This window comes from Mesorhizobium sp. P2_E7, assembly GCF_056403855.1.
The window spans coordinates 1-225,282 of the sequence record NZ_JBFUER010000004.1 but is presented as its reverse complement, the minus strand read 5'-3'; the positions used below and the strand labels follow the sequence as shown (position 1 = coordinate 225,282).

The window sequence follows — 225,282 nt, the reverse complement described above, 5'->3', positions numbered from 1 at the left end:
TGCCGTGGTCGATTCCGACTATCACTTCGCCGGCGGCCGCACGGCGATGGAGCGGCTGATGGCGCAGGCGCCCGGCATCACGGCGCTGTTTGCCTGCAACGATCTGATGGCCATGGGCGCGCTGACGGTGCTGCGGGCGCGCGGCCTGCGGGTTCCCGACGACATGTCGATGATCGGCTTCGACGACATACCCTATGCCGTCACCACCTGGCCGCCGCTGACGACGATCGCGCAGCCGGTCGAGAAGATCGGCACGCGCGCCGTCAGCCTGCTGCTCGCCCGCGTCGCCGAGCCGGCGGCACATTCGCGCCGCGAAGTGCTCACGCCGGTGCTCGTCGAAAGGGAAAGCTGCGCGCCGTTGCGGGGGTAGATCCCAATGAGCAGATGGGTGGAAAGCCCAGAATGAGGTTGCTATCCTCCGGGTATGAAGCACGAACGCCTTTGCGCAATCGCTCACAACTTCGCCGACTCCATGGCAAGTGGGTTGGGCTTTGTCGTCGGCTACTGCTCAACCGAGGTGTTTGAGGAGGCTGCGGGCAGCCCTGGTGGAATAATCGAGATCGACTTCCTGCGTGGGACTGTGGTCAGAGGCCGACCTTCGGACCAATTAAGCAGTGCGGCGGCGATTTTCGGGCAAGCCTTTCCTGCCTTCTGCTCGAAGAATGGCGCAGAGGTGGCCGACTTTCAGAGCTTTCTGGCGGCGTTTGATGCCAGAGGAGGAAGGTGCCGGACCACGCTGACCGTTGTAGACCGCAACGGCCACGGTTCCCGTACAGAGTTCGACGGCGTCCCCCTTAGACGCCTAAGAGTTCTGGACATGCTTGGCCGCATACGCCGAAAAGCAAAGCAGATCGAAAAGACGGGCCAGTAAGCCAACGTCCCGAGGCTACCCGAACAAACCCGCTTAGGCCGCCGACTCCAAACCTGCCCTCAGCAGCATGCCGAACAGGTCGCGCGGCTCGTCGGGATCGGCGAGCAAATCGAGCTCTTCATAGAGACCGGTGGCCTGGAGTTGGTCGCGGACATATCGCAGTGCCGAGAAATCCTCCGTGGCGAAGCCGACGGAATCGAACAGCGTGATCTGCTTGGCTGACGTGCGGCCCTCCGCCTGGCCGGTCATCACCTGCCACAGCTCGGTCACCGGATGGTCGGCGTCGAGCTGCTGGATTTCGCCTTCGATGCGCGTCTGCGGCGGAAACTCGACGAAGATGTCTGAGCGCAAAAGGATATCGCGATGCAGCTCGGTCTTGCCCGGGCAGTCGCCGCCGACCGCGTTGATATGAACGCCGGAGCCGACCATGTTGTCGGTGAGGATGGTGGCGTACTGCTTGTCGGCGGTCACCGTTGTGATGATGTCGACGCCCTCCACCGCATCCTGACCTGTCGTGCAAATGGTGATGTCAAAGCCCTTGCCGGCGAGGTTGCGGGCGCATTTTTCCGAAGCGGAGCGGTCGATGTCGTAGAGCCGCAGCCGGTCGACGCCGAGCAGCGCCTTGAAGGCGACGGCCTGGAATTCGGACTGGGCGCCGTTGCCGATGATGGCCATCGAGCGCGAACCCTTGGGCGCCAGGTATTTGGCGGCGACGGCCGAGGTCGCCGCGGTGCGCAGCGCCGTCAGGATGGTCATTTCGGTCAGCAGCATCGGATAGCCGGAGCCGACATCGGCGAGCACGCCGAAGGCGGTGACGGTCTGGCGGCCCTCGCGCATGTTTTTCGGATGGCCGTTGACATATTTGAAGCCGTACATCTTGCCGTCGCTGGTCGGCATCAGCTCGATGACGCCGTCATGGCTGTGCGAGGCGATGCGCGGCGTCTTGTCGAACAGCTCCCAGCGGCGAAAATCCTCCTCGATATAGGCGGCGAGCTCAGTGAGAAACCGCTCGACGCCGATGGTCAGCACCAGCTTCATCATGCGGTCGACGCTGACGAAGGGAACGATGGCAAGGCGGGAAGGCTGGGTCATGCAATGCTCCCGGAATGGCTGCGGGTCGGGCGGTCCATGATGCGGCGGCCCATCAGGCTGGCGGCGAGGTCGACCATCAGCGTGGCGGTGCGGCCGCGCTCGTCGAGGAAAGGGTTGAGCTCGACAAGGTCGAGGCTGGAGACAAGGCCGCTGTCGGACAGCATCTCCATCACCAGATGCGCCTCGCGGAAGGTGGCGCCGCCGGGCACGGTGGTGCCGACGGCCGGCGCGATCGAGGGGTCGAGGAAGTCGACGTCGAGGCTGACATGCAGCAGGCCGTTCTCCTTCTCCACGTTAGCCAAAAAGGCGCGCAGCAGCGAGGCTATGCCATGCTCGTCGATGGAGCGCATGTCGTGCACGGTCACTCCTGCTTCGTTCAGCGCGCGGCGTTCGGCCGGATCGACGCTGCGCAGGCCCATGGCGCAGATGCGGCGGGGATCGACCGCGACGTCCAAATCGGGGAAATAGCCTTCGAAGCCCGACCGGCCGCTGGCATAGGCGAGCGGCACGCCATGCAGATTGCCGCTTGCGGTGGTGTCGAGCGTGTGGAAATCCGGATGCGCGTCGAGCCACAGCACAAAGAGCGGCCGGCCGCGTTCGGCCGCGCGGCGCGCAACGCCGGACACGGTGCCGGCGGAGATCGAATGGTCGCCGCCGAGAAAGACCGGCATGGCATCCTTCGACGCCGCATAGGCGGTCTCGGCGATCGCCGCGGTCCAGGCGGAAATCTCCGGCAGTGCCTTCAGCGCCAGATTGCCGTGGACGATGGCGCGCGCCGCAGCCGGCTGCACCGCACCCCAGTCCTCGACCTCATGGCCGAGTTCCGACAGCACCGAGACAAGCCCCGCCGTGCGCAGCGCGCTCGGCCCCATCTCGCATCCCATTCTGCCCGCGCCGTCCTGCACCGGCGCGCCAACGATCCTGCAGCGCATGATTCTTGTGTCCTTGCGTTTGATGCGTGGAATGAACCACTCCGGCCCGGCAGTTTGAACAGGCGAAATTGGCATTTCGAGAAGATTGATTTATCATTACGATAAGTCACTTTGATCAAAGTGGACAAAATCATGGACGCGCTCGACGAAAGGCTGGTCACACTGCTCAGGCACGATGCCCGGCGCAGCATCTCCGATCTCGCGGTCGATCTTGGAGTGTCGCGCGCCACGGTCAGGGCGCGCATGGAGCGGCTGGAAAAGACGGGTGAGATCATCGGCTACACCGTGGTGCTGCGCGCCGACGCAGTCGACCAGCGGATACGCGGCGTGATGATGATCGAGATCGAGGGCCATGCCGCCGATCGTGTGGTCCGGGCGCTCGGCGGTCTCGCCGAGGTCTCGACCATTCACACCACCAATGGCCGCTGGGACCTGGTGGTCGAACTCGGCACGGCCTCGCTCACCGATTTCGACGCGGTGCTGCGGCGGATACGGCTCATCCCGGGGATAACCGGCAGCGAAACCAGCCTGCTCCTGGCAACGCCGCGGACGACAAGGGCGCGGCTGGCGTAGTCAGGTTGGCGCGTTTACGCAAAGCGGGTCGAGCCTATCAGAACAGCTTCGGCTGATCGGCGGCGGCAAGCTCGAAATGCATGTAGTCCTTGGTGCCGGTAGACGCGCCCAGCCAGCGCAGGCCGCCGCCGTCGCTGGCGGCGAGGCCGGCGGCGACTTCCGGCGCCAGGTTGAAGAAGCCGAAGCGTGTCACCGAGGCGTCGGTGCCGATGATCTTGGGCGCTCCGACCTTGGCGGCCCGGCGGGAGAGGTCGGCGGCATCGACCAGCAGCTTCGCGGCCGACTTGGCCTTGGCCGGCGTGGCGCCGGCGCCTTGCAACAGCGTGGCGAGTTCGGTCTGCCTGGCGGGAACTGCGGTCGCCAGCTGATGTGCCGTGGTGAGCTTGTCGGCCGGCAGCGTCACGCCGCTGAGCCGCTTTATGGCGCCGCCCATGCCGTCTTTGAGGCCGGCGGCACTGGCGAATGCGCCGACGAAAGCGGCATTGGCCCTGGACAGGACAGTGGCAGCCGGCAGCAAGCTGTCGTAGGGCGCAGCGGTGCGCAGCTTGACGCTTTCGGCGCCGTAAAGGTCGACGCCGGTGAAGGCTTCGATGATGGCCAACGGCAGTTTATCCTTGTCGACATTGGGGTTGATCGCCGGATCGATGTCCACTGCCCAGCCGAAGGAATGATTGCTGAGCCGCGCGGGCGAATTGACATTGGGCCTGATGTTGAACCCGCCGACGCTCTTGATCTTCGTCAACGCGGTCGCGGCGCCCTTGGCCGTCAGCAGCGCCACCGTGTTCGCCAGCCTGGCCTTGAGCACGGGATGCACCGGCGACTTGAAGCTCGCCTTGGGGAAGCCGGCGCCCGAGAGCTGGCCGTAATAGGCGTTGACGCGGTCGATCGCCTTGGCCGGATTGCTGGGCGCGCCGAACTGGGTATAGAGCCGGACACGGATATTTTGAAACCCGGCGAAGCCGCCGTTGATGTTGTTTCTGACGAAGGCCGACAGCTTGTTCCATTCGGCAAGGATGTCGGCCGCGCTGGCGGTGGAACCCGGCGCTTCTTCGAGCGTGGGACTGATCCGGTCCAGCGCCGTCAGCAGCGCCAGCCGCAGCGTGGCGGAGAGTTCCGGCGGATCAAGCGTTTGCGGCAATGCCGTCACGGCCGGCGCCTCGAACCCCGGAAACAATGTCGTCTGGAGATGGCCGTCATAGGTCAACAGCTGTTGTTCAAGCTGCGGCCACAGCCAGATCAGCGTCTCGCGATCCGTGACGCGCGCCGTGATCGCTGCAACAATCGCGTCGACCCCGGCCTTGGAATCCGGTCGACATTGGCTGTCATGGCAAATCCTCCCCCTTTAGGACATGGCGCGAGGCAGACTGAAAGGCCGCGGGATCGCGGGCCTCCAGTGTTGTCATCCAGCGCTTGAAAGAAGACGTATCCACTGTGCCCCCCGGTCAAGCAGTCGCAAACATCTGGCTGGATAGTATCGTATCGCTGTTTTCTTTCAACGGCGACCTGATGCTTTCGGGCGGAACTATGATGCAAGCATCAAGTCCCGTGGATGGCCCTCTGTCCGGCTGGGTGACTACCGCGCTTCTCGAGAAAAGCGTCGATCGGCCCGGAATGCGAAAAAGGCGCGGCGGATCGCAGCGTTTCGATGCCTGATTCCGCTGGAGGAAGCCGAAGCGGATGAAGCGGTTCGAACGCTCGACCCCGATCTTGGCAATGCGCCGGTCGGGCGCCATGATGCAAATTCCCGGGCCTGACTCGAGGAAAAACACGGAAGCGGCCGATGTTCAAGATGTGCCTCCTGCTGCTGACCTATGCCATTGCACCGATGGTCGCCGGACACGGCATAGCGCCGATGGCGATGCTTTTGGTCCGAGTCGAGTTTCTGGCATGGCCACTGGCGCTTGGCTGGGGCGCCATTATTGTCGTGGTTGCCGTATTCACCTGCCTGCGTGCGGGAACGCTCGCGCAGCTCATTGCGCAACTGGCAGGCACGGTCATTCTCTACGGTTCCTGGCTCTTCAACGAGCAGGCCGAGCAACGAATGGCACTTGAGAGTATGCTGCTGTTTTCTTTGCCGTTTCAGTTGGCCACTGTCGTGGTGATGTGCGTCCTTGCTGTCCAACTCAAGCGGGCGCTCTCCGAGCCGAAGGACGGGTTCCCGCGATAGATGGGGCGGCGAAGTGCCGTGTGTACGCTGCTTAGCCGATCCTCCGCTACGTTGCCTTGAACATGCGCAGGGACCGGGCGCTTGCCACCGGCTTACGCTGATGGCAGGATAAAAGGCCGCAACGTGCGGCCTCTGGCGGTCGTTGCGTTCCAATGGATTATGAAGCATTTTCCCAAGGTGCGGGGTTCTCCTCACAATGTGCGGCAACCTCGTTTCCCCTTGTCGCCCTCAACTTTTCGCAATATGCGCTCTGCCTGCCTCAGGCCGCAGGCCTGTAATTCCACGGGGTCCAGCCTCATGACAGAGATTTGTGCTCGAGCCGTATGTCGCCGACGAAGACAAGGCATGGCGTCACATCAGCGCCCCTTGGCATTCGTTTCCAGGTGAAGAACGCCGTTGCGTACCCCCTCATGTCTCAAAACAGGCCGGCAGATCCGCGGATGATTTTGAAGCTTGCGGGGTTGCCGACGGTTCGGCGAGAATTCTAAAAGACGCTCAACATGACACAGCACGCAAAAGACGCCCGAATTCTTATGTACAGCCACGACACGTTCGGGCTCGGCCACCTGCAGCGGTGCCGAACGATCGCGCATTCGCTGGTCGGGGATTTCCGCGGACTGCAGGTGCTTATCATTTCGGGTGCGACCATCGCCGGCGCTTTCGACTACCGCGCCCGTGTCGACTTCGTGAAGATCCCCAGCGTCATCAAGCTGCGCAACGGCGAATACACCTCGCTGGAAAAAGATATCGATCTGCATGAGACGCTCAGAATGCGGCAGTCGATCATCCGCCACACGGCCGAGAGCTTCCGGCCGGATATCTTCATCGTCGACAAGGAACCGCTCGGCCTGCGCGGTGAGATCGAGGACACGCTGTCCTACCTCAAGACGCGGGGCACCACGCTCGTGCTTGGCCTGCGCGAGGTGATGGATGCGCCGCATCTGCTCGAAGCGGAATGGGCGCGCAGGGATGTGATGCGCAAGATCGGCCTGTTCTACGACAAGGTCTGGGTCTATGGCCCGCCGGATTTCTACGACCCGTTGACAGGCCTGGATGTGCCGCCTGCGGTCAGGGCAAAGATGAAGTTCGTCGGCTTCCTGCAACGGAGCCTGCAGCAGAACGAGTTGCCCGGCCATCGGCCCGAGGGCGACTATATACTGGTCACCACCGGTGGCGGCGGTGACGGCGCCGACCTGATCCACAACGTCATCGAAGCCTATCAGCAGGACCCGCGATTGCAGCACAGGGCGCTGATCGTGCTTGGGCCTTACATGCCGGCGCGCAAGCGCAACAAGCTGGTCAGGAAGGGGGCCAGGATCCCCTATATCAAGATCATCGAGTTCGACAACCGCATGGAAGAGCTGATTGCCGGCGCCAAGGCGGTGGTGGCGATGGGCGGCTACAACACCTATTGCGAGATATTGTCCTTCGACAAGCCGGCGCTGATCGTGCCGCGCGTCACGCCGCGCGAGGAACAGCTGATCCGCGCCCGGCGCGCAGCCGAACTCGGCCTTATCGAGATGCTTTTGCCGGAAGAAGCCGAGGATTCCCAACGGTTTGCCGACGCACTGAAGGTGCTGTCGGACCGGCCTCGCCCCTCGCAGAGCAATCCGCATCTGACGCTGGAAGGACTGCCTCATATTTCCGAAATCGTCGCTGAACTGCTCGACCGGCGGGCCGGCCATTACCTTTCGGTCATCGAAGGCATGAACTGAGTTGCAAAACCGCAAGATCGTCGTGGTTCTGAAGGGCTATCCGCGGCTGTCGGAAACTTTTATCGCGCAGGAACTGCTCGGTCTGGAGCGTGCGGGGTTCGACCTCATACTTTTCGCGCTCAGGCGGCCGACCGACGCAAAACGCCACCCTGTTCATGACGAGATCAAAGCGCCGGTCCACTATCTGCCGGAATATCTGCATAGGGAGCCGCTGCGGGTGGTTCGCTCGCTGTTTGCCTGTCTGCCGCGGCCGGGCTTCTGGCGCGCGCTCAAATCGCTGTCTGCCGATATTCCCCGCGACTTTACGCGCAACCGCGTGCGCCGCTTCGGGCAAGCGCTCGTGCTGGCGGCCGAATGGCCGCAGGACGCGGGCTGGCTGCACGCCCATTTCGCGCACACACCGGCATCGGTGACGCGCTATGCCAGCCAGATTCGTGGCCTGCCCTGGAGCTGCTCGGCCCATGCCAAGGACATCTGGACGTCTGCGGACTGGGATCTGGCCGGCAAGCTTTCCTCGGCCCGCTGGACGGTCACCTGCACCAGAACCGGCTTCGACCACCTGAAAAAACTCGCCAACGGCAACTCGTCCGTGCATCTGAGCTATCATGGGCTCGACCTCGATCGCTTCGGCAGTTTCGACGCGGCGCGAAAGCAGCATGACGGCTCGGCGCCGGACGAACCGGTCATCGTTCTGAGTGTCGGGCGCGCCGTTGCAAAGAAGGGTTACGACACGTTGCTGGAGGCCCTTGCCCTCCTGCCTGGCGATCTGGCGTGGCGTTTCGAGCATATTGGCGGCGGCGAGGAACTGGAACGGCTCAAGGCGCTGGCGCGAAAGCTCGGACTGGAGGGTCGCATCTCCTGGAAAGGCGCGCTGGCGCAGAAGGAAGTGCTTGAGCACTACCGCAGCGCCGACATCTTTGCGCTCGCCTGCAGAATCACCGCCGATGGTGACCGGGACGGCCTGCCGAATGTCCTGGTGGAGGCGGCCAGCCAGCGGCTTGCCTGCGTGTCGACCGATATTTCCGGCGTGCCGGAGCTTTTGTCGTCGGATGAAACCGGGCTGCTGGTCCCGACAGAGAATCCCATTGCCCTGGCACAGGCGCTGGAGCGCCTGATCCGTGATCCCGCGCTGCGCGCCCGCCTCGGCGACGCCGCGGAGCGGCGCGTTCGCGGCAATTTCGATCATATGGCAAGCATTGGGCAGCTCAAGGACCTGTTCGAGCGGGAGTGGCGGGCCGCCGAATGAAACGGCTCAGCGTTTTCTTCTATGTCCAGCACCTGCTCGGCATCGGCCATCTGGCGCGCGCCAGCCGCATTGCGGCGGCTCTGGCCGATGACGGGTTCGACGTGACCGTCATCACCGGCGGAGCGCCGATCGCGGGCTTTCCGGGTCCGGGCGTAAACTCCGTCACCCTGCCACCCGTCACCTCCGGCGATGAAGGATTTTCCGGACTTGTCGACCTGCAGGGCAAACCGATCGACGATGATTTCAAGAAATTGCGTTCCGAGATGCTGCTGCAGGCGTTCCGGGACTGCCGGCCTGATATCGTTATAATCGAGGCGTTTCCGTTTGGACGCCGTCAGGTGCGTTTCGAACTCCTGCCGCTGATCGAGGCCATCGACGCGACGTCGCCCAGACCGCTTTTGGCGACGTCAGTGCGCGATATCCTTCAGGAGCGCGTCAAGCCGGGCAGAAACGAGGAAACGGTCGATCTCGTCAACAGGCATTTCGACCTTGTCATGGTCCATGGCGATCCGGCTTTCGCAACCATCGACAAGACATTTCCACTGGCCGCGGCGATCAGGGCCGAGGTCGCCTATACAGGGCTCGTTGCCGCGCCGCCGGCGCCCGCGGCTTCGGAGCGCTTCGACGTTCTGGTGTCGGTTGGCGGCGGTGCCGCCGGAAAGCGCCTCGTCAGATCCACCATCGCGGCCGCGCGCAATGCCAACAACGCCTGGAAATGGTGTTTGATCACCGGCCCCAACCTGCCGAAGGACGAGTTCGACGCGATCTCAGGCGATGCCACGCCGGGCCTGTCCATCTTCCGGTTCCGCGAGGATTTCGCCAGCCTGCTGACCGGCGCCCGGCTGTCGGTCTCGCAGGCCGGCTACAACACGGTCTGCGATGTTTTGCGCGCGGGGTGTCGCTCGTTGCTTGTTCCCTTTGCCGCCGGCGGCGAAACCGAACAGACGGTTCGCGCCCTGATGCTCGAAGAGCTCGGCCTGGCAACGGTGCTGACGGAAAACGAGCTGACGCCTGAAGGTCTGGGCCAAGCGATCGAACAGGCGCTTGCGGGACCGGCGCCGGCCGCGCATCGTCTCGATCTTGAAGGCGCGCGCCGCTCGGCTGAAATCCTGCGCGAGCGGTATCGAAGCTGGTCCCTGAAAACCTAGAGCGGGTCGTGTCTGGGTTGGATTCGCGCAATGCGCTTCAAACAGTCCCGATCAGCATGAAGCGCGTATATTTTTTTGTCGGCAGTTCGCCGGAGAACCTGATCTCCCGCAGCGCCGCCATGGCTTCGAAGGCTGCCAGCGAAGCCACGCAGTTGATGTGCGTCGGCTCGCTGAAATAATCGTTCGATTGCAGCAGCACAGTCGTGCCCCGCGGAAGCAGGGAAAGCCAGGCGGGCAGATCGGCTATGTGTTCGCAGCTCGTATTGACGATCAGGTCGGCCCCTCCGGCCGCATAGTCGAGTGCGTACATGTCGTCCGTCAGCGCCTGGAACCGGTCGCCGGCTTCCCGGTTGAGGGTCCGGGCGACCGCTCCGACGTCGGGATCGATGTCGATGCTGTCGACCGCCGCGATGTCGAAACGGGCGTCGTTGAAAAGCATAGCCGGCAACACGCCGTACCATCCGCCCAGAACCCATATGCGCCCGAACCGGCCGCCGCAGCTTTCGAACAGCCTGTCGAGCGCCCACATCTTGCAGGCGACCTGCTTGTGGTTGAAGGCGTTGGCGATATCGGCCTGCGGATGCTTGGCGATGACGCGCGCCAGCCCGGTCACGAGAGGATTGTTGATATAGGCCGCAATTCCCCGCGTGAGGTCCAGGGCTTGCTCGTGCCCCTCCAGGCTGGCATTGGCCAAACCGGCATTGCGTGGTTGCGTGACATCCATCATATTCTTCTTCTATGTTGGGATTTCGGGCGACACAACGCTATCTTGGCTCCGGCAAGGCTGTTTGGTTCACGGACATGATTGTGCCGCGAGCCTTTTCGCTATTGCCCGGTGCCGGAGAAAAGCTGTTGCATCTGTCCGGATCATCGGTCTCCATCAGCCAGGCTCGCAGCTGCAGTTTCGAGCTTGCCGTTGGCGGCGAAGACATAACCGATGCACCATTTGCCAGCAGGTGCTTTCACATCCTGCATCCTTCAACCTGACAGTCGCATATGGAACCCAGCCTAGCCCGCTATATCTGGAGGCACACCAGGAAGCAGCAGATCTGGATATTGGCGATCGTCTTGCTTTCGATGATCCCGTATTTCATGTCCTTCGATCTGCCGAAGCTGATCGTCAACGGCCCGATCCAGGGCAAGGGCTTCGAGCAGCCGGGCGCGACCCTGCCCTTCATGCGGCTGCACTATAATCTGCCATTCATTGGCGAGGTGCAGTTCTTCTCCGGGTTTCAGCTCGACCGCAAGGAGACGCTGCTTGCGCTCAGCTTCGTGTTCCTGTTGCTGGTCGTCATCAACGGCCTGTTCAAACTGTACATCAACACCTACAAGGGCCGCCTCGGCGAACGCATGCTGCGGCGTATTCGCTTCGATCTGATCGATCGGGTGCTGCGGTTTCCGCCGATTTACTTCAAGCGGGTGAAATCGGCCGAAGTGGCGACCATGGTGAAGGACGAGGTGGAGCCGCTGGGCGGCTTCATCGGCGATGCCTTCCTGCAGCCGGTGCTGCTCGGCGGCCAGGCGCTGACGGCCATGCTGTTCATCATGGTCCAGAATGTCTGGCTCGGAATGATAGCGCTCGTGATCGTGGTGATCCAGATCGTGCTTATCCCGCGCATGCGGCGGCGGCTGCTCGTGCTGGGCCGCCAACGGCAGTTGACGGCGCGCGCGCTTTCGGGCCGGGTTGGTGAAATCGTCGACGGCATCGGCACGGTTCACGTCCACGACACGTCAAATTACGAGCGCGCCGATATAGCGGCCCGGCTCGGGCTCATCTTCAAGATCCGCTTCGATCTTTACCAATGGAAATTCATGGTAAAGTTCCTCAACAATTTTCTCGCGCAGCTCACGCCCTTCCTGTTCTACATGATCGGCGGCTATCTGGTCATCGCGGGGCGCCTTGACGTCGGCCAGCTGGTGGCCGTGATCGGCGCCTACAAGGACCTGCCCGGTCCGATGAAGGAACTGATCGACTGGGATCAGGATCGCCAGGACGTCCAGGTCAAATATCAGCAGGTCGTCGAACAGTTCAGCGCCGAGGATATCATTGCGCCTGATATCGGGGCATTGACGATCGACGATCCCGCGCCGATGACCAACCCGCTGTCGGCGATCGGTCTGTCGATAGCAGACGATGGCGGCGCAATGCTCCTCAACCGTATCTCCCTGCAGGTCAAGCCGGGCGAGACGGTGGCGCTGGTCAGTACCGCAACAGGTGGCGCGGAGGCGCTAGCAGAAGCCTTCGCGCGGCTGAACTGGCCGGACAGCGGCAAGGTCGCTTCGGGCGCCGACGACCTGCTTGACCTCCCTGAAGCGGTGACCGGCCGGCGCATGTCCTACGCCTCGTCGGATGTTTTCCTGTTCCAGGCAAGCCTGCGCGACAACCTGCTCTACGGGTTGAAGCACGCGCCGTTGACAGAGGTGACCTATGAAGGTGCGGCGGCAGACCAGCGCCGCTGGAACATCACCGAGGCACAACGGTCGGGCAATCCGGATCTCGATATCCATAGCGACTGGATCAATTATGCTTCGGCCGGCGCTACCGGCCCGCATGACCTCTTTGAAGCCGTCCGCCGGGTGCTCGACGCGGTTCTTCTGTCGAGCGACATTCTGGATCTTGGCTTGCGCTCTTCGGCCGACCTCACCCGTCATACGAAGCTTGCCGGGCGGATCGTCGAACTGCGCGCGGCGCTGCGAACCCGGCTGGAACAGGAAAAGCTGACCGAACTGGTGGTTCCTTTCGAACCGGGCGCCTACAACAAGGAAGCGACGATCGGCCAGAACCTGCTTTTCGGTGCCGCCGCCGGCCCCGAACTGGCCGACAAGGCTCTGGCCGCCAATCCCTATTTTGCTTCCGTGCTGAAGCAAGCCGGTCTCGACCGCACGTTCTACGAAATGGGCATGGAGATCGCCGAACAGGCGATCGAGCTTTTTGCCGACCTGCCGCCCGATCACCAGTTCTTCCAGCAGCTCGCCTTCATGAGCGCCGAGGAGATACCCGCCTACGAAAGTTTGCTGCAGCGGCTCAAGAACCGTCCCTACGAGACGGTTTCGGAGGCCGACCGCGCCATGATCGTCACCCTGAGCTTTGCCTATATCGAGCCCCGGCACCGCTTCGGCCTGCTGACCGACGAGCTGATGAGCAAGATCGTGGCTGCGCGCAACCAGTTCTATGAAAACCTGCCGCCCGAGCTGCAGAACGCGATCGAACGGTATGATCCCGCCAAATACATTGCGGCGGCCACCGTCATGGACAATGTCCTGTTCGGGCGCGTGGGCAACAACCATCCCGACGCGCCGGACCGCATACGCTCAATCGTCTACGACATTCTTGACGAACTGGGGCTTTATGCCGAGCTTCTGGACGTCGGCCTGGACTTCAACGTCGGCGCCTCCGGCAGGCGGCTGACCGGAGGACAGCGACAGAAGCTCGACGTTGCCCGGGCCCTGCTCAAGCGTCCCGATTTTCTCATCCTCAACCGGCCGCTGTCGGCGATCGACCAGCGCGTGCAGGACAAGGTGCTGCGAAACGTGCTCGCGGAAGCCAGACGCGACGACCATTCGCCGGCAATTGTGTGGGTGGTGACCAGCCCGGCGATGGCGATGATGTTCGACCGCGTTATCGTCTTTGACTCGGGTCAATTGGTGGAAGACGGAACACACGAGACACTTCTGGCAGGAAACGGTATCTTCAAGGAACTTCTGTCATAGTCTGGCAGACGCGAATTTAGGAAGGTTTGCGACAATGCTGCTCAAGGATGAAGTTGGAATGCTGCAACGCGTTCCCTTATTCTCTGGTATTGAGCCGGCAAAGCTCAAGTTGCTCGCGTTCACATCCGACCGTGTGAACTACAATGCCGGCCAGATACTTTTCCGGCAGGGTGACGAAGCGGACGCCGCCTATGTCATTCTTTCAGGCAAGGCGGATATTCTGGTCGATTCGGATAACGGACCGATAACAGTTGCCGAGTTGTTGCCAAATTCGATCGTCGGCGAGATCGCCATATTGTGCAACAGCTCCCGCACTGCCACCGTCAGAGCGGCAACTGATCTGGAGGCCTTGAGAATCCGCAAGGACCATTTCCTGAGGCTTATGAAGGAGTTTCCGGAAATGACCATCGAGATATTGCGGGTTCTTGCCGATCGGCTAAGCCATACGACCGCGGATCTGATCGACGCACGAAGCGCCTAGATGGGCGAAAAGTAGCATGGACGACGACGACGATTTCCTGGTCCGATTTTGGGGCGTGCGCGGCAGCATTGCGGTATCCGGGCCAGAATTCGCTCGCTATGGCGGCAACACAATCTGCATTGAGATGCGATGCGGCAAGCATACGCTTCTGTTCGATGCGGGCTCCGGTCTGCGGCCTGCCGGCAAGGCGCTTCGGGCTTCGGGCGTCACCGATTTCGATCTGTTTTTCAGCCATTGCCACTACGATCACATCATAGGGCTGCCGGCTTTCAAGCCTATCTACGAACGAGGCATCAAGCTTACGCTTTGGTCCGGGCATCTCGCGGGACGCATGACGACCCGGCAGATGGTCGACGCGTTCATTCAACCGCCGTGGTTTCCGGTGAAACTGGAAATCTGCAAAGCAAACCTCGACTACCGCGATTTTGTATCCGGAGACGTGCTTCGGCCGCGCGAAGGGATTGTTGTGCGAACCGGCAGCCTTACCCACCCGGGCGGCTGCATAGGCTACCGGGTCGAATGGGGTGGCCGAGTCGTGGCGGTGATCACGGACACCGAGCACGAGCCGGGCAAACTCGATCAGGCGGTGCTCGACCTGATTAGAGATGCCGACCTCGTCATCTACGATTGCACCTACACCGAGGCGGAAATGGAGCGCTACCGCGGCAACGGCCACTCGACATGGCAACAGGGCGTCAAGCTCTGCGAGGCCGCCGGCGCGCGCGGGCTTGCGCTGTTTCACCACGATCCGTCGCGCACCGACGATGACCTAGACGAGATGGAGAAACTGGCCAAGGACAGATTTGCTGGCGCTTTTGCCGCGCGGGATGGCCAGACGCTCAAATTCCCAATGCACAAAAAGCGCTGAGCTAGTTTCCTCTGGAGCTCACTCCGGTGGAACTGCGGCGCCCGATCAATGTCCTGATCGGAAGCCATGCGCTGGCTTCGGCCCGTGCGGTGACTGCAAACAGCCGTTCGAGGAAAAGCCAGGCCGATTCATCATGCACGAGATGGTGGGTGAGCAGGCCGACCGGTTGGCCGCCGTCGAATGCATGCTGCAATTGCGCGATGATGGCCTGAATCAACAGGCCATGGTCGCGGCAGCCGCGCGTGCCATGCCAATCCATGATGTCGACATTGCTGTTGATGACCGCGAGGGACGCCGGCTTCGGTGGCCCGAAGACCGACAATGCCGCAAATCCTATCGATCCAAGCTCGGATACCACGCCAGGGTCGATCCGGTTCCACGGCGGCACCAGCATCGGAACGGCACGGGCGCCGTGCAGGCGGGTTACATGCGACAGCCCGCGGGCCAGTTCGTCGAGCACCGCCTCGCGTGGCCGATGCGCGCCGAGCTCCTGCTTTTTCTGGTTGGCGGGGGCATGATTTCGGTGCGCCCAGCCATGGACGGCGACCGTGGCATGCGGCGCCTCGCCAAGCCGGACAGCAAGCTTGCCGTCGGTCTTGGCCGGAATGACGGCCAGGGTGACCGGAACCGCGAATTCACTGGTCAAATCGAGCAGCCGATCAAGCGCAGGCGTCGGATCCACGGCGTCATCGTCGCGCAGCCAGAACTCTGCCTTGCGGCCCGCCTGTTGCTGGCGCGCCAGCTCTTCCACCAGAGGCTGCCAGATCGGATCGGATGTCATGAGACCGGGATCTTCTTGAGAAGTTTGGCCAGACGCGCCGCCGCACCACCCAGCGAACGCTCTTCGAGGACGAAACGCCTGGCTTCCGCTGCCATGGTGGTTCTTTCGTCGTTGTCGGCCAGAAGCCTTGCAATGGCGGCAGCGAACGCCGCGACATCGCCCGGCGGAGTGAGAAACCCGGTCTGGCCAGCGCGCACGACCTCCGGCACGCCGGCAATGTGCTGAGCCACCACCGGCAGGCCGGCGGCCTGGGCTTCCAGATAGGCAACGCCGTAGGCCTCGCCGTAACCCGGCCAGACGTAAATTCCCCCGCCATAAAGGATATCCGGCACAGCGGCCGGCTCGACCTCACCAAGCCATTCGATACGGTCGGCGGGCAAGCCGGCGAACTGCGCCTTGACCTCGTCACGGGCGGGGCCGTCGCCGACGACCGACATGGTCCAGGGCAGGTGGCCGATCGAACCGAGCGCTTGCGCCAGCATGCGATAGCTATCGAGCTTGTCGCCCGGGCGCATCATGGCGACGGTGACGAGGCGCGTCGGACAAGCCCGTGCCGGCATTTCACTGAATGCCGATGTGTCGATGAAGGGCGACAGCATGCCGAAAGCGGCGTCGGGAATCGCATCCGCCAGTCCCTCCCGATCCCTTTGCGTGAAGCAGATGTTCAGCGCCGCCTTTTCGATGGCTCGCGCCACCAGCGCCTGGCTATCGGCCCACAAGCCGGTGTTGCGCCGACCGGAATAGGAGGCTTCCGCCGTCACGTAGGGGACAGCAAAGGCCGACGCCAGCTCGAGCCCGATCAGGTCGGGCGCCTTGTAATAGGGATGATAGCAGAGCCAGAGATCGGGCTTGCCGTCGCGGTCCCAAAGCCTTGTCAGCCGCGCCGCTTCCTCCCGGGCCTCGATCTTGAGCGCATCGAAACTTTTCGGCTCCGGCTGGCGTAGATACAAGCGCAACTCCGATGCCAGTTCGACGCTATGCCCGCCATGCTGCAGCGCCTTGACCAGCATCCGTGCCATCTGGCGGTCGCCGGAGACAACTGGATGATTGGGCGACTTCAGCGGCGCGTAGAAGGCAATTCGCATCGCGCGATCCTATCATCGCAAAGCCTGCTCAAGTCAATTTCGACGCATCATCGACCTCACCTTCAAGCGCTGGAATGTGCTATCAGATGCTCATGGAAACAGCTGTCCTGTCCGACCCGTTTGTCGCTTCTTTGCCAGTCTTCGCAAAGTTCGAAAGCGTTGCCGATATCGACAACTATCGGCCGCTGCCCGATGGCTGGGCGCTGGCCACCGCCGACATTGTCGGCTCGACCAAGGCGATCGGCGCCGGGCGCTATAAAACCGTCAATATGGCCGGCGCCAGTGTCATTTCGGCGCTGCTCAATGCGCTGGGTCGGCAAGATCTTCCCTATGTCTTCGGCGGCGACGGCGCCCTGGTGGCGTTTCCCGGCTCGGCGCTGGAGATCGCCCGCAACGCGCTGGCTTCCGTCCAGAGATGGGTGGCGGACGAACTGGACCTGACCTTGCGTGCGGCAATCGTGCCGATAAAGGACATAAGAGCGCAAGGCCTCGACGTTCGCGTGGCGCGGTTCCAGGCCTCCGAAGCGGCCTTCTATGCCATGTTCGCCGGTGGCGGCGGCAGCTGGGCGGAGGCCGAGATGAAAGCGGGGCGCTACCGCATCGAACCCGCGCCGGCCGGCGCGCGACCGGATCTGACCGGCCTCTCCTGCCGCTGGAACCCGATCGAGGCCCGGCACGGCGAAATCGTCTCGATCATCGCCATACCAGGGGTGTCGCGAGACCTGCGCGGTTTTCAGTTTCTGGCTTCCGACATTATTGCCCTTGCAGGCAGGCAGGAACGCGATGGCCACCCGGTGCCGGTGGACGGGCCGGGCTACAGTCTGCTGCCCGCCGGCCTCGATGTCGAGGCGCGGGCCACGGCGCCGCCAGGGCGGCGGTGGCGGGTGAAACTGTGGGTGATGTTCCTGATGACGTTGACGGCTGTCACCGACAAATTTGGCTGGACGATCGGCCGTTTCGATCCGAAGGTCTACAAACGCGAGGTGGCCAGCAATTCGGATTTCCGCAAGTTCGACGACGGCTTGAAGATGACCATCGACGTCGACGCGGATGTCTTGCGACGGATCGAGGCCAGGCTGAAACAGGCGGAAGAGGCGGGCATTTGCAGCTATGGCCTGCACCGCCAGAAATCGGCCTTGATGACATGCCTCGTCATCTCGCCGCTGCAGCCCGATCACGTTCATTTCATCGATGGCGCCGACGGCGGCTATGCGATGGCTGCGGCAAGCCTGAAGGCGAAGGCGGCGGCCTGATGATGGCTTGCGGAAATCGGTTTTCCGCAATATGCCTCGGCCACGGTTCTCGGGACCAGGTGAGCCTCGCCATGGAGCGGATAGTCTGTCCGAATTGACGGGAAAGCAGATTTTTGGACGCCTCACGATCGACATATGACCGCCTTCTCAACCGGATTTCGACGCGCGCCGCGCAAGTCGGGGTGATCGGACTGGGCTATGTCGGATTGCCGCTGTCGGTAGCGATCGCACGCGCGGGCTTCCCGGTTTTCGGCTTCGACATCGAAGTGGGGAAGGTCGAGAGCCTGAACAATGGCCGATCCTACATCGAGGCGGTGACGTCGACGGCCCTTGCCGGCCATGTCGCGAGCGGACATTTCCGCGCCACCGCGGATTTTACCGAACTGGCCGTCTGCGATGTCATCATCATCTGCGTTCCGACACCGCTGACGAAACACCGTGAGCCGGACCTCTCCTTTGTCAGAAACACGGCAGCCACTATCGCCAGGCATCTGCGTCTCGGCCAGCTGATCGTGCTGGAATCGACCACCTATCCCGGCACCACCGACGATGTGATCAAGCCCATACTGGAAGAAACCGGCTTGCAGTCGAAGACGGACTTCTTCCTCGGCTTCTCACCCGAACGCGAGGATCCCGGCAATCGCAGCTTTGAAGTCGCGACGATCCCCAAGGTCGTGGCAGGCGATGGCGTTGAAGCAGCTGATCTCGTGCGGGCTTTCTACCAGAGCGTGGTCAAGACCGTCGTTCCGGTTTCCAGTCCGGCGACCGCCGAGGCGGTCAAGCTGACGGAAAACATCTTCCGCTCGGTCAACATAGCCCTCGTCAACGAGTTGAAGGTCGTGCTCGGTGCAATGGGCATCGACATCTGGGAGGTGATCGAGGCGGCGAAGAGCAAGCCCTTCGGCTACATGCCTTTCTATCCTGGCCCCGGACTTGGCGGGCACTGCGTTCCGATCGATCCCTTCTACCTGACGTGGAAGGCGCGCGAATACGAACTGCCGACCCGCTTCATCGAGCTGGCGGCAGAGATCAACACGGCCATGCCGCGTCATGTGGTCGATGAACTGGCGAAGGCGCTGGACCGGCGCCGCGGCAAGGCGCTCAGCCGCTCGCGCATCCTCATCATCGGGCTCGCCTACAAGAAGAACGTGCCCGACATCCGCGAAAGCCCCTCATTGCGGCTCATTGAACTCATCGAGGAATGGGGCGGCAAGGCGGAATTCCACGATCCGCATGTTGCCGAGATTCCGACCACACGCGAGCATATGGCGATCAAGGGGCGTCGCTCGGTCGAATTGACCGAGGCGGCCTTGAAGGATTTCGATGCCGTCGTCATTGCAACCGACCACGACGCGATCGACTATCAGACGATCGCTGATCACGCACTTCTGATTGTCGACACACGCAATGTTTTTGGCCGCCTCGGGCTCGCCCGGGAGACGGTGGTGAAGGCCTGATGGCGGCCTAGCCGGCGAATTTTTTGCCCGATGTCAGGATTGGGATTGCACTTCGACGGCAGCCTCGCCACATAGTGTTTCGCGCGTAAACGCAGTTACGCCTGTTTCCTTCCAGCAGGAACAGCCATTCGGGAAATTCTTCACCGGCTTTTGCCCCCGAAGCCGGGTTCATTGACTTCAAGGATTTGACGGACCAAGGAGATGGCCCGTCTTCGACGGGTCTCGAGACAGCATGAGCACAACGCAAGCAGAAATTTCCAACATTCTCATGGACAAGGTCGCCGATTGGCTGACCCAATCGGCGCTGGCGGGCGATGACCTGGAGACATTGGTAAAGGGCTTTTGTGAACGGCTGGCTGCTGCCGGCCTGCCGCTGAAGCGGGTGCATTTGAGCTTCTCGATGCTGCATCCGCTTTATGACGCGCTTGGCTTCACCTGGCTTCGCGGCCAAGGCCTGGAAGTGGAAGGCTTCCGCAGCGAGAACGGCGTCCACTCCGACAGATTCCTGACCAGCCCGTACTACCATCTGCTCAGCAACAAGCTTGACCATCTGCGGCGCCGGCTCGACCCGTCGGTGCCGTCGGAATTTCCTGTTTTCGATGACCTGAGGCTTATGGGCGTCACCGATTACATGGCTTTCATCCATCCCTTCAACGGCGATACCAGTCAGGGCATGATGGGGTCCTGGTCCACCGACAGTGCCTCAGGCTTCAGCGACAGCATGATTTCGGCGTTGCTGCGCGTCCAGAACCATCTCGCCATCGCCGCCAAGATGGCGGTGCTCACCAAGCTCGCCGACAACATGATGACGACCTATCTCGGCGGCGACGCCGGCAGGCGCGTGCTGGATGGCCAGATCAAGCGCGGCGAGGGCGACACAATCCGGGCCGCACTGGTCATGGGCGATATGCGCGGGTCGACCAGGCTTGCCGAGACCTCCGGTCGCGAGCTCTATATCGACACGTTGAACCAGTTTTTCGATGCCATTGCTGCACCCTTCAATCGCAGAGGCGGGCAGATCATGAGTTTCCTGGGGGATGGCTTCATTGCCGTCTACCCCTGCGAAAGACACCGCGCACAGTCGGAGATCGCCTGCCAGGCTGCGCTGTCGGCAGCGCACGAGGCCAGCGCGCGCATGATGGAGCTCAATCTGCGTAGAAACAAGCAGGGGTTGGGCGACATAAAATTCGGTATCGGCTTGCATGTCGGCAATGTGATGTTCGGCAATGTCGGGCTTACCGACCGGCTCACATTCTCTGTCTTCGGCTCGGCTGTAAACGAGGTGCAGCGCCTGCAGACCCTGACCAAGAAATATCCGCACAGCGTTCTCGCCAGCAAGGACTTCGCCGGCTATTGCGGCACCAGCAGCTGGCTGACGCTCGGCAAGGAGGAACTGGCTGGCATCAAGCAGAAGCTGACGGTGCTTTCACCCGATCTGTCGGGTGCTCTCGCACTCGATGAGGATGCTGCGCTGGAGCCTTTCCACGACCGGAGATCCGACGCCGAGCAGGTCATGCTGCTTCATCGCGATGCGGCGCGGCTGTTGGCGGGCGACCGCAGGAAGCTCCAGTAACCGTCCCGATCTGATCCGAACGCCTTGGGTCGGCAGTTCGGTCGCCGTCCGTCGGCGACCTCGTTTCGAATCCAAGTTGCTCTAGGCTGACAATGCGCTAGTCTTGCCTTCTTGGGCCGGCCGGAAGGGCCGCCAGAGTGGGGGCTGGTGTGTGGGAATGAGTGCAGGCGTTGATCTGCTGCGGATCGAGGATGTTGGCATCTCTTTTGCCATTGTCGGGGGACCGCTGCATGCCGTCAGGCGTGCAAATCTTCGCGTCCTGCCCGGCAAGGTTACCGCGCTTGTGGGCGAGTCCGGTTCTGGAAAATCGGTTCTCAGCCAGGCAGTTATGGGCATTTTGCCGAACACAGCCCGTGTTCGCGGCCGTATCCTGTTTTCCGATCCGGAAAAGCCCGGCACGACGCAGGATATCCTGCAGATGTCGCGTGACGGCCCCGAGATCCGGGCCTTGAGAGGCAGCCGCATCGGCAAGATCTTTCAGGAACCGATGACATCGCTGTCGCCGCTGCACACGATCGGCAATCAGGTCAGCGAATCGCTGCAGATTCATACGCCCATGGCTCGAGCGGAGCGCAAGGCGCGGACCGAGGAAATGCTCAGCCTTGTCGGTTTTCCCAATCCCAAGCGCGCCTATGACATGTATCCGTTTGAACTTTCGGGAGGATTGCGGCAACGCGCCATGATCGCCATGGCGCTTATCTGCCGGCCCGCTCTGTTGATCGCCGACGAGCCGACGACGGCGTTGGACGTCACCATCCAGGCGCAAATCCTGCAATTGCTGCGCGGGCTTCAGACCAAGCTGAACATGGCGATGCTTTTGATCACGCACGACCTCGGCGTGGTCGCCAATGTCGCCGACGAGGTGGTGGTCATGTACCATGGCGAGATCATGGAAGCGGGACCTGTGGAGGCGATATTCCGCCGGCCAGGCCACCCTTACCTGAAGGGCCTGATGGCAGCCGTTCCGCATTTCGACCTGAAGCCGGGCGAAAGGCTGAAGGCGCTCCGGGAGGTGCCGGTGAATGTCGAGAACCTGCTGGGCAAGCAGACGGCGCCGGTATCGAAAGGGGCGGACGACATCCTGCTGTCGGTCAGGGATCTGAAAAAGGTCTACACCATCCGCAACTCCGCATGGTTCGGCGGGAGCCAGCAAACCTCTGTTCGCGCCGTGGACGGCGTGAGCTTCGATATCAGGCGGGGTGAGTGCCTGGGTCTGGTCGGCGAAAGCGGCTGCGGCAAAACCACCGTCAGCAAGATCCTGATGCGGGCTGTCACCCCCAACGGCGGCTCCGTGGTCTTCAACGGCCGCGAAGGACCGATCGACGTCCTGGACGCCGAGGGAGACGCCCTGCGGTTGCTGCGCGCGAAAATCCAGATGGTCTTCCAGGATCCGGTTTCGTCGCTCTCCCCTCGCATGACGGTGGAGAACATCCTGAGCGAGCCGCTGGAAATCCATCAGCGTGGCAATTCCGCGTCCCGGCTGGCAACGGTCAAGAGCCTGATGCAGGCAATCGGTCTCGATCCGCGCTTCATCAAGCGTTACCCCCACAGTTTCTCCGGCGGGCAGCGTCAGCGTATCGGCATCGCGCGCGCCCTGGCGCTGGGGCCCGAGCTCCTGATCTGCGACGAGCCGGTTTCGGCGCTTGATGTTTCTGTCCAGGCGCAGATCCTGAACCTTCTGAAGGACCTGCAGAAGGAACTGGGTCTGACCTACCTGTTCATATCCCACAATCTGGCGGTGGTGGACTACATGGCGGACCGCATCGCGGTGATGTGCGGCGGGCGTATCGTCGAGCTTGCGCCGCGCGAAATTCTGCTCAGGAAACCGATCCATCCCTACACGCGCTCACTGGTCGCCGCAGTCCCCTTCCCGGATCTCGACAGGCCGATGGATTTCAAGACGCTGAAGCTCGGCGGCGCTTCCGACACCAGCGCATGGGGACCGCAGTTCCGCGACGAGGGCGAAGAGGATACGCTGTCGCCGCTCGATCTTGGCGGCGGCCACCTGGTGCTCGCCCGACGTTCGGCCGATGTCAGCGAGTTGCGCCATTGATCAACCGTCGTAGCGTCCTTGGGCTCATGGCTTCGGCATTTCTGCCGGGCACGTCGCGCGCCGGCGATCTGGAGCCGGATTTTCTTCGGCAGCAGCTGGCAGCCAAGACGCTGCCGGCACTCGCCGAGCGTCTGCCCAAGAGCCCGCGCGCGGTGAATCTCACTGCGATGGGCCGACAGCCCGGCCAGTATGGCGGCACGCTGCGCACGATCATCGGCAGTCAGAAAGATATCCGGATGATGACGATCTACGGATATTCCCGGCTGGTCGGCTATGACGAAAAACTTAACCTGCAAGCCGACATTCTCGAAAGTTTCGACGTCGCGGACGATCGCGTCTTCACCTTCAAGATACGCGAAGGACACAAATGGTCCGACGGCAGCCTGCTGACGCCGGAGGATTTCCGCTATTGCTGGGAAGATGTCTGGCTGAACGATGAGCTTTCGCAGGGCGGGCTCGCCCCGTCCCTGATGGCGGACGGCAAGCCGCCACGCTTCGAGATCGTCGATCCGTTGACGGTGCGCTACAGTTGGGATGCGCCCAATCCCGACTTCCTGCCCAAGCTCGCTGCCGCTGCGCCGCTATCGCTCGTTCTGCCGGCCGCCTATCTCAAGCAGTTCCACAAGAAATACCAGGACCCATTCCGGCTCGCCGGCCTAATGAAGGAGAACCGGGCCAAGAAATGGACGCTCCTGCATATCCGCATGTCGCGGCAGTATCGCCCGGAGAACCCGGATCTGCCGACGCTCGATCCCTGGCAGAACCGGACCAAGCCGCCGGCCGAGCAGTTCATCTTCGAACGCAACCCGTTCTTTCATCGAACAGACGAGAATGGCCGGCAACTGCCCTATGTCGACCAGTTTGTCCTGAATGTCAGCTCGTCGGCGATCATCTCTGCCAAGACCGGTGCGGGCGAGAGCGACCTGCAAGGCATGGGAATTGACTTCACTGATTACGCTTTCCTGAAGGACGCTGAGAAGCGCTACCCGGTGAAGATGCATCTGTGGAAACGCACTCAGGGTTCGCGGCTGGCGCTGCTGCCCAATCTGAACTGTGCCGACCAGGTGTGGCGCGGCCTTCTTCGTGACGTGCGCGTGCGCCGTGCCCTTTCGCTCGCCGTGGACAGGCGCGAGATCAATTTGGCCGTGTTCTACGGATTGGCGCAGGAAAGCGCCGATACGGTCCTTCCGGAGAGCCCGCTCTACCGGCCGGAATTCGCGAAAGCCTGGGTCGCCCATGATCCCGACCAGGCCAATGCCCTGCTTGACGACGTCGGTCTTCAGGCCCGTGACGATGAAGGCCTGCGGATGCTTCCCGATGGACGCTCTGCGAAGATCATCGTGGAAACGGCCGGCGAAAGCACGCTGGAAACCGATGCGCTCGAACTCATCACCGATCACTGGCGCAAGATCGGCATCGCTTTGTTCATCCGGACGTCGCAGCGCGACATCTTCCGCAGCCGCGCGCTTGGCGGCCAGATCATGATGTCGATGTGGTCGGGCATCGACAATGGGGTGGCGACCGCCGACATGAACCCCTACCAGCTGGCTCCCACCATCGACGATCAGCTGCAATGGCCGCTCTGGGGTGCTCACTACCTGTCTCATGGCAAGATGGGTGAGGCGCCCGATCTTCCCGAAGTGATCGAGCTGATGGCTTTGCTCGAACGCTGGAACGCATCGACCGCAACCACGGAACGCGCCGAAATCTGGAATTCGATGCTGTCGATCTACACCGATCAGGTGTTTTCGATCGGCACAGTGAACGGAACGCATCAGCCCGTTCTGGTGTCCTCTCGGCTGCGCAACCTGCCTGACAAGGCGCTCTACGGCTACGACCCGACCGCCTATTTCGGTGTCTACATGCCGGATACATTCTGGCTTGGAGGCTCCTGAGCGTGCTTCGATATCTTGTCTGGCGCATCGCCGTGATGGTTCCAACCCTGCTGGTCATATCGGCGCTGGTGTTCACCATCATCGAACTTCCACCGGGCGACTATTTCGACAGCTATGTCGCCGAGCTTCGGGCCCAGGGCGAAGCGGTGGATTCCGATCGCATCGAGATGATGCGCAAGGAATATGGTTTCGACCAGCCGCCGGTCATTCGCTACTTCTACTGGGTCGGCGGGATGCTGCACGGCGATTTCGGCTATTCCTTCGAATATGAGCTGCCGGTTCGCGACGTCGTCGGCGACCGAATGTGGCTGACCGTGCTGGTTTCCTTCGTCACGATCATGTTCACCTGGCTTATCGCCTTTCCGATCGGCATGTACTCCGCCACACATCAGTACAGCTGGGGCGACTACGGCCTGACTTTCGTCGGCCTTCTCGGCCTTGCCATTCCGAATTTCATGCTGGCGCTGATTCTGATGTATTTCGCAAATATCTGGTTCGGCACGTCCATCGGCCATCTCATGGACCAGCAATATCTCGGCGAGGCGATGAGCTGGGCCAAGGCGAAGTCGATCCTCGCCCATCTCTGGATCCCGGTTTTGATCATCGGCACCGGGGGCACGGCAAGCATGATCCGGCGGCTGCGCGCCAATCTGCTCGATGAGTTGCACAAGCAATATGTCGTGACGGCGCGTGCCAAAGGCCTTCATCCGTTCAAGGCACTGGTCAAATATCCAATGCGCATGGCGCTCAATTTCTTCATTTCCGATATCGGCTCGATCCTGCCGGCCATCATCTCCGGCGCCGAAATCACGGCGATCGTGCTGTCTTTGGAAACGACCGGGCCGATGCTGATCAAGGCGCTGCAAAGCCAGGACATGTATCTGGCGGGGTCGTTCCTGATGTTCCTCGCCTTCCTGACGGTCATCGGCGTGCTGATTTCCGACCTGGCGCTGGCGCTGCTTGATCCACGAATTCGTTTGCAGGGCGGCAGCACCAAATGAACCACCAAATGAACCCGGATTCGCCGCTGCCCGCTCCGGGTGCTCCACTGCAACACTACGTTTCCAGCGCGCCCTTCGACCTGCAGTCGGTCGAGGCGATGACGCCGGAGCAGTCGAAAGTCTTTCAGGCGTCGCAGTTGCGGCTGATGTGGTGGAAATTCCGCAAGCACCGGCTTGCGCTTGTATCCGGCATATTCCTGGCAGTGCTCTATTTCTGCATACTGATCTGCGAGTTCCTGGCGCCCTACAATCTGCACACGCGCAACATGGACTACATCTATGCGCCGCCGCAGCAGGTGCACCTGTTCCACAATGGCGAGTTCATCGGGCCGTTCGTCTATGGCCGCAAGATGATGCTGGATATGGACACGCTCAAGCGGAACTACGTCGACAAACAGGATGATGTTCAGCGGCTCCGGTTCTTCTGCAAGGCCGACAGTTACCAGTTCTGGGGCCTGATCGAAGGTGACAGGCATTTTGTCTGCCCTGCCGAAGGCGGCCAGCTCTTTCTGGCCGGCACCGACAGGCTGGGGCGCGATGTGCTGTCGCGCATGATCTATGGCGCACGCATTTCACTGACAATCGGCCTCGTCGGCATCAGTTTCAGCTTCCTGCTCGGCATCGTCATCGGCGGGCTGGCCGGCTATCACGGCGGTATCTTCGACCTGGTCGTTCAACGAATAATCGAAGTTCTGCAATCGATCCCCAGCATTCCGCTATGGCTGGCCCTGGCGGCGATCATGCCGATAACCTGGAGTCCGATCCTGATCTATTTCGGCATCACCGTCATCCTCGGGCTGCTCGACTGGACCGGACTGGCGCGGGCCGTGCGTTCAAAGCTTCTGGCTCTGCGTGAGGAGGATTACGTACTGGCGGCGCAGTTGATGGGCGCCGGGAGCAGCCGCATCATAAGGCGGCATCTCATTCCCGGCTTCATGTCGCATCTGATCGCGACGGCGACGCTGTCCATACCCGGCATGATCCTGGGCGAGACGGCGCTGAGCTTCCTCGGGCTCGGCCTGAGGGCGCCGATCACCAGCTGGGGCATCCTGCTCACCGAAGCGCGCAGCGTCAGCGTGATCGCGTTCTATCCGTGGCTGCTTTTGCCTATGCTGCCGGTCATTCTCGTCATCATGGCGTTCAACTTCCTCGGCGACGGCTTGCGGGACGCTGCAGACCCCTACAAGTGACATCGCAGTTGCTCGGCGGCGGGGCCGCCTATGATCCCTTGTCGGCAGCCCGTGCGGTTGTTGCAGGGTTCGTCATTCGCCTCTATATGCGGCAAGCCTCGATCGGGGCTGCTGGTTCAGGACATACAATCGCATATGAGTCGCCTCGACAATTTCATCAGCAGGATGACCGCACAGCGCGACATTCTCAATCAAATCTGCCCCGAGGTGGCGAAGATGGAGGGGCTTGTGCTCGAGCTAGGGCTCGGCAATGGCCGGACGTTCCACCATCTGCGCGAGCGCCTGCCCGGACGTCGGATCGTGGTGTTCGACCGCGAAGTTGGCGCACACACCAGCTCAATTCCCGAAGCTGAAAACCTCGTGCTCGGCGATATACGCGAGACGGCGAGGATGTTCATCGGCATCGAAGCCGCTCTTGTCCATGCCGACATCGGCACCGGCTATGACGACCGCGATGCAGTGACTGCCACCTGGCTTCCCAATCTGATTGCGGGCATGCTTCGCGTCGGCGGGTACGCGGTGAGCGGTACGCCGCTCGATCACCCGCAGCTGCTGCGCCTGCCGGCGCCGACTTCGGAGCCCGCCGATCGTTATTTCCTCTGCCGACGCGTGTAAGGGGCGGAGACGGCCCAAATCTTCAGGTGCCTAGGTCTTCTCTGCGGGGCCAGAGTCTTCAGGGGATCGTATAGACCGCTATCTCCCGCTCGATGCCGCGCAGCGAGACCTCATGAGGCACAGGCGTCAGCGCATTCCTGTGCAACAGATCGGCGGTGAGATTGTCTTCGACCACCGCACGCGTGGCGAAGATCGCCTGTGCCTTGGCGAGGTTCTGGACCCGTGAAGCAATGTTGACCGTCTGGCCGAAATAGTCCTGCCGCTCGTTCATGGACACGGCGATGCAGGGGCCGGCATGGACTCCGATCTTGAGCAGCAGATCCTCGCGCCCGCTCTTGTCGTTGAGCGCACGCATGGCATCGCGCATCCTGAGGGCCGCGGCAATCGCCCGATCTGGCGTCGCGAAGGTCGCCATCACCGCATCGCCGATCGTCTTCACCACCGCGCCTGCTTCCGCCGCGACGATCTCGTGCAGAACCTGGAAGTGCTCGCGCACGAGATCGAAAGCCGAAAGATCGCCCACCCGCTCGTAAAGCTCGGTCGATCCGCGCAAATCGGTGAACAGGAAGGTCAGGCTGGTGATCTTCAGGCGCTGGTTGATGTCGAGCGTATCCGTGCGATAGAGATCGCGGAACGTCTGGTTGGTGAGCAGGCGCTTGGCGGTCACGAAGGGCCGGCGCTTGCCGATGAAATCATGCAATACCGGGCAGGCGATGAAGACTGTCGGCAGCACGCGGGTGTCGGTCCTGTTTTCCAGCGAAATGCGCAACGGGCCGGGTTGCATCTCCAGCGTCTGGTTCTGGACATGGTCGCGATCGAAGACCAGAGAGAGGTTTCGGCGCTCTGTCGCCGGTTCGCCCTTCACGTCGATGAACTGCGCCGAGTGGGTGACCGGCTCGAAGACGATGATGAACTGGGACGGAAGCTGTATGTGCAGAACCGCCTTTTCACCGGGCGCAAGCTCGAGATCCTCCAGCGAGAACGATTCCATCTGTTTCGCCAAATCCTCTTCCGGAAGATCGGCGCCGGACGCCCAGTAGATCTGGCGGTAATATTCCACCAACGGCAGTTCGTGTGGATTGTGGGCGGCAATCCGGCGCACGCGGGGACTGACGGTGAATGTCACCTCGACCATCTCATCGAGAGTCGGCGAATAGCCCTGGGAGCACAGCGCGCAGGTGTATTCGTCCTTCTGCATCGTTTTCAGAGTGGCGTTGGTGTCGAGCACGCCGCCACAACCGGGGCAAAGAACATTCCAGGAAATGTCGAAGATGCCCACCCGCGCCGCATGCAGAAAGGCGCTGATGGCGCGTTCCTCGTCGAGGCCATGCTTGCTGGCGAAGGCCAGCGCGTTGATACGGCAAAGTTCGCGGTCCTTGCCCTCCGCGATGGTTTGCCGGATGGCGTCGATTGCCTGCGGATCGACATCGGTCGATTGCCGCAGAAGCGAGAACAGATCCTGAGCTTCGTTCATCATGCAGGCTCCGGAAAATGCGCCACCCGAGGCGGGTTGACCGGACCGCTCCTTGGTCCGAGTCTGCCATTTTACGTCGAAACGGGCCGTACGGCCATTCGAATAGACGAGACTGGTGACAGTTCATTTCCCTTCCGCCGATTTTCACCGGCCGCAAGCGGCACTATGATGGTACATTGGGCATTCATCTTTGGGGCGTTCTCCCATGCCGAGATCCGACAACCCGCCATTTCCGGCGGCTCTGCGCCTTTTCTCCGCAGGGGTTATCATCGTCCTGATCGTAGGCGCCGGCCTGTTTTTCGCGCCGGCACTGGTCAAGCCGCGCTGGCCCTGGCCTGTCACGCCGTTCAGTGCCCGCTTCCTCGGCGGCTTCTACACCGCCGAAATGGCGGTGATGGCGGCGCTGCTGGTCTGGAATCGCTGGTCGCCCGGCCGGCTGGTGCTCGTCATGGCCTTCATCTTCACCGTCATCGTGTCGGCGGTCTCGCTGATCAATCTCGGCTATTTCAACTTCGGCCGCAAAGCGGCCTGGCTCTGGTTCCTGGTCTATCTTGCCTCGGCCGGGGTATCCGGGCTGTTCCTGTGGCGGGCCAGGGCCCGTCCTCCCGCAAAAGGCGTGACCCTGAACCCCGCATGGCGCGGCTACATGTTGGCGGAAACGGCGATCCTCGGGCTCTATGGCGTCGGCATGTTGCTGTTTCCCCTGGTGGTCAGCAGCAGCTGGCCATGGCCGGTCGATCCCTTCCACGCCCAGGTCTACAGCGCCATCTTCCTCGCCGGCGCTGGCGGCACCTATCTCGTCTGGAAAAGCGCGCCGCGCGAGGAGCTGCTGGTGCTCGGCCTGGCGCAGTTTCTGGTTGGCCTGCTTGCCGTCCTTGGCCTCGTGATCACCGATGCCCAAGTGCACAAGATCGACTGGGCGGCGATGAAGACATTGGGCTGGCTCGCCCTTTTCGGCTGGATCGGCATCAGCGGTGCCTTCAAACTCACCGCCGCCTCCCGCCATTTCAGCGCGCAATCGGCATCCTAGGCTGCAAAGACGGCTGGATTTTCAGGTGACGTCCGGTGCATCGTGCCGAGCCGATTGCATTCGCCAGAGACGCCATGACCAGCACGACCTCCTCCGAAAAAATCCAGCCGCAGCTCCGCGCCGTCCGGCCAAGCGATGCCGAGGCGCTTTGCGCTATCTTCAACATGCCGGGCTTTCGCTGGGGCACGCTCAGGATGCCGTTCGAGATGGTGGAGCAGGTGGAACGGCGCATAGCCAAGTCCGGCTCGGAAACCACCTGGATCGTTGCCGAGCTGGACGGCAAGGTGGTCGGCCATGGCAGCCTGGTCGTGCAGGGTTCGCCGCGCCGCTCGCATATAGGCGAGATCAACATCGGCCTTGACGATGGCTTTGTCGGCAAGGGCGTCGGCTCTGCGATACTTGGCGCGTTGCTTGACGTGGCCGACAATTGGCGGGCGCTGAAGCGGGTCGAATTGACCGTCTATGCAGACAACGAACCGGCCATCCGCCTCTACACAAGCCACGGCTTCGAGGTCGAAGGCCGGCATGTGAAGGCCGGTTTTACCGATGGGCGGTACCACGACCTCCTGAGCATGGCGCGGCTGCGTTTCTGATGACCGCCGTCTTTGCCCCAGTCCCTACGCCTCCGGTGGAAACTCTGGCTGTGCTGTCGCTGCTCTGCCCGGAAGTCGTGCGTGACATCGAGCAGAACTGGAATGCACCGGTTTCCGATTATGCCCGCCATCTGTGGCGGCCGGTGGCGAGGCCTGCATCGGGCCCGGCGATCGCCGCCCGCTCGATTCTGCGCGACGTTCTGCAGCAGCGCCTTGCTGCGATCATGCAGCCTGAAGAGGTCGACAAGGCGCTCGACGAATTCGAGCACAGGCCGGTGATCCAGTCCGGCCTGCACTGCCTGCTGCTGATGGACCGGATCACCTTCGATGCCTTCCTGCTTGCCTGGCTCGGCGCCGTCGAAACAGGGTTGTCGGTCTTCTTCGGCTTCATGGGAACGACGATGACCATGGAGACCGTCGGCCAGGAGGGGCCGGGATGGCTCGATGTCGGCGACGACAAGGTCAATTTGTTTGGCATGGGGCGCCACAAACTGTGCCGCAAAAGCGTCTGCGCGGCCGGTCCCGTCTCCCTCAACAAGCGCGCGCTTCAAGCGGTGGGCAATGAGACGGATGCCAGAAGCTGGCTGGGTAAACTGCTCGCCAGCCAGGACAAGGTGTTTGCAACCGCCGCCGATGCGCTGACAGAGCTCAACGAGAATCTGGTCGCCGATTGGGATCGTTCGGGCACGACCCGGCCGGTCTTCATCGATGATCGGCTTGCCGCTGCCGCCATGGCGCGGCATCTGGACGATGAGGGCAGCCTGCTATCCAGGCTGCTCATGGAGCCCACAAGGCGCCAGCGTCTCGACCATGCCCTGCAAGAGGCCGCATCAGGCCCATTCGGCAGATTCCTACCCAATGCCACGGCCTATTTCTGGGGCATCCGCGAACAGCGCGCGCGCAAGCTCGTCCTTGAGAACGGGCAGCTGATCGAGCCTGACCGGCCGCATGGTCTCTCCATCCCGTTCGAGCGGCAGCATCTCAGGCAGGCGCTGCTGGACGGCCTGCTTTTGCCAAACTTGTTCCTGATGTTCCTTGTGCTCGCCATATTGCCGCGGGTGCGGGTTGTGGGCGGCCTGAGACAGATTGGCTATGTGGCGCTTTTCCACTCGATCCTGCTGGCTGCGCTGGACGAAACCGCACTGGGCGAGCGCGATCTGGCTGCGGAGCTTGAGGTTCGGGAAAATGCCTGGGGCATGCGGGTCATCGATGAACAGATCTCGGTCCGCGAACAGCTTGCCGGCCTGCCAGAAGGGGCGCTCTTCCCGCAGCTGCTACGGCAATACCGTTTGCGGACATTTGCCGAGACGACCGAGGACCTGAAACTGGTCCGCGAAAACGCCCGATGGCGTAAGATCGGCCGGGCTTTTGGCGTCTGAGCAGGCCGCTACCTGATCACTGCACCACGCCGGCTTTGCGGAGCCCGTCGACCATGAGTTCGAAATCGGCAGGGTTCTTGTAGGGCAAGACCTTGCGACGGTATTCCAGCGAAAAGTCGGGATTGACGCGAAGCACCTCCTGCCATGCCGCGCGGGCCTCCTCCAAACGGCCCAGATGGCCGTAACTGGCGGCCAGAAGCGCGCGCGAGACATCAGTGACAGCGTTGCGCGCCAGCCGTTGCAGCAAGAGGTCAACGGCCTCGTCGTACCGTCCCAGTTGAAACAACGCCAAAGCCTGGAAGTGCAGAAGCACATCCGGAAAGTAAGGGTTCAAGGTCTTTCCCCGGGCGAAACTCTCGAGAGCCTCCTCAGGTCTGCCCGAATAGTACAGCGTCTCGCCGCGGCATACATGGGCTTCCGCGAAGTTCGGATTGAGGACCAGTGCGCGCTCGACCTCGTCGATGGCCTCATCGTGACGTCGTGTGTACAGCTTGGCTATCGCCAGCGCCCAGTGCGCCCAGGGATCGCTGTCATCCAGCGCTACCGCTCGCGTTGCGGCCGCTTCGGCTTGCGCCATCGATTCCGGCGGCGACGCACCCCACCTGTTCAGGTAATCGATGCCGTGCGTGAGGCCAAGGAAAGCGTAGGCGGAGGCAAAGTTCGGGTCCAGTTCGGTGGCACGTTGCAATAGGTCGCGGGCCGCGAGGTTCGCCTCCTTCGTCAGCCGGTGCCACAGCTCCCGGCCGCGCAGGAAATAGTCATACGCCTCCGTGTTGCGCGGGCGCTCGGGCGCCAGCCGCTGACGGGCATCCTCGGTCAGGTTGAGCGCCAGCGCACCGACGATCTGCTGCGTCACGTCGTCCTGCACGGCGAATATGTCCGTCAGGTCGCGATCGAACCGCTCCGCCCAAAGATGGCCGCCCGTGGTTGCATCGATGAGCTGCGCGGTGATGCGCACCCTGTTGCCCGACTTGCGGACGCTGCCCTCAAGCACATGCCGCACGCCGAGCTTCGTGCCGACGTCCTGCACATGGACGTTCTGGCCCTTGAAGGTGAACGACGAATTGCGGGCGATGACGAAGAGCTGCGATAGTTTGGACAGCGCCGTGATGATGTCTTCAGAGATGCCGTCGGCGAAGTAGTCCTGTTCGGCGTCACCGCTCATGTTGGCGAACGGCAGCACGGCTATCGACAGCTTCGGCGGCGCTGCCGCAGCCGGCCGGCTCGTGTCGGTTACCGGGGTCGCGGACGCCTTGGTCCCGGCGCTGCCGACTTGCAGCGAGTAGACCCGGATCGGCTCGGCAATGTTCTTGAGCTGCGTGCTGCCGAGATCGCTGACCGAGAGGTCGAGCCTCGCCTTGACCTGGCGATAGGCATCCTCCGACAGGCAGATGGCGCCGGGCGCAGCGACGCCCTCCAGACGCGAGGCGATGTTGACGCCGTCGCCCATCAGGTCGCCGTCGCTTTCTTCGACCACATCGCCCAGATGGATGCCGATCCTGAACTCGATGCGGCGGTCCTGCGGCACGCCGGCATTGCGCTCAGCCATGCCGTTCTGAACCTCAACGGCGCAGCGCACGGCATCCACCACACTGCGGAACTCAACCAGCGCCCCATCCCCGGTGCGCTTGATCACTCGCCCGTTGTGCACGGCGATGGTTGGATCGATCAGGTCGCTGCGCAGTGCCCGCAACCTCGCCAAGGTGCGATCTTCGTCCGCACTCGCGAGCCGGCTGTATCCGACCACATCTGCGGCCAGGATTGCGGCCAGCTTACGGTTCTCACTCATAGGTCCGCCTCCTCATCTCCACGATAGCAGGAAGACGGGGTGAGAGGGAATTTTTGCAGACGACGGCCAGCCGCCCGCATTGGCAGCGCTCAGCCACCGAACGCACACGGATGCCCATTTGCACTGCCGCTTGCCGGTTGACGGCTATCGGTTCATCCTTGTGCATACCCAGGCCGTGAAATGCATGGCGTGATCACGCCATCATGGCCCCAGGGCAAAGAGATAGAGCATGATGTCTGGACAAACGGTTCCCGTTTGTCCGAGAAAACCGCTTCACACTTTTCGGCATCATGCTCCGGTGAGGTGTCCATGGACTGCTCGGGCTGCGGTTTCGAGATCGAGGGCGGTTACGCCTTCTGTCCGAAGTGTGGCAGGCGCCAGCCCGTGCCGTGCGCCAGCTGCGGCTACGCCTGCGAACCTGATTTCAAGTTCTGTCCGAAATGCGGGGCAAGCGTCGGTGCGTCCGCAAAAGCCGCCGAACGGCCTGCTCCGGCACCAAGCCGGACCATTGTGCCGCCTTCCCAGGCTCCGTTGCCGAACGTCGAAAGCGAAGAAGGGCCGCATCCCGTCTCTGACGCCGATCGACGGACGGTAACGGTCCTGTTCGCCGACCTCTGCGGCTTCACGACACTCAGCGAGCAGCTTGACCCCGAAGTCATGCAAGCGCTGCAGAACGAATTGTTCAAGGAATTGACGGCGGCCGTGCGAAGCTTTGGCGGTTTCGTCGACAAATTCATCGGCGATGCATTGCTCGCCTTGTTCGGTGCGCCGGTCGCGCATGAGGACGATCCGGAACGCGCGCTCCGCGCCGCGCTCGACATGATCGCCCGGACGGCGCGGCTCGGCGAAAGCACCCGCCACTCCGGCACGCCTCTGTTGCTTCACATCGGCATAAACACCGGTCCGGTCGTTACCGGCGGATTGGGTATCGGCACCGCCAAATCCTATTCGGTGACCGGCGACACGGTGAATACGGCGCAACGCCTGCAATCGCTGGCCGCCCCTGGTGAGGTGCTGGTGGGCGAGCTCACGCACAGGCTGACCCGGCATGCCTTCTCTTACGACTCGCTAGGCGATGTCGTCCTTCGCGGCAAGGCCGGCAGTGTGCTCGTCCATCGACTGGATGCACCGCTTGCCGCGCCGCGGGCAGCGCGTGGGCTTGAGGCGCTCGGCCTCAGTGCGCCGATAATAGGCCGGGATGCGGAGCTCAACAGAATGCTGGCGAGCCTTGACCAGGCGTGCGGCGGCTCGGCCCAGCTTGTCCGCCTCGTCGGCGAAGCCGGTATCGGCAAATCGCGGCTGGTGAAGGAGTTCGTCGCCCGTGTCGGCGACGAGGATCGTTTTCGCAATGTCGCGGTGCGGCAGGCCACGTGCTCACCGCTGGGCGAACAGTCATTCGGCGCTCTAGGCGCAGTGGTTCGCAGCGCTGCCGGGATGATGCAAAGCGACAATGGGGACGAAATGCGGGGCAAGCTCGCAGCCTTGCTTGCCGATCTCGGCCTGCAGGGCGACGAGGCGAAGCGGCTGATGCCTTTGCTCTACCATGTGCTTGGCCTTGGCGACCCCGACGCCACCTTGCAGCATGTCGAGCCCGAGCAGTTGCGGCGGCAAATTCTCTACGCAGTCCGCACAATCATTGAACGGCGGCTTGCGTTGTCGCCGCTGTTGATTGTCGTCGAAGACCTTCACTGGGCCGACGCCGTGTCGCTCGAGGCACTGCGTTTCGTCATGGACAGGCTGGAGCGCACGCGGCTGATGCTGCTGGTCACGCATCGTCCGGCGCCGGACAACGACCAGCTCGACTCAAGCCGGGTCAGCCACACGGCGCTTCGGCTTTCGCCGCTCAACAGCGATGACGGACGCAGCCTGGTGGCGGCGCTTTTCGGCGAGAGCTGGGTAAACGCCGCGGGAGGGCTTCTCGACCAGATCCTCGAGCGCGCGGGCGGTAACCCGCTTTTTATCGAGGAGATCGTTCGCGGCCTTATCGATCGCGGTGTACTGGTGCGCGAGGGTCAGCAATGGCGGACCGTGGCAGGCGAAGGCGCAACCGGAATTCCCGCCACGATCCAGGCCATGCTGCTTGCGCGCGTCGACCGGCTGCCCCAGGAGGTGCGCCGGCTGGCCCAGGAAGCCGCGGTAATCGGCCCGCGCTTCGATGCCACGCTTCTGAAGACCGTGACGGCCGACCCCGGCCGGCTGGAAGCCGGCTGCGAGCTGCTTTGCGATGCGGAAATCATCGAGGAAGTTGCCGGATCGGGCTCGGTCTCGTCGCAAAGCTACCGCTTTACGCAAACATTGCTGCAGGACGTGATCTACCAGAACCTCCTCCTGCAACGCCGGACCGACATCCACGGCCGGGTCGGTGCTGCCCTGGAGAAGCTGTGCGGCGACAAGCCGGAACGGTTCGAGGATTTGGCCGTGCTCGGCCATCATTTCGCACAGAGCGCCGAGCGTGAGAAGGGCGCGCATTACCTGCAGGCGGCGGGGGATCGCGCCCGAATGATATACGCCAATGACGACGCCCTTCGTTTCTACGAGCGAGCACTGGCTGCGTTGGGCGCGATCGGGCAAATACCGCTCAAACTGGCTATTGCAGAGCGCATTGCCGATTTGAGCGGCTCGGCAGGCCGCCGCGAGATCGCGCATCGCCACTACGAGACGGTGTTGCAGGCCTACCGCGAGTCGGCCGATCGGGCTGCGGCGGCGCGCGTTTTGCGCAAGATCGGCCGGCTGCTGTGGGACGTGGGCAAGCGGGACGACGCAGAATCCCGCTATGTTGAAGCGGCAGCGCTCCTTGACGGAGCGGATGCCCCGATCGAGCAGGCGCATCTGTGGCAAGAGCGTGGCCGACAGGCGTTCCGCAACGGAGATCACGCGCTCGCCGCAAAATGGGCGGACGCGGCGCTGGATTGCCTGCGCACTCTGACGACTGTCTCCGAGGATGCCACTCTTGTGACCTCCGAGGCACTCAATACCAAGGCTGTTGCGCTGGCTCGCCTTGGCCGAAACCATGAAGCCGTGCAGGAGGTTGAGCGCAGCATTGAACTGGCAGAAGCTGCCGGCCTGCTGGGCGCGGCCTGCCGCGGCTACACCAATCTCGGCGTGCTTTACACGACCATCGATCCGGCCCGGGCGATGGAGGTCTGCCGGCGCGGTCTTGAAGTGGCACGCCGTATTGGCGATTTGGGTTTCCAGGCGCGCCTCCTCGCCAATCTGGCGGTGGCTTGTTGTACCTTCACGGATCGCTGTCCAACGGAGGGCGTGCCTGCCGCCGAGAAGGCCATCGAGATCGACCGGGCGCTCGACCAGCGCGAGCACCTGCCGGTGCCGTTGATCGTGCTTGGCCAGATCCATCAGTGCAACGGCCGTCCGGAACTGGCGGTCGGCCTGTTCCACGAAGCGCTGGACGTCGCCCGCGAAACGGGCGAGCCGCAACTGCTGTTTCCGTGCTATGATGGCCTCGCAACGCTTAATCTCGACCTCGACAATCTGGCCGAGGCCGAACGCTACTTTTCCCTGGCGCAGGGCATATGCGCCCAGCACGGGCTCGACCCGGAAGGGCTTGTGGTGCTGCCGTTTCTCGACTAGCCGGGGTTGGAGGTTAGAAATGTCCGCGCGTGTTGACTTGTTGCCGCTTCAGCCGGGCGACCGTGCGCCGAACGTGGTCCTCGACGCCATTACCCAGGAAGGCAAGATCGCGCTCGACGACTTTCGCGGCCAAAAGCCGGTGCTGGTCGGCCTGTTTCGAGGTCTGCATTGTGCGTTTTGCCGGCGCCACATCGCCGCCCAGGCGCGGCTCGATCCGGAGCTGCGCGAAAGGGGCGTGGAGAGCCTGACGGTGGTGAATACGCCGATCGAACGGGCGCGCCTCTATTTCCGTTACCATCCGATGCCGAACCTGCTAGCGGCGTCGGACCCGGAACGCGCTTCACATCGTGCTTTTGGGCTGCCCAATCTCGAATTCACCGAGAACGAGACGAACTGGCCCTACAAGGTCGCGATGGCAGTGGCAAAGGATATGCGGGTCGACATACCTGGCGAATTGCCCGGTCCCATGGATCCTATGACGGCCGGCGCAATCCTCGACAAGAAGGACCACTACGAACTGACCGAAGCCGACGAACAGATGATGGCAACGGGACATGGACAACTGGTCGGTCAGTTCCTGCTGGACCGGCAGGGGATTGTCCGCTGGAGCTTCACCGAGGTCCCGGAGGGTGGGCGATACATGTTTGGCGCGCCAAACCCGAAGGAGCTGATGTCAGCCGTGTCCCAGGTCGCCCAATAGACTTGTGAACGAGGCAAACAGGCGGTCTATCCTCGCATGATGCGATAGACAGTTGCATCGCCCTTGCGGGGCGTCTCGTCGATTGTATCTCGCGCATTGCGAGCGGGACACTGACACGTTCAGCCTTCATCGAGCACGGCCTCGATGGTGGCAACAAAGTCATCGAGCGAGCGGTCGCCGCGTATCTCGATGCGCGGAAGGTCGATGGGATCGCCATCAAGGTCCGCCGGCCCGTGTTTGCGGCCGAAGCCCACTCGATAGCCGCACTCCCTTGCCAGCCGGCCGAGCCGTCGGTCGGTGACAGAAAAGGGTGCCGCGAACGCGGTGGTTGGCCGACCGGTCCACCGTTCGATGAACATGCGAGAGCGCAGGAGTTCGGCGGCCAGGCCAGCGCTCGACAGACCATCGATGGCGCGATGCGTGGCCATATGGCTGCCGAAGAATGCGCCTTCGGTGGCGAGGCGTCGGACCGTCCCGGCATCCATAAGCTGCGCCGGCGGACCGTTGTAGGCGTCCCATCGCGCCGTTTCCCCCACCAGGTCCGTTACCAGGAACACTTCCGCGGTCAGGTCGTTGGCACGCAAGATCGGCCAGGCATGGTCGGCAAAGTTCTGGAAGCCGTCATCGAAAGTGATGAGCACCGGACGGCCCGCGAAAGGCTGACGGTTGGCGATGAACCCTTCCAGCTGCTTGGACCCGATCGCGTGAAAGCCATTGGCGCGCAGCCATGCCATCTGGCTGGCGAATGCGGCGGGCGTCAGCCGAAATCGGGCGAGCGCGGACGGACCTTCATCGGCGACGCCGTGATACATGAGAACAGGGATGCGTTGGCGCCGCTCGTTGCGCGCGACGTCGCGGCGCAGGGCCCGCGCCCCGCCCCAGACGATATTTCGCGCCACCCCGATGTCGATGGGCGCGCGGATCGGCACATGATCGATCACCGGTTCGGTCGCCACTTCGTCCGGCGACAGGCGGCGGAAGCGGTCTATGCGGTAGAGCTCGGTCTGAATCGATTGCTCGAGCACGAGGCCTTCGGTCGCTGCCAGCGTCTCGGAGATCGCTTGGGCACCGAATGTGTTCCAGTCGAAGCCCGTCTTTTCGACATTGTCACGCAGCACGAATGCGTGTGCGCTGATGAAACTGCCGCCAGGCGCCAGCGCCGCAGCGAATTTCTTGGCGATGCGCCGCAACTCGGCGAGATCGTCCAGATAGTAGAGCACCTCCGAACAGAAGATCAGATCCATCTCACCCGGCAACGTGTGGGCAGCGAAATCCAGTACGCCGAACGCAATGTTCGGCTGATCGCTGCATCGCGCACGAGCCCGCTCGATGGCTATGGCGGAGATGTCGGTTGCGGTCAGATGGCCCACGCGCGGCGCCAGCTGCCGCGTGAAATGGCCCTCCGCACAGGCGAGCTCAAGCGCCCGGCCGATGGGACCGGCAGGCAGGATCTCGAGCTGCCGCTCATATTTCTCCTGCTCATAGAGCGAACTGTAGTTCCAGGGATCCTCGGTCGCGAAATAGCTGTTCCAGAACGCCGTGCGATCATTCCTGTCCGCGGTCCGTGACCGGCGCGGCGCTGAGGGAGGCTGTGCGGGTTCGGCGCTCGAGCGAACCAGCTCCTGTGCTTCCGCCGCCAATTGCGCGAGTTTGCCGAAGTGGCTGTGAGGATCGGACCGGCCTTCCGCACTGGTCGACAATGCCTCGGCTGCAAGGCCAAGCCGCCCAGCCGGTACGATAGTCTGGATCAATTCAATCCAATGATCCCTTGTCACAGTCCCGAGCACACCGAACTGCACAACCGCTTCGATCCGGCCATCGACCGTCAGGTGGGCGTAGATCCGATCGATACCTTCGGGCAGTTCGGTTGCGGTCGGGTTGCGAGCGTCGACGCGAATTCCAAGCGTCCGCGCCAGAATGCGCGGCGCGGCAAGATCGTCGACGTCGAGAAGCATCTGCTCCAGCTGATACTGGATGCGGCGAGCCGCGCCGGGATTGTCCCAGATCTTGCCGAGTTCGATGATCAACTGGGTGATGGCGCCGCCGAACCTGTCCCATCCGGCAGCCAATTGCGCCGGCGCCGACAGGCTTCCTGCCACAAGGCCATCGACGATCACCCTGGCGGTCTCACCCGCCCACTTGCGTCCTGCCGGGAGCGCGCGCAGGGGCTGCGGGTCGATCGAGCGCAAACCTGAGCCGCAATCCGACGCGGCGTTCCGCAGCGCGAGCCACGCGCGTGCTTCGGCAGCGGTGCCGCCGTTCGCCGAACTGGAGGGATTATGCGCCACGCCGTCTTACCCGCGCCTGGTGAAGCGATTCGAACGCTCGACCGAAACCTTGGCAAGCCATTGAGTCCACGACACGTCTCGTAGCAAGCCGTAACCTGTTCAGCCAGAAAATGATTGTCCAGCGCCCCAGGGAGCGGAACGCTCTGTCCTGCCGAGTTCCGTCGAAAGCGCGCCTTACGGCTCCCCTCGGAAGCCCGGTGGACGATTCACTCATTAAACCCGAACGCGCGGGGGAGCAAATGGCGACGACAACCAAGATGCTACTGGCGAACCAGGAACTTGAATGCATGACGCCGCCCAAGACAGGGCGACGTGGAGGCCCCCGATATGCTGCCGACACCTCTTTGTTTTGCGCAATTCCCAAGGGAAAGCGCTACGCGCTTTTCCCGGGAAAACCGATCACACTTTTCCTGGAATTGCTCTAAACCAAAAGCAGCGGCTGGTCCGCGGGCGAACTGGGGTCGAAGCTTAGATCGCGGGCATCGGGAGCAGGGAGTCGTGCGCGTCCGAACCGTGGTTTGTAGTGACAGAGCCGGGTAGATATGGCGCGAAACACGGGAATGCCGATTTCCGCGCGGGTCATTTCGGCAAACCACAAATCGATTCCTCTCTGCGCCAAGGCGTCGAGCACGTCCGATAGGTCACGTTCAACCGCGCGGTGAGGTGGACTTGGCGCGACTTGTTGGATCGGCGCCATATTCAGCGGCCGAGTATTCATCGAGGTCTTCTCTCGCCATCGCGACCAGGTGCCAGCTTTGTCGCCAAGCGCTCGTGAAACCCCGAGCGAAATCTCCATTTGAAGCATCTCGGTCAAGGCGGCTGTCGCGGCGGACTGCAGGCTTTTGCCCGCGGCAAAGCCTACCGAGACGTCGCTGCCGTCCTGTTCGGCAGAAGCAGCGGCAATCACCGGGACGTCGATATCCGAGGTGATGTCGAAGAGCCGGGTTCGACGCTCGCGATCCCACACCCAGTCGACAAGCACGTCGATGCCCGAGAGACAGGACGGATCGATTGTTCGGCGCTGCCTTCTTCCATACCACCACCGACCCGTCGCATCCCTCTCGACCAGCTCCAAGATGGCCGCCAGTTTCGCTGCATCCGCACTGGGTCCTGCGGCGCAACCATTGCTGTCGCCGATGGCGACCGCGCCCTCCTCGCCAGCCTCTTTGCGTCCTATGAAAGCAAAGTCTGCCGGTATGAACGCCTCATTCCCCCCAAATGCATCTTCAACCCTCAGCCAGGTCAGCGCGGCGGATTCATCCCTGATCGGCGGCCGCCAATCGAAGCCGGTGTTTTCTGTGTTCCACACGACGCGGGCGGCGATTTGATCGGGACTGAAGCCGTTCAGGCGTTCAGGAGCGATTGCCGCCGATCCGATCTCGCCGACCGTAGCGGTGATCAACGGCTCGTCACCCCACGAGCAGCAACTGAAGAGTTCGGCTGCCTCGCCAAGGCAACTCGCCCGGCAATCGTCGATGCTCAATCCTCGGCCGCTGGCCAGCCTCCCCGTTTCGGGCATTGCTGCGCGCGGCGCTGCTGGCATCCGCAACAGAGCATTCCTGGGGAATGCGATAGCGAAATGAGCCGGAACATCCGTCACGGGCAGGTCAATCACGTCGAACAATTCGCCAACCCTGGCGAGGTCGCTGAAGCCATCCATGAAAGCATTTGCCATCAGTTCGTTGTACCGTCGACTAAGCCTGCATTGGGGAGCAGAATAGCACATTCGATGGGGCATCGGCGGCGGCCATGGAAGCGAGATCGGAGCGAGCGACCCTCAAGTCAATCCTGTTTGCGGACCTGGCTCAGTATAGCCGGCTAACCGCAGCCGACGAACTTGGAACACTGGATCTCGTTTCGCAGTGTTTCCAACTCTTCCAGACCCATTGCGAGGAATTCGGCGCCGAGTTCATCAAGACGACAGGCGACGGGGTCCTGATACTGTTCGACGGTGTATCGAACGCCATCGACTACGCCATTTTCATGCAGGATAGCCTGGCTGACCTCCTAGACAGGAGAGCGTTCTACAGTCGATTCCGGATCGGATTGCATATTGGAGAGGTTCATCGCCGTGACGGCGACGTGTTCGGCCATGCGATAAACGTGGCTGCACGGGTGCAGGCCATGGCCGAGTCAGGCGGTGTGTGTGTGACCCAGGACGTCTATTGGGCGGCCCGCAACACCGGGCGGTGGCGTTTTCGGTTCGCCGGTCGGCCCGCCTTGAAGAACATGCCTGAGCCGCTGACGCTCTACAACGTGGTTGCTTCCAACCTCGCCGATGTCCCGGATAACGGCCATCAGCGACTGATTTCGGTCATCGATGGGCTTGGCCTCTACAGGGAAGATGGCGAAGCCATCGCATTGCGTTCCCCGAAAGCGCAGGCACTGATCGGATATCTCGCACTGTCCAGCAATTTTCAGGAGGTGCATGACCGGCTCGCTACCTTGATCTGGCCAGAACGAAGCCCGGTAGCCGCTCGGCGTGCGATGGCGAACTGCCTGCAGATCGCCGAAAGATCAATTGCCGGCAACTCGGCGGCAGGAATTCTCAGGCGCGGAAACATTATCGGGTTGAGCCCCTCGCGCATAACCGTCGATGTCGTTCGCATGTTGAAGGATCTTGGAGAGGGCAAGATCGACGAGCTGCTGCTTCGACGATCGGACTGGTCCGACGCGATCCTGTTTGGCCTGGAAGACACCAGCGACCTGTTCAGCGCGTGGCTGAGCGTCACCAGGCACAACTGGCGTGACCACGCATTGGAAGCCTTGGAGGCGATGCTGGAACGCTTCGAGATATCCGAACCTGCAATGCGCAGGGCGGCAAATGCCCTCTTGGTACTCGAGCCCAGCCATGAGCGCGCTGCGCGCTGCCTCATGCGCCACCATGCGGAACTGCAGAATGTCGCCGCCGCAATGCGCGTCTACGAAAATCTGCGCGACCTTCTGCGCGACCGATATCAGTTGCTGCCGAGCACGGAAACGACGGCTTTGGCCGAGGCCCTCAAGGGTCCGGAGCCGCTGTTGTTGAACAGAAAGAAACCACCCCGGCCGAGCGGACCGGCGCCAACGCTCGCGGTCGAAAAATTTGAGGCTCGAACGAAGAAAATCTCTCTTCTGGTCTGGGGATTCCGCTCAGAACTGATCGCCAATCTGTCCAAATTTCGGGAGTTCACAGTCATCGAGTTGAAAGATACTGCAATCGAAAGTCCCGACACGGACTATCTGCTGGCGGCCCAATGCGTGGACAACCAGGACGACATGCAGTTGATCGTCTCGGTAAGCGATCCCAACACGAACCAGGTCATTTGGAGCGATTCGTTTCGGTTTTCGCTGGGAAGCTGGCTCGCCTTGCAGAAGCAGCTGGTCGGCAAGATTGCTTCCACTTTGGAAGTTTACCTGTCGCATGACAGGCTGTCGCGCCAGGTCAGGGGCCCCCCGCAAGATCTCAATATCTATGATGCCTGGTTGCGCGGCGAGGACTTGCTGACTCGCTGGACGCCAGATGCCGAAGACGAGGCCCAACGGCTGTTCGAAGGCGCGATCGCTGCCGACCCGAACTTCGCTCCTGCCTATGCCAGTTTGGCCAGCATCCATAATTCGCGACAATTCATCCGGCCGGGAATTGCTGCCGATCCAGCCATAACGCAGAGGGCTGCCGAGCTGGCTCAACGCGCTGTGGCCCTCGATCCCCTGGATGCACGCAATCATTTGGTCGTCGCCTGGTCGACAGCCATGACCCGACACTTCGAACAGTCGGAAGTGCACTATGAACTGGCCGCCGAACTCAACCCCAACAGTCCCAAGACACTGGTGTCGGCTGCTTTGGGCATGGCGTTCATGGGCCGCGTCGATTCTGCGTCGCGTCTGCTGGAGCGAGCAATGGATATAACGTCCATGTTTTTGGACTATCAGTGGTCACATATCGCGGTAATCCGCTATTTTGCCGGGGATTTCGAAGGCGCAATCGCGGCCGCCGACCGGTCCAAGAACGCAATCGTCGACACCGCCGGTTGGAAAACTGCCGCCCTGCGCAAGTTACGCAGGACGGATGAAGCTCGTGCGGCGCTGATACAATTGCACACGTCTATTGCTGCAGCCTGGGCAGGACCTCCACCTGCCACGCCGAAGGACATCCTGGACTGGTTTCTAGGCGCCTTCCCAATCAAGCGGGACGAGGATCGGCGTGACCTGGAACGGCTATGCCAGATAGATGTGCACACGCACAAGCTCCCTTGATCCATCAGCCGGCACTACGCCGGCATCGATGCTGTTCCAATACCGCAGGCGTTAAGCCCGATGAGACAAAATGCGAAACTGCCGACTTGTGCCGAGCGTTTTATAAGTTCATACTAAAATACGGCCAGGGGAAATACTATGGCCCGCCCAGCGTTACAGCATCCACGATTTTCTGGTGACCGGCGAAACCCGGCTAGCGCATCTCGGCTTCAACCAGGAAGTTCGCGACGCCGTGCTTAGCCAGAATAGGGCGCATTTGCAGTTGGTTGAAAGTAGAGAAAAACTATGTTTCAGATGCCAACGCTACACCGTACTTTATTCCTAGCGCCACTATTGTTGTTGGCGACGGCAATCGCCGGCCGCGCCCAGGAGAACACCCTCGGCTCGACCGCGGTACTGACGGATAATATCATCGAGTTGCGTGTATTCCTGACGCCGGAGCCCGGGGTGGTGCTGGGCGAGATCGCTACTGTCGGCCTGTCGGCGCTCACAGAGTTCTCCGTGGCGATGGAGGACGGGACCGTAACGTTTCGCGACGATGGCACCGCTCCGGATCGAGAAGGAGGCGACGGCGTATTCACCGCGCCGTTCAAGTTTGACGCTACCAGCGCGTTTGAAGCGCGGCGCGCCGACCTTGAGGCGACAATCGAGGTTCTGCGCGGTCAGGGCTCAACAAGGCTGATACGGCGGGGTCCGCGAGACATCGTCTCAGCGACCGACGCGGTCAGCGACGCCGAGCGCATCATGCCCGCGACACTTGCCGGAGCGCGCGAGCAGGCAGCGCAAGCATTAGGTCTACTGGCCACGCGAGACCCGCTGATTGCTGTGCACGAGCTTAACCTAGATCCCGCAAAGACCCCCTTCCTTCGCTTGCCGGGACCACGGTTCGATGCGTTGCAGGACCACCGGTTCAAGGTCGAATATCTTTTCGACTTCCCGGTCTTCGCGACGTTTCCACCCCTCTCACCGCCAATCGCCATCGACCACAACCGCTCGCTGATGATCACGGCAAAGGAGGTGGTCGAAGATGGCGGGCGTAGCTTCGATGCCTGCAGCGGCCTGGGTTCGCCCGGGGGCGCGTGGAGCTTTGGCCACTTGGTACGCGAGATGGCCTACGGCAGTGGCGTCACACCCGAGGAGTTTGCTCTTAGCTGGCTGTCAACTTGGGGGGCTCCACAGCCGGGCACCGGGTGGATCGTCCCCAAGCGCGACCTGCACCTGCAGAACGTGATCGAGACCTGGCGGCGATTGTCGGGCGGGGCGCTCAACATCGACTACTTCCCAGCACGGCTTATGGCCATCGTCAATCGCCCCGATCTTGCGCATAGTGTCGGTGGCGCCGAAAGCGCCGGCGAGGGGCGTTTGGTGTTCGGTTTGGTCGACCAGGAGCCGACGACACCGCCCTCATGCACCCCGATCAGTTTTACCATTATCTTTGAGTACGGCATCGCTGCCGACTCGTGCACGGGGATCAAGGCGTGGCAGCAGCGCTGGAAGGATCTCGACAGCGCTGCCGACTACAATCAAGCGCTCGAGTCCATCACCCGCGCCTTCACAGATCACGGATCGAACCCGAGCCAGATCCCCAACATGAGTTCGCTCAATCAATTGAGGACCAACGAGACCATGTTCGGTCTCGGGTGGCAGTGGCGCGAGTTCCGCCTTGGGGAGACCGGCGTGTTGAGTCTCGTCACGGTGAAACAAACGCCGGACGATACGTTCAACGGGAGCACTACTCTGCAGAGCTATCTCGGCACCAAGGAAGGCGACATTCTCAACGACCGCCTTGCTGTTCCGGAGCACTTTCCGGGCGCCCTCGACCTGTTCCTAGGAGCCACGTCCAGTACCCAGTTGAGCGGCTTCTTCTGGTTTGCTCAAGGTCTCGGCGGTCCCGCCAACCCAGACGAAACACGCCGCAAGTTTTCACTCGCCACTTGCAACGGATGCCACACCGGTGAGACTGGAACACGCTTCACCCACATCGGCAGCGAAGGCAAACGCGAGACAAACGAGGTCGCGCAGCTCTCGAAGTTCCTGGTAGGCGAGGACGTCACCGTCCCGGCAGGCGGCGGCGTGCATCACTATGAAGATCTGACCGAGCGCAAGATCGCCATGTCCGACCTGCTTACCCGTTCCTGCTTCGAGCAGCTGGCGTTTCAGCGACTGCCCTTCGTCCACTGAGGGCATATCTGCCGCGCCACGGAGAATCACTTACTGGTACTGTGTCTGTGATGATTGCTACAAACAAACGTTCATTCAGGGGAGAGAGCAAATGGCAAAGCTCAAGATATTTGAGGGAAACGATCCGACCGCAGCGGTTCCAAGCAAGGAGGGGTACAGAAACGTTACGATAAATTTACTAGCTAATCTATCTACTTTTCTGAAGGCTAAAGAAAAGGATCGACCTACCTTGCTTCAGCAATACTCAAGTTATGGAGGAACAAATCATATTATCTATCAATTGACGAGCGGCCCTGAAGTCAATCAGCCGATCGACAGCACCAATTGCAAAGTAAGTGTACGGAAGGATGAACGGAAAAGACCGTCGGTCAGCGTTGGCAAGCACAACATGGTTCTACCGGACCAGAATGTAGGCGACCCTCCGATAAACCCCGGCTACTTGGAGGAATACGTAAAGGCTGTCGTTTCGTTGTATGGCGGCGGTACGCCGCCTGAAATATTAAGGGCCTGCGAATTCCTGTTCGGGATCATGTTGCTCACACGCTGCCGCTGACTCCTATACCATTAAGGGTATCTGGTCCTCCGGGTGGAGGAGGGCCGGGCCAATGTCGAGCGGTCGAGCGCTAGAAGGCGCTCGCGGGCAAATCGCGGCTTGCAGAACTCGGCTCCGGCAGGTTGCGAGTTAATGCCGAGGCAGCTCTCCCCTTGGCGCTCCCCGGCGCCAGACAGCAAAAAGGCCCGGTTTCCCGGGCCCTTTTTGCTTTTCAAATCTAAAGAAGATTTGGAGCGGGTGAAGCGATTCGAACGCTCGACCCCAACCTTGGCAAGGTTGTGCTCTACCCCTGAGCTACACCCGCTCACACGGCCTTGGGCCGCAAGCCGGGCCTATATGGCTGAAGAGCGCCGCGATTGCAACAGGGAAATGACGGGCTTTTTGGTCGCGGCAAATTGCCCGGCCGAACCTCGTCGGCAATGCTGGTTGCTGACTTCCCGCATGACGGTCTTGTCTCGGCGGCATCATTGGCCGTAAACGGCTTTGCCCCGCGCCAAGATAAGGGAAGACAACCAATGCCGAAGACCGAAGCCGAGCTTTTCGCCTTTCTTGCCGACCTCGGCATAGCGGTGTCGACCGTGCGCCATCCGCCGCTCTACACGGTCGCCGATTCGCAGTCGCTGCGCGGCGAGATTTCAGGCGGCCACACGAAAAACCTGTTCCTCAAGGACAAGAAGGACAATTTCTTCCTGGTCAGCGTCGGCGAGGATGCAGCCGTCGACCTGAAGCAGATCCACACGATCATCGGCGCCGCCAGCCGTGTCTCCTTCGGCAAACCGGAGATGCTGATGGAGCTGCTCGGCGTCATTCCGGGCGCCGTCACCGTGTTCGGGCTGATCAACGACACCGAAAGACGGGTCAAGGTGGTGCTCGACGAGGATCTGATGGCGCACGACGTCATCAATGCACATCCGCTGACCAATGAGGCGACGACGTCGATCGCATCCGCCGACCTCATCAGATTCGTCGAGGCAACCGGACATGATGCTGCTATCTTGAAAGTCTCGGCTTGATCGCCACATGGATGGCGAAAACTGACCTCTAGCATGGATGTCGCGCCCGCTCCGCTGGCGAGGGGCGCGACCGGAAGGGCGACGACATGAGCGACAACAACAATCCGTTTGGCGGCCAATTCGGCGGCAATTCCGGCCAGTACACCACCTCCGTGCAGTATGGCGGCGCCGAGCCCGCCAAGCCGGCATTGGGCGCCGCACCAGCCGCCGCCGACCTGATCAAGGACACCACGACGGCTGCTTTTGCGGCCGACGTCATCCAGGAATCGCGCAAACAGCCGGTGCTGGTCGATTTCTGGGCGCCGTGGTGCGGCCCTTGCAAGCAGCTCACGCCGCAGCTGGAAAAGGCGGTCAAGGCCGCCGGCGGCAAGGTCAAGCTGGTCAAGATGAACATCGACGATCATCCCTCGATCGCCGGCCAGCTCGGCATCCAGTCGATCCCGGCGGTCATCGCCTTCAAGGACGGCCAACCGGTCGACGGTTTCATGGGCGCCATCCCCGAGAGCCAGATCGGCGAGTTCATCACCAAGGTCGGCGGCAAGGGCAATGGCGCGCCGCCGGTCGCCGAAGCACTGGCCGCGGCCACCGAAGCGCATGCGGCAGGCGATGCGCAGACCGCGGCCGACATCTATGACGCCATATTGGCGCAGGCGCCGGAGACGATCGAGGCGATCGCCGGGCTGGGCGAGCTTCTGTTCGAAGCTGGCGACAGCGAGGGCGCCGAGGCGCTGCTGGCAACCGCGCCGGAAGCCAAGAAGGATGCGCCGGCGCTTGCCGCGCTGCGCGCCAAGATGACGCTGGCGGCTGAGGCGGCGGCACTCGGCAATCCGGCCGAGTTCGAGCAGCGCCTGGCCGCCAATCCCGGCGACCATCAGGCGCGTTTCGATCTTGCCATGGTCCAGAATGCGCGAGGCGATCGCCATGCGGCGGCCGACAATCTGCTGGCCATCATCAAGGCGGACCGCACGTGGAACGAAGACGGCGCCAGGGCGCAGCTGTTGAAGCTGTTCGAGGCGTGGGGGATGACCGACGAGGCGACACTGGCGGCACGGCGGAAATTGTCGTCGCTGCTATTTTCTTAGTGCATGATCCCGAACCGAAGGACCGCGCTAGCGAAAAGTGGGGAACCGGGTTTCTCGGACAAAACGGAAACGTTTTGTCCAGAGATCATGCACCAACAAATAGGTGTTCGCCGGCGAAATTGTTGGTGGAGCGGCTGTGGGGCCTTGCGGCCCGCGGCGGCTGCGCCAGATTAGGCCGATACGACGATGCCGGGCTGCGGCAGGCCGTATGCCGACGAAGCGATCGGAGGACTTAAGTGCAGGTCGGAAACGCACATTACCGGGTCGGCAAGGATCTGCCGGCGACCATCCCGGTGTTTCCGCTTGCCGGCGCGCTGCTGCTGCCGGGCGGCCGCATGCCACTCAACATTTTCGAGCTGCGCTATCTGCAGATGGTGGATGAGGCTATCGCCGGCTCGCGGCTGATCGGCATCATCCAGCCCAGCCTTGACGGCGCGCTGCGTGCCGATGGTGAGCCGGAACTCTGCAATGTCGGCTGCGCCGGGCGCATCATCTCGATGGCCGAGAGCGGCGACGGCCGCTATCTGATTTCGCTGCAGGGTGTGTGCCGGTTCCGCATCACGCATGAGCTGCCGGTGAAGACGCCGTTCCGGCAATGCAAGCTGGCGCCGTTCCTCACCGATCTCAGCGAAGACCAGGCGGCGAGCGAGGTCGACCGGCCGGCGCTGCTTAAAGCGTTTCGCGCCTATCTGCAGGCCAATGAGCTCGAGGCCGACTGGGAAAGCGTCAGCCGCGCTGAAAACGCCATGCTGGTCAACGCACTGTCGATGATGGCGCCCTACGGCCCGGCCGAGAAACAGGCGCTGCTGGAGGCGCCGGACCTTAGGGCGCGTGCGGAAACGCTGATCGCCATCACCGAAATGGCGCTGGCGCGCGAGAATGAGGATTTTGGCTCGAGTTTGCAGTAAAGGCTGAGCAGGTGGCTGAAAGGGGATCCGATGGCTGCGGACGGGCGTGATAGCAAGATGGCCAATGTCGATCCAAAACTGCTGGAGCTGCTGGCCTGCCCGCTGACCAAGGGGCCGCTGGCCTGGGACCCGGAACGCGGCGAGCTGATCTCGCGGGTTGCCAAGCTCGCCTATCCCGTACGCGACGGCATCCCGATCATGCTGCCCTCGGAGGCGCGGAGCATTTCGGCGGAAGATGTGTTGTCGCCGCCGCGGCTGAGTGGGCCGGCGCAGACTGGCCGCTGATCCTCCCTTCGTCATCCTAGGGTCTCCGCGACGCCGCTTCGCTCCTTGCTCCGCCCCAGGATGACGAAGTGACGGGCGTCCCGGCAAATCTCAAAGGTGAGGCTGGAAAGCGCCTTACTGAAAATTCCTTCCCTTGGGCATGACCCTCTCGGCCTTGTCCGACAGCGCCGCAATGTCGGGCCGGGCTGGCACAGCCGGCGTCATCTCTTCCAGCAGCACCGTCAGCCAGGGCGTCAGATCCTCGATCTTTTCGGCAACGATGTGGATGACATCGGATTCCGACTGCAGCTTGCCGGTGACCTTGACGAAGCGTGCGCCCATGACGATGGGGCGGAAGCGGGTAAAGGTTCTCTCCCAGAAAATGACATTGGCGACGGCCTTGTCGTCCTCCAGCGTCAGGAAGATCGCATTGCCCTTGCCGGGGCGCTGGCGCACCAGCACCAGACCGGCGACGGAGACCCGCCGGCCGTCGCGCACCGAGCCAAGGTTGGCATTGGGGATGACGCCGGCGCGGTCGAGCCGCTCGCGCAGGAAGGCGACCGGATGCGCCTTCAGCGACAGGCCGAGCGAGCGGTAGTCGTGGATGACATGTTCTCCGAGCGGCATTGTCGGCAGTTTCGTCTCGGGCTCGAGCTCGCGCAGCCGGATCGCCGGCTGGTCGAACAGCGGCAGCCTTTCGGCGGCGCTCTTGCCGTCCAGAGCGCGCACCGCCCACAAGGCTTCACGCCGATCAAGGCCAAGCGAGCGGAAGGCGTCGGCCTGCGCCAGCCTTTCAATGTCATCGACATCGAGGCCCGAACGCAGCCAGACATCCCTGACGCTTGAATAGCCGGCACCGCGCCGCGCGACGAAAGCCTCCATGCGCTTCTCCGCCAGACCCTTGATCTGGCGGAAGCCAAGCCGGACTGCATACTGGGTTTTGATGACGCCGCGCATTTCGGCATGGCGCGGCAGGATGCGGCCCGGATCGAACTCATCTTCCTCAAGGGTGCAGTCCCAGACGGAGAAATTGACGTCGACCTCGCGAATGCCAACGGCATGGTCGCGTGCGTCACGCACCAGCTGAGCCGGCTGGTAAAACCCCATCGGCTGCGAGTTCAGGATCGCGGCGCAGAACACGTCGGGATAAAAGGTCTTGAACCAGCAGGAGGCATAGACGAGCAGCGCGAAGGAAGCGGCATGGCTTTCAGGAAAGCCATATTCGCCAAAGCCTTCGATCTGCTTGAAGCAGCGCTCGGCGAAGTCCTTGGTGTACCCCTTGCCGACCATGCCGTCGATCATGCGCTGGCGGTAATTGCCGATGGTGCCGGTGCGCTTGAAGGTGGCCATGGCGCGGCGCAATTCGTCGGCTTCGCCCGGCTTGAAACCGCCGGCAACGATGGCGATCTTCATCGCCTGCTCCTGAAACAGCGGCACGCCCAGCGTCTTCTTGAGGATCGCCTCCAGCTCCGGCTTTTGATACTCGGCCTTCTCCTTGCCTTGCCGGCGGCGCAGATAGGGATGGACCATGTCGCCCTGGATCGGGCCCGGCCGCACGATCGCCACCTCGATGACAAGGTCGTAGAAATCCTTTGGCTTGAGCCTTGGCAGCATCGACATCTGCGCACGCGATTCGATCTGGAAGACGCCGAGTGTGTCGGCGCGGCCGATCATGTCGTAGACACGCTTGTCCTCGGGCGGGAGGCTGCCCAGCACATAGGGCCTGCCATACTCATCGCGCGCATCCGGATAATGATCGGTGAGCAAGGTGAAGGCGCGTTTCAGACAGGTCAGCATGCCGAGCGCCAGCACGTCGACCTTCAAAATCTTCACCGCGTCGAGATCGTCCTTGTCCCACTCGACCATCTTGCGCGCCTCCATCGCCGTCTTGACGATGGGCACGATTTCGTCGAGCCGGTCTCTGGTGATGACGAAGCCGCCGACATGCTGGGACAGATGCCGGGGAAAGCCCATGATTTCGTTGGCGTGGGCGATCACGTGACGGGTCGAGTTCTCGTTGCGATCGAGGCCGCCGGCATGGGCCTCCTTCTCGCCGAGCTCTGAGGTCGACCAGCCCCAGATCGAACTGGAGAGCGCGCTGCGGACATCGTCCGACAGGCCCATGGCTTTCGCCACCTCGCGCAGCGCCGAGCGGCCGCGATAGCTGATGATGGCGGCCGCCAGCGCGGTGCGCTTGGCGCTGTATTTGGAGTAGATGTACTGGATCACCTCCTCGCGCCGCTCATGCTCGAAATCGACGTCGATGTCGGGCGGCTCGTTGCGCTCTTCGGAAATGAACCGCTCGAACAGCGTGTCGATGCGCTCCGGGCCGACCTCGGTGATGCCGATGCAGAAGCAGACGATCGAGTTGGCGGCAGAGCCTCTGCCTTGGCAAAGAATGCCCTCGTTGCGGGCGAACTGGACGATGTCGTAGACGGTCAGGAAATAACGCGCATAGTTCAGGCGCTCGATCAGAGCGAGCTCTTCGCCGATGCGCTGCGAGACGGAAGCGGGGACGCCCGCCGGATAGCGCGTGGCGGCCCCCTCCCTGGCCAGACGCTCGAGCTCGGCCTGCGGCCCGAGGCCCGATTGCGTCGGCTCGTCGGGATAATTGTATTGGAGGTCACTGAGCGCGAAGCTGAGCTCCTCGGCAAAGCGCAGGGTCTCGGCAAGCGCCTGGGGATGGCGTCGGAAGAGACGCGCCATTTCCAGCGGCGGCTTCAGGTGGCGCTCGGCATTGGCCGTCAGCTCCAGCCCGACCTCGGCGACCGGCACATTGAGGCGGATGGCGGTGAGCACATCCTGCAGCGAGCGCCGTTCGGCGCTGTGATAAAGCACATCGTTGGTCGCCATCAGTTTCACGCTGGCGGCCTCGGCCATGGCGGCCGCCTGCTCGATGCGGAAGCGGTCATTGCCGCGATAGTCCGGCGCCACGCCAAGCCGCAGGTTTGCGCCGAACCGGTCCTTCAACTGACGGATCAATGCCAGGGGATCGTCAGCATTCGTCGAGAGATCGGGCAGCACCGCCAGCGACAGCAAGTCGCCCCATTCGAACAGGTCGCTGCGCTGGAGAAGGGTCGCGCCCTTCTCATTTTCATCGCGCAGATTGGCCTGCGTCAGCATGCGGCAGAGATGACCCCAGCCCTTGCGGTTCTGCGGGTAAGCGAGAATGTCCGGCGTGCCATCGCCGAACACCAGCCGGCAGCCGGGGTGGTAGGCGAGCTTCTCGACCTTGGCCTGCTGCCAGGCGCGGACCACGCCGGCGACCGTGTTGCGGTCGGCAAGCCCTATCGCCGAGAATCCCATCAGCTTGGCGGCCACCACCAGCTCCTCCGGTTTGGAGGCGCCGCGCAGGAAGGAGAAGTTCGACTGGATGCCGAACTCGGCATAGGGGATGACGGTGAGCGCGTTCATGCTAACACCCCATGCATGAACCAGCGCGGCGGCACTTGCGGGTTGCCGTAGAGGCCTTGCCGGTAGAGCCAGTAGCGGCGGCCGTCGGCATCCTCGATGCGGAAATAGTCGCGGGTGGAGGTGACCGGATCACTGACGGCTTCATGCCACCATTCGGCGGCGATGCGTTCGGGCCCCTCCACACGCGTGACCCGATAAAGCGCGCGGCGCCAGCGGAAATTCATCGGCGGCCCCTCCGGCATTTCGGTCGCCGGCACCTCGATCGGCTCGGGCGAACGGAACAACCGGATCGGCCGCTCCGGCGGGAAGATGGTTGCCGGCGGCGCGTCTTTCCGGTCGGGCTTTTTCGGCGGTGTGGTTCGTTGCGGCGCCTCGGAGAAAGGAATGGTGGCGACGGCGCGTTCCGGCAGATGGCTTTCGACGGCGACCGCTTTCAGCACAGCATTGTCGCCGAGCCGGGCGCGGATGCGGTCGGCAAACAGCGCGATGTCGGCGCCGTCATCTTGCGCCTCGCCGGTCAAATCGGCCTGCTGCATGTCGAAGGCGGCAGCCGCCAGCACGGAAAGCCGCACCAGGTCGAAGCCGTAACCGGCATCGATATCCTGTTCGAGCGCGGTAAGCCGCTCGTGGAACAGGCGCTGGATCAGCTTCGGCTCGCGTAAGGGCCGTGACGTGCCGACAGCGATGCGGCTGACGGCGCCGTCGACGCGAAACAACAGCAGCGCCAGCATCCTGGCGCCTTCGCCGCGGCGCTCGAGGTCGACCTTCAGCGTCACCGCCAGCATTTCCACCAGCCGCTCGATCTCGGCGGTCAGCACGACCGGCTCGGCAAGGTGGCGCTCGACCGAAAGCGGCGCCACGGGGAGGCGCGGCGATACCGCCTCGTCGAGGCGCCCGAGCGCCTGGTCGAGACGCAACAGCAAGCTGGCGCCGAAGCGGCGGGCGAGCGGCGCGCGCGGTGCAGCCATGACCGCGCCGGCGGTGCGCAGGCCAACACTTTCCAGGCTGGCGCGGATATCCGGCTCGATGCGCAAAGCGGTCAGCGGCAAAGGGGCAAGCAGCGCTTCCTCCTCGCCGGAGACAACGATGCGGTCGCCGCAAAAACGCGCCGCCGCCCAGGCCGCGCCCGGCGTCGCGGCCAGCCCGGCGCGGACATCGAAACCCTGCTGGAAAAAGCGCGCAAGAATATCGTCCAGCATGGCGCGTTCGCCGCCGAACAGATGCGTGCAGCCGGTGACGTCGAGGTAAAGCCCGTCGGCGCCGTCAAGCGCCACCAGCGGCGTGTAGCGGTCGCACCAGTCGGCGAGGCCTTCGAGCAGTCGTCGGTCGGCCTCCGGATCGGCCTCGACAATGTCGATCGAGGGATGCATGGCGCGCGCGTCGGCGATGCCCATGCCGCGCTTCAGATGCAGCGCCTCAGCCCGCTCGTCGAGGGCCGATATGCGCTGGGCGTTGCGGTCGCGATGGCTGATCACCAAAGGCAAATGATCCGACGGCCGGGAACGCCACGACCGTCCCAGGCGCTGGCGCAGGATCCGCTCCGCCCCGAGATGCGGAAACCACAGCGACAGAATTCTCTGGCCGTTCTTCGCGCGGCCGTCTTTCTTCGAAACGGTGTTCATCGGGGTTCCACTCCAGTGTGAATTGTCCGGGCAGAGCGGTGCGGCTCTTGCCGATGCTGACGGTGAAGGCGGGGCGGCCGATCGAGCCGGCAAGCGGCCCGGCGATCGTCCGGCGTGACGCCGCCGGCGCGGCCGACACGATGAGGCGCACCGGGGCGGCGGTCGGTTCGGCCTCGCCGGCCTGGCGCAGCAGGAACACCGGCCGGCCGGCGTTCTGGGCGCGGGCGTGCAGCCGGCGCGTTGCGGTGAGGTCGAGCCGCTGCGGGCTGCCGCGGATTTCGAGGATGATTGCGGCGAGCGCGGTCATCTTCGCGGCCTCCTCGGCCACCCACAGCGCATCGGTGAGTTTCGGTGCCTCGGAAAACAGCAATTGCTCCGGCGCGATGCCGAACAGGGTTTGCAATCCCCTGGCATAGGGAAAGCCGGCCTCGCGAAAAATCTCCGACGTGCCGATCCACAGCACGGGCAGGTTCTGTCCCTTGAGGATCAGGCTGACCAGCGACAGCACAAAGCCGGCGACAGCCCCGGCATTGCGGGTCTCGAGACCATGGATTTCGCTGAGCGCGGCTTTCGGCAGGCCGCCGCTCAGCGCTGCATCGAGGCGTTCGACGCCGGTGGGCAGGAAGGCATCCGGCGAGGCCACGGCGAGGCCGCGCCGGATGATGGTGACATCCGGAGCGACATCGAGGTCGGGCGCGCCGACATAGCCGTCAGCACCCGCGCGAAGCCGCTCGCTGGCCGGCGCGGCCATGCGCTCGGGCAGCGTTCCCTCGATCTTCGCGATCTGGCGGCGCAGGGCAAAAACAGTCTCCCGCGCCACGGCTGAAGTCGCCATGACGGTCAATTTCTCGCACAATTGTTCCTGTTATGTTCCTATAGATTCCAGAGGGCGTCGGAAGAGTCAAGCGGAGTCAGAAGGAATTTATTCCTCTATGGTCATTGACGTCATGGAATTGCCGCTTCATTGCCGAGTCCGGTGCGAAAGCCTATATGCCGGGATCAAAGGACAAAGCATGGCCCGCATCTACAAGACCCGCACCTGGCACGACGAACTCTCGCCCTCGATCGAGGAAATGGAGTTTCTGGCGCTGGAGGCGTACGCACATCTGCCGGACGATTTTCGCAAGCTGACCGGCGAGATCGTCATCGTGATTGCCGAGTTCCCAACCGACGAGATCATGGACGATCTGTCGCTGGAAACGCCGTTCGACCTGCTTGGCCTGTTCGAAGGCCGCGGGATCGCCGAACGCTGGAACCCGCAGACCGGCGAGGGCCCGAACCGCATCACGCTCTACCGCCGCGCCATCCTCGACTACTGGGCCGAGAACGAAGAGACGCTGGGCGACATCGTCACCCACGTGCTGATCCACGAGATAGGCCACCATTTCGGCCTGTCGGACGATGATATGGAGAAGATCGAAGAGGCGACCGAGTAGGTTGTGCCGATATTCAGGTGAGGCCGGCCTGCGAACGGCAGCCTCCTGCGCTTCCGGTGCTCACGTACCCAAAAGTACGCTCCGCCCCGGTTCTCGGTATCATCAGCCATTCTCGGCTCGGCCTGACCTGAATCTCGACACAGCCTGCGTCGGTGCTTGCAAGCCTACCAGTCGCTCAGCTTGGTATCCGGCCCGTATTCCTGGCCGTCGATGTCCTTCACCACCGACTGACCGCAGCGCATCGACTTGGTCTTCTTGTCGTAGGCGTAGGTCGGCGAGCCGTAGAGGTGCCAGCCCTTGTTCAACGCCGCGGTCACCTTGTGGCAGAAGGTGGAATCGTCAGGGGCGGATAGAAAGCGGTAAAGTCTCATGGGTCAGGTCCTGTCCTGGAATTCCGAGTTGTCAGGCGTGATCTTTTTCGAAGCCGGCTTAGCCAATCATGCGCTGATGGCGGCCGCCTTCGCCAGCAGTTTTTCGGCCTGCGCCAGATGCAGCCGCTCGACCATCCTGCCGTCCAGCGCAATCACGCCCTTGCCGGCATTTTCCGGCAAGGCGAAAGCGTCCTTCACCGCGCGCGCCTCGGCCAAGGCTTCGGGCGCGGGCGCAAAGGTGCGATTGGCGGCGTCGATCTGAGCCGGATGGATCAGCGTCTTGCCGTCGAAGCCCATGGCGGCGGCTTCCGTGCACTCGCGCGCAAAGGCTTCAGGATCGCGAAAATCGTTGGAGACGCCGTCGAGCATGTCGATGCCGCCGGCGCGCGCCGCCAGCACCATCTGCATCAACCACGGCACGAGGTAGCGCCGGTCGGGCGTCGCCAGAACGCCGGTTTCCTTGACCAGATCGTTCGTTCCGGCAACGAAACAATTGAGGCGTGAGGCCGGGTCGCGGCCGAGTTCGGCGATGGCGCCGATGTTGAGCATGGCTTTCGGCGTTTCGATCATCGCCCAGAGCTTGATGCTGTCGGGGGCAAAATTGTCGTCGAGGACGTCGCCGACTTCGAGGACGTCGCGCGGTGTGGCGACCTTGGACAGCAGGATGCCGTCGGGCTCGAATTTCGCCGCGGCCAGCAGGTCGTCGGCGCCCCATTCGCTGGCCAGTGCGTTGACGCGCACGATCATCTCGCAGTGCTGTTTCGGCCGGCTGGTGAAAATGCCGGCCAGTTTTTCGCGCGCGGCGATCTTGTCGGCGGGGGCAACGGCGTCTTCGAGGTCGATGATCACGGCATCGCAGGCAAGCGTCGCGATCTTGGCCAGCGCCTTGTCGTTGGAGGCCGGGACGTAGAGTACAGAGCGGCGCGGGCGGTAGGGTTCGCTTGTCATGGCCGATCTATGCCGCCAGGGAGCGGGTGAGGCAAGGGTGGAACAGTCGCTTCGGCTGGGCTGCGAGCCAATCGCCGAAGCTGGCGCTTCACCTGCCTGTCCTCCTCGGCAGTTGCGGAAGGGCGCCCTTCCTCTCCCCCGTCGATCGGGGGAGAGGTGTCGAGCGAAGCTCGACGGAGTGGGGGTCGACCCCTCGGCGCAAGGCAAGGCGATGCTTGTGCCTAGTGCCCTTCCTATGTCCGTTCGCGGCGATTGCCAGGTGGTTCCCCCACTCCGTCTCGGCTTCGCCGAGCCACCTCTCCCCCCTCCGGAGGGAGAGGAAAGGAGCCTAGCTAGGGGAGCGCCCCAGCCTCGAAGCGCAGGTCCTGCACGAAAACTGCACGTTTCTGCGGAAAACCTCCTCCGCTGTGCCCTGTCGTATCCATGCGGATCCGCGACAACAGCGGCATGCAACAGCGAAACATCCACCGTTGGTCCCTGCCTTACCGGCTGCGCAGCGAAAGCTGGTGGCTGGTCGAACCGCCGCGGCCGGAGGCCCGCCCTCGCCACGAGGCAAGCCTGCTCCCTTTTATCCGCCCGCCCGCCGGCGGGATCATCAGGAAAGTCCGTGCATGACATCGTCCCTTTCGCCGACCTTTTGCAGCCGCTTCGGCAGCGCCGTCCTGCTCGTCGCGCTGGCGGATTTTTTCTTCTACGACCAGCCGGCCGGGATCACCGTCCTTTTGTTCGCCATCGTGACGGCCGGCGCGGTTGTCGCCGTGCATCCCGCTGCCCTCAATTCCCCGATGCCGTGGCTCAGGCCGGCCGCCCTGTTCGTCGCGCTGCTGCCGCTGGCCGAAAATGTCAGCCCGCTGTCGGTCTCGGTCGCGCTCGTTGCCATGGTGGTGTTTGCGCTGTCGCTGGCCGGTCGGCTGCGGCGCAGCGTTGCCCGCATTGCCGGTCAGATCGCATTGTTTCTCCTGGCAGTGCCGCTGCGAATCGCCAGCGACTTCATTCGCTGGCGCAAGACGGCGCGCCGGTTCGGCCGGCGGCGGATCCGGTTTGCGTCCATCGCGGTCTGGGTCATGCCGTTGACGCTGGGCGCTGTGTTCCTGACGCTGTTCGGCGCCGCCAATCCGGTCATCGATTACTGGCTGTCGCTGATCGACCTGATGAAGCTCCTCGATCTCATCCAGCTGGCGCGGATTGCCTTCTGGCTGCTCGTGCTCGCCGGCGTCTGGGCCTTGCTGCGGCCACGCCTGCCGCGCTTTCCGCGCCGCATTCCGCGGCAGAACCTTGCCGGCGCCCAACCGGCGGCCAAATCGGAGCGACATGTCGTCGAGGATATCGTCTTCGGCAATGGCGCCATCCTGCGCGCACTGCTCGTCTTCAACGCCCTGTTTGCGTTGCAGACCGGGCTTGATGCCGCCTATCTCTGGGGTGGGGTCGCGCTTCCCGATGGCATGAGCTACGCCGCCTATGCGCATCGCGGCGCCTATCCGCTGATCGTTACCGCGTTGCTGGCCGCCGGCTTCGTGCTGGCGGCGCTGCGGCCGGGCAGCGAAACATCAAGCGATCCGCTGATCCGCCGGCTGGTCTATGCCTGGGCGGCGCAGAACATCGTGCTGGTCATCTCGTCGATCCTGCGGCTCGACCTCTATGTCGGCATCTATGCGCTGACCTATTGGCGCATCGCGGCTTTCGTCTGGATGGGGCTGGTGGCATCAGGGCTTGCCCTGATCATCGCCCGCATCGCGCTCAGGAAATCCAACGAATGGCTGTTCTCGGCCAATCTTCTGACGTTATCGGCGACGCTTTATGCCTGCTGTTTCGTCAACTTTGCAGCAACGATCGCCAACTTCAATGTCGACCACTCGCTTGAAATGTCCGGTTCCGGCACCCCGCTCGATGCGCAGTATCTGCGCTCGTTCGGCGCTGCCGCCATGCCGGCGCTGGACCGCTACTACATGCATAAATTCGGAACCCAAACCACCTATCTGGCCGACCAGGTGATGATCGACGACTATATGGCCGAACAGAAGAAGTGGCGCGCCTGGAGCTTTCGCGGCTGGCGTCTGGCCAAAATTCTCGACAAGAGAGGCCCGCTCGTGCTTCCTCCGGCACAGCAACCGCCTGCCATGCCATCCACGCCGGACCGCTAGACCCATGCCGCATCAGATCCTGGTCGCCGACGACGATCCGCACATCCGCGAGATCATCTGCTTTGCGCTGGAAAAGGCAGGGATGAAGACTCAAGGTGTGTCTGACGGCGCGGCCGCCCTGCAGGCCATCGAACGCCGCGAGCCCGATCTCGTCGTGCTCGACATCGGCATGCCGGAGATGGACGGGCTGGAGGTCTGCCGGCGGCTCAGGCAACGCTCCGACGTGCCGGTGCTGTTCCTGTCGGCGCGTGACGAGGAAATCGACCGCATCCTCGGGCTCGAAATGGGCGGCGACGACTATGTGACGAAACCGTTCAGCCCACGCGAACTGGTGGCGCGCGTCAATGTGATTTTGCGCCGCGCCCGCCCAGTGGCGCCCGACCCGGCCGACGACAGGAACTTCGCGCACGGCAAGCTCAGCCTGACACCGGCCAGCCATGGCGCCAGTTTCGACGGCAAGGCACTGGCGCTGACGGCGATCGAATTCTCGATCCTGAAAGGCTTCCTGGCGCGGCCAACGCATGTGCTGGGCCGCGACCTGGTGGTGGCCAGCGCCTATGCCGCCAACATCCATGTCGCCGACCGCACCGTCGACAGCCATATCCGCAACATCCGCGCCAAGCTGGCGGTAGCGGGCTGCCACGACGCCATCGAAACTGTGCATGGGGTCGGCTTCCGGCTTGGCCGATGCGGAGCCTGAGCGACCGCAAATGGATCGGCACCAAATGGCGGCCAAGGCTGGCCACGGTGGTCCTCGCCATCCTCATCATGGTGCTGGCGCTGCCGCTGGTCGGCCTGTTCTTCTTCCGGCTTTATGAAAACCAGCTGATCCGCCAGACCGAGGGCGAGCTGATCGCGCAAGGCGCCGTCATCGCCGCCATCTATGCGCAGGACGTGCGCGACGCCGGCATTTCCCAGGACAAGCTTGGCGGGCCGGTTGAGGCGGAGAACGACGATGCCAGCCGCGGCGACGATTCGCCTTACCAGCCGATCGAGCCGAGCCTCGATCTCGCCTCCGACTATCTGATGCCGACCCGGCCCGCCGGCGTCGCCGCGACCGCCGATCCGGCCTTTGCGGCGATCGGCGCCAGCCTGTCCGGCATCCTAGACTCCACGCAGAAAACCACGCTGGCCGGCTTCCGGCTGCTCGATCCCAAGGGCGTCGTCATTGCCGGGCGCGATGAGGTCGGCCTGTCGCTCGCCCATGTCGAGGAGGTGCGCGAGGCGCTTGCCGGCCGCTATGCCAGCGTGCTCAGGCAACGCATTCCCGACCAGCCGCCACCGCCGCTCTATTCGGTCAGCCGCGGCACCAAGGTTCGCGTCTTCGTCGCCATGCCGATTGCGGTCGACGGCCATGTCGCCGGCGTTGTCTATCTGTCGCGAACGCCAAACAACATCATCAAACATCTCTATGGCGAACGCGGCAAGGTGACGCTGGCGGCCATCGCCATGCTCCTCGGTACGCTGCTGATCGCGCTGGTCTTCCTGCGCACCGTCAGCCGGCCGATCTATGCGCTGATGGAGCGGACAAGGCGCATCACCGCCGGCGACCGCGACGCGATCCGGCCGCTCGACCATCACGGCACGCACGAAATGGCCGAGCTGTCCGCCGCCTTTCTCGACATGGCCGAAAAGCTGCAGGCGCGCTCGGACAGCATCCAGACTTTCGCCACCCATGTCTCGCACGAGCTCAAATCGCCGCTGACGGCGATCCAGGGCGCGGCCGAGCTGTTGCGCGATTCCGGCGAGGCGATGGATGCGGCCGAGCGCAAGCGGTTTTCCGGCAACATCGTCACCGATGCCGGGAGGCTCAATCTGCTGGTGCGGCGCCTGCTCGACTTGGCGCGCGCCGAAAACCTGGCGCCGAGCGGCGAAAGCACGTCGCTGGACGCGGCGCTCGCGCTGCTGCCGGTGGATGGCAGGCTGGCGGTCAGCATCGAGGCGGGTGGCGGAATTGGTTTGCGGATATCGGCCGAGAATGCGGCGATCGTGCTTGCCAATCTGATCGACAATTCGGCCAGGCATGGCGCGACGCGGGTTTTGCTGGCTGCGACAGCCGCCGAAGACAAAGTGGCCGTTGCGGTCAGCGACGACGGCGCCGGCATTTCGCCGAGCAATCGCAGCAGGATTTTCGAGCCATTCTTCACCACCCGGCGCGAGTCCGGCGGCACCGGCATGGGCCTCGGCATCGTGCTGGCCCTCCTGAAAGCGCATGATGGTACGATCGCGCTGGTTGACTCCGGGCGCGGCACGCGCTTCGAGATTTCCTTGCCGGCCGCGTAAGGATGTGACCGCTGGATTGGAGAACAGAGTGCGCTACGACATCGTCATCATCGGCGGAGCCATCGTCGGCTCCTCGGTCGCTTACTATCTGCGCGAGGAAGGCTTTTCCGGCTCCATCGCGCTGATCGAGCGCGATCCGCAATTCGCCCATGCGGCGACGACGCTGTCCATGGCCTCGATCCGCCAGCAATTCTCGATCCCGGAAAACATCCGCCTGTCGCAGTTCACGCTAAAACTGTTTCGGCGGCTGAAGGAGACCTTCGGCACTGAGGCCGATATCGGCTTTCGCGAGGGCGGCTATCTGATCCTCGCCGGCGAGGCCGGACTGCCGATCCTGAAAGCCAACCACGAGGCGCAGGTCGCCGAGGGCGCAGATATTCTGCTCGAGGATGCCGACCAGCTGGCAAAGCGCTTTTCCTGGCTGTCGACGGAAGGCATCAGCGCCGGCGCTTTCGGTCGCACCGGCGAGGGCTGGTTCGATGCGCATGCCATGCTGACGCTGTTCCGCAAGGCGCTGCGCGACAAGAAGATCGATTTCATCGCCGCCGATGTCACCGGCATCGAGCGGCAGGGGGGACGCGTCACCGGCGTGACCCTCGACAATGGCGAAAAACTCGAGGCCGGCACCGTCGTCAACGCTGCCGGTCCAAACGCCGGCAAGGTGGCCGGCATGGCCGGCATGGCCCTGCCGGTGGAACCGCGCAAGCGTAATGTGTTCGTCTTCGAGGCGCGCGAGAAATACGCCGACATGCCGCTGCTGGTCGACCCCTCCGGCATCTATGTCAGGCCGGAAGGCTCGGTCTATCTCACCGGCGGCGCCGAGCCGGAAGAGGGCGACGGTCCGGCGGACCCCAGCGATTTCGACGTCGACTGGCCGCTGTTCGAAGAGGTGATCTGGCCGGTGCTGGCAACCCGTATCCCTGCCTTCGAGGCGATCAAGCCGACACGCGCCTGGGCCGGTCACTACGACTACAACACGCTCGACCAGAACGCGGTGATCGGGCCGCACCCGGAAGTCGGCAATTTCATCTTCGCCAACGGATTTTCAGGCCACGGCCTGCAGCAGGCGCCGGCGGTCGGCAAGGCGCTGGCCGAGCTTTTGGTGCATGGCGGCTACAGGACGGTGGATTGCTCGGCGTTCGGGTATGAGCGGGTCGCCGAGGGTAGGGCGTTTCGGGAATTGAATGTGATTTGAGCAGGAAGAGCCTCTAAGCCGCCGCCAGTTTTCCACCCTCGACATACGCCCGCAGCCATCCCAGCACTCGTCCCCAGTCCTCGGCATGTTCGGCCGCGGCGTCGCCCAGCCCGCCAAAGCCGCCATGGCAGATGGTGAGGCGTGTGCCTCCGGCTATCGGCTCCAGCAGGTAGGCAACCGTCGTTTGCCGCCGGCCAAGGGCGGGATGGTCCCAGCCATAGGTGCGCGTCTGCACGATCCGGCGCGGCGTCTCGATGTCGAGGAATTCGCCGCCGGCAGGCAGGTGCCTGCCATCGGTGGTGCAGATAACGCCGCCCCAACGACCGCCTACGCGCAGGTCGGCCGACCAATACTTCATCCGGTAGGTGCCGGCTGAGCCCCACCAGCGCTCGACTTCGTCCGTAATCAGCGCGTGGAAGACGCGCTCCGGTGGCGCGGCGATCTCGGCGCTTGCCATGATGGTCTCGCCATTGGTCATGCTCTGCGCCACCACTGGATCGTGCATCATGGCAACCTCCCAAGGGATTGTTTCGTTATCGAAACGAGTCAAGCCGCCTTTGATGCCGGTCGCGACAGACCCTTGCCGGTTTCGAGCAGGCTCTTCAGGCTCGACAGCACCAGCGGCCAGCCATTGCCGACATGTTCCAGAAGACGGTGCGGACCGTCCGCAGCATGGGTGACGGCGAGCTTCATCATGTCGCCTTCCTGTTCGATGACGAAGGTGCAATGCGTGTAGCCATCGGCCTTCACGTCCGGCATGAACTCGTTGCGCCATTTGATGACCAGGCGCCTTGGCGGGTCGACATCGACGATCTCGCCGCTGTCGGTGACGCGGCCGTCGGGATAGACCATCTTCCACGCCGAACCTTTCTTCCAGTCGCTCTGCATCTGGGCGCCGAGGAAATATCGCTGGTGGAATTCCGGCTCGGTCAGCGCCTCCCAGAGCTTCTCGGGCGTGGTGCGGATATAGGTGACATAGACGAAGGCATTGCTCATGGCTCTTCCCTTTCAAGGCGCTTCTTCAAGTCGCTGAGGGCGGTCAGCCGTCCTCGTTCGAATTTGCCGATCCAGCGTTCGGCGATTTCGTTGATGGGAACGGGATTCAGGTAATGCTCCTTTTCACGTCCGTTGCGGACGGTGGTGATGAGGTTCGCCTCTTCCAGGATCGCCAGATGCTTGGTCACAGCCTGGCGTGTCATATCCGTCCGTTCGCACAGCGCGTTCAGCGTCTGCCCGTTCCTGTGATGGAGGCTATCCAGCAAGTGCCGGCGTGTCGGGTCGGCGAGGGCGCGAAAGACGGCATCCATGCTCATCTGTTTAATATGCAACCAAATGGTTGCATGTCAAGAGGCGATGTCACAGCGAGCGGCCGCCTCGTTTGTTGGGGTGGCGTCAGCGCTTGCGGGAGAACCAGAAGGCATCGGCCATGCGCTTCATGCCGATGCGCTCGTAGAAGCCGACGGCGTCGGGCATCGAGATCAGGCTGATGGCGACCGACGGGCCCAGTTGTCGGCGGGCTTCGTCCATAAGACCCTTGCCGATGCCAAGCCCTTGCGCCGATTGAGACACGGCAAGTTCGGAGATATAGCAGACCCAGGAAAAGTCGGTGATGGCCCTGATAACGCCAATCAGTGGTCGGCCTTCGATGCCGAGGCGCGCGGTCAGCACCATGTTCGCGCCGGAAAGCATCGCCTGCAGGCGGGCTTCGTCGTCGACAGGACGCGTTTCGCCGAGTGTGGATTCGACCAGCACGCGACGGAACTCGGCGACGTCGAGCTCCGGCTCGCTGGCATAGATTATCTTCGATTGTGTGGTCATGAGCGCAAGGTGCACCAGCAGCGGCCGGTTTTGAAGATGGTGCCGCGCCGATCCTTCGATCCGGGCACGCACGAACAGTTGCCTTTTATTTGCCTACGCCTTTGTGTAAACGGTGCGTCAGCAATCTCCCGCAACAAGAATACGGGCAAAAGCCATGGACAAATTCACCAAGCTCACCGGCGTCGCCGCACCGATGCCGATCGTCAATGTCGACACCGACATGATCATCCCCAAGGATTATCTCAAGACGATCAAGCGCACCGGGCTCGGCAGCGGCCTGTTCGCCGAAATGCGCTACAAGGATGACGGTTCGGAAAACCCGGATTTCGTGCTCAACAAGCCGGCCTACCGCAAGGCGCAGATCCTGGTCGCCGGCGACAATTTCGGCTGCGGTTCGAGCCGTGAGCACGCACCGTGGGCGCTGCTCGATTTCGGCATTCGCTGCGTCATCTCGACCTCGTTCGCCGACATTTTCTACAACAATTGCTTCAAGAACGGCATTTTGCCGATCACCGTCAGCCCGGAAGATCTGGACAAGCTGATGGACGACGCCTCGCGCGGCTCCAACGCGACGGTGTCGGTTGACCTCGAAGCCAAGGAAATCCGCGGGCCGGACGGCGGCGTGGTCAAGTTCGACCTCGACGACTTCAAGCGCCACTGCCTGCTCAACGGCCTCGACGATATCGGCCTGACCATGGAAAAGGCCAGCGCCATCGCCTCGTTCGAGAAGAAGAACGCCGCCGAGCGCCCCTGGGCCTGAGTGGCGATCTAAGCGGAATAGACCCGGCCGCTGCCGGCCGGGTTCGTGACGGCTGAACGGAGGGACAGTCATGGCACGTTTGCTTCTTGCCGGGGCCTGCGCGCTGACGTGGATGCTGATGCCGGTGGCCGGCGCGTATGCACAGACCGACAAGGTGCTGGTGCCGGCGGAAGATCCGTCCGGCGGGGCCGACCCGGGCGCGTCGAGCAATGCGGCCCTGGCCGACGATGACAGCCAGGCGCCGATCCCGTTCGAGGGTGGGCAGCTGACCATCACCCAGCCGGAGCAGGATGGCGAGAAGGTGCTGGCCTATGACGGCAAGCAGCTTGCCAGCAATTACGACGTGTTCTTCGACAAGGTGGTCAAGGTCGGCGGTGTCAACGTCGCTCTGGTCAATGTCGGCGATGGCGGCAACCAGTGCGGCCCGGCCACGGTCATCGTCTGGAAGCCGGAAGGCGGCGAGATCCAGAGCCTTACCGTCGAGCAGGACGAATGCGGCGCGCCGCCGGCGGCGGTGGCCGACAATGCCATCTATTTCGTGCCCCATCTGTTGCCTGGCGCTTCGCAGCAAGCGCTGCAATGGTCGCCCACCGAAGGGCTGACGATTTCGGGCGACCTGACCTACGCCCCCGAGCCCGGCACCGACTGGAAGGACATCGATCCGTCCAAATACCAGAACATCATCGACGCCTTCCACAATGAGGCCGTCTACAAGGCGGCGCAGACGCTGCTCGGCGACACCATGCCCGACATGGCGACCAGCCTGCTGGTTGGCGGCGGCACGGAAAAGACGGCGTCCGGCGCCTTCTATGCCAGCGGCTGCGTGCCGCATGATTGCGGCGGCAATGACGGCTTCATGGCGGTCGACCCGGCCAAGCACACGCTCTATTTCGCCCGCCGCGGCGACAAGCCCGACCCGGACGCCTGGCCGCCGGTCGCGACATGGCCTGCCGACGTCAAGGAAGCGCTGGACAAGGCACTGGGCTCGGCGAACTAAGGTGCGACGACGGGTGTGACGCCCACCCACGCGTTCGTCATCCTCGGGTTTGACCCGAGGATGCATGCCGTGACCTTGCCTTCGTGACAACAGTTCGTTCGGCTTGGCCCACGACCGGTCCAGCTCTCCTCTGCTAGACGAGCGCCTGCGATCACGAGGAATCCCCATGCGCAAACTCATCTCCACCGGATCACCCTTCGAGAAAACCGCTGGCTACTCCCGCGCGGTGGTGCAGGGCGATTGGTGCTTCGTCTCCGGAACCACCGGCTACGATTACACGACCATGACCATGCCGGAGACGGTCGAGGCGCAGACGCGCAATTGCCTGGCCACCATCGCCAAGGCGCTGCAGGACGGCGGCTTCGAGATGGCCGACGTGGTGCGGGCGCATTATTACATCACCGACCAGGCTTTCGTGGATGTCGTCTTCCCGATCCTCGGCGAGGCGTTCGGTGACATCCGCCCGGCGGCAACGATGATCGTGTGCAAGCTGAACAAGCCCGAAATGAAGATCGAGATCGAGGTCACCGCGCTGCGGCGGACGGCATGAGGAGGCCAGAGCCATGACGGTCCGGCGCATCGTCGCCAATATCGGGACACAGGACGCGGCGGCGGCGAAACGCTTCTACCAGGACGTGCTTGGCCTCGATGTGCTGATGGACCAGGGCTGGATCGTCACCTGCGGTTCGGACGAACGGATGCAGGTGCAGATCAGCTTCATGGCGCAAGGCGGCTCGGGCACGCCGGTGCCGGACCTGTCGATCGAGGTCGACGATGTCGATGCGGCGCTCGACGCCATGAAGGCCGTTGGCTTCGCCATAGAATACGGTCCGGCCGACGAGCCCTGGGGCGTGCGCCGCTTCTATGTGCGCGATCCGTTCGGCCGATTGGTCAACATTCTCTCGCATAAGTGATGGCGCTACTCCAGCTTGGGTTCCTCGCCCCCACGAAGTGGGGGAGAGGTGGCTCGGCGAAGCCGAGACGGAGAGGGGGCTGCGCCCTACGAAAAGGCCCCCTCTCCGTCCGCTTCGCGGACACCTCTCCCCGCCTCTGGCGGGGGCGAGGAACCTAGGTCCTGAGAGGTCGGCGCGCCGTAACGTTCTTCATCCCCTTGCGCCGCAAGCTCTTGGCGTTTAGCAAGGCCGCGGTTTCTCCAAACAGTATCGGGACGGTTCTGATGGCTTCAAAAAATCTTCTCCTGCTCGCCGGCGACGGTATCGGCCCCGAGGCGATGGCCGAGGTGAAGAAACTGATCGCGGCCATGAACGCCAAGCTCGGCAGCGGTTTTGCCACCGATGAGGGGCTGGTCGGCGGTTGTGCTTACGACGCGCATGGCGCGGCCATTTCCGATGCCGACATGGCAAAGGCGATGGCGGCGGACGCCGTGCTGTTCGGCGCCGTCGGCGGGCCGAAATGGGACAAGGTACCTTACGAGGTGCGCCCCGAGGCCGGGTTGCTCCGCCTGCGCAAGGACATGGAGCTGTTCGCCAATCTTCGTCCCGCCATCTGCTATCCGGCGCTTGCAGCCTCTTCCTCGCTCAAGCAGGAAGTGGTCGAAGGCCTCGACATTCTTATCGTGCGCGAGCTTACCGGCGGCGTCTATTTCGGTGAGCCGAAGCAGATCATCGATCTCGGCAATGGCCAGAAGCGCGGCATCGACACGCAGGTCTACGACACGTTCGAGATCGAGCGCATTTCGGGCGTCGCCTTCGAACTGGCGCGGGCCCGCAAGAACCACGTCACGTCGATGGAAAAGCGCAACGTGATGAAGTCGGGCGTGCTGTGGAACGAGGTCGTCACCCAGACCCAGAAGGCGCGCTATGCCGACGTCAAGCTCGACCATATGCTGGCCGATGCCGGCGGCATGCAGCTGGTGCGCTGGCCAAAGCAGTTCGACGTCATCGTCACCGACAATCTGTTCGGCGACATGCTGTCCGACATCGCCGCCATGCTGACGGGCTCGATCGGCATGCTGCCGTCGGCCTCGCTCGGCGCGCCTGACGTGAAGACCAAGAAGCGCAAGGCGCTGTACGAGCCGGTGCATGGCTCGGCGCCCGATATTGCCGGCCAGGGCATCGCCAATCCGATCGCCATGATCGCGTCCTTCGCCATGTGCCTGCGCTATTCCTTCGGCATGGTTGCCGAGGCCGACAAGCTCGAAGGCGCAATCGCCGCCGTGCTCGACGACGGGCTGCGCACCAAGGACATTTTGTCCGAAGGCATGACCGAGGTCGGGACGGTCGCGATGGGCGATGCCATCATCGCCAAGTTCCTTGGCTGATCCGGTAGCGGTCGACGTCCGCTGGGCGACGACCGACGACGCCGAAGCGCTTGCCACTGTGCTCTGCGAGATGGCGGCGCACTACCGGCAGGCGCCGCTCGATCATGGCCGCGCGGCGGCCACCGCGCGAAAGTGGCTTGGCGATGAAAGCCCGGCCTATCCGCATTTCGCGCTGGCCTTTGCCGACGGCAAGGTTGCGGGCCTCGCCTCGGTGGCCATCGCGCATCCCGGCATCGATCTCGAACGGCTGATGTTTTTGAAAGACCTGTTCGTGCGCGAGAATGCCCGCAACGCCGGCGCCGGCCGGGCCCTGCTCGGCTTTCTCTCCGGCCATTGCCTCAGGGAAGGCATCGGCCGCATCGATCTCACCACCGAGGACTGGAACGAAGGCGCCTTGCGTTTCTACGACCGGCTCGGCGCCGAGCGGCACGGGCAGAAGGTGTTTCTCCGGCTGTCGGCCGAGGCGCTGAAACGAATTGGCTAGAGCCGGACGCCTTGCGGCACCGGCCCCCACTGGTTTTCGTGGTTCTGGGTCGGGATCAGTCCGAACACGATGATGGCAAGCGTGCCGAAGGTCGGCACGAAAATCAGCAGGACCAGCCAGCCGGTCAGGCCGATGTCGTGCAGGCGGCGTACAATCAGCCCAAGCCAGGGCAGGAACGTCGCCAGCACAAACAGGCCCCAGACGCCGATCATCACGATCGGCCCGTTGCCGTCGTTGAAATTGCCGATCGTCTGGTCGGCGAGCGCGCCGACAAGACCGACCAGGATGAAGCTGACGGTCCAGAACAGGCAGTAGGCCCAGAATTCCTTGCGCCGCGCGCGCTCGGCGAAGTTGATGTAGTTGCGCGTCACGCCCAGCCAGAAATAGCCCGGCAGCCCGCTATCGTGGACCGCGCCATCTTCTGCCAGGCGGCCGAAATGCTGCGGCGCGGCTGAAGCGGCGGCGGGTTTGGGCGACGTGGCGCTTGCAGCGGGAGCTGCGGTCGCCGGACCGGCGGCCTGAGCGCGGATCGAGAAAACGTCGCGCGCCTGACCGCTTGCAGGCACGAACTCGACCACGGCGCCCTTGGCAATCACCGCACCGCGGCGCAGATCCTCGCGCGCAAACGTGTAGCGGTTGCCGTCCGCCCCGGTGATGAACCCAAAACCCTGGGCCTCGTCATAATGAAGAACTTCGCCCTGCATCCGCCTCACCCCCGTGTTGGCACAGACTGTTCAAAGTTACAGAGGTTCGCAAGGGGGATGGGCGAAATGCCTTCGTGGCCCAAGGGCGCAACGATCTAGACCGAGCGCCCGCCGTCGAGTTCCTTCACACCCCCCTCTGTCCTGCCGGACATCTCCCCCGCAAGGGGGGAGATTAGATGTCGCGAACGCCTTCGCTAATCTCCAACGTTGAAGAGAGGGCGCTGAGGCAGAAGCTGCCGATCTCCCTCCTTGCGGGGGAGATGGCCGGCAGGACAGAGGGGGGTGCTGTCCCTCCAGCGTTCCCAAAATTCTACTCCGGCCGCTTCTTCGGCTTCTTGTTCTTCGGAGGTCCGGCCTTGTCGAACTTCGGCTTCCCGGCCCAGGGCTTTGCATCGCCGGCGGGGCGCTTCTCGAATTTAGGCTTGTGAGCGCTTTGCGGCGCCTCGAACGGGCGCTTGCCGCGATGCGGCTTCTTGTCAGGCTTGGGCGCCTGGTAGCCGGCGCGCGACAAATCGGGCGTGCCTTCCAGGCGCTTCACCACGATGTTGCCCTGCAGCTTCTTGTCGGGGCCGATGGCGGCGAGGAAGCGGTCGGCCCAGTCGGCAGCGATCTGCACAAAAGTTTCCTCCTGTTGCATCTTGATGGCGCCGATCTCGCGCTTGGAGATGTTGCCGGTGCGGCACAGCATCGGGATCAGCCAGCGCGGCTCGGCATTTTGCCGGCGTCCGATCGACAGCGAGAACCAGACACTATCGCCGAAATCGTCGCGCCGGCTGGGCGCCTCGTCCCGACGCTCGAACCTTTCGCCCGCCGGTTTGTCACGCGAAGGCGTAAACGGTGCGACATCCATGAGATCTTCGGGGGCCGAGCGGCTGGCGCGGCACTGGCGCACGAAGGCGGCTGCAACCTGTTCGGCGCCATGCTTGGCCAGAAGCGCATCGATGAAGCCACGCTCGTCCTCGGCCACCGGCTCGTCGAAGGCCGGATCGGCAAGGATGCGCTCGTCGTCGCGCTTGATCACGTCGTCGGCCGAGGGCGGGCTCGCCCATGTCGCCTTCAGCCCGGCATTCTGCAGCAAGCGTTCGGTGCGCTTGCGGGCGCCGTTGGGCACGATCAGCGCGCTGACGCCCTTGCGCCCGGCGCGGCCGGTGCGGCCGCTGCGATGCAGCAGCGTTTCAGGATTGGTCGGCAGGTCGGCGTGGATGACCAGTTCGAGATTGGGCAGGTCGATGCCGCGCGCCGCGACATCCGTGGCGATGCAGACCTTGGCGCGGCCGTCGCGCATCGCCTGCAGCGCGTGGGTGCGTTCGTTCTGGCTGAGCTCGCCCGACAGCGCCACGACCGAAAAATTGCGGTTGTTGAAGCGAGCGGTCAGATGGTTGACGGCGGCGCGGGTATTGCAGAACACCAGCGCATTCTTGGCCTCATAAAAGCGCAGCACGTTGATGATGGCGTTCTCGCGGTCGGGGTAGGCGACATTCAGCGCCCGGTATTCGATGTCGAGATGCTGCTTTTCCTCGCCGCCGGCCGAGATGCGCACGGCGTCGCGCTGATAGCCTTGCGCCAGCGTGGCGATCGAGCGCGGCACTGTGGCCGAAAACATGAGCGTGCGGCGCTGGGCGGGTGCGGCGTCGAGAATGAATTCAAGGTCCTCGCGAAAGCCGAGATCGAGCATCTCGTCGGCCTCGTCCAGCACCACGGCTCTCAGCGCCGACATGTCGAGCGAGTTTCGGGTGATGTGGTCGCGCAGCCGGCCAGGCGTGCCGACGACGATGTGGGCGCCGCGCTCCAGCACGCGCCTTTCGCTGCGCATATCCATGCCGCCGACACAGGAAGCGACCGTTGCGCCGGTCGGCGCGTAGAGCCACTGCAATTCACGCATCACCTGCAAGGCGAGTTCGCGCGTCGGCGCAACGGCCAACGCCAGCGGCACACCGGCCGGGCCAAAGCGCTCTGCGCCTTCTAGCAGCGTCGGCGCCAAGGCCAGGCCGAAGGCGACGGTCTTGCCGGAGCCGGTCTGCGCCGACACCAGCGCGTCAGCCTCGCCGAGCTCGAGCACCGCCTTCTGCACCGGCGTCAGCTCGACATAGCCACGTTTTTCCAGCGCCTCTGCCAGCGCAGGAACGATACCTTCGAAATTGGACATCTTGCTCTTTCGGAATTCGGGGTCTGGGCTCATCATGGAGCACATGCCGGGGCTGACGCCGCGCCAGCCAAACAATATTTCGCGCGTTCGTACTTCTTGCGGCCGCTCTTGTACAGAGCGAGCGGCGCTTCTGTGCAATTGACTCCTGCCGCAAACCGCGTAAAAGCCGGCATCGAACGGGATCATTTTCGATGCGCGGCCTTTTGATGGCTCTTCTTGCATTCGACTTCCCCGGCCACAATCATCTGGCCGGGCGCGTTGGCGCGTCTTACCGTTCCAGCAAAACCATGGCCAAAACCACCACCAAAACGGTGTGATTCCCTTGGCCTAACCACCCTCTCCCGGGTCCGGCCCGGGGGACGAAACCCGCATTGGCCGGCGGGTTTTCTCCAAAAACCAGGCGGAGAGGGACAGGAGATTTCGAATGAGTTTCAAGGTTGCGGTAGTCGGCGCCACGGGCAATGTGGGCCGGGAAATGCTCAATATTCTGGAAGAGCGCGGCTTTCCGGTGAGCGAAGTGGTGGCGCTGGCGTCGCGGCGAAGCCAGGGCACCGAAGTGTCGTTCGGCGACCGCACGCTGAAGGTCAAGACGCTCGACCAGTATGACTTTTCCGACACCGACATCTGCATCATGTCGGCGGGCGGCAACGTCTCCAAGGAATGGTCGCCCAAGATCGGCAAGCAGGGCTGCGTCGTCATCGATAATTCGTCGGCCTTCCGCTACGACCAGGACGTGCCGCTGATCGTGCCGGAAGTGAACCCGGATGCGATCTCGCTGTTTTCGCGCAAGAACATCATCGCCAACCCGAACTGCTCGACGGCGCAGCTGGTGGTGGCGCTGAAGCCGCTGCACGACTTCGCCACCATCAAGCGCGTCGTCGTTGCCACTTATCAATCGGTATCCGGCGCCGGCAAGGAAGGCATGGACGAGCTGTTCACGCAGACCCGCGCCGTCTTCGTCGCCGACCAGGTCGACGTCAAGAAGTTCACCAAGCGCATCGCCTTCAACGTCATTCCGCATATCGACGTCTTCCTCGACGACGGCTTCACCAAGGAAGAGTGGAAGATGGTCGCCGAGACCAAGAAGATGCTCGACCCAAAGATCAAGCTGACGGCGACCTGCGTGCGCGTGCCCGTGTTCATCGGCCATTCGGAAGCGGTCAACATCGAGTTCGAAAAGCCGATCACCGCCGACGAGGCGCGCGACATCCTGCGTGAGGCTCCCGGCTGCCAGGTCTTGGACAAGCGCGAGGACGGCGGCTACATCACGCCGCTGGAATCGGCCGGTGAAGACGCCACCTTCATTTCGCGCATCCGCGAGGACTCGACCATCGACAACGGCCTGTCGATGTGGATTGTCTCGGACAATCTGCGCAAGGGCGCGGCGCTCAACGCGGTGCAGATCGCCGAACTCCTGGTCGAGCGCGGCCTGATCCAGCCGAAGAAGAAGGCGGCCTGACGGCGGTTTGATTGTCGCTCACGGGCCGTATCGCCGCTGCCGCGGCGGGCCCTCCGCGGGGGCGCCGGAAAGCCGGCGGCCCGCAGTCGCGGGCTCGGCCTTCGGCCGGGGCGCCTCTTCCTTCTCCCCTTGTGGGAGAAGGTGGATCGGCGCGTTAGCGCCGAGACGGATGAGGGGTGCTCCAGCGGAGTGAAACGTTTGCGTTCCCTTCATGACTAGCACTCAGCCCGTAGATATCATCCTGCGCCCCGCCACCAGCTCCGACGCCGCTGCCATCGCCCGGCTCATGCGGGCGGCACTTGGCTCGTTCTCCTGGATGCCGGTCATCCACACGCCAGCCGACGATCTTATCTTCATCCGCGATGTCGTGCTGCCCCGTCAGCAGGTGACCGTCGCCGATGCCGGCGAAAACATTGCCGGCTTCATTGCCGTCAGCGGCGATTGGGTGGAACAGCTCTATCTCGACCCCGTCTGGACGGGACAAGGCATCGGCAGCGCGCTGCTGATGCAAGCGACCGCGTCGCTGCGGATCGTGAAACTGCATTGCTTCCAGGCCAACACCGGCGCCCGGCGTTTCTACGAGCGCCACGGTTTTCGCGCCGAAGCGTTCGGCGATGGCACCGGCAATGAGGAAGGCCTGCCGGATATCCTCTACGTGCGGCGTCTGTGAAGCTCAGCCGACACTGTCCCTGGCCAACTGGCGCAGCAGTTCCATCGCCTCCTCGGCTCGGTCGGCAGGCACAAACAGATGGTCGTGATAGAAAGCCGAGACCGGATTGACGCCCATGCCGGCGGCGGCGAGCCGGGCGGTGATGGCGGCGAGGAAGCCGACGGCTTCCAGCGATGAATGGATGTTTAGCGTGATCATCCGGCTGGGGAAGGCGCCATCCAGGCCGACTGCTCTTGCGGCGTCCTCGGTCACAATCAGCGTCACACCCTCTCGTTCGCGAAAGACCATCACCGGGTCGACGCCTTGCGGCTGCGCAGCGCCAGGCGCGAGCGTGACGAAGACATGGATGGCCGGAAGCAGTTCGGGCGTCATCGACGCCAGCAGCTTTTTCAGATCGGTCTCGCCGGTCATTCCTGTCCTCGCCTGATGCAAGAAGTGTGTGGCTTGCACGTCTTCAATAGCCGCGACCGGCCAATGCCGATAGCCGGCACGGACCGCGCAGACGACATGGCGATGTCGCTGGCGGCTGGGCCAGCCGGGGCCGCCGCATCGCACAATCGGCGAGTTGAGGACCAGAGCGGTCCGTGAAAGGGGTTTCGATGATCGTTCGCCCGCGTCCGGGATTCCTGCATCTGTTCTTCATCATGCGCGGCTCCGTGGTGCCGCGCATCCTGCCGCAAATCTTCGGCTTTGCCGCCTATGGCGCGATGGTGGTGGTCATCGTCAGGGCATTGAAGCTCGACTTCGGCAACGCCGGCACGGCACCCTTCGCATTGCTCGGCGTCGCACTGTCGATCTATCTCGGCTTCCGCAACAACGCCGCCTATGACCGCTGGTGGGAAGCGCGCAAGCTGTGGGGCCAACTGGTCTTCGACATCCGCAACCTCGCGCGCGCCTCGAGCGGCCTGATCGAGGACCGCACCGAACTGCGCGGCCTGCTGATGGAAGCAACCGCCTTCTGTCACTTCCTGCGCGGCCTGCTCAGGCGCGTCGACGCCACGGCGGAAGCCCGCACCTTCATCGGCAACGACGTTGAAGGCGCCGCCAAGGCCGCCAACGCACCGGACGCCATGGTGCGGCGGATGGGCGGACGGATCGCGGCACTTCGCAAGGCAGGTGCCATCGATACGATCGGCTACCGCATCCTCGATGAGCGGCTGTCGGAAATCGCCGCTGCGCAGGCCGGCTGCGAGCGCATCGCCGGGACGCCGCTGCCCTTTGCCTACACGCTGCTCCTGCAGCGGACCGCCTACATCTTCTGCCTGCTGTTGCCATTCGGGCTGGCCTCCGCCGCCGGCTGGGCGACGCCGCTGTTCACGGCGCTGATCGCCTACACTTTCTTCGGCCTCGACGCGTTATCGGAGGAGCTCGAGGATCCGTTCGGCACCCAGCCCAACGACCTTGCGCTGGACGGCCTCTGCCGCGTCTGCGAGATCTCGGTGTTCGAGGCGCTTGGCGAGACGCCGCCGAAGATGATCCCGGCCGAAAAGTTTTATTTCTCCTAGGCCTAGATACGAGTGATGCCGCCGCGCCCAAAAAGAATCCCGCCCCTGTAGGATCGCCGCCTCGTGGCCCGTCCTTGGTCCGAAGCCAGCAAACGGCTGAAATCACCCAGGAGGGAACTACCATGAGCATTTCTCAAACCACGCCTGCCTCGTCGGGCACCCTGTGGACCGGCCGCGTACTCAGCGGCCTCATCATCCTGTTCATGATCTTCGACGGCGTCATCAAGCTGCCGCCGCTCGACGTCGTCACCCAGACCATGGTGCCGCTCGGCTGGCCGGCTGATGTCAACGTCGCGCGCCTGCTCGGCGTCATCGGGCTGATCTCGACGGCGCTCTATGCGCTGCCGCGCACCTCGGTGCTCGGCGCCATCCTGCTGACCGGCTATCTTGGCGGCGCCATCGCCACCAATATGCGTGTCGGCAGCCCGTTGTTTTCGCACACGCTGTTTAGCGTCTATCTCGGCATCATCCTGTGGGGCGGCCTGTATCTGCGCGACCCACGCGTGCGTGCCCTGATCCCGTTCAGCGAATAAGCGCAGAGGAGAAAAAGATGTTCACCACCATCCTCATCACTTTGATGATCATCATCGCCGCCGTCCTTCTTTATGCCGCGACACGGTCGAATGATTTCGTCACCAGCCGCACGGCCAGCATCAAGGCTGCACCGGAAGCAATCTTTCCGCTGATCAACGATTTCAAGCACTGGCCCGAATGGTCACCCTACGAAAAGCTCGACCCGGCGATGAAGCGCACGCTGTCCGGCACTGATGCCGGCAAGGGCGCGGCCTATGCCTGGGAAGGTAATGCCAAGGCCGGCAAGGGACGCATGGAAATCGTCAATTCCGTGCCGTCCTCGCTGGTGTCGCTGAAGCTCGATTTCGAAAAACCGTTCCGGGCCAACAACAGCGTCGACTTCACCCTGAAGCCGGCCGGTGACACCACCAGCGTCACCTGGGCGATGCGCGGCAGCCGGCCTTTCATTGCCAAGCTGATGGGCCTGTTCATGAATTTCGATACGCTGATCGGCAAGGATTTCGAGGCGGGCCTCGCCAACCTGAAGAAGGCGACCGAGAAATAGGACGAGCCGCCCCGGCTGGGATGGGCCGGAACGCATCGTTCCCTCTAATGGATCAATTCACGGTGTCATGCGTTGTCGAGCCAAGGCGCGTGGAGGCGCTTTCCGTTGGAGAGGAACGACAATGAAGAAAATTCTTACCATTCTGGTCTTGGCAACGGCGCTCGGCGCCTGTTCGCAAACGGAAAAAGGCGCGGCTGTCGGCGGCCTGGGCGGAGCGGCCATAGGCGCTGCGGTCGCAAATGATCCCGTGGAAGGGGCCGTCGTTGGCGGCGCGGTTGGTGCCGTTGCAGGAGCACTGATCGGCCGGGCCAACGAACCGGACCGTTGCCGCTATCGGGACCGCTATGGGCGTGTCTATATCGCCCGCTGCCCGGATGGCTATTGAGCGGACGTCAACGAAAAACGGCGGGCCTAGGCCCGCCGTTTTCTTAAAGCGATGAAAGCGAACGCTTACTCGGCGGTGGCTGCTTCCGCTTCGGCCGGGGCAGCGGCAGCGGCGGCAACGGCTGCAGCTGCGTCTTCCTGGGCCTTCTTCAGCAGAGCGGCGCGTTCCTGCGCCTTCTTGCCCGGCTCGGCCTTCTTCGGGTTGGAGCGGGCTTCGCGCTTGAGCAGGCCGGCCTCGTCGAGGAAGCGCAGCACGCGGTCGGTCGGCTGGGCGCCGTGCGACAGCCAATGCTTGACGCGGTCGGCGTCGACCTTGACGCGTTCGCCGTCCTTCGGAAGCAGCGGGTTCCACGAGCCGATCGACTCGATGAACCGGCCGTCGCGTGGCGAACGGGCGTCGGCGATGACGACGTGGTAGTAAGGACGCTTCTTCGAGCCCGCACGGGCCAGTCTGATCTTCAGTGCCATTTCATTTCTCCTAAAAGCTCTGATTTCAATGATAGGTTTGGCTAATATTTAGCCGGCTTTGCTTGCGCCGTTGGACGCGGCGATCTGCTCGTGATGGCGGATCACTTCGCGGACGACGAAGTTGAGGAATTTTTCCGCGAAATCGGGGTCGAGATGGGCATCCTTCGCCAGCTGGCGAAGGCGGGTAATCTGCTGCTGCTCGCGCGCCGGGTCGGCCGGCGGCAGGCCATGCTCGGCCTTCAGCACTCCGACCGCCTTGGTGCAGCGGAAGCGCTCGGCCAGCATGTGGATGAGGGCGGCGTCGATGTTGTCGATCGAAGCGCGATAGCCGGCCAGAATGGTGCGGGCGTCGGCCATGTCCTTTTCTTCGTTCATAGCGTCCTCACTTCTTCTTGCCGAGGCCGGGCAGTCCGCCGCCGCCCAGGCTGGGAAGCCCCGGAAGTTTCATGCCGCCGGGCAGACCGGGCAGGCCACCGCCGCCGGGAGCGGGCAGGCCCTTCATGCCGCCGAGGCCTGCGGCCTGCGCCTGCTTCTGTAAGGCTTCGAGCTGCTTTGGGTCCATCTTAGACAGATCGGGCATGCCACCGCCCATGCCGCCCATGCCACCCGGCATCATGCCGCCGAGGCCCATCTTGGAGGCCAGGCCGCCCATCATGCCGCGCATCAGGCCGCCGCCTTTGCCCTTGCCGCCCATCGCCTTCATCATGTCGGCCATGCCGCGATGCATTTTCAGGAGCTTGTTGATTTCGGCCGCATCGGTGCCGGAACCGGCGGCAATGCGCTTCTTGCGCGAATGTTTCAAAATATCGGGATTGGCGCGCTCGGCCTTGGTCATCGACGAGATGATGGCAAGCTGCCGGCCGAACATCTTGTCGTCGAGGCCGGCGGCGGCCATCTGGTCCTTCATCTTGCCCATGCCGGGCATCATGCCCATGATGCCGCCCATGCCACCCATTTTCGACATCTGCTGAAGCTGGCCGGCGAGGTCGTTCAAATCGAACTTGCCCGACTGCATCTTCTTGGCCATCGCCGCCGCCTGTTCGGCGTCGATGTTTTCGGCGGCTTTTTCGACGAGCGAGACGATGTCGCCCATGCCGAGGATACGGTCGGCGATGCGCTTGGGGTGGAATTCCTCCAGCCCGTCCATCTTTTCGCCGGTGCCGATCAGCTTGATCGGCTTGCCGGTGACGGCGCGCATCGAAAGGGCTGCGCCGCCACGGCCGTCGCCGTCCATGCGGGTCAGCACCAGGCCGGTGATGCCGACGCGCTCGTCGAAGCTCTTGGCCAGGTTGACGGCGTCCTGGCCGGTCAGCGAATCCGCGACCAGCAGGATCTCGTGCGGGCTCGACACCTTCTTGATGTCGGCCATTTCGACCATCAGCGGCTCGTCAATATGGGTGCGGCCGGCGGTGTCGAGGATGACGACGTCATGGCCGCCGAGCTTGGCCGCCTGCACGGCGCGCTTGGCGATGTCGACCGGGTTCTGGCCTGATATGACCGGCAGCGTCGCCACCTTGACCTGCTCGCCGAGCTGGCGGAGCTGCTCCTGCGCGGCCGGACGCCGCGTGTCGAGCGAGGCCATCAGGACCTTCTTGTTCTGGCGCTCGGTCAGCCGCTTGGCGATCTTGGCCGAGGTTGTCGTCTTGCCGGAGCCCTGCAGACCGACCATCATGATGACGACCGGGGCGGGCGCATTGAGGTCGACGGCGACGCCCTCGGCGCCCAGCATGTCGACCAGCTCGTCATGGACGATCTTGACGACCATCTGTCCCGGCTTGATCGACTTGACGACCGCGGCGCCGACAGCCTTCTCGCGCACCTTGTCAGTGAAGGAACGCACCACTTCCAGCGCCACGTCGGCCTCGAGCAGCGCACGGCGCACCTCGCGCAGCGCTGCCGAGACATCCGCCTCCGACAGCGCGCCGCGGCCGGTCAGGCCGTTCAGGATGGAGCCAAGGCGCTCCTGAAGTGATTCAAACATCTGTCGTCCTTCGATCTCGGTTCGGGGTTCGATCCGAGAGGTAATGCGTTCGCGCCAAGTGTCCAAACAAAAGAGCTTGTCCAAACAAAGCCCGGGCAAGCGCAAAGCCAAAAAGCACCCGGGGGCGCTCAGCGCTGCCGGGTGTTGGCCTCCAGGATCTGTTTACAGCACCCACCTCAAAGAGGTGTTGGCGTCCTGGTCGGCTTGCTCGGAGGAGTACTCGTCGCGGAATTCGGGGGCTGTAGACAGGAAATCGGCCGAAGAGTCAAGGTGCGGGCCGGATGGAACAAGCTCACGGCAGCGCCTCGCCATCGATGACGCGCGTGTAGAGGTCGAGATAGCCCTTGGCGGTTCTGGCGATCGGAAACCGATCGGCGGCGGACTCACGGCAGCGTTGCGGGGACAGGCCGGCTATCTCGCCGAGCGCTGAGCCGAACTCCGCGTCTGTATCGAAGAACCGCCCGGTGTCGGCGTCGACGATCTCGGGTAAGGCGCCGCGTGGCGTGGTCAGCACCGGCGTTCCGCACAGCATCGCCTCGACCGGCGCCATGCCGAACGGCTCTTCCCAGGCGATCGGGTTGAGAAAAGCCTTTGCCTCGCCGAGCAGGCGCAGCTTGGCGTCGCCATCGACGGTGCCGTGGAAGCGGTAGCGCCTGCTGAGGCTTTTGAAGAAGACGCCGTCGCGCCGGACCTGGCTGCGGGTCAGCAGCCGCCAGCGCGAGCCGCCGGCAATATCGAGCGGAAAATCGAATTCCTTGGCCAGCTCGACGGCGCGGCTAAGGTTTTTGCCGGCGCGGGCGATGCCGGCGAGGAACAGCAGGCGGTCGTTCTTCTGCCCGGCCAGCCGATAGGCATCCACCGGGAAGCCGTTGTGGACGAAGGTTTCCCTGCCGTGATTGCGGGCGTGGCTGGCGCTGACGAAACTCCAGTTCGGCCGCGGCCTTGGGTGTTGAGGCGCATAACCGTGCTCGGTGTTGAGGGTCGGAAACGGCGCCTCGATGTACCAGCCGTTGAAATGCACGATCTCGGTGTCGGCCGGAATGGCAGCCAGGCATTGCGCTGCCGACGATGCGTGCCTGACCTCGCAAAGCGGGTGGTCCGAGCCGGGGTTGGCGATCAGCACGACATGGTGGCCACAGCGGACGAGCTCGCTTGCCAGCCACTCGACCTGACGCTGGGTACCGCCATAGCCTCTGGACGGGATGGTGCCGGCCACCACGAGCGTGATGCGCATCAGCGTCGTCCTCCTGCTTCTTGCCGGATCATAGCCTTATCCGGAGACCGGCTCGACTTTCAGCGGCGAGCGTGGGTGCAGCAGCAGCAGGATCGTCAGCAAGGTGCAGACAATGCCGATTGCGGCGATGATGACGGCATCCGTCGTCGTCCAGCCGGGGCCTTCCAGCGGCTTGGCGTTGAACAGGGCGAAGGAATTGTAGCTTTCCTGATGCGAGATCAGCAGGAAGCCGGTGAGATTGTTGCCGAGATGGGCGCCGAAGGCGGCACCGAGATTGCCGGTGACATAGACCAGCAGCGTCAGCAGGAAGGCGAAAGCGGCGATCGAGGCCAGCACGCAGGCGTTGATGGTGAGGCTTGAATCCGGGCTCCAGTGCAAGGAGGTGAACAGCAAGGCGGGCAGCAGCGCCCAGACGTAAGGGCTCTGAAACCGCTTGGCCAGGCCGCGCAGCAGATAGCTGCGAAACAGCATCTCCTCGGACGAAGTCTGCAGCAGGGTCAGGGCCACGATCGGGAGCAGGAACAGAAGCCAGGTCGACAGGCTGATCGCGCCGCGCGCGATTTCGGGCTGCAGGCCATAGAGCAGGATCTCGGAGATCGCCGAGGTGATCAGCACCGCGATCAGGCCTTTGACGAACCCCGGCAAGGAGACGCGACGGCTGGCGCCGAAAAGTGCTGCGAGCGGCTCGCCATGGACGAAACGCATGGCAAGCCACAGGCCGATCCAGATGCCGGCAAACGAGGTGAGCGCGGTGAGTATGCCGATGGGCGAGGCCAGAAAGCCCTGTAGCGGCCCGCGCGGATCGCCCGGCAATACATGCCAGATGATGGCGAGATAGGTGCCGCCAAGCACCACCACCAAAGTGATCGCCACCCAGAACAGGACGACGATGGCCGTCCCGATCATCAGGCGCGGCAGGTTGGTCTTTTCGGTGGCCGTGTTGCGATAGCGCTCGAAGGCGACTGGATCTGATGTCACGCGAATTCCTCTGCCGAACGCATCGGGTCGCATGATCTAGGGGATCGGCGCGTTGCGCGCAATCGCTGCTGTTCGGCGAGCATTTGCGCCGCCCTCGACCAAGGTAGGAGGGCGGCACAAAGTTCACTTATTGGTCACTGCAGGCAAAAATCAGCGCACGACGTACATGATGCGCCGTGTCTGGGGGTCGACCAGCGCCTGCTGGCCGTTCACATAGACGTAGCGGTAGCGATAGTCGGGGATTTCGCGCAGTTCGACGGTGTCGGGCAAGGTCGCGCCCGTGACCACTTCGCCGTCGAGATAGACGGGGTCGAGCCGGTGCGTGCTGACATAGGTGCCGACTTCCGCCGGCGGCCTGTCGATGGCGTCGATGGGGCCGTCGTCGGACAGGATCGCGCCGGTATAGGTGTCGGGATAATCATCCTGCGGCGGTGCAACGACGGTGATGGCGGCGTCGGCGGGGCGGCGCGTCAGCACGACCCGGCTGCCGCCGAAATCGGCCGTTACATAGTCGGAATAGACCCAGCCCTGGCCGCCAGCCTCGGCAATGGTGCACCATTTGCTGTTTTCGATGCAGCCATTGAGCGTCGCCGACTGGCCGGCGGCAAGCACGCCGATCACCGGATATTGCGGGCCGGGACCGGCGCGCACGTTAAGATCGGTGACGGCCGAGACGGCGGTATCGGCGAGTGCCGCACCCGACATGGCGACAAGCGCCCCGGCGACGGCCGGAAACAGTATGCGTCTCATTGGTTTCTCTCCGTTTTCATGGTCCCTCGCGAGCCCAAACGAAAACGGAGCGCATGCGTTCCGGCTAAAATGCCCGGATCGGCTCACGATTTATTCCGGTTTCTTTCGGCAAACCGGTCAAAAGCTCATGCACGAAGGCGAGTTTCCGCGCCGTCACGTCCGAAATGACGAAGGGATAGAGGTCGGGCAGGCCCATGCAGCGGTTGATCGAGTTGGAAGCTTCCGACAGCACCAGCCAGCGGGCGAGGATCCTTTCGAAAGGCTCGGGTACGGCGTCAGGCTCGGCGGGTGCGGGCTGCAGGCGGCCACCGGTGTCGCCCAGCGGCAGCACATTGGCTTCCATCGTCTCCAGCTGGCCGAGCGGAAAGTTCAGGGCGTGCACCATTTCCAGCGTGTCGGTGATGTGCAGATGGTGCGCCCAGGTCTCGGCCCAGTCCTCCCATGGATGCGACGTCGCATAGGCTGAAATATGGCTCTGCTGCCAGTCGGGTGCCGCGCCATTGGCATAGTAGGTCTGCAGTGCCTGCTCATAGTCGGCGCGCTCGTCGCCGAACAGTGCGCGAAAGGCGTCGAGCCGTTGCGGGTCGTCGCGGATCAGCCGGTCCCAATAGTAGTGGCCGAGCTCATGGCGGAAATGGCCGAGCAGCGTGCGGTAGTTCTCGCCCATCTCGACGCGCCGCCGCTCGCGCTCGGCTGAGTCCGCCTCGGCGACGTTGAGCGTGATCAGGCCGTTGTCGTGGCCGGTGAGGATGCGCTCGCCGCCGGGACCACCGCCGATCGGGTCGGCCAGGAAGTCGAAGGCAAGGCCGATTTCGTCGCCGGGGTTCTGCTTGGGCGCCACCGGCAGGCCGAAGGCGAGCAGCGAATAGATGGCGCGCTTCTTGGCCGCCTCGACGCGGATCCAGCGGCGGCGGTTGCCGTCCACAGAGAGATCCGGGATCAGCTTGTTCAGCGCGCAGGCGCGGCAGAAGGGGTGGCCGGGCTCGGCCATCCAGTTGCAGGCGCATTCATCGGCATTGGTGCAGTGGAAGATGCCGTTCACATCAGACAAGGCAAAGCGCGCATGCTCGGGGTCGTAGAGCACAAGGCTCGAACAGCTCAGGCACTGCGCGTTCTCGAAATAGAGGCGGTGGCCGCAATGCGGACAGTCGAACAGTTTCATGTCGATCTCAAAACGTCAGCATATGGTCAGGGTATGGATATGGTGCGGAGCGGCGCCTCGCCCAAACGCCGGCCATGGGCAGGCGTTCCATACCGATGCGAGATCTTTTTTGTTCGAGCAGCGGATTGTCCCGCCCTGCGTCGCGCGCTCCCGCCACAATAAGCACTTGATCGTAGGCAAATTCCGCTGCATTGGCCAGCGTGGCGCCGGGGGTACGGTGACAATGGCGCGTTTCACTGGCAAGTTCACAACCGGGACGTGATTCAGGCAAATCAGGAGAGAAGCATGGCATTGTTTGCCAAGGGAAGGATTTTTGCTGCCACGGTGGTGGCGGTGCTTGCGCTGGCGACGGGCGCGCAGGCGGCGGCCAGCTGCGGCAAGACCGGCGCCGGTTTCGAGGCGTGGAAGCCGGAATTCGCGGCAGAGGCCAAGGCCGAAGGTGTTGGTCCCAAAGGCCTGGCCGCTCTGGCCGGCGCCAGCTACGCGACAAAGACGATCTCCGTCGACCGCGCCATCCACAAGGCGTTCAGCGGCTCGGTGGATGCTTTCATGAAGCGTCGTGGCGGGGCCTCGATCATTTCCAGGGGCCGTTCGCTGAAGAAGCAGAACGCCGCCATGTTCGAGAGGATCGAGAGCAATTACGGCGTGTCGCCGGGCGTGCTGCTCGCCATCTGGGGCATGGAGACGGGCTTTGGCTCCGCCATGGGCAACCAGAATACGGTCTCCGCCATTCTCACGCTTGCCTATGATTGCCGCCGCCCGGGGTTCTTCTACCCGCATGCCATTGCCGCGCTGAAGCTGGTCGATCGCGGCGCGCTGAGCGCCTCGTCGGTGGGTGCCGCGCATGGCGAGATCGGCCATACGCAGTTCCTGCCCGGAAATGTCCTGAAATATGGCGTCGGCAACGGAAACCTGCGCGACAAGGCAACCGCGCTGGCGTCCACCGCCAACTTCCTCAAGGCTCATGGCTGGCGGGCGGGTGCGAGCGCCAGTGCCAATATGGGCGCCATTGCCGGCTGGAATTCGGCCAGCGTCTACCAGCAGGCCATCGCCCAGATCGCCGACGCGATCGACGGCGGTTGATAGAAAATCCATTCAACGGAAAGCCCGGCCATGTGCCGGGCTTTTTTGTTGAGGGTTTGGCATGCCAAGAGCGGCGAGCGCCTGGGCTCTCAATTGTTCGCGTAGCCGCTCAGCGGGCATTTCCGGGAAGCGGGAACCTGGAAGGTGCCGTCAAAACCCTTGCAGGTACGGAACTTGGAGTTCCGCGGCGCAGTGGCTTTCGCCCTTGACCTGCGTCTCCGCCGGGTTTTCCTGGATAGTAGTTGAGCTCAACCCTTGCGGTTGCGCGCGGCCAGTGTCCTCAGCCGCAGCGCATTGAGGCGGATGAAGCCGGCGGCGTCCTTCTGGTCATAGGCGCCGCGGTCATCCTCGAAGGTGACCAGTGCGTCGGAATAGAGCGTCTTCTTCGACTTGCGGCCGGTGACCATGACATTGCCCTTGTAGAGCTTCAGGCGCACCGTGCCTTCGACATCTTCCTGGCTCTTGTCGATCATCGCCTGCAGCATCAGCCGCTCGGGCGAAAACCAGAAGCCGTTGTAGATGAGCTCGGCGTAGCGCGGCATGAACTCGTCCTTGAGGTGGCCTGCACCCCTGTCGAGCGTAATCGATTCGATGGCGCGGTGGGCCACGATCAGGATGGTGCCGCCAGGTGTTTCGTAGACGCCGCGCGACTTCATGCCGACGAAGCGGTTCTCGACCAGGTCGAGCCGGCCGATGCCATTGTCGCGGCCGAGGTCGTTGAGGGCGGTCAGCATCTCAGCCGGCGACAGCTTCTTGCCGTTGAGCGCAATCGGGTCGCCCTTCAAGAATTCGATCTCGATCTCGGTGACCTTGTCGGGCGCGTCCATCGGCGAGACGGTGCGCTGGTGGACAAATTCCGGCGGCTCGCTCCACGGATCTTCCAGCACCTTGCCCTCGGAGGAGGAGTGCAGGAGGTTGGCGTCGACCGAGAAGGGCGCCTCGCCCCTTTTGTCCTTCGCCACCGGGATCTGGTGCTGCTCGGCGAAGTTGATCAGGTCGGTACGCGACTTGAACGACCAATCGCGCCATGGCGCGATGACCTTGATGTCGGGGTTGAGCGCATAGGCCGACAGCTCGAAACGAACCTGGTCGTTGCCCTTGCCGGTGGCGCCGTGGGCAATCGCGTCGGCGCCCGTCTCTTTGGCGATCTCGACCAGATGCTTGGAGATCAGCGGCCGGGCGATCGAGGTGCCGAGCAAATAGGTGCCTTCATAGACGGCGTTGGCGCGAAACATCGGGAAGACGAAGTCCGAGACGAACTCTTCGCGCACATCGACGACGCGGATATCCTTGATGCCCATCATCTCGGCCTTCTTGCGCGCCGGCTCCAGCTCGCCGCCCTGGCCGAGATCGGCGGTGAAGGTGACGACTTCGGCGCCGAGTTCGGTCTGCAGCCATTTCAGAATGATGGAGGTGTCGAGGCCGCCGGAATAGGCGAGCACGACCTTCTTGACGTCTTTTGTCTTCGACATTGTTGGCGGTTCCGCGACAAGGGTTCTTCGCGGGCGAGGTATCACGGGCTTTCCGGCCAGCGCAAGGGACGAACGCGGATCAGGGCTGGACCAGATGCTGCGGCTTGCAGACGCTGGCCCGGGCGCGCCGCGTGCGCTATAGGCTGCGCTTCCTTTTTGTATAAGCATCGAAGTCTCCCAAAACCGGCCTCCACTTTTGGGTCCGATGCTCTGTTAGGGGCGATCAATGTCCTTCATTCCCGACACCACGACGCTGATCCCGTTCGCCATCGCCACCATGATCCTGGCGATCACGCCGGGGCCGGACATGACGCTGTTCGTCTCGCGCACGCTGAGCCAGGGCCGCGCCGCCGGCTTTGCCTCGCTGGCCGGGGCGCTCACCGGCACGCTGATCCACACCACTTTGGTGGCGGTCGGCATCTCGGCGCTGATCGTCGCCTCGCCGATGGCCTTCCTCGTGCTGAAAATCTTCGGTGCCGCCTATCTCGTCTTCCTCGCCTGGCAGGCCCTCGCCAAGGGCTCGGCGTTTTCACCGGAGAAGAAGAGCGGCCCCGAGATTTCGCTGTCCCGCAGCTGGGCCGCCGGGCTCGGCGTCAATCTGCTCAACCCGAAGATCATCCTGTTCTTCATGACGTTTTTGCCGCAATTCGTCTCGGCGCATGACCCGAACGCGCCGGGACAATTGTTCGTCCTCGGCGTCATGTTCATCGTGCTGTCGATCCCGGTGACGGCGCCGATGGTGTTTGCGGCGGAAAGGTTTTCGGCGGCGATGAAGGCCAGCCCGCGCATCACACGGGTGGTCGACTATCTGTTCGCCGGGGTGTTTTCGGCCTTCGCGCTCAAGATTCTGACCGCTCAGGCGAAGTAGCCTTTCGCCAGCCTGCGCTGCGCCCCGCAACCGCCCAATAGGCCAGACCAGCGACGAGGCCGCAGGTGAACAACGCGGCGTGAGTCTCCAGAGGAGGGACTGTTGGAGTGCCGGTAATCCAGTGCACTTTCTGCACCTCGCCAACATATCTCCAAAATGGTTGATACTCGATCCAGAATGGAAAGTAACTGACGATGCCGCTCAGGCCGCCCGCGATCGCGTAGTAGAATGGAGTTCTGATCGAAAAGAATGCTGCCAATGTGACAACCAGGCAGAAAGGCAGGACACCCAGAAGACCGATGAATACGCCAAAGAACAACACCAAGACAGGGCTTATCGCGAGAACCCCTACCCAATGCTCGGGATCTTTCCAGGCGCCGTATACGAGGGTCATTGTGACCAGGGTTGTACTAGACGCTGCTACTGCGACCATATATCCGAGAATGAGAGTTGCAAACCGGTCCATAGTAGTTGGGGCAACCTGCAGATCGAAAAAACGAAAAGTGTTCCTGCCAATCAATGTGCAGGAAATCGTTAAAAATCGACTGTTCACCTCGTGGCGAGTTGCTGTTCAGGAGTCGCGGCGGTGGTCGGCTATTCTCTTTGCCGGAGCGTTTTTCGCCGTCGCACTCAGGACTCTGACCGCTCAGGCGAAGTAGCGGCCTGCCACCAGCTTCCGGCCCAGCGGCCGGCACTTAGCCAGTAAAAGATGCCGCCAACCATGCCGCAGCCGATCACGGCGGCGATGGCGCGCGGATCGGTGACATCGAAATTGATATCGGCATTCCGGTGGACAAAGCCGAGGAACACCGCGGCCACGACGCCGCCCGCAAGCGCATAGAACAGCCAGTCGCGGCGGCGGAAGATTTCCGAGATCAGGATGACGATCGCCGCCGGCATGAAGGCGAAATAAGCGATGAACAGCGCCACGAAGGGGATCGAAAAATACAGCGATGCGGTTGCCGTCGGGTGGGCATGTTCCGGCGCGTAACCGAGCGAGGCCAGGAACAGGATGTTGAGAAAGGCGCTCGCCGCCAGCGCGGCGACGACATAGCCGAACAGGATGACGGCGAAGCGGACGAGATAGGCGATGAGGCGGCTCACGCCTCGCCATGCCCCGCGATCATCATCGCTTCCAGCGCCAGCCGGTCGACCTTGCGCATGCGTTCGGAGTCCGACTTGAGCTGGCCGCAGGCGGCCAGGATATCACGGCCGCGGGGCGTTCGGATCGGCGAAGCGTAGCCGGCATTGTTGATGTAGTCGGCGAATTTCTCGATCGTCTCCCAGTCCGAGCACTGGTAGTTGGTGCCCGGCCACGGGTTGAACGGGATCAGGTTGATCTTGGCCGGAATGCCCTTGAGCAACTTGATCAGCCCCTTGGCATCCTCGATGGAATCGTTGACGTCCTTCAGCATCACATATTCGAAGGTGATGCGCTTGGCGTTGGACAGGCCGGGATAGGCGCGGCAGGCCGCGATCAGTTCCTTCAACGGATACTTCTTGTTGATCGGCACCAGGAGGTCGCGCAGGTCGTCGTTGGTGGCATGCAGCGAGATCGCCAGCATGACGCCGATCTCCTCGCCAGTGCGGAAGATTTCGGGCACGACGCCGGAGGTCGACAGCGTGATGCGACGTTTCGACAAGGAAAGTCCATCGCCGTCGGAGGCGATCAGCAGCGCCTTCTTCACCGCCTCAAAATTGTACAGCGGCTCGCCCATGCCCATCATGACGATGTTGGAGACCTTGCGGCCCTCGGCCGGCACGATGGCGCCGTCGGGCGTGTCGCGGTCGGGGAAGTCGCCGAGACGGTCGCGGGCGGTGAGCAGTTGGGCGAGGATTTCTTCCGCCGTCAAATTGCGAACCAGCTTCTGGGTGCCGGTGTGGCAGAAGGAGCAAGTCAGCGTGCAGCCGACCTGCGACGAGATGCAGAGCGTGCCGCGGCCTTCCTCGGGGATGTAGACGGTCTCGATCTCGACCGGACGGCCGGCGCCGCGCGGCGGAAAGCGGAACAGCCATTTGCGGGTGCCGTCGGCGGAAATCTGCTCCTCGACGATTTCGGGCCGGGCGACGGTGAAATGCTTGTCGAGCTCGGCGCGCAAATCCTTGGAGATGTTGAACATGCCGGCAAAGTCGGACACGCCGCGCACATACATCCAGTGCCACAGCTGCTGGGCGCGCATCTTCGCCTGGCGCTCGGGCACGATGCCGGCGCCAACAAGGGCTTCGCCGAGTTCGGCCCGGGTCAGGCCGATCAGCGACGGCTTTTCAGCCGAAGCAGTGCGGGCACGCAACGCATCGCGTGCGCCCTCAGTGGTGAGATCGAAGGAAAGGGTCATAGCAGCGCCAATATAAGCGAATTGCGGCCGATTTCATCCATCGTGCCGAAAACGAAGCGCGGCGCATAGCACAGGTTGCGGGCAGAGTCATGCGGGGCGACTTTTCGGTAGTGTCTCAGTTTGAAATCACAGAAGCGTCGGACCAAGAAATTCTAGTGCAACCGAACCCAAGATGCCGACACCGGCCAACAGCCCCATTCCCCAAGCGGGCCTCGTTGTAACGAATGGTGTGAGTATCGCTATGGCCAAGATGGCCATCCGAGCAATGTCGGATCGCAAGTAGACGGTCTGGCTCCGATAGTTCCAAGCCATACCAACCGGGCCTTCGGACACTCCCCAGACGCTGCACCAGGACGACGCTGGCGTAACATCGCAGCGAACGCTTGCTGCATCGATAAAGTCGAGTAGGAGAAGAAATGCCAAGCCAGCTAAAGCGATTTGGCATGTTGCTTCAAGGAAGGTCGGTCGCCTTACGAGCATCTGCATCCGCTGAAGGAGGCCGCGTTGCGCTAACCTACTTGCACTTGGCGATCGAGGTCAGCGCGGCCGAGATGCCTTTCAGCGAGAACACATAGGTTGTGGTGTTGCCGCGGCCGGACTTCGCCGACACCTTCATGTCGGTGCCGGTCTTCATGGCGGCGATCAGCACCGGCTCTTCGGCGGCGTTCTCCACCCAGGCCGATTTGCCGCGGGTGAACATCGAGAACGACTTCTTGTCGATGGTGACGGTCGCCTTGGAGCCTTCCTGGAAGGTGTAGCCGGCGATGAATTGCGGCTCGTAGGACACTTGCTGACCCGGCCGCTGGCTGACGAAGAAGAACATGTCGCCATGGTCGAGCGTCGGCGGCTGCTTGTCGGTCGGCACGGTCAGCACGTAGCAGACCTTGCCGCCCTGCGCCTGGTAGCTGTAGGTGCCCCAGGCGTTGTGCTGGCCGATCTTGGTCGCCTGCTGCGCCAGCGCCGGCGCTGCAAAGGCCACCAGGACCAGGCTCGAGACTAGTGCAATCAATCCGCGCATCGTTTTTCCCGTATTCCAAATGGTGCGGGGGCAGGCCGGCTTGGCGTCCTGCCCGTCGCTTCATTTTGATTTAATCTGGGTTACCAAACGGTGAATTTCCCTTGGAAAAGGACATTCACCCATGGAAACCACCGCCATTTCCGCGCCGCTTGTTGAAAAACGGCTTTCGCAATGTCCCTGCGCCGACTTGGAGGCCACGAAAGCGGCAAGAGTTTGACTTTTTCAACGGCCGCAGCGGAAGCCGAAACCAAGCCGCTATCGCCCTGTTTGAGCGCCGGATTTCTACTGAACCAGTTGCCAATGCGACGGCCGATTAGCTGTTGTCGGCAATCGCCTCCCTGGCGGCCTTGCGGTGGGCGGGGGTGATGTGGGCGCTGACGGCGGTGATCGCGGCCGTCAGCACGGCGATGTCGTCAGTGAAGCCGAGGCCGAGCACGAAATCGGGGATGACGTCGACCGGCAGCACGAAATAGCCGAGCGCGGCGAGCAATATGCCCTTGGCGCGCAAAGGCGTCTTCTTGTCGAGCGCGCAGTAATAGGCGGCGACAACCTCTTCCATGAACGGAATCTGCCGGGCGGCCTTCTTGGCCGTGCGCCAGAATTTGGCACGCACTTCGCTTTCATCCCCCAGCCTGTTGCCGAAGCCGAAGAAATCAAAACCGGGTTGTTGCGCCATCAATGTCTCCTTTGCAGGCCGTCGCGCAGCGTATTGCGCGCGGCCGCCACCGGAAAATGTGGTGAAAGCGCGGGGCTGCTACAAGAGGATGGCGCCGATTTGTCGGCACTGGCGCGTTGCAACGCCGGACGGTCAGCCGCCGGAATACAAGTTCATCTTCTTGGCCAGCGCAATGTCCAGCGCGGTGACGCCGCCGGCATCGTGGGTGTTCAGGGTCACGTCCACCGTCTTGTAGACGTTCGACCAGTCGGGGTGATGGTCCATCTTCTCCGCGGCCAGGGCGACGCGGGTCATGAAGGCGAAGGCTTCGGAAAAATTCTTGAAGACGAAGCTGCGTTTGATGGAAGCGCCGTCCGCGGCCAGCGACCAGCCGCCCAGTTCGGCCAGTGCAGCTGTAATGGCGTCCTTGCTGAGTTTCTCTCTCGTCATGATGATGTCCCGTGCTATTCCAGATCTTGACCCTCACCATAATGCAAGTCGCCCAAAAGTGCCTTGCGTTTTGGGCTTCCAAATGCACAAACGGCGCATACCGATGAGCATAAAGCCGATAAACTCCATACTCTTCGTTTGCCTCGGCAATATCTGCCGCTCGCCACTCGCGGAAGGCGTGTTTCGCGCCGTACTGGCCGAGCGCGGCCGCGACATGATGCTGGATTCTGCGGCGACCGGCGGCTGGAACCTTGGCGAAGCCCCCGATCCACGCTCGGTTGCGATCGCCGCCCGTCACGGCATCGACATTTCCGGGCAGCGGGCGCGCAAGGTCAGGCCGGAGGATTTTTCGCGATTCGACCTGATCCTCGGCATGGATCGGCAGAATGTCCGCGACCTGATGGCGCTGGCGCCGGCTCACGCAAGCGAGCGCATCCAGTTGCTGGTGGAGTTCGCACAGGGCAAAACCCGCGACGTGCCGGACCCTTATTACGACGGCCCGGAAGCCTTCGCCTCGGTCTACCGCATGATCCGCGAAGCGTCGGAGGCGTTGGCAAAGCTGCTCGAAGCGCGCGCATCGACGCTGGAGAGCGGCCAGGCCTCTTCGACGATGTAGGGTCCGCCGCCGACCGAATCGCGCGACGACATCAGCACGAAGCGGCCGACGCGGAACGGCAGCGTCGAGAAATTGCCGCGCGCCGACAGATATTGCGCAACGTCGAGCGGGCTCGAATTGCGCAGGCGCGCCAGCGTCACATGCGGCGTGAACTTGCGCGGATCGGCGGGCAGGCCGAGCCGCTGGCAGATGCGGTCGATTTCGCCTTGCAGCGCCGACAGATCGGGCGAGGCGAAGACGCCGGCCCAGACGGCATGCGGCTTTTTCTGGCCGAAGGCGCCGACCCCTGACAGCGTCAGCGAGAAGGATGGGCGGTGAACCCGGTCGAGCGCGTTGGCGATTTCGTCGGCGACATGGCCCTCGACATCGCCGATGAAGCGCAGCGTCATGTGGTAGTTTTCGACATCGATCCAGCGCGCCCCGGGCAGGCCGCCCCTGAGCAGGGACAGCGAAAGAGCGGCGTCACGCGGTATTTCGAGGGCGGTGAAAAGACGCGGCATGGTGAGCCTCCCTTCCTCGAATCGAACTATGCCCCTAGCGAATCATCGATATTCAAACGGGGCAAGTGGTTTGTTGGTCGCAGGCTTTCCCTAATGTTTCCCTTACGGAAGCTGCCGTCAGAAGCGAAGATCCCGCTTCAGGCTCAGCCCTCGACCGCTGCAATCGCCTTCTCCACCGTAGGCAGGATGCGCTCGATCATGCGGTCGACGCCCTTGGCATTGGGGTGCAGGCCGTCCTCGAGCTGAAACCCGCTCTCGCCGGCAACGCCATCGAGAAAGAACGGATAAAGCGGCACATCGTATTTCGCGGCCAGCTTCGGATAGATCGCATCGAAGGCAGTCTGGTAGTCGGCGCCGAGATTGGGCGCGGCGCGCATGCCGGCCAGAAGCACGGCGATCTTGCGCGCTTTCAGCTTTGCCAGCATGTCGTCCAGATTCTTTTCAGCAATGTTGGGCGAGACGCCGCGCAGCATGTCGTTGGCGCCGAGTTCGAGGATGACCAGCTTTGTGCCGTCCGGCACCGACCAGTCGAGCCGCGCCAGGCCGCCGCTCGTCGTGTCGCCGGAGACGCCGGCATTGGCGACGGTGACATCATGGCCCTTGGCGCGAAGGACTGCCTGCAATTTGTCGGTAAAGCCTTCGCCAGGCCCGAGGCCAAAGCCCGCCATCAGGCTGTCGCCGAAGCCGACGATGGTGAATGTCTCGGCCCGCGCCGACGAAATGGCGCCGCAAAGGGCGAGGAAAAGGATCAAGCCTGCGGCTATCTGGCGTTTGAAAGACATGCGGCAGGCCCCATATGACCAAGAATTCTTCCGGCGACGGCTTCCGGCAAGCAGAGCCTTCATCCTGATATAGGACGCTTTAATTGTGACAGAAGCCGTCATCGAGCTGAAAGACATATCCCTGACCCTTGGCCAAGGTGCGTCATCCGTCCATGTGCTGAAAGACGTCAGCCTCGACGTGACACGCGGCGAGGCGACCGGCATTGTCGGTCCCTCAGGGTCCGGCAAGTCGACCTTGCTGATGGTGCTGGCGGGGCTGGAGCGGGTCGATTCGGGCACGGTGCGCATCGCCGGCGAATCGCTTAACGGCAAAAGCGAGGACCAGATTGCATCGTTTCGGGGCCGAAACATCGGCATCGTATTCCAGTCCTTCCACCTCATTCCCAACATGACGGCGCTTGAAAATGTCGCGGTGCCGCTGGAACTGGCCGGCCATGCCGATCCGTTCGGCGTGGCGGCGCGGGAGCTCGCGGCAGTGGGCCTCAGCGACCGCGTCACGCATTATCCCGGCGAACTCTCCGGCGGGGAACAGCAGCGCGTGGCGATCGCAAGAGCGCTGGCGCCGGCGCCGCGCATTCTCATTGCCGACGAGCCGACCGGCAATCTCGACCAGGCGACGGGGCGGCAGGTCGCCGACCTTCTGTTCGCCAAGGCAGCCGAGCGCGGCATGACGCTGGTGCTGGTCACCCATGATCCTGCCCTTGCGGCGCGCTGTTCGCGCCAGGTATCGATGCGCTCGGGCCGCATCGAGGATGCGCCTCTGCAGGTCAAGGTGCCTGCCTGATGCCGCTGTCGCAGACGCTGAAGCTGGCGTTTCGCTTCTCGCTGCGCGAAATGCGCGGCGGGCTGTCCGGCTTCATGATTTTCCTGGCCTGCATTGCGCTTGGCGTGGCTGCCATCGGCGGCGTCAATTCGGTGGCGCAGGCGATCACCGCCGGCGTCGCCGACCAGGGCCAGACGCTGCTTGGCGGCGACCTGCGCTTCCAGCTCAACCAGCGCGATACGATGCCTGCCGAAAGCGCCTTCCTCAATGGCCTGGGTGCTGTGTCGCACAGCGCCAATATGCGCTCGATGGCGCGGCTCGAGGACGGCTCTGACCAATCGCTGGTCGAGGCCAAGGCGGTCGACGACGGCTATCCGCTCTATGGGGCACTGCAGACCGAGCCGGCACTTTCGAGACAGGGTCTGTTCGGTGAAAAATCCGGCGTCTTCGGCGCCGCTGCCCCCGACCTTCTGTTCGACCGGCTCAATGTGAGGATCGGCGACCGGCTGAAGCTCGGTAGCGCGACCTTCGAACTGCGCGCCAGGCTGGTCAGCGAACCGGACGCAGTGTCGGACGGGTTCGGCTTCGCGCCGCGGCTGATGGTCTCGACCGCGGGGCTTGCCGCATCCGGGCTGATCCAGCCGGGCAGCCTGGTCGAGAACGCCTACAAGGTGCGGCTGCCGGCCGGCGCCAGCGAGGCCGATCTCAAGGCCATCCAGGATCGGGCGGCCAGCGATTTCCCCGAAGCCGGCTGGTCGATCCGCACGCGCGCCAACGCTGCACCGGCGCTGTCCTCCAACATCGAGCGCTTCTCGCAGTTCCTGACGCTGGTCGGGCTGACGGCGCTGGTGGTCGGCGGCGTCGGCGTGGCGAACGCGGTGCGCGCCTATCTCGACGGCAAGCGCGGCGTCATCGCCACCTTCAAGAGCCTCGGCGCATCCGGCGGCTTCGTCTTCACCGTCTATCTCGTGCAGATTCTGATGATCGCCGGCCTTGGCATCGTGCTCGGTCTCGTCCTCGGCGCCGCCATGCCGTTCGCGGCCAGTGCTGCCCTGCAATCTGTCATTCCGGTGCCGGCGCAAGGGGGGTTCTATCCCGGCGCACTGGCCATGGCGGCTTTGTTCGGGCTGCTGGTGACGCTGGCGTTCGCGCTGCTACCGCTCGGCCGCGCCCGCGATGTGCCGGCAACGGCGCTGTTTCGCGAAATGGGTTTTGAGGGCCGCGGCTTTCCGCGCCTGCCCTATCTTGCGGCAGCGGTCGGCATCGCGCTCGCTCTGGCGGCTTTGGCCATCCTGTTTTCCGGCGACCAGCGCATTGCCTCCATCTTCGTCGGCGCGACGATCTTCGCCTTTCTGGTGCTGCGCCTCGTCGGCGCGCTGGTGCAATGGGTGGCGCGCAAAAGCCCGCGCGTGCGCTCGGTCGCGCTCAGGCTCGCCATCGGCAACATCCACCGGCCCGGCGCGCTGACGCCGTCCGTCGTGCTATCGCTGGGGCTCGGCTTGACGCTTTTGGTGACGCTGGCGCTGATCGACGGGAATCTACGGCAGCAAATCTCCGGCAGCCTGCCGGAGCGGGCGCCGAACTTCTTCTTCGTCGATATCCAGAATAGCGATGTCGATGCCTTCTCGGCGCTGGTCGGCAAAGAGGCGCCCAAGGGCACGCTGGTCAAGGTGCCGATGCTGCGCGGCCGGGTGATGGCGCTGAACGGCGTCGATGTCGATAAGGCCAAAGTGCCGGCTGAAGGCGCCTGGGTGCTGCGCGGCGATCGCGGCCTGACCTATGACGCCAAACAGCCGGCCAACGCGACGCTGACCGAAGGCAGCTGGTGGCCCGACAACTATACCGGCGAGCCGTTGGTTTCCTTCTCTAACGATGAAGGCAAGGCGCTGGGGCTGAAACTCGGCGACAGCGTCACCGTCAATGTGCTGGGCCGCAATGTGACGGCCAGGATCGCCAATTTCCGACAGGTGCAATGGGAGACGATGGGCATCAATTTCGTCATGGTGTTCTCGCCCAACACTTTCGCCGGCGCCCCGCATGGCTGGCTGGCGACACTGACGGAAAAGGATGCCACGGCAGCAGATGATGCCCGCCTGCTCAATGCCGTCACTCGCGCTTTCCCGGCGGTGACGACGGTGCGGGTCAAGGACGCGCTTGATGTCGTCAACCGGCTGGTCGGCCAGCTCGGCACGGCGATCCGGGCGGCGGCCGGCGTGGCGCTGATCGCTTCGGTGCTGGTGCTGGCGGGCGCGCTCGCCGCGGGCAATCGCGCCCGCATCCACGATGCCGTGGTGCTGAAGACGCTGGGCGCAACGAGGCGGACGCTGATCGCGGCGTTTTCGCTCGAATATATGCTGATCGGGCTCGCCACCGCGGTGTTCGCGCTAGCCGCCGGCGGCATTGCCGCCTGGTACATCGTCGACCGCATCATGACGCTGCCATCGCATTTCATGCCGGAGGTGGCGGTGGCGACTTTGATCTTCGCGCTGGTGATCACCGTCGGCATCGGCCTTGCCGGGACATGGCGGGTGCTCGGCCACAAGGCGGCGCCGGTGCTGCGCGACCTCTAGGTTTCAAGCGGCAAAGCCGGCCGAATCCGGCCCGCTCCGATTAAATCTTGGTAATGGAGCGGCCGCGAGAGGCCACAAAACCGGCTTCCGGCGATTCACCAAGCGTTGCAGGCCGTTACGGTCTTGTTCTTGACGTCAAGAACCATCATATTTCGCCACAGGCATGCTGGAGCCCCGCCAGCGGCGCCCAGGCCCGGAAGGGCCTGACACCGTACGGGGCAGAAGCAACAGAGGATTCCAATGGCTGAGCCCATTCGCAACTACCAGACTTCGGCCGTGCCGCGCGCGCGCGCCGACATCGACCAAGGCCTGCGCAGCTACATGCTGAAGGTCTACAATTTGATGGGGCTTGGTCTCCTCATCACCGGCATCGCCGCCTGGGGCGCTTTCCATCTCGCCGTCACCGGCGACGGACAGCTGACCGCTTTCGGCACGCTGATCTATGCCAGCGCCTTCCGCTGGGTAGTCATCTTCGCCCCGCTCGCTCTCGTCTTCTTCCTGTCGTTCAGGATCCAGTCGATGAGCGTGGCCGCGGCGCAGGCAACCTTCTGGGTCTATTCGGGCCTGGTTGGCCTGTCGCTGTCGACCATCTTCCTGGTCTACACCGGCGCCTCGATCACCCAGACTTTCTTCGCCACGGCGGCCGCCTTTGGCGCGCTGTCGCTTTATGGCTACACGACAAGGCGCGACCTGTCGGCGTTCGGGTCGTTCCTGGTCATGGGCCTGTTCGGCCTGATCGCCGCGATGGTGATCAACTACTTCCTGGCCTCGACGGCGCTCGGCTTCGCCATTTCGGCGATCGGCGTGCTGATCTTCGCCGGCCTTACCGCCTATGACACGCAGACCATCAAGGAAATGTATTTCGAAGGCGATGGCGCCGACGTGGCCGGCCGCAAGGCCACCATGGGCGCGCTGAGGCTCTATCTCGACTTCATCAACCTGTTCATGTTCCTGCTGCAGTTCATGGGCGATCGCCGCTAAGCGGCTCCATCCAGGCAGCTGGACCAGCTGATATCGAAAGGGCGGCCCAACGGCCGCCCTTTTCTTTTGTGCCGGCCTTTGCTGTTATGGCAGGCAGATGAAACCACTTGCACAAATTATGAGCAAAATTTCCATACGCGCGGCCCTGGAGAGCGACCTCGACCGAATCACCGAGATTTACGCTGATGCGGTTACGCATGGCACGGCGAGCTATGAGTTGGAGCCGCCCAGCCGCGCCGAGATGGGCGTGCGCCTCGACAGCCTGACGGGGGGCGGCTTTCCCTATCTGGTGGCGGAAAAGGATGGGACGCTGCTTGGCTATGCCTATGCCGGCGCCTTCCGGCCGCGTCCGGCCTACCGATTCATCGTCGAGGATTCGGTCTATGTCGCGCCAGACGCCAAGGGCCAGGGCGTCGGGCTTTTGCTGATGCAGGCGCTGATCGAGGCGTGCCGGGTGGCGGGTTTTCGCCAGATCATAGCTGTGATCGGTGACGGTCACGCCGACAGCGCGTCGGTTCGGTTGCATGAAAAGCTTGGCTTTCGCCATTCCGGCCGTCTGGAAGGTTCCGGCTACAAGCATGGGCGCTGGCTGGACACGGTGTTCATGCAGCTGCCGCTGAATGGCGGGGCAACGGCTCCGCCCGATCCGGATTCGCTGCCGGAGCGGAAATTTCGCAAGAGTCTTGGCGGGAAGTGAGTGAGGTTGACGAACTTAGGAACTGGAGAATTGATGAACTGAAGAATTGGAGAAAAGGGACCCAGTCCTGGAGAAATCCCGTCTTCTCAACTCCTAAGCTCTCTATTTTTTCAATTTCCCCAATTCCTAAGTTCTTCAATTCCCCAACTCAGGCCTCGACAACTTTCAGCTTGGGATCGAACACGCCGAGCACGCGGCCCAGTTCCTGGCCGCGCTTGAGGATGCGGCCGCCGGCAGCGATGACGGCGAACGCGCCTTGCCGGCGCGCCAGTTTCGGATCCTTGACGATCTGGAACAGCGGCACTTCGCTGGCTCGGCGGAAGACCGAAAACACAGCGCGATCAGCGAGATGATCGATGGCGTAGTCGCGCCACTCATTGGCGGCGACCATGCGTCCGTAGAGTCTCAGGATCTCATCGAGTTCACGCCGGTCGAAGCGAACCGGCTGGTCGAGGCGTTCGCGTCGCGCCTCCTGCAGCGGGATCAATATTGCGGATGAGTCCCCATCCTCCGCTCCACCGCTGCTGCGATCGGTCATCCCGCGATCCCTTTAAAAATGAATCTCGCTTGCAGAAGTTGGCGTGTTCGCGGTGGAATTGCAAGACCCGGCTAACCATCCCGGGGCTGCGCTGTTTTCGCAACGTCCAGTCACTTTTATAAAACGCGGTGTTTGAATTGGTGATGCTCCGCCACATTCCTGCCTTATTTTATCCGCGCTCATGCCCCAATGTCCGACGAATTTACCGGCGTTGCCTGAGACGGTTCGGTCCGGCACCGGCTCGTAAACCCCAAGCCCCCCGCCCACGGGTCTGCGTCGGATCGAACCAACCTCGGACTTTCCTCAGGGAGAGACCGGGTGCGACGATCCCAAAACCTAAATGACCGACGTCAGAAGCAAGCTGACGTCGGTTTTTTGTTGCGTGGAGCGCTTTTTCCTTCTCCCCCTGTGGGAGAAGGTGGATCGGCGCGTAGCGCCGAGACGGATGAGGGGTGCTCCAGCTTGACGCCGGCGGTCCCTTCACCGCCACGGCTGCAGGTTAACATCACGCACGTACGCGATGATGGTATCGCAAACGCCGTTCATATCCTTCAACACGTCGTCGTTCCAAAAGCGCAGCACCCGAAAGCCTCTCGCTTTCAACTCGACGGCGCGGATCAGCCTCTGATTCCGCGTGCTGGCTTCCGTCGATCTCGATAATCAGTCCAGCCTCGAGGCAGACGAAATCGGCAACATACTTTCCGACTGCATCTGACGCCTGAATTTTATCCCGTCGAGCCTGCGGTCACGCAACTCCTGCCACAGCCTCTCTTCCGCTTCCGTCATGTCGCGTCGAAGGGAGCGAGCGAAGCGGCGTTTGGCTGGTGGAATTGGCTGATGCGGCATGGCGCGAGCTTAGTTCGACGCCGAGTTCCGTCCAACACCCCTCATCCGTCTCGGCGCTGCGCGCCGATCCACCTTCTCCCACAGGGGGAGAAGGAGAAAAGCTTACGGCTTGTGAATAAACGCGGCGCCCAAAATCGGGCCCGGCAAGCCGTCCTTGCCGACCGATTGCAGCAGCACGGCGCAGCCGCCTTTCTTGGCGATCTCGGTCATCGGCAATTCGTAGCGCTGCGCCTTGCCGTGCCACATGCCGGCGGTCTGGATGCCGGAGACGGCGTTCCAGTAGGTCATGCTGCGGCCGGTGTTCTCGCCCTTGGCGATGGTGACCGTCTGCGGCGGTTCGAAATAGACGATGACGACATGGGCGTCGGTCGGGCCGCTGCCGGCGTCGCCGGCATCGATCATGACGCGGTCGCTGGTGCGGCTGACCTTGACGCTGACCCGCATGCCTTCGCCGGATTTCTCCATGCGGGCAAGTGTGCCGTCGACTTCCTTGCGGCTGGCGCCGTTGACATGGCTGCGGCCGTTGATGACGGCTTGCGGCGTGTAGACTGAGCGCGTGCCGAAGGCGCGCATATAGTCATATTGCCGGTCGGTGTTGTCCTTGTTGCTCAGCGTGTCCTGCCAGCCGAGATAGTCCCAGTAATTGACGTGGTAGGCGAGCGCGACGACGTTGTCCTTGGCTGCCAGTTCGGCAAAGAGAGCGTCGGCCGGCGGACAGGAGTTGCAGCCCTGGCTGGTGAACAGCTCGACGACGCCCAGCGGCTTGTCGGTCTGGGGCTTATCCGCCTGGGTGGTTCCCGACTCCTCGGTAAACCCGGTCCCGGCAAGCGCCGAGAAGGCCAGCGCAAAAGCCGCAAGCCGCAGAGGTTGTCGAGGTGCCATGGTCGTTCCGATTCCCGCCGGTGACGCCGGCCTTGTTCTGGTTGCCCAGATTTGTGGCAGAAGCGACAGTCAACGGGAAGTCACGTTGCGGTGAAATTTTTGCTGCCGCAACCGCGGGTTTGGCCGCTGCGGGCGGAGCACTTCACCGCCCGGTTCGATCGGGAGCATGGCATCAGGAGCTTGCGGCGGATCTTGCTGAGCCCAGCCAGTTTTTACTGCGGGCGGACAGGACGGAACTCCCGGCCGGCCGGCCAATGCTTTGGAAAGACTAGGAGTCAGGCAGTAGGCAGTAGGCAGTAGGCAGTAGGCAGTAGGGAAGCCCTATTCCCTACTGCCCAATCCCTGCCCTTAAGCCGCCAGATCGCGCAGCACGTATTGCAGGATGCCGCCGTTCTTGAAGTAGTCGAGCTCATCCAGCGTATCGATGCGGCAGATGATCGGCACGTTCTTCACCGTGCCGTCGCCATAGGTGACCTTGGCGATCATCGTCTGCCGCGGCTTGATGGCGCTCAAGCCATCGATCTCGACGATCTCGTCGCCCTTGAGGTTGAGCGATGCCCATGACGTGCCTTCCTCGAAGACGAAGGGGATGACGCCCATGCCAACCAGGTTGGAGCGATGGATGCGCTCGAAGGACTGGGCGATGACGGCGCGGACACCGAGCAGGTTGGTGCCCTTGGCCGCCCAGTCGCGCGATGAGCCGTTGCCGTATTCGACGCCGGCGAAGATGACCAGCGGCACGCCTTCCCTTTTGTACTCCATCGCCGCGTCGTAGATCGATTCCTCTTCCTTCGACGGGTAGTGGATGGTGTAACCGCCCTCGCGGCCGTTCTCGCCCAGCATGTGGTTGCGGATGCGTATGTTGGCAAAGGTGCCGCGCATCATCACCTCATGATTGCCGCGCCGCGTGCCGTACTGGTTGAAGTCGGCAACGCCGACGCCGTGGTCGGTGAGGTATTTGCCGGCCGGCGATGCCGCCTTGATCGAACCCGCCGGCGAGATGTGGTCGGTGGTGATCTTGTCGCCGAAGAGACCCAGCACGCGTGCGCCCTTGATGTCGCCGATCTTGCCGAAGCCGGCAGTCATTCCGGCAAAATAGGGCGGGTTCTGCACATAGGTCGAATTATCGTCCCAGGCATAGGTCTGGCCTTCCGGCGCCTTGACGTTCTGCCAGTACTCGTCGCCCTTGAAGACGTCGGCATATTTGCGGGCGAACAGTTCGCGGGTGACGTTCTTCTCGATGAACTCCTGGATCTCGGCCGAACTCGGCCAGATGTCCTTCAAGTAGACCGGCTTGCCGTCACGGCCTTCGCCGAGCGGCTCGGTGGTCAGGTCCTTAGTGACGGTTCCAGCCAAAGCGTGGGCAACGACCAGCGGCGGCGACGCCAGGTAGTTGGCTTGCACGTCAGGCGAGACGCGGCCTTCGAAATTGCGGTTGCCGGAGAGCACCGCGGCAGCAATCAAGCCCTTATCGTTGATGGTTTTCGAAATCGGCGCCGGCAGCGGGCCGGAATTGCCGATGCAGGTGGTGCAGCCGAAGCCGACCAGGTTGAAGCCGATCTGGTCAAGCTCCTTCTGCAGGCCGGATTTTTCGAGATACTCGGCGACGACCTGGCTGCCGGGGGCCAGCGATGTCTTCACCCACGGCTTCTGCTTGAGGCCGAGCCGGTTGGCGTTTCGCGCCAGCAGGCCGGCGCCGATCAGCACGCTCGGATTGGAGGTGTTGGTGCAGGAGGTGATGGCGGCGATGACGACGTCGCCATGGCCGAGATCATGGTCGGTGCCTTCGACGGCGTAGCGCTTCGAGATCTCTGCGGCCTTCTTGTATTCGGTCTCCATCGCCTTGACGAAGCCGGCTGGAATGCCTTCCAGCGCGACGCGGCCTTCGGGGCGCTTGGGGCCGGCCATCGACGGCACGACCTCGCTGAGTTCAAGCTCGAGCAGATCGGTAAAGACCGGGTCAGCCGAGCCTGTATCGCGCCACATGCCTTGCGCCTTGGAATAGGCCTCGACCAGAGCGATGCGGCTTTCCTCGCGGCCCGACATCGTCAGGTAGCGGATGGTTTCGCCGTCGACCGGGAAGAAGCCGCAGGTGGCGCCGTATTCGGGCGCCATGTTGCCGATGGTGGCCCGGTCGGCCAGCGTCATGTTGGAGAGGCCGGGGCCGAAGAACTCGACGAACTTGCCGACGACGCCCTTCTTGCGCAGCATCTGGGTCACGGTGAGCACGAGGTCGGTCGCGGTGACGCCTTCCTTCAGCTTGCCGGTGAGGCGGAAGCCGATCACTTCCGGCAACAGCATGGAGACCGGCTGGCCGAGCATGGCGGCCTCTGCCTCGATGCCGCCAACGCCCCAGCCGAGCACGCCAAGGCCGTTGATCATGGTGGTGTGCGAATCGGTGCCGACGCAGGTGTCGGGATAGGCGGTGGTTTCGCGGTCTTCGGTGTTGGTCCAGACGACCTGTCCGAGATATTCGAGATTGACCTGGTGGCAGATGCCGGTGCCGGGCGGCACGACGCGGAAGTTGCGGAACGCCTGCTGTCCCCATTTCAGGAATTTGTAGCGCTCTTCGTTGCGCTCATATTCGAGCTCGACATTCCTGGCGAAAGCCATCGGCGTGCCGAATTCGTCGACGATGACCGAATGGTCGATGACGAGGTCGACCGGCACCAGCGGGTTGATCTTCTGCGGATCGCCGCCGAGCGCCTTGAGGCCGTCGCGCATGGCGGCAAGATCGACCACCGCCGGAACGCCGGTGAAATCCTGCATCAGGACGCGGGCCGGGCGATAGGCGATCTCGACGCCGGCGGTGCCCTTGTCGGTCAGCCAGCCGGCAACCGCCTGGATGCTCTCCTTGGTGACGGAGCGGCCGTCTTCGTTGCGCAGCAGGTTCTCCAGCAACACCTTCATCGAATAGGGCAGCTGGGCGATGCCGGTGAGGCCGTTCTTCTCGGCCTCGACCAGATTGTAATAGACATAGTCCGCGCCACCCACGGTGAGGGTGCGGCGGCAATTGAAACTGTCGAGGGATTTTGACACGTGCGGTCCGTCCTTGTCTGTTCAGCCTGAAAGGGAACGGACGCCGATGGGCATGCAATCACGCGCAAAGGTGCGGGTACGGCCATTTCCGCTGTCCGCTCCCAAGCAACCCGAGCCGTTCAAGGCGGCGCGTGCGCTGGTTCGGCGCAAATTCTGTTCCCGTGCCGACCGCTGGCACGAATGACCCGCATATAGAGAATTTTCTGGAATAGTTCTAGACAGTTGCGGAGCAAATTTGTGCGATGCGGCAGCTATCGCGCGGTAAAGTTTTCGGGACGGGCAGGCATGCGGCTGATTGCCGAAAATCTGGGCGGCGAACGCGGCGGCGAAAGGGTCTTTTCCGGCATCGGCTTTGCGCTCGAAAAGGGCCAGGCGCTGGTCGTCACCGGACCGAATGGATCAGGCAAATCGACGCTGCTCAGGGTCATCGCCGGGCTGCTGCCGAAAGCGGAAGGCGATGTGCGCATCGACGGCGGCGGCGAGACGTCTCCGACGATTGCTTCGGCCGTCCATTATCTCGGCCATCTCAATGCAATGAAGACGGCGCTCAGCGTGGCGGAGAATTTGCGCTTCTGGCGCGATTTCAACGGCGAGGGGCAGTTGGGTGTCGAAGAGGCGCTGGAGACGGTCGGGCTTGGCGGTATCGGCCATCTGCCGTTCGGGTATTTGTCGACCGGTCAAAGAAGGCGGGCGGCGATTGCGAAGCTGCTGGTCAGCCACAGGCCGCTCTGGCTGCTGGATGAGCCGACGGCGGGGCTGGACAAGGCTTCGGAGGAACGGTTCGCGGGGCTGATGGCGAGGCATTGCGCGGACGGTGGGATTGTCGTTGCGGCGACGCATCTGCCGCTGGGATTGGATGGGGCACAGCCGTTGGTTATGGGGCAGGCCGTCTGATGTCGGCACTCTGGCACACCCCCCTCTGCCCTGCCGGGCATCTCCCCCGCAAGGAGGGAGATCAGCCGTCGCGCCGGCTTTCGCCAATCACCACCGTTGAAGGAGAGGCGTCTACAAGGACGCTGCCAATCTCCCCCCTTGCGGGGGAGATGGCCGGCAGGCCAGAGGGGGGTGTGAAGGAACGCGGTCTTAGCAGAGAATGCAGTCGAACCGCAGCGGCGGCTCGCCCATGCTAGCCCTCTTCCTCCGCGATATCCGTCTCTCCATCCGTGCCGGCGGCGGGGCACTCACCGGCGTCATCTTCTTCCTCGCCGTCATTGCCACCATCCCCTTCGGCGTCGGGCCGGACCTGAAGCTGCTTGCGCGCATCGGTCCGGCGATCCTGTGGATCGGCGCCTTGCTCGCCTGCCTGCTCGGCCTCGACCGGCTGTTCCAGGCCGATCGCGAGGACGGCTCGCTCGACCTTCTGGTGCTCGGCCACGACCGACACATGCTGGCGCTGACGGTGCTGGTGAAATGCCTGGCGCACTGGGCGGGCAGCGTCTTGCCGCTGGTGGTTGCCGCGCCCTTGCTCGGCCTGTTCATGAATATGGAGCCGCTCAGCATCGGCGCTACGGCGCTGACCCTTTTGGTCGGCACGCCGGCCATCACCTTCATCGGCGCGGTGGGTGCGGCGGTGGCGGTGGCGCTGCCGCGCGGCGGGCTGTTGATTTCGGTGCTGGTGCTGCCGCTGACCATCCCGGTGCTGATCTTCGGCGTTTCGGCCAGCTACGGCGCGGTGGCCGACCCTGATCCTTTCTTGCAGCCCTTCCTCATTCTTGCCGCGCTGACGCTGTTTCTTGCCGTGCTCGGCCCGGTGGCGGCAGCGCTGGCGCTGCGGCATGGAACAGATTGATGCGGCTAGTGCAAGCAACTGGGGCGCTGCGGCCAATTGCGAAGCCGAAGCGGCAAAGCTATGGGAAGGCCATGATCGAGCACGGCGAAGCGACAGCGGAAGGGAAGCGGGCTGCATGAGCGCACACGCCCTTTACGTCACCGCCGCCTATGGCATCACGGCGATCGTGCTGGCCGGGCTGATCGGCTGGATCCTGCTCGACCAGCGCGCCCGCAAGCGCGAATTGGCAGAACTCGAAGCCGCCGGCGTGCGGCGTCGTTCCGATAAGGCCAGCAAACCATGAGCACGGAAAGCGAAACGCCGGCGCCGCCGCGCCGCCGCCTGATCGTGCTGCTGCCGCTGTTGGTTTTCCTCGGCCTGGCCGGGTTGTTCCTGCTGCAGCTTTTGTCGGGACGCGACGAGGCGGAAGTGCCGTCGGCGCTGATCGGCCTGCCGGCGCCGCAGACCAATCTGCCGGCGCTGGAAGGGTCAAACCTGCCTGGGCTGGATTCGAAAGCGTTCGCCGGCAAGGTGACGCTGGTCAATGTGTTTGCGTCGTGGTGCGCGCCGTGCCGGGAAGAACATCCGGTGCTTTTGGCGCTGTCGCAGGACAAGCGCTTCACGCTTGCCGCACTGAACTACAAGGACGAGCCGCAAAACGCGCGCCGGTTCCTCGGCGATCTCGGCAATCCGTTCCAGGCCATCGGCGTCGACGAAGCCGGTCGCACCGCCATCGACTGGGGTGTTTACGGCGTGCCGGAAACCTTCGTCATCGGCAAGGACGGCAAGATTGCCTACAAATATGTCGGGCCGCTGACGGGGGAGTCGGCGCAGACGGTGCTGATGCCCGAAATCGAAAAGGCACTCGCGGCGCATTGATGTTCAGGTGATGCCGGCCTGCAAACGGCGGATACCTGCGCTTCCGGTGCTCACGTACGAAAAGTACGCTCCGCTCCGGTTCTCGGCATCCACCGTTTTCGTCTCGGCCTGACCTGAACCTCAACGCGCCTAGGCGGCGCCCGAGTCATTCAGCAATCAGCCGTATATCTGCTTGTGGACCTGGTAGAGCATTTCCGAGCGGTCGGCGCGCAGGTCGGCGAGGTCGCGGCCGGAAAGATTCTCGATTTCGGCGACGAGGCGGTTGTAGTGCTTGCGCTTGGCAATCGAGGTGCGAGCGCGGGTCATGAGACTGTCGAAGATCATAGCAAGGGTCCTTTCGTGCCGCATATCAGCGGCGAATTTGTTCCTCCCTTGACTGTACGCAGCATGACATAGGAATGGTGCGATGCAAAAAGAAGATGTTGCAATGCACCATTGCACGGAGCGCATAGCCGGTTAATGCAGCGCTAACAGCGCCATGCGCGGCTGGACACGTTTCCGAGCCAATGCTGGGCGTGGGTCTTTTGTCTTACAAATTGCGCATGCGCCATCTTGCCTTCTCGCCCGCAGGCTGGCTTGATCCACGCCTTGCGTGATGCCCGGAGGAAAAGCATGGCGGCTGCAGATTATTACGAAATTCTCGATCCGCGTTTCGCGCGGCTGTTCAATGGCAACGCGCAGGTGGAAAAGCTGTTCACCGGATGTCAGTGGGCGGAAGGGCCGGCCTGGTTCGCCGCCGGCCGCTATGTCGTCTGGTCCGACATCCCCAACAACCGCATGCTGCGCTATGACGAGACCGACGGTAATGTCAGCGTGTTCCGTCAGCCCTCCGGCAATTCCAACGGCAACACCGTCGACCGCCAGGGACGGCTGGTGACGTGCGAGCATTCCGGCCGCCGCGTCAGCCGCACCGAGCATGACGGCTCCGTCACCACCATTGCGGCCAAATGGAAAGGCAAGCGGCTGAATTCGCCCAACGACGTCGTGGTGCGCTCCGACGGTTCGATCTGGTTCACCGATCCGAGCTACGGCATCGACACCGACTATGAGGGCGACAAGGCCGATAGCGAGATCGGCGCCTGCTACGTCTACCGGGTCGATCCCGACAGTGGCGAGGTCGAGGCCGTCATCACCGACATGGTCCGGCCGAACGGACTTGCCTTTTCGCTGGATGAAAGCCAGCTCTATGTCGTGGACACCGGCCGCACCCATGGCGCGCAAAACCCGGCGCATATGCGGGTCTTCACCGTCGGCAAGCACGGCAAGAAGGTGTCGGGCGGCAAGGTGTTCGCTGAGTGCACGGCAGGCCTGTTCGACGGCTTCCGGCTCGACGAGGCCGGCCGCATCTGGACCAGCGCCGCCGACGGCATCCATTGCTACGATCCCGACGGCACGCTGATCGGCAAGGTCAAGGTGCCGGAAGTCGTCGCCAATTGCGTGTTCGGCGGCAACAAGCTGAACTGCCTCTACATCGCCGGCACGACGTCGCTTTACATGGTGCGGCTGATGGTCAACGGAGCCAAGACGTATTGAGCGAGACTGCTTGGAAATTCTACTCTGGCGGCCATCTGATGGCGTTTTCTGCGCTTCCGGTGCTCACGGACCCAAACGTCCGCTGCGCTCCGGTTCTCGAAACCACCATCATATGACTCACCAGAGCGAATTTCGAAGCAGTCTCTCGGCGCTGTCTGCAGAAAATGAAGGGGAGGACGTCATGCCATTCGTCAACATCCGCATCGTCAAGGAAGTGATCGCCGCCGACCCGGCGGGCAAGAAGGCTGACATCGCCAAAAAAGTCACGGCGGCTATCATGGAGGCCACCGGGCTCGGCAATGACGATGTCTGGGTGGTGTTCGAAGAGGTCAACGCGCGCGACTGGTATGTCGGCAAGACCGATGTCGAGACGCTAAGGAAGGGGTAGCGCTGCGGCACGTTGGGGTGCGGCTGCACCCTTTCGTTCGTCATCCTCGGGCTTGACCCGAGGATCCATGCCGTAGCCTTCGACGTAGAGTGCCGCGGTGCAAAATTCTGTAAACGTTGCAACGCCTTAACCTCACGGCATGGATCCTAGGGTCTGCGCCGCGTCGCTTCGCTCCTTGCTTCGCCCTAGGATGACGAGCCTATGTTTGGCCGCGGATAAAGTCGGCGAAGACCTGCACCGCCTCACGCATCGCCCGCCGGTTCGCGTCCTCCGCCAGAATGGCCTCCATCTCCGGCGGCTTCTTGCCGAGCAAGGCAATCTCCAGCACCGCGTCCTCATACATAGCAAACGACATCGTCCGCATGATCTCGGCCAGCGCGGCGCGGGCGTAGAGCGAGCGCGCGGAGGCGTGCACCAGCATCGCCGGCTTGCCGACGGCGGCGTCGCGCGAGACCAGCCAGTCGAGTGCATTCTTCATGCCGCCCGGCACGCCATGCGCATATTCGGGGCACGAGACGATGATGCCGTCGGCGCTGGTGACGGCGTCGATCAGCCGCGCGGCCTCGCGTGGCGTTCGCTCGCCTTCGTCGTCGGGATTGAAGATCGGCAAGAGGCCGAGCCCGTCATAGATGCTGACGCGGCACCCAGGCGGTGCATTGCGCGCGACAGAAGCGAGCAGCGCCGAATTGGTCGAGGCGGCACGCAGGCTGCCGGAGATGGCGAGGAGTTCGATCAAAGGAGAAACCGGGCAATGGGACGTGCGAATCGTGCCCGAAATCCTACCACATGGTCTTGCTGTAGGCGTCGTCCAGCGAGCGGTCGAAATCGTCGACCGTTTCGGCATGCGCCATCTGGTCGGACAGGATCTGGCCGAGTGTCGGCAAGGTCGCGCGATCGTACCAACTGTCCGGCTTCCACAACTCGGAACGCATGAACGCCTTGGCGCAGTGCATGTAGGCGGCCTTGACGCTCACCACGACGACGCTTTGCGGTTGCTTGCCGTCGACGGCGAGCCGCTCGCGCAAATCCGCATCAACGGTGATGCGGGCGTCGCCATTGATGCGCAGCGTTTCGTTCATGCCGGGGATGAGGAAGAGCAGCCCGACCGAAGGGTTGAGCAGGATGTTTTCCAGCGTGTCCAGCCGGTTGTTGCCGGGCCGGTCGGGGATGGCGATGGTCTTGTCGTCAAGGACAAGGGCAAAGCCGGGCTTGTCGCCTTTCGGCGTCACGTCGGCATTGCCGGAATTGTCGGAAGAACCGATCAGCACGAAGGGGCTTTTGCCGATGAAGGAGCGGCAGTGGCCGTCGAGCGCCCTGAGTTCCTTGCGCATCGAGGCGTCGGTCGGCCGCGGCGTCTTGTAGATCGTCCTCAGTTCGTCGCGCGTGGTGACGAATTCCATGGCCCTCTCCCTACTTGCCGGCTTCTTCCACCTTCTCGGTCTTGTCCTCGATCGAATGGCGCAGGATCAGCGGCATCTGGCTGAAGGTGAACAAAAGCGTGATCGGCATGATGCCCCAGACCTTGAAGGTAACCCAGAAGTCGGTCGAAAAATTCCGCCACACGACTTCATTGGCAAGAGCCAGGAACAGGAAGAACAGGCCCCAGCGGAAGGTCAGCTTGCGCCAGCCTTCGGCATCGAGGCGAAAGGCCGAATCGAAGACATAGCCGAGCAGCGAGCGGCCGAAATACAGGCCGCCGAGCAGCACGCCGCCGAACAGCGTGTTGACGATGGTCGGCTTCATCTTGATGAAGACGTCGTCCTGCAGATAGAGCGTCAGCGCACCGAAGATGAAGACGACGACGCCCGAGACCATCGGCATGATCGGCAAGGTGTGCATCAGCAGCCATGAGGCGATCAGCGCGATCGCGGTCGCGGCCATGAACAGGGCCGTGGCGACGAAGAGCGGCCCGCCGAATTCGGCCAGCACGGGGAATTTCTCCACCAGCCAGGCGCCGCGCGCGTTGGCGAAGAAGAATACCATCAGCGGCCCGAGCTCCAGCACCAGCTTGAGCAGCGGATTGACGCTTTCTTTCTTCTTCTGCGGGTCGGACGGGTCGCGTTCGAGGATGGGAGGGTTCATGACGTCCTTCTGACGCATGATCTTGTCCAAAAAGCCGTCAGCTCTTCGAGATCATGCCTGTTACGCTACACCCGCGATCGCCCTGGCGAATTCGCTGGCCGAGAAAGGTTCGAGGTCGTCGACCTGTTCGCCGACGCCGATGAAATAGACCGGCAATTTGTGCTTTGCCGCGATCGCCACCAGAATACCGCCGCGCGCTGTGCCGTCCAGCTTGGTCATCACTAGGCCGTTGACGCCGGCGACATTGCGGAAGATCTCGACCTGGTTGAGCGCATTCTGGCCGGTGGTGGCGTCGACCGTCTGCAGCACGGTGTGCGGCGCTTCCGGATCGAGCTTGCCCAGCACGCGCACGATCTTTTCCAGTTCGGCCATCAGCTCGGTCTTGTTCTGCAGGCGGCCTGCGGTGTCGATGATCAGCACGTCGGAGCCGGCCTCCTTCGCCTTCTCGAAGGCGTCGTAGGCAAGGCCAGCGGCATCGGCGCCGATCTTGGAGGCGATGACCGGTGATTTCGTCCGCTCGCCCCAGATCTTCAGCTGCTCGATGGCTGCGGCGCGAAACGTGTCGCCGGCGGCCAGCATCACTTTCAACCCGCCATCGGTCAGTTTTGCCGCCAGCTTGCCGATGGTCGTGGTCTTGCCGGTGCCGTTGACGCCGACAACCAGGATGACATGCGGCTTGTGCGAGAGGTCGAGTTCCAGCGGCATGGCGACATGGGTCAGCACCTTCTCCACCTCGGCCGCCATCACGGCGCGCACTTCCGCGTCGGAGACGTCCTTGCCGTAGCGGCTGGAGGCCAGCGCATCGGTTACGCGCAGCGCGGTTTCCAGGCCGAGATCGGCGCGGATCAGCACGTCCTCGAGGTCCTGCAGCGTGTCCTCATCCAGCTTGCGCTTGGTGAAGACGCCGGCAATGTTGCCGGTGAGTTCTTTCGAGGAGCGGGCGAGCCCGTCCCGCATGCGCTGGAACCAGGACCGGCGTGGCGTCGGCTCCGGCGCTTTGACCGACTCGGCCTTCTGCTCGACTTTTTTGGTGACGGTGACTTTGCCGACGGATGGCGTAGGCTGCGGCGCGGGTTGTGGAGCCGGTTGCGGCTCGGGCGCGATCTCGGCGATGACTGGGTGTGCTTCGACCGGCGATGGCTGGCGAATAGGCGCCGGAATTTCTGCAGGTGGCGCAGAAGGCGCGGCCGGCACTTCGATCGGGGCGACCGGCTCTGCCGGAACCTCGGCAGGCGTCGGAATTTCGACCGGGGCAGGTTCGGGCTGCTTCTCCGGAAGTGGAGGAACGAACTCCGGCTCGGCCGGCACCTCTTGCGGCGGCGGCTCGGGAGCAGGCTCCGGAACGGTGGGCGGCGCAGGAACTTCCTCAGGCGTCAGCGGCTCGGGTGCTTCCGGCGCAGGCTGTGGCTCTTCTACCGGCGCGGGCTCCGGCAACGGTTCCGGCTCGGAGGGGACGACCGGCTCCGGCGGCTGTGGCTCCTCGATGGGACCGGGCTCAGGCGGGGCTGGCTCGGGCGGGATTTCGGGTTCGGCCGGGACGATCGGTTCGGATGCCGGTTCCTCGATAGGTGCCGGCGGCGCCTCCGGCTCGACCGTCGGTGTCGACAAGGCTTCCGCCTCGACCGGCGCCTCCTCGCGCTTCAAAAACTCCGGCAGCGCCTGCTCGGCGGCCGGCTTCAGCGCCTCCAGCGCATCCCATTTGATCGGCGGCAGCGGGGCGGTTTCGTCGAGACGCTCCTCGACGACTTCCTTTTTGCCGAACGAAAATATCTTCTTGAAAAAACCGGCCATGCTTTATCAGTCTCAGGCGGCGCGGGCGGTGAGCGGGGCCGCAAGCAGGCGCGCGCCGTCATGGCCGGTAATAGTGGCCTCGACGATCTCGCCCGGCTGACCGGCAGCGATGGCGGTCAGCGTAAACCCTTCGGTGCGGCCAAGCCCGTCACGCTCGACCAGGATCGACTGCCGGGTGCCCGGCAGCGACGACAAATGACGGCGATACGCGGCTTCGCCGGCAGCACGCAGCCTTGCCGCGCGCTGCTTGACCAGTTCGCGGCGGACCTGCGGCATGCGCGCGGCGGGCGTGCCTTCGCGCGGCGAGAACGGGAAGACATGCAGATGCGTCAACCCGCATTCCTCGACGATTTTTATCGAATTTTCGAACATGTCCTCGGTCTCGGTCGGGAAGCCGGCAATGATGTCGGCGCCGAAGACGATTGCAGGGCGCAATTTGCGCACATCTTCGCAGAAGCGGATCGACTGATCGCGCAGATGGCGGCGCTTCATGCGCTTCAAGATCATGTCGTCGCCCGACTGCAGCGACAGGTGCAGATGCGGCATCAGCCGGGGCTCGGTAGCAATCGCATCGAGCAGTTCGTCATCGGCCTCGATCGAATCGATGGAGGACAGCCGCAGCCGCTTCACGTCGGGCACCTGCTTGAGGATGGTCTTCACCAGTTTGCCCAGCTTCGGCGCGCCCGGCAGGTCGGCGCCGAAACTGGTCATGTCGACGCCGGTCAGCACGATCTCGGCATAGCCGTTGCCGGCGAGCCGCTTGACCTGCTCGACCACGGCGCCCATCGGCACCGAACGCGAATTGCCGCGACCGTAGGGAATGATGCAGAAGGTGCAGCGGTGGTCGCAGCCATTCTGCACCTGGACGAAGGCGCGCGCGCGGCCCTCGATGGCGTCGACCATGTGACCGGCGGTCTCGCGCACCGAGAAAATGTCATTGACGCGCGCTTTCTCGGTATCGTTGACGCCGAAATCGGGGAGCGCGCGGTAAGAATTCGCCTTCAGCTTCTCCTCATTGCCGAGCACGAGGTCGACCTCGTCCATGGCGACGAAATTCTGCGGTTCGGTCTGCGCGGCGCAGCCGGTGACGATAATGCGCGCCGCCGGATTTTCGCGGCGGGCTTTGCGGATCGACTGCTTGGCCTGGCGCACCGCTTCTGAGGTGACGGCGCAGGTGTTGAAGATGATGGCGCCGCCTTTGAGCGCGCCGAGGCCGGCGCTTTCGGCCTCGCGTCGCATCACTTCGGACTCGTATGTGTTCAGCCGGCAGCCGAAGGTGACGACGTCAATGCCTTGGGAGTTGGGGCACTTGGTATCGGCAAGAACGGACATCAGGCCGCGCTTTCGGTGTCGCGGGCCCAGCTGCCGGTCGACGGATCGAAACTGCCGGAAAATTCCCATTCGGCCGCGCCGGTCAGGATGACGTGGTCATCGTCGCGCCATTCGACATGCAGCGAGCCGCCGCCGGGCGTCATCAGCGTGACGCTGCGGCCGGTGCGCCGGGTGCGGGCAGCGGCAACCACCGATGCGCAAGCGGCCGACCCACAGGCCTTGGTCAAGCCGGCGCCGCGCTCCCAGGTGCGGATGATCATGGTTTCCGGCGACGTCACCTGGGCGATGGTGATGTTGGCGCGTTCGGGGAAGATCGGGTGATTTTCGAGCAGCGGGCCGAAACGCTCGAGCTCATAGGACCAGACGTCGTTGTCGACCCAGAAGATGGCGTGCGGGTTGCCCATCGACAGAGCCGAGGGCGAATGCAGCACAGGCGCGTCGATCGGGCCGATCTGCAACTCGATCATGCGCGTGTCGCGGAATTCTTCCGCCAGCGGAATGTCCTGCCAGCCGAAGCGCGGCGTGCCCATGTCGACCGAGATCGTTCCGTCGGCATGTTCAACGGCGTTGAGGATGCCGGCGCGGGTCTCGAAGGTGAAATTCTTCTGGCCGGTCTCGGCGGCCAGCGCCTGGACGACGCAGCGCATGCCGTTGCCGCAGGCCTGTGCGCCCGAGCCGTCGGAATTCAATATGTCGATATAATAGGCGGTGCCAGGCGTGCGGGCGTCATAGATCGCCATGATCTGGTCGAACTTCGTCGCCGCATCGGCATTCAGCGCGACAGCCGATGCCGGCGTAACCCGGTCGGCACGGCCGCGCATGTCGGCAACGATGATCTCGTTGCCGATGCCGTTCATCTTGGCGAAGGGGGCCGTGCCTGCCATGGCTCTCCGATATTCCTGTCCGTTTTGCCGCTATATGGCGGAAACGGGCGGGAATTACCAGTGTGGCCTGCGTCTCAGGTCACGGCAAAGATGCCAGATCATGTGAATCTGGCGACGGCGAAGACGCCGCGCCTAGGTAACCGCGAAAACGCCGAGCACGATCAGCAGGAAGATGACGAGAACGATGCCGATAAGCACGCGCGCGCCGGTGGCGGCGGCGCCCGCCAGCGCCGGCATGCCGAGCAGGCTTGCGGCAGCGGCGACGATCAGAAGAATGATGATCCATTTGATCATGGAAAGGCTCCCGGCCAAATTGCGCTGGAGAAGCAACGCGTTTCGGCTTGTCGGGTTCCTTCCCTAGGCGTCAGGCACGTCCCAGATCTCGCCCGGCCGCAAGGCGCGGAACCGCTCCTGCGGCACGCGCTGCGCCTCCAGCGCCTCGGCCAGTTTTTGCGCCGGCTCGTCGATCGGTTCGTCGGTGAGATGGAAGGTGCCCCAATGGCAGCCTGCGGCGTGAGCCGCGTTGCATAGCTGCATGCCTAGCACGGCTTCCTCCGGGTTCTGGTGCTGCGGCGCCATGAACCAGCGGGGCTCGTAGGCGCCGATCGGCAGGATGGCGAGGCGAAAGCCGCCATGTTTCTCAGCCATCAGCCGGTAATTGGCGCCGCCATGGAAACCGGTGTCACCAGCGAAATAGATCTTTCCGGCGGGGGTTTCGACCACGAAGCCGGCCCACAATGCCATGCGGCGGTCGCGTGCGCCGCGCGCCGACCAGTGATGCACCGGCTCGATATGGACGGCGACGTCCTTGGCAATCTCCACGCATTCGCCCCAGTCATGCGCGGTCAGCCGCATGCCCGGCACGGCGCTGTCGATGATGGCGTCGTTGCCAAGCGGCGTCAGCACCTGCGGATCGTGCCTGGCCTTCAGCCGCTTGAGCGTGGCGAGGTCGAGATGGTCGTAATGATTGTGGCTGACCAGCACGAGGTCGATCGGCGGCAGCTGGGAAAAGGCGATGCCCGGCGCATTGACGCGCCTGGGTCCGGCAAAGGAGAGCGGCGAGACCCGCGGCGACCACACCGGATCGGTGAGGATGTTGAGGCCGGCGGTCTGGATCAGCAGCGTGGAATGGCCGACCATGGTCAGGCGCAGCCCGCTGCCGTCGATGCGCGCCGCCGGCTCTGCCGGCTCAAACGGGCTCGGATTGGCTGTGGGCCATTTCGAACGCTCGCCGCTCAGCTGCCATTTGAGCAGGTCGGTGAAGCGGCCGGGCAGCTGGCCGTCGGGGTTGAAGAAAAGAGTGCCGTCGAAATGGTCGCTGGGCGGGCCGCTGTAATAGCGGTTGGCGGCTTTCTTTCTGGCTGCCAATTTTCCGCTCCACAAGTTTCAGTCTCTCCAAAGATAGGACCGCAGGCCGGTGACGCAATACCGGGCGGCAGCCCGACACCAGCCAGCGGTGATGCCGGCTTGCTGGTGTCGGCAGTGGTTTTCAGTGTAGGATTGCTGTCATAGCGGAGGGGTTGAAACCATGCGCTGGCTGGCTTTTCTTGCGGTCATCGGGATAGTGTCCGCGCCGTCGATCGCTGTTGCGCAGACGCAGCCCGACAAGCCCAGCGCCTGCAACCATGCGCCAACCATCGTGGCCAGCGCCGACTTCCTGCTTGCCGAACCGGCAACATTCCCGAATTTCTGGCGCGATCGTTTTGGCGACGACGCGGCCTATCTGAAGATACATTATGGCGGCCTCGCCTACGCTGAAGGCTCGACGCTTCTGGCCGATTTGGAAAAACGCAGCCATCCGCCGCAGCGCATTGTCGAACTCAGGCTTGCCTATGCAAAACCGGCGGACCGGGCGGCGATGATTGCGGCCATGCAACCGCTGCGCAACGCGAAGTCGGTTTTGCCACAGCTTGGCCTAGCTACCGTCCACGCCCTTGTTACCGAGGATGGCGGCGATTGGCTGCTGGGCGAACTGGGGCGCTTGCAGACGTTAGATCTGAATCAGGCGACAGACGTCGCCGAGACAATTGCGGGTGCGCTGTCCGCTCTTGATGATCCGGCAAAGACTCAGCTCGCCCAAAGGGCCGAGAATGCAGGCATTTGGCCGCTAGCTCTCTATATGCGGGCACTCAAGGATGACCTCTCAGACTACGTCGCGTACCTCGACAAGCTTCCACCCCAGAAGGGCAATCGCACGGGCTCTATCCGCAATGCCCTTTACTCAGCCTATCTCCGCCCTTCCTTCGATATCTCCAAGCAGCCAGCCGAAGTGCAGGCGCTCGACCGTCAAACCGATATGGGGCCGGCTATCCGACAAATCGGGCAGCTGATGAACTCTGCTCCTCAGGCCGCGATCTTGCTGCCCCTCGTGAACCAGACCGGCAATTTGAGCCTCGGCACAGCGGTGGCAGGGGCGATCAACGCGCAGATTGCCGCAAAACATCTCGACCCGATCAACAATCCCGATACGATCACGGCAGCCATGCTCGACGGGATCGACTACGTTCTTGGCCGCCGCGACCGGGAGCATAATTTGCGCGACGCTCTAATCGACGAAATGCAGGGCGAAACGGCGGAGTCGTTCATGGACAGGGCGTTAGCCCGGGTGATGTTGGCCCCCTTCATGCTAGACAATGGGGCCGAACCGCCACGTCGCCCGGATCTGCTCACAGCGACCTTCCCCTGGGAACAGTGGGTCGGATTGGCCGGCAAGCTGAAGACCGGCGAAGCCATCGCGCCGGAAGATCGAATCGCTGCGGCCGATCTCATGATCGCAGCCGACCGTCCTGCGGATGCGTTGGCCTTGCTGAAAGCGGCCGGCGATTGGAAGACGGCAGTGCGGCGCTCTCATGAGCTGGCGCTTAGGCTGGACCGCCGATGCGCCGACCTGCTGCGGCCGCCAATGCCGGTTTCGCAGCCGCTCTACCGGTTCGAGCCGCGTTAGGGCACCTTTGGGTCAAGTTGCGGATGACGATGAGGTACCCCGCTGGCCGGATGATTGCGATAAATTTGCAACAATTCTTGCTGCAAACCCTATTTTAACCATATCGGGTTGAAATTTCGCCACCTTCTCCATCTTGGTGAGGGTGAGAGTGTGCGGACGGCGTCCCCCCAGCCGGATCCGACGGAGGTTGACATGACTTTTTCGAGAAGCGGCCTGGTGGCCGTATCGCTGGCAGCGCTGTTTGCAAGCGGCTGTTCGACCTCGCGTTTTTCATCGATGGATGATCAGCAGCCCGCCCCGCTGCAGCCCGCACCCGCCGGCACGGTGAGCGGAAGCCAGCTGCCGCCGCCGGCAGCGCCCGGCACCACCGACCCGTCGCAATTCCCGACGGCGCCGGCCGGCACGCAGGTCGCCTCGCTGCCGCCGGATGGATCGGCGCCTGCGGGCGCCACCGACCTCACCGCGGCCAGCGTCGCCGGCGTCTGGAACGCCAGCGTTTCGGGTCAGAGCTGCAAGGTGGCAACGCCGCAGACCAAATTCGGCGCCGGCTATCGCGCCGGACCATTGCATTGCCCGGCACCCATCGACGGCATCAAGTCGTGGAACGTCGCCGGCAAGCAGCTGACGCTCTATGACGAGAATGGCGGCACCTTGGCGCGGCTCTATTCGTCGGGCGGGTCGAAATTCGACGGCCAGACTACCACCGGCCTGCCGATTTCGCTTACAAGATAAGCTGCCTATCCCTAGACAGCGACGTGACCGATGCATCTGCGTGACGGCCTCCAGACCCATGCGACCGTCAGGCAGCGCTACGACCATCTGGTCGACACCGGCGCCATCGAGCGCGATCCGGCGCAGGAGCGCATCGCCGCCGCGCTCGACCGGCTGACCGACGAGATCTCGGTCAAGCGGCTGGCGCACAAGTCGAGCGCGCTCGGCTGGTTGTTTGCCCGCAAGCGCGAGACCCGCGAAGTCGTCAAGGGCCTCTACATCCATGGTGGCGTCGGCCGCGGCAAGACCATGCTGATGGACATGTTTTTCGAGCTGCTGCCGGTCCGGCGCAAGCGCCGCGTCCATTTCAACGACTTCATGGCAGATGTGCAGGACCGCATCCAGAAGCACCGGCAGGCGCGCAAGAACGGCGACGTCAAGGAGGACGATCCGATCCCGCCGGTGGCGCTCCAGCTTGCCGAACAGGCCTGGGTGCTGTGCTTCGACGAGTTTTCGGTCACCGACATTGCCGATGCGATGATCCTGTCGCGGCTGTTTTCGGCGCTGTTTGCCAATGGCGTGGTGCTGGTCGCCACCTCCAACGTCGCGCCCGAGAATCTCTATCGCGACGGTCTGAACCGCCAGCTCTTCCTGCCCTTCATCAGCATTCTCGAGCGCCACGCCCTTGTGCTGACGCTTGATGCCGACAAGGACTACCGGCTGGAAAAACTCGCCCGCACGCCGGTGTATGTCACCCCCGCGGATGCCGAAGCCGACCGTATGCTGGACGAGGCCTGGCGAGCGATGACGCGCGGCGCGCCGGTCGCCGAAACCACCGTCGCGGTGAAGGGCAGGCAGGTGGCGATACCGGCCGCTGTCGGCAATGCCGCACGGTTTTCCTTTACCGATCTCTGTGAAAAGCCGCTCGGCGCGCGTGATTTCCTGGCGATTGCCGGCCGCTTCTCGACCATCTTCATCGATCACATCCCGGTGCTCGGCGAAGGCAGGCAAAACGAGGCCAAACGCTTTATCCTGTTGATCGACACGCTCTACGATCATCACACGCGGCTGGTGGTGAGCGCCGAGGCCGCGCCGCACGAGCTTTACACGGCCAAGCGCGGCGTCGAGGTGTTCGAATTCGAACGCACCGCCTCACGGCTGATCGAGATGCAAAGCCGCGACTGGCTGGAGGACTGGGCGGAACGGCAGAAGGCGCAGAAGCCCGAAGGCAGGCATAGCGAGCCTCCGGTCGCGATGGCCTAAGCCTTCAAGTGGGCGGCAAGGTTCCGGCAACAACTGTGTAGTGGTCGACGAATTCGGGCTTTTCCAGAAGGTAGCGATCGTCTTCAGGATAGTAGCGGGCCAGTTCGGGTGCATCCCCGGCAAAGCTTCGCACGGCGTCCATTGATGACCACCAGCTCGATGTGACGATCTCCGTCGAGTCATCGTCGCGATCGCGCATAAGCATCTGGAAACCGCGATTGCCGGCCGTAGCCGCGTAGTCGAGGCCTCCCGTCCTCTCAACATAGGCGGCATAGGCAACGCGATCCTGTGTACGGATGACGGACGACCAGCGACGCAGAATGAGCGGTTCTGTCTCAGTCATGGCTAACCTCCCTGTTGTCGTGGCGGCATTCTAAAGCCTGTAGGCATACATCACGAATGGCTCGGCTACTGCACCGCGCGACTCATAAAGCGCGCGCGCCGCGACATTGTCGGGCTCGGTGCCGACCCAGGCCTCGCCGCAACCCTGCTCGCGGCCGAGCGCGAACATCGCGTCGAGCATTTTTCGCGCGATGCCCTGGCGCTGGAAGGCGGGCGAGACGCCGACTTCGTCGATGTAGAGTTCGCTCACCTTGTCGGGATGGCGGTGGACGACGGCGGCGCATTGGCCGACGACGATGCCGTCGGCCAATGCGACAATCATCATATGACCCGGCGAGGCGAGGTAGGCGGATAGCCTGTCGGGGCGTACGGGCTCGTCGAACACGTCTTCGGCGATCCGCTTCACAAGGGCGTCATCGCCTAGATATAGTCTTCTGATTTCCACGTTCATTGTGTAAAACCCCTCAAGACGGCTTACAAACTTTGACGTTTACGTAAATCCCATTGTTTCTAACCGATTGAAATTATTCACTCGAAAATAATCGATTGAATATATTTTCCGTCGGGGCTACTGGATGCGGCGAAATCCGCTGATACCACAGCATTCCGGCCTCTTCCTCGACGCCGTCAACCAGATCGCCAGAGATTTGGGCGTCGTCACAGACAAAGGGAAAATTTCCTCACATGGCACGCAACAAGATAGCGCTCATCGGCTCCGGCATGATCGGCGGCACGCTGGCTCACATGATCGGCCTCAAGGACCTCGGCGACGTGGTGCTGTTCGATATTGCCGAGGGCATTCCGCAAGGCAAGGGGTTGGATATCGCGCAGTCGTCGCCCGTCGACGGTTTCGATTCCCGGCTGACCGGCGTCAATGACTATGCCGGCATCGAGGGCGCCGACGTCTGCATCGTCACCGCCGGCGTGCCGCGCAAGCCGGGCATGAGCCGCGACGACCTGCTCGGCATCAACCTCAAGGTGATGGAACAGGTTGGCGCCGGGCTGAAGAAATACGCGCCAAAAGCTTTCGTCATCTGCATCACCAACCCGCTCGACGCCATGGTGTGGGCGCTGCAGAAGTTTTCCGGCCTGCCCAAGACCCATGTCGTCGGCATGGCCGGCGTGCTCGACAGCGCGCGCTTCCGCTATTTCCTCGCCGAGGAATTCAAGGTCTCAGTCGAAGACGTCACCGCCTTCGTGCTCGGCGGCCACGGCGATTCCATGGTGCCGATGATCCGCTATTCAACGGTATCGGGCATTCCGCTGCCCGACCTCATCAAGATGGGCTGGACCTCGAAGGAAAAGCTCGACCAGATCGTGCAACGCACCCGTGACGGCGGTGCCGAGATCGTCGGACTCCTGAAGACCGGCTCGGCCTTCTACGCGCCGGCCGCCTCGGCCATCTCGATGGCTGAATCCTATCTCAAGGACAAGAAGCGCGTGCTGCCTTGCGCAGCGCATCTCTCGGGCCAGTATGGCGTCAAGGGCACCTATGTCGGCGTTCCCGTTGTCATCGGCGCCGGCGGAGTCGAGCGCATCATCGAGATCGACCTGAACAAGAGCGAGCAGAAGATGTTCGACGCTTCGGTGGCGACGGTGCAGGGCCTGACCGAGGCCTGCGTCAAGATCGCCCCGCATCTCGCCTCGAAGTAATCCCCCAAAGCAGCCGATCCGGAGACCATCCAGATGAACATCCATGAATATCAAGGCAAGGCGCTGCTGAAGTCGTTTGGCGCGCCGGTTGCCGAAGGCGTGCCGGTGTTCAAGGCGAGCGAGGCGGAAGCCGCCGCCAAGGCGCTGCCCGGTCCGCTCTATGTGGTGAAGAGCCAGATCCATGCCGGCGGCCGCGGCAAGGGCAAGTTCAAGGAGCTTGGCGCGGACGCCAAGGGTGGCGTGCGGCTGGCCAAGTCGGTTGCCGACGTAGTCGCCAACGCTAATGAGATGCTCGGCCACACGCTGGTCACCAAGCAGACGGGACCTGCCGGCAAGCAGGTCAACCGCCTCTATATCGAAGACGGCGCCGACATCGAGCGCGAGCTTTATCTGTCGATCCTGGTCGACCGCGCGGTCGGCCGCATCGCCTTCGTCGTCTCGACCGAAGGCGGCATGGACATTGAGGGCGTCGCCCACGACACGCCGGAAAAGATCATCACCCGCGCCATCGACCCGCTGACCGGCGTGTCGACGATCGACGTCGACATATTGGTGGAAGCACTGGGGCTCACCGGCGATGCCGCCAAGGATGCCGGCACGCTGTTCCCGATCCTCTACAAGGCCTTTGTCGAGAAGGACATGAGCCTGCTCGAGGTCAACCCGCTGATCGTGATGAAGAACGGCCGGCTGCGCGTGCTCGACGCAAAAGTGTCGTTCGACAACAATGCGCTGTTTCGCCATCCCGAACTGATGGAGTTGCGCGACACCACCGAAGAGGACGAGAAGGAGATCGAGGCGTCGAAATACGACCTCGCCTATGTCGCACTCGACGGCAATATCGGCTGCATGGTCAATGGCGCCGGCCTTGCCATGGCGACGATGGACATCATCAAGCTCTATGGCGCCGAGCCCGCCAACTTCCTCGATGTCGGCGGCGGCGCGTCGAAGGAGAAGGTGACGGCGGCGTTCAAGATCATCACCAAGGATCCGGCCGTCAAAGGCATATTGATCAACATCTTCGGCGGCATCATGAAGTGCGACATCATCGCCGAGGGCGTCATTGCCGCGGTCAAGGAAGTCGGCCTGCAAGTGCCGCTGGTGGTGCGTCTCGAAGGCACCAACGCCGAGCTCGGCAAGAAGATCATCAACGACAGCGGCCTCAACGTCGTGTCGGCCGACGATCTCGACGACGCAGCCAAGAAGATCGTGGCGGCGGTGAAGGGCTGAGCGGATGCCTCCGCGCAAGATAAACCTGGTCGAGGCGGCGGATGCGAAGATCAAGAAGGTCTTCGATCCGCATATTGCCGGTGACGTCAACGACAGCCAGGCCAAGGTTGCCAAGTTCGGCGAGACCTTCGACTGGCACGCGCATGAGCAGGAGGACGAGGCTTTCCTCGTGCTGCGCGGCAGGATTGCCATCGATTTCCGCGACGGTCCGGTCGAGCTTGGCGAGGGCGATTTCATGGTCGTGCCGAAGGGTGTCGAGCACCGGCCACGGTCGCTGACCGCCGAGCCGGTCGTGCTGATGTTCGAGCCGGCGACGACGCTCAACACCGGCAACGCCAAGAGCGACCTCACCGTCTCCGACCTGAAGCGGCTCTGACCCATGAACGCGGCTTCGTTCTCCTCGCTCTCGGCCGATCACCAACGCCTGCAGGCGCTGGTCGGCGCGTGGCGCGGCGAGGAAGAGGTGGCGGAAACACAATGGGCCGATGGCGGTACGGCAACGTCCGACGTGCTGGCGGAGGCGCAGTTCGGCGGCCTGTTCGTGGTGCAGCGCTATCGCCAGCGCCGCGATGGGACCATCTCGTTCGGCGCGCACAGCGTGTTCGGCTTCGACCAGCAAAACAGCCTCGTCACCATGCATCAGTTCGATTCGATGGGCTTTGTGCCGGCCTCGCCGGCCACGGGCACGTGGAACGGCGCTGAGCTGGTCCTGGAGCGTTCGTCGCCGCGCGGCGCCGCGCGCGTGACGTATCTTTTCGACGATGCCGATGCCTACCGCATGCGACTGCATTTCAAACCTGCCGGCAGCGACAGCTGGCAAGACATGGTGAGCGGCGTCTACCGGCGCGTCTCGCCTTCCTCGATCAACGGTTTTTAGAAAAGGGCTCCGATGTCCATTCTCATCGACAAGAACACCAAGGTGCTGGTTCAGGGCCTGACCGGCAAGACCGGCACGTTCCACACCGAACAGGCGCTGGCCTATCACGGCACCAAGATGGTGGGCGGCATCCACCCCAAGAAGGGTGGCGAGACCTGGACCGGCGCCAAGGGCGAAAGCCTGCCGATCTTCGCTTCCGTCGCCGAAGGCAAGGAAAAGACCGGCGCCAATGCCTCGGTGGTCTACGTGCCGCCGGCGGGCGCCGCCGAAGCCATCCTGGAAGCGATCGAGGCCGAGATCCCGCTGATCGTCTGCATCACCGAAGGCATTCCGGTGATGGACATGGTCAGGGTCAAGGCGCGGCTCGATCGCTCGACATCGCGGCTGATCGGGCCGAACTGCCCGGGCGTGCTCACCCCGGACGAATGCAAGATCGGCATCATGCCCGGAAACATCTTCCGCAAGGGTTCGGTCGGCGTTGTTTCGCGATCGGGAACGCTTACCTATGAGGCAGTGTTCCAGACCACCAATGTCGGCCTCGGCCAGACCACAGCCGTCGGCATTGGCGGCGACCCCGTCAAAGGCACCGAATTCATCGACGTGCTGGAGATGTTCCTCGCCGACGACGAGACCAAGTCGATCATCATGATCGGCGAGATCGGCGGTTCGGCCGAGGAAGACGCCGCGCAGTTCCTCAAGGACGAGGCCAAGCGCGGCCGCAAGAAACCGATGGCGGGCTTCATTGCCGGGCGCACCGCGCCGGCCGGCCGCACCATGGGCCATGCGGGCGCGGTCATCTCCGGCGGCAAGGGCGGCGCGGAAGACAAGATCGCGGCAATGGAATCAGCTGGGATCAAGGTATCGCCGTCGCCGGCACGGCTGGGCACGACCTTGGTCGAGGCGATCAAAGGGTAAGTGAGTAGTCATTAGTGAGTAGTGAAAAGGGAAGAACGTGTGAGTAGCTGCTGAGCGGGAAAATTCCATTTTCTACTCACTACTGACTACTCACTATTCCCCTTGAAAAAGGAGACGGAGCGCGGCTCCGCTAAGTGATATGGCAAGACAAGATCAGGCCAACGACCAGTTTTCGCTCACCTCGTTCCTCTATGGCGGCAATGCCGACTACATCGACGCGCTGTACGCGTCCTATGAGGATGATCCGGAGTCGGTAAACCCCGAATGGCAGGACTTCTTCGCGGCGCTGAAAGACGACGCCGGCGATGTGCGCAAGAACGCCAAGGGCGCTTCCTGGGCGCGGCCCTCATGGCCGCTGCAGGCCAATGGCGAACTGGTGTCGGCGCTCGACGGCAATTGGGGCCTGGTCGAGAAGACGGTCGAAAAGAAGGTCAAGGACAGGGCGGTCACCAACGGCGTCGTGCTGTCCGATGCCGACGTGCACCAGGCGACCCGCGATTCGGTGCGCGCCATCATGATGATCCGCGCCTATCGCATGCGCGGCCACCTGCACGCCAATCTCGACCCGCTCGGCATCGCCAAGCCGCTCGAGGATTATAACGAGCTGTCGCCGGAGAACTACGGTTTCACCGCAGCCGATTACGACCGGCCGATCTTCCTCGACAATGTGCTGGGTCTCGAATTCGGCACCATCCGGCAGATGCTGGAGATTCTCACCCGCACCTATTGCTCGACGCTCGGCGTCGAGTTCATGCACATTTCCGATCCCGAGGAGAAGGCCTGGATCCAGGCCCGCATCGAAGGCACCGACAAGGAGATTTCCTTCACCGCCACCGGCAAGAAGGCGATCCTGCAGAAGCTGGTCGAGGCCGAAGGCTTCGAGCAATTCATCGACGTCAAGTACAAGGGCACAAAGCGCTTCGGTCTCGACGGCAGTGAAGGCCTGATCCCGGCGCTGGAGCAGATCATCAAGCGCGGCGGCCAGCTCGGCATGAAGGAGATCGTGCTCGGCATGGCGCATCGCGGCCGGCTGAACGTGCTGAGCCAAGTGATGGCGAAGCCCCACCGCGCCATCTTCCACGAGTTCAAGGGCGGCTCGGCCGCCCCCGACGAGGTCGAAGGCTCGGGCGACGTCAAGTACCATCTCGGCGCTTCGTCGGACCGCGAGTTCGACGGCAACAAGGTGCATTTGTCGCTGACCGCCAACCCCTCGCATCTGGAAATCGTCGATCCGGTGGTGATGGGCAAGGCGCGCGCCAAGCAGGATTATCTGTTCGGCCGCAGCCGTGAGGAAATCGTGCCGCTGGAAGAGCGCGCCAAGGTGCTGCCGCTGCTTCTGCATGGCGACGCCGCATTCGCCGGCCAGGGTGTGATCGCCGAAATCCTCGGCCTGTCGGGCCTGCGCGGCCACCGCGTTGCCGGCACGCTGCATTTCATCATCAACAACCAGATCGGCTTCACCACCAATCCGCGCTTCTCGCGCTCGTCGCCCTATCCGTCCGATGTGGCCAAGATGATCGAGGCGCCGATCTTCCACGTCAATGGCGACGATCCGGAAGCCACGGTCCATGCCGCCAAGGTGGCCATCGAATTCCGCATGAAGTTCCACAAGCCGGTCGTGGTCGACATGTTCTGCTACCGCCGCTTCGGCCACAACGAGGGCGATGAGCCGGCCTTCACCCAGCCGATCATGTACGCCAACATCCGCAATCATAAGACGACGGTGCAGATCTATGGCGACCGGCTGATTGCCGAGGGCCACATCACCCAGGCCGAGCTCGACAAGATGAAGGCCGACTGGCGCGCGCATCTGGAATCCGAATGGGAAGTCGGCCAGCACTACAAGCCCAACAAGGCCGACTGGCTGGACGGAGCCTGGTCGGGTCTGCGCACAGCCGACAACCAGGACGAACAGCGGCGCGGCAAGACCGCCGTGCCGGTCAAGGTGCTGAAGGACATCGGCAAGAAGCTGACCGAGGTGCCGAAGGGTTTCGAGGCGCACAAGACCATTATCCGCTTCCTCGAAAACCGCCGCCAGGCGATCGACTCCGGCGAAGGCATCGACTGGTCGACGGCCGAGGCGCTGGCTTTCGGCGCCATCCTGCTCGACGGCAATCCGATCCGGCTGTCCGGGCAGGATTCCGAACGCGGCACCTTCTCGCAGCGCCATTCCGTGCTCTACGACCAGCGCGACGAGACCCGCTACATCCCGCTCAACAATCTGTCGGCGGCTCAGGCCGGCTATGAAGTCATCAACTCGATGTTGTCGGAAGAGGCGGTGCTCGGCTTCGAATATGGCTACAGCCTAGCCGAGCCGAAGGCGCTGACCTTGTGGGAAGCGCAGTTCGGCGACTTCGCCAACGGCGCCCAGGTGGTGTTCGACCAGTTCATCTCTAGCGGAGAGCGCAAGTGGCTGCGCATGTCGGGCCTGGTCTGCCTGCTGCCGCATGGCTATGAGGGCCAGGGTCCGGAACATTCCTCGGCCAGGCTCGAGCGCTTCCTGCAGCTTTGCGCCGAAGACAATATGCAAGTCGCCAACTGTACGACGCCGGCCAACTACTTCCACATCTTGCGCCGGCAGCTGAAGCGTGACTTCCGCAAGCCGCTGATCCTGATGACGCCGAAGTCGTTGCTGCGCCACAAGCGGGCAGTGTCGACGCTGCCGGAGATTTCGGGCGAAAGCTCGTTCCACCGGCTGCTTTGGGACGATGCCCAGCTGTTGCAGAACCAAGCGATCAAGCTGGTCAAGGATTCCAAGATCCGCCGCGTCGTGCTGTGCTCGGGCAAGGTCTATTACGACCTCTATGAGGAGCGCGAGAAGCGCGGCATCAACGACATCTATCTCTTGCGCGTCGAGCAGCTCTATCCGTTCCCGGCCAAGGCGCTGATCACCGAACTGTCGCGTTTCCGTAACGCCGAGATGGTGTGGTGCCAGGAAGAGCCCAAGAACATGGGCGCCTGGTCGTTCATCGATCCGTATCTGGAATGGGTGCTGGCGCATATCGATGCCAAGCATCAGCGGGTGCGCTACACCGGACGTCCGGCGGCTGCATCGCCGGCGACCGGGTTGATGTCCAAGCATCTGGCGCAGCTCGCCGCCCTGCTCGAAGACGCGCTTGGTGAGTAAAGCAGAATTGGGCGAATAACAGAACTCGGCCCACAGAACAGACAGAGAAGAAACGGACAGGCACAATGGCTACCGAAATCCGCGTTCCCACTCTCGGCGAATCCGTCACCGAGGCGACCATCGGCAAGTGGTTCAAGAAGGTCGGCGATGCCATTGCCGTCGACGAGCCGCTGGTCGAGCTCGAAACCGACAAGGTGACGGTGGAGGTGCCTGCCGCCGCCGCCGGCACGCTCGGCGAAATCGCCGCCAAGGAAGGCGAGACCGTCGGCGTCGGCGCTTTGCTGGGAATGATTTCGGCGGGCGGTGCAGCCGCTGCTCCGGCGAGCAAGCAGGAGACCAAGACGGTGTCGCAGGCTTCGAGTCCGGACGCCGCGCATACCACCAAGCAGGCCGCTGCCGAGACCGCGAAAATTGCTGGCGATGCCGGCGCGGTCGAGCCGCGCTCGATGCCGCCGGCGCCGGCTGCCGCAAAGCTGATCGCCGAGAACAATATGTCGGTCGACCAGGTGTCAGGCTCGGGCAAGCGCGGCCAGGTGCTGAAGGGCGATGTGCTCGACGCCATTTCCAAAGGCGCGCCGTCGCAGCCGGCCGAAACGCCGAAGGCCGCACCGGCGCCGATCGCGGTGCGTGCGCCGTCCTCCGGCGACGATGCTTCGCGTGAAGAACGCGTGCGCATGACCAAGCTGCGCCAGACCATTGCGCGCCGGCTGAAGGAAGCGCAGTCGACCGCCGCCATGCTGACCACCTTCAACGAGGTCGACATGTCAGCGGTGATGGCGCTCAGGACAAAATACAAGGACATCTTCGAGAAGAAGCACGGCGTGAAGCTCGGCTTCATGGGGTTCTTCACCAAGGCGGTGACGCATGCGCTGAAGGAGATCCCGGCGGTGAACGCCGAGATCGACGGCACCGACATCATCTACAAGAACTTTGCCCATGTCGGCGTTGCCGTCGGCACCGAAAAGGGCCTCGTCGTGCCAGTGGTGCGCGACGCCGACCAGATGTCGATCGCCGAGATCGAGAAGGAAATCGGCCGGCTGGGCATTGCCGCGCGTGACGGCAAGCTGTCGGTCGCCGACATGCAGGGTGGCACGTTTACGATTTCCAACGGTGGCGTTTACGGCTCGCTGATGTCGACGCCGATCCTCAACGCGCCGCAGTCGGGCATTCTGGGCATGCACAAGATCCAGGACCGGCCCGTCGTGGTCGGGGGCCAGATCGTCATCCGGCCGATGATGTATCTGGCGCTCTCCTACGATCACCGCATCGTCGACGGCAAGGAAGCGGTGACCTTCCTGGTCCGCGTCAAGGACAGCCTGGAAGATCCGGAACGGCTGGTGCTCGACCTCTAGACGCTGGCCGGTTTGAGCCGAGGAAAGGACTGCGCCGCCGCATGACGACCCGCGCCTCTCGTGTCTTCAGGGTTCTCTCGATGTCATCGGTCGCGATTGGTCTGGCCCTGGGCAATGCCCATGCCGCCTGTCCGCTGGCGCTCGCCGTCTATGGCGATGCCGAGAGCGATGCCGGCGTCGATTTCCGGCCGACGATGAATGCGGTCACCGTCACCAACTCCTTCAAGATGGTGCTCGACAAGGGCATCGTGCTCGACGGCATCGTCATGTGGACATCAGGCGTTTCGCGGCCGCACGGATCGCTCATGTACAAATGCCCGACCGGCGACGTCACCGGTGACGAGCTTGCCGCCTGCACGGTCTGGCAGGGCGTGGTCTACAGCGCCGACGACAAGGGCAACATCGCCCTGTTGTCGGCGGAAGGCACGGACGCGCCGCAGAGCCTGATTTTCCCCGATCTTGGATCGTCGCTGCAGATGTCGTCGGCCTTCGGGCCTAACGGTTTCTCGAAACTGCCGTGGGACGTGTTTCTGCTGGAAGGTTGCCAGGAATGAGTGCGGCCAAAAAAGTGCTGCTGGTCACCGGCGGCAGTCGCGGCATCGGCGCGGCCGTCTGCCGGCTCGGTGCCGCCGCCGGCTACCGCGTCGCGGTCAACTATGCTTCGAATGAGGCTGCCGCCAAGGCGCTGGTCGCCGAGATCGAGGCGGCGGGCGGCGAAGCGTTCGCGGTCAAGGGTGACGTCGGCAACGAAGCCGACATCGTCGCGATGTTCGAGGCGGTCGACCATCGCTTCGGCCGGCTCGATGCGCTGGTCAACAATGCCGGCGTCGTCGACGTCAAGGCGCGCGTCGACGAAATGAGCCTGGCGCGGCTGGAGCGCATGATGCGCATTAACGTCATAGGCTCGTTTCTGTGCGCGCGTGAGGCGGTCAAGCGCATGTCGAGCAAGAATGGCGGCCAGGGCGGCGCCATCGTCAACATCTCGTCGGCGGCGTCGATACACGGCTCGCCCGGCGAATATGTCGACTACGCCGCGTCCAAGGCGGCGATCGACACTTTCACGCTCGGGCTGGCACGCGAAGTCGCGACCGAAGGCGTGCGCGTCAATGCGATACGGCCGGGCATCATCGACACCGAGATCCACGCATCAGGCGGTCAACCGGACCGGGTCGAGCGGTTCCGCGACATGCTGCCGATGAAACGAGCCGGCACGGCCGATGAAGTCGCGCATGCGGTTCTCTATCTTTTGTCGGACGAAGCGTCCTATACGACGGGCGCGATCCTGAATGTGAGCGGCGGCCGCTGAAGGCCAGACCAAGAAGGACAATCCCATGGCTTATGACGTCGTTATCATCGGGTCGGGACCGGGCGGCTATGTCTGCGCCATCAAGGCGGCGCAGCTCGGGCTGAAGGTCGCGGTGGTCGAGAAGAACGCCACCTTCGGCGGCACCTGCCTCAACATTGGCTGCATCCCGTCGAAGGCGCTGCTCTACGCCTCCGAGATGTTCGCCGAAGCCGGTCATTCCTTCGATACGCTCGGCGTCGAGATACCGGCGCCGAAACTCAATCTGAAGAAGATGATGGCGCACAAGGATGCGACGGTTGCAGCCAACGTCAACGGCGTCGCCTTCCTGTTCAAGAAGAACAAGATCGACTCCTTCCGTGGCACCGGCAAGGTGGTCGCCGCCGGCAAGGTCTCGGTGTCAGCTGAGGACGGCAAGGTCGAGGAGATCGAGACCAGGAACATCGTCATTGCCACCGGCTCGGATGTTGCCGGCATTCCCGGCGTCAAGGTCGACATCGACGAGAAGGTGATCCTGTCGTCGACCGGCGCACTGTCGCTGGCCAAGGTTCCGGAGCGTCTGGTGGTGGTCGGCGGCGGCGTCATCGGTCTCGAACTCGGCTCGGTCTGGGCGCGGCTCGGCGCCAAGGTCACCGTGGTCGAATTCCTCGACACTATTCTCGGCGGCATGGACGGCGAGGTGTCAAAACAGTTCCAGCGCCTGCTGTCCAAGCAGGGTTTTGAGTTCAAGCTCGGCGCCAAGGTCACCGGCGTCACCAAGGCCAAGAAGGGCGCGACGGTCACCTTCGAGCCGGTCAAGGGCGGGGCGGCCGAGACCATCGAGGCCGACGCGGTGCTGATCTCGACCGGACGGCGCGCCTATTCCGACAGTCTCGGGCTCAAGGAAGCCGGCGTCGAGGTCGATGAGCGCGGCCGGGTCAAGACCGACGGGCATCTCAGGACCAACGTCGCCGGCATCTATGCCATCGGCGATGTCATTGCCGGCCCGATGCTGGCGCACAAGGCGGAGGACGAAGGCGTGGCGGTGGCCGAGACCATTGCCGGTCAGGCCGGCCATGTGAATTACGACGTCATCCCGAGCGTCGTCTACACAAGCCCGGAAATCGCTTCGGTCGGCAAGACCGAGGAAGAACTGAAGAAGGCCGGCATCGGCTACAAGGTGGGAAAATTCCCGTTCACCGCCAATGGCCGGGCGCGCGCCATGCTGCATACGGACGGCTTTGTGAAGATCCTCGCCGACAAGGCGAGCGACCGCGTGCTCGGCGTCCACATCGTCGGCTTCGGCGCCGGCGAGATGATCCACGAGGCGGCGGTGCTGATGGAATTCGGCGGCTCGTCGGAAGATCTCGCCCGCACCTGTCACGCGCATCCGACCATGTCGGAAGCGGTCAAGGAAGCGGCGCTGGCCACCTTCTTCAAGCCGATTCATATCTAGGTCTTACGCGCGGGCCTACGCGACTTCGTCATCCTGGGGCGAAGCAAGGAGCGAAGCGACGCGGCGCAGACCCCGGGATCCATGCCGGGACGTTAAAGCGTCGCAGCGGTCCAGACCTATCGTTTCGACGGTCGCAGCCAGATTCCGTTCTGCATCGTCGCGCCTTCACAGAGGTCGCGGCATGGATCCTCGGGTCTGCGCCGCGTCGCTTCGCTCCTTGCTCCGCCCGTGGATGACGAAGGTGGTGGCTTGCCGCTAAACGCCTAAGTTTCAGAAGCCCTCAAAACAAAACGGCCCGCTTTGCAGCGGGCCGTTCTTCGTTGAAATCAGGGGCCTGATCAGTTGGCCGGTGCGGGCGCCGGAGCCGGAGCAGGTGCCGGGGCGGGAGCTGGCGCAGGAGCCGGTGCTGGCGCAGGGGCTGGTGCGGGAGCAGGCGCCGGTTCGGCGGGCTTCATCGGTTCAGCCGGTGCAGGCGCGGGCGCCGGTGTGCTGGCTGCCGGCGGCTCGGCGGGCGCAGGATGCTCGCCGCTTCTGCCGAAAATATAGTACGCAACAATCGCAAGGATGACGACGACCAGCGCAATCAGCCAGCCGCTGCCACCACCCGACTTAGGCGCTGGGTCGTTAGGGTTCGCCATAAAAGTGTCCTCCGTGGATGAAAAGCATCAATCAACACCCATCAACGCGCAACCGTTGAACGGGTTTCATACTAGGCCTTGAAATTGCCGAACGCAGGAAAATTCTGATTCGCAATCTCTTGTTGGCCAGTATTTCCCCCGCAAAATCAATCACGAACGGGTGGAAACGAGTTTAGCTGGCCTTTTTCGCCAAAAATAGGGCCAACCGGCCTTCGGGTCGCGAATCAACTGCGAATACGGACGAGCCGCGTCTTGGGTGATTCGGTGTGCGAGAGGCGGCGGCGCAAGTCAGTCGACGGCGGTGACAGTGTAGCCGGCTTTGCGAAAATCCTCGATCAGACCTTCGGGGCCGGGAAGATGCAGGGCGCCGACCGCCATGAAGGCATTGCCCTTGGCCAGGATCGGCTGGGCGTGGTCGACCATCACCTTGTTGCGGTCGGTGATCATGGCCTGCTCGAAGGCGGCGTAGCCTGTGGCGTCGTCTTCCTCGCCCGGCGACATTGAACGCAGGAGCGGCCAGAACGTGCCGGTATCGCCGCGCTGGTAGAGCACGATCATGGTCTCGTTGATGTCGTTTATCTTGTCGCCGAGCTTCAGGGTTTCAACCAGCCCCTTGATGTGAAAGGCGATCGGCAGCGAAGCCATGGCGCGGAGCTGGCCGGCGGCGGTCTCCAATCCTTCTACCGGCTTGCCGTTAGCCTTGGCGTCCTCAGCCAGCTTGACGTCGAGAACCGGAGCGCCGCCTGCCTGGCGGGCGACCTCGCAGACCGGCAGCGCGACCATGGCCGACAGCAGCCACGGTTTCATCTTGGAGACGCTCGCCGGCGGAATGCCGCGCGCATCCAGCCCCTTGTTCACCACCGCCGCATCCTCCGGCGACAACAGCGACGACAGCGTCGTGCTGTCGGTGAACATCATCAGCTCGGGCTCCTTCAGCATGGCCTCCATCATCTTCTGCTTGTCGAGCACGTCGGTGGTCTCGATGATGATGGTGCCGGCGGCGTCATAGGCCTTTTGGGCGGCCGGCGGCAGCGTGGTCACGCGCGGGTCGGTCATATGCATGGTGCCGAACAGGAAGGACGGCTTTTCGCCGGATTTTTCCAGCTTCCACAACAGGCCTTTGCCGTTCAGCGTCGCCGCCGCTTCCGTCTCGATCCTGGCATAGGCGGCAGGGTCGTCTTTCTGCAAGGTGGACAGCAGGTCCGACCCGGCGCAGATCGGGGCTTCGGCATGTGCCTTGCCAATGGCGAGCAGCAGTACGACGAGGAAAGACAGGAAAAACAGAGCGTTGAGTGCGGCGAGCAGCTTCAGCGACACAAGGGCCGCGCGGTCGGCAATGGCGATGACGCGTTTCATGATCGCTTTTCTAGGACCGAAAAGCGGCGAAACGGTTAATCGGTGTGGCGAAATTGAACGGTTCAAGCCCTTGGGTGAGCGGACTCGTAAATTTCGAGCAGCCTTGCGGTGTCGACGCCGGTGTAGACCTGCGTCGTCGACAGGCTGGCATGGCCGAGCAACTCCTGGATGGTGCGCAGATCGCCGCCGCGGCCGAGCAGGTGGGTGGCGAAGGAGTGGCGCAAGGCGTGCGGGGTCGCGGTATCCGGCAGGTTGAGCGCCGAGCGCAGTTTCGCCATGTCGCGCTGGACGATGGCCGGGTTGAGCGGTCCGCCGCGGGCGCCGCGGAACAAAAGGCCCCTGGGGTCAAGATGGTAGGGGCACAGTTTGCGGTATTCGGCGATGGCCCTCAGCGCCACCGGCAGCACCGGCACCAGCCGCGTCTTGCCGCCCTTGCCGGTGACGCGCAGCACGGTGTCGGTCTCCGACGCCAGATCGGCGGCACTGAGGCCAAGCGCTTCGGAAATGCGCAGGCCCGAACCGTAGAGCAGCGTCAGCACAGCGGCGTTGCGGGCGGCGATCCAGGGTTCTTCCGCCAATTGGCCTTCGACCGAGACGACATGTTTTGCGTCGCTGGCGGTGAGCGGCTTGGGCAGCGATTTCGGCTGGCGCGGGGCGCGCAGCGCTGCTGCTCCCGCTGCGTTGGCGAGACCGCGCCGTTCGAGGAAACGCAGCAGCGAGCGGATGCCGGCAAGACCCCGGCCGAGCGTGCGGGCGCCGGCGCCGGCGTTGCGCCGCGCGGCAAGAAAGCCGCGCAGGTCGGCCGGGCGCAGAGTGGCGATGTCGGAAATGCCGGGCGAGCCGCCGCAATGTCCCGTCAGGAAATGCAGGAACTGGCGCGTGTCGCGCTCATAGGCTTCGACCGTCGCCGGCGACAGCCGGCGTTCGCGCGCCAGCATCTTCAGCCAGTTTTCGCGCGCTGCCTGGAGGTCGGGTTTTGCCGGGATGAGGAATTCCTGCATGCGGCCATTATCCGGTGGTCGGGTTAGGAAGCGGTGAAGAACCCGTCATTGAAATGGCCACGGGCGATCATTGAAATGACGCCGGTAGGGCGCTAGAGCAAGGCAAAGGATATCAGCCATGTCGAAGCCCCAGAACCCCGTCCAGATGGCCGTGATCGGCGCCGCCCACGGCATCAAGGGCGAGCTCAGGGTCAAAACCTTCACCGGCGAGCCGCTGGCGCTGGCCGATTATGGCCCGCTCTATGCCAAAGACGGCCGCGCCTTCCAGATCACCGATATAAGGCCGGCCAATACCGTCGTCGTGGTGCGCTTCAAGGGCATCAGCGACCGCAATGCCGCCGAGGCGCTGGCCGGAACCGAACTGTTCGTCGACCGCTCGATGCTGCCGGACGATGGCGAGGAGGACGAGTTCTACCATGCCGATCTCGTCGGGCTCGAGGTCCGTGACGATACGGATGCGGTCCTCGGCAAGGTTGTCGCCGTGCACAATTTCGGCGGGGGCGACATCCTCGACGTGACGCTTGGCGGCCGCAAAGGCGTGCTGATTCCGTTCACGCAAGCCGCCGTGCCGCAAGTGGCGGTTGCCGAGGGTTTCGTCCGCGTCGACCCGGCAGCGGCCGGGCTGATCGAGGACGAGGATGGCGAGGCGCCGCATGACGACGGCTTCGACCCCAAGGGCAGGCCGCGCGGGCCGCGCGACGCCGGAGGCAACCGGTGACATTCAAAGCCTCGGTGCTGACGCTTTATCCCGAGATGTTTCCGGGCGGGCTCGGCCTGTCGCTGGCCGGGCGGGCGCTGGAGGCAGGCACATGGTCGCTGGAAGCGGTCCAGATCCGCAACTTCGCCGAGGACAAGCACCACACGGTCGACGACACGCCGGCCGGCGGCGGCGCCGGCATGGTGATGCGCGCCGATGTGCTGGCCAAGGCGATCGATCACACGGCGCCGGCCGGCGATCCGCGGCCAAGGTTGCTGATGAGCCCGCGCGGCAAACCGCTGACGCAGGCGCGCGTGCGCGAACTGGCGGCCGGGCCTGGTGCGGTCATCGTCTGCGGCCGCTTCGAAGGCGTCGACCAGCGGCTGATCGAGGCGCGCAGCCTGGAGGAGGTGTCCATCGGTGATTTCATCCTCTCCGGCGGCGAGCCGGCGGCACTCGTGCTGCTCGACGCCGTGGTGCGGCTGTTGCCCGGCGTCATGGGTAATGCGGTGTCAGGCGAGGAAGAAAGCTTCGAGAATGGTTTGCTCGAGCATCCGCACTACACGCGGCCGCAGGAGTTCGAGGGCAGGCCAATTCCCGAGGTGCTGGTGTCAGGCAATCACAAGAAGATCGCCGCATGGCGCCGTGCCGAGTCCGAGAAGCTGACAAAGGAGCGGCGGCCGGATTTGCTGGATGAGCGCGGCAAGAATGGCTGAGATTGCCCAAAGTTCGGCGTCGCTGCGGTTGTTCGGCGACGATCTCGATCCAGCCGAACTCACGAACCTTTTGGCAGGCCAACCGACCTACGCCGTTCGGAAAGGGGATTATCATACACATCCCCCAAACCAGCCACCTCGTGTCGCGCTGAAGGGCCTCTGGAGGCTGTCGTCTGGAAATGGCAAGGGCGACCAACTCGATCACCAGATCGCAAGCATCCTGAACACGCTCACGTCGGACCTTGGCATCTGGGCAGATCTCGTGCGGGGATTCAAGGTAGATATGTTCTGCGGTGTCTGGCTCGATGAGGAAAATCAAGGCTTGGGATTGACCCCGACTACACAGCAAATGCTGGGTGAACGTGGCATCAAACTGGGACTCGACATCTACTACGCACCGCCAGGGCACAGCGACTACGATTCGGCCTGAGAGCGATCCGCCTCACCCCTTGCTGAAATAGTAGAAAGCCAGAAACAGGCCGACAGCAACGACGAAGCCGCGTACTGCGTTTTGCGGCACGCGCTTGGCGATCCATACGCCGGCATAGCCGCCGAGCGCGCCGGCGGGGATCATGACGATCGCTTGCGGCCAGGCGACGACGCCGCCGGAAACGAAGACGATGATCGCCACTGCCGCGATGACCACGGCCAGCATGTTCTTCAGCGCGTTCAGTCGATGATAATCGCCGGCCTGGGTCAGGCCGAGCGTCGCCAGCATCATCACGCCCATGCCGGCGCCGAAGAAGCCGCCATAGATGGCGGTGAGAAACTGCGCCAGCGAGCCGGCCAGCGAGCCGACAGCGGCCTCATGCCCGGGCTTGGGCGCCGGCTTCAGCCACGGTCCGGCGGCGAAAAGCGCTGTGGCGGCCAAAAGCAGCCACGGCACCATGACGCGAAAGGACGGGTTGGACAGCGCCAGCAGGATGAAGGCGCCGGCCAGCGCGCCGGCCGCCGAGATCAGGCAGAGCAGCAGCGCGCCGCGCCAGAAATGCTTGATGTCGGTCCAGTAGGCGAGCGTCGACGTGACGTAGCCCGGAAACTGCGTCACCGAGGAGGTGGCGTTGGCGACGATCGGCGGAACGCCGACCAGCGACATGGCGCCGAAGGTGATGAAGGTGCCGCCACCGGCGACCGCATTGCATGCGCCGGACAGAAAGCCTGCCGCAAACAGCAGGACCGCGTCGAGAACGGACATGTCGAAAATCGTCATGAGAATGGGCGCCGGACAACAATGCTTCACCCGGCTTAGGAAGCTTGTGGGGCCTGCGCAACCCTGTACTCGACGATTGCGTGGTGGCATGCGACCAAAAAAGACAGGGCCAAGGCGTGACAAGTGCGTGAAATAGCTGTATGTGCCCGCCCGTACTGGCGAGAAAAATCTCCCAGACCCGTCAACAATGACGGTGTAGTCGCCCCTGCCCGATGTCCGGAAGACAGATGTCTCGGAGACAAAGGGCATAGCCGAGCGGTCAATGGAACTGCAAGGCGAGTGTCGGACGCTCTGACTGTCGGAAGAACAAGAAGTGGACTATTGAGATGGATATCATCCGTCAGCTCGAGGCCGAACAGGCCGCCAAGATCGAAGCCAAGCGCAAGCTTCCCGAATTCCAGCCCGGCGACACCGTGCGCGTCCAGGTCCGCGTGACTGAGGGAACCCGCACCCGCGTCCAGGCCTATGAGGGTGTCGTCATCGCCCGCTCCGGCGCCGGCTTCCAGGAAAACTTCACCGTCCGCAAGATCTCCTACGGCGAAGGCGTCGAACGCGTTTTCCCGGTCTTCTCGCCGATGGTCGAGGGCGTCGAGATCGTCCGCCGCGGCAAGGTGCGCCGCGCCAAGCTCTATTACCTGCGCGATCGTCGCGGCAAGTCGGCCCGTATTTCGGAAAACACCGGCGTGCGCGCCCGCAAGCTCAACGATGAGGAGCGCGATGCGCTGAACGCCGAGAAGGCCCGCATCGAGGCCGAGAAGGTCGCTGCCGCCCAGGCGCTGGCCGCCGAGACGGCTGCCAAGGAAGCGGCCGAGAAGAAGGCCGCCGCCGAGGCTGAAGCAGCTGCCAAGGCTGCCGCGGAAGCGACCCCGGCCGAATAAGATCTCGGCCAAGGATTTTGAAAAGGCGGCTTCGGCCGCCTTTTTTCGTTTCACCGGAGTGTGAACGATTGTCGGCCGAGAATCCGGTTGCGGCTGTTGACAGGCAATTATCTTGTACACTAAATAATCGTGCACAAGATAATTGGAGAACTGAAATGTCCGCACTCTACACCACACAGGCCCACGTCACTGGCGGCCGCGCCGGCCATGGCGAGACCAGCGACGGCCTGCTCAAGGTCGACCTCGCTTTGCCCAGGGAACTCGGCGGAGCGGGTGGCGCCACCAATCCCGAGCAGCTGTTCGCGGTCGGCTATGCCGCCTGCTTCGAAAGCGCCCTCCGCTTCGTCGCGCGCAAGCAGAAGCTGCCGCTGACCGATGCGTCGGTGACCTCGACCGTCAGCCTGCTTCCCAATGGCGAAGGCTTCAAGCTCGGTGTCGCGCTCGCCGCCGAGACGAAAGGCCTTGATCAGGCGGCGGCGGAAGCGCTTGTATCGGAAGCGCACAAGATCTGCCCCTATTCCAATGCCATCAAGGGCAATATCGAGGTGGCGCTTTCGACTGTGGCGCTTCCGGCAAAGGCAGCATGACGACGACGACCGAAACCAGAGCCAGCGAAGTCCCGGCGGATACCGCCGGGACGATCGCTGTTCCGCGCCTCGACCAGCAGCTCTGCTTCGCGCTCTATTCGGCAAGCGGGCTGATGACCAAGCTCTATCGGCCGCTGCTCGACCCGCTCGGCCTGACCTATCCGCAATATCTGGCGATGCTGGCGCTGTGGCAGCATGCGCCGAGCACGGTCGGCGAGCTCGGCGAGGCGCTGGGGTTGGATTCGGCGACATTGACGCCGCTGCTCAAGCGGCTCGAGGTGGGTGGCCTCGTCACCCGCCGGCGCGATCCGGCCGACGAGCGCCGCGTGCTGGTCGAACCGACGGCAAAGGGCCAGGCGCTGCGCGCCCGCATCAAGGACGTTTCCGCAGGCCTTGCCTGCGCCATGCCGCTGGAAGTCGAGGAGCTAAGGTCGCTGCACCGCACCTTGACCGGGTTTGTCGCCAAATTGCGTGACGCGACGTCAACATCCTGACCCGTCATTTGACGGTTTCCCTTCTGCCCGCGAGCGGCCTAGTTTGCCGTGGCGGGCACGGAATAAATGCCGACCGCGAAGCGTTCTAAAACCGCGCCGGTTAAAGGCATTGAAATCCACTTTCACCCGGCCTTAAGTACCGGACCGGCTTGCAAGCCGTCTGCGGACGGCTAAAGTCGCGCCCGGATTTTCATGCGAGCCCGGCTGTATATGGGCTTCTCACCCTGGAGTGTGTCATGACCAAATCGAAACTGCTGCTGGCTGCGCTTGCGGCCTGTCTTCTCGCGCCCGTCGGTGCATGGGCGGCCGATGCGCTGCCCGATCTCGGCGGCAAGAAGGTGGTGGTGGTGACCGAAAACGCCTATCCGCCGCTGCAGTTCATCGACGCCAAGACCGGCAAGCAGATCGGCTGGGAATATGACGCGATGGACGAGATCGCCAAGCGGCTGAACTTCAAGGTCGAGTACCAGAACACCTCCTGGGATGCGATGATCCAGGCGGTTTCCGACAACCAGTACAACATCGGCATGACCGGCATCACCATCAAGGACGACCGCAAGGAGAAGGTCGATTTCTCCGACCCCTATATGCGCTCGGAACAGTTCATGCTGGTACGCGGCGACGAAAGCCGCTTCACCGACGCCAAGACCTTTGGCGCCTTCAAGGACGGGCTGATCGGTGCCCAGGCCGGCACCACGCCCTTCTACACCGCCGTCTACAGCGTGCTCGACGGCAATGAGCAGAACCCGCGCATCAAGCTGTTCGAAACGTTCGGCGCCACCGTGCAGGCACTGAAGTCCGGTGACGTCGATGTCGTCCTGACTGACGGCACCGCCGGCAAGGGCTATGTCGATGCCTCCGAAGGCAAGCTCAAGCTGATCGGTGGCCCGCTCGGCACCGAGGATTTCGGCTTCATCTTCCCGAAGGGCTCGGACCTGGTGAAGCCGGTCAACGCGGCAATCGCGGCGCTCAAGGCCGACGGCACGCTCGAAGCGCTGAACAAGAAGTGGTTTCTTGATTACAAGATGGGGCAGTAGGCGCTGTTGTCGCTACAGTCGGCAAAGCTGCCAATCTCCCCCCTTGCGGGGGAGATGCCCGGCAGGGCAGAGGGGGGTGTGCCGGAGCGCCCCCTTTTCATTTCGAGCTTTTCCAAACAGAATCCGGCCAAAGGTTGTGCCTATGACCGGTTGACAGGCTGGAGGGACGGCACCCCCCTCTGTCCTGCCGGACATCTCCCCCGCAAGGGGGGAGATCAGCAGTTCTTGCGAAGGCAGCTGTTCATCGGCATTGGGAACTGATGCCCCCCGCCTCAACCCCCAAATCCGACTTCCCCTGGTGGCTGGCTGTCGCGATCGTGCTTGCCGTCTTGGCCGCGCTCTTTATTGCCGCCAGCGATCTCTACGCCCAGGTTTTCGCCACCGTGGCCAAGGGCATCAGCATCACCGTCTTCGTCACCGTGGTCGCCTTTGCGCTGGCCTCAGCCATTGGGCTCGGCATCGCCTTGATGGGGCTGTCGGGGTCGCGCTGGCTCAGGCAAATCGCCCGCTTCTATGTCGAGATCATCCGTGGCGTGCCGATCCTGGTGCTGTTGTTCTGGATCGCCTTTGCCGGCGCGCCGGCCTTCGTCGCGGCCTGGAACGCACTGACCGCGCCGCTGCAGAATGCCGGATTTTTCGGCGAACTGCTGGTGCGCGACGTCTCGCTGTTGTGGCGCGCCATCATGGCGCTGACCATCGGCTATTCGGCTTTCATCTCCGAGGTGTTTCGCGCCGGCATCCAGGCGGTCGAGAAGGGCCAGATCGAGGCTGCCAAGGCGTTGGGGTTGTCGCGCACGCAGCGCTTCCGGCTGATCGTGTTTCCGCAGGCGATCCGCACCATATTGCCGCCGCTCGGCAACGACTTCGTCGCCATGGTCAAGGATTCGTCGCTGGTCTCGGTGCTCGGCGTCGCCGACATCACCCAGATGGGCAAGATCTACGCCGCCGGCTCGTTCCGCTTCTTCGAGACCTATTCGATCGTCGCCTATATCTACCTCATCCTGACCGTCGGCCTGTCGCTGGCGCTGCGCGCCCTGGAGCAGCGACTGCGGCGGGCGCAGGAGGAATAGAAGTTCCGCGACGACCGGGCTACGATCGCGACCGGATCGTGCCGGGAGGATATCGATGAATGTCGACAAGGCCAATGCGGCGCTGGATTCTGTCTATTCGGCCGACACGCCGGAAGGGCTGGCCAAGGCCTATGCCGACTGGGCCGCGACCTATGACAGCGAGACCGCCTCGCTCGGTTATCTCTTGCCGTTCCTGATCACCGCCTGGGTGGCGCGCCATGTGCCGGCGGGGCAAGGCCCGCTGCTCGACGCCGGCTGCGGCACCGGCCTGTCGGGTCCGTCGCTGAAGGCGCTCGGCTATCACGACATTGCCGGGCTCGACCTGTCCGACGACATGCTGAAGATCGCCGGGAGCCGTGGGGCCTATGGCGATTTGAAAAACGCGATGCTGGGCGGTCGGCTGCCCTGGCCCGACGGCCACTTTCGCGCCTTCTTCTCGACCGGCGTGTTCACCATCAGCCATGCGCCGGCGTCCGGGCTGCAGGAGCTTGTCCGCATCACCAGAAAGGGCGGCCACGCCATCTTCACCGTGCGCGACCAGGTGTTCGAAACCGGCGGCTTCCAGGCCGTGTTCGACGAACTGGAGCAGGCCGGGAAATGGCAGCCGGTCGAGCAAAGCCCATGGTTTCGCTGCTACGCCATCGCCGAGCCGGACGCGCTGGTGAAGACGTTTGTGTTTGAGGTGGTGTGAGTGGCGAGTTCGCCGACCTTGACGCCCTTCCTCTCCCTCCGGAGGGGGGAGAGGTGGCGCTGCGAAGCAGCGACGGAGTGGGGGAACCACCTGGCAATCGTAGCCAACGGACTTTGAAAAGGGACCAAGGCGCAAGAATCTTCCTGCACCGCGCTGAGGGTCGACCCCCACTCCGTCGAGCTTCGCTCGACACCTCTCCCCCGATCGACGGGGGAGAGGAAAGGCGCGAGTTCGCCGACCTTGGTGCCCTTCCTCTCCCCGAAGTGCGGAAGTGAGAGCGAGGAACGCAAGTTCTGCTAAGCTCGCCGCAATTGCCGAAAAGCCAAAACATTGGTATGAGCCACGCCATGGAAGAGCTTTTTGGCGATCCGGCCTACAAGGGTTTCGTGCTGCAGGACAGAAAACGCCTGCCGTCGCGTTTCTCTGCGCGCGTTTCCGGCGCGCTCACCAGCCGACTTAGCTGAGCCGTCCGGCGCGCCGGTCGTTGTCCGGCGCCTCACCTCTTCCCCTTTTGCAAATCGACGGATTTACGCACATGAGCGCACCGCGCACCCTCTACGACAAGATATTCGACGAGCATGTCGTCGACCGCCAGGACGACGGCACCTGCCTGCTCTACATCGACCGTCACCTGGTCCATGAAGTGACCAGCCCGCAGGCCTTCGAAGGCCTGCGCATGAGCGGCCGCAAAGTCCGGCATCCGGAAAAGACGCTGGCCGTGGTCGATCACAATGTCTCGACCTCGCCCGAGCGCAAGTTCGGCATCAAGAACGAGGAAAGCCGGATCCAGGTCGAGGCCTTGGCCAAGAACGCCAAGGATTTCGGCGTCGAATATTATTCCGAAAACGATATCCGCCAGGGCATCGTCCACATTATCGGTCCGGAACAGGGCTTTACGCTGCCCGGCATGACCATCGTCTGCGGCGACAGCCACACCTCCACGCACGGCGCCTTCGGTGCGCTGGCGCACGGCATCGGCACATCCGAGGTCGAGCATGTGCTGGCGACGCAGACGCTGATCCAGCGCAAGGCCAAGAACATGCTGGTGCGTGTCGACGGCAAGCTGCCGGAAGGCGTCACCGCCAAGGACATCATCCTAGCCATCATCGGCGAGATCGGCACCGCCGGCGGCACCGGCTACGTCATCGAATATGCCGGTGAGGCGATCCGCGCGCTGTCGATGGAAGGCCGCATGACCATCTGCAACATGTCGATCGAGGGTGGCGCGCGCGCCGGCCTGATCGCGGCCGATGAAACGACCTTCGCCTATGTCAAGGACAAGCCCCGCGCGCCGAAGGGCGCTGCGTGGGATGCAGCACTCGAATACTGGAAGACGCTGCAGTCCGACGAAGGCGCGCATTTCGACAAGGTGATCGTGCTCGACGCGGCCAAGCTGCCGCCGATCGTCTCCTGGGGCTCCTCGCCCGAGGACGTCGTTTCGGTGCAGGGCGTCGTTCCCAATCCCGAAGAGATCACCGACGAGAACAAGCGCACCTCAAAGATCCGCGCGCTCGACTATATGGGGCTGACGCCGGGCACAAAGATCACCGACATCACGCTCGACCGGGTTTTCATCGGCTCCTGTACCAATGGCCGCATCGAGGATCTGCGCGCCGTGGCCAAGGTGGTCGAAGGCAAGACCGTGAGTGCGCATGTCGATGCGATGATCGTGCCGGGCTCCGGCCTGGTCAAGGAACAGGCGGAAGCCGAGGGTCTCGACAAGATCTTCATCGCCGCCGGTTTCGACTGGCGCGAGCCAGGCTGCTCGATGTGCCTGGCCATGAACGACGACCGGCTGAAGCCGCATGAACGTTGCGCCTCTACCTCGAACCGCAATTTCGAGGGCCGGCAGGGTTTCAAGGGCCGCACCCATCTGGTGTCGCCGGCAATGGCGGCAGCAGCGGCGATCGCCGGCCATTTCGTCGACATCCGCGACTGGAAATAGGCTTCCGGCGCGGAGTTCATAATCCATATCGGGCCCCGGACCGCATCGCGGTTCCGGGGTCTTTTTTGATCCGCGCTGCCTGCATATTCGCTCCCGCTTAACCGCTTGTTGGGGCTTGGGCTCTAAGGTCTTCCCCGACGTCAAGCGGGGAAGTCACCGTCCTTTGGACACCGGTCTGTTCATTGCGCTGCTCAATCCGACGATCGCGCTGGCACTCGGCGCGGCGTTCCTCGTGCTGTGGTTCTACCAGCGCCACCGGCCCTACCTGGCGGTGCTCGGCGCGAGCTATTGCGTGTCCGCGCCCGGCTTCCTGCTGCAATATTTTACCTTGCCCGTCGGCATGGTGCTGACCAAGCTCGCCTCCAACCTCTGCTTCACCTTTGCCGCCTGCTGCCTCGTCGGCGCGATCATCGCGCGCTACGGCAGGCGCGTGCCCTATATCGCGATCGGCATTCTGGCGGGTGGCGGGCTGGCTGCGTTTTGCTGGTACCTGTTCGTCCAGCCGGACCTCACCTGGCGCATCCTGTCCATCAATTTCGGTTTTGGCGGCCTCAGCCTGCTGGTCGCCGCCGAGCTGCGCGTCGTGCGCGACAACGGCCCGACCGAAAAGATCCTGTTCGTGCTGTCGTTGCTGTCCGGGCTGAACTTCATCGGTCGGACGCTGCTCGTCGTCATCTCGCACGGGCCTTTCACCAGCTATGACGGCTTCTACGGCTCGTCCTACTGGACGACGGCGCTGCTGACGCACGCGCTGCTGTCGTTGCTGATCGCGCTCTGCCTGTTCTCGGCCGCCGCACTCGATGTGATGAAGGCGCTGAAGACCGAGACGCATACCGACCCGCTGTCCGGCCTGCTCAATCGCAGGGGTTTTGAGGAGCGCGCCCTGCTGGTGCTGGAGCATTGCGCCGCCGCAAAGGTGCCGGTCGCGCTGGTGCTGGCCGATCTCGACCACTTCAAGGCGCTCAACGACCGCTATGGACACGCCACGGGCGACCAGGTCATCGCCGACTTCGCCGCCAAGCTTCGCGCCGCCGCCGGCGCGCGCGCCGTTGCCGGGCGCATCGGCGGCGAGGAGTTCGCCGTGCTCTTGTCGCTGAGCGACCTTGCCACGGCGCGGCTGTTTGCCGAGGCCGTGCGCACGCACTATTCGGCCGGCAACGTCGACGGGTTGCCGCCGGGCACCAAGGTGACTGCGAGCTTCGGCGTCGCGGCGCGCTCCGGCGAAGAAGGGCTGGAGCCGCTGATGCGACGCGCCGACGAGGCGCTCTACAAGGCCAAGAAGAACGGCCGCGACAGCGTCCGGCTGTCCTACGAGCGGGCCGAAACGGTGTTCATTCCTGACACCGGCAGCGCCAGCTAGAGCAATTCCAGGAAAAGTGCATCGCGGTTTTCCGTCCGGAATTGCGTAAACAAGAAACTTAGAGCGGCTCACCGTCTCGTTTCACGGAAACGGCGAACCGCCCGGTCTATTTGTCTGAGCATGATCTTGGCCGAAGAACCGGATTCCACTTTTCGGAATCATGCTCTAAATGGCTGTGTTAACGTCTTTTTCGCGCGTCGATGATTTGCTGTTGACCAGAGCGCGAAAGAGGTCATGAGCAGCGCAGACGTCATTCTTGTCATCAACATGTGCGTCGCAGGCCTGCTGGCCGCGGCCTTCATGACCATCGCTGTTCATGGCGTGGGGCGTGCGGCGGCGCGCTGGCTGGCGTTCGGCTATGTCCTGGGCATAGTCTATTGTGTCATCGAATTCAGCATCCCGGCCTTCGCCAATGCGCGCCCCCCGGTTGTCGCCGCCTTTGCGGTTTTCCTCGGCGCCACCATTGCCTTCAATGGCGGGCTCGCCCGCAAATACGAGGTGACGTCGCCCTGGGCGCCGATGCTGGTCTTCCTGGTCCTCGCCACCGTCGCCGTCTATTTCGTGCAGGACCTGCCGCGGCAATCGCTTGTCCGCATGATGGCCTATCAGCTTCCCTATGCCGTCATGCAATTCGTCGGGCTGGCCATCGTCTGGTTGTCCAGGCAAAGACGCGGGTGGCTCGACATCACTCTGATGGCCGTTCTGGCCTCCAGTGCGGTGCAGTTCGCTTCAAAGCCATTTATTGCCGGTGCTCTCGGCGGCTGGGGCGCCAACCCGCAGTCCTATCTGCACAGCAGCTACGCCCTGGTATCGCAGTCGCTGGGGACCGTGTTCGCGCTGGCGCTGGCGCTTTTGATACTGGCCGTGCTGGTTCGCGACGTGCTGGCCGAGGCGACGTCTAAGTCCGAAACCGACATGCTCTCGCAGCTGCTCAACCGCGGCGGCTTCGAGCGCCATGCCAAGCTGGCGCTGCGCGACGCCATGCGCCAGGGTGTTCCGGTGGCGCTGGTCATTGCCGATCTCGACCATTTCAAGGGCATCAACGACAGTTTTGGCCACGCTTCGGGCGACCGTGTCATCGAGACCTTCGCCGGTTTCCTGCGCGATGCGGCGGCTGACCATCATGTCGCCGGCCGCATCGGCGGCGAGGAATTCGCTATCATCCTCCCAGGCACCAACCTTGCCGCTGCAAGGCTGTTTGCCGAGGGCGCGCGCAGCGCCTTCGGCGCCTTGCCGATCGAGAGCCTGCCGGCGAACCACCGCTGCAGCGCCAGCTTCGGCGTCGCCGAACTTCACGCGGGAGAATACTTTTCCGACCTTTTGCGGCGCGCCGACGACGCGCTCTATCAGGCCAAGGGCTCAGGCCGCAACTGCGTGCGTGTCTCGACCGGGCTAACCGTCGTGCGGCAGCCGGGCACCAAGGCGGGCCAAACCGATTGGTCTAAATCAGTATGACGTTTCGTTGAAACGCCATCCTGATTTAGCTCTTTGTTGGAGCATGATCTTTTCCGAAAACCGGTTCCCACTTTTCGGGATCATGCTCTAACGGCAAAGGCTGAGGTTGGGCATCTCGCCGTCAGAGAGGCCGTACATATAGGAGCGGCCCTTCACGAACACCGGCGGCTGATAGCAGCCACGTCTGGAGACGTGGTCCGCCTCGTCTTCATAAAGGACTTCGGGTTCTGCTTCCGGCTGGCCGGCACTGGTGTAGTCGGACAATTTCTTGGCCAGTTTGCCTTCGCCGACGATGATGCGCTTGTAGCCGGCGGCGCTGTCGATGACGAGATTGCCGAAGGAATCGGCATAGACGCGGTCATGATGACGCGACCAGGCCATTGCCGGGGCAGCGAAGCCGAGACTGGCTGCGGCCAGCACAAGCGCTGCAAGGCGCGTTCTTCCCGAATTCGTAAGCATGGGTGTCCTCTCTGCTCTGGACCCGTTCGAATCGGAAATTAACCTTTTATTAACCTTTGTTAAGAGGGCAGGCGCATCCAGCGGCGATCTCTCGTCAAACATGGTTAATATCCGACGGTATGGAAAACCCGCCGGCCATCTTTCGGCCATGCTTGGCCGCACCATCAGGCCCTGGGGCACAGCAGTTTGCCGCGCGGAGGACAACCATATGGCGTTACGCCGGACCTATCGGATAACGCTTGCGCTTGTTGCCTTGCTGAGCACAGCTGCCTGTGTGCCGCAGAACAACGCGCCGAAGGCCGCAAGCGCTGGAGCTCCCGCCGTCTTGATGGCGCCCGGCGCGCCTGTGACCGCTGCCCCCATCGCTATCGAAACGGCCGTGCCGCAACCGCGTACCGCGACCTACAGCTGCGCCGGCGGCGACAGGATCACCATCGAGAATCTCGGCACATCGCTGCACGTTCTCAGCGCCGACGGCACAGCGGAGGATCTGCCGGCCTCGCCTGCCAACCAGAACAGCCGCTATGGGGCGGCCCATGACGCAATCGTGATCGACGGACGCGAGGCGCTGGTGATGAAGGGTGGGAAGACGCCGGTGACCTGCAAGCGCTGACGGATGCGTTGATATTCAGGTGAGGCCGGCCTGCAAATGGCCCATACCTGCGCTTCCGGTGCTCACGTACTTGAGTACGCTCCGCTCCGGTTCTCGGTATGAGCCATTTTCGACTCGGCCTGACCTGAATCTCAACACATCCGGGCGCTTGTGCGAGACGATTTTTTCGCACTGCAGCGAACCGTGCGCCGGCTTCGGGCCGATCCCTAATCGATTGAAGCGGAAAGCCGGGCTTTTGTCAGACTAAATGACGTTTTCAAAACGATTTTCTGGCTTTGACGCGGTGCAAAAAGAGCATTAGAAACCGGCTGTCTGAAGTCATATATCGAGGCGGTAAATGCCGCTTTCCACCGCGGCTCCGGACATCGAACTGGGGCAGCCATGAGCAAATCACCAGCCACCCGAACCGCCAGACGTGAACGGCCGCTCTCGCCGCACCTGACGATCTACCGGCCGCCGATCACCATGACGATGTCGATCATTCATCGCATCACCGGCGGCGCGCTCTATTTCGGCACGCTGCTGGTCGCGGGCTGGCTGATGGCGGCGGCGAGTTCGCAAGGCGCCTTCGATTGGGTCAACTGGGCCTTCGGCACCTGGCTCGGCCGCCTCATTCTGTTCGGCTACACCTGGGCCCTGATGCACCACATGCTGGGCGGTGTGCGCCACCTCGTCTGGGACACCGGCGCCGGGCTCGAGAAACACACGGCATCGAAGATCGCCTGGGTGACGCTCGCCGGCTCGGTTGCGCTCACGCTGCTGATCTGGGTCGCCGGCTATATGGCGCGGGGTGCCCTGTGATGAGCGGCAACAACAGCAACGATATGCGCACGCCGCTGGCCAAGGTTCGTGGCCTCGGCTCGTCCCACGAGGGCACACAGCATTTCTGGCGCCAGCGGCTGACGGCGCTCGCCAACATTCCGCTGACGCTGTTCTTCGTCGGCTTCCTCATTGCGCTCAACGGCGCCGGCTATGCCGAGGTGCGGTCAGCGCTTGCCAATCCGTTCGTGGCGCTGGTGATGATCCTTTTCCTGATCTCCGGGCTCTACCACATGCGGCTCGGCATGCAGGTGATCATCGAGGACTATGTGATCAGCGAAGGCCTGAAGCTGCTGACGATCGCGCTCAGCACATTTTTCACCATAGCGGTCGGCGTCGCCTCGATCTTCGCCCTGCTCAAGCTGGCATTTGGAGGCTGATTTTGGCCAAGGACGCAAAATCAGCCAACCCGGCTTACACCTATGTCGACCACAAATTCGACGTGGTGGTCGTCGGCGCCGGCGGCGCCGGGCTGCGCGCCACGCTCGGCATGGCCGAGCAGGGCCTGCGCACCGCCTGCATCACCAAAGTGTTCCCGACCCGCTCGCATACGGTGGCGGCCCAGGGCGGCATCGCCGCCTCGCTGTCCAATATGGGCCCTGATTCCTGGCAGTGGCACATGTATGACACCGTCAAGGGCTCGGACTGGCTGGGCGATGTCGACGCCATGGAATATCTGGTGCGCGAAGCGCCGGCCGCGGTCTACGAACTCGAACACTACGGCGTGCCGTTCTCGCGCACCGAAGAGGGCAAGATTTATCAGCGGCCGTTCGGCGGCCACATGATGAACTATGGCGACGGCCCGCCGGTGCAGCGGACCTGTGCGGCCGCCGACCGCACCGGCCACGCCATCCTGCACACGCTCTACGGCCAGTCGCTGAAGAACAACGCGCAGTTCTTCATCGAGTATTTCGCGCTCGACCTGATCATGGAGCCGGACGGCACCTGCACCGGCGTCGTCGCATGGAACCTCGACGACGGCACCATCCACCGCTTCTCGGCCAAGATGGTGGTGCTGGCGACCGGCGGCTATGGCCGCGCCTATTTCTCGGCCACGTCGGCGCACACCTGCACCGGCGACGGCGGCGGCATGGCGGCACGCGCCGGCTTCCCGCTGCAGGACATGGAGTTCGTGCAGTTCCACCCGACCGGCATCTACGGCGCCGGCTGCCTGATCACCGAGGGTGCGCGCGGCGAGGGCGGCTATCTCGTCAATTCCGAGGGCGAGCGCTTCATGGAGCGCTACGCGCCGTCGGCCAAGGATCTGGCCTCGCGCGACGTCGTCTCGCGCTGCATGACGCTGGAGATCCGCGAAGGCCGCGGCGTCGGCAAGAAGAAGGACCACATCTTCCTGCATCTGGACCATCTCGATCCGGCGGTGCTGCATGAGCGGCTGCCGGGCATTTCGGAATCGGCCAAGATCTTTGCCGGCGTCGACCTGACCAAGGAGCCGATCCCGGTGCTGCCGACGGTGCACTACAATATGGGAGGCGTGCCGACCAATTACTGGGGCGAGGTGCTGAACCCTACCGCCGAAAATCCCGACCAGGTGTCGCCCGGGCTGATGGCGGTGGGCGAAGCCGGCTGCGCCTCGGTGCACGGCGCCAACCGGCTGGGCTCGAACTCGCTGATCGATCTGGTGGTGTTCGGCCGCGCCGCGGCAATCCGCGCCGGCCAGGTCATCGACCGCAATTCGGCGATCCCTTCGCCCAACGAAGCCTCGGTCGAAAAGATCATGGATCGCTTCGATCGGCTCCGCCACGCCAATGGTTCGACGCCAACCGCGGTGCTGCGCGAAAAGATGCAGAAAGCGATGCAGGAAGACGCCGCCGTGTTCCGCACGCAGGAATCGCTGGAGAATGGCTGCAAGCGCATTTCGGAGATCTGGACCGAGCTCAAGGACATCAAGGTGTTCGACCGCTCGATGATCTGGAACTCCGATCTGGTCGAGACGCTGGAACTGGAAAATCTGATGGCCAATGCCATCACCACGGTCTACGGCGCCGAGGCACGCAAGGAGAGCCGTGGCGCGCACGCGCGGGAGGATTTTGCCTCGCGCGACGACAACGTCTGGCGCAAGCACACGCTGGCGCGGCTCAGCGAAGAAGGCAAGGTGACGCTCAGCTATCGTCCCGTGCATACCGAGCCGCTGCTGGCCGAAAAGGACGGCGGCATCAGCCTCGCCAAGATCGCGCCCAAGGCCAGGGTGTATTGATGGTGGCGCTGGCGACCTCAGGCTATTCGGGCACGCCGCTTCCGGCCAAGCTTGGCCTGAAGGACGGGATGGTCGCGGCATTCATCGCGCTGCCCGACGATCTCAGCGATCTTGCTGATGCAGTCGACTTCGCTCAGGTTCACCGGCTGGGCGAGTGGTCTGACATTTCGGGAACGACCCTGAAATACGATGCCGTCCACGCCTTCACCCGGCAGCGCACTGAGATCGAGGATCGTCTCGGCGATGTCGAAGCGGCGATCAAGCGCGATGGCATGGTCTGGGTGTCCTGGCCGAAAAAGGCATCGAAAGTGCCGACCGATGTCACCGAAAGCGTCGTTCGCGCTGAAGCGCTGAAGCGCGACCTGGTCGACGTCAAGGTCGCTGCCGTCAACGAAATCTGGTCCGGGCTGAAGCTCGTCATCCGAAAGGACCTGCGGTAATGGTCGAACTCACGCTTCCCAAGAACTCGAAGGTGCAGCCGGGCAAGACCTGGCCGAAGCCGGAGGGCGCCACCAACCTGCGGGAATATCGCATCTACCGCTGGTCGCCGGACGATGACGAGAACCCGCGCATCGACACCTATTTCGTCGACATGGACGATTGCGGACCGATGGTGCTCGACGCGCTGCTCTACATCAAGAACAAGATCGACCCGACGCTGGCCTTGCGCCGCTCCTGCCGCGAAGGCATTTGCGGCTCCTGTGCCATGAACATCGACGGTTCCAACACGCTGGCCTGCACCAAGGGCTGCGACGACATTTCCGGCGCCGTCAAAGTCTACCCTCTGCCGCATATGCAGGTGGTCAAGGATCTGGTGCCCGACCTCACCAATTTCTACGCTCAGCATGCTTCTATCCAGCCTTGGCTGCAGACGGTTTCGCCGACGCCGGCCAAGGAATGGCTGCAGAGCCATGAGGACCGCGAGAAGCTCGACGGGCTCTACGAGTGCATATTGTGCGCCTGCTGCTCGACCTCGTGCCCGAGCTATTGGTGGAACGGCGACCGCTATCTCGGCCCGGCCACGCTGCTGCAAGCCTATCGCTGGCTGATCGACAGCCGCGACGAGGCCAAGGGCGAGCGGCTCGACAATCTCGAAGACCCGTTCCGGCTCTATCGCTGCCACACCATCATGAACTGCGCGCAGACCTGCCCCAAGGGGCTCAACCCGGCCAAGGCGATCGCGGAGATCAAGAAGATGATGGTGGAGCGGCGAGTATGACCGCGATCGTTTTTCCTTTTTACGCGCCTTCGGCGACGCGGCTGCCGAAATCAAGAAGATGATGGTGGAGCGCCGAGTCTGACGCCGAAACTACCCGCGGACTTTTCGCCGGACGCCGTCGCGGCACTCAGGGCTCGCCTCGATCTGGTGCGAAGCCAGGGCGTAAAAATCCTGTTCGCCATCGAAAGCGGCAGCCGCGCCTGGGGCTTTCCATCTCCCGACAGCGACTATGACTGCCGCTTTGTCTATGTCAGGCCGGTGAGCGATCACCTCGTGCTGCAGCAGGCGCGCGACGTCATCGAGTTTCCGATCAAGGGCGAGATCGATGCAGGCGGCTGGGACCTGAGGAAGGCGTTGCTGTTGGCGCTTGGCGGCAATGCCGTCATCGTCGAATGGGCAAAATCGCCGATCATCTACGAAGAGGTTGCGGGGTTTCGCCGCCGTCTTCTCGACCTTTTGGCCGAGATCGTCGATCCGGCGAAAGTATCGCACCACTATCTCGGCCTTGCGCGCTCGCATGTCGCCAAGATCGGCAGTTTTGCCGATGAGGTGAAGTTGAAGAAACTATTCTACCTGATCCGCCCGCTGGTGGCGCTAGACTGGATGGAGCAGCGCGGCTTTGCCAGCCTGCCGCCGATGAACCTGGGCGAATGCCTCGACCAGACCGAGGTACCGGCTCAGGCCAGCGACGAAATCCGCGGCCTGATCGAGCGCAAAAGCCGGACGCGCGAGATGGGATCGGGTCTCATCCCGACCGCAATCGCGCGCTATCTGGAAGCGCGCTATGGTCACCACGAAATGAACCTTGCCGGCGCCGTCAGGGACGAAGCCGGCCAGGCGCGCAAACATGCCCTTGCAACCGAGTTTTACCGCCGGGAGGCTGAACTGCCATGAGCGAAGACCTTCCCATCCTCAATCCCGTCGAAGCCCGCGTGCTCGGCTGCCTGATCGAGAAGAAGGAGCTGACGCCGGATGTCTATCCGCTGACGCTGAATGCGGCACTTGCCGCCGCCAACCAGAAGACGGCGCGCGAGCCTGTCATGGCGCTGGAGCAGACGGAGGTGCACCGGACGCTGAAGCTTCTCGAGCAGAAGGGGCTGGTGCGGCAGATGTTCGGCTCGCGCGTCGAGCGCTATGAGCATCAGATGGCGCAGCGCTTCTCGCTGACCACGCCGCAGACCGCGGTGGTCGGCCTGCTCCTGTTGCGCGGACCGCAGACAGCGCATGAGCTCCTGGCGCGGGCTGAGCGCATGGCGCGGTTTTCCTCGATCGAGGATCTGCGCGCCGAACTCGACATGCTGATCGGCCGTAGGCCGCCACTGATCCAGGAGATACCGCGCGGGCCAGGCCAGCGCGAGGACCGTTACGTGCATCTGCTTGCGGGTCCGGTGGATGTCGCGGCGTTGTCGGCGCAGCGGAGTACGCATGTCATGCCTGCATCCGATCTGGAAGCGAGGGTGGAATCGCTGGAGCAGGAAGTCGCAGCCCTACGCGCCCGGCTCGATGCGTTGGGGGCTTAGTAATCACCGGAGCGTCAGCGGGACAGCGCCCCCCTCTGTCCTGCCGGACATCTCCCCCTCAAGGGGGGAGATTGGATGTCACGCCGGCTTTCGCCAATCTCCAACGTTTCAGAAGAGGGCCGGACAGCGAAGCTGCTGATCTCCCCCCCTGAGGGGGAGATGCCCGGCAGGGCAGAGGGGGGCGCGAAGGATCGCTACCCCCGGAAAAATCGGCTGATCAGCCCAGCTTCGCGTCGAGCGACACCTTGATCGCGCCGAGCGCCTTGGACACCGGGCACTCCGCCTTGGCCTTCTCGGCCAATTCCTTGAACTTCGCCGCATCGATGCCCGGCACCTTGCCGACCAGAGTGATGGCGCTGCCGGTGATGCCGGTGCCGGGCACCAGCGTCACCACCGCCTTGGCGTCGAGCTCGGTGGCGGGCGTGCCGTTCTCGGCCAGGAAATGCGACAGCTGCATGGCGTAGCATCCGGCATGTGCGGCAGCGATCAACTCTTCGGGGTTGGTGCCGGATTTGCCGCTCTCGTCCTCGAAACGCGCCTTGAACGAATAGGGCGTGCCTTTCAAGGTGCCGCTCTGCGTGTCGAGCGTGCCCTTGCCTTCCTTCAGATTGCCTTTCCAGACGGCGTTTGCGATGCGGTCCATAAAATCCTCCTTGATTGCAGCGATGGCGCCGGCCAGGCGGCGTTCCCCTCAACTATAGCGCGGCGGGAGGGGAAGACCACCGCGCTGTTGGCGCGCGCATGGCGATCCAACGACGTGGTCAAAATTATTTTGAAAAAATCTGCGTGCAAAAATGTCGACTTGCATCAGCGCCGACCGTCCTGCGGGCGGCCACGGATTCTCGTGGCGGATGGAGGTACCCATGAACAATCTGTTTTCTGCCCATTGGAATGGCACCGGCGCAGGGTTGAGGCCGCAAGAGATCGACTGCTCGCGCCCTTCCGGCTTCGGCCGGCTGCTTTTGGCTATCGCCATTATCGGTCTTGCAGTCTGCGTGCTCGACAATGTCTCCGCCGGGAAGGCTGCAACCGGCACGCTGATCGCCTATGGTTCGTCCGAGCAAGGGAGCTGGAAATGAAATATGTCTGTCTGGTCTATGGCGAGGAAAAAGATCTCCACGCCATGACGCCGCAGCGTCTGGCCAAGCTCGACGCCGATTCGATGGCCTATGACCGGTCGCTGGATCAGCAAGGCAAGCTGATCATCGCGCAGGCGCTGCAATCGGTGAAAACATCGAAGACGGTCCGGCGGCGCCTGGGCAAACGGCTGATCACCGACGGCCCCTTCGCCGAAACCAAGGAGCAGTTGCTCGGGTTCGTCATGATCGAGGCCGATACTCTCGACGCGGCGCTGGAGATCGCTGGCGAGATTCCGCTGGCCGAAATCGGCACCATCGAGGTCAGGGCGATCTACGACGTGCCGGGGTCATAAGAAAGACGGGGCGATTTGTCGGCTGCGCGTGAGCAGACTCACGCCGGTCGGCGGATCATGTCCGCCGCCTTCTCGGCGATCATCACCACCGGCGAGGCGGTGTTGCCGGAGACGATCCGCGGCATGATGGAGGCGTCGATGACGCGCAGACCCTCGACACCGGTCACGCGCAGATCGGAGCTGACGACGGCGCGGTCGTCGATGCCCATCCGGCAGGTGCCGACCGGGTGGAAGATGGTCGTCGCGATAGAGCCGATCTGGTACAGCAAATCGTCGTCGGACTGGTGGGCGAGACCGGGCAAGATTTCCTGGGGATGGAAGGCTTCAAGCGCCTTGGCGGTCATGATGCTGCGCGCCTGGCGCACCGAGCGCAGCGCAATCCCGCGGTCGCGGACGGTGGACAGGTAGTTCAACCGGATCTCCGGTTGCTCAGCCAGTTCGCGCGTCGTGGCATGCACCGAGCCGACGCTATCGGGCCGCAGATTGCAGACCGACATGGTGATCGCCGGGAACGGATGCAGCGGGTCGCCAAGCCGGTCGGTCGACAGCGGCTGGACGTGATATTCCAGGTCCGGCGTTGCCATCGACGGATCGGATTTGCTGAACATGCCGAACTGGCTCGGCGCCATCGACATCGGTCCCGACCGGGCAAAGGCATATTGCAGCGCGATCCGCGCCTTGCCGGTCAAGCTGTTGGCAAGGGTGTTGAGCGTCAGTGCCGATGACACTTTGTAGACGGTGCGGATCTGCAGATGGTCCTGCAGGTTCTCGCCGACATCGGGGCTGGCCTGGACCACATCGACGCCGAGCGCGGTGAGGCGGTTCGGTTGGCCAACGCCGGAAAGCTCCAACAGTTTCGGCGTGTTGATCGAGCCGGCGGTCAGCAGCACCTCGCCTCTGGCTCTTGCCTCGACGGCTTCGCCGCCTACGAGGTAGCGGACGCCGGTCGCGCGCTTGCCCGCGAACAGCACCTTCTCGACATGGGCGTTGACGACCAGCCGAAGGTTGGGCCGCCGCAGCGCCGGGCGCAAAAAAGCCTTGGCCGTGTTCCAGCGCACACCCTTGCTCTGGTTTACTTCGAAGAAGCCTGACCCCTCATTGTCGCCGTCGTTAAAGTCCTCGCGCGGCATGATGCCGAATTCCTTGGCAGCCTCTTGCACCGTGTTGAGGATCGGCCAGGACAGGCGCTGGCGCGCCACTTTCCATTCGCCACCGGAACCATGCAGCTTGGTCTTGCCGCCATGGTGGTCCTCGGATTTGAGGAAATAGGGCAGCACGTCGTCCCAGCCCCAGCCGACATTGCCCATCTGCCGCCAGCCATCATAGTCGGCCGCCTGGCCGCGCATGTAGATCATGCCGTTGACCGAGGTGCAGCCGCCCAGAACCTTGCCTCGGGGATAAACCAGCGAGCGGCCGTTCAGGCCGGCTTCGGGGGCTGTCTTCATCATCCAGTCGGTGCGTGGATTGCCGATGCAATAGAGATAGCCGACCGGGATATGCACCCAGTGGTAATTGTCGCTGCCGCCGGCCTCGAGCAGCAGCACCCGCGTCGCCGGGTTTTCGCTCAGGCGGTTGGCCAGCACGCAGCCAGCCGTGCCTGCGCCGACGATGATGTAGTCGTAGTCGCCATCGAGCCGTTGGGTCATTGCGGTGTTGTACTCGGTTGGGCGGCCTGTTCTGCCCAGAACGATCGCAGCGTATCGGCGAGGCCGCAATAGGCGCGATAACGCCTGTTGTAATGATCCCGCATCGCCGGGTCCGGACGATAGGCGGCGCTTTGCCGGGTCATGGCGTCGACGCCGGCCTCATAGCTGGCGAACAGACCGGCCGCGACGCCGGCGCCGATTGCCGCGCCAAGCGCACCGGTCTCGCGCGCCTCAGGGACCGTGATCGGTACGCCAAGCCCGTCGGCGAAGATCTGTGGCCAGTGTTCGCTGCGCGAGCCGCCGCCCGACAGCACCGCTTTGTCGAAGCCGACGCCAGCGTCTTTCAGGACATCGATATGGCGCCGGTGCTCGAACATCACGCCCTCGAACAGCGCGCGCAGCAGATGGCCTTCCTTGTGCCAGCCGGCGAGGCCGTAGAAGCCGGCACGGAACTCGGCTCCCTGTCCCGATCCGTAGAGAAACGGGTGGAAAATCGGATCGTCCCAGGCCGGCGTCACTGAGCCGACAGCCGCGTTGCAGTGGCCGAACGGATCCTCATGATGGGCGCCCCGCTCGACGAATTCGCGCACATACCATTCGAGATTGGCGGCCGACGTCGCGCTGGATTCGATGTTGACGAAGCGGCCGGGGCCGAAGCGCGCGACCATGAAAACGTTGGGATCGACCACAGGCGCGGTGGAAAAGACCTGATTGACGGACCATGTGCCGGCGATGATCGAGGCTTCGCCGGGCCGCACGACGCCCGCCCCCATGGCGCTGGCGACGACGTCGAAATACCCCGCGATGACCGGCGTGCCTTCAGCAAGCCCTGTCTCTTCGGCCGCCTGTGCGGTGACCGCGCCGGCAATGTCAGCGCTGTCGAGCAATCGCGGCAGTTTTGGCTGTGCGTCCTCGATGCCGTAATGCGCCAGGAGCTCGGCGTCATAGACGCCTTCGGGCATACGAACGAGGCCGCAACCGGACATGTCGGAGACATCGCTCACCCGCTCGCCGGTCAGACGGAAGGTGATGAAGTCCTTGCAAAGCATTGTGGTGCCGGTCGCGGCATAAAGGTCGGGCGCATGCTGCTTGACCCAGGCCAGTAAGGTCGGCGTCTGTGCCGGCCACGGCTTTTGCAGGCAGATGGCATGCAGTGCTTCGGCGTTGCGCGCCGCCAGCGTCGCCGCCGTGGAGGCGGCGCGGGTGTCGAGCGACTGGATGCCGATCAACGGGGCGCCGGTGCGGTCGACCAGGTAGAGGCCGTTGCCATGGCCGGCGCAGCCGATGGCTGCGATTTCGCGCGCATCGATGCCGGCCTGCGCAATGCAGACGCGGATGGCGTCGCGCGCATCGGCCCACATATGGTTCAGGTCGCGCTCGACATAGCCGGGTTGCGGCGTGTGCGAACGGCCGGCGACGGCATGCATGGCGAGTTGCCGACCGGTTCGGTCGAACAGCACCGCCTTGATGATGGTGTTGCCGGCGTCGAGACCGAGCAGATATGCGGCTTGATCAGCCATTGTTGTAGATGTCCCAGGCTTCTTCGCCACCGGCATCGTTGTGGATCATCGCCATCAGCGCGTTGACCACAGCCTTCGGATTGGCATGCTGATAGATGTTGCGGCCATAGACCAGCCCCTTGGCGCCTTGCCTGAGCAGTGCAGAGGATTTCGCCAGCACTGTCTTGAGGTCGTCCTTGCCGCCGCCGCGCACCAGTACCGGCACGCGCGCCGCCTCGACGACGCGGTGGAAATCCTCCGGCCGGTCGGTCGGGTCGGCCTTGATGATGTCGGCGCCCATTTCGGCGGCGAGCCGCACCAGCGTCACGATCTTTTCGGCGTCGCCATCCACCTGATAACCGCCCCTGATATCGTTGGGCAGCATCACCAGCGGCTCGATCATCAGAGGCATGCCGTAGCGGTGGCAGGCGGCGCGGACCTTGCTGATGTTTTCGACGCATTGGCGAAACAGCTCGGGCTCGTCGGGCAGCATGAACAAATTGACGACGACGCAGGCCGCATCCATCTCCAGCGCGCCGATAATCGGCTCGTCATGATTCTGCAGCATCGACCACATCACGCGGTGGCGCTCAGCGTTATAGGGATTGCCCATGTCGATGCGCATGACCAGCGCCGGCTTGTCCTTGTCCGGCCGCGCCTGCAACAGATCAGCCTGGCCATAGGTGAGCTGCAGCGCGTCGGGTCCTGCCGCGATAAGTGTGTCGATGACCCTGGGCATGTCCTCCAGGCCGACGAGGAAACCCGGCTCATTGCAGACGCCGTGATCGAGCGCCACGTCGAGGCAATTGCCGTTGGTGAACATCCGGTTCATCCGGGCTTTGGCGCTGACTTTCATGTTCTGCTCCTGCGATGGTGCGTTGGTCGAGCATCTCTTGCGAGACGCCATGATAGGTGTCGAGTTCGGCGATCAGGTTTTTTATCTCGTCGTCGCGACGCTGGTGGGTCCAACCGCGCTCGGCGACCAATGTGTCGGCGATGCGCTCGATTGACCCCATCGAGATGTCGCCGGCGATGGCAAGCGAGGTGCGGCGCAGGACAAGGTCCGAGAGGCCGGTCACGAACTCATGCCGGATGAGATAGACGATCTCGGCTGCCGTGGTTTCGGTCCTGTCGTCCAGCCGGATATCGTCGGAACGTCCGAGGCAGAAGAGGATGATGTCGCGCGCGCCGCTGCCGTAGCGATCGACGAGATAGGCGGCGCGGTCGGCGCTGATTGCGAACGCACCGACGAGATCGGCCGCCAGCGACGCCGGGACTGCGGGGAAGCCTAGGCCGCCGCCGATCGGCAGGGTCAGCGTCCTGCAAACGCGTTCGCGGCCAAGCTCGGCCAACACGTCGTCCGCTGCCTGCTCGGCGAAGGCGCGGAAGGTCGTCCACTTGCCGCCGATCATGCAGAATTGCGGGATGTCGCCGGCAATGCGATGTACGGAATGGCCACGCGATATCCTGCCGGTGAAGGCGTGGTCGCTCTTCGGCAGCGGCCGGATGCCGCTATAGGTGAAGACCACATCGGAGGCATGGACCGGAATGGACGGGAACACCAGCCGCGCCGCCGCCAATATGTAGTCGGTCTCAGCCGGTTCGCAGCTTACGCGCCCGGCCTGGCTGACGCGGATATCCGTCGAGCCGACCAGCACCTTGCCGAGATAGGGAAACATGATGCAGACGCGGCCGTCAGCATTCTCGAAGAAAATCATGTGGCCGCCGAGTGCCCAGTAGAGCGGCTCATTGTCGAGGATGAGGTGCGAGCCCTTGGTGCCCTCGACCAAGGGCGCTGCAGGCGTTTCGGAGGCGTCGAGCCGGGCGATTGCCGAATCCAGCCACGCACCGGTCGCGTTGACGATTGCCTTGGTGGTCACGACGAAACGTTCTCCACCCGCCATGTCGGTGAGTTCGAAGGCCGACCCCGCCCGCGCGATTTCGGCGCGGTTGAGCGCGAGGCTGTCGGGCGCCAGGCGTGCGGTGTCGAGCAGCAATTCGATGCCGAGCCGTTCGGGATAGCTGATCCAGGCGTCGTAGTAGGTGGCGGAATAGCGCAGTTTCGGGTCGAGCGCCGGCCATTGCGCGAAGGTCGCTTTGGCGCCGCGGAAATTGTGGCGGGGCAGCACCCGTCGCCTGCGCGTCGTCCAGTCGTAGAGCGCCAGGCCCGCCTTGATTGCCAGCGCGCCGCGGCTGGAGGGCGTTTCCGAAAGCCCGAGAAAACCCGCCGCACCATTCATCAGCCCGGAGAAGACGGTGCGGATCGGGATTGTCGTCGGCAGCGGCCGCACCATATGCGGCGCGTTGGCCAGAAGCGCGTCGCGTTCGCGCAGCGATTCCTGCACCAGGCCGAACTCGCCATTCTCGAGATAGCGCAGGCCGCCATGGATCATGCGCGAGGGTGCCGCGCTGCAGGCCGAGCAGAAATCATTGCGCTCGACCAGCAGTACCCTCAGGCCCTGCAGCGCCAGTTCGCGGAAGACGCCGATGCCGTTGATGCCGCCGCCCACGACGACGACATCGAACGCGCCGTTGCGGCGGATCGTGTCGAGGATGACGGTTCTCTGGTCAGGCATGGCTTTGCCGGGCAAGGTTGGGCCGTTCTGCCGTCCGGTGGACGGCAGCTCAACTGAGTTTCGGTTATGGATGGCGTCAGGCGGCGAGATTGGTCAGATGGCGGCTAGCGGCCTCACTGATCTGGTTCAACTCTTCGCCGGACAATCTGATGCGGCCGGCTTGCGCATTTTCCCTGGCCTGCTGCGGGCTGCGGGCGCCGCAGAGCGAAAAGGTGATGCCCGGCTGCTGCAGCGTCCAGGCGATGACCACCTGCGCCTCGCTGGCGCCGTGCGCCTCGGCGATCGGCCGGATCGCTTCCATCAGCGCCGCCACCTTGCGGCGGTTGGCCAGCGAGAAGCGCGGATTGTCCTTGCGCTGGTCGTCGCCGGTAAAGACGCGATCCGGGCCGATCTTGCCGGAGAGAAGGCCGAGCGCCAGCGAGGAATAGCTGAGCACGGACACGTTGTTGTCGGCGCCGAAGGGCAACAGGTCGCGCTCCATGTCGCGCACCACCATGCTGTATTCCTGCTGGACGGCGTCGAGCTGGCCGGCCGCGAGATAGGCCTTTACGTCGGCGACGCTGACATTGCTGGCGCCGATGGAGCGGATCTTGCCCTGGGTTTTCAGGCGATCGAGCGCTTCCATCGTTTCAGTGACCGGTGTCGTCGGATCCTGCCAGTGGGTGATGTAGTGGTCGATATGGTCGGTGCCGAGGCGGCGCAGGCTTTGCTCGACTTCATAGACGACAGAGTCGGCGCCGAGATAGCGATGCACGGGCGCGCCGTCATAGTCGAAGAAGTGGTTGCCCTTCTTCGTATGCCAGACCAGGCCAAGCTTGGTGGCGAGCACCACCTTGTCGCGGCGGCCCTTGATCGCCTTGCCGACGATTTCCTCCGACAGGCCCTGGCCATAGGCCGGCGCGGTGTCGATCAGCGAAACACCTTCGTCGATCGAGGCGCGGATCGTGTCGATGGATTGCGCCTCGTCAGTGCCGCCCCACATCCAGCCGCCGATGGCCCAGGTGCCCAGGCCAATCGCGGAGGCGGATATCCCCGACGCGCCAATGGTGCGCGTCAACATTTCAGGCGACATTGCGTATGCTCCCCGCATTACTCAGGACTGCGTTGGCCGTCTCTTCGTCGACGACCAAAGATTTCAGATAATTGCCGCGCAACGCGGCGCGGATCGGCCAGACTTTTTCGGCGCCGCTGGCGACCCCCATCACTGTCCGGCAACGGCCGAGCTCCGAAGGCGCCAGCGCCACCAGCCGGTCGTTGGGCGGGTAATCGGCAAGCGTGCCGTCGTCGCGGATCAGATGCGCAAGGAACTCGCCGACCGCACCGCTGGCGGCGAGTTTTTCGCGGTCAGGATCGAGGCCAGGGTGAAGATCGTAGTAGCTGGAGCCCGGCGTCTGGATCGAACCGACGCCGACCAGCGCGATCGCGGCCTTGCGCGCCAGGTCGAAGATTTCGCGCACCGAGGCCATGTCCAGCAGCAGATCGCGCTGCTCGCGGCTTTCGGCAAACAGCGGCGCATGCAGCAGCATGCTGGTGCCGCCGAGGCGTTCGGCCAAGCGCGTCGCCAGATGGTTGACGTCGGTATAGTGCTTGCCCTGCACGCCGCCGGTGAGAGGTACGACGGTGATGTCGAAGGCGCGTTCCGGCTCAAGGTTCTCGACCAGGGCGCTGATCGCCTTGCCGCCGGTGATGGCAATGACGTCGCCGTCGCGCAAGGTCTCGAGCAACTGGTTGGCCGCGGCGCGGCCCACCTGCTGCAGCGTGCTGTCAGGACTGCCGGCGACGGTCGGCGTCACGATCGCAGTCGCCAGCTGGGCGACCTCGGCCAGCTGTTTTTCGATATCGACCAGACGCTGGAACGGACTTTCGACCGCGATCCTCAGCATGCCGAGCTTGCGCCCCTGGGCAATCAGGCGATTGACCTTGGACGGCGACAGATTGAGCGCCGCCGCGATGTCGTTCTGCTTCATGCCGTCGACGAAGTGCAGAACCAGCACGGTGTGGATCTGCCTGATCGCCTCGAAATCTTCCCTGCTGTCCGCCATCTCAGCCCCGCCGCTTGTTGAAGTAATAGTCGGCGGTCACCGCCGTCAGCAGAATGGACCCGCGGATGATGTCCTGCCAATAGACGGACACGTCGAGCAGAGCTAGCGAGCTTGAAACGACGGACAAAAGGATGGTGCCGAGGATCGCGCCGAGAATGGTGCCGGCGCCGCCGGTCAGGCTGGCGCCGCCGATCACCGCGGCGGCAATGACGTTGAGCTCCATGCCGGCGCCGAAGGTCGGCTGGGCCGAGCCGAAGCGGGCCATGTAGATGATGCCGGCAAAGCCGCACAGGGTCGAGCATAGCGTCGTCGTCAGGAACACGACTTTCTTGGTGCGGATGCCGGAATAGGCCGCCGCCTTCTCGTTGCTGCCGGTGTAGAAGACTTTGCGGAACATCGTCGTGCGGCGCAGCATGAAGTCGGACAGGATGACGAAGACGATGAAGATGATGATGACGACCGGAATGCCGCCAATGGTGCCCTGGCCGATGAATTTGAATTCGGGCGGCAGCGTGTAGAGTCCGAGCGGGCGGCCACCGGTGCCGAGCAGGCACAGCCCGCGCGCAATCACCATCACCGCCAGCGAGACGATGAAGTGGTGCAGGCCCACTCTGGTGACGAAGAAGCCCATGAACGCGCCGATGCCGGCGCAGGCGGCGATGGCAACCAGAGATGCCACCCAGGGATCGACGCCCCCAAGGAACAGCAGGCCGGCGATCACCATGGCGAGTGCCGTGACCGAGCCGACCGAAAGGTCGATGCCACCGGAAATCAGCAGGATCGTCATACCGACGACGACAATACCTTCAACTGCGAAGGCCATCGCCATCGCCCGCATATTGTCCCAGGTCAGAAAATAGGGCGATGCGAACGACATGACGGCAAAGAGTACGGCGATGATGAGGATCAGGCCGATCTCGCGCATCCGGATCAGGCCGCCGAGCCTTTCACTGAGCCCGATCCGGGCGGCTCGCGTCGCGCTGTCCATGCTTTCCCCCACGATGCTCATGTCGCGCTCCGTTGCCGGCCTTCATCGGCAAGCGATGCCAGGACCATGATGTTTTCTTCCGTCATCGCATCGCCGGTGACCTCGCCGGTGATGCGTCCCTCGCGCACGATCAGCACGCGGTCGCAGACGCCGATCAGTTCCGGCAGCTCGGAAGAGATGACGACGATACCGACGCCGTCACGCGCCAGCTTGCGCAGGATGCGGTGGATTTCCGCCTTGGCGCCGACATCGACGCCGCGCGTCGGCTCGTCGAGGAAGATCACCTTCGGGTCGACCGACAGCATCTTGGCGATCGCCACCTTCTGCTGGTTGCCGCCCGACAGCGTCGACACCGGCTGACCGACATGGCCGCATTTCAAGGACAGCTGCTTGCCGATCGTCTCCGCCTGCTGCTTCTCGCGCCGATCGTTGATGAGGCCGAAGCGCGTCGAAATCCGGTCGACCGCCAGCGCCGAGATGTTGGCGGCGATCGACATGTCGAGAAACAGCCCGTCGCCCTTGCGGTCTTCGGAGAGGTAGACGATCCCTGCAGCGATGCTGTCGCCATAGTGGGTCAGCGACAGCGGTTTGCCATGCAGGCTGACATCGCCTGTCACCTGGCCTTCCAGCCGGCAGATGCCTCTGACGATCTCGCTGCGGCCAGCGCCAATCAGGCCGCCAACACCGAGGATCTCGCCCTTGCGCAGCTTGAAGCTGATGTCGCGGAAGGTTCTCGCCTCGCAAAGGTTGCTCACCTCGAGCAGGATTTCCTCAGTGCGTTCGTCGTCGCGCAGCTTCTCTGGATAGAGGCTGTCGATGACGCGGCCGACCATGGACGCCACCACCTGTTCGGGCGTCGTCGCCGCTATGTCGAGCGTGGTGATGTATTGGCCGTCACGCAGCACGGTGACACGGTCGCAATTGTCGAAGATCTCGGCCATGCGGTGCGAGATGTAGATGATGCCGATGCCTTCGCCGGCAAGCTGGTGAATGATCTCGAACAGTTTCTTGGCCTCGCGCTCGGTCAGCGCGGCGGTCGGTTCGTCGAAGATGAGGATGCGGCAATCGAGCGTCAGCGCCTTGGCGATCTCGACCAGCTGTTGCTGGGAAATCGACAGGCTGCGCACCATGGCGGTCGGATCGATGTTGCCGAGCCGAGCCAGGATCGCCGCCGCGCGCTTCTCGAGGTCGCGGTAGTTCATCAGCAGCGCCTTGCTGGCGTTGGTGATCGACATGAAGATGTTTTCGGCCACCGAGACATCGGGGCACAGTGCGATTTCCTGATGCACGAAGCCGATGCCGAGCTTTTGCGCCTCAAGCGGCGAAGGGATCGAGACGGAGCGGCCATCGATCTGGATGTCGCCGCTGTCGGGCGGCAGGATGCCGTCGATCACCTTCATCAGTGTCGACTTGCCGGCACCGTTCTCGCCGGCAATGGCGTGGATTTCGCCGGCGCGCAGTTCGAAGGACACATCGCGCAACGCCCGCACAGGACCGAACGATTTGCTGAGGCCGGATATTGTGAGAAGGGCCGGGGTTTCCACTGCGGTGCTCGCCTGCTCAGGGAGGGTGAGGCAACCGCGCCGGATGGCGCGATTGCCTGATGGACGCGATCAGCTGGGATCGCGGCCTTGCATGTACTTGTTCAGGTCGAACGAGTCGGCATTCTCCTTGGTGATGACGGCAAAGCCGTTGTCGGCAAAGGGGATGCGCATCGGGTTGTAGCCCGACGCCTTGTAGTCGTTGAACGGGTCGATCAGTTCCGGATGCGCTGCCATGAAGGTGGCGACGAAGCCGAGATAGCCCTGCATGCCCTGGTTGGGGCTCAGCGCCATGTGGATGTTGCCGGCCTTGATCTGCTCCAGCGTCGCAGGCGTAATGTCGGCATGCATGATCAGCACCTTGGCCTTGGCTTCGAGAACAGCAGCGACCGCGCCTTCGGCCGAACCGGCTTCCGGAATCCACAGCGCCTTGAGGTTCGGGTTGGCCTGCAGCATCGAGGCCACCGCCTTGTTGGCGACATTGGCGTCCTGGTTGGAGGCCTGGCGTCCCACAAGCTTCATCTTCGGATAGTTCTTGGCGAGATAGTCGATGAAGGCGGTGACGCGCAGATCGTGGTTGCTCTGGCCGGGGTTTTCCAGCACGCCATATTCGGCGTCGTCGCCGACCTGCTTGACGATCTCCTCGGCTGCGAACTTGGCTTCCGCCAGATTGTCCGAGGTGATGTAGGACACGCGCTTCGACTTCGGTGAGTCGGCGGCGAAGGTGACGACAGTGGTGCCGTTCTCGATGGCGCGGTTGATCGGCTCGATGAACGGATCGGCCTGCATCGGGTGCAGCAACACGCCGGCCGGCTTCTTGATCAGATCCTGTTCGAAGGACGCAATCTGCTTGGCGATGTCATAGTCCGGCGTGCCCGAAAACACGGTCTTGCAACCCATCGCCTCGGCCGCCTGTTTGAAGCCCTGATAGACCGGCACCCAATAGGGATGCGCGGAGACCATGACGTTCATCACATAGGTCTCGTCCGGCTTGCACTGAAACTTGCTCTCTGCCGACGCAGCACCTGGCATCGCCAAGGTCAGCGTCATCACGGCGGCGCTCAATGCGCCCGCCAGCCCAATCCTGTTCATTCTCTCCTCCGGGTTCCCCGACGATGAAAGCCTCGTCGCGTCAGCTTTTGCAAGAAATTTCATCATATGAAATCTCTGGCGAGTTTGAATAGGCCGAGATTTTTTGCGTGTCAATCATGTTGCACGAAATATCATGCAGTGAAATTTCTTGCAGGCATACCCATTGATCCGGGCGGTGTCCATCGCAGGGGGCATCGTCTGATTGGCTTTGCGGCCGGCGACCTGAAACCAAGATGTTCGGTCTCGGTGTAGGTGCTCGGAGGGCAAACCCTCTGTTTCTTAACCAGCCGCAATTCTTGCGTGTTGAAGCAACGTCGGAGTTCTCTTATCGTCGCCGCAATTTCCGGGGAATTCGATATGCCTTTCATAATTGCTCTTCTCGGCGTGCTGGGAGCGGCGGCGTTCTGGTGGTACCGCATGAAGGCCATGAACGACGCCGCGCGCGAGGTCGCCGATGTCGTCGGGCGCGTCCAGGGCAACATCCGCCGCAAGAAGCTGCGCAAGCAGGCGGCGCTGTCGCCGCTGACGGCGATCGACGACCCTGTCGTGGCGGCGGCGACGCTGATCACCGCGATGGCTGCGGAGCATGGCCCGATCCTGCCGAAGCGCGAAACGGTCATCCGCGAGGTGATTTCGCAGATCGCAGAAAACCAGAAGAAGACCGACGAAGCTGTCGTCTACGCCAAGTGGGCCTCGGCCCAGATCGACGACACGACCATCGTCATCGACAAGCTGGCGCCCTTCCTGCGCGAGCGCCTCGATCCGCACGAGCGGGAAGATCTGCTGCAGATGCTGAACCGCGTCGCGCAAGGTGGCGAGCAGAGCTTCAAGGTCGCCGACCAGCGCATGCTGCGGCTGCGGCAGAAGCTGGGTTTTGAGGTGAACTGAGAAACCGCCCGGGCGCATGTCATTCTGGATAGCGAATGCGATAGCATCGGTTGCCGCTTACCTTATCGGCTCTACGCCTGCGGGCTATTTGGCAGGAAAACTGCTTAAGGGCATCGATATCCGTGAGCACGGCTCCAAGTCCACCGGCGCGACAAATGTATTGCGCACACTTGGAAAATGGCCCGCCTTGGTGGTGCTTCTGGTGGATGTGCTGAAAGGGGTGGCAGCGGTCGTCCTTGCCCGTTGGCTTTCCACCACCACACTGCCGGCAACATCCGAGATGCCCGCTTGGGCTCCCTGGGTTGTATGCTTGGCCGGACTTGCAGTCCTGCTCGGGCACAGCCGTTCGATCTGGCTGAATTTCACCGGCGGCAAATCGGCTGCGACGGGGTTGGGCGTTTTGCTGGCGATGTCCTGGCCAGTGGGTCTGGGCGCCGCGACGGCGTTTGCCGTCGTGCTGGCAATTTCCCGGATCGTCTCCCTGAGTTCGATGCTGGCGGCGCTGACCGCGATCGTGCTCGTCTGCGGCATGGACCAACCATTGCCCTACCGGCTGCTGGTCATTGCCGGCGGCATCTATGTGGTCGTGCGCCATCGCGCCAATATTGGGCGGCTGGTGTCAGGAACCGAGCCGCGTCTGGGGCAAAGCGAGAGCCGGGCTAGATCGCCTCGCCCTTGAGCAGCCGCGGCGTGTCGCCGGACAGCCCCGACGCCTGGCGGATGAAGAACTCCTTCAGCCTGGGCATGCGTTCGACGAGGCCGAGGCCGATGTCGCGGATTTGGCGCAGCGGGCCGATGTCGTTGGAAAACAGCCGGTTCAGCACGTCGGTGGTAACGCCCATCTGGACGGTGTCGAAGCGGCGCCATTGCTGGTAGCGCTCGAGCACGTCGAGCGCGCCGATGTCCTGTCCGAGGCGATCGGCTTCGACCACCACTTCGGCAAGCGCCGCCACATCCTTGAAGCCGAGATTGAGGCCCTGGCCGGCGATCGGGTGAATGCCGTGGGCGGCGTCGCCGGCAAGGGCGATGCGGGGCGCGACAAAGGCGCGTGCGATGGTCAGGCCGAGCGGCCAAGCGCGCGGTTTGTCGGTGACGCGGATTTCGCCGAGCTTGAGGCCGAAACGCAGTTCGAGCTCGTGCTCGAAGACGAGGTCGTCGCCCGAAACCAGTTTCTCGGCATCCTCGGAGCGTTCGACCCAGACCAGCGATGAACGGTTGGTGCCGTCTTCGGCCGGCTTCAGCGGCAAAGTGGCAAACGGGCCGGCCGGCAGAAAATGCTCCTCGGCGCGGCCATTGTGCGGCCGCTCATGCGCCACCGTGCAGACGATGCCGGACTGGCCGTATTCCCACTTCACCGTCTTGATGCCGGCCATGTCGCGCAATTTCGAATTGACGCCGTCGGCGGCGACCAGCAGCCGCGCCTTCAGCGTCGCGCCGTCGGCCAGATGCACGATGATGCCGGCGCCAGTGTTGTCGAAAGATGCGACCGCGACACCTTCGAGGATTTCGATCCCGAGCTTTTGCGCGCGGCGGCGCAGGGCGCCGTTCAGATCCTTGTTGGCGACCATGTGGGCGAACGGTTCGCCGGGAGCTACCTCGCCGTCGAAGGTGAGAAACACCGGGCGCACCGGATCGGCGGTGCGGGAATCGGTGACGATCATTTCGGTGATCGCCTGCGATTGACCGACGATTTCCTGCCAGACGCCGAGCTGGTCGAGCATGCGGCAGGCGGCAGCGGCGATGGCCGAGGCGCGGCCGTCTTTCTGCCAGACGCCGGCAGGGGCTGCATCGACGACGGCGACCGCCAGGTTGGGCCGCGCCTGTTTCAGCGACACGGCGGCGGCGAGGCCGACATAGCCGGCGCCGGCGACCAGCACGTCGAGCGAGTTTTTTGCGTCCGTCTTGCGGTCTGCCATGTCAATTCCTTTCGAAGCCATGACCGTCCTGCCCCCACTGGGGCATTGCGGCCTTGACTGCCCGCCATTCCTGTCCGAAACCGCCATAGCATCTTTAAGGCGAGGTCACGAAGCATGACAGCGGCCATGGACGAGCTTCTCAGCATTCTCGACCTCGAGCAGCTGGAACACAATCTGTACCGTGGTCGCAGCCCAAAGCTCGACTGGCAGCGCGTCTTCGGCGGCCAGACCATCGCCCAGGCGCTGGTCGCCGCCCAGCGCACAGTCGAGCCCGAGCGCCATGTGCATTCGCTGCACGGCTATTTCATGCGGCCGGGCGATACCAAGGTGCCGATCGTCTACGAGGTCGACCGCATCCGCGATGGCGGCTCCTTCACCACGCGGCGCGTGGTGGCGATCCAGCACGGCCAGGCGATCTTTTCGCTGGAAGCCTCGTTCCAGCAGGACGAGGTCGGGCTGGAACACCAGCTGCCGATGCCGCGCGACGTACCGGCGCCCGATAGCCTGTTGTCGCAGCGCGAATTGCTGGGCAAATTCGGCGAAGCGGTGCCGGAAGGGATCAAGCGCTACTGGGAGCGCGACCGGCCGATCGAGATGAAGCCGGTGATGCTGAAGCACTACACCAGCCGCGAAAAGCTGGAGCCGCAGCAGAACATCTGGATCCGCACCACCGGCCCGGTGCCGGCCGACCGCGGTATCCAGGCGGCGGTGCTTGCCTATCTCTCCGACATGACCCTGCTCGACACCTCGACTTTTGCGCACGGCCGCGCCATTTTCGACCGCGATATCCAGGCGGCAAGCCTCGACCACGCCATGTGGTTCCACCGCAGCCATCCGCTCGACGATTGGATCCTGTACACGCAGGACAGTCCGTCGACGCAAGGGTCGCGCGGCTTCACTCGCGGCTCGCTGTTTGCCCGCGACGGCACGCTGATCGCCTCGGTTGCCCAGGAAGGCCTGATCCGCCTGAAGCGCCCGCCTGCCGAATAGGCATTTTCTTAAAATTGCCTATTTTTTAATCAGTGACTGTCCGATGAGAGTGCGCGCCGCACTGCCGCGCCCCGGGCAATCCGTTTGTTTACAATGAGTTAACACGCTGCTTCGGCAACTGGCACGGAGCTTGAATCCTGTTGGGCACTCTCCGGGCTCTTTGGGATCGGTGAAGGTGTGCAAACGCGGGGGACCGCAACAGCAAAGGGTGAAACCTTATGAAAATCGTGATGGCAATCATCAAGCCGTTCAAGCTCGACGAGGTGCGCGAAGCGCTCACCGCCGTCGGCATCCAGGGCCTGACCGTCACCGAAGTCAAAGGCTACGGGCGTCAGAAGGGACATACGGAAATCTATCGCGGAGCGGAATACGCGGTCAGTTTCCTGCCGAAAATCAAGATCGAAGTCGCGGTCAGCACCGACCTGGTCGACAAGGCCGTTGAAGCCATCACGGCGGCAGCCAAGACCGGGCAGATCGGCGACGGCAAGATCTTCGTCTTCGGCATCGATCAGGCGGTGCGCATCCGTACCGGCGAAACAGACACCGACGCGCTCTGAGCGGCGAACACGTATTCCAATGGAGAGTTCAATGAATATTCCTTCCACCTTGAAGACGACGGGACGCGCGGCCGCACTCGGCTCGCTCGCTCTCGCAGCATGGGGCAGCGTCGCCGCCTTCGCGCAGGAAGCAGCCCCGGCGGCCGCGGCTGCCGCCCCGGCGGCGCCGACGCCCGTGCTCGATACCGGCAACACCGCCTGGATGCTGACTTCGACAGCGCTGGTGCTGATGATGACCATTCCGGGCCTCGCCCTGTTCTACGGCGGCATGGTGCGCAAGAAGAACGTGCTCGCCACGATCATGCAGAGCTTCGCCATCACCTGCCTGGTGACGATCCTGTGGTTCATGTTCGGCTATTCGCTGGCCTTCTCCACCAATGATTCCGCCAGCGTGAACAGCTTCATCGGCGGCGCCTCGAAATTCTTCCACCATGGCATCACCACCTCGTCGCTGTGGCTGCCTGGCGTGGCGAACATTCCCGAGTTCGTCTTCTCGATGTTTCAGATGACCTTCGCCATCATCACGCCGGCGCTGATCGCCGGCGCCTTCGCCGAACGCATGAAGTTCTCGGCGCTGCTGATCTTCATGGCGCTGTGGCTGCTGGTCGTCTACGTGCCGGTCGCGCATTGGGTCTGGGGTGGCGGCTTCCTCGGCACGGCTGGCGTTCTCGACTTCGCCGGCGGCACGGTCGTCCACATCAACGCCGGTGTCGCGGGCCTGGTCTGCGCGCTCGTTCTCGGCAAGCGCGAAGGCTACGGTACCGTCAACATGGCGCCGCACAACCTGGTCTATTCGGTGATCGGCGCTTCGCTGCTGTGGGTCGGCTGGTTCGGCTTCAACGCCGGTTCGGAACTGGCGGCTGACGGCCTTGCCGGTGCTGCCATGCTCAACACTCAGGTTGCCACCGCCGCGGCGGCGCTGGCCTGGATGTTTGCCGAATGGATTGTCGCCAAGAAGCCGTCCGTGCTCGGCATTATCTCGGGTGCGGTTGCCGGCCTCGTCGCGGTGACCCCGGCTTCCGGCTTCGTCAACCCGACCGGCGCCTTCATCGTCGGCATCGTCGCCGGCGTGCTTTGCTACATCTCGGCGGTCAAGGTGAAGCACATGTTCGGCTATGACGACTCGCTCGACGCCTTCGGCGTGCATGGCATCGGCGGCATCATCGGTGCGCTGCTGACCGGCGTGCTTGCCGATCCGGCAATCAACAGCCTGTCGTCGGGCGCATCGCTCGGCAAGCAGGTCTACGGCGTCGCCGTCACCATCGTGTGGACGGCTGTCGCCACCTTCGTGATCCTTTACATCGTCAAGGCGCTGGTCGGCCTGCGGCCCAGCACCCAGGAAGAGGTCGAAGGCCTCGACGTCACTCAGCATGGCGAGGTGGTTCCGTAAGGCCACCTGCCAACGGGACCGGCGGAACCCTCCTCCCGCCGGTCCCCCAATTTGCTTCAGAATCCCGTCGTGACGCTCCCGAAAAGGGCTCACGCTTTGAGGCCCGGGTCATTCCGGGCCTCTCTTTTTTGCAAACTGTTCCGGCGAACCGGGGCTCACCATTGTCGTGCGCATCCCCCGCGCGGGGGATGAAAGCGCCCGATGGGTGTGGCACCCAGACCCGCGACTGTGTTCGAACGGGAAGCCCGCATGAAAAAAATCTACGAAAAGCCGACGCTGACAAAGCGCGAAAAACTGTCCCGTGTCATCGCCATGGCGTCGGTGCCGATAGAGTAACCTTCGGCTCACGCCAGGCCTCACGGAATGGGCGCAGAAGCTGCAGATTGGTTGTTGTTACAGATCTCCCCGTGCGGGAGATGAAAGCGCGGGTGGCAGGTCGCCGGGTTTTGCGACACTCGCTCCAAGAGGAAGGCTCATCATAAAAAAGGCCTATGAAAAGCCGACGCTGACAAAGCGCGAAAAACTGTCCCGTGTCACCGCCGGCATCCCTTTGTCGCAGCAGGCATGAGCCGAAATGGCCGTGGCGCGCGCTGTGCAAGATCGTCGCCCGCGGCCTTATAGTTAATGCGGCCTTAACCTTCCCCCCGATAGTCTGGCGTTCGAATCTGCCGGAGTGCGTCATGCGCCCGGCCAGGCAAAAACAGACGGGGAAGAGCATGCGTTCAGGGGCTTCAGCACCGCTCGCGCTGACCGATTCGGGGCACGGCATCCAGGCATTCGCGCGGCGCCAAGTCGGTCGGCTGGTTGGCGCCGGCCTGTTTGGGCTGGTCGCCTTCGGCGTCGCGGCGCTGGCCACCTGGAACGTCGCCGATCCGAGCTTCTCGCACGCCACCGACAACATCGTCACCAATGCCATGGGCTATGCGGGCGCGGTGTTCTCCGACCTCGCCATGCAGTTCTTCGGCCTGGCCGCGGTCGCCGCGCTGGTGCCCGCGGTGATCTGGGGCTTTCTCCTGTTTTCAGCACGTGGCGTCGACAGGCTGCCGAAGCGCGGCCTCGCCTGGTTCGGTTTCGCGCTGCTTGCCGCCGCAATCGCCGGCTGCGTTGTGCCGCCCAAGACCTGGCCGCTGCCGACCGGCCTCGGCGGCGTGTTCGGTGACATGGTGCTCAACATCCCGGGCCTGCTCATTGGCGGCTACCCGACCGGCCTCGTTGCCAGCATCATTGCCCTGGTGCTCATTGCGCCGGCGCTGTGGCTGTTTGCCTATGGCTCGGCGTTGATTGCGCGCAAGAACGGCTTTGCCGTCATGGAGCGCACTGCCGAGCCCGATCCCCGAGAGGACGATCTGCTCTTCGACGAAGACGAGGACGAGGGCGACGAGGGGATATTGGCGCTTGGCGCCATCACCCATTGGTGGCTGTCGTTCCGCGCCTACCTGCATCGCCGATCCGTACGCCGTCAGCAGGAGCGCGACGAGTACGAGCCGGAGATGGAGCAGCGCTCCACGGCATGGCGTCGCGCTGCCGAACGGGTCGAATCGGCGGAATACGCCGAAGCGCGGATGAGCCCGGATGGCCGCGCCCGCGTCGAACCGGAATTCTTCGCCGCCATGGTCAATGACCGCAGCGCTTCCGTCGATCCGGACGATGACGACGTCCTCGATGCCGGTTTCGACAATGGTGACGAAGACGTCGAACTCGACGACGAGCCGGTCGAGCGCCGTGGTGCGCCAAACGCCAAGGTACAAAACTTCCGCTCCGATGCGGCGACCCGTGTTGCAGCACCGGCGGCGCGCCCCGTGCCGGGCGCCCGCGTCCAGCGCGAGGCGCAGACCTCGCTCATCGGTTCCGACACGTTCGAGATGCCGTCACTGCATTTCCTGTCCGAACCGAAAAACGTCGCCAAGGATGCCAGCCTTTCGAAGGACTCGCTGGAGCAGAATGCGCGGCTGCTGGAGGGTGTGCTGGAGGATTTCGGCGTCAAGGGCGAGATTATTGCCGTCCGGCCAGGCCCGGTGGTCACGCTCTACGAGCTGGAGCCGGCGCCCGGCATCAAATCGTCGCGCGTCATTGGCCTCTCCGACGACATCGCCCGCTCGATGAGCGCGATCGCCTGCCGCGTTGCCGTGGTGCCCGGCCGCAACGCCATCGGCATCGAACTGCCGAATGCCAAGCGCGAGACAGTGTATCTGCGCGAAATCATGGCCAGCCGTGATTTCGAGACGACCAAGATGAAGCTGGCGCTGGCGCTCGGCAAAAGCATCAATGGCGAAGCTGTCATCGTCGACATCGCCAAGATGCCGCACGTGCTGGTCGCCGGCACCACCGGCTCAGGCAAGTCGGTCGCCATCAACACCATGATCCTGTCGCTGCTCTACCGGCTGACGCCGCAGGAATGCCGGCTGATCATGATCGATCCGAAAATGCTCGAACTCTCCGTCTATGACGGCATCCCGCATCTTTTGACGCCGGTGGTCACCGATCCGAAGAAGGCGGTGGTGGCGCTGAAATGGACCGTGCGCGAGATGGAGGACCGCTACCGCAAGATGTCCAAGGTAGGCGTGCGCAACATCGACGGTTTCAATGCGCGCGTGCAACTGGCCGAGAAGAAGGGCGAGAAAATCTCGCGCACCGTGCAGACCGGCTTCGACCGCCAGACCGGCGAGGCGATCTACGAGACCGAGAACCTCGACCTCGAGCCGATGCCCTACATCGTCGTCATCATCGACGAGATGGCCGATTTGATGATGGTCGCCGGCAAGGACATCGAGGGCGCGGTGCAACGCCTGGCGCAGATGGCGCGTGCCGCCGGCATCCATGTGATCATGGCCACGCAACGCCCGTCGGTCGACGTCATCACAGGTACCATCAAGGCCAATTTCCCGACCCGTATCTCCTTCCAGGTGACGTCGAAGATCGACAGCCGCACCATTCTGGGCGAGCAGGGCGCCGAGCAGCTGCTCGGCATGGGCGACATGCTCTATATGGCCGGTGGCGGCCGCATCCAGCGCGTGCACGGCCCGTTCGTCTCCGATGACGAGGTCGAGAAGGTGGTCGGTCACCTCAAGCTGCAGGGCGTGCCCGAATATCTCGACGCCATCACCGAGGAAGACGAAGAAGATGACGACGATGCGCCGTCCGGCAAGGGCGGTTCCGGCGGCGGTGGCGGCGGCAATTTCGAGGATTCCGACGATCCCTACGACCAGGCGGTGGCCGTGGTGCTGCGCGACGGCAAGGCCTCGACCAGCTACATCCAGCGCCGGCTCGGCATCGGCTACAACCGCGCGGCCTCGATCATCGAGAAGATGGAGAAGGAAGGCATTGTCGGCCCGGCCAACCATGCCGGCAAACGCGAGATCCTGGTGCCGACGGAGGACGACAAGTTCTGATTGGCCAATACGGCCGGGCGAAGACTGCCCGGCGGCAACCTTTGAACCGTTTGGCGCGTTCAAGCGACAGAGTGCCGTTCGGCCGCCAAACTTAAGTCTAACTGGGGGTCCACGGACTGCAACGAGACACACACCACACGAGAGTGACCGGCATGAAAAACGATCCTTCCGCGCTCAGCGATTTCGCCCCAAACCGCCGCCAGCTGCTCGGCCTTGGCCTGATGCTTGCCGGCGCCGCTGCCGTCAACGTCATACCGGGGTTCCAGCTTTTGGCTTCGGCACAGGCCGCGGTGCCGCCGACGGCGCAAAAGATCGCCGACCATTTCTCCTCGGTCAAATCGATGAGCGGCGAGTTCGTCCAGTTCGGGCCCAACAACCAGCAGACCGGCGGCAAGTTCTTCCTCGAGCGGCCGGGCAAGATCCGTTTCAACTATGAAGGCAAGTCGAATTTCCGGGTGATTTCCGACGGCAAGTCGGTGGTCATCCTCAACAAGCGGTTGAACACATCCGATCTCTATCCGCTGTCGAAGACGCCGCTGAAGCTGTTGCTCGACAACCGGATCGACCTCTCCGGCGGACGCGTCAAAGATATCAAGGAAGAGGCCGACGTGACCACCATCCAGCTTGCCGACAAATCAGTGTTCGGCAACTCGAAGATCACCATGATGTTCGATGCGAAATCCTATGATCTGCGCCAGTGGACGATCACCGACGCGCAGGGCAAGGACACCACGGTGATGATCTACAACACCAAGGAAGGCGTCAGCTTCCCTGCGGACACATTTGCCATCGACTATACGGCGAACCGCGAGCTGAACACCAAGACGCGGTAAGGGTCTGCGGGGCACACTTCTCCAGGGTTTGCCGTGCCAAACTTGATGACTGGTGCGAGGCTTGTCTTTGCCGGCTGTGGCTGGCAGTAGTTTCCGGGATCGCTCTTTCAAAAAAGGCGTCATTTCCCGTCAAGGCCCATTCCGGTTCCTGGCAGGTCTTGCGCTGCCCCGGACCCTCGCATGCCCTTCACCATTGCCACCTGGAACATCAACTCCGTGCGCCTGCGCATGCCGATTGTCGAGCGGTTGCTGAAAGAGCAGGCGCCGGATGTGCTCTGCCTTCAAGAGACGAAGGTTCCCGACGAGCTGTTCCCGGAAAAAGCCTTCCGCAAGGCCGGCTACGAGCACATCGCCTTCCATGGCCAGAAGGGTTATCACGGCGTGGCGACGGTGGCGCGGCGGCCGATCGAGGTGGCCGAGAAGCGGCGCTTCTGCGAGATCGACGACAGTCGGCATCTGTCGGTGAAAGTGCAGGCCGGCGGCAAGGCGATCCTCATCCACAATTTCTATGTGCCGGCCGGTGGCGACGAGCCCGATCCCGAGATCAACCGCAAGTTCCGGCACAAGTTGGATTTCGTCGCCGAGATGAACGCCATCCGCGCCGCGCATGATGAGGTGTCAGCCTCGATCCTGGTCGGCGACCTCAACATCGCGCCGCTGGAGCACGATGTCTGGTCGCACAAGCAATTGCTCAACGTCGTTAGCCACACGCCGGTCGAGACCGAAAGTTTCGAGGCGATGCGGATGGCCGGCGACTGGGTCGACCTGATGCGGCTCAACGTGCCGCTTGAAGAAAAGCTCTACACTTGGTGGAGCTACCGGGCGCAGGACTGGGAAGCTTCAAACCGTGGCCGGCGGCTCGACCATGTCTGGTCGTCGCCGAACCTGGTGCCCAATTTTGCCGGCTACGAGATCCTTCGCGCCGCGCGCGGCTGGGAGCGACCGTCGGACCATGTGCCGGTGATTGCGCGGTTTGATCTGGAGTAATCCGCGAGCCAAAGGGGTCGTTGAATGGAGATAGTGGCAGCGCGAGAGCCGGATGTGACATCGGCGGCCGACTGTCTGGCGGCTGCCTTTGCCGACGATCCGCAGATGAGTTTTTTCTTCGATCCTCCGCAGCGTCAGGACCTGGTGACGGAGTTCTTCTCGATCCTGATGGCGGCGCGCTTGGCGCTTGGAATGCCTGTGCTGTTGCTAAAGAGCGAGGGTCGCATCCTCGGTGCGGTGATGGGCTACGATACGCAGCGGCATGAATGGCTTCCGGCTCACCAGGAGAGATGGGCTCTGCTTCAGCAAAGGCAGGCATCGATGGCTTCCCGCTTCGAGAGGGCTGACGCCATCAGTGAGAAATACAAGCCGCAGGAACCGCATTTCTATCTTGGGGTCTTGGGCGTTCACCCCTCAATGCAGGGAAAAGGGGCTGGCGGCTCGCTCATCAAGGCCTATTGCGATCTTGCCGAAAGAGATCCTGTCTCGGCAGGGACGTTTCTCGAAACCGCACAACGAAAGAATTTGGCTTTTTATGAGCGTTGCGGGTTTCAACTCCTCGGCCAAGGTGAACTTGTACCCGGAAAGCCATTCTGGTGCCTGTTCAGGCCAAAACCCGTTCGAGACGGTAATTAGACTTATCCCCGAAACCGCGGCGCCAGCTTCTCGATGCGGGCGATCATGGCCTGGAAATCGTCGAGGATGCGCTGGTGCAGTTTCACAGCCACATCGGGATACTCCTCGAGGATGCGGCGGAACATCTTGCGGCTGAGGCGGATCACTTCCGAATCGGTCTCGGCCGAGGCGCTGGTCAGTCGCCTTGAGTCGGCGATCAGTGCCAGTTCGCTCAGAATCGTGCCAGGACCGGCGGTGCCGATCGGGATGCGGTCGCCATCCTGCTCGCGGTAGAGCACGATCTTCCCACTGACCACGATATAGGCTGAATCGGCTTCGTCGTCTTCGCGGTACAGCTTGCGGTCGGCCTGCAGATGCGTGGCTTCGGCGCCGAAGGCGAGCAGACGCAGCTGTTCCTGCGTGAAACCCTCAAAGAGCTTCACGGCAGACAGGATGCGGATGTCGTCATCCAACGCCATCTCTAGCTGCGTCCCCGAACGGTCAGTCCAATCCCTCCCTTAGAGCGCCGCGCGTCCTCCTGGTCGCGCAAAGACGCTCCAACATTTTCAATCTGCGCAGCGTTCTTCCCCAAAACCGAATCGATTTTGGGTCGATGCGCGGGTCGAGCCAGGCCCCTCCAGCCGGATCGTACCCGAAACAGTCCCGCCCGACCGCCTATTGAATAATGAAATGTTTAAGGAACCAGCTTGTAGCCGCCGCTTTCTGTCACAAGAATTTCAGCATTGGAAGGATCGCGCTCGATCTTCTGGCGCAGCCGGTAGACGTGGGTTTCCAGCGTGTGCGTGGTGACGCCGGAATTGTAGCCCCACACTTCCTCAAGCAGGACGTCGCGCGTCACCACCTTCTGGTCGGCGCGGTAGAGGTATTTGATGATCGAGGCCTCTTTCTCGGTCAGCCGCACCTTGGCGCCGCGCTGGTCGATGAGAAGCTTCTGGCTGGGCTTGAACGTGTACGGACCGACCGAGAAGGTGGCGTCCTCGCTCTGTTCGTGCTGGCGCAGTTGGGCACGGATGCGGGCAAGCAGCACGGCGAAGCGGAACGGCTTGGTGACATAGTCGTTGGCGCCGGCCTCAAGGCCCAGAATCGTGTCGGAATCAGTGTCATGGCCGGTCAGCATGATGATCGGCGCCTTGTAGCCGCCCTTGCGCAGGATCTTAACCGCCTCGCGGCCATCCATATCGGGCAGGCCGACATCCATGATGAGCAGGTCGATGAGCCCGCCGCGCGCAGCAGTGACGCCTTTGGCGGCGGTCGCTTCCTGCAGGACGTCGAATTCTTCGTAAAGGGCGAGTTGCTCGACGAGGGTTCCGCGCAGGTCGTCATCGTCGTCAACGATAAGAATGGTACGTGATGTCATGGATCAATCCGTTGTTTTGAAAAGAATTTTCAGTTGACCGACCCCCATTTATGCGGAAGCTGACCGGCGCAACAGTCCGATCACAGTGATTTGTTCCGTGACACGATCATACAAGAAAAAACGCGATCGCAATGCAGCCGGCGCAATTTTGCCAAAAGGGCTGCGCGTGCTGGTGGTGCGGGCAAGGCCGGGCAACCCCAGCCAGGGCATTTTGCAGGCCGGCAGCAAGGTGTTTGCCTGCGCCTTGGGGCGCGGTGGCATCTCGGCCAACAAGCGCGAAGGCGACGGCGCGACGCCGCTTGGCGAGATGCGGATTTTGTCGGGGTATTTTCGGGGCGATCATTTCCCGGCCGGCCGCAAGACCCGGCTGGCGATGGCGCCGATCGGCCCAGATCTCGGCTGGTGCGAGGTGCCGGACGACCGCAACTACAACCGGCCGGTGAAAATCCCCTACGGCGCCAGCCATGAGCGCATGCGGCGCGACGACCGCCTCTACGACGCCTGCCTGGTGCTCGACTGGAACATGGCACCGCGCCGGCGCGGCCGCGGCAGCGCCATCTTCTTCCACCTGGCGCGTCCCGGCTTCACGCCGACGCAAGGCTGCGTGGCGGTGACCGCGCGGACGATGGCGCGGCTGTTGCCGCTGATTTCGGACAGGACGGTGGTGAGAGTGGTTAGGTAGGCAGTAGGCAGTAGGCAGTAGGGGTACAGGTCGGGACCGCCTTTTTCCTAATGCCTAATCCCTACTGCCCATTCCCTTACCTCCGCGGCCTTTGCCAACCAATATCCAGCAGTCCCAACCGGCCGAGTTCCCGATCCACCGCCCGTGTGACGTCCTTGCCCTGGGCGCCGATGTCGCGCAATTGGCGGTCGGAGAGATCCTCGACATCCTGGCGTGGCAGCTTGATCGCGACCCTTGCCTGGCGAAGCCAATCGGTGACGGCGACAAACCAGGTCGAACGAGGGGCTGGCGAATTGAAAGTGATGATGGACATGGTGTGATCCGTTCCTCCGGATATCAAATCCGGTTTGATGGTGTTTCGATTGCGCCCATCTTGGCGGATTGAAAGAAAAAGGAGAAACGAGTAGTTTTCTCCGTATCATCAAGTTTTATTTGGAGATCGATTGGCCCGCCTGTTGCCTGGAACCCGTGCCTTGAGGACGCTGGAAGCGGCGGCCCGGCACCTCAATTTCACCCGCGCGGCTGACGAGCTCGGGCTGACGCCGGCGGCGGTCAGCCACCAGATCAAGGAAATCGAGGATCAGCTCGGCATCGTTCTGTTCACCCGTACCAGCCGCACCATCCGGTTGACGGAAGCAGGCACGGTGCTGTTCGAGGCCTCGATCGATGCGCTCGACCTGCTCAACCGGGCGGTGTCGCGGGCGCAAAAGATGACGCGCGGCTTGGCGCTCCTGAAGATAACGCTGGACCCGCAGTTTGCGACCAAATGGCTGATGCGGCGTGTCGACGATTTCCGCAAGCATCAGCCCGGAATCGAACTTCGCTTCGACATCACCTATGAGGTGCGCGATTTCGATCGCGACGACGTCGATATAGGCATTCGCTTCGGCACCGGGAAATATCCGGGCATTGTCAGCCACCGGCTGTTCGACAACATCATCATTCCGGTGTGCAGCCCGGCTTTGCTGACCTCCGGTCCGCCGCTGCGCGAGCCGCGCGATCTGTTCCGGCACACGCTTGCCCATATCGTGTGGGCGCGGCAAGGCGTGACCTGGCCTAACTGGCGCATGTGGATGGCGGCGGCAGGCATCGACGATTTCGATGACAGCCGCACCATCGTTTTCGGCTCTTCGTCAGATGCGGTGCAGGCTGCGCTCGACGGCAATGCGGTGGCGCTCGCCGATTTCGCCATGGTGGCCAACGACCTGTCGGAGGGACGGCTGGTGCGGCCGTTCGAACTCGGCCTCAAGGTGGCGGCCGAATTCGCCTATTTCCTGGTCTATCCGGCAGGGTCGGCAAACGACGCCAGGATCATCGCGTTCAAGGATTGGATCCTGGGCGAAGTCCACAATCCGCAACCGGATCCGACGCGCCGGACCTGGGACGAGCTGTAGGTCAGCCGGGGACGACCGGTGCGCCGAACCAGCCGATGATAGCGCCGATGATCAGCAGCACGCCGAGCCAGTGGCCGCCGTCGATGAGGGTCAGGTCCCAGCCGAAATTCTCATAGCGGTGGTTGGCCGTCAGCGTGGTGGCGACAAAGCCCAGCCAGAGGACGAAACCGAAGACCACGCCGGCGACAAGGGTCGGCTCGCCGCCGGTCATCGCGCCGACAACCAGGGCAAAGACCGCAGCCATGATCAGTTCGGTGACAAAGGAGATGATGAAGGGCAATATTGACTTCTTCGCCGTTGACGGATCGATCCTGGCCGCCCTCATCCATGGCTTGCTGAGGGCCGTGTACCAGACGGCGCCGAACAGCCACACCGCCACGGCCGCGACAACAACCGCCAGCCAGTTCACAACTGAAAAATCCATAAATCCTCCCCTCAAGCATGTCGCCCAACGCCTTAGCGGTTTGGGGCAACGACGTGCGTATTCTTCAAATCAATCTCGCGATGGAACGCCTGTTCGGCAGCGCCGTCAAGCGAAGCGCCAGACCGTGGTGCGCTTGACCAAGGCGTCCTCGAGCGCCCGCGTCACCGCCACTTCGTAGACGGCCAGCGGCTCCAGTCCCGCCTTGGGCATGTAGGAGCGGCCGGGATCGCCAACGAGGATGTCGGCGCCGCGCGCCTTCAAGGTCGAAAACCACGGCATGAGCGTGTCGGCGAAGGATCGGTCGTAGAAGACGTCGCCGGCCAGCACCACGTCCCAGCCGGCATCGGTGCCGATGCAGTCCGTGCCGCAATACTCGACGGCAACGCCATTGGCCTCGGCATTGAGGCGGATCGCCGTTTCGCAGAATGGATCGATGTCGGCGGCGATCACGTGTGCAGCGCCGGCTTTGGCGGCGGCGATGGCGACAAGCCCCGAGCCGGAGGCGAAGTCGAGCACGCGTTTGCCGCGCACTTCAGACGTGTTGTCGAGGATATAGCGGGCAAGACCTTGGCCGCCGGCCCAGGCAAAGGCCCAGAAGGGCGGCGGCAGGCCGATCTCGGTCAACTCGTCCTCGGTCCGCTGCCAGAGGTCGTGCGCCTCGTCGGCCAGGTTGAGGACAATTTCCGGCACATGCGGCGGCGCCATCAGCGCCGTGTTGTCGAGAATGAACTTTTTCGCGCTGTTCGGCGTGAGGGCCGTCACGGAGCGGGCGTAAGGCCGCCCATGCGGCAGACCTCTTTCCATTCGGCCGGCGTGACCGGCTGTACGGAAAGCCGCCCGAGCCTGACCAGCGCCATCTCGGCCAGCTTCGGGTTGGCCTTGACCTGTTCCAGCGTCGGCGGGTTGGGGACGTCCTTGAAGGCTCTGATGTCGACGCATTCCCAGCGTGGATCGTCGGTCGTCGAGTCGGGATGGGCAAGCGCGCAGACTTCGGCAATGCCGACGACGTTCAGCCCCTCATTGGAATGGTAGAAGAAGCCGAGATCGCCGATCTGCATCGCTTTCATGTTGTTGCGCGCCGCATAGTTGCGCACACCGTCCCATTGCGTGCCGGCCTTGCCCTTGGCCTTCAGCGCCTCGAAGGAGAAGACCGAAGGTTCGGATTTGAACAGCCAGTAGTTCATGTCTTTGCTCCTCCGTACGTCTTGCCCGAATTAACTAGCCGCCGGCTTGTTGAAGGTCCAGTTCCACTGGCGGATTTCGACGCTTTCGAACAGGCCTGCCTTGGCATAGGGGTCGGCAGCCGACAGCGCCTGCGCGCCGGCCATGTCCGGCGCCTCGACGACGACAAGGCTGCCGTTGGGCTTGCCGTCGGCATCGAGGAACGGGCCGGCAAAGGCCAGTTTCTTGTCGGCGTTCAGGCCTTCAAGAAAGGCGATGTGGGCGGGCCGCGTGTCGACGCGCACCTGCAGGCTGCCCGGCTTGTCCTTGCAAATCAACGCAAACAGCATCTTTTCAAACTCCGGTTTGGCATTGCGACAACAGCTCGCCTCGAACTGCAGAAACCGCGGTTTTGCTTTTATGCGGGCTTTGGGTCAATGCCAAATGACGATCTATCGCGTTGAATCTCTGCCACGGCTCAAGGCCAAGGCGTTGAAATGATTGATCCACTTGAGTTTGACGACAGTCACGGACGATATGCTTCGCCCGAAAGAGTAGACTCAAGGCAACAGCGCTGCATCGCGAAAAAATAGCGCCAAGCCTTTGCGGCTACCGCTCATGAAGGCGCGACTGGATTTTTCGTAAGTCAAAGATAAGCAATTTTCGATATACTACGCTCCCAGCGGGTCAGGTGTGGGAATGGGCTGGTTCTTCCAGAACGCCTGAATAGGGGACGCAATGGACAGCATCGCGGGTGACACGACAGCCAAATTCGACGACGCCACGCCTGCTTTCACGGCCAGCATGGAGACCGAGCATGTCCTCGTCTCTGCAATCATTCCTTGCCTGAACGAAGAATTGACGATCGGCATCTGCATCCGCAAAGCCTTGGATGCCTTCTCGAGGCGCGGCATCAAGGGGGAAGTCGTCGTCGGCGACAATGGCTCCACGGACAAGTCGGTGGAGATTGCGCAAAAGTTGGGAGCGCGGGTCGTCCATCAGCCGGTAAAGGGCTATGGCGCGGCAATCAGCGCCGCGGCTGGAGCGGCCGAAGGCAAATATCTCATCATGGCCGATGCCGACGATTCCTACGACTGGAGCCAGCTCGGCGATTTCGTCGATGCGTTGGAATTGGGTGCGGATTTTGTCATCGGCAATCGGTTCGCCGGCGGTATCGAGCCGGGCGCCATGCCGCTATTGCATCGCTACCTGGGCAATCCTGTCCTGTCCACCATCGCTCGCTGGCTGCACAAATCTCCGATCCGCGACTTCCATTGCGGCATGCGCGGCTTCACCCGAGAGGCATTTCAGAGAATTGGCGCACGATCGCCGGGAATGGAATTCGCCTCGGAAATGATCATCAATGCGCATCGCGCCGGGCTCACCATTCGTGAAGTGCCGATCAAGCTTTACCCCGACAAGCGAAACCGCCCGCCGCATCTGCGTTCCTTCCGCGACGGCTGGCGCCATTTGCGGCTCATCATCGCTCATGCACCGGACACGCTCTACCTGATCCCTGGCCTTACCCTGCTGGTGACGGGTATTGTCGGCCTGGCTTTGCTTTCGTCGGGCCCAATTCAGTTCGACGGGCATTATTTCGGCATCCATTTTGTCGCGCTTGCGTCCATGTCAACGCTGATCGGACTGTCCGCGACACTGCTGGGCATGTTGGCCAAAGTGGCCATCGCCATCTATCACCCGGTTCAGAAGGGACGCGTCGTCCCATGGCTCAAGCGAGGACGCCCGCTGGAATGGCTGGTTGGCGGAGGTGTCTTGATCTTTGCCGGAGGGTTCACGGTAAACCTGCTCCTCGCTCTGCAATGGTTGCTTGTCGACGAACCGATGGAGCAGTCCGTGCACCTCATATTCACCAGCAGTACTGCGTGCGTGGCCGGCGTGTTGATGACCCTGTCCGGTTTCGTGCTGAAGCTGCTGCTTGATAGTCTCGGCGATCCCGGTTCTTTCCGAAGGTAAGCTCGCACCATGAAAGCAAGCAGGGCTTCTCCGCGTATCTGGGATACCGACTGGCTGATACTGCGCGGGCTCGCCAGGCTGTTAAAGGAGCAGGCACGCGCCCATGTCAGGCCGGATACACTGATGGTCGATCTGGGTTGCGGAGACATGCCCTATGCCCGGATGATGCGGGAGATGCGGATCGACTATCGTGGCGCCGATATCGACGATGGCGGATCGCTGCGGATCGACGAGCGTGGCCGGGTGCCGCTTGCCGACGGCGCCGCGGGCGCAGTCCTCTCCGTCCAGGTGCTGGAACATGTGCGCGACCTCGACGCTTATTGTGCCGAAATCAACCGGCTGCTGCGCGATGACGGCGTTCTGTTGTTATCCACGCATGGCACCTGGCTTTACCATCCTCACCCGGAAGATCATCGCCGCTGGACACGAACAGGCCTGATTGCCGATCTCGGCGATCGCGGCCTGGTTGTCGAGGATGTCAAGGCAATCGCCGGTCCGCTGGCCACGACCACATTGATCCGTCTGACAGGCTTTGCCTTCTTCCTGCGCCGCATCCCTGTTTTGGGGGGCGCTTTCGCGTCGCTGCTGGCCGTGCTCATGAACCTGCGCGCGCTGCTGGAGGACGCCATCACGCCAGCGTCGATACGCGACGACAATGGCTGCGTATTCCTCGTTCGGGCACATAAGGCGATCGCATGAACATGCGTGCGCCCTCCACCTACGTCGTTGTGGCGGCGCTGTGTCTCGCGCTCCACAACGCGGTGATGATTCTTTCCGACCGTGCCGGATCGCCTTTGTGGCTGGCCGTCCTGTTGTCCTTCGCGATTGTAGCGGCAACCGGCTACGCCCTGCATGGCGTCTTCACGTTCCGGCAGCCTTTGGCTCTGCCCGGTTTTGCAAGATATCTGCTGGCGATGTCGGCTAACGTTCCGCTGGCGTTCATCTTCACCTGGTTCTGGCGCGACTGGACAGGCCTGGCGATGCCTGTCGCGGCGCCGCTTGCGTCGGTCTGCATGCTGGCGATCAACTTTGCGCTCAGCCGCTGGGCGATCGGCGCGCCAAAATCCACATCCGTCAGAAATCCATGAATCTCCAGATGACGATGCCCTCCATCGATCCGCACCTCCTGCAGGGTATCATGTCGCGCCATCTCGCCATGTACCGAAGCAAAGTGCCGTTCTATCAAGCCACGATGCTCGACAGCTTGCGTCAAGTGTGGGCCGGCGATCATCGCAGGCTGCTGGATGTCGGTGGCGGTACAGGCGTGATTGCACAAGCCATGTCCGAGCTGTTTCCGCTGGAAGAGGTACAAACGGTGGATCTTGTTGACCGTTTCTGCCCGTCGCTAACGGTGTCCACGCACCAGTATGACGGCAAGACGTTACCCTTCAGGGACGATGCGTTCGATGCGGCAACGCTCAACAATGTCATCCATCACGTGCCGCTTGCGGCGCGAGCAGCGCTTCTCACAGAGATTCGGCGGGTGGTGGATGGGCCGCTCTATATCAAGGACCATGAAAGCCTCCACGCGGTGGATCGTCTGCGCCTCATGGCAATGGACGCCATTGGAAACATCCCGTTCGGCGGAATGGTCTGGGCGCGCTACCTAGATCGTGCCGAATGGGAGAGGCTCGCCGCCGAGAGCGGCTATCGCATTGCCGCACGCGCGGCGCCAATGCGATATCGCAATGGCCTGTACGGATGGCTGTTTCCGAACCGCCTTGAGATTACGCTCCGCCTGGAGCGGGTTTGACGGGCGGGCCCTTGCGAATTTTGACGGTAAGCCATTTCTTCGAGGCGCATGGCGGCGGCATAGAACGCGTCGCCGGGCATCTTTGCCGCCGCTTCGCGGATAACGGCGTCGAAGCGTCCTGGGCTGCAAGCGATGCCGACCTTCCGCCCGAGGGAAAAGTGGATGCGGTGCCGATTGCCTGTCTCCAGCTGATGGAAAAACGCAACGGCCTGCCGATGCCCATACCTCGTATGCGAGGGATAGCGGCATTGGCGCGCGCAGTGCGCGGCAGCGATTCGGTGGTGATGCATGATGCGCTCTACGCCACGTCGATCGTGGCAATGGTGGCGGCCAAGATTTACCGCAAGCGAACGGTGCTTGTTCAACACATTGCCAGCGTTCCGTTCTCTTCGCGTATCCTGCGCTTCGCGATGGCGCTCGCAAACCTCCTGGTGACGCGGCCTATGCTTAGGGCGGCGGATGCCCGCGTCTTTATCAGCGACACGGTGCGCCATGAGTTGCTGGGAACGCCCGCGCGGCACCCTTACAGCCTGCTTTTCAACGGGGTTGACCGCAGCATTTTCCATCGATCTCCGGACTCGACCGGCAATGCGGGCTCTCCGGCGCCAGGACGTCGCGTTCTGTTCGTTGGCCGCTACGTCGAGAAAAAGGGACTGTCGGTGATCCGCGCGCTGGCGACCTTGCGGCCCGATCTCGAATTCTCGCTGGCGGGCGCCGGCTCGATCAGGCCCGGCGCCTGGGGACTCGGCAATGTTCGTGACCTGGGCACTCGGACGCCCATGGAGTTGGCGGACCTCTATCGCACGGCAGATCTCTTGCTGCTGCCAAGCGTCGGTGAAGGGTATCCGCTTGTCATACAAGAGGCGATGGCCTGCGGCCTTCCGGTGATTTGCGGCGCTCCGGTCCACCTTGCCGATCCCGATGCAGCGGTCTGGCTGCGTGGTGTGAACATCGACCTGAGAGATCCCCTGGGGTCAGCGCGTCGTTGCGCTGAGGCGATCGACGGCCTTGCCCTGACTGACGCCGAGCGCGATGCGATGGCTGCCCATGCCCTGACGCACTACGATTGGGAAAAGATGGCCCGCAGCGTGATCGCCTTGGCGGGCACTAGCCAAGCGGTGGCACCGACCGAGAACCGGCGAGGGAGCGTTGCCGATGGATGACCGGTCCGCCGTGGAAACCGACATCGGCAACAGGGACTTTTTCGGTATTGCCGAACGCCCGGCCACAATCGGCCTGAGCGTGCTGATTGCCCTTAAAATCGTCCTTCTCTTCGCGCTGGCCTATCGCAGCCGCTTCGTCATGGATGAGTTCGGCCAAGTCGGTTACGCGAAATATCTCGGCAACGGCCTGTTTGACACTATCCAGCCGGCCAAGGCGGTAGGTTTCACGGTTTTTAGCAAGCTGGCAATTCTCATTGGATGGGATGCGACATCCATTATGTTTGTGGGGCGCTTCCAGATGGCGCTGCTCGCCTGCGCCACCATCGCCATGATCTATGCATGCGCGCGAGCGCTCGGCCAGGACAGGCAGCATGCCTTGGCAATTGTCCTGGTCCTGCTGTGCTTCTCCAATTTCATGGAGCGAATTTTCCGCACGATCTCGGAACCGCTGGCGCTGTTCTTCGCGGTCGCGGCGCTGTTGGTGGTCATCAGCGGGAATTCGGCAGGCGCGAGACGGATCGTCTTCGCTGGCATGCTTAGCGGCCTCGCCTTCCTGACGACCCAGAAATCCATCTATTTCAATGTCGCGCTGGGCATGGGATTGCTTGTCAACGCCTTCATTGCGCGACAATACGGAGCCGGGATCAAGCGTGGCGCGGCCCTGGTGCTGGGCTGGATTGTGCCCATCGCCGCGTATTGCTTCATATTCGGCGGCGCCGATCCCCTCCCGATCGCCCGAGGCCTGATATTCGGCCCAGTTGAAGTCGCGAGCCGCGGCGGTGTCGAATATGGCGGCTTGCGACATTTTGTGCTCCAGACACTCGTTCGCAACGCAATCCTCTATGCATTCTGCTTCGGTGGGATCGTCCTTGGGTTGGTACGCATCGGAGCGTTGGAAGAAAGGCAGCGGATTGCACTGACGTTCACCGCCGTCATCACGGTCCTGGTTTTTGTTCATGATCAGCCTTGGCCTTATATCTTCATCATGGCCTTGCCATTCATGGCGCTGTGGTCGCTTGCAGTGCCCGATCGCAACGCGGCCGATGCATTGCCCATGCGTTTGGCGCGGGCGTCGCTTGTGATTGCCGGAGTGATCAGCTTCATCAGCAACGTACTCTATCTGCGCATTGACAATCCGGCGCAGCTGACGCTGATCGCCCGCGCCGAAGCGATGGTCAAACCGGACGAGTTCTATTTCGACGGCATCGGAATGCTGCCCAATCGACGGGAGCCCTCCACCCTCTGGCTCGACCAGTACTACATCTTGAAAACATTGAGGGAGGGCAGCGAATCGGAAGCGTACAAAATCCTCTCGAACACTCCGCCAAAGCTGATCATCTGGTCATATCGCATGGATATGATCGATCCCGTGATTGCCCCTTTTATCCGCGACAGCTACGTCCAGATCGCTCCCAACATCAGAATGGCCGGCCGTCGCCTTCGCTCCGGTCGTGTGGACGTTTTCAAGGTCCCGGTCGCCGGACGATACAACCTCTATACGACGAACGGGCAGCTTGCAGATGGCGAGGTCGAGATCAATGGCACCCCGCGCTCCTTGCCTTTGTTCCTGGAGGCCGGTGTCAGCGACGTTGTTCTGCGCAGCGGTCCGGCCGAGGCGCTGCTGCTTCCGGAAGGTGACTACGAAAACCTCATCGTCGCCGGTGAGGACAATGCCGAACTGTTCAAAAACGTGTACAATTAAATATCAGCTTCGGTCTTCAGCGGCCGCGTCATCAGGGCGGACACAGCCTGCCGTATGGTGATCGTGCCGTCCAGTATGGCCGACACCGCCGCGATGATCGGGGCGTCGATGCCGCGTTCGGTGGCGATGCGGGCGGCGATCGCAGCCGTCGGCACGCCTTCGGCCAACGGCAGTCCGGTCAAGGGTTTGCCTTGGCCAAGCGCCAGCCCGTAGGCGAAATTGCGCGACTGGGCGGACGAGCAAGTGAGCAGCAAATCGCCGAGGCCGGAAAGCCCCATCAGCGTCTCGGGCTTGGCGCCGAAGGCAGCGCCGATGCGGCGCAATTCGACGAAGCCGCGCGTCACCATCGCGGCCTGGGCGCTGGCGCCGAGCCCGGCGCCGGTGACGGCACCGGCGGCGATGGCAAAGACATTCTTCAGCGCGCCGCCAATCTCGACGCCGATCAAATCGTCGCTGGAGTAGCAGCGCAGATTCTGTGCCGAAAACCGGGCGGCAAGCTCGGCTGCTAAAACCTCCTCGCGGGCGGCGACCACGACGGCAGTCGGCAGGCCTCGCGCGACATCGGCGGCGAAGCTCGGGCCGGACAAAGCCGCGACCGGGGTTTCCGGCAAAATGTCCACGACGATTGCCGACAGCAGCGCGCCGGTGTCGCGCTCGATGCCCTTGGCGCAGAGAACCAGCGGAATGCCTTTCGGCATATGGGGCTTTGCCGTCGTCAGCATGGCGCGCAGCGCTTGCGCCGGCGCCACGGCCAGCACGCAATCGGCGTCGGTCAGCGCTGCACCGATATCGCTTGTCGCCGCAATGCCAGGCTCGATGGCGATGCCGGGGAGGTAGCGCGGGTTCTCGCCGCGATGAAATGCTGCGACCGTTTCGTCGTCGCGTGCGTAGAGCCTGACGTCGTGGCCGGCCCGCAGCATGGCCAGCGCCAGCGCGGTGCCCCAGGCGCCACCGCCGAGCACGGCAACGCGCCAGCCCGTCTTGTCCCTGTCGCTTGCCTTGCTCCCGGTCATGCTTTCGCTCCGCGCCGGCCGGAGCCGACCATCGGCGCCGAGATCGAGTCCAGCGGCCAGCGCGAACGCGGCACGAAATCGGCGGCGTTTTCATCCGCTATGCCGGCGCGCAGCCGCTCGATGCCGGCCCAGGCGATCATCGCCGCATTGTCGGTGCACAGGTTGAGAGGCGGCGCGACGAAGGCGAAGCCAGCCTCGGCGCACTGCTTCTGCAGCGTCGCCTTGATGGTGCTGTTGGCGGCGACACCGCCGGCAACAACCAGCGAGGGCGTGGCCTTGTCCGGAAATTCCTGGCGAAAGCGGGCCAGCGCACGGGCGACACGGTCGCCCAGCGTATCCGCCACCGCCGCCTGGAACGAGGCGCAGATGTCGGCGACATCCTGCTCGCTCAGCGGCTGGATGGCGGTCGCCGCCTGGCGCACGGCGGTCTTCAAGCCGGAGAAGGAGAAATCCGGCTGCGCCGAGCCCTTCATCGGCCGCGGGAAGGCAAAGCGCGTCGCATCGCCCGCCGCTGCTGCCTTTTCGACATTCGGTCCGCCGGGATAGGGCAGGCCGAGCATTTTGGCCGTCTTGTCGAAGGCTTCGCCGAGCGCGTCGTCGATGGTGGTCGCCCAGCGCTGGTAGTCGCCGACGCCGCGCACGGCAACGATCTGGGTGTGGCCGCCGGAGACCAGCAGCAGCAAATAGGGAAAGTCGATGCCGTCGGTCAGCCTTGCGGTCAGTGCATGGCCTTCGAGATGGTTGATGGCAATCAGCGGCTTGCCGGCAGCGGCGGCAATCGCCTTGGCCGTCATCAGGCCGACAATCAGCCCGCCGACCAGGCCCGGGCCGGCGGTGGCGGCAATGGCGTCGATGTCGCCGAGGGCTACGCCCGAATCCGCAAGGGCGGCCTCGACGATGCCGTCCAGCGCCTCGACATGGGCGCGCGCGGCGATCTCCGGCACGACGCCACCAAAGGCAGCATGCTCCTCTATCTGGCTGAGCACGATGTTGGACGCAATCACCGGCGCGGACGCGCCGTCCAGCGTCACCACGCTGGCGGCGGTCTCGTCGCAACTCGTCTCAATGCCCAGAACGCGGATCAATTCGTCGCTGTCTCCAGAGATTGTGTCGCCGGACTTTCCTAGTTAGTAGAGGCGGGCCTCGTTAGGGAGAGTGCCGGAAACGCAAAGCCAGCCGGGGGTTATCACGGACCGCGCGCCATGCAAACTTTGAAAATCGGAACACGCGGCAGCCCGCTGGCACTCGCCCAGGCGCATGAGACGCAGGCGCGGCTGATGGCAGCGCATGGCATGCCGGCGGAAGCGTTCGAGGTCGTCGTCATCTCGACCAGCGGCGACCGCATCCAGGACCGGCCTTTGTCGGAAGCCGGGGGCAAGGGCCTGTTCACCAAGGAAATCGAAGAAGCGCTGCTGGCCGGCACGATCGACATCGCCGTGCATTCCTCCAAGGACATGCCGACGGTGCTGCCGGACGGGCTGGAGCTTTCCGCCTTCCTGCCGCGCGAAGATGCGCGCGACGCCTTTATCGGCAAGGCGGTAAAGCGCATCATCGACCTGCCTCGGGGCGCCAAGGTCGGCTCGTCTTCGCTGCGGCGCCAGGCGCTGATCCGGCGCATGCGTCCGGATCTCGACGTGGTGATGTTTCGCGGCAATGTGCAGACCAGGCTGCGCAAGCTGGAGGAGGGCGTCGCCGAAGGCACGGTCCTCGCCCATGCCGGGCTGAAGCGGCTGGAGCTCGGCCACGTCGTCACCGATCTGATGCCGCTCGACGCCTTTCCGCCGGCGCCGGGGCAAGGTGCGATCGGCATCGAGACCCGCATCGGCGACAGCGCCGTCGAAAAGATGCTGACGGCCATCCACGATGTGCCCACGGGCCAGGCGCTGGCCTGCGAGCGCGCCTTTCTGGCGGCACTCGACGGCTCCTGCCGCACGCCGATCGCCGGCTATGCGACGATATCGGGCGGAAAACTGGTTTTCGCCGGGCTGATCATTTCGCCAGATGGCACGCAATCGCATGAGGTTAAGGCCGAAGGCCTGGCGCTGGATGCCGCAGATATCGGCACGGGCGCCGCCAGGATGGTGCGGGTCAAGGCCGGCGAAACCTTCTTCGACGGCTGGGTCTGACATGCGTGTCCTGGTGACGCGGCCGCAACCTGGGGCATCGCGCACCGTGCGGCGGCTGCAGGAGCTGGGATTTGAGCCGATCCTTCTGCCACTGACCGAAACGGTGACGCTGCCGGTCGATGCAAACGCAGCAGGCGACAATGCCGCGGCCGTTGCGATCACCAGCGCCAATGCCTTGCGCCATGCGCCGGGAGACCTCATCGCCACGCTCGCCGCCTTGCCTTGCCATGCGGTCGGCCACAGAACGGCCGAAGCGGCGCGCGCGGCAGGGTTTTTGTCCGTCAGCGAAGGGCCGGGCGACGCCGAGAAGCTGGCCGAAGCGATTGTCGCCGGCCTTTCCGGCAAGGCGATCGTCTATCTCACGGGACGCGTACGGTTTCCGGCCTTCGAGGCGCGGCTGCGCCAGGCCGGCGTCGAGATCCGCGCAATCGAGACCTATGACACGATTTCGCTCGATTATTCCGACGGTGAAATCCTTGCGCGCCTGTCCGATCGGGCGGTCGATGCGGTGCTGCTCTATTCGGCCAAGGCGGCGGCAGCGTTGCGAACCTTGGTCAATCGGCCGGAATCGGGCGATCTCCTTGGAAAGGTGCGGGTTTTTGCTCTCTCCGAGCGCATAGCGTCAGCGTTCGGCGATGCCGCCGGCAAAAAAATACGCGTTGCACGGGAACCCCAGGAGGAGGCGCTGCTTGAGCTGTTGCACGACGGCGCCTGAGCCCCGTGTCATCACGCCGCCCCTTTTCACCTGATGATGATGTGCTAGACCATTTTTCAAACCATCACGCGCCTTAGGGCGCCCAGACGAAGCAGGATTGCGGAGCCCAGGCATGGTCAAGACGCCGAAGATGCGACATTCGAAGAGCCGCCGCGAGCCGGTGACCATCGAACTCGAACCCGGCGCCGTCTCGCGCATTGTCGATGCGGACGCCGCCAAGGCGGATGCGACCGAGGCCTCGGCCGAATCGGTAGCGGCCGAGGAAGCGGCTGCCGTGGCCGATGCACAGGCGGAGACGCCCGACGAGCCGGTTCATGCCGACCAGGCCGATCTCGAGCCGTGGGAGCATTCCGACGCCGCGGCCCAGGCCGCGCCAGAGAGCGATGCCAAGATGTCCGGCGAACCGGAAAGGCCTTATCCCGCCGCCTCCGACGCGCCACCAAGCGCCAGGACCTCCGATTACAGTTTCGAGGATGCCTCGCCCAAATCGGGTGGGCCCAAGGAAACACCAAAAACCGCCGAGGTGAGGAACCAGCCCATGGCCGCGCAGCCGAAGCGTTCCAACGGCATTGCCGCCGGCATCATTGGCGGTGTCATCGCACTGGCCGCCGCCGGCGGGCTGCAGTTTGCCGGCGTGCTCGGTGCACCGGGGTCAGGCGGTGGCACGGTCTCGCTCGACGGCGTCAATGGCGAGATCGCTTCGCTGAAGAGCGAAATCGCCGACCTCAGGGAAGCGGGCGGCAATGGCGTCGCAACGGCCAAGGTCGACGGTCTGTCGACGGCTCTTGATCAGGTGAAGGCCGATGTCGCGTCGCTCAAATCGGCGGTCGAACAAGGTGGCGCCGGCGACAATGCCGGGCTTGCCGCGCTTGGCGACAAGGTCAAGCAGATCGAGACGGCGGTCGCGGCGCTTGGCCAGGCCGGCGGCCCGGTCGATCTCGGCCCGCTCAACGAAAAGCTTTCGAGTCTCGATGCGCTGGTGAAATCGGCCGGCGAGGCGGCCAAGACGCAGGAAGGCCGGCTTGCCGCGCTGGAACAGTCGGTGACGCAGCTCGCCGGCAAGGTCGATGCGCAGGCCTCGCAGCCGAAAATCGCGATGGCCATCGCCGCCTCGGCGCTGAAAGCGGCGCTCGACCGCGGCGCGCCGTTTGCCGCCGAGCTGGAGACGTTCGCAGCGATCTCGCCTGATGCGCCGCAGATTGCGGCGTTGCGTCCCTATGCCGAAAAGGGCGTCCCGACCCGCACCGAAATCGCCGGCGAGGCCGATGCAGCGGCCAATGCGATGGTCGCTGCCGCGACCCCGGTCGACGAGAATGCCGGCTTCTTCCAGAACCTTCTGTCGAGCGCCGAATCGCTGGTCAAGGTGCGGCCGATCGGCGCCGTAGAGGGCGCCGGCGCGCCCGAAACCGTGGCGCGCATTGAAGTGGCGGTCAATCAGGGCGACTACGCCAAGGCGCTCAGCGAATATGCGACGCTGCCCGACGCGGTCAAGGCGGCGGGCGCCGACTTTGCCGGCAAACTGAAGGCGCGCATCGAGGTCGAAACGCAGGTCGACGCGCTCATTGCCGGCGCGATGAAGGCATGAGGACGACACGATGATCCGCATTCTCATCTTCCTCGCCGCCGTCTTTGCGCTCGGCCTCGGCTTTGCCTGGCTGGCCGATCGGCCCGGCGAGATGGTCGTCACCTTCAACGGCTACCAGTACCAGGTCAGCCTGATGGTGGCGGCGGTGGCGATCGTTGCCGTCGTCGCTGCGGTGATGATCGTCTGGTGGCTGATCAAGTCGCTGTGGAACAGCCCGTACACGATCTCGCGCTATTTCCGCGTGCGGCGCCGCGACCGCGGCTACCAGGCGCTGTCGACCGGCATGATCGCCGCCGGCGCCGGCGATGGCACGCTGGCGCGCAAGAAGACCAAGGAAGCCGCCAAGCTGATCCGTTCAGACCAGGAGCCGCTGATCCATCTCCTGGAAGCGCAAGCCTCGTTGCTCGAAGGCGACCATGAGGGCGCGCGCGAAAAATTCGAGGCCATGCTCGACGATCCCGAAATGCGGCTGCTCGGCTTGCGCGGGCTCTATCTCGAAGCCGAGCGGCTGGGCGACCGCAACGCGGCGCGCCACTATGCCGGCCGCGCCGCAGCCGTGGCTCCGCAACTGGCCTGGGCAGCGGAATCGACACTCGAAGACCTGACCGGGCGTGGCGATTGGGACGGTGCGTTAAAACTGGTCGAGGCGCAGAAGTCGACGCGCCAGATCGAACGCGACGCCGCCAACCGCCGCCGCGCCGTGCTGTTGACCGCCAAGGCGCAGGCGCTGACCGACAGCGACCCCAATGCGGCCAAGACAGCGGCACTCGAGGCCAACAAGCTCGCGCCCGATTTCGCGCCGGCCGCGGTTGCCGCGGCGAACCTTCTGTTCAAACAGAACGATGTGCGCAAAGGCTCGAAGATCCTCGAAGCCGCCTGGAAGGCCGAGCCGCATCCGGAAATATCCGAACTTTATACTCATGCCCGACCGGGTGATGCGGTGGTCGACCGCCTGAACCGGGCCAAGAAGCTGCAGGAGCTGAAGCGCAACAACGCCGAATCGTCGATGACGGTGGCGCGCGCCGCGCTCGACGCGCAGGATTTTTCCACCGCCCGCCGCGAGGCGGAAGCGGCGATCCGCATGGATCGTCGGGAAGGCGCCTACCTGCTTCTGGCCGACATCGAGGAGGCCGAGACCGGCGATCAGGGCAAGATTCGGCAATTGCTGTCCAAGGCGGTCCGGGCGCCGCGCGACCCGGCCTGGGTTGCCGACGGCGTCGTCTCCGAACGCTGGGCGCCGGTGTCGCCGGTCAGCGGCAAGCTCGACGCCTTCGCCTGGCGCGCGCCGATGGAGCGGCTCGGCCAGCTCATCGACAGCCATGAGGAAACGCCGGAAGCCACCGTGCCGGTGCTTGCGGCACCTGCCAAGCCGGCAAAGGAAGCCGAGGTGATCGATCATCCGGCCGTCGCCAGGACGAGCAGCGAGGCGCCGATCGAGCCGAAGCCTGTGGTGGGCGACGATCATGTCACGCCGGTCACTGCCGCTGCCTTTGCCGCCGTGCCGTCCGATGCCGAGGCAGTCGAGCCGGCCGAGGAGGTTATCCGGTTGCCGGACGACCCCGGTGTCGACCCTGACGAAGAAGCGGAGAAGTCACCGCGCCGGTTCCGACTGTTTTGAACCCTGACCTGATGTGAGCACCATGTTCGAACGCGTTCTGTCCTTTCTGAAAGACCTGCCCTCCGGGGCCGGGCCTCGCGCCAATGCGGACGATCCGCGCGTTGCCGCCTCGGCTTTGCTCTATCATGTGATGAACGCCGATGGCGTGCGCCAGGATGTCGAGTGGGAGCGGTTCAAGCAGGTGCTGGGTGAGAGCTATTCGATCAGCGGCGCCGAGCTCGATGCGCTGGCTGCCGCCGGCGAGCGCGCCGACAATGAGGCGATCGATCTCTATGCCTTCACCAGTGTGCTGAAGCGCCATCTCGACGCCGAGGCGCGCAAGGCCTTCATCGGCCTGATGTGGGAAATCGTCTATGCCGACGGCGAATTGCACGAGCTGGAAGACAACACCGTCTGGCGCGTCGCCGAACTGATCGGTGTCGAGCGGCAGGACCGGATCGAGGCGCGCCGCAAGGCGGCGGCCGCAGCGCCGGGCGCCAGCGGAACGTCGAGCGACGAATAGGATCCCAGCTCTCCATGCCGCCTAGACCGAGCTCGAAACCAAAGATCCTGATCGTGCTGCATCAGGAGACTTCGAGCCCCGGCCGGGTCGGCCATATGCTGCTCGAGGAAGGTTTCGATCTCGACATCCGCCGGCCGCCTCTGGGCGACAGCTTGCCCGAGACGCTGGAAGGGCATGCCGGCGCCGTGGTGTTCGGCGGGCCGATGAGCGCCAATGACGAGGACGAGTTCGTCCGCCGCGAAACCAACTGGCTGAATGTACCGTTGCGCGAGAACCGGCCCTTCCTCGGCATCTGCCTTGGCGCGCAGATGCTGGCCAACCATCTCGGCGGCAAGGTCGAGGGTCATGACGAAGGGCTGGTCGAGATCGGCTGGTATCCGCTTAAATCCACCGAAGCCGGCAAAAAGCTGCTGCACTGGCCCGACATGGTCTACCAGTTCCATCGTGAAGGTTTTTCACTGCCGAAAGACGCGACACTGCTGGCGACCGCGGAAACCTACCCCAACCAGGCCTTCCGCTACGGCGGCAATGCCTGGGGCATCCAGTTCCACGGCGAACTGACCCGGCTGATGATGCAGCGCTGGGTGGTGCGCGGCGCGCACCGTTTCGAACTGCCCGGCGCCCAGCCCGGCCGCGACCATCTCGGCGGCCGGCTGATCTGGGACATGCACCTGAAGCGCTGGCTGAGCGAGTTTTTGAGCCTGATCTTCGGCAAGCCTACTGCGGGATAGAGTAAATCCAACTACTCTGAACGGCCGAGCTTGCCAAAGACGACATACTTCCGGGAGGCGGGGACGACTGCTTTGCGACGCATGCCGGTCGTTGAGATAAATTGAAAGATGCCTGTCACCAGGCTTTAATAACGGAAGAATCGACCTCATCGATTGCAGCGAGAGTGACTGCCAAACTCTGAAGATCACATCTGCGCAAGACGATAACACTAGCGACAGTACGTGTATGACGGGGCGGTTCAGCGAGATCTTCTTCGCGGCTCAGCGACACGAGAGCGTGGATTTACTTATCCAGACATTCAAGATCGGCGCTCAACCATCACTTGGATTCTCGATTTCTCATGGGCGTAGCGCCAGGAACCTGCTACTGAAGGTTCAAACCAGGCAATATCCACAGGTAACCTTGTGCGCCGACTCGCAGCCATCCTTGCCGCCGACGTCGTTGGGTATAGTCGCCTCATGGGAGTGAACGAGGTCGGCACGCTTGCCGCGCTCAAGCTTCATCGCAAGGAACTGGTAGACGGCAAGATCGGCGAGCATGGAGGACGAATCGTAAAGCTGACCGGCGACGGAATGCTGGTCGAGTTCCCGAGTGTGGTGAACGCGGTCGCCTGCGCCGCCGACATTCAGCGAAAGATGCGCGAGCGGAACATCGACATACCCGAGGACAGGCGGATTGAATTCCGCATTGGCGTCCACCTCGGTGACATCATCGTCGATGACGATGACATCTATGGCGAGGGTGTGAACGTCGCGGCACGAATCGAAACCATCGCCAAGTCCGGTGGAATCGCGGTTTCCGGCCCAGTGCGCGACAATGTGGGCAACCGGCTCGACCTCCTCTTCGAGGATACCGGCGAGCAGAAGCTAAAGAACATCGAACAACCTGTAAGGGTTTACAACGTGTCGCTCGATCCACGTGCTGCGAGCGTAGAGCAGACGCCTCAAGGCAATCTGCCGCAGAGGGAGAAGCCTTCAATAGCGGTGCTCCCCTTCCTCAATATGAGCGGAGATCCGGAGCAGGAGTACTTTTCTGACGGGATTACCGAGGACATCATCACGGACCTCTCCAAGATCTCAGGCCTGTCGGTCATCGCCCGTAATTCTGTATTCACTTATAAGGGCAAGCCGGTCGACGTACAGGATGTGAGCCGGCGCTTCAACGTCACGACCGTTTTGGAAGGAAGTGTGCGCAAGGTTGGCCAGCGCGTGCGAATAACAGCTCAGCTCATCAACGGAAAGGACGGAACCCATCTGTGGGCCGACCGATACGACCGAGACCTGACCGATATCTTCGCTATCCAGGACGAGATAACGAGAACCATCGTCGAGCAGCTGAAGGTAAAGCTTCTGCCGGAGGAGAAAAAGATCGTTGGCCAAGCGCCAACCGAAAACATCGATGCCTACACCTACTATCTTCGCGGGCGGCAGTTCTTGCATAGGCACTCGAGAGCATATTACACGCTTGCGAGGCGAATGTTTTCGAAAGCGGTCGAGCTCGATCCGCTTTATGCCCGAGCGTATTCCGGGATCGCCGACTGCGACTCCTTTTTGTTTCTACATTATTATGAGAACATAGCAGTCGAGAGTATTCTGGCCACCAGCGCCAAGGCACTCGATCTTGAGGGTGGCCTGTCCGAGGCTCATGCTTCGCGCGCATTGGCCTTATCGCTCGGGGAGCGTTATCCCGAGGCTGAGACGGAATTTGAACGCGCGATTGCCCTGAATCCTAATCTGTACGAAGCCCACTACTTTTTCGCTCGCGCCTCCTTCGCGCAGGGTAAACTCGATCAAGCCGCGCGGCTATATGAACGGGCGGCTGAGATCAAGCCAGATGACTACCAGAGCCAGATCCTGCTGATCCCGATCTACCGTTCCCTAGGCCGGGACAAGGATATTATCTATGCAGCGCGCGCAGGAATTAAGCTGGCCGAAGCCGAGTTGGCTCTGCATCCCGATAACCCGCGCCCAGCCTATCTAGGTGCCAGCGCGCTTGCCGAAATTGGAGAGATCGCCCGTGCGAGGGAATGGACGTCGCGTGCGTTGGCCATTGATCCCGACGATATTCTAACCCAATACAATGCTGCTTGCGTCTACTCGCTTTTGGAGGATGCCGAGCCGGCGCTAGATCTGTTGGCGCGTCTGCTTCCGCACGCGAATCACGAGACCAAGGCATGGGTCAAACAGGACTCTGACTTCGCCAAGCTTCACAATCATCCTCGCTGGCAGAAAATACTTGAGCTGGTAACCTGATTGCAACGAGTGGACCTCATCTTGGCGACGGCGCGACGACCGTTTCGGGCCAACTCACGACGCTGCTGCACGGACCTACTGAAAATCGGAGGCCCGAAGCTGTCCGTCCGCTTCCGGCTCCGTCTCAGCCGCGCAAGCTGATTGGCCTGAGAGCCGGATCCAGCGGCGGACTCGATCAGTCGCGGCTGTTCAGATGCCGCACCCGGCGTAGCTGCGGACAGCCAGGCCGTAACCCTACTCGGCGGCCGTCTCCGATGGCGCCTCTGCCGGCGCCGAAGGCTCGACCTCGGCACCGGGCTTGCGCCGTGAAAACAGCGACCTGAGCGTGACGTAGAACACCGGCGTTAGGAACAGGCCGACGAAGGTGACGCCGAGCATACCGGAGAACACCGCGGTGCCGAGCGACTGGCGCATTTCCGCGCCCGGGCCCGTTGCGATCATCAGCGGCACGACGCCGAGGATGAACGCGAAGGCGGTCATCAGGATCGGCCGCAGCCTGAGCCGGCAGGCTTCGACGGCAGCCTCGGCGACCGACAGTCCGCGTTCCTGCGCCTGCCGCGCGAATTCGACGATCAGGATCGCGTTCTTGGCGGCAAGCCCGATCAGCACGATGAGGCCGATCTGCACGAGGATGTTGTTGTCCAGCCCTCGGAACGACACGCCGAGCAACGCCGCGAGCACGCCGAGCGGCACCACCAGCACAATGGCGAACGGCAGCACCCAGCTTTCATATTGCGCCGCCAGCGCCAGGAACACGAACAGCACCGACAGTCCGAAGATATAGACAGCGGCATTGCCGGTGTTGCGCTCCTGATAGGCGAGCTCGGTCCATTCATAGGAGGTACCGGCCGGCAGCGTCTGTGCCGTGATCGCTTCCATCTTGGCCAGCGCATCGCCGGTGGAAACGCCGGGCGCGGCGTTGCCCTGCAGCGGCACCGAGACGTACATGTTGTAGCGCTGGACCAGCGCCGGGCCGGTAACGTCGCGGATCTCGATCAACGTGCCGAGCGGAACCAGCGCGCCGGTCGCCGAGCGCACCTTCAGTTTCAAGATGTCGGCGCGATCGAGGCGGAACGTCTGGTCGGCCTGCGCGCGCACCTGGTAGACGCGCCCGAAAGCGTTGAAGTCGTTGACATAGGCGGTGCCCAGATTGATCGACAGCGTCTCGAAGATGTTGGGGATCGGCACGTTCAGGATGCGCGCCTTGTCGCGATCGATCGCCAGGAAGAATTGCGGGCTCGATGCAGAGAAGGTGGTGAACACACCCGTCAGCCCCGGCGTCTTGTTGGCCTTGCCGGCGATTTCGTAGGCAAGCGCGAGGATCTGCCGCATGTCGGCGCTGTTGCGCTCCTGGATCTGCAGCTTGAAGCCGCCGGCATTGCCAACGCCACGGATCGGCGGTGGCGGCAGTGCGATGATGAAGGCTTCCTTGATGCTTTGCAGGCTGCCGAACAGATTGCCGATGACCTTGGTCGCCGACTGGCCTTCTTTCAGTCGCTCGTCAAACGGCTTGAACCTGGCGAAAATCACGCCCGCGTTGCTGGCGTTGGTGAAGGTCGCGCCGGAGAAGCCGGCGAAGGCGACTGCGTAGTCGACGCCTGGCGTTTTCTGGATGATCTGCGACGCCTGCTGGATGACCGCATCGGTCCTCGCCAGCGAGGCGCCATCCGGCAGCTGGACGACGACGATCGCATAGCCCTGGTCGAGCGACGGAATGAAACCGCGCGGCACCGTCTGCACCATGTAGACCGTGGCGTAGATGAGGCCCGCAAAAACGGCCAGCATGGCGGCGATCGCTATCCGCGAGCCGACCAGCACGCGGACGATGCTCGAATACCAATGGGCGAGCCGGTCGAAGCCGTGGTTAAAGCCGTCGGCGAGCGCCTGACCGAACCGCGCCAGGAAAAAGCGCGGCGGCGCCGCAGCAGTGTGGTGCGGCTTGAACAGAAGCGCGGCCAGCGCCGGTGAAAGCGTCAGCGAATTGAATGCCGAGATCGCGGTCGACACCGCGATGGTGATCGCAAACTGCAGGTAGAATTGCCCGGAAATGCCGGGGATGAAGGCTGTCGGTACGAACACGGCTATCAGCACCAGCGAGATCGCGATGACCGCTGTTCCGACTTCGTCCATGGTCAGGTGCGACGCCGGATTGGGCGCCAGCCCTCTGGCGATATTGCGCTCGACGTTTTCGACCACGACGATCGCATCGTCGACGACGATGCCGATCGCCAGAACGAGGCCGAACAGCGTCAGCATGTTGAGCGAGAAGCCGGCGGCATAAAGCACCGCCAGCGTGCCGATCAGCGACACGGGAATCGCCACGATCGGCACGATCGCCATGCGCCACGATTGCAGGAAGACGATGATGACGATGATGACCAGCACCATCGCCTCGAGGATCGTCTTGTAGACCTCCTGGATCGACTCGGCGACGAACTCGGTCGGATTGTAGACGATGTCGTAGCTCAGTCCCTTCGGGAAATCCTGGGACAGCTCCTTCATCTTGTCCTGGATCTCCGCGGCTGCGGCGAGCGCATTGGTGCCCGGCCGCTGGAAGATGGCGAGCGCCACCGCCGGTTTGCCGTTGAGATAGGAGTTGGTGACGTAATCCTTGGCGCCGAGCTCGATGCGCGCCACGTCCTGCAGCTGGATCAGGCGGCCGTCCTCGGTCGATTTGACGATCACGTATCGGAAGTCGCGTGCATCGTTGAAGCGGCCTTGCGTGGTGACCGTGTACTGGAACGCCGTGCCCATGTTGGTCGGCGGCGCGCCGATCGAGCCGCCCGACACCTGGACGTTCTGGTCGCGCAGCGCCTGCACCACATCGCCCGACGTCATCCCCAGGGCGGACAGTTTTTCCGGATCGAGCCAGATGCGGAGCGAATATTCGCGTTCGCCGAAGATGATGAGGTCGCCGACGCCGTCCAACCTGAGCAGTATGTCGCGCACCCGCGAGCGGGCGTAGTTCGAGACGTAGAGCTGGTCATAGGTATTGTCGGGCGACAGCATGTGCACGACCATCATCAGGTCGGGCGAGCTTTTGGTGGTGGTGATGCCGAGGCGGCGGACTTCTTCGGGCAGGCGCGGCTCGGCGACCGACACGCGGTTCTGCACCAGCACCTGCGCCTGGTCGAGATCGGTGCCCAGCTTGAAGGTGATGGTCAGCGCCATCGCCCCGTCGCCCGACGAATAGGACGACATGTAGAGCATGCCCTCGACGCCGTTGATCTCCTGCTCGATCGGCGTTGCCACGGTCGCTGCGACCGTCTCGGCGTCGGCGCCCGGATACTGCGCGCGAACGACGATGGTCGGCGGCGCGATCTCGGGATATTGCGCGACCGGCAGCTGGGTATAGGCAATCCCGCCAAGGATCAGCAGGACGATCGAAACGACCGATGCGAAGATCGGACGGTCGACGAAGAAATGGGCGAACCTCATTGCGGCAACCCGGCGGTTTCGACCTTGGGCGGCAACGTCACCATCTCGACCTTCACCTTGGTGCCGGGCCTGGCATGCATCAGCCCGTTGACGATGATCGTCTCGTTGCCGGTCAGGCCCGAGCGGATCACCCGGTAGCCGTCGAGAAGCGGGCCGGTGCGCACGGGCTTCGCCGACACCATGCCTGCCTCATCCACCAGGGAGACGATGCGGCGATCCTGATCGGCGCCGATCGCCTCGTCGGGCACCAGCACACCGGTATGCGGCAGCGACCCCGGCACGTTGATGCGACCGAACATGCCTGGCTGGAGAACGCCGTCGGCGTTGGGAAACGTTGCACGCACCCGCATGGTGCCGGTCGCGTTGTCGATGCGGTTCTCGGCAAAATCGAGCTTGCCTTTGAACACCGCCTCCGCGCGGTCGGCGACGCGAACCACCACTTCAAGGCCGCCAGCGCCTTCCTGCATCGAGCCGCCGCGCTCCTTAGCGTCGCGGGCGTAGCTGAAATACAGGCGCTCATCGACGTCGAAATAGAAGTCGATCGGATCGCGGGTAACGATGGTCGTCAGCAAGGTGGAGTCCGGCTGTACGAGGTTGCCGACCGACACCAGCCGGCGGTCGATGCGACCGGACAAGGGCGCCTTGATCTCGGTGAATTCCAGATTCAGGCTGGCCGACGTCAGCGCAGCCGTTGCGCCCTGCATCTGCGCCTGTGCCGAAAGGTATTCCCGCCGGCGGTCGTCGACCGTCGCGGCCGAGATATTGCCGGTCTTGGCGAGTTCGTCGGCGCGATCCAGCTGCATCTTGGAGAATTCGAGCAGAGACTTGGCGACGTCCACTTGCGATTTGGCGGCATCATAAGCCGCCTGGTACGGACGCTGGTCGATGGTGAAGAGCAGGTCGCCCTTGTTGACCAGTGCGCCGTCCTGGAAGCTGACCTTGTCCAGATAGCCGCTGACGCGCGAACGGATGGCGACCTGGTCGACGGCTTCGAAGCGGCCGACGAACTCGTCGTCTTCGACGATTTCACGGACCACCGGCTTGGCCGCCGTCACCACGGGTAGCTGCTGGTCCTGCGCAAACGCAGTGCTGCTGAAAGCCATGCCGAGCAGGAACGCCGACGACATGGCCGCGCGGGCAAGCCAGCCGGCGGATCGACGGGGTCGCCCGCCCGCGTCGCGATGCAGTTGCCCATTGTCCATTTTGCGTCCCCCTCGCTGGACCCGGAGGTCGGTTGATCCGCTTCTACGCTCAGGCTTGTCGTCGAGATCAGAGCCCTACGGTATTGTGCAGGGCAACATAATCATTTTCCATGTGGGCTGAAATGTCCACCCTGTGGTTGCCCCGCCATCTGGCTAGTTCGTTCCAGAACCGGACCGTCCGCTGCCGGTCCATCTCAGCCGTCGTCGGCGCAAACTGATTTGGGGCGAGCGCGGGATCCAGCGGCTTGCTCGATCAGTTGCGGCTGTTGAGATGCCGCACCCGGCGCAGCTGCGGGAACAGCACCGCCCACAGGCCAGCCACGGCAATCGCGCCGATGCCGCCGATCACCACTGCCGGCACGGTGCCGATCAGTGCTGCCATGGTGCCTGCGCGGAATTCGCCAACTTCGTTGGAGGCACCGACGAAGACCTGGTTGACGGCGTTGACGCGGCCGCGCACCTCGTCCGGCGTCCACAACTGGATCAGCGTCTCCCTGATATAGACGCTGAACATGTCGGTGGCGCCGAGGCCGGCAAGGGCCAGGATCGACAGCCAGGTGATGGTGGAAACGCCGAACAGCACGGTGAAGGCACCAAAGCCTGCCACGAAGCCGAGCATGATCTTGCCGGCATTGTCGCGAAGCGGATGCCCGGCAAGCCAGACCGCGACACAGATGGCGCCGATGCCGGGCGCCGAGCGTAAGAGGCCGAGGCCCCAGGGCCCGAGCTCGAGAATGTCGCGGGCATAGACCGGCAGCAGCGCCGAGGCGCCGGACAGAAGCACGGCGAAGAGGTCGAGCGAGATGGCGCCGAGCACGATCTTCTCGCTCCAGATGTAGCGGAAGCCGGCAAACAGCGTTTCCATCGTCGGCTTGTCGGTGGCGCTCTGCTGGGCGGGCTTGGGAATGGTGAAGATCAGCAGACCGGCCACCAGCATCAGCACGGAGGCAGTGGCGTATGCGGCTTCGGCCGAGACGCCATAGAGCAGGCCGCCGGCGACCGGGCCGACAATGGTCGCCGTCTGCCAGGCCGACGAGTTCCAGGCGATTGCGTTACCAAAGTCCTCCGGCGGCACCAGATTGGCGAACAGCGACGACGAGGCCGGTCCGTAAAAGGCGCGCGCCATGCCGAACAGCGCCAGCACGACGAAGATCGGCAGCGGACTGACGAGACCGCGCAGCGTGAAGTACAACAGAACGAGCGCACAGCCCGCCTCGGTCACGGTCGCCAGCGCCATGATCAGGCGGCGCCCAAAACGGTCGGCGACGACGCCGGTGACCAGCACCAGGAGCAGCGACGGCAGGAACTGGACGATGCCGACAATGCCGAGGTCGAAAGGATTGCGCGTCAGATCGTAGATCTGCCAGCCGACGGCGACGGACACGATCATGGTGGCGAAGGTGGTGAGAAACCGCGCCGCCCAGTAGCTCAGGAAGGAGCGGTGACGGAAGGCAGCGTAGCGCTGGTCCGGCGACGTTTGTTCTGCTGTCATGGAGAGAGGCCCCGTTGCAAAGACTTGGCCGGCGGGGCACTTCCACGATGGGCGCTGTTCCGGCCAGGGAACTAAGTTCGCCGGGGCATGTGCGCCCGAATCAATCTGGGATCAAGGGATTTCCGGTCCGTTTGAAGAAACGGAATGGAAAATCATTCCCTCAGTGCGGCGGAGATAGCCTGCAAACCACCCTGCAATTCCGCCTCTTTCGGCCAGCCGAAACCGACGCGGAAGAAGCGCTTCGGCATGTCGAACCAGTGGCCGGGGCCGACATAGGTGCCGTGGCGTTCCAGCAAATTGACGTAGAAGCGGTCGAGGTCGAAGTCGGCGTCGACATTGAGCCTGGGAAAGCCGACGACGCCGCCCTGCGGCCGCACCCAGTCGACCAGCGGTTCGCGGTCGATCCATGCCTGGACGATGTCACGGCGCTTGGCCATGTCGGGCAGCAGTGCGGCCAGGAAAGCCTCGCGGCGCTCCAGCATGCTGCGCGCAATGCCTTCGTCGATGACGCTGCCGCAAATGCCGATCTGCTCCTTGGCGGCGAGGAAGCGCTCCTGCAGTTCGGTATCCCTGGTGACCAGCCAGCCGATGCGGATGCCTGGAATGCCAAAGGCTTTCGATAGCGACGACACGCTGATTGCCTTGGGGCTGAGCGAAGCCGCGGCCGGCAGGCGCTGTCCATAGGACAGGTCGCGATAGGTCTCGTCGACCAGCAGACGGCAGTTGTGGCTTTCGGCGAGTGCAATCAGCGCATCGAGATCGGCCCGCTCCATCATCGTGCCGGTCGGGTTGTGCGGGCAGGTGACGCTGATCAGCTTGGTGTTCGGCCGCAGCTCAGCCGCGACGCGGCTGACATCGACGGCGAACCCTTTGTCGAAGTCGAGATCGACATAGGAGATGGCGCAGCCGATCGCCTTGGGGGTCTCGATGTTGGTGGCATAGTTCGGCCGGACCACGACGAGATGGTCGCGCTCCGACAAAAGCGAGGTCGAGATGATGAACAACGCGCCCGCCGCGCCGGCGGTCACCAGAACATCGTCAGCGGAGATGCCTTTGTCCTGCGCCGCGATCAGCGCCCGCAGCTCCTTGTCGCCGCGATGCTCGCCATAGAACAGGGTGAGGTCCGGCAGCGACAGGCCGATATCAGAGAGTTTCTGGTCGGCGATCGAGCTTTCGGAGAGGTTATAGCGGATGCGGTCGTAACCGTATTCCTCCGGCGCCTCTTTCTCGATCACCATTCTGGCGTAGTTCATGGCCGCTCCCCCAAAGTCCTGACATTTCAGAGGTACAAGCCATAAAAGCACGAAGCCTGCCAAGGCTCATTCGCCGGCAGGCTTCTGTTCCAGTCGTCCAAACTGTTGGCTCAGCGCCGATGCGCTGATTCCGCTCAGGCCGGAACCTTGGCCTTGCGACCCTTGGCTTTGGCCGGTGCGACCGCGGCGGCCTTGCGGCCGAGGCCGATCGACTTGGCCAGCTCGGAGCGCGACGCCGCGTAGTTGGGGGCAACCATCGGATAATCGGCCGGCAAGCCCCATTTGGCGCGATAGGCCTCCGGCGTCAGGTTGAAATGGACGCCGAGATGGCGCTTCAGCGATTTGAACTTCTTGCCGTCCTCGAGGCAGATAATGTAATCCGCCGTCACCGAGCGCTTGGGATTGACGGCCGGGACCTGCGGCGGCGCCACCGGCGCCGGCGGCTGGCTGAGCCCGCCGATCGACGCCGCAACGCTGGCGATGAGATCGCTCAGGCCGGCAACGGGCAAGCGGTTCTTCTCGACGTAAGCGGACACGATATGGGCGGTTAGCTCGAGCAGGTCGATGTCCTTGTCAGAGTCGTTGCTGTCGTCGGCCAATTTATCTCTCCGTCGCTAGGGGGGTGGCGGAAACTCCCAGAGCTGTCCCAGTGGAGCCGGAAATCCGCTCTAGTCATTTGTCTTGCCGCATTTGTACGGTTGCACCCAGATGATTCCATCCGGTGCAATCGCTCTAATCGCCAAATCTGCGTAACGCAATGACTTCGTATCGCATCACACGTCATTTTGAACAACTATACTGAATTTTAATACTATCAGACGATCAGCGCCTTGTCGCGCCATAGTCGAAAGCCGCCCTCGAAAGCGCGCGTATTGTCACCGCGCCTGGATTTGGCGGGCAATTCATCCAGTCTGTCGACATTGCCGCCGCCAATGACGATGTAGTCCGGCTGCAGGGCCGCACGCAGCCGCTCGACGATGTCGAAGACGTATTTGCGCCATTTCTTCTTGCCGTATTTCTCCAGGCCGCGCTCGCCGACATAGTCCTCGAAACTGCGGCCCTTGCGGTAGGGCAGATGCGCCAGCTCCATCGGCTGGCCGACATTGTCGAGGATCATCGCCGCGCCGAGGCCAGTGCCGAGGCCGAGGAACAGCATGCGTCCGCGATCGTAGCTGCCGATGGCTTGCAGCAGCGCATCGTTGACGACCTTGACCGGCTTGCCGAAGGCGGCGGCGAAGTCATAGCCGTCCCAACCCTTGCCGAGATTGGCAGGATCGAGCGACGGCTTGTTGTTCCTGACGGGGCCGGGATAACCCATCGAGATCACGTCATAGGCCAGCCCCTCGGCAAGCGTCTTCACCGTGGCCACCATCTGCTGCGGCGTCAGGTCCGGTCCGGAATCGGCGCGGCGCGGCTCGCCGCCGGCGCTGGTGAGGATTTTTACATGCGAGCCGCCGACATCGATCGTCAGCACGATCGGTTCGGCCTCGGCCGTCGCGGGCTTGGCTGCCTTGGCCATGTCGTTTCCTCCGCTCACTTGGTTTCACGCAATTCCCAAGGGAAAAGCGCTAGCGCTTTTTCCCGGAAAAACCGCTCACACTTTTCCTGGAATTGCTCAAGTCGGATTGATCCAGCCGTTCGGCGGGCCGAAGTTGGCCATCGCGTCGGCCGGGCCCCAGGTCTTCGGCTCATAGATGTGCGGCGGCGTGGTGTCGCCAAGCACCGGGCCGACGATGCGCCAGGCAAGCTCGCTGGCGTCCTGGCGAGTGAACAGCTGGCCATTGCCGTTCATGGCGTCGCCGATCAGCCGTTCATAGGGCGGCATGTCGTTCTTGGTGTCGTCGAGCGCTGTGAGCTCGACCTGCTCGCCGACCATGTCGTCGCCGGCCGCCTTGCGCTGCGCGCCGATCGAGATCGCCACCTGCGGGTCGATGCGGAAGCGGACGTAATTGGCATCGCCGGGCTTGATCGGATCGAAGACGTCGAGCGGCGGCCGTTTCAGCCGCACGATCACTTCGGTGATGTGCACCGGCATGTTCTTGCCGGCGCGGATGAAGAACGGCACGTCCTGCCAGCGCCAGGTGTCGACCATGAAGCGCACCGCGGCAAAGGTCTCGACCGGCGAGTTCGGCTTCACGCCGGGCTCAGCGAGATAGCCGGTGAACTGGCCGCGCACGACGTCGTCCTTGGTCAGGGTGCGGATGGCGCGCAGCACCTGGACCTTCTCGTCGATCAGATCGTCGGCGGAGCGGCCAACCGGCGGCTCCATGGCGAGCAGAAGCAGGATGTTGAGCAGATGGTTCTCGATCACGTCGCGGATCGCGCCGACATCGTCGTAGAATTTGCCGCGGCCATCGATGCCGAAATCCTCGGCCATGGTGATCTGCACGCTTTCGACGAAGTTGCGGTTCCAGATCGGCTCGAGGAAGGAATTGGCGAAGCGGAAATAGAGCAGGTTCTGGATCGCTTCCTTGCCGAGATAGTGGTCGATGCGGAAGATCGACTGCTCGTCGAACACCAGATGCAGCACCCGGTTCAACCAGCGCGCCGATTGCAGATCGTGGCCGAACGGCTTTTCCACCATCAGCCGCGCGCCATGCGCGGTGCCCGACTGTTCCAGCCCCTGGACCACGGTCTCGAACATGGTCGGCGGCACCGCCATGTAGTGAAGCGGCCGCTGCGCCGAGCCGAGCGCCGTCTTCAGCTTCTCGAACGTCGCCGGGTCGCGATAGTCGCCGCTGACATAGCGCAAAAGACTGGCAAGCTTGGCGAACACCTTTTCGTCGATCTTGCCGACGGCGTTGACGATGCCGTCGCGGGCCCGCGCCTGCAGCTGCTTGATGTCCCAGGCGTCGAAGGCGACGCCGATCACCGGCTCGGTCAGCGTCCCCTTGGCGACCATCTGGTAAAGGGCCGGGAATATCTTCTTGTGGGCTAGGTCGCCGGTGGCTCCGAAGAGCACCAGCGTGTCGGACCGTTCCGGGCTCATTTTGCGCGTCTCCCCTGCCGCTTTCACTTGCCGGCCTTCGGCTTTTCGACATGGCCGCCAAAGGCATAGCGCATGGCAGACAGCAGCTTGTCGGAGAATTCGGATTCGCCTTGCGAGGAGAAGCGGTCGAACAGCGCCGAGGACAGCACGGGCGCCGGCACGCCGGTGTCGATCGCCGCCTTCAGCGTCCAGCGGCCCTCGCCGGAATCCGAGACGCGGCCACCGAACTGCGCAAGCCCCGGGTCGCTCTTCAGTGCGCCGGCGGTGAGGTCGAGCAGCCAGGAACCGATGACGCTGCCGTGGCGCCAGACTTCGGCGACCTGCGGCAGGTCGATGTCGAACTGGTAGTATTTCGGGTTTTCCAGCGGACTGGTCTCGGCGTCCGCTGTGCGCGGCCGTTTGCCGGCATTGGCCGATTTCAGGATGTTCATGCCTTCGGCATAGGCGGCCATGACGCCATATTCGATGCCGTTGTGGATCATCTTGACGAAGTGACCGGCGCCGCTCGGTCCACAATGCAGATAGCCGAAGGGCGCGGTTCCGCCCGCCTTGTCGGGCGTGGCGCCGGCATCTGCGCCGGGCGCCAGCGTGGCGAAGATCGGGTCGAGATGTTTGACCGCCACGTCGGGGCCGCCGATCATCAGGCAATAACCGCGCTCCAGGCCCCAGACGCCGCCGCTGGTGCCGACATCGACATAGTGCAGGCCCTTGGGCGCGAGTTCAGCGGCCTGGTCGACGGCGTCGCGATAGTAGGAATTGCCGCCGTCGATGATGATGTCGCCGGGTTCCATCAGCGCTGCCACCTGGTCGGCGATCTTGCCGGTGATCGCCGCCGGCAGCATCAGCCAGGCGCTGCGCGGCTTGGACAGCTTGCCGACGAACTCCTCCATCGAGGCGGCACCGATGGCGCCGTCCGCGACAAGGCCGGCAACGCTTGCCGGGTTGATGTCGTAGACGACGCATTCATGGCCGTCGCGCATGAGGCGGCGCACCATGTTGGCGCCCATCCTGCCCAGTCCCATCATTCCGATCTGCATGGTGTTGTCCTAGTCGCTGGAGGAAACGAAAACTACGTGCGAGCTGGTTCTTCGAGGTCCACGGTGAAGTCGACATTCTCCCAACGGTCGCCGTCGGGCCAGAAAAAAGTGAAGACGATGGTGTTACCTGGCGGAATATCGGCCACGGGCAAGTCCGCCAGATGAACGCCTAAAGCGTTCTCGGCTGTGGGGATTTCGTGGGCGGTCTGCCAATGATCGCTGCTCCAGCGGATCTGCGCCGGCTGCAGCAATTCGACGCGCAGCGTCTTGCCGGCATCCATGGTGCGAAGCCTGTTGTTGAAGCGCCATATCCTCAACGGCGAGCCGGTATTGTCCTTGATGTAGCGCTTGACGCCTTGCGGCGGCATGTCGAAGACGCTGCCGTCGCGCAGCGATCGCAACAGCTTGATGTGTTCCGAATGCGCCCAGACCAGCGGCATGGCGCTGCCCGATGGCTTGCCCAGCCACAATTCGCGCCCCGGCAAATCGGCGCCGTCCCAGACCTGTTCCGGCAGCAGGCCGCCAACCCCGGCGGAGGCCTCGAAGGTTTTCAGCAGGCTTGCCGCCTTGTCCTTGCGTCCGGCGGCCAGCTCATAGTGGGCGCGTTCGCCGGCGAGCAATGGCCAGGGCCGACCCTGGCCAGTGCCGTCGAAGGGCGCGCCGTCAGCATGTTCGCCATAGCCGTCGTCGGTGTAGCGATACCAGAGAGGCCCCTGCGGCAGGTCGCAGCGCAACTGCGCGTCGATGATCGTCACGGTGTCGACGATGCGCGGATCGTCCGCGGCCCTGAGGCCGAAGCGGACCAGCGCCAGCGCGTCCGGGCTGACGATCGCCTCGGCCGGCTTGTCGGTGTCGCCCGGCGGCCGGTTCTTGATCGGTACGAAACCGTCCTTCGGCGATGCGGCGCCGGCATCGTCGGCCGGCGCGATGCGGACATAATAGCCGTCGACGCCGGCTTGCCGGCACTCCGGCGTGTCGCTGACATAGGTCCAGCGTTCGATCTGGTCGTTCCAACAATCGGCGATTTCGCGCAGATAATTTGCCGGCTCCGGTTTTCCTGAAACCTCGAACAGGTCGGCGGCGCCAAGCAGTGCCGAAATCTCGACGGCAAGCGTGAAGGGGCTGTATCCCGCGTCCTCTTCCCAGCGATCCTGACCGGTGACGGGGCCGTTGCGCACGACATAGGACGCCGCCTTCTCGATCATCGGCATGAAGGCTGCGAGCTTGGCGCGCGGCAAATGGCCGGCGCGGTGCAGCGCGTCGGCCAGCAGCAGCGGGAAGGCGCATTCGTCCATCTGGATGCCCGGCCAATAAAGCGAGCCGTCGAGCCACACATTCTGCGGCCAATGGCCGTCCGGCTGCTGGATGGAACGGAGATAGGTGAGGATCTGCAGCGCCTGGCCCGGATCGCCGGCGGCGAGAAAACCGCCCGCGGTTTCAACCAGGTCGCGCGGCCAGACCAGATGATAGCCGCCGAGGTCGTCATCGCCCTTGCTGAAACCCCAGGGGATCGACAGGCTGGCGACGGCAGCACCGGGCCTGGCCAGCGAAAGGTGCGTCGCCAGCACCGCGGTGCTGACGCGGTAGGTGTTGAGGCCGGAAGCATCATGGCGGTCGAGCGGCAGCAGGCCGGCCTGCCATTTCCGCCATTTCGCAACATAGGTCTTTGCCGCAGGCTCAAAACCGCGCTTCAGACTGGCGGCAGCATGTTCGGCGGCTTCGTCCGGCGTCGAACCGAAGCCGAGCGCCAGCAAGGCTTTGCTGTTGTCTGCCGAAAAGCCGATCTCGCCGGTCAGCGCGACATTGCCGTCTTCGGCCCTCTGGCAGGCCGGATCGAGGCTACCGTCGCGGCTGAGCTGCTGCCAGCCGTCGGAAAATCCGGCATAGCCGGCGGAGCGGTCGCCCCAGGGCAGCGACGAGGCGAGCGCCAGGCAGGTGCCGCGCCCGGAGGCGAACAGCATCGGTTTGCCCTTGTGCTCGCCGACCCAGGCCGTGTTGCCCATGCCGGCATTGACAAGATGCGGCGCCAGAAGCGCGTAGACCCGGTAGTCAGCGGCACTACCTTCGAGCGCCGTGAAACTGGTTTCCTGCAAAAGGGCCGGGCGCGCCGGATCGGCCAGAATGCGCTTTTCGATGCGGTAGCGGGCAGTGGTGTTGACCAGCCGGTAGGCGGGCACGCCGTCCTCGAACGGTTCGATGACATGCGTGGCGTCGCGCTTCTCCTCGGAGAACCAGCCGCCGGGACCGGTGACCAGCAGCCCCATGTCACGTGTGCAGGCGCTGTCGAGGCCGGGATAATAGACTTCGTTGACGATGCCGTGGCTGAGCGTGAACCAGACAAGGCTCGCCGGCGACAGCGCTGCGCCAACGCCGCTCTTGGCGCTCGACGTCCAGCGCGCAGGAATTCCGGGTGCGCCTTCGGGAAGGGTCGGCGGCGTCGCTGCCATGCATGGTCTCCTGACCCTTCCCTAGACCAGCACACGAAGGCTTTTCAATCATCGCACCTGAAGTTGATCGCCAAAGCGTGACCGATCGCAGTTGACAAGCGGGCGCATCTGCATTTGTCTGACAATAGATAAAAAACAGGCAGCCAATGCCAAAACCATCAGCAACAGTCGGCGGGGCCGACAATCCACGGGAGGATTATGACATGAAGAAACTGCTCGTTCTGAGCGCGCTTGCGGCAATGCTCGCCTCGGGCACGGCGCTTGCCGACACCAGCGGCAAGAAGATCGCCTTCTCCAACAATTACGCCGGCAATTCGTGGCGCCAGGCGATGCTCGACAGCTACGGCATCGTCACCAAGAAGGCGGTCGAGGACAAGGTGGTCGGCGCCGCCGACATCTTCACCACCGCCGACAAGGAAGTGCCGACCCAGGCCGCCCAGGTGCAGAACCTGATCCTGCAGGGCTATGACGCCATCGTCATCAACGCGGCGTCGCCGGATGCGCTGAACGGCGCCATCAAGCAGGCCTGCGATGCCGGCATCGTCGTCGTCTCCTTCGACGGCACCGTGACCGAACCGTGCGCCTATCGCGTCGTCGTCGACTTCAAGGACATGGGCAAGCAGGAAGTCGAACAGATGGCCAAGTTCCAGCCCAAGGGCGGCAATCTGCTGGAAATTCGCGGCCTGGCCGGCACCTCGATCGACGATGCCATCCATGCCGGCATCCTCGAAGGCGTTGCCGCGCATCCGGAGTTCAAGATCGTCGGCTCGGTGACCGGCGATTGGGACCAGACGACGGCGCAGAAGGCGGTTGCGACCATCCTGCCGTCGCTGCCCGACATCGTCGGCATCGTCGACCAGGGCGGTGACGGCTATGGCGCAGCACAAGCCTTCGCCGCCGCCGGCAAGCCGCGCCCAACCATCATCATGGGCAACCGCCAGGACGAACTGAAATGGTGGAAAGAGCAGAAGGAAAAGGACGGCTACCAGACCTGGTCGGCGTCGATCGCGCCGGGCGTCTCGTCGCTCGCCTTCTGGGTGGCGCAGCAGGTGCTTGATGGCCGCACCGACATCCCGCACGATCTGCTGGTGCCTTATCTCGCCTTCACCCAGGACGATTTCGAGGCAGCGCTGCCGAAGATCAAGGAAGGCGGCGTCGCCACGCACGAATACACGCAGGAAGACGCCCTCGCGGCGATCAAAGCCAATATCAAGTGATGCTTTGCATTCATTGCCAGTGGCATGATCGACCGGATATCGTTGGGCATGCCTGAGGCCAATACGGACATCATCAGACTGAACGGCGCCGAAAAGCATTTCGGCGCCGTTCGGGCGCTTAACGGCGTCGACTTCCATGTTGTATCAGGCGAATGCGTCGGGCTGGTCGGCCATAACGGCGCCGGCAAGTCGACGCTGATGCATATGGTGGCCGGCACGCTGCGGCCGGATGGCGGCGAGATCGCGGTGCGCGGCAATGCGGAAATCGACTACTCGGTGGCGCGCGCGCTAAAACTCGGCATACGCTGCGTGTTCCAGGAACTGTCGCTGTGCCCAAACCTCAGCATCGCCGAGAATACGCGCATCAACCACCCGGCGCTGACCGGCTTCGGCTGGCGGCGCAAGGCGGCCGCGCTTATCGCCGCCAAGCTCGACGAAATTTTCCCGGATCACGGCATCTCGGCGGATGACATTGCCGGCGACCTGTCGATCGGCCGCAGGCAGATGGTCGAGGTGGCGCGTGCCTTCACGGTGACGGGCGATCCGCTCGAACTGGTTATTCTCGACGAGCCGACCTCCTCGCTCGACGCCCATACGGCTGGCCAGTTGCTGGCCTTCGTGCGCCGCTTCGTCGCCGCCGGCGGCAGCTGCATCCTGATCTCGCATGTGCTGGGCGAGGTGCTGCAGAACGCCGACCGCATCGTTGTGATGCGCGACGGCAAAGTCGTCGCCACGGACGCGGCAAAGGCCTTCGACCGCGACCGGCTGGTGGCGACGATGGGGGGCGCCGAGGCGCGCGAGAAAATCGCGGCGGAGATTGCTGCCGCCAGGCCGGCGGACAGTCCCGTAAGGGTGCGGGCGCGGCCTGCCCGGCAAGAGGACGGCAAGGAGCTTGTTGCCCGCGCCGGCGAGATCATCGGCCTTGCCGGGCTTGCCGGCCATGGCCAGACCGACCTGCTGCTGGCGATCTTTGCCGCCGCGACCCGCAGAAGGCCGGGTATCGAAGTGACCGCGCCGGTGGCGCTGGTGGCCGGCGACCGCCAGTCGGACGGCATTTTCCCGCAATGGTCGATCTCGGAAAATATAGGCATCCGCTCGCTTTCGCGACTGCGCAAAGGCCTGCTGATCTCGCCGCAGCGCGAGGCCGAGCTTGCCGAATTCTGGAAGCAGAAGATCGGCATCCGCACGCCTGACATGGCCAACAACATTTTTTCGCTGTCGGGCGGCAACCAGCAGAAAGCGCTGTTTGCCCGGGCGCTCGGCTCCGATGCCGAGATCGTGCTGATGGACGACCCGATGCGCGGCGTCGACATCGGCACCAAGCTCGAAGTCTACGATCTTGTGCGCGAGGAAGCGGCCAAGGGCAGGACCTTCCTCTGGTACACCACCGAGACCGAAGAGCTCGACAATTGCGACCACATCCATGTCTTCAAGAATGGCCGCATCGTCGCCAATCTCACGCGTGGCGAGTTGACGGAGGAAAAGATCATCCAGTCCTCATTCGGCGATGCGGCCTGAGATGACGGCAATCGCTCCCGGTCCAACTTCCTCGCCGCGCGGCAGTGCCGCCCGCGCCCGCATGCTGCGCAGCCTGTTGCCGGCGCTGTCGCTGGCTTTGGTGCTCATCGCCATCGCCTGGCTCAACACGCGCGCCATCAGCTATTTCGGCTTCAGCCTGATGCTCAACCTGGCGATCCCGATCGCGCTCGCGACGATCGCGCAGATGTTCGTCATCGCGGGCAATGAGCTCGATTTGTCGATCGGCACCTTTGTCGGCTTCGTCGGCTGCGTCACAGCGACATGGCTGAAGGATGCGCCGCTGGTCGGCGTGATTGTCCTCATCGGCGCCATCGGCGTCTACGCGCTGCTTGGCGCACTGATCCATCTGCGCAACCTGCCGTCGATCGTGGTGACGCTGGGCATGAGCTTCGTCTGGCAGGGGCTGGCCATTCTGGTCCTGCCCAAACCCGGCGGCAAGGCGCCGGACTGGCTGCTGGGGCTGATGGCGTTCAAGCCGCCCTTCATTCCGTTCCCGATCATCGCCGCGCTGGTGATCGCGGCGGTGGTGCATTTCGGCCTGATGCGCACTTCCTATGGCGTCATCCTGCGCGGCTCCGGCGGCAATGCGGCGGCGCTCAGGCGCGCCGGCTGGTCGCTGCTGCGCACCAAGATCGTGCTGTTTGCGCTGACCGGCCTGTTCGGCGTTCTGTCCGGCATGGCGCTGATCGGCATCACCACTTCGGCCGACGCCAATATCGGCAATGGCTACACGCTGCTGGCAATCGCCGGCGTCATTCTCGGCGGCGGCGAATTCGTCGGCGGCCGGGTGTCGCCGATCGGCGCCGTGCTCGGCGCGCTGACGCTGGCGCTGGCGGCATCGCCGCTGCTCACCTTCATGCACATCCCGCCGGACTGGCAGGTCGCCGCCAACGGCGCCATCCTGATCATCGTGCTGGCAGCCCGCGTCCTGATCAGCCGCAGGGAGAGGTAGCGATGACGCTGGTTAAATCGCTTGTCGCCAAACCCTGGATCTGGTCCTTCCTCGGCGCGCTGCTGGTGTGGCTGGCGACCATCGCGTTTACCGGCGGCTACGGCGCCGGCGGCATGGTGACGGCAGCACTTTCGCTGGCGGTGTTTACCGTCATCGTCGGCGTCGGCCAGATGTTCGTCATCACGCTCGGGCCCGGCAATGTAGACCTGTCGCTGCCGGCCAATATCGGGCTCGCCAGCGCTGTCGCCATGAAGGTGATGGATGGAAGCGATTCCATGATCGTGGTCGGGCTGTTGGCGGCGCTCGCCTGCGGTGCTGCCATCGGCGCCGTCAATTATCTGCTGATCTGGGCGCTGCGCATTCCGCCGATCATCGCGACGCTGTCGGCCAGCTTTATCATCCAGTCGATCGACATCAGCTACGGGCGCGGCCTGCAGATCAAGCCGCCGCCAGGTTTCGCCGATTTCGCCAACTGGCAGATCCTGGGCATTCCTGTGCTGGCGATCCTCACCGTGCTGTTCACCATCGCTGCTGCCATCGCCTTGCAGCGCATGATCTATGGTCGCTCGGTGCTGGCGATCGGCCAGAACATCCGCGCGGCGTGGCTGGCCGGCGTCAATGTCGGCCGCACCCGCTTCCTCACCTACACGCTGTCGGGCGCGCTGGGCGGTATCGACGGCGCGCTGCTCGCCGGCTATTTCCGCGGCGCCAATGTCGACATCGGCAATGAGTATTTGCTCGCCTCGATCGCCGTCGTCGTCATCGGTGGCACCTCGGTCGCCGGCGGCAAGGCCAACGTGCCCGGCGTCTGGGGCGCGGCTTTGTTCCTGGTGCTGCTTCTCACCATGCTCAACACATTCGGCGTCAGCGCCGGCGTTCGGTTGTTGCTGACCGGGCTGATCATCGTCGGCGTCATCACCGTTGCGGGTGGTGAGAAGGCTTTGCGATAAATCACGGCCAAATTTGACCATGTGGACAAAAGTCCGCACCCGTTCCATAGTTCCGCGTCTGATTTCAGAACAGCCGGCTCGACACGGTTGTCAAACAGAGGGGCACTAGATGGAAAACCGGAAAAACAAATCACAATCGACCGGCCTGTCGCGGCGCGACGTGCTGGAACTCGGCGCGCTTGGCCTGGCAGCGGCGATGCTGCCGGGCGTGGCTTTCGCCAAGGACAAGAAACTGAAGGTGGCGGCCATCTTCGCCACGCCGATCGAGGAACCGTGGGACAACCAGATTCACGTCGCCTTGCAGAAGGCCGAGAAGGAACTCGGCATCGAATACAAATGGTCGGAAAAGGTGCAGACCGCCGATTTCAGCCGCGTCATGCGCGAATATGCGCAAGGCGGCTATCAGCTGGTGCTGGGCGATGCCTTCGCCGCCGAGCGTGAATCGCGCAAGACTGCCAAGCAGTTCCCAAAGACCGCCTGGCTGTTCGGCTCCGGCGCCGGCCCGGCCGAACCCAATTTCGGCGTTTTCGACAACTGGATCCATGAGCCCGCCTACCTCTCCGGTATCATCGCCGGCAAGATGTCTAAGTCGGGCACGGTCGGCGCGGTGGCGGCGATGGGCATTCCGGAAGTGAACCGGCTGGTCAACGCCTTCTTCGCCGGCGCAAAAGAGGTCAATCCGAACATCAAGAAGAAGGTCGCCTTCATCGGCTCCTTCTTCGATCCGCCCAAGGCCAAGGAAGCGGCCGTCGCCCAGATCGATGCCGGCGTCGACGTCATCTATGCCGAGCGCTTCGGCGTCATCGAAGCGGCGGTGGAGAAGAAGATCCTCGCCATCTCCAACATGTCCGACCAGTCGAGCCTCGGCCCCGACACGGTCATCACCGGCCCGGTCTGGGACATGTATCCGACGGTCGAGCAGGCGATCAAACTGGTCAAGGCCGGCGTCTTCACCGCGCAGGACTATGGCGATTTCTCGCGCATGGCCAAGGGCGGGTCGTTCCTGGCGCCTTACCACAAGTTCGACAAGACCCTGCCGGCTGAGGTCAAGGATCTGGTCGAGAAGAAGAAGGCCGAGATCCTGGAAGGCAATTTCCGGGTGGATGTCGACGAGAACACGCCGGTCTCGGATTGAGGTTCGGTTGGAGGGTTGGTGCTTGTCGCACCCCCCTCTGCCCTGCCGGGCATCTCCCCCCTCAAGGGGGGAGATGGGCTGCTTTGACGCTGGCTAACATTGTTCGCGGTTTGAGATTGGCGAAAGCCGACGTGACGTCCAATCTCCCCCCATGAGGGGGAGATGGCCGGCAGGCCAGAGGGGGGTGTGACGGGCACGCCCTCACAATTCAGGAGCGCCCTTGTCCGCCCCACTCATCGAAATGCGCGGCATCACCAAGAGCTTCGGCGCCGTTAAGGCGAACGAGGCGGTCGATCTCAGCGTGGCGCCCGGCGAAATCCTCGGGCTGCTGGGCGAAAACGGCGCCGGCAAGACGACGCTGATGAATGTGCTGTTCGGCGCCTATGCGCCGGACGCCGGGGAAATCCTGATCCAGGGCAAGCCGGTGCGCATCACCAGTTCGGCCGATGCACTGGCCGCCGGTATCGGCATGGTGCATCAGCATTTTCATCTGGCGCCGCGGCTGACTGTGCTGGAAAACCTGCTCATCGGCATATCAGGCAAGTCCGGCCGCATCGACCGAGCCGGTGGGCTTGCCCGGTTGTCCGACATCAGTCGCCGGCATGGACTGACGCTCGACCCCGATCTGCCGGTCTCGGCGCTGTCGGTTGGCGAGCAGCAGCGGTTGGAAATTGTGAAGGCGCTGTTTCGCGGCGCCAAGCTTCTGATCCTCGACGAGCCGACGGCGGTGCTGGCGCCGAGCGAGGTTGACGGGTTGTTTTCGGCGCTGCGCTCGATGGCGGCGCAAGGCCTCGGCATCATCTTCATCTCGCACAAGCTGAACGAGGTGCGAGCGCTGACCCATCGCTGCACCGTGCTGCGGCACGGCCGCGTTGCCGGCCGCGTCGACGACCCCGTCAACACGACATCGGCGGAGATGGCGCAGCTGATGTGCGGCCATGAGATCGTGCCGCCGGCGAGGGGGCCGTCGACGCCGGGCGCGGCGGTGCTGACACTCGACGGCATTTCCACCTCGCGGCACTCGGGCACGCCGCTGCGCGATGTATCGCTTGCTGTGCGCGCCGGTGAAATCCTCGGCATTGCCGGCGTCTCGGGCAATGGCCAGCGGGCGCTGGCCGAGGTGATCTCTGGCGTGCGGGCGCCTGACGCCGGCGCGATGACGATAGCCGGCAAACCGGTGACGCGGTTCTCGCCGCGCGAGGTGCAGGCGCTCGGTCTCGGCCGCATTCCGGAAGACCGCATGACGACCGGGCTGGTGACCAATCTGCCGCTCGCCGATTCCATGGTGCTGCCGCGCATCGGCACAGAAGCTTTCAGCCGCAAAGGCCTGCTAAAACCCGAGGCGATCCGCGCCTTCGCGGAAGAACAGATCAAGGCCTATGATATCAGATGCCCCGGGCCGATGACTCGTGCCGGCGCGCTGTCGGGCGGCAATCTGCAGAAGGCGCTGTTGGCGCGCGAACTTGCGTTCGATCCGAAAGTGCTGATCGTCTCGCAGCCAACGCGCGGCCTCGATATCGGTGCCGCCCGTTTTATCCACGAAAAGTTTCTCGGTATGCGCGCCAAGGGCTGCGGCATCGTCGTCATCGGCGAGGATCTGGAGGAACTGCTGGTGCTCTGCGACCGCATCGCGGTGATGTATGAGGGCCGTATTGCCGGCACGCTCGACAGCGCCGATGCCACGATAGCGCGGCTGGGGCTGCTGATGACCGGGGCGGAGGGCCATAGCTGATGTTCCGCCTGGAAGCCCGCACCGCCACCCCCGCCTGGTTCAACCTGGCGCTGCCGCTCATCGCGATCGCAGCCACGCTCATCCTGTGCAGCGGCCTCATCGCACTGGCCGGCGCCGGGGTGCTCGAAGCCTATGGCGTGATGCTGTCGGCCTCGTTCGGCGACAGCTACGCCATCACCGAAACGTTGGTGCGCGCCGCCCCGATGATCTTCACCGGGCTGGCGGTCGCCGTCGCCTTCCGGGCCAAATTCTGGAACATCGGCGCCGAGGGCCAATTGCTGGCCGGCGCTGTCGCCAGCTGCTTTGTCGGCGCCATCCCGATGCCGGGGGCGCTGGCGATCCTGTTGATGGCGGTTGCCGGGGCGGCTGCCGGTGCGGCGGTGGCGCTGGTGCCGGCGACGCTGAGGGTCAAGTTCAAGGTCGATGACGTCGTCAGTTCGCTGCTGCTTAATTCGGTCATCTACTATGCGCTGATGGCGCTGATCGAAGGGCCGTGGAAGGATAGTTTCAGCGGCTATCCGATCTCGCCGCCGATCGAGGATTCGGCAAATTTTCCGGTGCTGCTCGAAGGCACGCGCCTGCATCTCGGCGTCATCGCGGCGCTGGTCGCCGCGCCACTGATCTGGTTCCTGATCGTGCGCACCACGCTCGGCTTCCGCATCCGGGTCACCGGCGAAAGCCCTGAAGCCGCCCGTTATGGCGGCATCCATGTCGAGCGGGTGCTGATCTCAACCGCGCTGCTGTCCGGTGCGCTGGCCGGGCTCGCCGGTGTCGGCGAAGTCGGCGGCGTGCATTTCCAGGTGATGAGCGACATCTCGCCGGGCTATGGCTATTCCGGCATCGTCGTCGCCATGCTGGCGAGGCTCAATCCGCTCGGCGTGGTGCCGGCGGGGATTTTTCTGGCCGCCGTGATGACCGGCGCCGAGGCGATGTCGCGCGCGACCGGCGTGCCGGCCTTCCTCAGCGATGTCATCCAGGGAACGGCGCTGCTTGCCATGCTGGTGGCGCTGCTGTTCACGGCCTATCGCATCCGCCGCGTCGGAGCGGCCTCATGAGCGCAGTGTTCGAACAGATTTTTCAGGTCGGCTTCCTCGCCGCCATCATCCGCATCGCCACGCCGCTGGCCTTTGCCACGCTCGGCGAAATGTTTTCCGAGCGCGCCGGAGTACTCAATCTCGGGATCGAAGGCATCATGCTTTTGTCGGCGATGACCGGCTTCACCGCCGCCAGCCTGAGCGGCAGCCTGTGGCTCGGCGTGCTGGCCGCGGTGTTGACCGGCATGGCGATGGGCGCGCTGCACGCGCTGTTCACCGTGGCGCTCGGCCTCAGCCAGCATGTCTGCGGCATCGGCGTGACGCTGTTCTCGTCGGGCCTCGCCTATTTCCTCTACCGGCTGATCTTCGGCCAGCAATCGGTGCCGCCCAGCATCAAGGGGTTTCAGACGCTGCCGATCCCTATCCTCTCCGACATTCCGGTGCTCGGCCCCGCCGTGTTCAACCAGTTTGCGCTGGTCTACATGGCGATCATCGCTATCCCGCTCGCCGCCTTCGTGCTCTACCGCACGCCCTGGGGCCTGTCGGTGCGCATGGTCGGCGAGAACCCGCGCGCTGCCGATTCAGCCGGCGTCAGCGTCATTGCCACGCGGTTCCAGGCAGTCATCCTCGGCGGCGCGCTGATGGGGCTCGCTGGCGCCTTCCTCACCATGGCGCAGTTCAACGCCTTCACCTTCGGCGTCGTCTCCGGCCGCGGCTGGGTGGCGATCGCGCTGGTCGTGTTCGGCCGCTGGGACCCGTGGCGCTCGGCGGGCGCGGCGCTGCTGTTCGCCTTCGTCGATGCGCTGCAATTGCGCATGCAGGCAAGCGGCCTCGGGCATATCCCTTACGAGGCGTTCCTGATGCTGCCGTTCATCTTCACCATCGTGGCGATGGCCGTGATGTCGCGCAATGCGGTGGCGCCGTCAGCGCTGCTGAAGCCGTTCCGACGAGAGGAAAGGTAGACGAGCAGGACTTGGCGCCGTTCCTCTCCCCCGTCGATCGGGGAAGAGGTGTCGAGCGCAGCTCGACGGAGTGGGGGTCGACCCTCAGCGCGACACAGAGAGATTCTTGTGCATCCGTTGGCGACGGTTGCCAGGTGGTTCCCCCACTCCGTCGCTGCTTCGCAGTGTCCAGCCGATAGATGGGTAACAGTTTGAACCGGATACATAGGTAACAGTTTTGCCCTATGTTGAGTTCGCCGCGGCGCCAAGCGGTTTGGTTGGCGCGGCGCTTCGGCGAACCAGTTTCCTGTGCTTCTGGTCGATAAACCCGAGCGGATGGGCATAGAAGCGCATCGCCCATTCGCCGCTCTCCGTTTCTTCGATGGCAACCGGTTCGCCTGCCAGCGTGGCCGAGACGTAGATTTCGGCGCCC

The 225,282-nt window shown here is 63.3% G+C and carries 215 protein-coding genes, 1 tRNA gene and 2 pseudogenes (1 of these 218 only partly in view); 129 read left to right on the top strand and 89 right to left on the bottom strand.

Annotation, left to right across the window (positions count from 1 at the left end; genetic code table 11):
* Both AC1DYC_RS22320 and AC1DYC_RS22315 read left to right on the top strand, forming a co-directional pair.
* Window positions 1-370: the 3' end of a LacI family DNA-binding transcriptional regulator gene (locus tag AC1DYC_RS22320; protein ID WP_477409977.1), read on the top strand. 632 nt of this gene lie to the left of the window's left edge; 370 of the gene's 1,002 nt are visible here — the last part of the coding sequence; its start codon lies beyond the left edge, outside the window; it ends in the stop codon at window positions 368-370.
* Window positions 371-424: 54 nt separating this feature from the next.
* Window positions 425-871 (top strand): hypothetical protein, encoded by a 447-nt coding sequence (locus tag AC1DYC_RS22315; protein WP_477409975.1) that lies wholly within the window; start codon window positions 425-427, stop codon window positions 869-871.
* A gap of 33 nt (window positions 872-904) precedes the next feature.
* Here the strand turns inward: AC1DYC_RS22315 and AC1DYC_RS22310 are convergent, their stop codons facing one another.
* Both AC1DYC_RS22310 and rocF read right to left on the bottom strand, forming a co-directional pair.
* Window positions 905-1,963, bottom strand: coding sequence for an ornithine cyclodeaminase (locus AC1DYC_RS22310; RefSeq protein WP_477409973.1), 1,059 nt, complete (start codon window positions 1,961-1,963; stop codon window positions 905-907).
* Window positions 1,960-2,895, bottom strand: a complete 936-nt coding sequence (rocF, locus tag AC1DYC_RS22305) for an arginase (protein WP_477409971.1) — start codon at window positions 2,893-2,895, stop codon at window positions 1,960-1,962. Before rocF ends, AC1DYC_RS22310 begins: the two co-directional genes overlap by 4 nt.
* Before the next feature lie 132 nt (window positions 2,896-3,027).
* On the opposite strand from rocF, the gene AC1DYC_RS22300 reads away from it, so the two are divergent.
* A complete protein-coding gene (locus AC1DYC_RS22300) occupies window positions 3,028-3,468 on the top strand; it encodes an Lrp/AsnC family transcriptional regulator (protein ID WP_352862245.1) in 441 nt (146 codons plus the stop codon).
* 37 nt (window positions 3,469-3,505) lie between these two features.
* On the opposite strand, the gene AC1DYC_RS22295 is transcribed toward AC1DYC_RS22300, so the two are convergent.
* Together AC1DYC_RS22295 and AC1DYC_RS22290 are read right to left on the bottom strand one after the other, a co-directional pair.
* The gene (locus AC1DYC_RS22295; RefSeq protein WP_477409969.1) at window positions 3,506-4,672 is read right to left on the bottom strand and encodes a M15 family metallopeptidase; all 1,167 of its coding nucleotides are present in this window, start codon (window positions 4,670-4,672) and stop codon (window positions 3,506-3,508) included.
* Window positions 4,673-4,910: 238 nt separating this feature from the next.
* Window positions 4,911-5,201 (bottom strand): hypothetical protein, encoded by a 291-nt coding sequence (locus tag AC1DYC_RS22290; RefSeq protein ID WP_477409967.1) that lies wholly within the window; start codon window positions 5,199-5,201, stop codon window positions 4,911-4,913.
* A gap of 47 nt (window positions 5,202-5,248) precedes the next feature.
* Here AC1DYC_RS22290 and AC1DYC_RS22285 point away from each other — a divergent pair, with 47 nt between their 5' ends.
* The 4 genes from AC1DYC_RS22285 (at window position 5,249) to AC1DYC_RS22270 (ending at window position 9,744) form a co-directional block, all read left to right on the top strand.
* The gene (locus AC1DYC_RS22285) at window positions 5,249-5,635 is read left to right on the top strand and encodes a hypothetical protein (protein ID WP_477409965.1); all 387 of its coding nucleotides are present in this window, start codon (window positions 5,249-5,251) and stop codon (window positions 5,633-5,635) included.
* Between the two features lie 500 nt (window positions 5,636-6,135).
* Window positions 6,136-7,350: a glycosyltransferase family protein gene (locus tag AC1DYC_RS22280; protein ID WP_477402198.1), complete on the top strand. Its 1,215-nt coding sequence runs from the start codon at window positions 6,136-6,138 to the stop codon at window positions 7,348-7,350.
* 1 nt (window position 7,351) lies between these two features.
* Entirely contained in the window at window positions 7,352-8,596 is a 1,245-nt protein-coding gene (locus AC1DYC_RS22275) for a glycosyltransferase family 4 protein (protein ID WP_477409963.1), read from the top strand.
* Window positions 8,593-9,744 (top strand): glycosyltransferase family protein, encoded by a 1,152-nt coding sequence (locus AC1DYC_RS22270; protein WP_477409961.1) that lies wholly within the window; start codon window positions 8,593-8,595, stop codon window positions 9,742-9,744. Before AC1DYC_RS22275 ends, AC1DYC_RS22270 begins: the two co-directional genes overlap by 4 nt.
* Before the next feature lie 37 nt (window positions 9,745-9,781).
* Here the strand turns inward: AC1DYC_RS22270 and AC1DYC_RS22265 are convergent, their stop codons facing one another.
* Window positions 9,782-10,468 (bottom strand): class I SAM-dependent methyltransferase, encoded by a 687-nt coding sequence (locus AC1DYC_RS22265; protein WP_477410111.1) that lies wholly within the window; start codon window positions 10,466-10,468, stop codon window positions 9,782-9,784.
* Window positions 10,469-10,740: 272 nt separating this feature from the next.
* Here AC1DYC_RS22265 and AC1DYC_RS22260 point away from each other — a divergent pair, with 272 nt between their 5' ends.
* The 3 genes from AC1DYC_RS22260 to AC1DYC_RS22250 are packed head-to-tail and all read left to right on the top strand — an operon-like array spanning window position 10,741 to window position 14,804.
* Window positions 10,741-13,455, top strand: coding sequence for an ABC transporter transmembrane domain-containing protein (locus tag AC1DYC_RS22260; protein ID WP_477409959.1), 2,715 nt, complete (start codon window positions 10,741-10,743; stop codon window positions 13,453-13,455).
* 34 nt (window positions 13,456-13,489) lie between these two features.
* Entirely contained in the window at window positions 13,490-13,936 is a 447-nt protein-coding gene (locus AC1DYC_RS22255) for a cyclic nucleotide-binding domain-containing protein (RefSeq protein WP_477409957.1), read from the top strand.
* A 16-nt stretch (window positions 13,937-13,952) separates the two neighbouring features.
* Window positions 13,953-14,804: an MBL fold metallo-hydrolase gene (locus AC1DYC_RS22250; RefSeq protein ID WP_477409955.1), complete on the top strand. Its 852-nt coding sequence runs from the start codon at window positions 13,953-13,955 to the stop codon at window positions 14,802-14,804.
* A 1-nt stretch (window position 14,805) separates the two neighbouring features.
* Here the strand turns inward: AC1DYC_RS22250 and AC1DYC_RS22245 are convergent, their stop codons facing one another.
* A complete protein-coding gene (locus AC1DYC_RS22245) occupies window positions 14,806-15,585 on the bottom strand; it encodes a polysaccharide deacetylase family protein (RefSeq protein ID WP_477409953.1) in 780 nt (259 codons plus the stop codon).
* Window positions 15,582-16,670 carry a glycosyltransferase family 4 protein gene (locus AC1DYC_RS22240; RefSeq protein ID WP_477409951.1) on the bottom strand — a complete coding sequence of 363 codons (1,089 nt, stop codon included), beginning with the start codon at window positions 16,668-16,670 and terminating at the stop codon, window positions 15,582-15,584. The genes AC1DYC_RS22245 and AC1DYC_RS22240 overlap by 4 nt, the downstream gene beginning before the upstream one ends.
* A 74-nt stretch (window positions 16,671-16,744) precedes the next feature.
* Here AC1DYC_RS22240 and AC1DYC_RS22235 point away from each other — a divergent pair, with 74 nt between their 5' ends.
* The 8 genes from AC1DYC_RS22235 (at window position 16,745) to AC1DYC_RS22200 (ending at window position 27,707) form a co-directional block, all read left to right on the top strand.
* Window positions 16,745-17,923 (top strand): DUF3095 domain-containing protein, encoded by a 1,179-nt coding sequence (locus tag AC1DYC_RS22235; protein WP_477409949.1) that lies wholly within the window; start codon window positions 16,745-16,747, stop codon window positions 17,921-17,923.
* Between the two features lie 113 nt (window positions 17,924-18,036).
* On the top strand, window positions 18,037-19,380 hold the full coding sequence (locus AC1DYC_RS22230) for a nucleotide sugar dehydrogenase (RefSeq protein WP_477409947.1): 1,344 nt from the start codon (window positions 18,037-18,039) through the stop codon (window positions 19,378-19,380).
* A gap of 232 nt (window positions 19,381-19,612) precedes the next feature.
* Complete coding sequence (locus AC1DYC_RS22225; protein ID WP_477309315.1) at window positions 19,613-20,953, top strand: adenylate/guanylate cyclase domain-containing protein; 1,341 nt, start codon at window positions 19,613-19,615, stop codon at window positions 20,951-20,953.
* 157 nt (window positions 20,954-21,110) lie between these two features.
* Complete coding sequence (locus AC1DYC_RS22220) at window positions 21,111-23,006, top strand: ABC transporter ATP-binding protein (RefSeq protein WP_477409945.1); 1,896 nt, start codon at window positions 21,111-21,113, stop codon at window positions 23,004-23,006.
* Window positions 23,003-24,901, top strand: a complete 1,899-nt coding sequence (locus AC1DYC_RS22215) for an ABC transporter substrate-binding protein (RefSeq protein WP_477409943.1) — start codon at window positions 23,003-23,005, stop codon at window positions 24,899-24,901. The genes AC1DYC_RS22220 and AC1DYC_RS22215 overlap by 4 nt, the downstream gene beginning before the upstream one ends.
* Before the next feature lie 2 nt (window positions 24,902-24,903).
* The gene (locus tag AC1DYC_RS22210) at window positions 24,904-25,902 is read left to right on the top strand and encodes an ABC transporter permease (RefSeq protein WP_477287922.1); all 999 of its coding nucleotides are present in this window, start codon (window positions 24,904-24,906) and stop codon (window positions 25,900-25,902) included.
* An 8-nt stretch (window positions 25,903-25,910) separates the two neighbouring features.
* Window positions 25,911-27,092, top strand: coding sequence for an ABC transporter permease (locus tag AC1DYC_RS22205; protein ID WP_477410110.1), 1,182 nt, complete (start codon window positions 25,911-25,913; stop codon window positions 27,090-27,092).
* 135 nt (window positions 27,093-27,227) lie between these two features.
* Window positions 27,228-27,707 carry a class I SAM-dependent methyltransferase gene (locus AC1DYC_RS22200; RefSeq protein WP_477409941.1) on the top strand — a complete coding sequence of 160 codons (480 nt, stop codon included), beginning with the start codon at window positions 27,228-27,230 and terminating at the stop codon, window positions 27,705-27,707.
* 58 nt (window positions 27,708-27,765) lie between these two features.
* Here the strand turns inward: AC1DYC_RS22200 and AC1DYC_RS22195 are convergent, their stop codons facing one another.
* Complete coding sequence (locus tag AC1DYC_RS22195; protein WP_477410109.1) at window positions 27,766-29,181, bottom strand: DUF5939 domain-containing protein; 1,416 nt, start codon at window positions 29,179-29,181, stop codon at window positions 27,766-27,768.
* A gap of 205 nt (window positions 29,182-29,386) precedes the next feature.
* Between AC1DYC_RS22195 and AC1DYC_RS22190 the strand changes: the two genes are divergently transcribed.
* The 3 genes from AC1DYC_RS22190 (at window position 29,387) to AC1DYC_RS22180 (ending at window position 32,183) form a co-directional block, all read left to right on the top strand.
* Entirely contained in the window at window positions 29,387-30,211 is an 825-nt protein-coding gene (locus AC1DYC_RS22190) for a hypothetical protein (RefSeq protein WP_477409939.1), read from the top strand.
* Between the two features lie 74 nt (window positions 30,212-30,285).
* Window positions 30,286-30,804: a GNAT family N-acetyltransferase gene (locus AC1DYC_RS22185; protein ID WP_477409937.1), complete on the top strand. Its 519-nt coding sequence runs from the start codon at window positions 30,286-30,288 to the stop codon at window positions 30,802-30,804.
* The gene (locus tag AC1DYC_RS22180; protein WP_477409935.1) at window positions 30,804-32,183 is read left to right on the top strand and encodes a hypothetical protein; all 1,380 of its coding nucleotides are present in this window, start codon (window positions 30,804-30,806) and stop codon (window positions 32,181-32,183) included. The genes AC1DYC_RS22185 and AC1DYC_RS22180 overlap by 1 nt, the downstream gene beginning before the upstream one ends.
* Window positions 32,184-32,199: 16 nt before the next feature.
* On the opposite strand, the gene AC1DYC_RS22175 is transcribed toward AC1DYC_RS22180, so the two are convergent.
* On the bottom strand, window positions 32,200-33,972 hold the full coding sequence (locus AC1DYC_RS22175) for an adenylate/guanylate cyclase domain-containing protein (RefSeq protein WP_477409933.1): 1,773 nt from the start codon (window positions 33,970-33,972) through the stop codon (window positions 32,200-32,202).
* Window positions 33,973-34,281: 309 nt separating this feature from the next.
* On the opposite strand from AC1DYC_RS22175, the gene AC1DYC_RS22170 reads away from it, so the two are divergent.
* Together AC1DYC_RS22170 and AC1DYC_RS22165 are read left to right on the top strand one after the other, a co-directional pair.
* A complete protein-coding gene (locus AC1DYC_RS22170) occupies window positions 34,282-37,560 on the top strand; it encodes an adenylate/guanylate cyclase domain-containing protein (protein WP_477410108.1) in 3,279 nt (1,092 codons plus the stop codon).
* Between the two features lie 19 nt (window positions 37,561-37,579).
* Window positions 37,580-38,260 carry a peroxiredoxin-like family protein gene (locus AC1DYC_RS22165; protein WP_477409931.1) on the top strand — a complete coding sequence of 227 codons (681 nt, stop codon included), beginning with the start codon at window positions 37,580-37,582 and terminating at the stop codon, window positions 38,258-38,260.
* 119 nt (window positions 38,261-38,379) lie between these two features.
* Here AC1DYC_RS22165 and AC1DYC_RS22160 read toward each other — a convergent pair whose 3' ends face one another.
* Together AC1DYC_RS22160 and AC1DYC_RS22155 are read right to left on the bottom strand one after the other, a co-directional pair.
* Window positions 38,380-40,548, bottom strand: a complete 2,169-nt coding sequence (locus AC1DYC_RS22160; protein WP_477409929.1) for an SAM-dependent methyltransferase — start codon at window positions 40,546-40,548, stop codon at window positions 38,380-38,382.
* 421 nt (window positions 40,549-40,969) lie between these two features.
* Window positions 40,970-42,223 (bottom strand): YcaO-like family protein, encoded by a 1,254-nt coding sequence (locus tag AC1DYC_RS22155; RefSeq protein WP_477409927.1) that lies wholly within the window; start codon window positions 42,221-42,223, stop codon window positions 40,970-40,972.
* Between the two features lie 74 nt (window positions 42,224-42,297).
* On the opposite strand from AC1DYC_RS22155, the gene AC1DYC_RS22150 reads away from it, so the two are divergent.
* From AC1DYC_RS22150 to AC1DYC_RS22140, 3 genes are all read left to right on the top strand, one after another.
* Entirely contained in the window at window positions 42,298-44,784 is a 2,487-nt protein-coding gene (locus AC1DYC_RS22150; protein ID WP_477409925.1) for an adenylate/guanylate cyclase domain-containing protein, read from the top strand.
* A 339-nt stretch (window positions 44,785-45,123) separates the two neighbouring features.
* The gene (locus AC1DYC_RS22145; protein ID WP_477409923.1) at window positions 45,124-46,965 is read left to right on the top strand and encodes a choice-of-anchor X domain-containing protein; all 1,842 of its coding nucleotides are present in this window, start codon (window positions 45,124-45,126) and stop codon (window positions 46,963-46,965) included.
* 91 nt (window positions 46,966-47,056) lie between these two features.
* The gene (locus AC1DYC_RS22140) at window positions 47,057-47,518 is read left to right on the top strand and encodes a hypothetical protein (protein WP_477409921.1); all 462 of its coding nucleotides are present in this window, start codon (window positions 47,057-47,059) and stop codon (window positions 47,516-47,518) included.
* Window positions 47,519-47,747: 229 nt separating this feature from the next.
* Here the strand turns inward: AC1DYC_RS22140 and AC1DYC_RS22135 are convergent.
* A tRNA-Gly gene (locus AC1DYC_RS22135) sits at window positions 47,748-47,822 on the bottom strand.
* Window positions 47,823-48,033: 211 nt separating this feature from the next.
* Here AC1DYC_RS22135 and AC1DYC_RS22130 point away from each other — a divergent pair.
* From AC1DYC_RS22130 to AC1DYC_RS22115, 4 genes are all read left to right on the top strand, one after another.
* On the top strand, window positions 48,034-48,531 hold the full coding sequence (locus tag AC1DYC_RS22130) for a prolyl-tRNA synthetase associated domain-containing protein (RefSeq protein WP_477409919.1): 498 nt from the start codon (window positions 48,034-48,036) through the stop codon (window positions 48,529-48,531).
* Window positions 48,532-48,617: 86 nt separating this feature from the next.
* On the top strand, window positions 48,618-49,613 hold the full coding sequence (gene trxA, locus AC1DYC_RS22125; protein ID WP_477409917.1) for a thioredoxin: 996 nt from the start codon (window positions 48,618-48,620) through the stop codon (window positions 49,611-49,613).
* A 236-nt stretch (window positions 49,614-49,849) separates the two neighbouring features.
* Window positions 49,850-50,521 carry an LON peptidase substrate-binding domain-containing protein gene (locus tag AC1DYC_RS22120; RefSeq protein WP_477409915.1) on the top strand — a complete coding sequence of 224 codons (672 nt, stop codon included), beginning with the start codon at window positions 49,850-49,852 and terminating at the stop codon, window positions 50,519-50,521.
* 30 nt (window positions 50,522-50,551) lie between these two features.
* A complete protein-coding gene (locus AC1DYC_RS22115; RefSeq protein ID WP_477409913.1) occupies window positions 50,552-50,806 on the top strand; it encodes a Trm112 family protein in 255 nt (84 codons plus the stop codon).
* Between the two features lie 114 nt (window positions 50,807-50,920).
* On the opposite strand, the gene AC1DYC_RS22110 is transcribed toward AC1DYC_RS22115, so the two are convergent.
* The 3 genes from AC1DYC_RS22110 to AC1DYC_RS22100 are packed head-to-tail and all read right to left on the bottom strand — an operon-like array spanning window position 50,921 to window position 56,656.
* On the bottom strand, window positions 50,921-54,199 hold the full coding sequence (locus AC1DYC_RS22110) for an error-prone DNA polymerase (RefSeq protein ID WP_477409911.1): 3,279 nt from the start codon (window positions 54,197-54,199) through the stop codon (window positions 50,921-50,923).
* Window positions 54,196-55,674, bottom strand: a complete 1,479-nt coding sequence (locus tag AC1DYC_RS22105) for a DUF6504 family protein (protein ID WP_477409909.1) — start codon at window positions 55,672-55,674, stop codon at window positions 54,196-54,198. Before AC1DYC_RS22105 ends, AC1DYC_RS22110 begins: the two co-directional genes overlap by 4 nt.
* Complete coding sequence (locus AC1DYC_RS22100; protein WP_477409907.1) at window positions 55,616-56,656, bottom strand: ImuA family protein; 1,041 nt, start codon at window positions 56,654-56,656, stop codon at window positions 55,616-55,618. Before AC1DYC_RS22100 ends, AC1DYC_RS22105 begins: the two co-directional genes overlap by 59 nt.
* Window positions 56,657-56,834: 178 nt before the next feature.
* Here AC1DYC_RS22100 and AC1DYC_RS22095 point away from each other — a divergent pair, with 178 nt between their 5' ends.
* A complete protein-coding gene (locus AC1DYC_RS22095; RefSeq protein WP_477409905.1) occupies window positions 56,835-57,257 on the top strand; it encodes a metallopeptidase family protein in 423 nt (140 codons plus the stop codon).
* A 164-nt stretch (window positions 57,258-57,421) separates the two neighbouring features.
* On the opposite strand, the gene AC1DYC_RS22090 is transcribed toward AC1DYC_RS22095, so the two are convergent.
* On the bottom strand, window positions 57,422-57,628 hold the full coding sequence (locus AC1DYC_RS22090) for a DUF1737 domain-containing protein (RefSeq protein WP_023699283.1): 207 nt from the start codon (window positions 57,626-57,628) through the stop codon (window positions 57,422-57,424).
* 66 nt (window positions 57,629-57,694) lie between these two features.
* A complete protein-coding gene (locus AC1DYC_RS22085) occupies window positions 57,695-58,576 on the bottom strand; it encodes an HpcH/HpaI aldolase/citrate lyase family protein (RefSeq protein ID WP_477409903.1) in 882 nt (293 codons plus the stop codon).
* A gap of 611 nt (window positions 58,577-59,187) precedes the next feature.
* On the opposite strand from AC1DYC_RS22085, the gene AC1DYC_RS22080 reads away from it, so the two are divergent.
* From AC1DYC_RS22080 to AC1DYC_RS22065, 4 genes are read left to right on the top strand one after another with little or no spacing between them, the layout of a single operon-like run.
* Window positions 59,188-60,717: a DUF4153 domain-containing protein gene (locus AC1DYC_RS22080; protein ID WP_477409901.1), complete on the top strand. Its 1,530-nt coding sequence runs from the start codon at window positions 59,188-59,190 to the stop codon at window positions 60,715-60,717.
* A 4-nt stretch (window positions 60,718-60,721) separates the two neighbouring features.
* Window positions 60,722-61,417, top strand: coding sequence for a response regulator (locus AC1DYC_RS22075; RefSeq protein ID WP_477409899.1), 696 nt, complete (start codon window positions 60,722-60,724; stop codon window positions 61,415-61,417).
* A complete protein-coding gene (locus AC1DYC_RS22070; protein ID WP_477409897.1) occupies window positions 61,405-63,000 on the top strand; it encodes an ATP-binding protein in 1,596 nt (531 codons plus the stop codon). The genes AC1DYC_RS22075 and AC1DYC_RS22070 overlap by 13 nt, the downstream gene beginning before the upstream one ends.
* Window positions 63,001-63,028: 28 nt before the next feature.
* On the top strand, window positions 63,029-64,195 hold the full coding sequence (locus AC1DYC_RS22065) for an NAD(P)/FAD-dependent oxidoreductase (protein WP_477409895.1): 1,167 nt from the start codon (window positions 63,029-63,031) through the stop codon (window positions 64,193-64,195).
* A 13-nt stretch (window positions 64,196-64,208) separates the two neighbouring features.
* Here the strand turns inward: AC1DYC_RS22065 and AC1DYC_RS22060 are convergent, their stop codons facing one another.
* The 4 genes from AC1DYC_RS22060 to AC1DYC_RS22045 all read right to left on the bottom strand — a co-directional run bounded on the left by AC1DYC_RS22060 (window position 64,209) and on the right by AC1DYC_RS22045 (window position 66,013).
* Window positions 64,209-64,703, bottom strand: coding sequence for an SRPBCC family protein (locus AC1DYC_RS22060; protein WP_477309020.1), 495 nt, complete (start codon window positions 64,701-64,703; stop codon window positions 64,209-64,211).
* A 38-nt stretch (window positions 64,704-64,741) separates the two neighbouring features.
* Window positions 64,742-65,191, bottom strand: coding sequence for an SRPBCC family protein (locus tag AC1DYC_RS22055; RefSeq protein ID WP_477345552.1), 450 nt, complete (start codon window positions 65,189-65,191; stop codon window positions 64,742-64,744).
* Window positions 65,188-65,502: an ArsR/SmtB family transcription factor gene (locus AC1DYC_RS22050; RefSeq protein WP_477309016.1), complete on the bottom strand. Its 315-nt coding sequence runs from the start codon at window positions 65,500-65,502 to the stop codon at window positions 65,188-65,190. The genes AC1DYC_RS22055 and AC1DYC_RS22050 overlap by 4 nt, the downstream gene beginning before the upstream one ends.
* Before the next feature lie 85 nt (window positions 65,503-65,587).
* Window positions 65,588-66,013 (bottom strand): GNAT family N-acetyltransferase, encoded by a 426-nt coding sequence (locus AC1DYC_RS22045; RefSeq protein WP_477409893.1) that lies wholly within the window; start codon window positions 66,011-66,013, stop codon window positions 65,588-65,590.
* A gap of 154 nt (window positions 66,014-66,167) precedes the next feature.
* Between AC1DYC_RS22045 and leuD the strand changes: the two genes are divergently transcribed.
* The 6 genes from leuD (at window position 66,168) to AC1DYC_RS22015 (ending at window position 70,535) form a co-directional block, all read left to right on the top strand.
* On the top strand, window positions 66,168-66,773 hold the full coding sequence (leuD, locus tag AC1DYC_RS22040; protein ID WP_477409891.1) for a 3-isopropylmalate dehydratase small subunit: 606 nt from the start codon (window positions 66,168-66,170) through the stop codon (window positions 66,771-66,773).
* Window positions 66,774-66,843: 70 nt separating this feature from the next.
* On the top strand, window positions 66,844-67,770 hold the full coding sequence (locus AC1DYC_RS22035; RefSeq protein WP_477409889.1) for a hypothetical protein: 927 nt from the start codon (window positions 66,844-66,846) through the stop codon (window positions 67,768-67,770).
* Window positions 67,771-67,936: 166 nt separating this feature from the next.
* Entirely contained in the window at window positions 67,937-68,320 is a 384-nt protein-coding gene (locus AC1DYC_RS22030; protein ID WP_477409887.1) for a RidA family protein, read from the top strand.
* Window positions 68,321-68,333: 13 nt separating this feature from the next.
* Window positions 68,334-68,684, top strand: coding sequence for a VOC family protein (locus AC1DYC_RS22025; RefSeq protein WP_477409885.1), 351 nt, complete (start codon window positions 68,334-68,336; stop codon window positions 68,682-68,684).
* A 263-nt stretch (window positions 68,685-68,947) separates the two neighbouring features.
* A complete protein-coding gene (gene leuB / locus AC1DYC_RS22020; RefSeq protein WP_477409883.1) occupies window positions 68,948-70,051 on the top strand; it encodes a 3-isopropylmalate dehydrogenase in 1,104 nt (367 codons plus the stop codon).
* Window positions 70,044-70,535 carry an N-acetyltransferase family protein gene (locus AC1DYC_RS22015; protein ID WP_477409881.1) on the top strand — a complete coding sequence of 164 codons (492 nt, stop codon included), beginning with the start codon at window positions 70,044-70,046 and terminating at the stop codon, window positions 70,533-70,535. Before leuB ends, AC1DYC_RS22015 begins: the two co-directional genes overlap by 8 nt.
* Here AC1DYC_RS22015 and AC1DYC_RS22010 read toward each other — a convergent pair.
* Both AC1DYC_RS22010 and AC1DYC_RS22005 read right to left on the bottom strand, forming a co-directional pair.
* Window positions 70,532-71,239 (bottom strand): DUF805 domain-containing protein, encoded by a 708-nt coding sequence (locus AC1DYC_RS22010; protein WP_477409879.1) that lies wholly within the window; start codon window positions 71,237-71,239, stop codon window positions 70,532-70,534. The genes AC1DYC_RS22015 and AC1DYC_RS22010 overlap by 4 nt on opposite strands.
* Before the next feature lie 310 nt (window positions 71,240-71,549).
* The gene (locus tag AC1DYC_RS22005; RefSeq protein WP_477409877.1) at window positions 71,550-73,385 is read right to left on the bottom strand and encodes a DEAD/DEAH box helicase; all 1,836 of its coding nucleotides are present in this window, start codon (window positions 73,383-73,385) and stop codon (window positions 71,550-71,552) included.
* A 191-nt stretch (window positions 73,386-73,576) separates the two neighbouring features.
* On the opposite strand from AC1DYC_RS22005, the gene AC1DYC_RS22000 reads away from it, so the two are divergent.
* The 3 genes from AC1DYC_RS22000 (at window position 73,577) to AC1DYC_RS21990 (ending at window position 75,514) form a co-directional block, all read left to right on the top strand.
* Window positions 73,577-73,702 carry a hypothetical protein gene (locus AC1DYC_RS22000; RefSeq protein ID WP_477265864.1) on the top strand — a complete coding sequence of 42 codons (126 nt, stop codon included), beginning with the start codon at window positions 73,577-73,579 and terminating at the stop codon, window positions 73,700-73,702.
* A gap of 107 nt (window positions 73,703-73,809) precedes the next feature.
* Window positions 73,810-74,844 carry an aspartate-semialdehyde dehydrogenase gene (locus AC1DYC_RS21995; RefSeq protein WP_477345540.1) on the top strand — a complete coding sequence of 345 codons (1,035 nt, stop codon included), beginning with the start codon at window positions 73,810-73,812 and terminating at the stop codon, window positions 74,842-74,844.
* A 211-nt stretch (window positions 74,845-75,055) separates the two neighbouring features.
* Complete coding sequence (locus AC1DYC_RS21990) at window positions 75,056-75,514, top strand: N-acetyltransferase family protein (protein ID WP_477409875.1); 459 nt, start codon at window positions 75,056-75,058, stop codon at window positions 75,512-75,514.
* A gap of 3 nt (window positions 75,515-75,517) precedes the next feature.
* Here AC1DYC_RS21990 and AC1DYC_RS21985 read toward each other — a convergent pair whose 3' ends face one another.
* Window positions 75,518-75,925 carry an ACT domain-containing protein gene (locus AC1DYC_RS21985; protein ID WP_477409873.1) on the bottom strand — a complete coding sequence of 136 codons (408 nt, stop codon included), beginning with the start codon at window positions 75,923-75,925 and terminating at the stop codon, window positions 75,518-75,520.
* 188 nt (window positions 75,926-76,113) lie between these two features.
* Between AC1DYC_RS21985 and AC1DYC_RS21980 the strand changes: the two genes are divergently transcribed.
* The 4 genes from AC1DYC_RS21980 to AC1DYC_RS21965 all read left to right on the top strand — a co-directional run bounded on the left by AC1DYC_RS21980 (window position 76,114) and on the right by AC1DYC_RS21965 (window position 78,482).
* Window positions 76,114-77,019, top strand: a complete 906-nt coding sequence (locus AC1DYC_RS21980) for a bestrophin family protein (protein ID WP_477308988.1) — start codon at window positions 76,114-76,116, stop codon at window positions 77,017-77,019.
* Between the two features lie 122 nt (window positions 77,020-77,141).
* Entirely contained in the window at window positions 77,142-77,552 is a 411-nt protein-coding gene (locus tag AC1DYC_RS21975) for a DoxX family protein (protein WP_477409871.1), read from the top strand.
* Between the two features lie 17 nt (window positions 77,553-77,569).
* On the top strand, window positions 77,570-78,097 hold the full coding sequence (locus AC1DYC_RS21970; RefSeq protein WP_477409869.1) for an SRPBCC family protein: 528 nt from the start codon (window positions 77,570-77,572) through the stop codon (window positions 78,095-78,097).
* A gap of 121 nt (window positions 78,098-78,218) precedes the next feature.
* Window positions 78,219-78,482, top strand: coding sequence for a glycine zipper domain-containing protein (locus AC1DYC_RS21965; protein WP_352586425.1), 264 nt, complete (start codon window positions 78,219-78,221; stop codon window positions 78,480-78,482).
* A 65-nt stretch (window positions 78,483-78,547) separates the two neighbouring features.
* Here the strand turns inward: AC1DYC_RS21965 and rpsP are convergent, their stop codons facing one another.
* From rpsP to AC1DYC_RS21930, 7 genes are all read right to left on the bottom strand, one after another.
* Window positions 78,548-78,949 carry a 30S ribosomal protein S16 gene (rpsP, locus tag AC1DYC_RS21960; protein WP_112560130.1) on the bottom strand — a complete coding sequence of 134 codons (402 nt, stop codon included), beginning with the start codon at window positions 78,947-78,949 and terminating at the stop codon, window positions 78,548-78,550.
* A 48-nt stretch (window positions 78,950-78,997) separates the two neighbouring features.
* The gene (locus AC1DYC_RS21955) at window positions 78,998-79,324 is read right to left on the bottom strand and encodes a chorismate mutase (protein WP_454575617.1); all 327 of its coding nucleotides are present in this window, start codon (window positions 79,322-79,324) and stop codon (window positions 78,998-79,000) included.
* A 7-nt stretch (window positions 79,325-79,331) separates the two neighbouring features.
* On the bottom strand, window positions 79,332-80,930 hold the full coding sequence (gene ffh / locus AC1DYC_RS21950; protein WP_477409867.1) for a signal recognition particle protein: 1,599 nt from the start codon (window positions 80,928-80,930) through the stop codon (window positions 79,332-79,334).
* A gap of 292 nt (window positions 80,931-81,222) precedes the next feature.
* Entirely contained in the window at window positions 81,223-82,164 is a 942-nt protein-coding gene (locus AC1DYC_RS21945) for a glycosyltransferase (protein WP_477409865.1), read from the bottom strand.
* 36 nt (window positions 82,165-82,200) lie between these two features.
* A complete protein-coding gene (locus AC1DYC_RS21940; protein WP_477409863.1) occupies window positions 82,201-83,175 on the bottom strand; it encodes a lysostaphin resistance A-like protein in 975 nt (324 codons plus the stop codon).
* A gap of 117 nt (window positions 83,176-83,292) precedes the next feature.
* The gene (locus tag AC1DYC_RS21935; protein WP_477289151.1) at window positions 83,293-83,892 is read right to left on the bottom strand and encodes a DUF1236 domain-containing protein; all 600 of its coding nucleotides are present in this window, start codon (window positions 83,890-83,892) and stop codon (window positions 83,293-83,295) included.
* 64 nt (window positions 83,893-83,956) lie between these two features.
* Window positions 83,957-85,054, bottom strand: coding sequence for a zinc-binding metallopeptidase family protein (locus tag AC1DYC_RS21930; RefSeq protein WP_477409861.1), 1,098 nt, complete (start codon window positions 85,052-85,054; stop codon window positions 83,957-83,959).
* Window positions 85,055-85,339: 285 nt separating this feature from the next.
* Between AC1DYC_RS21930 and AC1DYC_RS21925 the strand changes: the two genes are divergently transcribed.
* A complete protein-coding gene (locus AC1DYC_RS21925) occupies window positions 85,340-86,137 on the top strand; it encodes a lytic murein transglycosylase (RefSeq protein ID WP_477409859.1) in 798 nt (265 codons plus the stop codon).
* Between the two features lie 248 nt (window positions 86,138-86,385).
* Here the strand turns inward: AC1DYC_RS21925 and AC1DYC_RS21920 are convergent, their stop codons facing one another.
* Window positions 86,386-87,609 (bottom strand): argininosuccinate synthase, encoded by a 1,224-nt coding sequence (locus tag AC1DYC_RS21920; RefSeq protein ID WP_477289161.1) that lies wholly within the window; start codon window positions 87,607-87,609, stop codon window positions 86,386-86,388.
* Between the two features lie 226 nt (window positions 87,610-87,835).
* On the opposite strand from AC1DYC_RS21920, the gene AC1DYC_RS21915 reads away from it, so the two are divergent.
* The gene (locus AC1DYC_RS21915; RefSeq protein WP_477409857.1) at window positions 87,836-88,477 is read left to right on the top strand and encodes a LysE family translocator; all 642 of its coding nucleotides are present in this window, start codon (window positions 87,836-87,838) and stop codon (window positions 88,475-88,477) included.
* On the opposite strand, the gene AC1DYC_RS21910 is transcribed toward AC1DYC_RS21915, so the two are convergent.
* The 6 genes from AC1DYC_RS21910 to AC1DYC_RS21885 all read right to left on the bottom strand — a co-directional run bounded on the left by AC1DYC_RS21910 (window position 88,449) and on the right by AC1DYC_RS21885 (window position 92,936).
* Window positions 88,449-88,871 carry a hypothetical protein gene (locus AC1DYC_RS21910; RefSeq protein ID WP_477409855.1) on the bottom strand — a complete coding sequence of 141 codons (423 nt, stop codon included), beginning with the start codon at window positions 88,869-88,871 and terminating at the stop codon, window positions 88,449-88,451. The two genes, AC1DYC_RS21915 and AC1DYC_RS21910, sit on opposite strands and share 29 nt — an antisense overlap.
* Window positions 88,872-89,107: 236 nt before the next feature.
* Complete coding sequence (locus AC1DYC_RS21905) at window positions 89,108-89,581, bottom strand: hypothetical protein (RefSeq protein ID WP_477409853.1); 474 nt, start codon at window positions 89,579-89,581, stop codon at window positions 89,108-89,110.
* Window positions 89,578-90,813, bottom strand: a complete 1,236-nt coding sequence (rlmN, locus tag AC1DYC_RS21900) for a dual-specificity RNA methyltransferase RlmN (protein ID WP_477268353.1) — start codon at window positions 90,811-90,813, stop codon at window positions 89,578-89,580. Before rlmN ends, AC1DYC_RS21905 begins: the two co-directional genes overlap by 4 nt.
* Window positions 90,814-91,327: 514 nt before the next feature.
* Window positions 91,328-91,831 carry an invasion associated locus B family protein gene (locus AC1DYC_RS21895; protein ID WP_181060894.1) on the bottom strand — a complete coding sequence of 168 codons (504 nt, stop codon included), beginning with the start codon at window positions 91,829-91,831 and terminating at the stop codon, window positions 91,328-91,330.
* Window positions 91,832-92,144: 313 nt separating this feature from the next.
* Window positions 92,145-92,507 carry a YkvA family protein gene (locus AC1DYC_RS21890; protein WP_477409851.1) on the bottom strand — a complete coding sequence of 121 codons (363 nt, stop codon included), beginning with the start codon at window positions 92,505-92,507 and terminating at the stop codon, window positions 92,145-92,147.
* Between the two features lie 132 nt (window positions 92,508-92,639).
* Window positions 92,640-92,936 (bottom strand): 4a-hydroxytetrahydrobiopterin dehydratase, encoded by a 297-nt coding sequence (locus AC1DYC_RS21885; RefSeq protein ID WP_477409849.1) that lies wholly within the window; start codon window positions 92,934-92,936, stop codon window positions 92,640-92,642.
* A 103-nt stretch (window positions 92,937-93,039) separates the two neighbouring features.
* On the opposite strand from AC1DYC_RS21885, the gene AC1DYC_RS21880 reads away from it, so the two are divergent.
* Window positions 93,040-93,552, top strand: coding sequence for a low molecular weight protein-tyrosine-phosphatase (locus AC1DYC_RS21880; protein WP_477409847.1), 513 nt, complete (start codon window positions 93,040-93,042; stop codon window positions 93,550-93,552).
* On the opposite strand, the gene thpR is transcribed toward AC1DYC_RS21880, so the two are convergent.
* The gene (gene thpR, locus AC1DYC_RS21875) at window positions 93,456-94,052 is read right to left on the bottom strand and encodes an RNA 2',3'-cyclic phosphodiesterase (protein ID WP_477409845.1); all 597 of its coding nucleotides are present in this window, start codon (window positions 94,050-94,052) and stop codon (window positions 93,456-93,458) included. The two genes, AC1DYC_RS21880 and thpR, sit on opposite strands and share 97 nt — an antisense overlap.
* A 143-nt stretch (window positions 94,053-94,195) precedes the next feature.
* Window positions 94,196-94,834, bottom strand: coding sequence for an arylesterase (locus AC1DYC_RS21870; protein WP_477409843.1), 639 nt, complete (start codon window positions 94,832-94,834; stop codon window positions 94,196-94,198).
* Between the two features lie 85 nt (window positions 94,835-94,919).
* On the opposite strand from AC1DYC_RS21870, the gene AC1DYC_RS21865 reads away from it, so the two are divergent.
* The 4 genes from AC1DYC_RS21865 (at window position 94,920) to AC1DYC_RS21850 (ending at window position 99,845) form a co-directional block, all read left to right on the top strand.
* On the top strand, window positions 94,920-95,618 hold the full coding sequence (locus AC1DYC_RS21865; protein WP_477409841.1) for an ABC transporter ATP-binding protein: 699 nt from the start codon (window positions 94,920-94,922) through the stop codon (window positions 95,616-95,618).
* The gene (locus AC1DYC_RS21860) at window positions 95,618-98,167 is read left to right on the top strand and encodes an ABC transporter permease (protein WP_477409839.1); all 2,550 of its coding nucleotides are present in this window, start codon (window positions 95,618-95,620) and stop codon (window positions 98,165-98,167) included. Before AC1DYC_RS21865 ends, AC1DYC_RS21860 begins: the two co-directional genes overlap by 1 nt.
* 240 nt (window positions 98,168-98,407) lie before the next feature.
* The gene (locus AC1DYC_RS21855; RefSeq protein ID WP_477409837.1) at window positions 98,408-99,148 is read left to right on the top strand and encodes a Bax inhibitor-1/YccA family protein; all 741 of its coding nucleotides are present in this window, start codon (window positions 98,408-98,410) and stop codon (window positions 99,146-99,148) included.
* A gap of 118 nt (window positions 99,149-99,266) precedes the next feature.
* The gene (locus tag AC1DYC_RS21850) at window positions 99,267-99,845 is read left to right on the top strand and encodes an N-acetyltransferase family protein (RefSeq protein ID WP_477409835.1); all 579 of its coding nucleotides are present in this window, start codon (window positions 99,267-99,269) and stop codon (window positions 99,843-99,845) included.
* Window positions 99,846-99,993: 148 nt separating this feature from the next.
* On the opposite strand, the gene AC1DYC_RS21845 is transcribed toward AC1DYC_RS21850, so the two are convergent.
* The 4 genes and pseudogenes from AC1DYC_RS21845 to acnA all read right to left on the bottom strand — a co-directional run bounded on the left by AC1DYC_RS21845 (window position 99,994) and on the right by acnA (window position 105,150).
* Window positions 99,994-100,383 (bottom strand): DUF2794 domain-containing protein, encoded by a 390-nt coding sequence (locus AC1DYC_RS21845; RefSeq protein ID WP_112560078.1) that lies wholly within the window; start codon window positions 100,381-100,383, stop codon window positions 99,994-99,996.
* Between the two features lie 480 nt (window positions 100,384-100,863).
* Window positions 100,864-101,229, bottom strand: a pseudogene (locus tag AC1DYC_RS21840) (endonuclease domain-containing protein).
* Window positions 101,230-101,331: 102 nt separating this feature from the next.
* Window positions 101,332-102,111, bottom strand: coding sequence for a DUF1223 domain-containing protein (locus AC1DYC_RS21835; RefSeq protein ID WP_477409833.1), 780 nt, complete (start codon window positions 102,109-102,111; stop codon window positions 101,332-101,334).
* Between the two features lie 348 nt (window positions 102,112-102,459).
* Window positions 102,460-105,150, bottom strand: a complete 2,691-nt coding sequence (acnA, locus tag AC1DYC_RS21830; protein ID WP_477409831.1) for an aconitate hydratase AcnA — start codon at window positions 105,148-105,150, stop codon at window positions 102,460-102,462.
* A 285-nt stretch (window positions 105,151-105,435) separates the two neighbouring features.
* Here acnA and ccmA point away from each other — a divergent pair, with 285 nt between their 5' ends.
* The 4 genes from ccmA to AC1DYC_RS21810 all read left to right on the top strand — a co-directional run bounded on the left by ccmA (window position 105,436) and on the right by AC1DYC_RS21810 (window position 107,797).
* Window positions 105,436-106,044, top strand: a complete 609-nt coding sequence (ccmA, locus tag AC1DYC_RS21825; protein ID WP_477409829.1) for a heme ABC exporter ATP-binding protein CcmA — start codon at window positions 105,436-105,438, stop codon at window positions 106,042-106,044.
* 229 nt (window positions 106,045-106,273) lie between these two features.
* Entirely contained in the window at window positions 106,274-106,939 is a 666-nt protein-coding gene (gene ccmB, locus AC1DYC_RS21820) for a heme exporter protein CcmB (RefSeq protein ID WP_477409827.1), read from the top strand.
* Window positions 106,940-107,054: 115 nt separating this feature from the next.
* Window positions 107,055-107,222, top strand: a complete 168-nt coding sequence (gene ccmD, locus AC1DYC_RS21815; protein WP_477289197.1) for a heme exporter protein CcmD — start codon at window positions 107,055-107,057, stop codon at window positions 107,220-107,222.
* Complete coding sequence (locus tag AC1DYC_RS21810) at window positions 107,219-107,797, top strand: DsbE family thiol:disulfide interchange protein (protein ID WP_477309588.1); 579 nt, start codon at window positions 107,219-107,221, stop codon at window positions 107,795-107,797. Before ccmD ends, AC1DYC_RS21810 begins: the two co-directional genes overlap by 4 nt.
* Before the next feature lie 156 nt (window positions 107,798-107,953).
* Here AC1DYC_RS21810 and AC1DYC_RS21805 read toward each other — a convergent pair whose 3' ends face one another.
* Window positions 107,954-108,121, bottom strand: coding sequence for a hypothetical protein (locus tag AC1DYC_RS21805; RefSeq protein WP_142867213.1), 168 nt, complete (start codon window positions 108,119-108,121; stop codon window positions 107,954-107,956).
* A gap of 288 nt (window positions 108,122-108,409) precedes the next feature.
* On the opposite strand from AC1DYC_RS21805, the gene AC1DYC_RS21800 reads away from it, so the two are divergent.
* Window positions 108,410-109,330 carry an SMP-30/gluconolactonase/LRE family protein gene (locus AC1DYC_RS21800; RefSeq protein ID WP_477409825.1) on the top strand — a complete coding sequence of 307 codons (921 nt, stop codon included), beginning with the start codon at window positions 108,410-108,412 and terminating at the stop codon, window positions 109,328-109,330.
* 181 nt (window positions 109,331-109,511) lie between these two features.
* Window positions 109,512-109,718 carry a tautomerase family protein gene (locus AC1DYC_RS21795; protein WP_010912352.1) on the top strand — a complete coding sequence of 69 codons (207 nt, stop codon included), beginning with the start codon at window positions 109,512-109,514 and terminating at the stop codon, window positions 109,716-109,718.
* A gap of 199 nt (window positions 109,719-109,917) precedes the next feature.
* Here the strand turns inward: AC1DYC_RS21795 and AC1DYC_RS21790 are convergent, their stop codons facing one another.
* The 8 genes from AC1DYC_RS21790 to AC1DYC_RS21755 all read right to left on the bottom strand — a co-directional run bounded on the left by AC1DYC_RS21790 (window position 109,918) and on the right by AC1DYC_RS21755 (window position 117,175).
* On the bottom strand, window positions 109,918-110,454 hold the full coding sequence (locus AC1DYC_RS21790) for an NADPH-dependent FMN reductase (protein WP_477409823.1): 537 nt from the start codon (window positions 110,452-110,454) through the stop codon (window positions 109,918-109,920).
* A 43-nt stretch (window positions 110,455-110,497) separates the two neighbouring features.
* A complete protein-coding gene (locus tag AC1DYC_RS21785; RefSeq protein WP_477409821.1) occupies window positions 110,498-111,118 on the bottom strand; it encodes a pyridoxamine 5'-phosphate oxidase family protein in 621 nt (206 codons plus the stop codon).
* Window positions 111,119-111,128: 10 nt separating this feature from the next.
* Window positions 111,129-111,800 carry a septation protein A gene (locus AC1DYC_RS21780; protein WP_477309601.1) on the bottom strand — a complete coding sequence of 224 codons (672 nt, stop codon included), beginning with the start codon at window positions 111,798-111,800 and terminating at the stop codon, window positions 111,129-111,131.
* A gap of 60 nt (window positions 111,801-111,860) precedes the next feature.
* On the bottom strand, window positions 111,861-113,591 hold the full coding sequence (gene ftsY, locus AC1DYC_RS21775; RefSeq protein WP_477409819.1) for a signal recognition particle-docking protein FtsY: 1,731 nt from the start codon (window positions 113,589-113,591) through the stop codon (window positions 111,861-111,863).
* Window positions 113,592-113,603: 12 nt separating this feature from the next.
* Complete coding sequence (mtaB, locus tag AC1DYC_RS21770; protein WP_477409817.1) at window positions 113,604-114,923, bottom strand: tRNA (N(6)-L-threonylcarbamoyladenosine(37)-C(2))-methylthiotransferase MtaB; 1,320 nt, start codon at window positions 114,921-114,923, stop codon at window positions 113,604-113,606.
* Window positions 114,923-115,807 (bottom strand): diaminopimelate epimerase, encoded by an 885-nt coding sequence (dapF, locus tag AC1DYC_RS21765; RefSeq protein ID WP_477409815.1) that lies wholly within the window; start codon window positions 115,805-115,807, stop codon window positions 114,923-114,925. The genes mtaB and dapF overlap by 1 nt, the downstream gene beginning before the upstream one ends.
* Window positions 115,808-115,939: 132 nt before the next feature.
* Window positions 115,940-116,101 (bottom strand): DUF1328 family protein, encoded by a 162-nt coding sequence (locus AC1DYC_RS21760; protein ID WP_023683859.1) that lies wholly within the window; start codon window positions 116,099-116,101, stop codon window positions 115,940-115,942.
* Between the two features lie 63 nt (window positions 116,102-116,164).
* Entirely contained in the window at window positions 116,165-117,175 is a 1,011-nt protein-coding gene (locus AC1DYC_RS21755) for an MBL fold metallo-hydrolase (RefSeq protein ID WP_477409813.1), read from the bottom strand.
* Between the two features lie 160 nt (window positions 117,176-117,335).
* On the opposite strand from AC1DYC_RS21755, the gene AC1DYC_RS21750 reads away from it, so the two are divergent.
* The 3 genes from AC1DYC_RS21750 to zapE all read left to right on the top strand — a co-directional run bounded on the left by AC1DYC_RS21750 (window position 117,336) and on the right by zapE (window position 120,725).
* Window positions 117,336-118,751 (top strand): hypothetical protein, encoded by a 1,416-nt coding sequence (locus tag AC1DYC_RS21750; RefSeq protein WP_477409811.1) that lies wholly within the window; start codon window positions 117,336-117,338, stop codon window positions 118,749-118,751.
* A gap of 192 nt (window positions 118,752-118,943) precedes the next feature.
* Complete coding sequence (locus AC1DYC_RS21745) at window positions 118,944-119,483, top strand: protease inhibitor Inh/omp19 family protein (protein ID WP_477309598.1); 540 nt, start codon at window positions 118,944-118,946, stop codon at window positions 119,481-119,483.
* A 30-nt stretch (window positions 119,484-119,513) separates the two neighbouring features.
* Window positions 119,514-120,725, top strand: coding sequence for a cell division protein ZapE (gene zapE, locus AC1DYC_RS21740; protein WP_477409809.1), 1,212 nt, complete (start codon window positions 119,514-119,516; stop codon window positions 120,723-120,725).
* A gap of 4 nt (window positions 120,726-120,729) precedes the next feature.
* On the opposite strand, the gene AC1DYC_RS21735 is transcribed toward zapE, so the two are convergent.
* Together AC1DYC_RS21735 and AC1DYC_RS21730 are read right to left on the bottom strand one after the other, a co-directional pair.
* Window positions 120,730-121,068: a hypothetical protein gene (locus AC1DYC_RS21735; RefSeq protein WP_477409807.1), complete on the bottom strand. Its 339-nt coding sequence runs from the start codon at window positions 121,066-121,068 to the stop codon at window positions 120,730-120,732.
* A gap of 30 nt (window positions 121,069-121,098) precedes the next feature.
* Window positions 121,099-121,518 carry an N-acetyltransferase family protein gene (locus tag AC1DYC_RS21730; RefSeq protein ID WP_477409805.1) on the bottom strand — a complete coding sequence of 140 codons (420 nt, stop codon included), beginning with the start codon at window positions 121,516-121,518 and terminating at the stop codon, window positions 121,099-121,101.
* 233 nt (window positions 121,519-121,751) lie between these two features.
* On the opposite strand from AC1DYC_RS21730, the gene mdh reads away from it, so the two are divergent.
* From mdh to lpdA, 10 genes are all read left to right on the top strand, one after another.
* Complete coding sequence (gene mdh / locus AC1DYC_RS21725; RefSeq protein ID WP_112560100.1) at window positions 121,752-122,720, top strand: malate dehydrogenase; 969 nt, start codon at window positions 121,752-121,754, stop codon at window positions 122,718-122,720.
* A gap of 33 nt (window positions 122,721-122,753) precedes the next feature.
* Window positions 122,754-123,947: an ADP-forming succinate--CoA ligase subunit beta gene (gene sucC / locus AC1DYC_RS21720; RefSeq protein ID WP_477409803.1), complete on the top strand. Its 1,194-nt coding sequence runs from the start codon at window positions 122,754-122,756 to the stop codon at window positions 123,945-123,947.
* A gap of 4 nt (window positions 123,948-123,951) precedes the next feature.
* On the top strand, window positions 123,952-124,323 hold the full coding sequence (locus tag AC1DYC_RS21715) for a cupin domain-containing protein (protein WP_477409801.1): 372 nt from the start codon (window positions 123,952-123,954) through the stop codon (window positions 124,321-124,323).
* A gap of 3 nt (window positions 124,324-124,326) precedes the next feature.
* A complete protein-coding gene (locus tag AC1DYC_RS21710; RefSeq protein WP_477409799.1) occupies window positions 124,327-124,824 on the top strand; it encodes a DUF1579 family protein in 498 nt (165 codons plus the stop codon).
* Window positions 124,825-124,836: 12 nt separating this feature from the next.
* Window positions 124,837-125,739, top strand: a complete 903-nt coding sequence (sucD, locus tag AC1DYC_RS21705) for a succinate--CoA ligase subunit alpha (RefSeq protein WP_192251273.1) — start codon at window positions 124,837-124,839, stop codon at window positions 125,737-125,739.
* A gap of 139 nt (window positions 125,740-125,878) precedes the next feature.
* A complete protein-coding gene (locus AC1DYC_RS21700; protein WP_477409797.1) occupies window positions 125,879-128,866 on the top strand; it encodes a 2-oxoglutarate dehydrogenase E1 component in 2,988 nt (995 codons plus the stop codon).
* A gap of 65 nt (window positions 128,867-128,931) precedes the next feature.
* Window positions 128,932-130,218 (top strand): 2-oxoglutarate dehydrogenase complex dihydrolipoyllysine-residue succinyltransferase, encoded by a 1,287-nt coding sequence (gene odhB, locus AC1DYC_RS21695; RefSeq protein WP_477409795.1) that lies wholly within the window; start codon window positions 128,932-128,934, stop codon window positions 130,216-130,218.
* Between the two features lie 80 nt (window positions 130,219-130,298).
* On the top strand, window positions 130,299-130,772 hold the full coding sequence (locus AC1DYC_RS21690; protein ID WP_477409793.1) for a hypothetical protein: 474 nt from the start codon (window positions 130,299-130,301) through the stop codon (window positions 130,770-130,772).
* Window positions 130,769-131,524: a glucose 1-dehydrogenase gene (locus tag AC1DYC_RS21685; RefSeq protein ID WP_477409791.1), complete on the top strand. Its 756-nt coding sequence runs from the start codon at window positions 130,769-130,771 to the stop codon at window positions 131,522-131,524. Before AC1DYC_RS21690 ends, AC1DYC_RS21685 begins: the two co-directional genes overlap by 4 nt.
* Before the next feature lie 25 nt (window positions 131,525-131,549).
* Window positions 131,550-132,956 carry a dihydrolipoyl dehydrogenase gene (gene lpdA, locus AC1DYC_RS21680; RefSeq protein ID WP_477409789.1) on the top strand — a complete coding sequence of 469 codons (1,407 nt, stop codon included), beginning with the start codon at window positions 131,550-131,552 and terminating at the stop codon, window positions 132,954-132,956.
* 926 nt (window positions 132,957-133,882) lie between these two features.
* On the opposite strand, the gene AC1DYC_RS21675 is transcribed toward lpdA, so the two are convergent.
* Window positions 133,883-134,950 (bottom strand): TraB/GumN family protein, encoded by a 1,068-nt coding sequence (locus AC1DYC_RS21675; RefSeq protein ID WP_477409787.1) that lies wholly within the window; start codon window positions 134,948-134,950, stop codon window positions 133,883-133,885.
* A gap of 62 nt (window positions 134,951-135,012) precedes the next feature.
* A complete protein-coding gene (locus tag AC1DYC_RS21670; protein ID WP_477409785.1) occupies window positions 135,013-135,951 on the bottom strand; it encodes a tyrosine recombinase XerC in 939 nt (312 codons plus the stop codon).
* 118 nt (window positions 135,952-136,069) lie between these two features.
* On the opposite strand from AC1DYC_RS21670, the gene rimM reads away from it, so the two are divergent.
* From rimM to AC1DYC_RS21655, 3 genes are read left to right on the top strand one after another with little or no spacing between them, the layout of a single operon-like run.
* On the top strand, window positions 136,070-136,669 hold the full coding sequence (rimM, locus tag AC1DYC_RS21665; protein WP_477409783.1) for a ribosome maturation factor RimM: 600 nt from the start codon (window positions 136,070-136,072) through the stop codon (window positions 136,667-136,669).
* Entirely contained in the window at window positions 136,666-137,364 is a 699-nt protein-coding gene (gene trmD, locus AC1DYC_RS21660; protein ID WP_477409781.1) for a tRNA (guanosine(37)-N1)-methyltransferase TrmD, read from the top strand. The genes rimM and trmD overlap by 4 nt, the downstream gene beginning before the upstream one ends.
* Window positions 137,357-137,794, top strand: a complete 438-nt coding sequence (locus tag AC1DYC_RS21655) for a DUF4279 domain-containing protein (RefSeq protein WP_477409779.1) — start codon at window positions 137,357-137,359, stop codon at window positions 137,792-137,794. The genes trmD and AC1DYC_RS21655 overlap by 8 nt, the downstream gene beginning before the upstream one ends.
* A 12-nt stretch (window positions 137,795-137,806) precedes the next feature.
* Here AC1DYC_RS21655 and AC1DYC_RS21650 read toward each other — a convergent pair whose 3' ends face one another.
* Window positions 137,807-138,559: a sulfite exporter TauE/SafE family protein gene (locus AC1DYC_RS21650; RefSeq protein ID WP_477409777.1), complete on the bottom strand. Its 753-nt coding sequence runs from the start codon at window positions 138,557-138,559 to the stop codon at window positions 137,807-137,809.
* Between the two features lie 341 nt (window positions 138,560-138,900).
* Here AC1DYC_RS21650 and rplS point away from each other — a divergent pair, with 341 nt between their 5' ends.
* The 9 genes from rplS (at window position 138,901) to AC1DYC_RS21605 (ending at window position 148,091) form a co-directional block, all read left to right on the top strand.
* Window positions 138,901-139,452, top strand: coding sequence for a 50S ribosomal protein L19 (gene rplS, locus AC1DYC_RS21645; protein WP_477307872.1), 552 nt, complete (start codon window positions 138,901-138,903; stop codon window positions 139,450-139,452).
* Window positions 139,453-139,607: 155 nt separating this feature from the next.
* Complete coding sequence (locus AC1DYC_RS21640) at window positions 139,608-140,039, top strand: organic hydroperoxide resistance protein (protein ID WP_477409775.1); 432 nt, start codon at window positions 139,608-139,610, stop codon at window positions 140,037-140,039.
* The gene (locus AC1DYC_RS21635; RefSeq protein ID WP_477409773.1) at window positions 140,036-140,533 is read left to right on the top strand and encodes a MarR family winged helix-turn-helix transcriptional regulator; all 498 of its coding nucleotides are present in this window, start codon (window positions 140,036-140,038) and stop codon (window positions 140,531-140,533) included. The genes AC1DYC_RS21640 and AC1DYC_RS21635 overlap by 4 nt, the downstream gene beginning before the upstream one ends.
* 236 nt (window positions 140,534-140,769) lie before the next feature.
* Entirely contained in the window at window positions 140,770-141,570 is an 801-nt protein-coding gene (locus AC1DYC_RS21630) for a transporter substrate-binding domain-containing protein (protein WP_477409771.1), read from the top strand.
* 260 nt (window positions 141,571-141,830) lie between these two features.
* Complete coding sequence (locus AC1DYC_RS21625) at window positions 141,831-142,640, top strand: amino acid ABC transporter permease (RefSeq protein ID WP_477409769.1); 810 nt, start codon at window positions 141,831-141,833, stop codon at window positions 142,638-142,640.
* Between the two features lie 55 nt (window positions 142,641-142,695).
* Window positions 142,696-143,331 carry a class I SAM-dependent DNA methyltransferase gene (locus AC1DYC_RS21620; RefSeq protein WP_477409767.1) on the top strand — a complete coding sequence of 212 codons (636 nt, stop codon included), beginning with the start codon at window positions 142,696-142,698 and terminating at the stop codon, window positions 143,329-143,331.
* 535 nt (window positions 143,332-143,866) lie between these two features.
* The gene (gene leuC, locus AC1DYC_RS21615; RefSeq protein WP_477409765.1) at window positions 143,867-145,276 is read left to right on the top strand and encodes a 3-isopropylmalate dehydratase large subunit; all 1,410 of its coding nucleotides are present in this window, start codon (window positions 143,867-143,869) and stop codon (window positions 145,274-145,276) included.
* Between the two features lie 163 nt (window positions 145,277-145,439).
* Entirely contained in the window at window positions 145,440-146,636 is a 1,197-nt protein-coding gene (locus tag AC1DYC_RS21610; protein ID WP_477409763.1) for a GGDEF domain-containing protein, read from the top strand.
* A gap of 234 nt (window positions 146,637-146,870) precedes the next feature.
* Window positions 146,871-148,091, top strand: coding sequence for a GGDEF domain-containing protein (locus AC1DYC_RS21605; RefSeq protein WP_477409761.1), 1,221 nt, complete (start codon window positions 146,871-146,873; stop codon window positions 148,089-148,091).
* Between the two features lie 87 nt (window positions 148,092-148,178).
* Here AC1DYC_RS21605 and AC1DYC_RS21600 read toward each other — a convergent pair whose 3' ends face one another.
* Window positions 148,179-148,550 carry a hypothetical protein gene (locus AC1DYC_RS21600; protein WP_477409759.1) on the bottom strand — a complete coding sequence of 124 codons (372 nt, stop codon included), beginning with the start codon at window positions 148,548-148,550 and terminating at the stop codon, window positions 148,179-148,181.
* Window positions 148,551-148,758: 208 nt separating this feature from the next.
* Here AC1DYC_RS21600 and AC1DYC_RS21595 point away from each other — a divergent pair, with 208 nt between their 5' ends.
* The 8 genes from AC1DYC_RS21595 (at window position 148,759) to AC1DYC_RS21560 (ending at window position 154,936) form a co-directional block, all read left to right on the top strand.
* Window positions 148,759-149,163 (top strand): hypothetical protein, encoded by a 405-nt coding sequence (locus AC1DYC_RS21595; RefSeq protein ID WP_477409757.1) that lies wholly within the window; start codon window positions 148,759-148,761, stop codon window positions 149,161-149,163.
* Window positions 149,164-149,544: 381 nt separating this feature from the next.
* On the top strand, window positions 149,545-149,964 hold the full coding sequence (gene sdhC, locus AC1DYC_RS21590) for a succinate dehydrogenase, cytochrome b556 subunit (RefSeq protein ID WP_477409755.1): 420 nt from the start codon (window positions 149,545-149,547) through the stop codon (window positions 149,962-149,964).
* A complete protein-coding gene (gene sdhD, locus AC1DYC_RS21585) occupies window positions 149,964-150,362 on the top strand; it encodes a succinate dehydrogenase, hydrophobic membrane anchor protein (RefSeq protein WP_477409753.1) in 399 nt (132 codons plus the stop codon). The genes sdhC and sdhD overlap by 1 nt, the downstream gene beginning before the upstream one ends.
* Before the next feature lie 2 nt (window positions 150,363-150,364).
* Window positions 150,365-152,197, top strand: a complete 1,833-nt coding sequence (gene sdhA / locus AC1DYC_RS21580; RefSeq protein WP_477409751.1) for a succinate dehydrogenase flavoprotein subunit — start codon at window positions 150,365-150,367, stop codon at window positions 152,195-152,197.
* Between the two features lie 2 nt (window positions 152,198-152,199).
* Complete coding sequence (locus AC1DYC_RS21575) at window positions 152,200-152,637, top strand: DUF3052 family protein (RefSeq protein WP_477410107.1); 438 nt, start codon at window positions 152,200-152,202, stop codon at window positions 152,635-152,637.
* Window positions 152,637-153,416: a succinate dehydrogenase iron-sulfur subunit gene (locus tag AC1DYC_RS21570; RefSeq protein ID WP_142867244.1), complete on the top strand. Its 780-nt coding sequence runs from the start codon at window positions 152,637-152,639 to the stop codon at window positions 153,414-153,416. The genes AC1DYC_RS21575 and AC1DYC_RS21570 overlap by 1 nt, the downstream gene beginning before the upstream one ends.
* Window positions 153,417-153,563: 147 nt before the next feature.
* On the top strand, window positions 153,564-154,310 hold the full coding sequence (locus AC1DYC_RS21565; RefSeq protein ID WP_477409749.1) for a nucleotidyltransferase domain-containing protein: 747 nt from the start codon (window positions 153,564-153,566) through the stop codon (window positions 154,308-154,310).
* The gene (locus AC1DYC_RS21560) at window positions 154,307-154,936 is read left to right on the top strand and encodes a YceH family protein (RefSeq protein WP_477409747.1); all 630 of its coding nucleotides are present in this window, start codon (window positions 154,307-154,309) and stop codon (window positions 154,934-154,936) included. Before AC1DYC_RS21565 ends, AC1DYC_RS21560 begins: the two co-directional genes overlap by 4 nt.
* A gap of 217 nt (window positions 154,937-155,153) precedes the next feature.
* On the opposite strand, the gene AC1DYC_RS21555 is transcribed toward AC1DYC_RS21560, so the two are convergent.
* Window positions 155,154-155,579: an OsmC family protein gene (locus AC1DYC_RS21555; protein ID WP_477409745.1), complete on the bottom strand. Its 426-nt coding sequence runs from the start codon at window positions 155,577-155,579 to the stop codon at window positions 155,154-155,156.
* Between the two features lie 220 nt (window positions 155,580-155,799).
* On the opposite strand from AC1DYC_RS21555, the gene AC1DYC_RS21550 reads away from it, so the two are divergent.
* Complete coding sequence (locus tag AC1DYC_RS21550; RefSeq protein WP_477409743.1) at window positions 155,800-156,015, top strand: hypothetical protein; 216 nt, start codon at window positions 155,800-155,802, stop codon at window positions 156,013-156,015.
* Complete coding sequence (locus AC1DYC_RS21545) at window positions 156,012-156,368, top strand: YciI family protein (protein WP_477409741.1); 357 nt, start codon at window positions 156,012-156,014, stop codon at window positions 156,366-156,368. The genes AC1DYC_RS21550 and AC1DYC_RS21545 overlap by 4 nt, the downstream gene beginning before the upstream one ends.
* Window positions 156,369-156,406: 38 nt before the next feature.
* On the opposite strand, the gene AC1DYC_RS21540 is transcribed toward AC1DYC_RS21545, so the two are convergent.
* From AC1DYC_RS21540 to AC1DYC_RS21500, 9 genes are all read right to left on the bottom strand, one after another.
* Window positions 156,407-158,014 (bottom strand): GMC family oxidoreductase, encoded by a 1,608-nt coding sequence (locus AC1DYC_RS21540; RefSeq protein ID WP_477409739.1) that lies wholly within the window; start codon window positions 158,012-158,014, stop codon window positions 156,407-156,409.
* The gene (locus tag AC1DYC_RS21535) at window positions 158,011-159,534 is read right to left on the bottom strand and encodes an FGGY-family carbohydrate kinase (RefSeq protein WP_477409737.1); all 1,524 of its coding nucleotides are present in this window, start codon (window positions 159,532-159,534) and stop codon (window positions 158,011-158,013) included. Before AC1DYC_RS21535 ends, AC1DYC_RS21540 begins: the two co-directional genes overlap by 4 nt.
* Window positions 159,527-160,369 (bottom strand): class I fructose-bisphosphate aldolase, encoded by an 843-nt coding sequence (locus AC1DYC_RS21530; protein ID WP_477409735.1) that lies wholly within the window; start codon window positions 160,367-160,369, stop codon window positions 159,527-159,529. Before AC1DYC_RS21530 ends, AC1DYC_RS21535 begins: the two co-directional genes overlap by 8 nt.
* A complete protein-coding gene (locus AC1DYC_RS21525) occupies window positions 160,281-162,089 on the bottom strand; it encodes a glycerol-3-phosphate dehydrogenase/oxidase (RefSeq protein WP_477409733.1) in 1,809 nt (602 codons plus the stop codon). Before AC1DYC_RS21525 ends, AC1DYC_RS21530 begins: the two co-directional genes overlap by 89 nt.
* 76 nt (window positions 162,090-162,165) lie before the next feature.
* The gene (locus tag AC1DYC_RS21520) at window positions 162,166-163,161 is read right to left on the bottom strand and encodes an aldo/keto reductase (RefSeq protein ID WP_477409731.1); all 996 of its coding nucleotides are present in this window, start codon (window positions 163,159-163,161) and stop codon (window positions 162,166-162,168) included.
* The gene (locus AC1DYC_RS21515) at window positions 163,151-164,131 is read right to left on the bottom strand and encodes a sugar-binding transcriptional regulator (protein ID WP_477409729.1); all 981 of its coding nucleotides are present in this window, start codon (window positions 164,129-164,131) and stop codon (window positions 163,151-163,153) included. The genes AC1DYC_RS21520 and AC1DYC_RS21515 overlap by 11 nt, the downstream gene beginning before the upstream one ends.
* Window position 164,132: 1 nt before the next feature.
* Window positions 164,133-165,119, bottom strand: a complete 987-nt coding sequence (locus AC1DYC_RS21510) for an ABC transporter permease (protein ID WP_477410106.1) — start codon at window positions 165,117-165,119, stop codon at window positions 164,133-164,135.
* A 17-nt stretch (window positions 165,120-165,136) separates the two neighbouring features.
* A complete protein-coding gene (locus AC1DYC_RS21505) occupies window positions 165,137-166,663 on the bottom strand; it encodes a sugar ABC transporter ATP-binding protein (protein ID WP_477409727.1) in 1,527 nt (508 codons plus the stop codon).
* 69 nt (window positions 166,664-166,732) lie between these two features.
* Window positions 166,733-167,752 carry a substrate-binding domain-containing protein gene (locus AC1DYC_RS21500; RefSeq protein WP_477409725.1) on the bottom strand — a complete coding sequence of 340 codons (1,020 nt, stop codon included), beginning with the start codon at window positions 167,750-167,752 and terminating at the stop codon, window positions 166,733-166,735.
* A gap of 357 nt (window positions 167,753-168,109) precedes the next feature.
* Here AC1DYC_RS21500 and AC1DYC_RS21495 point away from each other — a divergent pair, with 357 nt between their 5' ends.
* Both AC1DYC_RS21495 and plsY read left to right on the top strand, forming a co-directional pair.
* Window positions 168,110-168,640, top strand: a complete 531-nt coding sequence (locus AC1DYC_RS21495) for a hypothetical protein (protein ID WP_477409723.1) — start codon at window positions 168,110-168,112, stop codon at window positions 168,638-168,640.
* A gap of 16 nt (window positions 168,641-168,656) precedes the next feature.
* Complete coding sequence (gene plsY / locus AC1DYC_RS21490) at window positions 168,657-169,319, top strand: glycerol-3-phosphate 1-O-acyltransferase PlsY (protein ID WP_477409721.1); 663 nt, start codon at window positions 168,657-168,659, stop codon at window positions 169,317-169,319.
* On the opposite strand, the gene AC1DYC_RS21485 is transcribed toward plsY, so the two are convergent.
* On the bottom strand, window positions 169,300-170,556 hold the full coding sequence (locus AC1DYC_RS21485) for a ubiquinone biosynthesis hydroxylase (protein WP_477409719.1): 1,257 nt from the start codon (window positions 170,554-170,556) through the stop codon (window positions 169,300-169,302). The two genes, plsY and AC1DYC_RS21485, sit on opposite strands and share 20 nt — an antisense overlap.
* Before the next feature lie 114 nt (window positions 170,557-170,670).
* Here AC1DYC_RS21485 and tesB point away from each other — a divergent pair, with 114 nt between their 5' ends.
* The 8 genes from tesB (at window position 170,671) to AC1DYC_RS21445 (ending at window position 179,338) form a co-directional block, all read left to right on the top strand.
* A complete protein-coding gene (gene tesB / locus AC1DYC_RS21480) occupies window positions 170,671-171,546 on the top strand; it encodes an acyl-CoA thioesterase II (RefSeq protein ID WP_477307922.1) in 876 nt (291 codons plus the stop codon).
* A 218-nt stretch (window positions 171,547-171,764) separates the two neighbouring features.
* Window positions 171,765-172,103, top strand: coding sequence for a P-II family nitrogen regulator (locus tag AC1DYC_RS21475; protein WP_023670499.1), 339 nt, complete (start codon window positions 171,765-171,767; stop codon window positions 172,101-172,103).
* 31 nt (window positions 172,104-172,134) lie between these two features.
* Window positions 172,135-173,493: an ammonium transporter gene (locus AC1DYC_RS21470; protein WP_477409717.1), complete on the top strand. Its 1,359-nt coding sequence runs from the start codon at window positions 172,135-172,137 to the stop codon at window positions 173,491-173,493.
* Window positions 173,494-173,694: 201 nt separating this feature from the next.
* Complete coding sequence (locus AC1DYC_RS21465; protein WP_477409715.1) at window positions 173,695-173,829, top strand: hypothetical protein; 135 nt, start codon at window positions 173,695-173,697, stop codon at window positions 173,827-173,829.
* Window positions 173,830-174,209: 380 nt separating this feature from the next.
* On the top strand, window positions 174,210-176,882 hold the full coding sequence (locus AC1DYC_RS21460) for a DNA translocase FtsK (protein WP_477409713.1): 2,673 nt from the start codon (window positions 174,210-174,212) through the stop codon (window positions 176,880-176,882).
* A 152-nt stretch (window positions 176,883-177,034) separates the two neighbouring features.
* Window positions 177,035-177,715 (top strand): outer-membrane lipoprotein carrier protein LolA, encoded by a 681-nt coding sequence (locus tag AC1DYC_RS21455; RefSeq protein ID WP_477307930.1) that lies wholly within the window; start codon window positions 177,035-177,037, stop codon window positions 177,713-177,715.
* Between the two features lie 180 nt (window positions 177,716-177,895).
* Window positions 177,896-178,702, top strand: a complete 807-nt coding sequence (locus AC1DYC_RS21450; RefSeq protein WP_477409711.1) for an exodeoxyribonuclease III — start codon at window positions 177,896-177,898, stop codon at window positions 178,700-178,702.
* 24 nt (window positions 178,703-178,726) lie between these two features.
* The gene (locus tag AC1DYC_RS21445) at window positions 178,727-179,338 is read left to right on the top strand and encodes a GNAT family N-acetyltransferase (protein ID WP_477409709.1); all 612 of its coding nucleotides are present in this window, start codon (window positions 178,727-178,729) and stop codon (window positions 179,336-179,338) included.
* Window positions 179,339-179,340: 2 nt separating this feature from the next.
* Here the strand turns inward: AC1DYC_RS21445 and AC1DYC_RS21440 are convergent, their stop codons facing one another.
* Complete coding sequence (locus AC1DYC_RS21440) at window positions 179,341-179,796, bottom strand: cyclic nucleotide-binding domain-containing protein (RefSeq protein WP_477409707.1); 456 nt, start codon at window positions 179,794-179,796, stop codon at window positions 179,341-179,343.
* 215 nt (window positions 179,797-180,011) lie between these two features.
* A complete protein-coding gene (locus AC1DYC_RS21435) occupies window positions 180,012-180,695 on the bottom strand; it encodes a response regulator transcription factor (RefSeq protein ID WP_477400481.1) in 684 nt (227 codons plus the stop codon).
* A gap of 145 nt (window positions 180,696-180,840) precedes the next feature.
* Between AC1DYC_RS21435 and AC1DYC_RS21430 the strand changes: the two genes are divergently transcribed.
* Window positions 180,841-181,377 (top strand): L,D-transpeptidase family protein, encoded by a 537-nt coding sequence (locus AC1DYC_RS21430; protein WP_477410105.1) that lies wholly within the window; start codon window positions 180,841-180,843, stop codon window positions 181,375-181,377.
* Between the two features lie 76 nt (window positions 181,378-181,453).
* On the opposite strand, the gene AC1DYC_RS21425 is transcribed toward AC1DYC_RS21430, so the two are convergent.
* Entirely contained in the window at window positions 181,454-181,690 is a 237-nt protein-coding gene (locus tag AC1DYC_RS21425; RefSeq protein WP_477409705.1) for a hypothetical protein, read from the bottom strand.
* A 130-nt stretch (window positions 181,691-181,820) separates the two neighbouring features.
* Between AC1DYC_RS21425 and gcvA the strand changes: the two genes are divergently transcribed.
* A complete protein-coding gene (gene gcvA, locus AC1DYC_RS21420; protein WP_477409703.1) occupies window positions 181,821-182,771 on the top strand; it encodes a transcriptional regulator GcvA in 951 nt (316 codons plus the stop codon).
* 1 nt (window position 182,772) lies between these two features.
* On the opposite strand, the gene AC1DYC_RS21415 is transcribed toward gcvA, so the two are convergent.
* The 4 genes from AC1DYC_RS21415 to AC1DYC_RS21400 all read right to left on the bottom strand — a co-directional run bounded on the left by AC1DYC_RS21415 (window position 182,773) and on the right by AC1DYC_RS21400 (window position 184,706).
* Window positions 182,773-183,195, bottom strand: coding sequence for a DUF1761 domain-containing protein (locus tag AC1DYC_RS21415; RefSeq protein ID WP_477409701.1), 423 nt, complete (start codon window positions 183,193-183,195; stop codon window positions 182,773-182,775).
* Between the two features lie 105 nt (window positions 183,196-183,300).
* Window positions 183,301-183,999, bottom strand: a complete 699-nt coding sequence (locus AC1DYC_RS21410; RefSeq protein WP_477409699.1) for a class I SAM-dependent methyltransferase — start codon at window positions 183,997-183,999, stop codon at window positions 183,301-183,303.
* The gene (locus AC1DYC_RS21405) at window positions 183,954-184,379 is read right to left on the bottom strand and encodes an EVE domain-containing protein (protein ID WP_112621800.1); all 426 of its coding nucleotides are present in this window, start codon (window positions 184,377-184,379) and stop codon (window positions 183,954-183,956) included. The genes AC1DYC_RS21410 and AC1DYC_RS21405 overlap by 46 nt, the downstream gene beginning before the upstream one ends.
* A gap of 30 nt (window positions 184,380-184,409) precedes the next feature.
* Window positions 184,410-184,706, bottom strand: a complete 297-nt coding sequence (locus AC1DYC_RS21400; RefSeq protein WP_477409697.1) for a YciI-like protein — start codon at window positions 184,704-184,706, stop codon at window positions 184,410-184,412.
* 388 nt (window positions 184,707-185,094) lie between these two features.
* On the opposite strand from AC1DYC_RS21400, the gene AC1DYC_RS21395 reads away from it, so the two are divergent.
* The 6 genes from AC1DYC_RS21395 to AC1DYC_RS21370 all read left to right on the top strand — a co-directional run bounded on the left by AC1DYC_RS21395 (window position 185,095) and on the right by AC1DYC_RS21370 (window position 190,948).
* Window positions 185,095-186,330, top strand: a complete 1,236-nt coding sequence (locus AC1DYC_RS21395; protein ID WP_477409695.1) for a glycosyltransferase family 2 protein — start codon at window positions 185,095-185,097, stop codon at window positions 186,328-186,330.
* Window positions 186,331-186,453: 123 nt separating this feature from the next.
* Window positions 186,454-187,029 (top strand): class I SAM-dependent methyltransferase, encoded by a 576-nt coding sequence (locus AC1DYC_RS21390; protein ID WP_477409693.1) that lies wholly within the window; start codon window positions 186,454-186,456, stop codon window positions 187,027-187,029.
* Window positions 187,026-187,418 carry a GtrA family protein gene (locus AC1DYC_RS21385; protein ID WP_477409691.1) on the top strand — a complete coding sequence of 131 codons (393 nt, stop codon included), beginning with the start codon at window positions 187,026-187,028 and terminating at the stop codon, window positions 187,416-187,418. Before AC1DYC_RS21390 ends, AC1DYC_RS21385 begins: the two co-directional genes overlap by 4 nt.
* Window positions 187,415-188,083: a methyltransferase domain-containing protein gene (locus tag AC1DYC_RS21380; RefSeq protein ID WP_477409689.1), complete on the top strand. Its 669-nt coding sequence runs from the start codon at window positions 187,415-187,417 to the stop codon at window positions 188,081-188,083. The genes AC1DYC_RS21385 and AC1DYC_RS21380 overlap by 4 nt, the downstream gene beginning before the upstream one ends.
* A gap of 11 nt (window positions 188,084-188,094) precedes the next feature.
* Window positions 188,095-189,246 (top strand): glycosyltransferase family 4 protein, encoded by a 1,152-nt coding sequence (locus AC1DYC_RS21375; RefSeq protein ID WP_477409687.1) that lies wholly within the window; start codon window positions 188,095-188,097, stop codon window positions 189,244-189,246.
* Window positions 189,239-190,948: a DUF7056 domain-containing protein gene (locus AC1DYC_RS21370; RefSeq protein WP_477409685.1), complete on the top strand. Its 1,710-nt coding sequence runs from the start codon at window positions 189,239-189,241 to the stop codon at window positions 190,946-190,948. The genes AC1DYC_RS21375 and AC1DYC_RS21370 overlap by 8 nt, the downstream gene beginning before the upstream one ends.
* Here the strand turns inward: AC1DYC_RS21370 and AC1DYC_RS21365 are convergent.
* Window positions 190,945-191,961 carry an NAD(P)H-dependent glycerol-3-phosphate dehydrogenase gene (locus AC1DYC_RS21365; RefSeq protein WP_477409683.1) on the bottom strand — a complete coding sequence of 339 codons (1,017 nt, stop codon included), beginning with the start codon at window positions 191,959-191,961 and terminating at the stop codon, window positions 190,945-190,947. The genes AC1DYC_RS21370 and AC1DYC_RS21365 overlap by 4 nt on opposite strands.
* On the bottom strand, window positions 191,958-193,043 hold the full coding sequence (gene tsaD / locus AC1DYC_RS21360; RefSeq protein WP_477410104.1) for a tRNA (adenosine(37)-N6)-threonylcarbamoyltransferase complex transferase subunit TsaD: 1,086 nt from the start codon (window positions 193,041-193,043) through the stop codon (window positions 191,958-191,960). Before tsaD ends, AC1DYC_RS21365 begins: the two co-directional genes overlap by 4 nt.
* Before the next feature lie 120 nt (window positions 193,044-193,163).
* Between tsaD and hemC the strand changes: the two genes are divergently transcribed.
* The 7 genes from hemC (at window position 193,164) to AC1DYC_RS21325 (ending at window position 201,491) form a co-directional block, all read left to right on the top strand.
* Window positions 193,164-194,087 (top strand): hydroxymethylbilane synthase, encoded by a 924-nt coding sequence (gene hemC, locus AC1DYC_RS21355; protein ID WP_477409681.1) that lies wholly within the window; start codon window positions 193,164-193,166, stop codon window positions 194,085-194,087.
* A 1-nt stretch (window position 194,088) separates the two neighbouring features.
* Window positions 194,089-194,802, top strand: coding sequence for a uroporphyrinogen-III synthase (locus AC1DYC_RS21350; protein ID WP_477409679.1), 714 nt, complete (start codon window positions 194,089-194,091; stop codon window positions 194,800-194,802).
* Window positions 194,803-194,914: 112 nt separating this feature from the next.
* Entirely contained in the window at window positions 194,915-196,387 is a 1,473-nt protein-coding gene (locus tag AC1DYC_RS21345; RefSeq protein WP_477409677.1) for a COG4223 family protein, read from the top strand.
* Window positions 196,388-196,397: 10 nt separating this feature from the next.
* Complete coding sequence (locus AC1DYC_RS21340) at window positions 196,398-198,005, top strand: heme biosynthesis HemY N-terminal domain-containing protein (RefSeq protein ID WP_477409675.1); 1,608 nt, start codon at window positions 196,398-196,400, stop codon at window positions 198,003-198,005.
* A gap of 22 nt (window positions 198,006-198,027) precedes the next feature.
* Complete coding sequence (locus AC1DYC_RS21335; protein ID WP_477307971.1) at window positions 198,028-198,507, top strand: tellurite resistance TerB family protein; 480 nt, start codon at window positions 198,028-198,030, stop codon at window positions 198,505-198,507.
* Between the two features lie 14 nt (window positions 198,508-198,521).
* Window positions 198,522-199,238, top strand: a complete 717-nt coding sequence (locus tag AC1DYC_RS21330; protein ID WP_477409673.1) for a glutamine amidotransferase — start codon at window positions 198,522-198,524, stop codon at window positions 199,236-199,238.
* A 387-nt stretch (window positions 199,239-199,625) separates the two neighbouring features.
* Window positions 199,626-201,491 carry an adenylate/guanylate cyclase domain-containing protein gene (locus tag AC1DYC_RS21325; protein ID WP_477410103.1) on the top strand — a complete coding sequence of 622 codons (1,866 nt, stop codon included), beginning with the start codon at window positions 199,626-199,628 and terminating at the stop codon, window positions 201,489-201,491.
* A 234-nt stretch (window positions 201,492-201,725) separates the two neighbouring features.
* On the opposite strand, the gene AC1DYC_RS21320 is transcribed toward AC1DYC_RS21325, so the two are convergent.
* From AC1DYC_RS21320 to AC1DYC_RS21280, 9 genes are all read right to left on the bottom strand, one after another.
* On the bottom strand, window positions 201,726-204,929 hold the full coding sequence (locus AC1DYC_RS21320) for an efflux RND transporter permease subunit (protein WP_477409671.1): 3,204 nt from the start codon (window positions 204,927-204,929) through the stop codon (window positions 201,726-201,728).
* Complete coding sequence (locus tag AC1DYC_RS21315) at window positions 204,926-206,056, bottom strand: efflux RND transporter periplasmic adaptor subunit (protein WP_477410102.1); 1,131 nt, start codon at window positions 206,054-206,056, stop codon at window positions 204,926-204,928. The genes AC1DYC_RS21320 and AC1DYC_RS21315 overlap by 4 nt, the downstream gene beginning before the upstream one ends.
* Before the next feature lie 328 nt (window positions 206,057-206,384).
* Window positions 206,385-207,623, bottom strand: coding sequence for an MFS transporter (locus tag AC1DYC_RS21310; RefSeq protein WP_477409669.1), 1,239 nt, complete (start codon window positions 207,621-207,623; stop codon window positions 206,385-206,387).
* A 152-nt stretch (window positions 207,624-207,775) separates the two neighbouring features.
* Complete coding sequence (locus AC1DYC_RS21305) at window positions 207,776-208,876, bottom strand: aminotransferase class I/II-fold pyridoxal phosphate-dependent enzyme (protein WP_477409667.1); 1,101 nt, start codon at window positions 208,874-208,876, stop codon at window positions 207,776-207,778.
* Window positions 208,877-209,010: 134 nt separating this feature from the next.
* Window positions 209,011-209,475, bottom strand: a complete 465-nt coding sequence (locus AC1DYC_RS21300) for a Ros/MucR family transcriptional regulator (RefSeq protein ID WP_477409665.1) — start codon at window positions 209,473-209,475, stop codon at window positions 209,011-209,013.
* 215 nt (window positions 209,476-209,690) lie between these two features.
* A complete protein-coding gene (locus AC1DYC_RS21295; RefSeq protein WP_477409663.1) occupies window positions 209,691-210,395 on the bottom strand; it encodes an ROK family protein in 705 nt (234 codons plus the stop codon).
* Window positions 210,396-210,491: 96 nt separating this feature from the next.
* Window positions 210,492-211,865 carry a glucose-6-phosphate dehydrogenase gene (zwf, locus tag AC1DYC_RS21290; protein WP_477409661.1) on the bottom strand — a complete coding sequence of 458 codons (1,374 nt, stop codon included), beginning with the start codon at window positions 211,863-211,865 and terminating at the stop codon, window positions 210,492-210,494.
* 23 nt (window positions 211,866-211,888) lie between these two features.
* A complete protein-coding gene (gene gnd / locus AC1DYC_RS21285) occupies window positions 211,889-212,902 on the bottom strand; it encodes a phosphogluconate dehydrogenase (NAD(+)-dependent, decarboxylating) (RefSeq protein ID WP_477409659.1) in 1,014 nt (337 codons plus the stop codon).
* Window positions 212,903-212,934: 32 nt separating this feature from the next.
* Window positions 212,935-215,349 carry a glucan 1,4-alpha-glucosidase gene (locus AC1DYC_RS21280; protein ID WP_477409657.1) on the bottom strand — a complete coding sequence of 805 codons (2,415 nt, stop codon included), beginning with the start codon at window positions 215,347-215,349 and terminating at the stop codon, window positions 212,935-212,937.
* Window positions 215,350-215,552: 203 nt separating this feature from the next.
* Here AC1DYC_RS21280 and AC1DYC_RS21275 point away from each other — a divergent pair, with 203 nt between their 5' ends.
* The 8 genes from AC1DYC_RS21275 to AC1DYC_RS21240 all read left to right on the top strand — a co-directional run bounded on the left by AC1DYC_RS21275 (window position 215,553) and on the right by AC1DYC_RS21240 (window position 224,870).
* On the top strand, window positions 215,553-216,566 hold the full coding sequence (locus AC1DYC_RS21275; RefSeq protein ID WP_477307993.1) for a substrate-binding domain-containing protein: 1,014 nt from the start codon (window positions 215,553-215,555) through the stop codon (window positions 216,564-216,566).
* Window positions 216,567-216,614: 48 nt separating this feature from the next.
* A complete protein-coding gene (locus AC1DYC_RS21270; protein ID WP_477409655.1) occupies window positions 216,615-218,084 on the top strand; it encodes a sugar ABC transporter ATP-binding protein in 1,470 nt (489 codons plus the stop codon).
* Between the two features lies 1 nt (window position 218,085).
* Entirely contained in the window at window positions 218,086-219,057 is a 972-nt protein-coding gene (locus AC1DYC_RS21265; protein ID WP_477409653.1) for an ABC transporter permease, read from the top strand.
* 2 nt (window positions 219,058-219,059) lie between these two features.
* On the top strand, window positions 219,060-220,007 hold the full coding sequence (locus tag AC1DYC_RS21260; protein ID WP_477409651.1) for an ABC transporter permease: 948 nt from the start codon (window positions 219,060-219,062) through the stop codon (window positions 220,005-220,007).
* A gap of 109 nt (window positions 220,008-220,116) precedes the next feature.
* Window positions 220,117-221,142: a BMP family protein gene (locus tag AC1DYC_RS21255; RefSeq protein WP_477409649.1), complete on the top strand. Its 1,026-nt coding sequence runs from the start codon at window positions 220,117-220,119 to the stop codon at window positions 221,140-221,142.
* 220 nt (window positions 221,143-221,362) lie between these two features.
* Window positions 221,363-222,874, top strand: coding sequence for an ABC transporter ATP-binding protein (locus tag AC1DYC_RS21250; protein ID WP_477409647.1), 1,512 nt, complete (start codon window positions 221,363-221,365; stop codon window positions 222,872-222,874).
* Window positions 222,874-223,929, top strand: a complete 1,056-nt coding sequence (locus tag AC1DYC_RS21245; protein WP_477409645.1) for an ABC transporter permease — start codon at window positions 222,874-222,876, stop codon at window positions 223,927-223,929. The genes AC1DYC_RS21250 and AC1DYC_RS21245 overlap by 1 nt, the downstream gene beginning before the upstream one ends.
* On the top strand, window positions 223,926-224,870 hold the full coding sequence (locus tag AC1DYC_RS21240; protein WP_477409643.1) for an ABC transporter permease: 945 nt from the start codon (window positions 223,926-223,928) through the stop codon (window positions 224,868-224,870). Before AC1DYC_RS21245 ends, AC1DYC_RS21240 begins: the two co-directional genes overlap by 4 nt.
* Before the next feature lie 222 nt (window positions 224,871-225,092).
* Here the strand turns inward: AC1DYC_RS21240 and AC1DYC_RS21235 are convergent.
* Window positions 225,093-225,282, bottom strand: a pseudogene (locus AC1DYC_RS21235) (integrase); the annotation flags it as partial.

Coding starts and splice junctions, on each gene's coding strand:
- thpR (WP_477409845.1), bottom strand. CDS start 94,052: ATGCCGCGTCTTTTCACCGCCCTCGAAATACCGCGTGACGCCGCTCTT.
- AC1DYC_RS22150 (WP_477409925.1), top strand. CDS start 42,298: ATGGAAGCGAGATCGGAGCGAGCGACCCTCAAGTCAATCCTGTTTGCG.
- AC1DYC_RS21670 (WP_477409785.1), bottom strand. CDS start 135,951: ATGCAGGAATTCCTCATCCCGGCAAAACCCGACCTCCAGGCAGCGCGC.
- AC1DYC_RS22190 (WP_477409939.1), top strand. CDS start 29,387: ATGCCGAGATCCGACAACCCGCCATTTCCGGCGGCTCTGCGCCTTTTC.
- AC1DYC_RS22315 (WP_477409975.1), top strand. CDS start 425: ATGAAGCACGAACGCCTTTGCGCAATCGCTCACAACTTCGCCGACTCC.
- AC1DYC_RS21860 (WP_477409839.1), top strand. CDS start 95,618: ATGCCGCTGTCGCAGACGCTGAAGCTGGCGTTTCGCTTCTCGCTGCGC.
- AC1DYC_RS21310 (WP_477409669.1), bottom strand. CDS start 207,623: ATGACAGCAGAACAAACGTCGCCGGACCAGCGCTACGCTGCCTTCCGT.
- AC1DYC_RS22075 (WP_477409899.1), top strand. CDS start 60,722: ATGCCGCATCAGATCCTGGTCGCCGACGACGATCCGCACATCCGCGAG.
- AC1DYC_RS21855 (WP_477409837.1), top strand. CDS start 98,408: ATGGCTGAGCCCATTCGCAACTACCAGACTTCGGCCGTGCCGCGCGCG.
- AC1DYC_RS22225 (WP_477309315.1), top strand. CDS start 19,613: ATGAGCACAACGCAAGCAGAAATTTCCAACATTCTCATGGACAAGGTC.
- AC1DYC_RS22310 (WP_477409973.1), bottom strand. CDS start 1,963: ATGACCCAGCCTTCCCGCCTTGCCATCGTTCCCTTCGTCAGCGTCGAC.
- AC1DYC_RS21435 (WP_477400481.1), bottom strand. CDS start 180,695: ATGACATCACGTACCATTCTTATCGTTGACGACGATGACGACCTGCGC.
- AC1DYC_RS21425 (WP_477409705.1), bottom strand. CDS start 181,690: ATGTCCATCATCACTTTCAATTCGCCAGCCCCTCGTTCGACCTGGTTT.
- AC1DYC_RS21530 (WP_477409735.1), bottom strand. CDS start 160,369: ATGAAAGTCAGCGCCAAAGCCCGGATGAACCGGATGTTCACCAACGGC.
- AC1DYC_RS21890 (WP_477409851.1), bottom strand. CDS start 92,507: ATGGCGCAACAACCCGGTTTTGATTTCTTCGGCTTCGGCAACAGGCTG.
- ftsY (WP_477409819.1), bottom strand. CDS start 113,591: ATGGCCGGTTTTTTCAAGAAGATATTTTCGTTCGGCAAAAAGGAAGTC.
- AC1DYC_RS21240 (WP_477409643.1), top strand. CDS start 223,926: ATGAGCGCAGTGTTCGAACAGATTTTTCAGGTCGGCTTCCTCGCCGCC.
- hemC (WP_477409681.1), top strand. CDS start 193,164: ATGCAAACTTTGAAAATCGGAACACGCGGCAGCCCGCTGGCACTCGCC.
- AC1DYC_RS21570 (WP_142867244.1), top strand. CDS start 152,637: ATGGTCGAACTCACGCTTCCCAAGAACTCGAAGGTGCAGCCGGGCAAG.
- rpsP (WP_112560130.1), bottom strand. CDS start 78,949: ATGGCACTGAAGATCAGACTGGCCCGTGCGGGCTCGAAGAAGCGTCCT.
- AC1DYC_RS21745 (WP_477309598.1), top strand. CDS start 118,944: ATGACTTTTTCGAGAAGCGGCCTGGTGGCCGTATCGCTGGCAGCGCTG.
- AC1DYC_RS22110 (WP_477409911.1), bottom strand. CDS start 54,199: ATGAACGCGCTCACCGTCATCCCCTATGCCGAGTTCGGCATCCAGTCG.
- AC1DYC_RS21915 (WP_477409857.1), top strand. CDS start 87,836: ATGTCCTTCATTCCCGACACCACGACGCTGATCCCGTTCGCCATCGCC.
- rlmN (WP_477268353.1), bottom strand. CDS start 90,813: ATGACCCTTTCCTTCGATCTCACCACTGAGGGCGCACGCGATGCGTTG.
- AC1DYC_RS21330 (WP_477409673.1), top strand. CDS start 198,522: ATGCCGCCTAGACCGAGCTCGAAACCAAAGATCCTGATCGTGCTGCAT.
- AC1DYC_RS22260 (WP_477409959.1), top strand. CDS start 10,741: ATGGAACCCAGCCTAGCCCGCTATATCTGGAGGCACACCAGGAAGCAG.
- AC1DYC_RS21365 (WP_477409683.1), bottom strand. CDS start 191,961: ATGACCGGGAGCAAGGCAAGCGACAGGGACAAGACGGGCTGGCGCGTT.
- AC1DYC_RS21995 (WP_477345540.1), top strand. CDS start 73,810: ATGAGTTTCAAGGTTGCGGTAGTCGGCGCCACGGGCAATGTGGGCCGG.
- AC1DYC_RS22025 (WP_477409885.1), top strand. CDS start 68,334: ATGACGGTCCGGCGCATCGTCGCCAATATCGGGACACAGGACGCGGCG.
- AC1DYC_RS22045 (WP_477409893.1), bottom strand. CDS start 66,013: ATGACCACACAATCGAAGATAATCTATGCCAGCGAGCCGGAGCTCGAC.
- AC1DYC_RS22270 (WP_477409961.1), top strand. CDS start 8,593: ATGAAACGGCTCAGCGTTTTCTTCTATGTCCAGCACCTGCTCGGCATC.
- AC1DYC_RS22140 (WP_477409921.1), top strand. CDS start 47,057: ATGGCAAAGCTCAAGATATTTGAGGGAAACGATCCGACCGCAGCGGTT.
- AC1DYC_RS21510 (WP_477410106.1), bottom strand. CDS start 165,119: ATGGACAGCGCGACGCGAGCCGCCCGGATCGGGCTCAGTGAAAGGCTC.
- AC1DYC_RS21965 (WP_352586425.1), top strand. CDS start 78,219: ATGAAGAAAATTCTTACCATTCTGGTCTTGGCAACGGCGCTCGGCGCC.
- ccmB (WP_477409827.1), top strand. CDS start 106,274: ATGCTAGCCCTCTTCCTCCGCGATATCCGTCTCTCCATCCGTGCCGGC.
- AC1DYC_RS22280 (WP_477402198.1), top strand. CDS start 6,136: ATGACACAGCACGCAAAAGACGCCCGAATTCTTATGTACAGCCACGAC.
- AC1DYC_RS21845 (WP_112560078.1), bottom strand. CDS start 100,383: ATGACCGATCGCAGCAGCGGTGGAGCGGAGGATGGGGACTCATCCGCA.
- AC1DYC_RS21305 (WP_477409667.1), bottom strand. CDS start 208,876: ATGAACTACGCCAGAATGGTGATCGAGAAAGAGGCGCCGGAGGAATAC.
- AC1DYC_RS21850 (WP_477409835.1), top strand. CDS start 99,267: ATGAGCAAAATTTCCATACGCGCGGCCCTGGAGAGCGACCTCGACCGA.
- AC1DYC_RS21650 (WP_477409777.1), bottom strand. CDS start 138,559: ATGTCCGTTCTCGACGCGGTCCTGCTGTTTGCGGCAGGCTTTCTGTCC.
- dapF (WP_477409815.1), bottom strand. CDS start 115,807: ATGGCAGGCACGGCCCCCTTCGCCAAGATGAACGGCATCGGCAACGAG.
- AC1DYC_RS22265 (WP_477410111.1), bottom strand. CDS start 10,468: ATGGATGTCACGCAACCACGCAATGCCGGTTTGGCCAATGCCAGCCTG.
- AC1DYC_RS21600 (WP_477409759.1), bottom strand. CDS start 148,550: ATGCTTACGAATTCGGGAAGAACGCGCCTTGCAGCGCTTGTGCTGGCC.
- AC1DYC_RS22300 (WP_352862245.1), top strand. CDS start 3,028: ATGGACGCGCTCGACGAAAGGCTGGTCACACTGCTCAGGCACGATGCC.
- AC1DYC_RS21970 (WP_477409869.1), top strand. CDS start 77,570: ATGTTCACCACCATCCTCATCACTTTGATGATCATCATCGCCGCCGTC.
- AC1DYC_RS22175 (WP_477409933.1), bottom strand. CDS start 33,972: ATGAGTGAGAACCGTAAGCTGGCCGCAATCCTGGCCGCAGATGTGGTC.
- sdhC (WP_477409755.1), top strand. CDS start 149,545: ATGAGCAAATCACCAGCCACCCGAACCGCCAGACGTGAACGGCCGCTC.
- AC1DYC_RS21880 (WP_477409847.1), top strand. CDS start 93,040: ATGAGCATAAAGCCGATAAACTCCATACTCTTCGTTTGCCTCGGCAAT.
- ccmA (WP_477409829.1), top strand. CDS start 105,436: ATGCGGCTGATTGCCGAAAATCTGGGCGGCGAACGCGGCGGCGAAAGG.
- AC1DYC_RS21460 (WP_477409713.1), top strand. CDS start 174,210: ATGCGTTCAGGGGCTTCAGCACCGCTCGCGCTGACCGATTCGGGGCAC.
- AC1DYC_RS22170 (WP_477410108.1), top strand. CDS start 34,282: ATGGACTGCTCGGGCTGCGGTTTCGAGATCGAGGGCGGTTACGCCTTC.
- AC1DYC_RS22255 (WP_477409957.1), top strand. CDS start 13,490: ATGCTGCTCAAGGATGAAGTTGGAATGCTGCAACGCGTTCCCTTATTC.
- AC1DYC_RS21270 (WP_477409655.1), top strand. CDS start 216,615: ATGCCTGAGGCCAATACGGACATCATCAGACTGAACGGCGCCGAAAAG.
- mdh (WP_112560100.1), top strand. CDS start 121,752: ATGGCACGCAACAAGATAGCGCTCATCGGCTCCGGCATGATCGGCGGC.
- AC1DYC_RS21675 (WP_477409787.1), bottom strand. CDS start 134,950: ATGAAACGCGTCATCGCCATTGCCGACCGCGCGGCCCTTGTGTCGCTG.
- AC1DYC_RS21260 (WP_477409651.1), top strand. CDS start 219,060: ATGACGCTGGTTAAATCGCTTGTCGCCAAACCCTGGATCTGGTCCTTC.
- AC1DYC_RS21485 (WP_477409719.1), bottom strand. CDS start 170,556: ATGGCAGACCGCAAGACGGACGCAAAAAACTCGCTCGACGTGCTGGTC.
- AC1DYC_RS22290 (WP_477409967.1), bottom strand. CDS start 5,201: ATGGCGCCCGACCGGCGCATTGCCAAGATCGGGGTCGAGCGTTCGAAC.
- AC1DYC_RS21525 (WP_477409733.1), bottom strand. CDS start 162,089: ATGCCTGACCAGAGAACCGTCATCCTCGACACGATCCGCCGCAACGGC.
- AC1DYC_RS21935 (WP_477289151.1), bottom strand. CDS start 83,892: ATGAGACGCATACTGTTTCCGGCCGTCGCCGGGGCGCTTGTCGCCATG.
- AC1DYC_RS21785 (WP_477409821.1), bottom strand. CDS start 111,118: ATGGAATTCGTCACCACGCGCGACGAACTGAGGACGATCTACAAGACG.
- AC1DYC_RS21985 (WP_477409873.1), bottom strand. CDS start 75,925: ATGACCGGCGAGACCGATCTGAAAAAGCTGCTGGCGTCGATGACGCCC.
- AC1DYC_RS21690 (WP_477409793.1), top strand. CDS start 130,299: ATGTCATCGGTCGCGATTGGTCTGGCCCTGGGCAATGCCCATGCCGCC.
- AC1DYC_RS21545 (WP_477409741.1), top strand. CDS start 156,012: ATGAAATATGTCTGTCTGGTCTATGGCGAGGAAAAAGATCTCCACGCC.
- gnd (WP_477409659.1), bottom strand. CDS start 212,902: ATGCAGATCGGAATGATGGGACTGGGCAGGATGGGCGCCAACATGGTG.
- AC1DYC_RS21595 (WP_477409757.1), top strand. CDS start 148,759: ATGGCGTTACGCCGGACCTATCGGATAACGCTTGCGCTTGTTGCCTTG.
- sdhD (WP_477409753.1), top strand. CDS start 149,964: ATGAGCGGCAACAACAGCAACGATATGCGCACGCCGCTGGCCAAGGTT.
- AC1DYC_RS21920 (WP_477289161.1), bottom strand. CDS start 87,609: ATGTCGAAGACAAAAGACGTCAAGAAGGTCGTGCTCGCCTATTCCGGC.
- AC1DYC_RS21280 (WP_477409657.1), bottom strand. CDS start 215,349: ATGGCAGCGACGCCGCCGACCCTTCCCGAAGGCGCACCCGGAATTCCT.
- AC1DYC_RS21540 (WP_477409739.1), bottom strand. CDS start 158,014: ATGACCCAACGGCTCGATGGCGACTACGACTACATCATCGTCGGCGCA.
- AC1DYC_RS21390 (WP_477409693.1), top strand. CDS start 186,454: ATGGTCGATCTGGGTTGCGGAGACATGCCCTATGCCCGGATGATGCGG.
- AC1DYC_RS21410 (WP_477409699.1), bottom strand. CDS start 183,999: ATGGAAAGAGGTCTGCCGCATGGGCGGCCTTACGCCCGCTCCGTGACG.
- AC1DYC_RS22185 (WP_477409937.1), top strand. CDS start 30,286: ATGACCAGCACGACCTCCTCCGAAAAAATCCAGCCGCAGCTCCGCGCC.
- AC1DYC_RS22200 (WP_477409941.1), top strand. CDS start 27,228: ATGAGTCGCCTCGACAATTTCATCAGCAGGATGACCGCACAGCGCGAC.
- AC1DYC_RS21940 (WP_477409863.1), bottom strand. CDS start 83,175: ATGCGACCCGATGCGTTCGGCAGAGGAATTCGCGTGACATCAGATCCA.
- AC1DYC_RS22030 (WP_477409887.1), top strand. CDS start 67,937: ATGCGCAAACTCATCTCCACCGGATCACCCTTCGAGAAAACCGCTGGC.
- AC1DYC_RS21345 (WP_477409677.1), top strand. CDS start 194,915: ATGGTCAAGACGCCGAAGATGCGACATTCGAAGAGCCGCCGCGAGCCG.
- AC1DYC_RS22285 (WP_477409965.1), top strand. CDS start 5,249: ATGTTCAAGATGTGCCTCCTGCTGCTGACCTATGCCATTGCACCGATG.
- AC1DYC_RS22080 (WP_477409901.1), top strand. CDS start 59,188: ATGACATCGTCCCTTTCGCCGACCTTTTGCAGCCGCTTCGGCAGCGCC.
- AC1DYC_RS21520 (WP_477409731.1), bottom strand. CDS start 163,161: ATGTCGCCTGAAATGTTGACGCGCACCATTGGCGCGTCGGGGATATCC.
- AC1DYC_RS21895 (WP_181060894.1), bottom strand. CDS start 91,831: ATGCGCGGATTGATTGCACTAGTCTCGAGCCTGGTCCTGGTGGCCTTT.
- AC1DYC_RS21495 (WP_477409723.1), top strand. CDS start 168,110: ATGCCTTTCATAATTGCTCTTCTCGGCGTGCTGGGAGCGGCGGCGTTC.
- AC1DYC_RS21515 (WP_477409729.1), bottom strand. CDS start 164,131: ATGGCGGACAGCAGGGAAGATTTCGAGGCGATCAGGCAGATCCACACC.
- AC1DYC_RS21870 (WP_477409843.1), bottom strand. CDS start 94,834: ATGTCTTTCAAACGCCAGATAGCCGCAGGCTTGATCCTTTTCCTCGCC.
- leuC (WP_477409765.1), top strand. CDS start 143,867: ATGAGCGCACCGCGCACCCTCTACGACAAGATATTCGACGAGCATGTC.
- AC1DYC_RS21555 (WP_477409745.1), bottom strand. CDS start 155,579: ATGGACCGCATCGCAAACGCCGTCTGGAAAGGCAATCTGAAGGAAGGC.
- AC1DYC_RS21450 (WP_477409711.1), top strand. CDS start 177,896: ATGCCCTTCACCATTGCCACCTGGAACATCAACTCCGTGCGCCTGCGC.
- AC1DYC_RS21405 (WP_112621800.1), bottom strand. CDS start 184,379: ATGAACTACTGGCTGTTCAAATCCGAACCTTCGGTCTTCTCCTTCGAG.
- AC1DYC_RS21630 (WP_477409771.1), top strand. CDS start 140,770: ATGACCAAATCGAAACTGCTGCTGGCTGCGCTTGCGGCCTGTCTTCTC.
- AC1DYC_RS22000 (WP_477265864.1), top strand. CDS start 73,577: ATGCGCGGCCTTTTGATGGCTCTTCTTGCATTCGACTTCCCCGGCCAC.
- AC1DYC_RS21760 (WP_023683859.1), bottom strand. CDS start 116,101: ATGATCAAATGGATCATCATTCTTCTGATCGTCGCCGCTGCCGCAAGC.
- AC1DYC_RS21385 (WP_477409691.1), top strand. CDS start 187,026: ATGAACATGCGTGCGCCCTCCACCTACGTCGTTGTGGCGGCGCTGTGT.
- AC1DYC_RS22060 (WP_477309020.1), bottom strand. CDS start 64,703: ATGATGCACGATCCAGTGGTGGCGCAGAGCATGACCAATGGCGAGACC.
- AC1DYC_RS21750 (WP_477409811.1), top strand. CDS start 117,336: ATGCGCTGGCTGGCTTTTCTTGCGGTCATCGGGATAGTGTCCGCGCCG.
- AC1DYC_RS21395 (WP_477409695.1), top strand. CDS start 185,095: ATGGACAGCATCGCGGGTGACACGACAGCCAAATTCGACGACGCCACG.
- AC1DYC_RS21730 (WP_477409805.1), bottom strand. CDS start 121,518: ATGAACGTGGAAATCAGAAGACTATATCTAGGCGATGACGCCCTTGTG.
- odhB (WP_477409795.1), top strand. CDS start 128,932: ATGGCTACCGAAATCCGCGTTCCCACTCTCGGCGAATCCGTCACCGAG.
- AC1DYC_RS21475 (WP_023670499.1), top strand. CDS start 171,765: ATGAAAATCGTGATGGCAATCATCAAGCCGTTCAAGCTCGACGAGGTG.
- plsY (WP_477409721.1), top strand. CDS start 168,657: ATGTCATTCTGGATAGCGAATGCGATAGCATCGGTTGCCGCTTACCTT.
- AC1DYC_RS21245 (WP_477409645.1), top strand. CDS start 222,874: ATGTTCCGCCTGGAAGCCCGCACCGCCACCCCCGCCTGGTTCAACCTG.
- mtaB (WP_477409817.1), bottom strand. CDS start 114,923: ATGTCCGTTCTTGCCGATACCAAGTGCCCCAACTCCCAAGGCATTGAC.
- AC1DYC_RS21805 (WP_142867213.1), bottom strand. CDS start 108,121: ATGATCTTCGACAGTCTCATGACCCGCGCTCGCACCTCGATTGCCAAG.
- rplS (WP_477307872.1), top strand. CDS start 138,901: ATGGATATCATCCGTCAGCTCGAGGCCGAACAGGCCGCCAAGATCGAA.
- AC1DYC_RS21640 (WP_477409775.1), top strand. CDS start 139,608: ATGTCCGCACTCTACACCACACAGGCCCACGTCACTGGCGGCCGCGCC.
- AC1DYC_RS21910 (WP_477409855.1), bottom strand. CDS start 88,871: ATGACCCTCGTATACGGCGCCTGGAAAGATCCCGAGCATTGGGTAGGG.
- AC1DYC_RS21795 (WP_010912352.1), top strand. CDS start 109,512: ATGCCATTCGTCAACATCCGCATCGTCAAGGAAGTGATCGCCGCCGAC.
- AC1DYC_RS21700 (WP_477409797.1), top strand. CDS start 125,879: ATGGCAAGACAAGATCAGGCCAACGACCAGTTTTCGCTCACCTCGTTC.
- AC1DYC_RS21930 (WP_477409861.1), bottom strand. CDS start 85,054: ATGAAACTGTTCGACTGTCCGCATTGCGGCCACCGCCTCTATTTCGAG.
- AC1DYC_RS21685 (WP_477409791.1), top strand. CDS start 130,769: ATGAGTGCGGCCAAAAAAGTGCTGCTGGTCACCGGCGGCAGTCGCGGC.
- tesB (WP_477307922.1), top strand. CDS start 170,671: ATGACAGCGGCCATGGACGAGCTTCTCAGCATTCTCGACCTCGAGCAG.
- AC1DYC_RS21295 (WP_477409663.1), bottom strand. CDS start 210,395: ATGGCCAAGGCAGCCAAGCCCGCGACGGCCGAGGCCGAACCGATCGTG.
- ffh (WP_477409867.1), bottom strand. CDS start 80,930: ATGTTTGAATCACTTCAGGAGCGCCTTGGCTCCATCCTGAACGGCCTG.
- AC1DYC_RS22005 (WP_477409877.1), bottom strand. CDS start 73,385: ATGTCCAATTTCGAAGGTATCGTTCCTGCGCTGGCAGAGGCGCTGGAA.
- AC1DYC_RS21550 (WP_477409743.1), top strand. CDS start 155,800: ATGAACAATCTGTTTTCTGCCCATTGGAATGGCACCGGCGCAGGGTTG.
- AC1DYC_RS21415 (WP_477409701.1), bottom strand. CDS start 183,195: ATGGATTTTTCAGTTGTGAACTGGCTGGCGGTTGTTGTCGCGGCCGTG.
- rocF (WP_477409971.1), bottom strand. CDS start 2,895: ATGCGCTGCAGGATCGTTGGCGCGCCGGTGCAGGACGGCGCGGGCAGA.
- AC1DYC_RS22100 (WP_477409907.1), bottom strand. CDS start 56,656: ATGGCGACTTCAGCCGTGGCGCGGGAGACTGTTTTTGCCCTGCGCCGC.
- AC1DYC_RS22240 (WP_477409951.1), bottom strand. CDS start 16,670: ATGCGAATTGCCTTCTACGCGCCGCTGAAGTCGCCCAATCATCCAGTT.
- AC1DYC_RS22115 (WP_477409913.1), top strand. CDS start 50,552: ATGGCTGCGGACGGGCGTGATAGCAAGATGGCCAATGTCGATCCAAAA.
- AC1DYC_RS21925 (WP_477409859.1), top strand. CDS start 85,340: ATGGCATTGTTTGCCAAGGGAAGGATTTTTGCTGCCACGGTGGTGGCG.
- AC1DYC_RS21350 (WP_477409679.1), top strand. CDS start 194,089: ATGCGTGTCCTGGTGACGCGGCCGCAACCTGGGGCATCGCGCACCGTG.
- AC1DYC_RS21990 (WP_477409875.1), top strand. CDS start 75,056: ATGACTAGCACTCAGCCCGTAGATATCATCCTGCGCCCCGCCACCAGC.
- rimM (WP_477409783.1), top strand. CDS start 136,070: ATGTCGAAGCCCCAGAACCCCGTCCAGATGGCCGTGATCGGCGCCGCC.
- AC1DYC_RS22010 (WP_477409879.1), bottom strand. CDS start 71,239: ATGCAGGGCGAAGTTCTTCATTATGACGAGGCCCAGGGTTTTGGGTTC.
- AC1DYC_RS21470 (WP_477409717.1), top strand. CDS start 172,135: ATGAATATTCCTTCCACCTTGAAGACGACGGGACGCGCGGCCGCACTC.
- AC1DYC_RS21835 (WP_477409833.1), bottom strand. CDS start 102,111: ATGGCACCTCGACAACCTCTGCGGCTTGCGGCTTTTGCGCTGGCCTTC.
- AC1DYC_RS21535 (WP_477409737.1), bottom strand. CDS start 159,534: ATGGCTGATCAAGCCGCATATCTGCTCGGTCTCGACGCCGGCAACACC.
- AC1DYC_RS22155 (WP_477409927.1), bottom strand. CDS start 42,223: ATGGCAAATGCTTTCATGGATGGCTTCAGCGACCTCGCCAGGGTTGGC.
- AC1DYC_RS21455 (WP_477307930.1), top strand. CDS start 177,035: ATGAAAAACGATCCTTCCGCGCTCAGCGATTTCGCCCCAAACCGCCGC.
- AC1DYC_RS21560 (WP_477409747.1), top strand. CDS start 154,307: ATGAGCGAAGACCTTCCCATCCTCAATCCCGTCGAAGCCCGCGTGCTC.
- AC1DYC_RS21800 (WP_477409825.1), top strand. CDS start 108,410: ATGGCGGCTGCAGATTATTACGAAATTCTCGATCCGCGTTTCGCGCGG.
- AC1DYC_RS22055 (WP_477345552.1), bottom strand. CDS start 65,191: ATGAGCAATGCCTTCGTCTATGTCACCTATATCCGCACCACGCCCGAG.
- AC1DYC_RS21980 (WP_477308988.1), top strand. CDS start 76,114: ATGATCGTTCGCCCGCGTCCGGGATTCCTGCATCTGTTCTTCATCATG.
- AC1DYC_RS21715 (WP_477409801.1), top strand. CDS start 123,952: ATGCCTCCGCGCAAGATAAACCTGGTCGAGGCGGCGGATGCGAAGATC.
- AC1DYC_RS22090 (WP_023699283.1), bottom strand. CDS start 57,628: ATGAGACTTTACCGCTTTCTATCCGCCCCTGACGATTCCACCTTCTGC.
- AC1DYC_RS21335 (WP_477307971.1), top strand. CDS start 198,028: ATGTTCGAACGCGTTCTGTCCTTTCTGAAAGACCTGCCCTCCGGGGCC.
- AC1DYC_RS22165 (WP_477409931.1), top strand. CDS start 37,580: ATGTCCGCGCGTGTTGACTTGTTGCCGCTTCAGCCGGGCGACCGTGCG.
- AC1DYC_RS21380 (WP_477409689.1), top strand. CDS start 187,415: ATGAATCTCCAGATGACGATGCCCTCCATCGATCCGCACCTCCTGCAG.
- AC1DYC_RS21885 (WP_477409849.1), bottom strand. CDS start 92,936: ATGACGAGAGAGAAACTCAGCAAGGACGCCATTACAGCTGCACTGGCC.
- ccmD (WP_477289197.1), top strand. CDS start 107,055: ATGAGCGCACACGCCCTTTACGTCACCGCCGCCTATGGCATCACGGCG.
- AC1DYC_RS21810 (WP_477309588.1), top strand. CDS start 107,219: ATGAGCACGGAAAGCGAAACGCCGGCGCCGCCGCGCCGCCGCCTGATC.
- AC1DYC_RS22245 (WP_477409953.1), bottom strand. CDS start 15,585: ATGACATCCGATCCGATCTGGCAGCCTCTGGTGGAAGAGCTGGCGCGC.
- AC1DYC_RS22205 (WP_477410110.1), top strand. CDS start 25,911: ATGAACCCGGATTCGCCGCTGCCCGCTCCGGGTGCTCCACTGCAACAC.
- AC1DYC_RS22180 (WP_477409935.1), top strand. CDS start 30,804: ATGACCGCCGTCTTTGCCCCAGTCCCTACGCCTCCGGTGGAAACTCTG.
- AC1DYC_RS21500 (WP_477409725.1), bottom strand. CDS start 167,752: ATGAACAGGATTGGGCTGGCGGGCGCATTGAGCGCCGCCGTGATGACG.
- AC1DYC_RS21625 (WP_477409769.1), top strand. CDS start 141,831: ATGCCCCCCGCCTCAACCCCCAAATCCGACTTCCCCTGGTGGCTGGCT.
- zapE (WP_477409809.1), top strand. CDS start 119,514: ATGCATCTGCGTGACGGCCTCCAGACCCATGCGACCGTCAGGCAGCGC.
- lpdA (WP_477409789.1), top strand. CDS start 131,550: ATGGCTTATGACGTCGTTATCATCGGGTCGGGACCGGGCGGCTATGTC.
- AC1DYC_RS21655 (WP_477409779.1), top strand. CDS start 137,357: ATGGCTGAGATTGCCCAAAGTTCGGCGTCGCTGCGGTTGTTCGGCGAC.
- AC1DYC_RS21340 (WP_477409675.1), top strand. CDS start 196,398: ATGATCCGCATTCTCATCTTCCTCGCCGCCGTCTTTGCGCTCGGCCTC.
- sucD (WP_192251273.1), top strand. CDS start 124,837: ATGTCCATTCTCATCGACAAGAACACCAAGGTGCTGGTTCAGGGCCTG.
- leuB (WP_477409883.1), top strand. CDS start 68,948: ATGGCTTCAAAAAATCTTCTCCTGCTCGCCGGCGACGGTATCGGCCCC.
- AC1DYC_RS21320 (WP_477409671.1), bottom strand. CDS start 204,929: ATGAGGTTCGCCCATTTCTTCGTCGACCGTCCGATCTTCGCATCGGTC.
- AC1DYC_RS22130 (WP_477409919.1), top strand. CDS start 48,034: ATGCCGAAGACCGAAGCCGAGCTTTTCGCCTTTCTTGCCGACCTCGGC.
- AC1DYC_RS21710 (WP_477409799.1), top strand. CDS start 124,327: ATGAACGCGGCTTCGTTCTCCTCGCTCTCGGCCGATCACCAACGCCTG.
- AC1DYC_RS22220 (WP_477409945.1), top strand. CDS start 21,111: ATGAGTGCAGGCGTTGATCTGCTGCGGATCGAGGATGTTGGCATCTCT.
- leuD (WP_477409891.1), top strand. CDS start 66,168: ATGGACAAATTCACCAAGCTCACCGGCGTCGCCGCACCGATGCCGATC.
- AC1DYC_RS21275 (WP_477307993.1), top strand. CDS start 215,553: ATGAAGAAACTGCTCGTTCTGAGCGCGCTTGCGGCAATGCTCGCCTCG.
- AC1DYC_RS21635 (WP_477409773.1), top strand. CDS start 140,036: ATGACGACGACGACCGAAACCAGAGCCAGCGAAGTCCCGGCGGATACC.
- AC1DYC_RS21975 (WP_477409871.1), top strand. CDS start 77,142: ATGAGCATTTCTCAAACCACGCCTGCCTCGTCGGGCACCCTGTGGACC.
- AC1DYC_RS21945 (WP_477409865.1), bottom strand. CDS start 82,164: ATGCGCATCACGCTCGTGGTGGCCGGCACCATCCCGTCCAGAGGCTAT.
- AC1DYC_RS21780 (WP_477309601.1), bottom strand. CDS start 111,800: ATGAACCCTCCCATCCTCGAACGCGACCCGTCCGACCCGCAGAAGAAG.
- AC1DYC_RS21735 (WP_477409807.1), bottom strand. CDS start 121,068: ATGACTGAGACAGAACCGCTCATTCTGCGTCGCTGGTCGTCCGTCATC.
- AC1DYC_RS22095 (WP_477409905.1), top strand. CDS start 56,835: ATGGCCCGCATCTACAAGACCCGCACCTGGCACGACGAACTCTCGCCC.
- AC1DYC_RS22195 (WP_477410109.1), bottom strand. CDS start 29,181: ATGAACGAAGCTCAGGATCTGTTCTCGCTTCTGCGGCAATCGACCGAT.
- AC1DYC_RS22035 (WP_477409889.1), top strand. CDS start 66,844: ATGGCACGTTTGCTTCTTGCCGGGGCCTGCGCGCTGACGTGGATGCTG.
- AC1DYC_RS21440 (WP_477409707.1), bottom strand. CDS start 179,796: ATGGCGTTGGATGACGACATCCGCATCCTGTCTGCCGTGAAGCTCTTT.
- AC1DYC_RS22235 (WP_477409949.1), top strand. CDS start 16,745: ATGTGCTATCAGATGCTCATGGAAACAGCTGTCCTGTCCGACCCGTTT.
- AC1DYC_RS21370 (WP_477409685.1), top strand. CDS start 189,239: ATGGATGACCGGTCCGCCGTGGAAACCGACATCGGCAACAGGGACTTT.
- AC1DYC_RS22070 (WP_477409897.1), top strand. CDS start 61,405: ATGCGGAGCCTGAGCGACCGCAAATGGATCGGCACCAAATGGCGGCCA.
- AC1DYC_RS22250 (WP_477409955.1), top strand. CDS start 13,953: ATGGACGACGACGACGATTTCCTGGTCCGATTTTGGGGCGTGCGCGGC.
- trxA (WP_477409917.1), top strand. CDS start 48,618: ATGAGCGACAACAACAATCCGTTTGGCGGCCAATTCGGCGGCAATTCC.
- AC1DYC_RS21265 (WP_477409653.1), top strand. CDS start 218,086: ATGACGGCAATCGCTCCCGGTCCAACTTCCTCGCCGCGCGGCAGTGCC.
- AC1DYC_RS22050 (WP_477309016.1), bottom strand. CDS start 65,502: ATGGATGCCGTCTTTCGCGCCCTCGCCGACCCGACACGCCGGCACTTG.
- AC1DYC_RS21315 (WP_477410102.1), bottom strand. CDS start 206,056: ATGTCGTCGGCGTTCCTGCTCGGCATGGCTTTCAGCAGCACTGCGTTT.
- AC1DYC_RS21445 (WP_477409709.1), top strand. CDS start 178,727: ATGGAGATAGTGGCAGCGCGAGAGCCGGATGTGACATCGGCGGCCGAC.
- AC1DYC_RS21255 (WP_477409649.1), top strand. CDS start 220,117: ATGGAAAACCGGAAAAACAAATCACAATCGACCGGCCTGTCGCGGCGC.
- sucC (WP_477409803.1), top strand. CDS start 122,754: ATGAACATCCATGAATATCAAGGCAAGGCGCTGCTGAAGTCGTTTGGC.
- AC1DYC_RS21620 (WP_477409767.1), top strand. CDS start 142,696: ATGAATGTCGACAAGGCCAATGCGGCGCTGGATTCTGTCTATTCGGCC.
- AC1DYC_RS21605 (WP_477409761.1), top strand. CDS start 146,871: ATGAGCAGCGCAGACGTCATTCTTGTCATCAACATGTGCGTCGCAGGC.
- AC1DYC_RS21465 (WP_477409715.1), top strand. CDS start 173,695: ATGGGTGTGGCACCCAGACCCGCGACTGTGTTCGAACGGGAAGCCCGC.
- AC1DYC_RS21400 (WP_477409697.1), bottom strand. CDS start 184,706: ATGCTGTTTGCGTTGATTTGCAAGGACAAGCCGGGCAGCCTGCAGGTG.
- AC1DYC_RS22085 (WP_477409903.1), bottom strand. CDS start 58,576: ATGACAAGCGAACCCTACCGCCCGCGCCGCTCTGTACTCTACGTCCCG.
- AC1DYC_RS21955 (WP_454575617.1), bottom strand. CDS start 79,324: ATGAACGAAGAAAAGGACATGGCCGACGCCCGCACCATTCTGGCCGGC.
- zwf (WP_477409661.1), bottom strand. CDS start 211,865: ATGAGCCCGGAACGGTCCGACACGCTGGTGCTCTTCGGAGCCACCGGC.